The organism is Fumia xinanensis (assembly GCF_014384905.1).
GTDB lineage: Bacteria > Bacillota > Clostridia > Oscillospirales > Ruminococcaceae > Fumia > Fumia xinanensis.
The window spans coordinates 575,856-806,541 of record NZ_JACRSV010000001.1 but is presented as its reverse complement, the minus strand read 5'-3'; the positions used below and the strand labels follow the sequence as shown (position 1 = coordinate 806,541).

The 230,686-nt window shown below is 49.4% G+C and carries 191 protein-coding genes, 3 tRNA genes, 1 other RNA gene, 1 riboswitch and 1 other annotated feature (2 of these 197 only partly in view); of the genes, 50 read left to right on the top strand and 145 right to left on the bottom strand.

The annotated features are described in order from the left end of the window. Positions 1 to 1,014 carry the beginning of an N-acetylmuramoyl-L-alanine amidase family protein gene (locus tag H8710_RS03770; RefSeq protein WP_249294064.1) on the bottom strand. Its footprint begins 1,215 nt before the window's first position, so 1,014 of the gene's 2,229 nt are visible here — the first part of the coding sequence; the start codon lies at positions 1,012 to 1,014; its stop codon lies off the left edge, out of view. Between the two features lie 375 nt (positions 1,015 to 1,389). Here H8710_RS03770 and H8710_RS03765 point away from each other — a divergent pair, with 375 nt between their 5' ends. After that, complete coding sequence (locus tag H8710_RS03765; protein ID WP_249294063.1) at positions 1,390 to 2,643, top strand: N-acetylmuramoyl-L-alanine amidase family protein; 1,254 nt, start codon at positions 1,390 to 1,392, stop codon at positions 2,641 to 2,643. 143 nt (positions 2,644 to 2,786) lie between these two features. On the opposite strand, the gene H8710_RS03760 is transcribed toward H8710_RS03765, so the two are convergent. The 11 genes from H8710_RS03760 to asd form a co-directional block, all read right to left on the bottom strand. Next, a complete protein-coding gene (locus H8710_RS03760) occupies positions 2,787 to 2,954 on the bottom strand; it encodes a hypothetical protein (RefSeq protein ID WP_249294062.1) in 168 nt (55 codons plus the stop codon). 303 nt (positions 2,955 to 3,257) lie between these two features. Then, positions 3,258 to 3,989, bottom strand: coding sequence for a TniQ family protein (locus H8710_RS03755; protein ID WP_249294061.1), 732 nt, complete (start codon positions 3,987 to 3,989; stop codon positions 3,258 to 3,260). 1 nt (position 3,990) lies between these two features. Then, positions 3,991 to 4,311 carry a hypothetical protein gene (locus tag H8710_RS03750; protein ID WP_249294060.1) on the bottom strand — a complete coding sequence of 107 codons (321 nt, stop codon included), beginning with the start codon at positions 4,309 to 4,311 and terminating at the stop codon, positions 3,991 to 3,993. Continuing rightward, entirely contained in the window at positions 4,296 to 5,306 is a 1,011-nt protein-coding gene (locus tag H8710_RS03745; RefSeq protein ID WP_249294059.1) for an ATP-binding protein, read from the bottom strand. The genes H8710_RS03750 and H8710_RS03745 overlap by 16 nt, the downstream gene beginning before the upstream one ends. Beyond that, complete coding sequence (locus tag H8710_RS03740) at positions 5,303 to 6,712, bottom strand: integrase catalytic domain-containing protein (protein WP_249294711.1); 1,410 nt, start codon at positions 6,710 to 6,712, stop codon at positions 5,303 to 5,305. Before H8710_RS03740 ends, H8710_RS03745 begins: the two co-directional genes overlap by 4 nt. Positions 6,713 to 7,136: 424 nt before the next feature. Further along, the gene (gene tsf, locus H8710_RS03735) at positions 7,137 to 8,039 is read right to left on the bottom strand and encodes a translation elongation factor Ts (RefSeq protein WP_249294058.1); all 903 of its coding nucleotides are present in this window, start codon (positions 8,037 to 8,039) and stop codon (positions 7,137 to 7,139) included. Between the two features lie 72 nt (positions 8,040 to 8,111). Next, complete coding sequence (gene rpsB, locus H8710_RS03730; protein WP_249294057.1) at positions 8,112 to 8,852, bottom strand: 30S ribosomal protein S2; 741 nt, start codon at positions 8,850 to 8,852, stop codon at positions 8,112 to 8,114. Positions 8,853 to 9,035: 183 nt separating this feature from the next. Further along, the gene (locus H8710_RS03725; protein WP_249294056.1) at positions 9,036 to 9,500 is read right to left on the bottom strand and encodes an ACT domain-containing protein; all 465 of its coding nucleotides are present in this window, start codon (positions 9,498 to 9,500) and stop codon (positions 9,036 to 9,038) included. A gap of 59 nt (positions 9,501 to 9,559) precedes the next feature. Further along, the gene (gene dapB, locus H8710_RS03720; RefSeq protein WP_249294055.1) at positions 9,560 to 10,312 is read right to left on the bottom strand and encodes a 4-hydroxy-tetrahydrodipicolinate reductase; all 753 of its coding nucleotides are present in this window, start codon (positions 10,310 to 10,312) and stop codon (positions 9,560 to 9,562) included. Between the two features lie 115 nt (positions 10,313 to 10,427). Further along, entirely contained in the window at positions 10,428 to 11,315 is an 888-nt protein-coding gene (gene dapA, locus H8710_RS03715; RefSeq protein WP_249294054.1) for a 4-hydroxy-tetrahydrodipicolinate synthase, read from the bottom strand. 168 nt (positions 11,316 to 11,483) lie between these two features. Then, positions 11,484 to 12,566 carry an aspartate-semialdehyde dehydrogenase gene (asd, locus tag H8710_RS03710; RefSeq protein ID WP_249294053.1) on the bottom strand — a complete coding sequence of 361 codons (1,083 nt, stop codon included), beginning with the start codon at positions 12,564 to 12,566 and terminating at the stop codon, positions 11,484 to 11,486. Positions 12,567 to 12,754: 188 nt separating this feature from the next. Beyond that, positions 12,755 to 12,933, bottom strand: a riboswitch (Lysine riboswitch). A gap of 258 nt (positions 12,934 to 13,191) precedes the next feature. Between asd and queA the strand changes: the two genes are divergently transcribed. After that, a complete protein-coding gene (queA, locus tag H8710_RS03705; protein ID WP_283242760.1) occupies positions 13,192 to 14,217 on the top strand; it encodes a tRNA preQ1(34) S-adenosylmethionine ribosyltransferase-isomerase QueA in 1,026 nt (341 codons plus the stop codon). A 448-nt stretch (positions 14,218 to 14,665) separates the two neighbouring features. On the opposite strand, the gene H8710_RS03700 is transcribed toward queA, so the two are convergent. After that, a complete protein-coding gene (locus H8710_RS03700; protein WP_249294051.1) occupies positions 14,666 to 15,448 on the bottom strand; it encodes a hypothetical protein in 783 nt (260 codons plus the stop codon). 462 nt (positions 15,449 to 15,910) lie between these two features. Next, positions 15,911 to 21,301, bottom strand: coding sequence for a DUF4855 domain-containing protein (locus H8710_RS03695; protein ID WP_249294050.1), 5,391 nt, complete (start codon positions 21,299 to 21,301; stop codon positions 15,911 to 15,913). Positions 21,302 to 21,916: 615 nt separating this feature from the next. Here H8710_RS03695 and tgt point away from each other — a divergent pair. Together tgt and H8710_RS03685 are read left to right on the top strand one after the other, a co-directional pair. Then, complete coding sequence (tgt, locus tag H8710_RS03690) at positions 21,917 to 23,047, top strand: tRNA guanosine(34) transglycosylase Tgt (protein ID WP_249294049.1); 1,131 nt, start codon at positions 21,917 to 21,919, stop codon at positions 23,045 to 23,047. A 57-nt stretch (positions 23,048 to 23,104) separates the two neighbouring features. Beyond that, a complete protein-coding gene (locus H8710_RS03685; RefSeq protein ID WP_249294048.1) occupies positions 23,105 to 23,650 on the top strand; it encodes a manganese efflux pump MntP in 546 nt (181 codons plus the stop codon). Between the two features lie 166 nt (positions 23,651 to 23,816). Here H8710_RS03685 and H8710_RS03680 read toward each other — a convergent pair whose 3' ends face one another. The 16 genes from H8710_RS03680 to recJ all read right to left on the bottom strand — a co-directional run bounded on the left by H8710_RS03680 (position 23,817) and on the right by recJ (position 38,267). Further along, the gene (locus H8710_RS03680; protein WP_249294047.1) at positions 23,817 to 24,308 is read right to left on the bottom strand and encodes a S1 RNA-binding domain-containing protein; all 492 of its coding nucleotides are present in this window, start codon (positions 24,306 to 24,308) and stop codon (positions 23,817 to 23,819) included. Between the two features lie 34 nt (positions 24,309 to 24,342). Beyond that, the gene (locus H8710_RS03675) at positions 24,343 to 24,633 is read right to left on the bottom strand and encodes an FtsB family cell division protein (RefSeq protein ID WP_249294046.1); all 291 of its coding nucleotides are present in this window, start codon (positions 24,631 to 24,633) and stop codon (positions 24,343 to 24,345) included. Beyond that, positions 24,608 to 25,159: a spore cortex biosynthesis protein YabQ gene (yabQ, locus tag H8710_RS03670; protein WP_249294045.1), complete on the bottom strand. Its 552-nt coding sequence runs from the start codon at positions 25,157 to 25,159 to the stop codon at positions 24,608 to 24,610. Before yabQ ends, H8710_RS03675 begins: the two co-directional genes overlap by 26 nt. A 40-nt stretch (positions 25,160 to 25,199) precedes the next feature. Then, entirely contained in the window at positions 25,200 to 25,517 is a 318-nt protein-coding gene (gene yabP / locus H8710_RS03665) for a sporulation protein YabP (RefSeq protein ID WP_249294044.1), read from the bottom strand. 116 nt (positions 25,518 to 25,633) lie between these two features. Continuing rightward, positions 25,634 to 25,876 (bottom strand): RNA-binding S4 domain-containing protein, encoded by a 243-nt coding sequence (locus tag H8710_RS03660; RefSeq protein ID WP_249294043.1) that lies wholly within the window; start codon positions 25,874 to 25,876, stop codon positions 25,634 to 25,636. Between the two features lie 117 nt (positions 25,877 to 25,993). After that, positions 25,994 to 26,269 carry an HU family DNA-binding protein gene (locus H8710_RS03655; protein ID WP_249294042.1) on the bottom strand — a complete coding sequence of 92 codons (276 nt, stop codon included), beginning with the start codon at positions 26,267 to 26,269 and terminating at the stop codon, positions 25,994 to 25,996. A 42-nt stretch (positions 26,270 to 26,311) separates the two neighbouring features. Then, positions 26,312 to 27,070 (bottom strand): nucleoside triphosphate pyrophosphohydrolase, encoded by a 759-nt coding sequence (gene mazG, locus H8710_RS03650; protein ID WP_346727094.1) that lies wholly within the window; start codon positions 27,068 to 27,070, stop codon positions 26,312 to 26,314. A 91-nt stretch (positions 27,071 to 27,161) separates the two neighbouring features. After that, positions 27,162 to 28,904 (bottom strand): putative polysaccharide biosynthesis protein, encoded by a 1,743-nt coding sequence (locus tag H8710_RS03645; protein WP_249294040.1) that lies wholly within the window; start codon positions 28,902 to 28,904, stop codon positions 27,162 to 27,164. 244 nt (positions 28,905 to 29,148) lie between these two features. Further along, positions 29,149 to 29,607, bottom strand: a complete 459-nt coding sequence (locus H8710_RS03640; RefSeq protein WP_249294039.1) for a V-type ATP synthase subunit I domain-containing protein — start codon at positions 29,605 to 29,607, stop codon at positions 29,149 to 29,151. Between the two features lie 135 nt (positions 29,608 to 29,742). Then, positions 29,743 to 30,681, bottom strand: a complete 939-nt coding sequence (locus H8710_RS03635) for a uridine kinase family protein (protein ID WP_249294038.1) — start codon at positions 30,679 to 30,681, stop codon at positions 29,743 to 29,745. A gap of 31 nt (positions 30,682 to 30,712) precedes the next feature. Next, entirely contained in the window at positions 30,713 to 32,161 is a 1,449-nt protein-coding gene (hemZ, locus tag H8710_RS03630) for a coproporphyrinogen dehydrogenase HemZ (protein ID WP_249294037.1), read from the bottom strand. Positions 32,162 to 32,298: 137 nt separating this feature from the next. Beyond that, positions 32,299 to 32,943 (bottom strand): MBL fold metallo-hydrolase, encoded by a 645-nt coding sequence (locus H8710_RS03625; protein WP_249294036.1) that lies wholly within the window; start codon positions 32,941 to 32,943, stop codon positions 32,299 to 32,301. Positions 32,944 to 32,957: 14 nt separating this feature from the next. Then, positions 32,958 to 33,410 (bottom strand): D-aminoacyl-tRNA deacylase, encoded by a 453-nt coding sequence (dtd, locus tag H8710_RS03620; protein ID WP_249294035.1) that lies wholly within the window; start codon positions 33,408 to 33,410, stop codon positions 32,958 to 32,960. A gap of 22 nt (positions 33,411 to 33,432) precedes the next feature. Next, positions 33,433 to 33,909: a GyrI-like domain-containing protein gene (locus H8710_RS03615; protein ID WP_249294034.1), complete on the bottom strand. Its 477-nt coding sequence runs from the start codon at positions 33,907 to 33,909 to the stop codon at positions 33,433 to 33,435. Positions 33,910 to 33,927: 18 nt separating this feature from the next. Continuing rightward, the gene (locus H8710_RS03610; protein WP_249294033.1) at positions 33,928 to 36,117 is read right to left on the bottom strand and encodes a RelA/SpoT family protein; all 2,190 of its coding nucleotides are present in this window, start codon (positions 36,115 to 36,117) and stop codon (positions 33,928 to 33,930) included. A 104-nt stretch (positions 36,118 to 36,221) separates the two neighbouring features. Next, positions 36,222 to 38,267: a single-stranded-DNA-specific exonuclease RecJ gene (gene recJ, locus H8710_RS03605; protein WP_249294032.1), complete on the bottom strand. Its 2,046-nt coding sequence runs from the start codon at positions 38,265 to 38,267 to the stop codon at positions 36,222 to 36,224. A gap of 335 nt (positions 38,268 to 38,602) precedes the next feature. On the opposite strand from recJ, the gene H8710_RS03600 reads away from it, so the two are divergent. Both H8710_RS03600 and H8710_RS03595 read left to right on the top strand, forming a co-directional pair. After that, positions 38,603 to 41,644, top strand: a complete 3,042-nt coding sequence (locus H8710_RS03600) for a glycoside hydrolase family 2 TIM barrel-domain containing protein (RefSeq protein WP_249294031.1) — start codon at positions 38,603 to 38,605, stop codon at positions 41,642 to 41,644. 108 nt (positions 41,645 to 41,752) lie between these two features. Continuing rightward, positions 41,753 to 41,953, top strand: coding sequence for a DUF6774 domain-containing protein (locus tag H8710_RS03595; protein ID WP_249294030.1), 201 nt, complete (start codon positions 41,753 to 41,755; stop codon positions 41,951 to 41,953). Between the two features lie 78 nt (positions 41,954 to 42,031). Here H8710_RS03595 and rpsI read toward each other — a convergent pair whose 3' ends face one another. The 8 genes from rpsI to H8710_RS03555 form a co-directional block, all read right to left on the bottom strand. Continuing rightward, positions 42,032 to 42,430, bottom strand: coding sequence for a 30S ribosomal protein S9 (rpsI, locus tag H8710_RS03590; protein WP_249294029.1), 399 nt, complete (start codon positions 42,428 to 42,430; stop codon positions 42,032 to 42,034). 22 nt (positions 42,431 to 42,452) lie between these two features. Then, positions 42,453 to 42,881, bottom strand: coding sequence for a 50S ribosomal protein L13 (gene rplM / locus H8710_RS03585; RefSeq protein ID WP_249294028.1), 429 nt, complete (start codon positions 42,879 to 42,881; stop codon positions 42,453 to 42,455). A 294-nt stretch (positions 42,882 to 43,175) separates the two neighbouring features. Then, a complete protein-coding gene (locus H8710_RS03580) occupies positions 43,176 to 45,323 on the bottom strand; it encodes a Tex family protein (protein WP_249294027.1) in 2,148 nt (715 codons plus the stop codon). Positions 45,324 to 45,390: 67 nt separating this feature from the next. Next, complete coding sequence (locus H8710_RS03575) at positions 45,391 to 46,818, bottom strand: DUF4340 domain-containing protein (RefSeq protein WP_249294026.1); 1,428 nt, start codon at positions 46,816 to 46,818, stop codon at positions 45,391 to 45,393. Between the two features lie 3 nt (positions 46,819 to 46,821). Further along, positions 46,822 to 48,276, bottom strand: a complete 1,455-nt coding sequence (locus H8710_RS03570; protein ID WP_249294025.1) for a GldG family protein — start codon at positions 48,274 to 48,276, stop codon at positions 46,822 to 46,824. 51 nt (positions 48,277 to 48,327) lie between these two features. After that, complete coding sequence (locus H8710_RS03565; RefSeq protein ID WP_249294024.1) at positions 48,328 to 49,029, bottom strand: ABC transporter permease subunit; 702 nt, start codon at positions 49,027 to 49,029, stop codon at positions 48,328 to 48,330. After that, positions 49,029 to 50,114 (bottom strand): ABC transporter ATP-binding protein, encoded by a 1,086-nt coding sequence (locus tag H8710_RS03560; RefSeq protein WP_249294023.1) that lies wholly within the window; start codon positions 50,112 to 50,114, stop codon positions 49,029 to 49,031. The genes H8710_RS03565 and H8710_RS03560 overlap by 1 nt, the downstream gene beginning before the upstream one ends. A 514-nt stretch (positions 50,115 to 50,628) precedes the next feature. After that, a complete protein-coding gene (locus H8710_RS03555; protein ID WP_249294022.1) occupies positions 50,629 to 51,000 on the bottom strand; it encodes a metal-dependent transcriptional regulator in 372 nt (123 codons plus the stop codon). A 234-nt stretch (positions 51,001 to 51,234) separates the two neighbouring features. Here H8710_RS03555 and H8710_RS03550 point away from each other — a divergent pair, with 234 nt between their 5' ends. The 4 genes from H8710_RS03550 to H8710_RS03535 all read left to right on the top strand — a co-directional run bounded on the left by H8710_RS03550 (position 51,235) and on the right by H8710_RS03535 (position 55,119). Continuing rightward, complete coding sequence (locus tag H8710_RS03550) at positions 51,235 to 51,447, top strand: FeoA family protein (RefSeq protein WP_249294709.1); 213 nt, start codon at positions 51,235 to 51,237, stop codon at positions 51,445 to 51,447. Positions 51,448 to 51,566: 119 nt separating this feature from the next. Then, positions 51,567 to 53,624: a ferrous iron transporter B gene (gene feoB / locus H8710_RS03545; RefSeq protein ID WP_249294021.1), complete on the top strand. Its 2,058-nt coding sequence runs from the start codon at positions 51,567 to 51,569 to the stop codon at positions 53,622 to 53,624. A 501-nt stretch (positions 53,625 to 54,125) separates the two neighbouring features. Further along, positions 54,126 to 54,551: a VOC family protein gene (locus H8710_RS03540; RefSeq protein WP_249294707.1), complete on the top strand. Its 426-nt coding sequence runs from the start codon at positions 54,126 to 54,128 to the stop codon at positions 54,549 to 54,551. Positions 54,552 to 54,705: 154 nt separating this feature from the next. Beyond that, positions 54,706 to 55,119 (top strand): DUF3795 domain-containing protein, encoded by a 414-nt coding sequence (locus H8710_RS03535; RefSeq protein WP_249294020.1) that lies wholly within the window; start codon positions 54,706 to 54,708, stop codon positions 55,117 to 55,119. Between the two features lie 80 nt (positions 55,120 to 55,199). Here the strand turns inward: H8710_RS03535 and H8710_RS03530 are convergent, their stop codons facing one another. Beyond that, the gene (locus H8710_RS03530; RefSeq protein ID WP_346727083.1) at positions 55,200 to 55,643 is read right to left on the bottom strand and encodes a pyridoxamine 5'-phosphate oxidase family protein; all 444 of its coding nucleotides are present in this window, start codon (positions 55,641 to 55,643) and stop codon (positions 55,200 to 55,202) included. Positions 55,644 to 56,032: 389 nt separating this feature from the next. On the opposite strand from H8710_RS03530, the gene H8710_RS03525 reads away from it, so the two are divergent. Continuing rightward, entirely contained in the window at positions 56,033 to 56,956 is a 924-nt protein-coding gene (locus tag H8710_RS03525) for a S1 RNA-binding domain-containing protein (RefSeq protein ID WP_249294019.1), read from the top strand. An 80-nt stretch (positions 56,957 to 57,036) separates the two neighbouring features. Here H8710_RS03525 and H8710_RS03520 read toward each other — a convergent pair whose 3' ends face one another. The 13 genes from H8710_RS03520 to H8710_RS03460 all read right to left on the bottom strand — a co-directional run bounded on the left by H8710_RS03520 (position 57,037) and on the right by H8710_RS03460 (position 73,031). Further along, positions 57,037 to 58,341 carry an MFS transporter gene (locus H8710_RS03520; protein WP_249294018.1) on the bottom strand — a complete coding sequence of 435 codons (1,305 nt, stop codon included), beginning with the start codon at positions 58,339 to 58,341 and terminating at the stop codon, positions 57,037 to 57,039. Between the two features lie 176 nt (positions 58,342 to 58,517). Continuing rightward, complete coding sequence (locus H8710_RS03515; protein WP_249294017.1) at positions 58,518 to 59,216, bottom strand: YoaK family protein; 699 nt, start codon at positions 59,214 to 59,216, stop codon at positions 58,518 to 58,520. Positions 59,217 to 59,230: 14 nt separating this feature from the next. After that, on the bottom strand, positions 59,231 to 59,932 hold the full coding sequence (locus H8710_RS03510) for a hypothetical protein (protein WP_249294016.1): 702 nt from the start codon (positions 59,930 to 59,932) through the stop codon (positions 59,231 to 59,233). 34 nt (positions 59,933 to 59,966) lie between these two features. Next, the gene (locus H8710_RS03505; protein ID WP_249294015.1) at positions 59,967 to 61,550 is read right to left on the bottom strand and encodes a ClC family H(+)/Cl(-) exchange transporter; all 1,584 of its coding nucleotides are present in this window, start codon (positions 61,548 to 61,550) and stop codon (positions 59,967 to 59,969) included. A 194-nt stretch (positions 61,551 to 61,744) separates the two neighbouring features. Continuing rightward, entirely contained in the window at positions 61,745 to 62,041 is a 297-nt protein-coding gene (locus H8710_RS03500) for a DUF3892 domain-containing protein (protein ID WP_249294014.1), read from the bottom strand. Positions 62,042 to 62,349: 308 nt separating this feature from the next. After that, entirely contained in the window at positions 62,350 to 62,943 is a 594-nt protein-coding gene (locus H8710_RS03495; protein ID WP_249294013.1) for an HdeD family acid-resistance protein, read from the bottom strand. Positions 62,944 to 63,086: 143 nt separating this feature from the next. Continuing rightward, positions 63,087 to 63,755, bottom strand: coding sequence for a manganese catalase family protein (locus H8710_RS03490; RefSeq protein ID WP_249294012.1), 669 nt, complete (start codon positions 63,753 to 63,755; stop codon positions 63,087 to 63,089). A gap of 171 nt (positions 63,756 to 63,926) precedes the next feature. Then, complete coding sequence (locus H8710_RS03485) at positions 63,927 to 68,570, bottom strand: PAS domain-containing protein (protein ID WP_249294011.1); 4,644 nt, start codon at positions 68,568 to 68,570, stop codon at positions 63,927 to 63,929. Further along, positions 68,563 to 68,937 (bottom strand): Hpt domain-containing protein, encoded by a 375-nt coding sequence (locus H8710_RS03480; protein ID WP_249294010.1) that lies wholly within the window; start codon positions 68,935 to 68,937, stop codon positions 68,563 to 68,565. Before H8710_RS03480 ends, H8710_RS03485 begins: the two co-directional genes overlap by 8 nt. Before the next feature lie 168 nt (positions 68,938 to 69,105). Further along, positions 69,106 to 71,694 (bottom strand): EAL domain-containing protein, encoded by a 2,589-nt coding sequence (locus H8710_RS03475; protein WP_249294009.1) that lies wholly within the window; start codon positions 71,692 to 71,694, stop codon positions 69,106 to 69,108. Between the two features lie 551 nt (positions 71,695 to 72,245). Beyond that, entirely contained in the window at positions 72,246 to 72,749 is a 504-nt protein-coding gene (locus H8710_RS03470) for a BglII/BstYI family type II restriction endonuclease (RefSeq protein WP_249294008.1), read from the bottom strand. Positions 72,750 to 72,858: 109 nt separating this feature from the next. Further along, a tRNA-Leu gene (locus tag H8710_RS03465) sits at positions 72,859 to 72,943 on the bottom strand. 3 nt (positions 72,944 to 72,946) lie between these two features. Beyond that, positions 72,947 to 73,031 (bottom strand) — tRNA-Leu (locus H8710_RS03460). Between the two features lie 247 nt (positions 73,032 to 73,278). Between H8710_RS03460 and H8710_RS03455 the strand changes: the two genes are divergently transcribed. From H8710_RS03455 to H8710_RS03445, 3 genes are all read left to right on the top strand, one after another. Further along, on the top strand, positions 73,279 to 74,016 hold the full coding sequence (locus H8710_RS03455; RefSeq protein WP_249294007.1) for an N-acetylmuramoyl-L-alanine amidase: 738 nt from the start codon (positions 73,279 to 73,281) through the stop codon (positions 74,014 to 74,016). A gap of 121 nt (positions 74,017 to 74,137) precedes the next feature. Then, positions 74,138 to 74,228, top strand: a tRNA-Ser gene (locus tag H8710_RS03450). 284 nt (positions 74,229 to 74,512) lie between these two features. Continuing rightward, on the top strand, positions 74,513 to 75,274 hold the full coding sequence (locus H8710_RS03445) for an SDR family NAD(P)-dependent oxidoreductase (RefSeq protein WP_249294006.1): 762 nt from the start codon (positions 74,513 to 74,515) through the stop codon (positions 75,272 to 75,274). A gap of 41 nt (positions 75,275 to 75,315) precedes the next feature. Here H8710_RS03445 and H8710_RS03440 read toward each other — a convergent pair whose 3' ends face one another. From H8710_RS03440 to rnpB, 10 genes are all read right to left on the bottom strand, one after another. Beyond that, positions 75,316 to 75,951, bottom strand: a complete 636-nt coding sequence (locus tag H8710_RS03440) for a GyrI-like domain-containing protein (protein WP_249294005.1) — start codon at positions 75,949 to 75,951, stop codon at positions 75,316 to 75,318. A 109-nt stretch (positions 75,952 to 76,060) separates the two neighbouring features. Further along, positions 76,061 to 77,263, bottom strand: coding sequence for a cofactor-independent phosphoglycerate mutase (locus H8710_RS03435; protein ID WP_249294004.1), 1,203 nt, complete (start codon positions 77,261 to 77,263; stop codon positions 76,061 to 76,063). 269 nt (positions 77,264 to 77,532) lie between these two features. Beyond that, the gene (locus tag H8710_RS03430) at positions 77,533 to 78,180 is read right to left on the bottom strand and encodes an ABC-2 transporter permease (protein ID WP_249294003.1); all 648 of its coding nucleotides are present in this window, start codon (positions 78,178 to 78,180) and stop codon (positions 77,533 to 77,535) included. Then, positions 78,177 to 79,022, bottom strand: coding sequence for an ABC transporter ATP-binding protein (locus tag H8710_RS03425; protein WP_249294002.1), 846 nt, complete (start codon positions 79,020 to 79,022; stop codon positions 78,177 to 78,179). Before H8710_RS03425 ends, H8710_RS03430 begins: the two co-directional genes overlap by 4 nt. Next, complete coding sequence (locus H8710_RS03420) at positions 79,022 to 79,246, bottom strand: AbrB/MazE/SpoVT family DNA-binding domain-containing protein (RefSeq protein WP_249294001.1); 225 nt, start codon at positions 79,244 to 79,246, stop codon at positions 79,022 to 79,024. The genes H8710_RS03425 and H8710_RS03420 overlap by 1 nt, the downstream gene beginning before the upstream one ends. A gap of 162 nt (positions 79,247 to 79,408) precedes the next feature. Continuing rightward, the gene (locus H8710_RS03415) at positions 79,409 to 80,305 is read right to left on the bottom strand and encodes an AraC family transcriptional regulator (protein ID WP_249294000.1); all 897 of its coding nucleotides are present in this window, start codon (positions 80,303 to 80,305) and stop codon (positions 79,409 to 79,411) included. Then, the gene (locus H8710_RS03410; protein WP_249293999.1) at positions 80,262 to 80,435 is read right to left on the bottom strand and encodes a hypothetical protein; all 174 of its coding nucleotides are present in this window, start codon (positions 80,433 to 80,435) and stop codon (positions 80,262 to 80,264) included. Before H8710_RS03410 ends, H8710_RS03415 begins: the two co-directional genes overlap by 44 nt. A 353-nt stretch (positions 80,436 to 80,788) precedes the next feature. Continuing rightward, on the bottom strand, positions 80,789 to 81,718 hold the full coding sequence (locus H8710_RS03405; protein ID WP_249293998.1) for an SPFH domain-containing protein: 930 nt from the start codon (positions 81,716 to 81,718) through the stop codon (positions 80,789 to 80,791). A gap of 47 nt (positions 81,719 to 81,765) precedes the next feature. Continuing rightward, positions 81,766 to 82,194, bottom strand: a complete 429-nt coding sequence (locus H8710_RS03400; protein WP_249293997.1) for an NfeD family protein — start codon at positions 82,192 to 82,194, stop codon at positions 81,766 to 81,768. A gap of 314 nt (positions 82,195 to 82,508) precedes the next feature. After that, positions 82,509 to 82,841: RNase P RNA component class A (gene rnpB / locus H8710_RS03395), an RNA gene on the bottom strand. A gap of 148 nt (positions 82,842 to 82,989) precedes the next feature. Between rnpB and H8710_RS03390 the strand changes: the two genes are divergently transcribed. Together H8710_RS03390 and H8710_RS03385 are read left to right on the top strand one after the other, a co-directional pair. Next, positions 82,990 to 83,415, top strand: coding sequence for a DUF2752 domain-containing protein (locus H8710_RS03390; RefSeq protein ID WP_249293996.1), 426 nt, complete (start codon positions 82,990 to 82,992; stop codon positions 83,413 to 83,415). Positions 83,416 to 83,442: 27 nt separating this feature from the next. Beyond that, a complete protein-coding gene (locus H8710_RS03385) occupies positions 83,443 to 83,850 on the top strand; it encodes a DUF4234 domain-containing protein (protein WP_249293995.1) in 408 nt (135 codons plus the stop codon). Between the two features lie 95 nt (positions 83,851 to 83,945). On the opposite strand, the gene H8710_RS03380 is transcribed toward H8710_RS03385, so the two are convergent. Both H8710_RS03380 and dusB read right to left on the bottom strand, forming a co-directional pair. Beyond that, positions 83,946 to 85,586, bottom strand: a complete 1,641-nt coding sequence (locus H8710_RS03380; RefSeq protein ID WP_249293994.1) for a hypothetical protein — start codon at positions 85,584 to 85,586, stop codon at positions 83,946 to 83,948. Between the two features lie 117 nt (positions 85,587 to 85,703). Then, positions 85,704 to 86,684, bottom strand: coding sequence for a tRNA dihydrouridine synthase DusB (gene dusB / locus H8710_RS03375; RefSeq protein WP_249293993.1), 981 nt, complete (start codon positions 86,682 to 86,684; stop codon positions 85,704 to 85,706). A 571-nt stretch (positions 86,685 to 87,255) separates the two neighbouring features. On the opposite strand from dusB, the gene polA reads away from it, so the two are divergent. The 8 genes from polA to H8710_RS03335 are packed head-to-tail and all read left to right on the top strand — an operon-like array spanning position 87,256 to position 96,624. Further along, a complete protein-coding gene (gene polA, locus H8710_RS03370) occupies positions 87,256 to 89,823 on the top strand; it encodes a DNA polymerase I (RefSeq protein WP_249293992.1) in 2,568 nt (855 codons plus the stop codon). 5 nt (positions 89,824 to 89,828) lie between these two features. Next, positions 89,829 to 90,023 (top strand): hypothetical protein, encoded by a 195-nt coding sequence (locus H8710_RS03365; protein WP_249293991.1) that lies wholly within the window; start codon positions 89,829 to 89,831, stop codon positions 90,021 to 90,023. 19 nt (positions 90,024 to 90,042) lie between these two features. Further along, positions 90,043 to 90,648 carry a GNAT family N-acetyltransferase gene (locus tag H8710_RS03360; RefSeq protein ID WP_249293990.1) on the top strand — a complete coding sequence of 202 codons (606 nt, stop codon included), beginning with the start codon at positions 90,043 to 90,045 and terminating at the stop codon, positions 90,646 to 90,648. Continuing rightward, positions 90,645 to 91,091 (top strand): ribosomal protein S18-alanine N-acetyltransferase, encoded by a 447-nt coding sequence (gene rimI / locus H8710_RS03355; protein ID WP_249293989.1) that lies wholly within the window; start codon positions 90,645 to 90,647, stop codon positions 91,089 to 91,091. Before H8710_RS03360 ends, rimI begins: the two co-directional genes overlap by 4 nt. Further along, positions 91,091 to 92,116: a tRNA (adenosine(37)-N6)-threonylcarbamoyltransferase complex transferase subunit TsaD gene (gene tsaD, locus H8710_RS03350; RefSeq protein WP_249294704.1), complete on the top strand. Its 1,026-nt coding sequence runs from the start codon at positions 91,091 to 91,093 to the stop codon at positions 92,114 to 92,116. Before rimI ends, tsaD begins: the two co-directional genes overlap by 1 nt. A 48-nt stretch (positions 92,117 to 92,164) precedes the next feature. After that, positions 92,165 to 93,310: an exonuclease SbcCD subunit D C-terminal domain-containing protein gene (locus H8710_RS03345; RefSeq protein ID WP_249293988.1), complete on the top strand. Its 1,146-nt coding sequence runs from the start codon at positions 92,165 to 92,167 to the stop codon at positions 93,308 to 93,310. Continuing rightward, complete coding sequence (locus H8710_RS03340) at positions 93,307 to 96,264, top strand: AAA family ATPase (protein ID WP_249293987.1); 2,958 nt, start codon at positions 93,307 to 93,309, stop codon at positions 96,262 to 96,264. Before H8710_RS03345 ends, H8710_RS03340 begins: the two co-directional genes overlap by 4 nt. A gap of 18 nt (positions 96,265 to 96,282) precedes the next feature. Beyond that, complete coding sequence (locus H8710_RS03335) at positions 96,283 to 96,624, top strand: ComEA family DNA-binding protein (protein WP_249293986.1); 342 nt, start codon at positions 96,283 to 96,285, stop codon at positions 96,622 to 96,624. Positions 96,625 to 96,669: 45 nt separating this feature from the next. Here H8710_RS03335 and H8710_RS03330 read toward each other — a convergent pair whose 3' ends face one another. The 7 genes from H8710_RS03330 to H8710_RS03300 all read right to left on the bottom strand — a co-directional run bounded on the left by H8710_RS03330 (position 96,670) and on the right by H8710_RS03300 (position 104,915). Then, positions 96,670 to 98,589: an ABC transporter ATP-binding protein gene (locus tag H8710_RS03330; RefSeq protein WP_249293985.1), complete on the bottom strand. Its 1,920-nt coding sequence runs from the start codon at positions 98,587 to 98,589 to the stop codon at positions 96,670 to 96,672. Further along, positions 98,579 to 100,333, bottom strand: a complete 1,755-nt coding sequence (locus tag H8710_RS03325; protein ID WP_249293984.1) for an ABC transporter ATP-binding protein — start codon at positions 100,331 to 100,333, stop codon at positions 98,579 to 98,581. The genes H8710_RS03330 and H8710_RS03325 overlap by 11 nt, the downstream gene beginning before the upstream one ends. Before the next feature lie 94 nt (positions 100,334 to 100,427). Beyond that, entirely contained in the window at positions 100,428 to 100,865 is a 438-nt protein-coding gene (locus tag H8710_RS03320; RefSeq protein WP_249293983.1) for a MarR family winged helix-turn-helix transcriptional regulator, read from the bottom strand. 157 nt (positions 100,866 to 101,022) lie between these two features. After that, positions 101,023 to 101,679 (bottom strand): HAD family hydrolase, encoded by a 657-nt coding sequence (locus H8710_RS03315; protein WP_249293982.1) that lies wholly within the window; start codon positions 101,677 to 101,679, stop codon positions 101,023 to 101,025. Between the two features lie 94 nt (positions 101,680 to 101,773). Then, the gene (locus H8710_RS03310) at positions 101,774 to 103,888 is read right to left on the bottom strand and encodes a polyribonucleotide nucleotidyltransferase (RefSeq protein WP_249293981.1); all 2,115 of its coding nucleotides are present in this window, start codon (positions 103,886 to 103,888) and stop codon (positions 101,774 to 101,776) included. Between the two features lie 215 nt (positions 103,889 to 104,103). Further along, a complete protein-coding gene (gene rpsO / locus H8710_RS03305) occupies positions 104,104 to 104,370 on the bottom strand; it encodes a 30S ribosomal protein S15 (protein WP_283242758.1) in 267 nt (88 codons plus the stop codon). 251 nt (positions 104,371 to 104,621) lie between these two features. Then, complete coding sequence (locus H8710_RS03300) at positions 104,622 to 104,915, bottom strand: helix-turn-helix domain-containing protein (protein ID WP_249293980.1); 294 nt, start codon at positions 104,913 to 104,915, stop codon at positions 104,622 to 104,624. Between the two features lie 217 nt (positions 104,916 to 105,132). Between H8710_RS03300 and H8710_RS03295 the strand changes: the two genes are divergently transcribed. Continuing rightward, positions 105,133 to 105,348 (top strand): hypothetical protein, encoded by a 216-nt coding sequence (locus H8710_RS03295; RefSeq protein WP_249293979.1) that lies wholly within the window; start codon positions 105,133 to 105,135, stop codon positions 105,346 to 105,348. A gap of 4 nt (positions 105,349 to 105,352) precedes the next feature. Here H8710_RS03295 and H8710_RS03290 read toward each other — a convergent pair whose 3' ends face one another. From H8710_RS03290 to H8710_RS03245, 10 genes are all read right to left on the bottom strand, one after another. Beyond that, on the bottom strand, positions 105,353 to 106,201 hold the full coding sequence (locus tag H8710_RS03290) for a DUF368 domain-containing protein (protein WP_249293978.1): 849 nt from the start codon (positions 106,199 to 106,201) through the stop codon (positions 105,353 to 105,355). A gap of 29 nt (positions 106,202 to 106,230) precedes the next feature. Next, the gene (locus tag H8710_RS03285; RefSeq protein WP_249293977.1) at positions 106,231 to 107,826 is read right to left on the bottom strand and encodes a peptide ABC transporter substrate-binding protein; all 1,596 of its coding nucleotides are present in this window, start codon (positions 107,824 to 107,826) and stop codon (positions 106,231 to 106,233) included. Positions 107,827 to 108,260: 434 nt separating this feature from the next. Then, positions 108,261 to 109,844: an NAD(P)/FAD-dependent oxidoreductase gene (locus H8710_RS03280; RefSeq protein ID WP_249293976.1), complete on the bottom strand. Its 1,584-nt coding sequence runs from the start codon at positions 109,842 to 109,844 to the stop codon at positions 108,261 to 108,263. 232 nt (positions 109,845 to 110,076) lie between these two features. Further along, positions 110,077 to 111,378 carry a CdaR family protein gene (locus H8710_RS03275; protein ID WP_249293975.1) on the bottom strand — a complete coding sequence of 434 codons (1,302 nt, stop codon included), beginning with the start codon at positions 111,376 to 111,378 and terminating at the stop codon, positions 110,077 to 110,079. After that, a complete protein-coding gene (gene cdaA / locus H8710_RS03270) occupies positions 111,329 to 112,285 on the bottom strand; it encodes a diadenylate cyclase CdaA (protein ID WP_249293974.1) in 957 nt (318 codons plus the stop codon). The genes H8710_RS03275 and cdaA overlap by 50 nt, the downstream gene beginning before the upstream one ends. A gap of 233 nt (positions 112,286 to 112,518) precedes the next feature. Beyond that, positions 112,519 to 113,670 (bottom strand): aminotransferase class V-fold PLP-dependent enzyme, encoded by a 1,152-nt coding sequence (locus H8710_RS03265; protein ID WP_249293973.1) that lies wholly within the window; start codon positions 113,668 to 113,670, stop codon positions 112,519 to 112,521. A gap of 302 nt (positions 113,671 to 113,972) precedes the next feature. Next, positions 113,973 to 114,200 carry a putative Se/S carrier protein gene (locus H8710_RS03260; RefSeq protein WP_249293972.1) on the bottom strand — a complete coding sequence of 76 codons (228 nt, stop codon included), beginning with the start codon at positions 114,198 to 114,200 and terminating at the stop codon, positions 113,973 to 113,975. A gap of 90 nt (positions 114,201 to 114,290) precedes the next feature. Further along, positions 114,291 to 114,767: a 2-C-methyl-D-erythritol 2,4-cyclodiphosphate synthase gene (gene ispF, locus H8710_RS03255; RefSeq protein ID WP_249294700.1), complete on the bottom strand. Its 477-nt coding sequence runs from the start codon at positions 114,765 to 114,767 to the stop codon at positions 114,291 to 114,293. Between the two features lie 258 nt (positions 114,768 to 115,025). Continuing rightward, complete coding sequence (gene ispD, locus H8710_RS03250) at positions 115,026 to 115,715, bottom strand: 2-C-methyl-D-erythritol 4-phosphate cytidylyltransferase (protein ID WP_249294698.1); 690 nt, start codon at positions 115,713 to 115,715, stop codon at positions 115,026 to 115,028. 243 nt (positions 115,716 to 115,958) lie between these two features. After that, positions 115,959 to 116,846, bottom strand: coding sequence for a LysR family transcriptional regulator (locus H8710_RS03245; protein WP_249293971.1), 888 nt, complete (start codon positions 116,844 to 116,846; stop codon positions 115,959 to 115,961). A 133-nt stretch (positions 116,847 to 116,979) separates the two neighbouring features. Here H8710_RS03245 and H8710_RS03240 point away from each other — a divergent pair, with 133 nt between their 5' ends. Further along, positions 116,980 to 118,185, top strand: coding sequence for a coenzyme F420-0:L-glutamate ligase (locus tag H8710_RS03240; RefSeq protein ID WP_249293970.1), 1,206 nt, complete (start codon positions 116,980 to 116,982; stop codon positions 118,183 to 118,185). Between the two features lie 845 nt (positions 118,186 to 119,030). Here H8710_RS03240 and H8710_RS03235 read toward each other — a convergent pair. The 5 genes from H8710_RS03235 to H8710_RS03215 all read right to left on the bottom strand — a co-directional run bounded on the left by H8710_RS03235 (position 119,031) and on the right by H8710_RS03215 (position 133,810). Then, positions 119,031 to 124,109 carry a DUF4855 domain-containing protein gene (locus tag H8710_RS03235; RefSeq protein ID WP_249293969.1) on the bottom strand — a complete coding sequence of 1,693 codons (5,079 nt, stop codon included), beginning with the start codon at positions 124,107 to 124,109 and terminating at the stop codon, positions 119,031 to 119,033. 783 nt (positions 124,110 to 124,892) lie between these two features. Next, positions 124,893 to 129,953: a DUF4855 domain-containing protein gene (locus H8710_RS03230; RefSeq protein ID WP_249293968.1), complete on the bottom strand. Its 5,061-nt coding sequence runs from the start codon at positions 129,951 to 129,953 to the stop codon at positions 124,893 to 124,895. Positions 129,954 to 130,538: 585 nt separating this feature from the next. Next, positions 130,539 to 130,724, bottom strand: coding sequence for a hypothetical protein (locus H8710_RS03225; protein WP_249293967.1), 186 nt, complete (start codon positions 130,722 to 130,724; stop codon positions 130,539 to 130,541). 285 nt (positions 130,725 to 131,009) lie between these two features. Further along, complete coding sequence (locus tag H8710_RS03220) at positions 131,010 to 132,116, bottom strand: SGNH/GDSL hydrolase family protein (RefSeq protein ID WP_249293966.1); 1,107 nt, start codon at positions 132,114 to 132,116, stop codon at positions 131,010 to 131,012. A gap of 191 nt (positions 132,117 to 132,307) precedes the next feature. Continuing rightward, positions 132,308 to 133,810 (bottom strand): IMP dehydrogenase, encoded by a 1,503-nt coding sequence (locus H8710_RS03215; RefSeq protein ID WP_249293965.1) that lies wholly within the window; start codon positions 133,808 to 133,810, stop codon positions 132,308 to 132,310. A gap of 324 nt (positions 133,811 to 134,134) precedes the next feature. Here H8710_RS03215 and H8710_RS03210 point away from each other — a divergent pair, with 324 nt between their 5' ends. Continuing rightward, a complete protein-coding gene (locus H8710_RS03210) occupies positions 134,135 to 134,680 on the top strand; it encodes a stage V sporulation T C-terminal domain-containing protein (protein ID WP_249293964.1) in 546 nt (181 codons plus the stop codon). Between the two features lie 589 nt (positions 134,681 to 135,269). Here the strand turns inward: H8710_RS03210 and trpA are convergent. The 12 genes from trpA to H8710_RS03150 form a co-directional block, all read right to left on the bottom strand. Beyond that, positions 135,270 to 136,058, bottom strand: a complete 789-nt coding sequence (trpA, locus tag H8710_RS03205; RefSeq protein ID WP_249293963.1) for a tryptophan synthase subunit alpha — start codon at positions 136,056 to 136,058, stop codon at positions 135,270 to 135,272. Further along, positions 136,051 to 137,238: a tryptophan synthase subunit beta gene (gene trpB / locus H8710_RS03200; protein WP_249293962.1), complete on the bottom strand. Its 1,188-nt coding sequence runs from the start codon at positions 137,236 to 137,238 to the stop codon at positions 136,051 to 136,053. Before trpB ends, trpA begins: the two co-directional genes overlap by 8 nt. A gap of 25 nt (positions 137,239 to 137,263) precedes the next feature. After that, the gene (locus H8710_RS03195) at positions 137,264 to 137,893 is read right to left on the bottom strand and encodes a phosphoribosylanthranilate isomerase (protein WP_249293961.1); all 630 of its coding nucleotides are present in this window, start codon (positions 137,891 to 137,893) and stop codon (positions 137,264 to 137,266) included. 12 nt (positions 137,894 to 137,905) lie between these two features. Continuing rightward, entirely contained in the window at positions 137,906 to 138,685 is a 780-nt protein-coding gene (trpC, locus tag H8710_RS03190; protein WP_249293960.1) for an indole-3-glycerol phosphate synthase TrpC, read from the bottom strand. A gap of 14 nt (positions 138,686 to 138,699) precedes the next feature. Then, positions 138,700 to 140,352, bottom strand: a complete 1,653-nt coding sequence (locus H8710_RS03185; protein ID WP_249293959.1) for a bifunctional anthranilate synthase component II/anthranilate phosphoribosyltransferase — start codon at positions 140,350 to 140,352, stop codon at positions 138,700 to 138,702. Between the two features lie 26 nt (positions 140,353 to 140,378). Continuing rightward, the gene (gene trpE / locus H8710_RS03180; protein WP_249293958.1) at positions 140,379 to 141,848 is read right to left on the bottom strand and encodes an anthranilate synthase component I; all 1,470 of its coding nucleotides are present in this window, start codon (positions 141,846 to 141,848) and stop codon (positions 140,379 to 140,381) included. Positions 141,849 to 141,945: 97 nt separating this feature from the next. Beyond that, positions 141,946 to 142,225 (bottom strand) — a binding site (T-box leader). Positions 142,226 to 142,345: 120 nt separating this feature from the next. Next, the gene (locus H8710_RS03175; RefSeq protein ID WP_249293957.1) at positions 142,346 to 144,133 is read right to left on the bottom strand and encodes an ABC-F family ATP-binding cassette domain-containing protein; all 1,788 of its coding nucleotides are present in this window, start codon (positions 144,131 to 144,133) and stop codon (positions 142,346 to 142,348) included. A gap of 288 nt (positions 144,134 to 144,421) precedes the next feature. Further along, a complete protein-coding gene (locus tag H8710_RS03170) occupies positions 144,422 to 149,260 on the bottom strand; it encodes a DUF4855 domain-containing protein (protein ID WP_249293956.1) in 4,839 nt (1,612 codons plus the stop codon). Positions 149,261 to 149,793: 533 nt separating this feature from the next. Continuing rightward, entirely contained in the window at positions 149,794 to 150,027 is a 234-nt protein-coding gene (locus H8710_RS03165; protein WP_249293955.1) for a hypothetical protein, read from the bottom strand. Positions 150,028 to 150,056: 29 nt separating this feature from the next. Continuing rightward, positions 150,057 to 150,965, bottom strand: coding sequence for a hypothetical protein (locus H8710_RS03160; RefSeq protein WP_249293954.1), 909 nt, complete (start codon positions 150,963 to 150,965; stop codon positions 150,057 to 150,059). A 74-nt stretch (positions 150,966 to 151,039) separates the two neighbouring features. Beyond that, positions 151,040 to 151,675: an SGNH/GDSL hydrolase family protein gene (locus H8710_RS03155; protein ID WP_249293953.1), complete on the bottom strand. Its 636-nt coding sequence runs from the start codon at positions 151,673 to 151,675 to the stop codon at positions 151,040 to 151,042. A gap of 54 nt (positions 151,676 to 151,729) precedes the next feature. Beyond that, on the bottom strand, positions 151,730 to 152,431 hold the full coding sequence (locus H8710_RS03150; RefSeq protein ID WP_249293952.1) for an alpha/beta hydrolase family protein: 702 nt from the start codon (positions 152,429 to 152,431) through the stop codon (positions 151,730 to 151,732). Positions 152,432 to 152,698: 267 nt separating this feature from the next. Between H8710_RS03150 and H8710_RS03145 the strand changes: the two genes are divergently transcribed. From H8710_RS03145 to H8710_RS03125, 5 genes are all read left to right on the top strand, one after another. Further along, complete coding sequence (locus H8710_RS03145; RefSeq protein WP_249293951.1) at positions 152,699 to 153,298, top strand: AraC family ligand binding domain-containing protein; 600 nt, start codon at positions 152,699 to 152,701, stop codon at positions 153,296 to 153,298. A 353-nt stretch (positions 153,299 to 153,651) separates the two neighbouring features. Continuing rightward, complete coding sequence (locus tag H8710_RS03140) at positions 153,652 to 155,445, top strand: MutS-related protein (protein ID WP_249293950.1); 1,794 nt, start codon at positions 153,652 to 153,654, stop codon at positions 155,443 to 155,445. A 78-nt stretch (positions 155,446 to 155,523) separates the two neighbouring features. Next, entirely contained in the window at positions 155,524 to 156,300 is a 777-nt protein-coding gene (locus H8710_RS03135; protein ID WP_249293949.1) for a methyltransferase domain-containing protein, read from the top strand. 21 nt (positions 156,301 to 156,321) lie between these two features. Next, a complete protein-coding gene (locus H8710_RS03130; RefSeq protein ID WP_283242755.1) occupies positions 156,322 to 156,582 on the top strand; it encodes a TfoX/Sxy family protein in 261 nt (86 codons plus the stop codon). A 20-nt stretch (positions 156,583 to 156,602) separates the two neighbouring features. Beyond that, on the top strand, positions 156,603 to 157,796 hold the full coding sequence (locus H8710_RS03125; RefSeq protein WP_249293947.1) for an MFS transporter: 1,194 nt from the start codon (positions 156,603 to 156,605) through the stop codon (positions 157,794 to 157,796). Between the two features lie 120 nt (positions 157,797 to 157,916). On the opposite strand, the gene H8710_RS03120 is transcribed toward H8710_RS03125, so the two are convergent. The 16 genes from H8710_RS03120 to H8710_RS03045 form a co-directional block, all read right to left on the bottom strand. Further along, entirely contained in the window at positions 157,917 to 158,285 is a 369-nt protein-coding gene (locus H8710_RS03120) for an ACT domain-containing protein (protein ID WP_249293946.1), read from the bottom strand. 23 nt (positions 158,286 to 158,308) lie between these two features. Further along, complete coding sequence (locus H8710_RS03115; protein WP_249293945.1) at positions 158,309 to 160,921, bottom strand: sensor domain-containing diguanylate cyclase; 2,613 nt, start codon at positions 160,919 to 160,921, stop codon at positions 158,309 to 158,311. Continuing rightward, positions 160,872 to 163,220, bottom strand: a complete 2,349-nt coding sequence (locus H8710_RS03110; protein ID WP_249293944.1) for a bifunctional diguanylate cyclase/phosphodiesterase — start codon at positions 163,218 to 163,220, stop codon at positions 160,872 to 160,874. The genes H8710_RS03115 and H8710_RS03110 overlap by 50 nt, the downstream gene beginning before the upstream one ends. 222 nt (positions 163,221 to 163,442) lie before the next feature. Beyond that, a complete protein-coding gene (locus tag H8710_RS03105) occupies positions 163,443 to 163,790 on the bottom strand; it encodes a rhodanese-like domain-containing protein (protein ID WP_249293943.1) in 348 nt (115 codons plus the stop codon). Between the two features lie 47 nt (positions 163,791 to 163,837). Beyond that, entirely contained in the window at positions 163,838 to 164,368 is a 531-nt protein-coding gene (locus H8710_RS03100; RefSeq protein ID WP_249293942.1) for a ferritin-like domain-containing protein, read from the bottom strand. A 130-nt stretch (positions 164,369 to 164,498) separates the two neighbouring features. Then, on the bottom strand, positions 164,499 to 165,179 hold the full coding sequence (locus H8710_RS03095) for an HAD family hydrolase (protein WP_249293941.1): 681 nt from the start codon (positions 165,177 to 165,179) through the stop codon (positions 164,499 to 164,501). 458 nt (positions 165,180 to 165,637) lie between these two features. Beyond that, entirely contained in the window at positions 165,638 to 166,969 is a 1,332-nt protein-coding gene (locus H8710_RS03090) for an MATE family efflux transporter (RefSeq protein WP_249293940.1), read from the bottom strand. An 891-nt stretch (positions 166,970 to 167,860) separates the two neighbouring features. Further along, positions 167,861 to 169,390 carry a sulfatase gene (locus tag H8710_RS03085; RefSeq protein ID WP_249293939.1) on the bottom strand — a complete coding sequence of 510 codons (1,530 nt, stop codon included), beginning with the start codon at positions 169,388 to 169,390 and terminating at the stop codon, positions 167,861 to 167,863. Between the two features lie 138 nt (positions 169,391 to 169,528). Beyond that, complete coding sequence (locus H8710_RS03080; protein ID WP_249293938.1) at positions 169,529 to 170,269, bottom strand: ABC transporter ATP-binding protein; 741 nt, start codon at positions 170,267 to 170,269, stop codon at positions 169,529 to 169,531. 13 nt (positions 170,270 to 170,282) lie between these two features. Next, positions 170,283 to 171,059, bottom strand: a complete 777-nt coding sequence (locus tag H8710_RS03075; RefSeq protein WP_430413299.1) for an ABC transporter ATP-binding protein — start codon at positions 171,057 to 171,059, stop codon at positions 170,283 to 170,285. Next, on the bottom strand, positions 171,032 to 171,829 hold the full coding sequence (locus H8710_RS03070) for an ABC transporter permease (RefSeq protein ID WP_249293936.1): 798 nt from the start codon (positions 171,827 to 171,829) through the stop codon (positions 171,032 to 171,034). The genes H8710_RS03075 and H8710_RS03070 overlap by 28 nt, the downstream gene beginning before the upstream one ends. Continuing rightward, positions 171,826 to 172,614 (bottom strand): ABC transporter permease, encoded by a 789-nt coding sequence (locus tag H8710_RS03065; protein ID WP_249293935.1) that lies wholly within the window; start codon positions 172,612 to 172,614, stop codon positions 171,826 to 171,828. Before H8710_RS03065 ends, H8710_RS03070 begins: the two co-directional genes overlap by 4 nt. Positions 172,615 to 172,829: 215 nt before the next feature. After that, positions 172,830 to 173,954, bottom strand: coding sequence for an ABC transporter substrate-binding protein (locus H8710_RS03060; protein ID WP_249293934.1), 1,125 nt, complete (start codon positions 173,952 to 173,954; stop codon positions 172,830 to 172,832). A 135-nt stretch (positions 173,955 to 174,089) separates the two neighbouring features. Beyond that, positions 174,090 to 175,559, bottom strand: a complete 1,470-nt coding sequence (locus tag H8710_RS03055) for a response regulator transcription factor (RefSeq protein ID WP_249293933.1) — start codon at positions 175,557 to 175,559, stop codon at positions 174,090 to 174,092. Continuing rightward, positions 175,540 to 177,330, bottom strand: a complete 1,791-nt coding sequence (locus tag H8710_RS03050) for a sensor histidine kinase (protein ID WP_249293932.1) — start codon at positions 177,328 to 177,330, stop codon at positions 175,540 to 175,542. Before H8710_RS03050 ends, H8710_RS03055 begins: the two co-directional genes overlap by 20 nt. Further along, positions 177,331 to 178,470: an anaerobic sulfatase maturase gene (locus H8710_RS03045; RefSeq protein ID WP_249293931.1), complete on the bottom strand. Its 1,140-nt coding sequence runs from the start codon at positions 178,468 to 178,470 to the stop codon at positions 177,331 to 177,333. It lies immediately after the preceding gene. 422 nt (positions 178,471 to 178,892) lie between these two features. Here H8710_RS03045 and H8710_RS03040 point away from each other — a divergent pair, with 422 nt between their 5' ends. Then, positions 178,893 to 179,690, top strand: coding sequence for a sulfite exporter TauE/SafE family protein (locus H8710_RS03040; RefSeq protein WP_249293930.1), 798 nt, complete (start codon positions 178,893 to 178,895; stop codon positions 179,688 to 179,690). A 52-nt stretch (positions 179,691 to 179,742) separates the two neighbouring features. On the opposite strand, the gene H8710_RS03035 is transcribed toward H8710_RS03040, so the two are convergent. Next, positions 179,743 to 179,985 (bottom strand): helix-turn-helix domain-containing protein, encoded by a 243-nt coding sequence (locus H8710_RS03035; RefSeq protein WP_249293929.1) that lies wholly within the window; start codon positions 179,983 to 179,985, stop codon positions 179,743 to 179,745. 169 nt (positions 179,986 to 180,154) lie between these two features. Here H8710_RS03035 and H8710_RS03030 point away from each other — a divergent pair, with 169 nt between their 5' ends. Continuing rightward, a complete protein-coding gene (locus H8710_RS03030) occupies positions 180,155 to 181,255 on the top strand; it encodes a glycoside hydrolase family 32 protein (RefSeq protein WP_249293928.1) in 1,101 nt (366 codons plus the stop codon). Between the two features lie 9 nt (positions 181,256 to 181,264). Here H8710_RS03030 and H8710_RS03025 read toward each other — a convergent pair whose 3' ends face one another. From H8710_RS03025 to H8710_RS03015, 3 genes are all read right to left on the bottom strand, one after another. Further along, positions 181,265 to 181,513: a helix-turn-helix domain-containing protein gene (locus H8710_RS03025; protein WP_249293927.1), complete on the bottom strand. Its 249-nt coding sequence runs from the start codon at positions 181,511 to 181,513 to the stop codon at positions 181,265 to 181,267. A gap of 314 nt (positions 181,514 to 181,827) precedes the next feature. Continuing rightward, entirely contained in the window at positions 181,828 to 183,600 is a 1,773-nt protein-coding gene (locus H8710_RS03020; protein WP_249293926.1) for an ABC transporter ATP-binding protein, read from the bottom strand. Then, positions 183,587 to 185,344, bottom strand: coding sequence for an ABC transporter ATP-binding protein (locus H8710_RS03015; RefSeq protein ID WP_249293925.1), 1,758 nt, complete (start codon positions 185,342 to 185,344; stop codon positions 183,587 to 183,589). The genes H8710_RS03020 and H8710_RS03015 overlap by 14 nt, the downstream gene beginning before the upstream one ends. Positions 185,345 to 186,105: 761 nt before the next feature. Between H8710_RS03015 and H8710_RS03010 the strand changes: the two genes are divergently transcribed. After that, a complete protein-coding gene (locus H8710_RS03010) occupies positions 186,106 to 192,381 on the top strand; it encodes a DUF4855 domain-containing protein (protein WP_249293924.1) in 6,276 nt (2,091 codons plus the stop codon). A gap of 547 nt (positions 192,382 to 192,928) precedes the next feature. After that, a complete protein-coding gene (locus H8710_RS03005) occupies positions 192,929 to 194,794 on the top strand; it encodes a DUF5696 domain-containing protein (RefSeq protein WP_249293923.1) in 1,866 nt (621 codons plus the stop codon). Between the two features lie 43 nt (positions 194,795 to 194,837). On the opposite strand, the gene H8710_RS03000 is transcribed toward H8710_RS03005, so the two are convergent. The 4 genes from H8710_RS03000 to H8710_RS02985 all read right to left on the bottom strand — a co-directional run bounded on the left by H8710_RS03000 (position 194,838) and on the right by H8710_RS02985 (position 196,687). Next, positions 194,838 to 195,629: a PHP domain-containing protein gene (locus H8710_RS03000; RefSeq protein ID WP_249293922.1), complete on the bottom strand. Its 792-nt coding sequence runs from the start codon at positions 195,627 to 195,629 to the stop codon at positions 194,838 to 194,840. A gap of 123 nt (positions 195,630 to 195,752) precedes the next feature. Next, positions 195,753 to 195,935 carry a hypothetical protein gene (locus H8710_RS02995; protein WP_249293921.1) on the bottom strand — a complete coding sequence of 61 codons (183 nt, stop codon included), beginning with the start codon at positions 195,933 to 195,935 and terminating at the stop codon, positions 195,753 to 195,755. Next, positions 195,929 to 196,252 carry a hypothetical protein gene (locus H8710_RS02990; RefSeq protein WP_249293920.1) on the bottom strand — a complete coding sequence of 108 codons (324 nt, stop codon included), beginning with the start codon at positions 196,250 to 196,252 and terminating at the stop codon, positions 195,929 to 195,931. The genes H8710_RS02995 and H8710_RS02990 overlap by 7 nt, the downstream gene beginning before the upstream one ends. A gap of 36 nt (positions 196,253 to 196,288) precedes the next feature. Beyond that, entirely contained in the window at positions 196,289 to 196,687 is a 399-nt protein-coding gene (locus H8710_RS02985; RefSeq protein WP_249293919.1) for a hypothetical protein, read from the bottom strand. Between the two features lie 452 nt (positions 196,688 to 197,139). Between H8710_RS02985 and H8710_RS02980 the strand changes: the two genes are divergently transcribed. The 4 genes from H8710_RS02980 to H8710_RS02965 all read left to right on the top strand — a co-directional run bounded on the left by H8710_RS02980 (position 197,140) and on the right by H8710_RS02965 (position 201,878). Next, positions 197,140 to 198,183, top strand: coding sequence for an NAD-dependent epimerase/dehydratase family protein (locus H8710_RS02980; RefSeq protein WP_249293918.1), 1,044 nt, complete (start codon positions 197,140 to 197,142; stop codon positions 198,181 to 198,183). A gap of 33 nt (positions 198,184 to 198,216) precedes the next feature. Beyond that, positions 198,217 to 199,170 carry an L-lactate dehydrogenase gene (locus H8710_RS02975; protein ID WP_249293917.1) on the top strand — a complete coding sequence of 318 codons (954 nt, stop codon included), beginning with the start codon at positions 198,217 to 198,219 and terminating at the stop codon, positions 199,168 to 199,170. 181 nt (positions 199,171 to 199,351) lie between these two features. After that, on the top strand, positions 199,352 to 199,993 hold the full coding sequence (locus tag H8710_RS02970; RefSeq protein WP_249293916.1) for a substrate-binding periplasmic protein: 642 nt from the start codon (positions 199,352 to 199,354) through the stop codon (positions 199,991 to 199,993). Positions 199,994 to 200,015: 22 nt separating this feature from the next. After that, positions 200,016 to 201,878, top strand: coding sequence for a diguanylate cyclase (locus tag H8710_RS02965; RefSeq protein WP_249293915.1), 1,863 nt, complete (start codon positions 200,016 to 200,018; stop codon positions 201,876 to 201,878). A gap of 49 nt (positions 201,879 to 201,927) precedes the next feature. On the opposite strand, the gene H8710_RS02960 is transcribed toward H8710_RS02965, so the two are convergent. After that, positions 201,928 to 202,812, bottom strand: coding sequence for a DUF4434 domain-containing protein (locus H8710_RS02960; protein ID WP_249293914.1), 885 nt, complete (start codon positions 202,810 to 202,812; stop codon positions 201,928 to 201,930). A gap of 209 nt (positions 202,813 to 203,021) precedes the next feature. After that, positions 203,022 to 203,765: a YebC/PmpR family DNA-binding transcriptional regulator gene (locus H8710_RS02955; protein ID WP_249293913.1), complete on the bottom strand. Its 744-nt coding sequence runs from the start codon at positions 203,763 to 203,765 to the stop codon at positions 203,022 to 203,024. Between the two features lie 161 nt (positions 203,766 to 203,926). Between H8710_RS02955 and H8710_RS02950 the strand changes: the two genes are divergently transcribed. Then, positions 203,927 to 204,088 carry a hypothetical protein gene (locus tag H8710_RS02950; RefSeq protein ID WP_249293912.1) on the top strand — a complete coding sequence of 54 codons (162 nt, stop codon included), beginning with the start codon at positions 203,927 to 203,929 and terminating at the stop codon, positions 204,086 to 204,088. Positions 204,089 to 204,212: 124 nt separating this feature from the next. Here the strand turns inward: H8710_RS02950 and H8710_RS02945 are convergent, their stop codons facing one another. The 18 genes from H8710_RS02945 to H8710_RS02860 form a co-directional block, all read right to left on the bottom strand. Next, positions 204,213 to 204,917 carry an HAD family hydrolase gene (locus tag H8710_RS02945; protein ID WP_249293911.1) on the bottom strand — a complete coding sequence of 235 codons (705 nt, stop codon included), beginning with the start codon at positions 204,915 to 204,917 and terminating at the stop codon, positions 204,213 to 204,215. A gap of 60 nt (positions 204,918 to 204,977) precedes the next feature. Next, a complete protein-coding gene (locus H8710_RS02940; protein WP_249293910.1) occupies positions 204,978 to 205,844 on the bottom strand; it encodes a YitT family protein in 867 nt (288 codons plus the stop codon). Positions 205,845 to 205,910: 66 nt separating this feature from the next. Continuing rightward, entirely contained in the window at positions 205,911 to 206,327 is a 417-nt protein-coding gene (locus H8710_RS02935) for a Mini-ribonuclease 3 (RefSeq protein WP_249293909.1), read from the bottom strand. Between the two features lie 66 nt (positions 206,328 to 206,393). Next, the gene (obgE, locus tag H8710_RS02930) at positions 206,394 to 207,671 is read right to left on the bottom strand and encodes a GTPase ObgE (protein WP_249293908.1); all 1,278 of its coding nucleotides are present in this window, start codon (positions 207,669 to 207,671) and stop codon (positions 206,394 to 206,396) included. 379 nt (positions 207,672 to 208,050) lie between these two features. Next, positions 208,051 to 208,332, bottom strand: a complete 282-nt coding sequence (gene rpmA, locus H8710_RS02925; protein WP_249293907.1) for a 50S ribosomal protein L27 — start codon at positions 208,330 to 208,332, stop codon at positions 208,051 to 208,053. A gap of 3 nt (positions 208,333 to 208,335) precedes the next feature. Continuing rightward, positions 208,336 to 208,653, bottom strand: a complete 318-nt coding sequence (locus H8710_RS02920; RefSeq protein ID WP_249293906.1) for a ribosomal-processing cysteine protease Prp — start codon at positions 208,651 to 208,653, stop codon at positions 208,336 to 208,338. Between the two features lie 5 nt (positions 208,654 to 208,658). After that, positions 208,659 to 208,970, bottom strand: coding sequence for a 50S ribosomal protein L21 (gene rplU, locus H8710_RS02915; protein ID WP_249294697.1), 312 nt, complete (start codon positions 208,968 to 208,970; stop codon positions 208,659 to 208,661). Between the two features lie 560 nt (positions 208,971 to 209,530). Beyond that, complete coding sequence (locus tag H8710_RS02910) at positions 209,531 to 210,286, bottom strand: hypothetical protein (protein ID WP_249293905.1); 756 nt, start codon at positions 210,284 to 210,286, stop codon at positions 209,531 to 209,533. Positions 210,287 to 210,835: 549 nt separating this feature from the next. Continuing rightward, the gene (locus H8710_RS02905; protein ID WP_249293904.1) at positions 210,836 to 210,997 is read right to left on the bottom strand and encodes a hypothetical protein; all 162 of its coding nucleotides are present in this window, start codon (positions 210,995 to 210,997) and stop codon (positions 210,836 to 210,838) included. A gap of 13 nt (positions 210,998 to 211,010) precedes the next feature. Further along, entirely contained in the window at positions 211,011 to 212,543 is a 1,533-nt protein-coding gene (locus tag H8710_RS02900) for a hypothetical protein (RefSeq protein ID WP_249293903.1), read from the bottom strand. Between the two features lie 365 nt (positions 212,544 to 212,908). Further along, the gene (locus tag H8710_RS02895) at positions 212,909 to 213,355 is read right to left on the bottom strand and encodes a C-GCAxxG-C-C family protein (protein ID WP_249293902.1); all 447 of its coding nucleotides are present in this window, start codon (positions 213,353 to 213,355) and stop codon (positions 212,909 to 212,911) included. Positions 213,356 to 213,440: 85 nt separating this feature from the next. Further along, positions 213,441 to 214,280: an Mrp/NBP35 family ATP-binding protein gene (locus H8710_RS02890; RefSeq protein ID WP_249293901.1), complete on the bottom strand. Its 840-nt coding sequence runs from the start codon at positions 214,278 to 214,280 to the stop codon at positions 213,441 to 213,443. A gap of 209 nt (positions 214,281 to 214,489) precedes the next feature. After that, on the bottom strand, positions 214,490 to 214,915 hold the full coding sequence (locus H8710_RS02885; RefSeq protein ID WP_249293900.1) for a GNAT family N-acetyltransferase: 426 nt from the start codon (positions 214,913 to 214,915) through the stop codon (positions 214,490 to 214,492). A gap of 15 nt (positions 214,916 to 214,930) precedes the next feature. Then, entirely contained in the window at positions 214,931 to 216,043 is a 1,113-nt protein-coding gene (locus H8710_RS02880; protein WP_249293899.1) for a GGDEF domain-containing protein, read from the bottom strand. Positions 216,044 to 216,209: 166 nt separating this feature from the next. After that, the gene (locus tag H8710_RS02875) at positions 216,210 to 216,881 is read right to left on the bottom strand and encodes an MgtC/SapB family protein (protein ID WP_249293898.1); all 672 of its coding nucleotides are present in this window, start codon (positions 216,879 to 216,881) and stop codon (positions 216,210 to 216,212) included. A gap of 278 nt (positions 216,882 to 217,159) precedes the next feature. Next, complete coding sequence (locus tag H8710_RS02870) at positions 217,160 to 217,888, bottom strand: lysophospholipid acyltransferase family protein (RefSeq protein WP_249293897.1); 729 nt, start codon at positions 217,886 to 217,888, stop codon at positions 217,160 to 217,162. A gap of 30 nt (positions 217,889 to 217,918) precedes the next feature. Beyond that, entirely contained in the window at positions 217,919 to 219,064 is a 1,146-nt protein-coding gene (locus tag H8710_RS02865) for a glycosyltransferase (protein ID WP_249293896.1), read from the bottom strand. Between the two features lie 68 nt (positions 219,065 to 219,132). Beyond that, entirely contained in the window at positions 219,133 to 220,032 is a 900-nt protein-coding gene (locus H8710_RS02860) for a magnesium transporter CorA family protein (protein WP_249293895.1), read from the bottom strand. 376 nt (positions 220,033 to 220,408) lie between these two features. Between H8710_RS02860 and H8710_RS02855 the strand changes: the two genes are divergently transcribed. From H8710_RS02855 to H8710_RS02830, 6 genes are all read left to right on the top strand, one after another. After that, complete coding sequence (locus H8710_RS02855) at positions 220,409 to 221,842, top strand: NAD(P)/FAD-dependent oxidoreductase (protein ID WP_249293894.1); 1,434 nt, start codon at positions 220,409 to 220,411, stop codon at positions 221,840 to 221,842. Positions 221,843 to 221,874: 32 nt separating this feature from the next. Beyond that, entirely contained in the window at positions 221,875 to 223,131 is a 1,257-nt protein-coding gene (locus H8710_RS02850; protein ID WP_249293893.1) for an NAD(P)/FAD-dependent oxidoreductase, read from the top strand. A 15-nt stretch (positions 223,132 to 223,146) separates the two neighbouring features. Beyond that, a complete protein-coding gene (locus H8710_RS02845; RefSeq protein ID WP_249293892.1) occupies positions 223,147 to 223,500 on the top strand; it encodes a DUF1667 domain-containing protein in 354 nt (117 codons plus the stop codon). Positions 223,501 to 223,562: 62 nt separating this feature from the next. Continuing rightward, complete coding sequence (locus H8710_RS02840; RefSeq protein ID WP_249293891.1) at positions 223,563 to 224,294, top strand: glycerophosphodiester phosphodiesterase; 732 nt, start codon at positions 223,563 to 223,565, stop codon at positions 224,292 to 224,294. Positions 224,295 to 224,457: 163 nt separating this feature from the next. After that, positions 224,458 to 225,177, top strand: a complete 720-nt coding sequence (locus H8710_RS02835) for a glycerophosphodiester phosphodiesterase (protein ID WP_249293890.1) — start codon at positions 224,458 to 224,460, stop codon at positions 225,175 to 225,177. Positions 225,178 to 225,198: 21 nt separating this feature from the next. Then, the gene (locus H8710_RS02830; RefSeq protein WP_249293889.1) at positions 225,199 to 225,747 is read left to right on the top strand and encodes a glycerol-3-phosphate responsive antiterminator; all 549 of its coding nucleotides are present in this window, start codon (positions 225,199 to 225,201) and stop codon (positions 225,745 to 225,747) included. A gap of 168 nt (positions 225,748 to 225,915) precedes the next feature. On the opposite strand, the gene H8710_RS02825 is transcribed toward H8710_RS02830, so the two are convergent. Together H8710_RS02825 and H8710_RS02820 are read right to left on the bottom strand one after the other, a co-directional pair. Continuing rightward, entirely contained in the window at positions 225,916 to 226,587 is a 672-nt protein-coding gene (locus H8710_RS02825) for a DUF6320 domain-containing protein (protein WP_249293888.1), read from the bottom strand. After that, positions 226,584 to 227,855 (bottom strand): condensation domain-containing protein, encoded by a 1,272-nt coding sequence (locus tag H8710_RS02820; protein ID WP_249293887.1) that lies wholly within the window; start codon positions 227,853 to 227,855, stop codon positions 226,584 to 226,586. Before H8710_RS02820 ends, H8710_RS02825 begins: the two co-directional genes overlap by 4 nt. A 241-nt stretch (positions 227,856 to 228,096) precedes the next feature. On the opposite strand from H8710_RS02820, the gene H8710_RS02815 reads away from it, so the two are divergent. Both H8710_RS02815 and H8710_RS02810 read left to right on the top strand, forming a co-directional pair. Next, a complete protein-coding gene (locus tag H8710_RS02815; protein WP_249293886.1) occupies positions 228,097 to 229,131 on the top strand; it encodes a Gfo/Idh/MocA family protein in 1,035 nt (344 codons plus the stop codon). A 177-nt stretch (positions 229,132 to 229,308) separates the two neighbouring features. Beyond that, a complete protein-coding gene (locus H8710_RS02810; protein WP_249293885.1) occupies positions 229,309 to 230,094 on the top strand; it encodes a class I SAM-dependent methyltransferase in 786 nt (261 codons plus the stop codon). Between the two features lie 54 nt (positions 230,095 to 230,148). On the opposite strand, the gene H8710_RS02805 is transcribed toward H8710_RS02810, so the two are convergent. Next, on the bottom strand, positions 230,149 to 230,346 hold the full coding sequence (locus H8710_RS02805; protein WP_249293884.1) for a hypothetical protein: 198 nt from the start codon (positions 230,344 to 230,346) through the stop codon (positions 230,149 to 230,151). A 210-nt stretch (positions 230,347 to 230,556) separates the two neighbouring features. Here H8710_RS02805 and H8710_RS02800 point away from each other — a divergent pair, with 210 nt between their 5' ends. Then, a protein-coding gene (locus tag H8710_RS02800; protein WP_249293883.1) for a DUF2508 family protein crosses the window boundary here: on the top strand, positions 230,557 to 230,686 show its start. 137 nt of this gene lie beyond the right edge of the window; 130 of the gene's 267 nt are visible here — the first part of the coding sequence; its start codon is at positions 230,557 to 230,559; its stop codon lies off the right edge, out of view.

Here is a 230,686-nt window from a genome sequence, read left to right as displayed (position 1 = left end):
ATAGGGCAGTTGTGCATATGCCTTATACGGGTAATATGGCATAGCCAAATACGTGCAGTCCATATACCCCATGCGTTTCATTGAAGTCTGGATATTGTGGACTGCGTTAAGGTTATCATCTTTATCTACAAGATCATTACAAAACAGCACATATAAGCTCCGATTGGAGATATTTGATGGCGGGGCGCTATTGATCCTTACTCCTTTAGAATCAAACATATACGTAACGCCATCCACTGTATGGGTTCCCGTGACCATCTCCCCACTGGTATCTACTACGTCAGTATCCAGAAAATAGTAAGTTTTTCCACTTACTGTTTTCCATCCCATGATCATTTTCCCATCATCATTGATATAATACCACTTTCCAGTAATATCGTGCAACCATCCTCCAGTATACATGGCTCCGGTATCTGGGTCGCCTGGAACCCCCATATAATAAAATGTTGTTTGATCCCCCGTGTAAAGCCATCCATGCTTCATAGAACCGTTTGGATTAAAATAGTACCACTCGCTGGCGATTTCCTGCCATCCAGTCAGCATCCGTCCATACACTCTATCAAAATAATACCATAATCCATCAATTTTGTACCATCCTGTAACTTGATTTCCGTAGTTATCGTAATATATCCAATAATCCCCGTCTCGTACCCATCCAGTCAGGAAACGCATACTGCCGTTTTCCTGTAAAATTTGACATTTTGTTACTTCATTATCAAAATATACAATTTCATATTCTACTGTTCCGTTTTGTTCTAAATTCAGGCTATTAATCCAAGAAAGCGTGTTAACTTCTTCATATCCGCCAGCGATATACTCTTCCAGTGATAAGCTGTCTTGTCCGTTACTATCTTCTTCTTGTTCCATGCCTCCGGGAAAAGGAGCTGTTGCGATTGTGACATCTGGTTTTCCGCCGTAAGAATTTTGTTCGGCTTCTGATGAAGCTGAAACGCCGGTAAAAGAAATCACAAATGCCATTACAATGGTCATTACCAATGCTGCTGTTCTTTTCATTTTTACCATCCTTTCATTCCATAACGGTATATTATTAAGAAAAATAATATAAATAAAATTATTTTTCTTAAATTAATTTTAACTCACATTTAAATTTAATAATGTCATTATTTGTCGATAAATAGTATTTTCTTCCTTTACACAATATAGTACTATAGTGATGTGGCTATGATATTTTTCGGGTTCAATCAGCGTTTAAAGTCGATATGAATCAGGCGTGTGGGTGAAATACTTTAATGTCAAAATTTTAGAAAGGCTGGAGTTTATGCTCTAGCCTTCTTTGTTGGTAAAACATGTGCTATGAAACCCAAATGGTATCCTCAGGGTTTTCTTATTAGAAACTTATTTAAAACAATTAGGTTTGGAGGGAAAAATATGAAAAAGGTTTTTACGATTATTATTGCATTATTGTTGCTTGGAACTCTATGTATCGCTGGTATCAGTGTCGCTGCCGCCAATAGCGAAACAACTGTAGACTTGGGAGACGGTTTCTCCTGGTCTTACAATTCAGTGACAAGAAAACTGATCTTGAATGGAAATGGAACTTATCCGTGGTTTACAGAAAGAGAAACTGTTGGAAATAATGTAATATTCTCTCCAAATCGAAATTGGGACGAATGGCCACAATATCCTAAAAATGTAAAAACTCTTGTGGTCGGAGAGGGAATAACAGAATTTAAAACCGGAGCTCTTTCGCTACGTCCAGACAATTTGATAATCGGTAAAAATTGTAAGAATTCCCCAGTCGTTGCATCCAACTCCTATCAAGTTCATAAAAATAACCCCTATTTAGCTGACTACGATGGGGCGTTATATTCAAAGGATTATAAAACACTTATTTCATGTCCACAAAACAAATATTCAATTCGATTTCCGCAGGAAGTTGAAATAATCGAAGAAAATGCTTTTTTAAGCACTCATATTGATCCTGTTGTTATTCCATGGGGGGTAACTACGATTGAAGGCCAATGGTATGGAATGACAGACGAATTTGATTTGGTTGTACCGGACACTGCAATTCATTTTACAGATAAACCGTTGTATGTGCATGGCTCCGCATACCTTTCTACCCAAGCCTACGAGCAGCATAATGTCGCAGCAGGGATCAATATGGTTTATGATAACGTTGATAAACACTGGTACAATTACTACGGTATTAAAGCAAATCAATGGAAAAAACTCAATGGAAAGATGTATTACTTTTCAGAGGGGCCCGGGTGGACTATGGGAGAGCCTACTACAGAACCCAAAATGTTGAAAGGATTTCAAACAATTGATGGAAAACAATATTATTTCGGTGAAACAGGAGCTATGCAGACAGGACTTCAGACTATCGAAGGTAAAGTATATTACTTTGATAGCGATGGAATTATGACACTCGACCAATGGAAGCAGGCGTCAGGCAACTGGTACTACTTCAACGACTACGGAGCAGCCGTCGTAAAAATCTGGCTGAAATCGGGAAACAAGTGGTACTTCATGCAGGCTGACGGCACCATGGCGACGAACAAATGGATTCAGTGGTACAACAACAAATGGTACTACGTCGGCTCTGATGGAGCGATGTATGCTAACCGTTACACCCCGGATGGATATTGGGTCAACGCGAACGGCGTGTGGGTGAAATAAAAAATAGCTATTCTACTCAACTATAGCGAGTACGTCATCTGCTATTTTTTGTTACGACCAAGGTAGAAAATCTCCGATTTTCCTCTTGTAATAAAAAAACAAAAGGCGGGTTTGAGAAACACATTCTCATTCCCGCCTTTCTTTTACCCTTTACTGCTCCCCCATTCCCTTCTCATGCAATAGGAGACGTACTCACCCAAACTGCCCATCCGCAGCTTATCCATTCTCTGCTTTGCCCTTTCCTTATCCCCTTTTTCCAAATAAATCCGCACAGGCAGCTTTTGCTGCTGATCGTTCCAAAATGGTTTCATGTTTCTCTGCCTGACAACAATTTCCAAAAACCTTGTGGGGATTCCTAACGCCTCAGCCGCTTTGCCTTTATCCCATCTTTCCCTTTCTTTGCAGAGCCTTTCCATCCTGCTCTTTATTTCATCCGGGATGGTCATCGGATTTAACATCTGTTCCGGGCTAAGATTGAGAAAAACAGCCAGCAATCCATATAATTCCGGACGGCAGTATCTCCCTGTACGGGTGATGTGGTAAAGATTGATTCCAAAGGTATTCGGGGTCTATGAGTTGATGAAAAGTCTCCCCCCAATAGGATTCCAGCTCTTTCAACAGCGGCTTCCACTCCACCTGATACCCCCCGAAAGAAAAATATCCTTGTTTTGGAGCAGGTGAAACAGCGAATCGGGCAGTGATGTGATGTCATTCACAAGAGGTGTATTCCAAAAAGCGTACAGCATATCGCTCAACTTTACCTCCTGCTCTGAGACATTACAGTCTGCCGTAGTTTTCAAATTGGGGATTGACGACGCCGGATAAAACTTTTGGCGCAGCGTCCGCATCTCTGCCCCGTCCGCCCTTTCCAACCTGCATTTATGGATTGGGCAGAGCGGCATCGCCTGTATCTGATGAGGCGTATGCCAATAAGTTTCCCCGTAAGTTTGAAGATCGCGCTTTGCACAGATGGGACAAAAGCGCAGATATCCGCCGTCCTGGGACGTCCACTGTTTTAAGCTGCCAGTGTATTCCTTTTCTTCGGCTCCCCATACAATATGCTGATGGGTTTTTGTTCTCCTTAAATCATGAGAGAACCTTAAAACATATGGCGTCAGCGTATGCCGGTCATACAGTTCTTCCCTGTCAAACAGTCCGTTCGGCAATGTGTCGATCACTCCGTAAAACCCTGGGTTGGCAAAAAATATATTCATCGAAGCGTTTGCTTTCCCGAAAAGTTCTTTCATAGTAGTAGATGTTTTCTTATTCCCCGTCCGCAGGTGATACCGGCAGAGAACGGAGTACCACAGTTCTTCCGGGTATGGAGTTGGGAAAAACGGCAGCATTTCACAGTACCTCCAGCATTTTCAAAGATGCCAGCCGTTCTTTTAACCGGCTGGCGTTTTCTCTGTTGTTTTGCAATAAGGCCAATAGGTCTCCGCTGTCCCGACAGCATTTCGGCCTTCCCCTTTTTCCCTGCGGCTCATCTTGAGACAGGATGGATTTTGCTGTCTGAAAGTCAGAGGCAGGATCTGTAACGGCATTTGTATCAGACGGCGCTCTCAACCGATACAGGGAAACGGTTTTTCGTATCACTTCTTCCGACAAAACCTCCGCGCCGGATTCAATGGCATGGGTCTGCGCCAGTGCTATCACCTGTGCCAGCACGCCGGAAGGCCGCCGGATATCTCAAAGAGCAGCCCCTCCATCCTGTCTGTCAGCGGCTGATAAAATTGAGTGTACTGCATCTGCCACAAACCGGCCAGCAAATGATAAAATGGTTCCCCGTATTCCAGCGCTCCTATGCGCAGTCCCCGCGTCCTCCTTGCCAAATGCGGTTCTGAATCAAAGAACGCCCCTACCTCCGTCGTACCGACCAAAACAGCGCAAATACCGGTGTCGTTCATCAACTGTACCAAAAAGCGCACCAGTCTTCCATGATTTCCTCCCTTTGTGCTTGCGGACAGTACATTTCGTATCTCGTCGATGATGATAACCCCTATATTATGGGTGATACAAAGCTGAGACAGCTGAGCCACCAGAGCGTCCAGTGTAACAGACTGCCGCCTTCTCACGGCCTTTGCCGCATACTCTGTCCCCAAAATACGGTCTATTTGCAACAGGATATCCGTACACATGGCCTTTACCGAACAGTCGGATGGACACTGCACATTCAGATAATTGATCTGTTTGCAGAAAAACGGACTTCCCTCAAATTCCGTGTGCTCGATTACCTGCGGAAACAGGTTTAAGATCCTCGCAATGGTAGAGGACTTTCCGATTCCGGATATGCCCAGTATCGAGCAGCTCATGGATTGGGTGGAGAAAGTCGTTGTACAGGGTCTCTGATTCCGACCGATGGCATTCTGAATCGCTGTCATCTGGCGGATTGCCTTTACCGAATTCTTTTGTGCATAGGAACCGATCATACCGTTATACAGCAGATTATATATCGTTGGGGCAAAATGGAGCGGATAAAACGCCTCATATATTTTGTTGCAATGGGAAAGCCTTTCTACAGAGGACATTTGCACAGAACGATCCCACGGCGGTATACTGCTCCGAATCTTTTCCATCAGCTCTCCTGCTGTCAGCCTTTTGGGAAGAGACGAGATAAAAGGGTTATCCGGATACGCCGGTACGAAACGGTATTCTGCTTTCATAAAGCTCCTCCATCTTCTTCGCGACTTCTATTTTCCTTCATATTCTCAATAGATTCTTTCGTATTGAGAGACGGATGATGATCTGCTGCATTTTGAGCGATTTCGCGGATGCTTTTTGCACAATCCACTTTATTTTGCACTTTCCTTTTTCTCCATTCATTTTTTAAAGCTCTCTCTTCCTCCAGAAACCGGCATACCTCTGCGTAGGTTGTATTTTCGAATCCGGAAGAAGCGCCTGTCAGGGAAAACGGGATGTATTCCCCGTTCTCGATCAGGTAAACCGTATCCGTGCAAAGCGGGTCGTATGCCACTTTTACAGATTCCCTGCCCTTGATTCCGGCAACTGCGTAACGGGTATGAAAGCGGTCATTGCGGTAGGTCAGATGACGGAATGCAAGCCCTCTTCTTGTTAAAAATCCATCCTCTCGCGGCAAAAGGACGCCGTGTGTTTCGTTGTCTGAAACCGGTATCAGATTCATCAGCCCTTTTTGAGCGTACCAGTCCCATATCTGATTGGCCACCGGCTGGACGTCGTCTGCAGCCATCTCCGATGTCCGTACAAAATGATACTGGACACGTCCTGCGTTGTAGACGATACAATGGATTACGATTTGGGTAAACTCATAGAGCGTCAGGGAAGCCTCCATCCTGTAGTCTGGCGCTCCCCTTTCCTGAAAATCCTCTTCTATCACTCCCTGGCGTTTCAACAGAGGCTTGTACCTTCCCTGTAAAAGGTCGAAGGCTTTTTCCACGCTGCCCTTGAGGTCTGGACGATAAGGCGGCAGTCCGGTAACAGTAATGTCATACCGGGCGCACAGTTCTTCCATGCGCTTTCCCAAAAACTCCATTCCCCTGTCTGTCACCAAGCAGCCCGGCAGCCCGCAGGAAAGCCACTGGTCTTTCGTAACAGCAATACCGTACCGGGCAGCGTACTCCACTTTATCAGACGCCGCGTTTCTGAGACACTCTATGACCGATTCCTCTCCCCATTGCAGCCCCACATACACCCCGGCGATCAACTGCGAGGCAACGTCTACCGCCATATAGATGACCGGCCTTCCGATCACCTGGCTTCGGTCTAATTTTGAAACCAGATAGATATCCGCTTCGGTGGCGTCTATTTCGTATGTCCCGATCGACCTGGCGTAAGAGGCAGACTTTCCATAGAGTGGTCTCATGTTGCGTTGATAGTAGGACAACCCCTGTTGCGAGATTGCTTTTTTGATCGGGTTTTCGTGGGAGTAATAGAAATAGCGGAACTGATAAAAGGTAGGGTATCCTTCTATCAGGCTTCCGTCTGAATGGGTATATTTACTCAGCAAAAGCATTTCATAGGCTCCATTTAACGACATTCTTCTGCCGCTGTAAAAATACCGGTTGATCGCCCATCGGATATTCTTTTGCATTTCGGTCAAGGGCGGATTTGTCTTTTTCCTTTCTGCCGTATACAAGGCGTTCTCACCGCAGGCCAGATATTTATAATACCATTTTTGGACGGTGCGCGGAGACACGTTATTTTTTTCGGAAAAAACGCCTTGTTTTCTACGAATAAATACCATTTTTTCAGAAAATCTATGTTGTTGTCTAATTGAAAAACGACAGAAAAAATATCATTATAAAACCGCAGTTCTATATGCGTTTTTCAGGGGCAACTTTCGGGTTAAATGGCGGGTTGTGGGGCTTGAGACCTTTTTTGCAGAAATAAAAAACACCGGAACCGTCTTTTTGCAGACAATTCCGGTGTTAATTCTTGCTGTTTTTCGATTGATCAAATTGTCGTTTTTGGTCGGACAATTTGCAATTCTGGAACAGAAGGTGACAAAAAGTAAATTATTTCATCATGCTGGCAACTTCGTCGGCAAAGTTGTCCTCTCTCTTCTCAAGGCCTTCGCCTTTTTCGAAGCGGACAAATTTGGTGAGAACCAATTTGCCGCCCAATTCCTTGGCGACGTTCTCCACGTATTTTGCAACAGTGAGCTCGTCGTCTTTGATAAAGGGCTGCTCCAACAGGCAGACTTCTTTGTAGTATTTGGCGATTCTGCCATTGACCATCTTCTCCGCGATAGCGGCGGGTTTGCCCTCGTTGATGGCCTGGGCGGTGAGGATTTCTTTTTCTTTGTCGACAACCTCAGAAGGAACCTCCTCTTTGGAGAGGTACTGAGGAGCCGCAGCGGCAACCTGCATAGCGATGTCCTTGCCGCAGGCAACGAAACCATCTTTATCAGCACAATCAGTGTCAAATTGTACCATGACGCCGATTTTGCCGCCGCCGTGTACGTAAGGAACCAAAGCTCCTTCAAGACGCTCAAAACGGCGGATATTCATGTTCTCGCCGATGACGAGGATTTTCTCGCGGAGAGCCTCGGCAACGGTCATATCGGTGCCGACACATTTCATGTCGTTCAGCGCCTCGATGTCAGCGGGATTTTCTTTGATGATGGTCTGGGCAACGCTGTTTACAAAAGCGACAAAATCAGCGTTTTTCGCAACAAAGTCGGTTTCAGCGTTAACTTCCAGCACAACGCCTACATTGCCTTCCACAACGGAGACAACCAAGCCTTCAGCCGCGATTCTGCCGGATTTTTTCGCAGCGGCAGCCAGTCCTTTTTCACGGAGAAGTTCAATTGCTTTATCCATATCGCCGCCGGATTCAGTCAGGGCTTTTTTACAGTCCATCATGCCGCAGCCAGTTCTTTCACGCAGATTTTTTACATCGCTAGCAGTGAATGCCATAATTTATTCCTCCTAATCTTATCAAAATGCCCGAAGAATCCTCCGGGCATTTTGCAAACATTTCCTCGAAAATTATTCAGCGGCAACTTCTTCAACAGGAGCTTCCGGAGTTGCTTCCGCAACGTCAGCGCTACCCTGACGGCCTTCCATGACAGCACTGGCCATGGCACCTGCAATCAGTTTGACTGCACGGATGGCGTCGTCGTTGCCGGGAATGACGTAATCGACTTCGTCTGGATCACAGTTGGTATCGACGATGGCGACAATCGGGATGTGGAGCTTTCTCGCTTCCGCAACCGCAATTTTCTCTTTCTTGGGGTCTACGATGAACAAAGCGGCAGGCAAAGATTTCATGTTCTTGATACCGCCAATGAATTTTTCCAGTTTCTCGATTTCCAGCTTCAGCTTGATGACTTCTTTCTTGGGAAGCAACTCAAAGGTGCCGTCCTCTTCCATTTTGCGAAGCTGAGCCAGTCTGTCGATTCTGCGGGTGATGGTCTTAAAGTTTGTGAGCATGCCGCCGAGCCAACGGGCGTTGACAAAGTGCATACCGCAGCGTTCCGCTTCTTCTCTGACAGAATCGCCGGCCTGCTTCTTGGTGCCGACAAAGAGAATCTCGCCGCCGTTTTGAGCGGTGTCACGGACAAACATATACGCTTCGTCCAGTTTCTTGACGGTTTTCTGCAGGTCGATGATGTAAATGCCGTTTCTCTCAGTGAAAATGTACGGTGCCATTTTCGGGTTCCATCTTCTGGTCTGGTGACCAAAGTGTACGCCAGCTTCCAAAAGCTGTTTCATAGATACTACTCCCATAGTAGCCCTCCTAAATTTGGTTATTTGGTCAGAGTCTCCCCTGCCATCCTCCGCACAATTATAGCCGCGCTACCAATACAGTTTGGCACCCTGCGCAGTGAAAATGTGCGTGCGTAATGCGTGTAACAGTATAGCAGAATTTGGAGCAAAAGACAAGTTTATTCTTGCTCGTTCATATTTTTTTTACAAATTATATGCCTTTTTGAGGGCTTCTATGCACTGCTCACTGGTCGCGCTGTCTAAAAGCAGTGAAATATCGGTAGCAGACGTGGTGATCATCAAAATATCTGTCTCGCATTCCCGCAGCACGCGGAATACCTCTGCCGCCACGCCGTAACGGTTGGGCATTTCTTCTCCATAGAGGGAAACCTTGACGTTTCCGTTGCTGACAAGCGGCCGAATAGAGGGATTTTTCTGGCTGATCCGCTGAGAGAGCTCCATGATTTTGCCGATGTCCTCGCTGTCCGCTGTAAAGGAAACAGATACGTATTCGCCGGTGAGGGCAGTTTGGGAAATCATATCAACGATGACCCCCTCCTCTTCCAGCGCATCAAAAATCCGGGAAATAAAATCCACTGTAGCAGGAACCTTACTCAATGTCACCAATGCAACATCTTCAGTCGTCGTGATGGCGGTGATTGTCTTCATGTCAAAACCTCCTTAAACCCGTTTGTTACAGCTTATTCATTCTGTAAAGGGAACATTCTTTACAGCAAGTCCGACATACGGTACAGGCCGGGCTTCTGTTGGTTGCTCATAAAAATTGCCGCATTGATGGAGCCGACGGCGAAAATTTCCCGGGACATAGCGGTATGGCCCAGGGTGATGATTTCGTCGTGACCAGCAAATATCACCTCATGCTCGCCCACGATGGTGCCGCCCCGGATGGAAGAGATGCCGATCTCATTTTTCTCCCGTTTTTTACGGACGGAATGCCGGTCGTAGACGTAGACTTCTTTGTTGTCCATGGCCTCGTTGATGGCGTCGGCCAGCATCAGCGCTGTACCACTGGGAGCGTCGACTTTTCGGTTATGGTGCTTCTCGACGATTTCAATGTCGAACTGGTCTCCCAAAAAGGCCGCCGCTTTTTTGGCCAGCTCCGCCAACAGATTGATGCCCAGAGACATATTAAAAGAAAAGAAAATCGGGATTTTTTTAGCGGCTTCCTCAATTTTCTGGATCTGGTCGGGATGATAACCGGTGGTAGCCAGCACGATTGGAACATTTTTCGCAAAAGAGTACTCCAAAAGCCCGTCTAACGAATTGGGATGGGAGTAGTCGATAATGACATCCACTTTTTCCCCACAATCCATGGCATTTTGATAGACTGGAAAATCCGCCTGAGCGTCTGCGTTTACATCAACGCCTGCCACAATACGGCAATCTTCCCGTTCAGCAACACAGGCACGGACTACATGGCCCATTTTACCTTGGCAGCCGCAAAGCAATATATCCTTCATTGAAACAATCCTTTCTTTTAGGAGAGAATCTCCCCTTTTCCCGGGAAATAACCCTTCCAGGTACTCCAAAAGCCTGAAACGACTGTTCCAGGCTTTTGTGATACGCGTTTTTAAGTTACAAAAGCCCGTGGGCCTTCATGGCGTCCATGAGAACTTTTTTACCGCTGTCGTCCATACCGTAAAGGGGCATCCGACAGAAGTTTGCACCGAATCCCATAGCTGCAACCGCCTCTTTGACCGGAATCGGGTTCACATCGACAAAAAGCGCCTGAATCAAATCCAGATAATCAAGCTGGAGTTTCTCCGCTTCTTTGACCTTGCCGTCGAAGTAAAGCTGGCAGATATCGTGAGTCTCCTTGGGGCAGATATTGGCTAGCACCGAGATAACGCCTTTACCGCCCAGGGACAGGATGGGGACAATCATATCGTCGTTTCCAGAATAAACATCCAAATCGTCGCCGCAGAGGTGGCGGATGGAAGCTACCTGGGAGATGTTTCCGCTGGCTTCCTTGATGGCCACAATGTTAGGATGTTTAGCAAGCTCCTTGCAGGTGGCAGGAGTGACGTTTAGGCCCGTGCGGCCTGCCACACTGTAAACGATGACCGGAAGGTCAGTGGCATCGGCGATGGCGTTATAGTGGGCGATGAGGCCCCGCTGAGAGGTTTTGTTATAGTAGGGAGTGACGACCAAAATACCGTCCACACCCAGCGCTTTTGACTCTTTGGCCAGCTTGATGGCGTAAGCTGTCTCGTTGCTGCCCGCCCCAGCGATAACAGGAATACGGCCGTTTACGTGGTTTTGAACAAAACGAATGGATTCGATGTGCTCCTCGTCGTTTAGAGTAGACGATTCGCCGGTAGTACCGCAGACGATGATGGCATCTGCTTTGTTGTCGATCTGCCAGTCAAGCATCCGGCCGTAGTTTTCCCAGTCGATGGAGCCGTCCTGCTTCATGGGAGTGACGACAGCGATGCCGGCTCCGGTAAAAATGGTGTTTTTCATGGGTAATACCCTCCATTGATCGTATCGATATAGTGCCTCACCGGTATTTCCCAGTGAGAACGGGATTCGCAGCCCCGATACGGGGTTGGATGCCCTTTTTCAGGAAATTCCGTCACGCTCTCCGCTTTTCGGGACTCATGACAGTAGTATGCATCGCTTTGACATCTCTTAATCGAGATAACCCTTTGCAGCCAGCAATTCCGCCAGTAAAACCGCACCGCCGGCAGCACCGCGCAGCGTGTTATGGGAAAGGCAGACGAATTTTACATCGTACTGGCTGTCGGGGCGGAGACGTCCCACCGAAACAGCCATGCCGCCTTCCAGTTCCCGGTCCAGCTTCGCCTGAGGACGGTTATCCTCTTCAAAGTAGTGGAGGAACTGTTTGGGAGCGGAAGGGAGACCCGATTCCTGGGCAGGGCCTTTGAACTCGGCCCAAATCTTTTTGATGTCCTCGATTTCAGGCTTTTTCTCAAACTTTGCAAAAACCGCGGCCGTATGTCCGTCGCTGACAGGAACCCGCAGACATTGAGCTGTAATGGAGGGCTCGGTGGCGCTGACGATTTTGCCGCCTTCCACTTTGCCCCAAATTTTCAGAGGCTCCTGCTCGCTTTTTTCCTCTTCCCCACCGATATAGGGGATGATGTTATCGAGGATTTCCGGCATCGTTTCAAACGTTTTGCCCGCGCCGGAGATTGCCTGGTAGGTGCAGGCAAGGGCCGCTTTCAAACCGTAAACTTCTTTTAAGGGATGCAGAGCGGGCACATAACTCTGCAAAGAGCAGTTAGATTTGACCGCCACAAAGCCTCGTTTGGTACCCAGACGTCTCCTTTGGGAGGCAATGACTTCCAAATGGTCTGCGTTGATTTCCGGGATAACCATGGGAACGTCGGGCGTGCCGCGGTGTGCCGAGTTGTTGGACACTACCGGGACTTCCGCTTTGGCGTACATTTCTTCCAGTTTTTTGATTTCGTCTTTCGGCATATCGACAGCACAGAAGACAAAATCCACTTTTTCCTTGATTTTATCAATGTCGGCCGTAGCGTCGTAAAGGACCATATCCGCCATGGAAGCGGGGATTTCTGTTTTCATGGCCCAGCGCTTAGAGACGACTTCACTGTACGGTTTGCCGGCGCTTCTCGAAGAAGCGGCTAAAGCCGTTACGGTAAACCAGGGATGGTTTTCGAGCAGCGTTGCAAAGCGCTGGCCAACCATTCCCGTTGCGCCGATAATTCCCACATTCCATTTTTTCATGATATGACCAATCCTTTCCTATATGACGCCTGCGAACGCAGATGAATGGCGTCCGCGGCAATCTGATATCAAAATCTTTTCCGCAAATTTTCCACGGTATGAAAAAAACCGGTTGAAAACCGGCCTGTCATAGACTATAATAAGAATGTTGCCGTTGTCCGCGGAAATCTCCGCATGGACAAGCCAAAAATTCCGGCAGCGCTCCATCATATCTCTATGACGACAATCCTGCGTCTCTTAAACACAGGCTCAGGCGGACAGCTTTCCCCTCGCTCTCCCCTTCGGCGGCGACCCCTTTTGGCACGTTTCGATGGTTTGGGTAACCTCCCCGTGCCGACTCATGATAACCGCGACCTCTGACCTTCCGCGGCTTTCACCGCGGGAACATATTTATTTGTTGTGTCTATCATAGCATTTTCGGGAAAAGGTGTCAATTCTTTTTTTGTGAAGAAGTGAGCGGTTTTTCTAAAGATTCTGTTTAGATTGCTGTAAAAACGGGACAGATTTCATCAAATCGGGGCAAAATACCCCGAGCCAAATAACAATTAAGCTTTTCATTGAGGTCCAACCCGTCGGCACGATTGAGGATCCCGTATTTACGATGAAGATAAAGGAGATAAACATTTTGAAGACAAGCGACTTTTATTACGACCTCCCAGAGGAGCTTATTGCCCAGACCCCACTTGAAAAACGGGACGATTCGAGGCTCCTCGTTCTCGACCGGCAAACCGGTAAAATCGAGCACCGGCATTTTTATGATATCGGAGATTTTCTCGAGGAAGGCGATCTCTTAGTCGTCAACAACTCCCGTGTCCTCCCTGCCCGGCTTTATGGCGTCAAGAAAGAAACCGGCTCCCATATGGAATTTTTGCTTTTGGAGCAGAAAGAACAAAACCTCTGGGAAGTGCTGGTAAAGCCTGGCAAAAAGGCCAAGCCAGGCGCCCGGTTTGTCTTCGGAGACGGGCTTTTGAGGGCCCAAGTGCTGGAAGTCCTAGACGGCGGCAACCGTTTAGTGGAATTCCAGTGCGAAGAAAATATTTTTTCTGTCCTCGACCAGGTCGGGCAGATGCCCCTCCCCCCCTACATCACTGCGAAACTGGATGACAAAGAGCGGTATCAGACCGTCTATTCCAAGGAGCTGGGTTCGGCGGCGGCGCCCACGGCCGGCCTTCATTTTACCCCGGAGCTGATGGATTCCTTGCGGACGAAAGGGGTCAACATCGCAGAAGTGACCCTCCACGTGGGCCTTGGCACCTTCCGCCCCGTCAAGGTGGATAATGTAGATGAGCACAAAATGCACTCGGAGCACTACCACCTGCCTCGTAAAACTGCCGATCTCATCAACGAGACCAAAAAAAATGGCAAGCGGGTCATCGCCGTAGGCACCACCAGCTGCCGCACGCTGGAAAGCGTGGCATCTTTCGAGGGATGTATCAGAGAATCCGACGGCTGGACAAGCATCTTTATCTACCCACCCTACGAATTCAAGTGTATCGACGGGCTCATTACCAACTTCCACCTGCCTGAAAGCACCCTCATTATGCTGGTGTCGGCGCTGGCAGGCTATGACCACACTATGAACGCCTACAAAGAAGCTGTTAAAGAACGTTACCGGTTTTTTAGCTTTGGCGACGCCATGTTTATTGCGTAAAGGATGCGCGCTCCGGGCAAATAATCAGAAAAACATCCTATCTAAAATACAAAGTGTCTTTTGTCCTGATATTCAAATCTAATGCTGACTCAAATTTCAAAATCTGTAATACATTTGCTATCCGATGTTTATAAAATAGCATCGCTGCGGGCATCAAATGCCCGCAGAATATTTTTTGGAACCATCTTTGATGAATTTTACCGCAAATGTGGTAAAATTGGGCCTATTTCGTATACACTTCATAGTATGCAAAAAGCCGGGGATTTGTAACCTCGGCTTTTTTGTTTACTCTATTTGGCTTTCAAAGTCCACATACCAGTCGGTGTCGTGACCGAAGCAGACGACGAGCCCACTAATCATTTTGAGTTTATTGAGAAAAATGGGCCGAAACAGTTTTACTTCGGTCTTTACCGACGGCTTCTAGAAGCCATTGTCGGCCTTCTTAACGTCATTTCAGCATCTCTTCTAAAAATGCCGGCCTATACCCTTTTTCCGTCAGCCACTGCATGACAAAGCACACCTTTTCCCGAAAATCTGGCTGATAATACGGATAGTCAGGATAAAAATACTGTTCGTGAATCATAACTTCCAAAAAAGTCTCGTTTTCCTTCCCTTTTAAGACATCCTCAAGCTCTGATAAAGGATGGGCGTTGATAATCAGGTCGTTGCGAACAAAAAACATTCCATGTCCTTCGTCGTAACAAAAATGTTTTGTTTGCAGATACGCTTCGGTCTCCTTAGGCAGCGAGTAATCTACCTGCTCTCCATCCTGAGGGCGAAACAGCCCTACAAGCCCTTTGACACCACAGTCTTTCAGCCCGCGGCAGCCATCCGGCGTTACCTTGCAGTAGTGTATTGTTGTAAAAGGAGATAGGACTGTCTGACCTGCAAACCTGCAAATTTCTTTCTGAACAGCAGAGCAGTCGGCAAACAGCTCATCATAGCCGGATTTCTCATAGGGAGACGGCGGATCATTGGCCCGTGCGTGGAAGGAAAGTCGCAGCCACTGTGCGTTTTCCTCCCATTCCTTTTTATAACTGTCCGGCATTTCAGACAGACAAAACCCTTCTGTCTCATAGTAGACATTGAGCTGAATTTTGGTGTGAAACTCTTCATGGATTTGTCTTAGAAAAGACAAATAAGGGTGATCAAAAATAGAATGATACCTGCCGCATGCCAAATCCCGAAAAACCCAGATATTATCATCCAGAGAAAAACGGTAATACTTCATAGATAGTATCCTCCTTCAACCGATTCCACTGCAACAATGGCATTTGACGCTATTTTGGGATTTATATAAAAAAAGGTCTTATTTTTCTGCGTCAGCACCATAAAAACTTTCTCCGAGGTGATTTACATATGAGGTTATGGTTCATTATACTTCCCCTTCCACCTAATTACAAGAAGTGCTTTTTTAATTCCCAACCTCAACATTTTTTCAATGTCAAATCCCCTTTTTTGATTTTCTTTCTTTTGTTTTTCCTTAAAGGTGCTGCATGGATATCAAACGCTTGGGGCTCCAAAGCCCTCTTATAAGCAAAACCGACTGGTCGTTTACCAGCCGGTTCTGCCTGTGAGAGGTTTCAAGATCGTTCTCTCAAGTATAGGAGATGAGGAGATTAGATGATTGCAATTTCAGGCCACTACGAAACACCGATATCCTAATAAGCAGAACTTATCGGAATAACGAAGGTTATTTCACCCAAGCGCCGCTGGCATCTAATGTGTATCCGCCCACGGTGGTGTTTGCTGCCATTTTGCCGCTGGCGCTAAAGTAGTAGCATTTAGCATTTACCCAATTCCAGCCGGTCGCCATGGCTCCGCTGTCTTTCAGGTAATACCAGGTATTTCCCTGCTGCAGCCAGCCGGTCATCATAGCGCCGTTCCCTCTCATATAGTACCAGGTATTGCCTACCTGCACCCAGCCGGAGTTTGCCATGCCTCCCCAACTGTAGAGGTAGTACCAAGCGCCTCCTTCTTTGAGCCAGCCCGTCTGCATGATGCCGTCTGCGTTCAGGAAGTACCAGGTGTTGCCCAGTTTGAGCCAGCCTGTCGCCATCACGCCGTCGGATTTCAGATAGTACCACTTGTTATCGACTTTCTGCCAGCCGGTAGCCCGGATGCCTTCTTCATTCAGATAGTAGGTCTTGCCGCCTACCTTGACGAAACCGGTAACGTACTCGCCGTCAGCGTCTTTGAGCTTGTAGCCGTCTTCCGTCTCTTCCCAGGTGTATTTGTCATCGCCAGTGGGAGGAGTTTCGGGATCCGGTTTATCATCGGGTTTCGGGGTAACGCTTCCGCCTCCGCCGGAACCAGAGCCGCCGCCTGTAGATCCGCCAACGGAGCCGCCGCTGGAAACTTCATCGTCTCGGAACAGTCCGCCCCAATCGGGGTCAATCGGGAACTGACTCATCTCGAGGTATTCCTTTGGCGTATAAGTGCCCTTCATTACCTGATAAGCGTACTCATAGATGGTACGGATGGTATCATTGCCGGAATAAGCCGCATTGACGAGAGGCATATCATAATACCAGTCCCGATGCTTTCCGGGGCCGTCGTAGCCGTATTCCGCCGCACTGTTCAGATAATCCAGCCAAACATTATACTTGACGGGATTGCTGGAAGCTTCGCCATCCACTTCAAACTCAGGGCCGAGGTTAAAGAATTTGATGATTCTGCTATGAGTTCCCATCAAGGGGTTTCCATCTTTAACCGGCTGGGACATGGCTTGTTCCGTATAAGGAGAGTTAAAGAAGTGATTGGGCTGCATGGTCGCGCCATCGAATCCTAAATCCTTCCATTTGTTATAGCCGGAAGAGACCCAATAGGGAATCCAATAAGTTTTGTAACCTCGATTGTGAACCTCATCGTTAAAACTCATGATGTGTTGTTCACTTTCCGCGCTGCTGGCGCCTTCCGACAGCCAGTAAAAGCCCAGAAAATCAATATATTGGTAATCAGCGGATTCAAAACGCTCAATTGCTTCGCTCAGCCACCAGTCCAAAGCGTATTTCCGGTCTTCTTCTTTGGACAGATCCAAATCGCGTTTTCCATCCAGAGAACCAAACTTGGAGCTTACAGATTCGAATCCAGGGAACATCACGATCAGTTTGACCTTGTAATTGGGGTCATTAAGCTCCTGAGAAGCCTGTTGTGCCGCCTGGTTGAGGGCATCCACGTCTCCGTTCGGGTCAAATGTTTTATCCATATACCAGTTCCAGTCTACAGCATTGGCCCCTTCGCGGGAGGGATCCTGGAAATGGCGTCCGGAACGAGCTTTCAACCCCAACAGCAATACCGTATCAAACATGGTATCCACCGCTTTGTTGTTCTGATCAATATAAGTCAGCAACGGACGGTATTTAAAGGAGGTCTTATCCCCTACGGCAGTTCCGCCTTGGGCGTCGTAGCCGTACCAGCCGTTGTAGCAGAGGATCATGTCCCCTACGCCACCGGCCTCTTCTTTTGTCTGGTAAGTACCGCCGACTTTGTTGGTTCCGGTGGGATAAACAGCGCCAGACTGAATCTGATCGTAGCCACGCACTGTAATCTCATCTAGGAACAGCCAGGTAGGTACAAATATATCCAAACGGACATATTGGGCCGCAATGGTATCAGCGTTCGGCATCAGGTCCTCTACTTCGATGCCATTGGTGGACATATTGTCGATGTGCCAACCATAGGTATATACGCCATCAGCCACACTGCGGCCAGCCAGATGGGTCTGGGTAATCTGGGTCCAGTTTTCCCCGTCATTGGAAACAAAGAGATTCATCCAATGGGAAACACGAACCGCCGCGCCTGTGTTGACAACAGTATTGAAGGAAATGGATTTTATAGATTTCTCTGCTCCCAGATCCAATACAACCGTTCTGAAAGGCTGTTGGCTACGTCTCACATCACTGGGATCAACGCTCAGGGGATCTGATGAATTGAAACCAACCCACTTGCCATCGCTAAAACTTTTGCTTCCCTTGAGGCCGTCAGTGAGCTTTTTCATACTGGAATCAGAATAAGAATTTTCTCTTCCCTCAGGGAGGAAGGTATAGGGAGCACCTTCTGCCACGTTGCGGGTACCGTCCTCAGCGAGGATATAGGGTATGCCGGCATTAGAGCATTGGCCGAATTTACCCATGGCCTTCACTTCGTCGAGATAGACGTAGCTGCCGCCTGCCGGTACATCGAATTCTATCCGGATATAACGGATATATATGGCCTCAGCCGCATCAGCAAGCGAATTAGTGAAACTCTGTTCCGAAACGTCGCACACCATGGATAGATTGGTTCCATCTGCCGGGAGGGTATTGTCAAAGGTTTTAAGCTGGAGCCAATCTTGCCCGTTGTAAGAGACTACTATTTTAAGGTTCTGCGGGATGGTAAGCTGATGAGCCTTATCCTGTCTGGTGCTCACAATAATGTCGGACACTGAAACCTGCGTCATCAGGTCAAAGTTCATGGTGACATGGCCAGGCTGGTTCAAGCCCATCCAGTTGGTGTCGTACTTGGTGTAGGTAACGCCGTATTTTCCATCGGTCAGCAGGCCGGACAGATTGTTCATTGCCGGCTTCTGAGAAATGGTGTAGCCCTTGTTCCCGCGCAAAAGGTTCAACTCTTGACCATAATCCGGGTTTTCATTGGCGTCGGGATTAGGATCAGCGGTTGCCAACACTTCAATCTCGTCCAGGAACAGCCAGGTGGGAGCACTCAGATGGACACGCACATACCGGCCCGAAACAGGTTCTTCAGCCGTGGCGATATAGCGGTGAACCCCGTCGGCTCCATAATCTACCTCATCATCCGACAAAACGGTCCACTTCTGGGCATCGGACGAGTACTCCACTTTAGCGCCTGTAATCGCCGAAATGCCAGGAGATTTCTCCCTTAAATTTCCCACCTTGACCTGCTCAAAGCTCTGGACTGAGCCCAAGTCCACGGTGATATAAAAATCGTCGAGTCCCAGGTTTGCGCCGTCCTTCATATGAAAGGCAGCCCACTCTGAATCGGTATACACCGACCGGGCTCTTTTGCCGTTGGTCAATTCGTTGTTGTCATCAGGGTAAGTGGAATTAACAGGCCAAGCTGGCGTATAAGGACGGCCATAAGCCAAATTGTTGGGGTCAACGGTCACATCGGGATCCTCGGGGGACACGATTGCCGTTTTCAGTTTCAGCACGATCAGTTCATCCACCGCAATAGGTCCGCTGTTGGGCACTGTCAGCCGAACATAGCGGGCAGTGGCCGGCTGCGCGGGGACAATCTGTACGCGAGCGACCTCGGTATCCTCCGCAGACGGCGTTCCCAGGTTTCTCTGGCCCAGCAGCGTCCAGTTGGATTTATCGTTGGAGCATTCCATCTTAACCCACTCAGGCCATCTCGCTTCGCCCTCCAGGTAGTTTATGAGGTTCACGTCTACCTGCTCGAAAGTCGTGGGCTCCTCCAGGTCGACGACCACTTCCAAATTGCCGCTGGACGCCGGGTAGTTGACCCATTTATTGCCCAGTTCGTCGCCCAGTATGCCATCGGTCAGCGCAGTCAGGTCAGGGTCATCGGCAGACTGTTTGTTGACAGTATAGGATTTTTCCCAGGAGAGCATGTTCTCCTTTTCAGGGGGAACATAGCTGCCAGTGGCAAATACGCTGTCTGGTTCCCTGCCGTCCGGTTCACTGAGAAGTTCAATTTCATCCAGACCGACCCAGTTATCTTTTATATTAAAATATACATGGATCTTCACATACCTGGCGGTCACCTTAGCGCCATTGCTCTTATAGATGTATTCGTAGATGTTGGGAGCATCCGCGGGCGTCTCCACATCATGGATCAGCTTCCACTTGATTTCGGATCCGGTGCTGTTGGAAACAAAAACCTGGAAGCGGCTGGGCTTGCCGATACCGGACGCTCCGCCCAGGGTACTCAGGTTCAGCTGTTCAAACTGCTTAGACTCTCCCAAATCAAAGGTAAAATCGGCGTAACTCAGTTTTCCTATATTCCGATTATAGTATCCGGTACGAATACTACTGATGTTTCCGCCCGATTTCAAGCCGTCGGTCAGAATATTTTCTGCCGGTGTCCCAACGTCTCGTTCTATGTAGTTGCCTTTACCCAAATTGGCGTCGCCATAGGTCATAGCAGTGGTAAAGGGAATGCCCTGCAGCAAATTGTTGCCGGAACTTTCCACCACCACCAAAGAACAAGTTCGGCTGGTCACCGTTTCAAAGCGTTCACCCTTGGTGTTGGTCACTACTACGTGATATGCGCCAGCATCCTCTTCTGTGGCGTCGGAAATCACCAAGTCGGGAGAATTCACTCCCTCGATCTTTTGGTCGTCTTTATACCAGTCGTAGGTAATGACTCCCTCACCGTATTCCATGGGCTTCATGGCAACAGACAAAGTCGTCGTTCCACCTACTGCAACCGAAGTCTCCTGACCCAGATCTTTTTCCAGAACCGGTACAGTAGGAATCGACTCATCAACGGGGCCCCACAGCTCGATTTCATCGTAGAAGAGCCATCCGCCGCCCATGCCTTTAAAGGCAAAACGGACCTGGGAAGCGGTAACATCCACTTCATGCTCATCTCTATAGGTTCCAAAACCTTTTCCGGGACCATCTTTATCCTCTCCGGTAAAATGAGAGGAATTGGTCCAGGCTAAAGCGGAGACCCAGTCTCCCTTCTCCTCGTCGAAATACTCAAAAGAGATTTCCGGGCAAGGGACAATAGCGTAACTTTTCTTTTCAAACCCGGAAAGGACGATGCGGGTCAAGTCCATTTCCTCACCGAAATCAAAAGTGATATAGCCAGTGTTAATCGACTTTGGGGTAAAACCAAACAGCTTATTGCAGTAGGTGTCCTCTGCATATATGCCGTCGGTCAGTTTGGTGTTGTTGGGGTCACTGTACTCGTGGATATTCCCCACCACGGACGTATACGTCGCCTTCGGCGCGTAGTTGGCCTCAATAGCCGAGGACGCAGCGGTAACGTCTCCACCGCCCATGATTCCGACTGGCAAGCTGCTTATGGCAAAGGTGACTGCCAACACAAAGCATAACCCGGAAGTTAATCGCCGCTTGACAAACTTCGCAAACATTGTAATTTCTCCTTTCTCCTTCTAACTGATTTAATAAATAAAAATCTCCTACCCTGACTCATCATCTCCATGGGTTAATTTCATTATAGTGAATATTTTTTTAATCAAAATAGTCCATTTTCTACTTTTGTGGTTTTATTTTGATGCTTTGCGCATAATCTTCACTTTTTTGGAATTATTTTACACCTTTTATATCATCATTTATTAGTGCGATCTAGTAAGGCCCCTTGACTTTAACATTTGCAGTTCAGAAAGAACCTTTCGCTATTCTAGCGTCCTTTTTTCCAACTGCCTGATTCTATGACAAGGCTTTCCTTATTGAAAGTACTACTGGACCACCGGTTTGTTGACTGGGTAAAGCATATACGCTGCATCGATTTTAGAACCCTCGCAACTTTCTCCCAAATATTACCCTCATAGGAAAAATTAGTCCAATAATTTTTAAGAATAGTATGAAGCCTAGGTTTATTTATAAGACAAAAATAATTCAGTGTTGAAAAATGAGAAACAAAAATGTATAATAATCAATAAAACCTGCTTTTTATATCCTATAATCATAACAGACGCGATATTCATCCACTACATTCTATAGACAAAAAACTTTTGAGGTGACCCATGTATCAATTGATAAAAAATGAAGGCACAGCACGCCGCGGCCGATTTGAGACCGTCCATGGAATTGTCCAAACCCCTGCTTTTATGAATGTCGGCACTTCCGCCGCCATCAAGGGTGGAATTTCCTCTTACGACCTTGTGGACTTAAAATGCCAGGTGGAACTCTGCAATACCTACCATCTCCACGTTCGTCCCGGAGATGAGCTCATCAGGCGGTTAGGAGGCCTCCACAAATTTATGGGGTGGGAGCGCCCCATTCTCACTGACAGCGGCGGTTTTCAGGTCTTTTCCCTTGCAAAGCTCCGGAAAATCGACGAGGAAGGCGTGACCTTCAGCTCCCATGTAGACGGCAAGCGCATTTTTATGAGCCCGGAAATCAGCATGCAGATTCAATCGAACCTAGGTTCCACTATCGCCATGGCCTTTGACGAATGCGTTGAAAATCCGTCCACTCGGGAGTATTCGGCTCGCTCCTGCGCCCGAACCACTCGATGGCTTATTCGCTGCAAGGAGGAAATGGCGCGGCTCAATTCCCTATCCGAAACCATCAATCCCTACCAGATGCTCTTTGGCATCAACCAAGGCTGTGTCTATGACGATTTGCGCATAGAGCATATGAAAGAAATTGCGGAGCTCGATTTAGATGGCTACGCCATCGGCGGTCTGGCTGTTGGAGAACCGGCAGAGGATATGTACCGCATTATCTCTTCTGTAGAGCCTCATATGCCCGCAAATAAGCCTCGTTACCTGATGGGAGTAGGCACCCCCGGCAATATCATTGAGGCAGTCTCGCGCGGTGTTGACCTTTTTGACTGCGTCATGCCCAGCCGTAACGCCCGCCATGGGCACCTGAATACCTGGAGCGGCATCCGCAACATCATGAACGCCAAATACGCCGAGGATTTAAGCCCCATCGATCCCGACTGCGGCTGCCCCACCTGCCAGCGCCATTCGAGAGCGTACCTAAGGCACCTTTTCAAGGCAAACGAACTGCTTGCTATGCGTCTTGCTGTCATGCACAACCTGTATTTTTACAATACGCTGATGGAGCGCATCCGTGAGGCCCTCGACAATGGCACATTCAAAGAGTTTCACGACCAATATGTCGAATTATTGGATACCCGCATATAATAGAATTTTTACTCATAGGATGCTTTAGGGCCTGTTTGGGCCGCTGGAGGGATTGCTATGAGCCTGATTGAAATCATCTTAGTCGGTATCGGCCTCAGCATGGATGCTGTGGCCGTTTCCATGTCAAACGGCATGGTATATGGAACGCTGCCCCGGCGGAAGTGGCCGCTGGCCCCTTTGTTTTTCGGTTTATTCCAAGGCTTGATGCCTCTTCTGGGCTTTTTTACCGGCACCTTGTTCGCCAAATATATTGACTGCTACGCCGAACTGCTGATCCTGCTGATTTTGGGATTTATCGGCGGAAAAATGATTTATGACGGCTTTAAAGGTGACAAGGAAAAAGCAGAAGAACGGGTACTGTCACTAAAGCTTATTTTTTTCCAGGCCGTCGCCACCAGCATCGACGCTTTCGCCGTGGGAATCGGCTTCTGCGCCATAAATGTGAACATTTTCTTTGCCTCCTCCCTCATCGCTGCCACTACTTTTATTCTCAGCTCTCTCTCCTTCTGCATCGGACGTAAATTCGGAGACCTGCTGGGCAACAAAGCTGAAATTTTCGGCGGAACAATCCTCGTCATTCTCGCTATCAAGGCAATCCTGTAACCGGCAAAAGAGCGAAAGCAGCAATGCTTTCGCTCTTTTTACTTTTATTCTAAAAACTGTATCCTATGTGTTAACATTACTAGTTCAGATTTGTTGATTCTAAATTGTCGTCTCCATACTCCAGGTATACAAAAACCCCGCAGACTTCGCATCTGCGGGGCAAAATTTATCTCTTTTTCTGGTAGGAACCCCGGCGATTGTCGGTGGCTTTTTTGAGATCGGAAATTTTTTCGTCGCTCTTCTGCATAAACTTACTAAGCATATCCTCGAAGGATTTGCTTCCCTCCTGGCGGGAGGCGTACTCCTGAGGAGCGCGGTCAAACCGGTTCTGGCCGCTTTGGCCGCCGTTTCCACTGCGATTGTTATTATTAAAGCCGCCGGTCCGAGGAGGACGGTTTTGGCTGCGCGGAGCGGGCGGAGGCGTGTCCACCGCGCGTTTCATCGACAAACTGATCTTTCCGTCTTCTGCAATGTTCATCACCTTGACTTTGACCATCTGGCCCTGGGTGATAAAATCGGAAATCTCTTTTACAAAAGTCGCCGCCACCTCGGAAATATGGACCATCCCGGTGGTACCGGGTTCAATTTCCACAAAAGCACCGAATTTTGTAATGCCGGTTACTTTGCCTTCATAAATTTTTCCTACTTCAAGCTGCATAAAAGTCTTATGTGCCTCCTTAAATATATCAAAACTATTGGTTACCGGATGTATTGAAGAAAACCCGTTCATCAGGGAATATGAGCCCTAGCTTCTCCCGGGCCATCTTGACGATAAATTCTTTGTCGGACCCCTGATCAATCAAGCCCTGCATCTCATCGTTAAGAATTTTCTGCTCCTCGCACTGCTGGTTTACAGCCTCGGTTTTGCTTTTGAGGGCAGCCTGATCCATAAACAGGACGACACAAGAGCCAGCCAAATAACAGCACATAGCGACGATAGCAACGTTGACAATACGATTAACCTTGCTCTTCTTGCGTTTCACAGTTTGCTTCACTCTCCCCAGCATGGTCTGTTCCTTGATGATTAGTCTCATTATACATCATCTTGCCATGGTGTTTCAAGTGAAACTTTGACGCAAAAAAGCCCTTCGGCGATTTTTGTGAAACATGTTTAAATATTTTTTTAAATTTAGTGCATATGTACTTAAAAAACCGCATCACCGGCTTGATGAAAATTCTGTATAAAAACCGCAGTACAGCCTTGACACCCCGGATGATGGATTTGGCCGCCTTGAACACCAGAACGCCCACGGTAAAGTAGTAGATGATAAAGCCCAAAAGCTCCCCGATGGCCACAAAAACGCGGAAATATCCATTGCAGAAATTGACGCAGAAAATAAAGGTGGCCAAGGTGGCAATGACGATGAATATACCGTCCTCGATAAACACCATCACTTTACCGCCTGGAAAAGCGAGCCGCAAAATACGGAACACGTCATAGATTACCGCTAGCCCGCAACCTAACAGGCAGGAATAGAGAAAAATTAAAGTCTCTTGCGCAACCGTCACAAAAACCCCTCCATTGCTGATCGAAATGACAAACGTCTCGCTATTTGAACAGCTTGGAAAGGAAAGAGGTTCCCCTCGCCTTCTCCTCGGAGGAATATTCCAGGGTATCGATTTCCCCCTCCATGGAAAAATCCCCATCGTCGACGTTGAAGGAATTGACGTGGAGATTATTTCCCCGCACCGTCAGCTTTCCCATATTGGTGAAGAGGATAACTAACGTTTCATCAAAGCAATCCACGTCCTGGACGCCGGAAACTGAAAGCCGTTTCCGGTCTTCCATGATAATGTTGTGAGGCAGTTTCAGGGATTTTACTTCTTGCATCATTTCGTCACTCCATTTTAAACCAGTGTCATTCATTTCAAAAGCCCTCTGGAAGTGAGCTGTTCGTAAGTTGCAGCGCGGATTCTTACCCCAGCTTCCCCTTTTCCAAAAAGCCTTGATACACTATATTCTATGGAGCGGACAAATATGCCCTATTCTTCGACTACTGCGTACTGGTCGGCGGCGGTTTCTTTGGTGGCGTATTCCGATACATTCAGCACCTTAACTGTCAGCGGTCTCCCCATGTTGATGGTAATCTTGTCCCCCACCTTGACGTTGTAGGAAGCTCTGGCCTCGATGCCGTTGACAAGGATTCTCCCGGCGTCGCAGGCCTCATTGGCGATGGTGCGGCGCTTAATCAGGCGGGTGACTTTTAAATATTTATCCAGTCTCATGACGGTAATTTCCTTTCGTTATTATAAAAATCGGGGCTTTTATCAGGTTGCCCACAAAAAAACAAAATCCTATACCGGAAAAACGGTACAGGATTTTGATAGCATTTGAAATAATATTTATTTCGCAACTGCTTCCTTCAGAGCCTTGCCAGCTTTGAAAGCGGGAACTTTGGTAGCAGCGATGGTGATCTTCTCGCCGGTTGCGGGGTTTTTACCCTCACGAGCAGCGCGATCGCGAACTTCAAATGTACCAAAACCTACGAGCTGGATTTTTTCGCCGCCAGCCAGTGCTTCGGAAATGCTGTCGAGAACTGCAGCAACTGCTTTGTCAGCATCTTTTTTGGAAAAACCGGTTTTTTCAGCTACAACACTGATCAATTCTGTTTTAGTCATAATAATAGACCTCCATTATTTTTTAATATCCAAGGTTTGCACCTAGATTAACTGTTCTTTGGCCTTTTTCCAAAGGCGGTTCAAAGTATCCAGCTCAGCCGTTTCCATCCGGATGCCTTCTTTTTCGGCCAGCTGTTCCACCTCTTCAAAACGGGCGATAAACTTGTCGCAGGAACGGCTCAAAGCCTGCTCAGCGTCAAGCCCCAGCTTCTCCGCCACATTGGTACAGGAAAAGAGCAAATCACCCAGTTCTTCCTCCATGTGGGCGCGGTCGCCCTTCTCGATGGACTCCCACAGTTCGCCGACCTCGTTTTCCAGATCCTCAAAAGCGCCTTCTACATCGGGATAACGCATGCCTGCTTTCGCCGCCCGGTGGGCGATTTTCTCGCTGCGCATCAGCGCTGGGAAAACGGCGGGGACGGATTTTAAGGTTTCGGTAAAGTTCTCGGTCCCTTTGACCTGGTTTTTAATGGTCTCCCAATTGTTCAGCACTTCACCGGAGTCCTTCACTTCCACTTCCCCGAACACATGGGGATGACGGATAATAAGCTTTTGGCAAAGGTCAGTGACCACGTCGTCAAAGGTAAAGACGCCGGTTTCCTCCTCCATCTGAGTGTGGAACACCACCTGGAGAAGCACATCGCCCAGTTCTTCCCGAAGCAAAGTCATATCCCCTTTGTCGATTGCCTCGACCGCCTCGTAAGTCTCTTCGATAAAGTTCTTGCGGATACTTCGGTGATCCTGTTCCCGATCCCAGGGACAGCCCTGCTCGCTGCGAAGCAGCGCCATAATGGCTCTCAGGTCGGAAACATCGTACCGCTCTTTTCTTTGAAAGTCCAGAATAATCCCTCTTTTACCGTTTCATACCAGTACATCCAGTATATTGTCCATTTTACCCTAATAATTTGTATTTTGCAAGTAGTTTTGCAAATTTTTCTCCTTTTGGAAGCATTAATACGTCATCTTTCGAAATTGCCCGTAAAATCAGCAGCATCAGAAGGTATACAAAGCCTGCGGCGGCGATTGCAATCAAAGTTTTTAAGTTTCCGTCCATGACTTTTGCCAAAAGGTCGTAACAGACCTTTCCGGCAATGCCGCAGAGCAGTCCCGCAGCGATGGGTTTGAGTCCCAGCCGGATAAAATGAAATGGGATTCCGGTGATTTTCTTGAGGTTTATGAGGCAGAGCACCAGAATCGACACATAGCAGGCCGCTGTGCCCAGGGCCGCGCCTTTGACGTTTAGTGCGGGCGTCGAAATAGTAAACCAGTTGACCAGGAATTTGAGCGCCGCTCCCACCAGCATAAACTTGGGCGGCAGATCCGCCCTTCCCAGGCCCTGCAGCACCGCGAACAACGGCACTGTAAGCCCCAGAAAAATCAAACTCAGTCCCTGCCAGCTCAGAACGCCGGACGCGATGGCCACCTCGGCGTGCTTCGCTGGGTAGAGAAGGTTCAGAATCGGGTTCGCCAAGAAAAAAATACCGAAGCTGGCCGGCACGGCGATCAGTGAAGTCATCCGGATGACCGATTCAATGTTGATCTTCACAGAGCGCATATTTTTGGCTTCCCAGGCCGCTGTTACATTGGGCAGGGCACTTTTGCCGAATATACCGGTAAAAGCGGGAACCAGGTTAAAAATCGACAGAGCATATCCGCTGTAAGAACCGAAGATAAAATTCGCGGCCTCGGCGGCAGTGGTTCCGACTTTGAGATTTTCCCCGAACACCGCCATCATTCCGGTGTAGTTCTGTGCAAAGCCCGCCCCCAGCCGGTTGATGATAGTGAGGGTGTCGATGAGCTGGGCCACGTTCATCACAATGGAGCCCAAGGAAATTGGAATGGCGATCTTTAAAAGCCGCACAATGAGTACTCTGGTGCGCATAGGCTTTGGGGAGTACTTCAGGTCTTCTTTTGTAATGTCGTCCCCTCTCATCTTGTGGCGGATGAGGAGGAAAGCGGTCCCCACAAAGGTGCTCAGCGTCACACCGAAGATGGCGCCCGCCGATGCCACCGGCATGATGGCTGCCCGGGCCTGGGCCTCGTTGGCGACGACTTTGCCGAAAACTGCCCCGCCCGCCTCAAACTGTGCCATTCCCACCTTCAAAGCGATAATCGAAAGGGCGAGGCCAAAGATCAGTTTGGCGACCACTTCGACGATCTGGGAGACCGCAGTGGGCGTCATATTGCGAAGCCCCTCGTAGTAGCCCCGGTATGCCGACATGACACAGCCGAAGAAAATCGCCGGCGAAATGGCAATGACCGAAAGCCAGGCATTCTGGTTGTCAGCCATTTTCACATAGAGCCAGGAAAACGCCACCATGAGGATAAACCCAATGAGGCCCATGAAGAAAAAGAGCCGCACCGAAATACTGTGAATTTTCCGGATATCGCGGTAGCGGTCGTGGACCGATTGCTCGGCGACCATTTTGGCAATAGCTGCCGGAAGGCCCGCCGTCGAAAAGGCAAAAATCATGGTAAAGACGCTGTAGGCGGTGGAGAAATACCCCATGCCGTCGCCGTCCAGGATGTTGCCCAGGGGGATTTTAAAAATCGCCCCGATGAGCTTGACGATGATCATGGCGGCCGCCAGAATGCTGGCGCCCTGCAGCAGGCTCTGTCCCTTACCCTTTTGCAAACAAAACACTCCTATGGCGGCACTGCACAATTCTTAGAGCCGAATGGCGCGGACGGCTTTTCGACCGGTCAAACAAAAACTGTAGGGATAAAAATCTTTGTAAAACAGGCCGAAAGTACACACGCCAAACGATGCCAAAAATTGTGCCGAGCTGCCCTTAATTTAATGTCAAAGGAAATGGCACGGTCAAACCATACCGCCGCGAAGGCCCAAAAGCATCCGCAGCGGTATTTTTTAACATCCTTTATTCTTCCGAGTGATCCTCTTCTTGGCCGCAGCATCCACAGCCGCAGGTTTCCTCCGATTTCGCCTCTTCCTCAGCGGGTGCGGCGTCCTGTTCCACATTGACGAGCCGGTTGCCGCATTTCATGCAGTAGAAAGCTTCCTTATCATTTTTGGCTCCACAGGCGGGGCAGAGTTTCAGTTCCTTCTTCTCAGCGATTTTCTCGTTGATGTCGTGAAGGGTGTTTTTCACTTCCTCGATCTCGGAGGCCAGGGAGTCGATCAATTCGTTATTATCGTATTCCGATTTCATCATCGAATAGACCGCGCAGCCCAACTTTTCATACAGGGAGCGAAGCTCGTTAGAGAGCTGGCTGCTCTGGTATTTGAGCTTAGAGAGCTCCACCACATCGTCGGTTTTCTTTCCCGCATAATCCACTACGTTTTTGGCGCCTGCCATCAAATCTTCAAAAATACCCATTGTATCAGTCCTTTCCGAAACGGTTGCAATCATTTGAATGAGCCGGCAGCAGGTTCCCTTTGCCGGTATCCCCATTATAAGCCATAATTTTCCCCAAATCAATAATAAACTGTAAATATCGTGCCTCAGAAGCATCTAGGGCAGGATGATGAATTCCCGCAGCATGGAATCCTTGGGAATAAAGCTGAGATCCATAGGAGGGAAGCAGTCCATGGCGGCTTTCAGCTGTTCAGCCAATCCGTAATAGGCGTTCTGTTCGTCGATTTCCTGAATCAGTTCGAGAAAAGCTCCGTGATAGGCCAACGGCTCGTACAGGTGGAGGGAATCAATCCAGAAGTCGGCCCCCGTGCGGAAAGGCCGGATGTAAAGGTCCTCCCCGTCCACCACGTTTTTCCACATGGCCAGGGTGTCTGCTGGGGAGCAGCCTCGGAAGTTGTAGTCCCGGATGAGCCGCCGTACAAGCCGCATCTCCCGGGTGCTGATCATCCGCTTGTTTTGCAGGTAATATTCGCTCTTGATGGAGATATAAAGTTTCAGGGCACTCTGAAAAAGCTCCTTTTCGGTGATGAGGGGATTTAATGCATGTAGCCCCTCGATGATGATGGCAGTGTGCTCATCGAACTGGAGCTCCCGCTCCTTTTCGCTGCGGCGGCCTTTGACAAAATCAAAGATGGGAAAATTCCACCAGCCCCGCTTTTGCAGCTCGTTAAGGCATTCCGCCAGATAATCGGTGTCCACCAGCTCCGGCAGTTCCAGATTCTGTGTCCCGTCAGGGAGAAACGGCGCCGCGTCTCGGGGTTTATAAAAATCGTCCAGCGATATTGACAGCGTCTTGACCCCCCGGTCATGGAGCTCTTTTTGCAAAATATAGGAGGTGGTGGTTTTCCCCGAGCTGGACGGTCCCGCCAGCAGGATGATCTTGTTGCGGTTTAAAGTGGAGCAGAAACTGTCCACCGTCTCTCTGATCTGGCTCAAGTACCGCTGTTCCGAATCCCGCACCAAATCCTCTAAATTTTCGGCGGCCCTGTAGTTAATTTGTTCGATATCCAGATGTTCTTTATAATCTGTTACCATTTCAGGCCTCCCTTCCCCTGCGGTGAATTTCTCACAGCAGTATTTTCAACCTTTGCTTCTTAGCAAGTATATCATCAAAACCGGAAATATATTCATAGGGGTACTTATAATTGTAAAGCCGCTCAATGTCGCCAGGCAGGACGATTTTTGTCACCGCCCCCGCTCCAGCCGCCAAAATGGTCTGAATCTCGTCCATGATGTAGACGTTGTACTTTCCAAAGTGGCCAGGCTTTGCATAGCCTACGTTTTCCAGGTTGCCCCGGGTGTTTTTCTGCCGGTAGAGGTAGTAGGGCTCGTATCCGGCCGACGTCAAAGCTTGATAGGCATATTCTACCATTTTCTGGACGGCGGAATAGTCCTCGTCTCCACTCATCTCCTGAAATAGAGCGGAGGAACGTTTCAGCGACAGGGTGTGCACCGTGACGTTCTCCGGATCGAGGGACACGGCTTTGTCCACACTTCGGCAAAACCCCTCATAGCTGTCTGAGGGAAGCCCCGCGATCAAATCCATGTTGATAGAGGAAAAGCCCATCTGCCGGGCCAGTTCGTAGCAGTCAACCACCTGCTGCCCGGTGTGCTTTCTCCCGATGGCCTCTAACACCGCATCCTCAAAGGTCTGGGGGTTGATGCTGATGCGGGTCGCCCCCGCCTCCCGGATCACCTGAAGCTTTTCCCGTGTGATGGTGTCGGCCCGGCCCGCCTCGATGGTGTATTCCACCCCAGCATCGAGGGGAAAACATGCTGCAATAGCGTCGGTGACCTGCCGGAGTTCTTCGGCGCTCAAAGCGGTGGGCGTTCCGCCGCCGATGTAAATTGTGCGGAGCCGAAGCCCGATTTCCCGGGCTATTTCCGCTGTAAAGGCAATTTCCTTCACAAGCTTATCAAGATACTCCGGCACCAACGCGCGGGCCTTCTGCCCGGTGATGGCGTGGGAAACAAAAGAACAGTAGCTGCACCGGGAGGGGCAGTAGGGAATCGACACATAGAGGCTGAAATCCTTTGGGGCGTTGTCGGCTAAAATTTCCCTCTGGGCCTCGGCGATGCGAAAGCTCAAATCAATTTTTTCCGGCGTTATATAAAGCTCCTGCTCAAACTCCCGACGGATTTCCTCCAGGGTTTTGCCGGCGGCGAGACGCCGCTGAACCCATTTGACCGGCCGAATGCCGGTCAAAACGCCCCACTGGGGCCTCACCCCGGTCAGCTCGTGGAGAATCCGATAGAGAAGCCGCGCGCACTCCATCTCGGCGTCGGCCTCAGGGTGGTTTGAGGTTTTGAGGGTACGAAAAAAATCCCCTTTTTTCACCGTGACGGACAAATCGCTGACACTGTCCCCCGCAGGGGCCGCGTCGATGCTCACATATTCGTCGGCAGGGTATTCCCGTGACTCGTAGATGTGCTGGAACCGCCGCACCGGGTAAAAGAGCTTTAAGATGTTCTCCATCTCGTATTTAAAGGTGTTTCCGTTATAAAAAATCGTCATGAAGGTATTCCTTTGCAGATTGGATTGGATGAATCGGGCAGGCGAATCCCGTGAAATCGCAATTTCGTTGGAATACACATCCAACGACAAGCCGCCTGTCTCCCCTCTTTTGGCGGAAGATCGAGAAAGCCCTGATCCTAAATGTCCCTCTCTGTGGCGAGATAGGGATTTTGTTCCCGCTCGTAATCCAAAGTGGTTGCTTCTCCGTGGCCCGGCAGCAGCCGGTAATTTTGGGGAAGGGCGGCGATCCTCCGGGCGGAGGCGGCAATCTGGGGATAGCTGCCTCCGTAAAGGTCGGTGCGGCCTACGCTGCCGGCAAAAACCGTGTCTCCGGTGAAGATAACGCTTTCCATTTCAGCATCCTCGGCTATCAGGCAGACAGAACCCTGGGTGTGGCCGGGGGTGTGAAGGACGCGGAAAGTAACGTCGCCAAAGGGGATTTCGTCTCCTTCCCCGTAAATCCGGCTGGTGCAGCAGGCGATTCCCGGCCCGCCGAACTCCATAGAAGCGTTTTGAGACGGGGTTTTCGTCATCTCTTCGTCCAGAGGGTGGATGTAAACGGGTATGTCCCATCTTTCCAAGATACCGTCCACGCCGCCCATATGGTCGAAATGGCCGTGGGTCAGCAGAATCATCTTTAGTGTCAGCCCCTGCGCTTCCAGATAACGCAGGATTTTATCCGGCTGGGCGCCGGGGTCGATGAGGGCGGCCTCGTTTTGGCCGTTCTGTACCAAATAACAGTTGGTCTGAATCAGTCCCACCGGTAAAGTGTATATTTTCATGGTATTGTCCTTTCTCAATGCCCCATTTGCTCAGTATCCATGACGATAGTGATAGGGCCCCAAGCGGTCATCTCGATTTCCATGTGGGCGCCGAACACCCCAGTCTCCACAGGGATTCCCTGTTCCCGCAGGTATTCTACGTATTTCAGATAGAGCCCTTCCGAATCAGGCTGTTTAGCCGCCCGGTCAAAGGAAGGGCGGTTTCCTTTTTTGCAGTCGCCCGCCAGGGTGAAGTTGGAGACCACCAGTATGCTTCCGCCCACATCCCGCACCGACAAGTTCAATTTGTCGTCCTCATCGGTGAAGATGCGCAGCCGGGCCGTTTTGCCGGCCAGGTATGCGGCCTGGGATTCGGTGTCGCCTTCCACCACGCCCAAAAGAGCCAACAGGCCGTTTTCAATGCTGCCGGAAAGAGTTCCGTCGGCAGTGACGGCGGCGCGTTTTACCCGCTGGATCACTAGTTTCATGGTATCATCCTTCGCTTGTCCGTCACGCGGACGGATTTTTCTCTTTTATGGCAAAATACAGATCAATGGACGGATTTTTGCCTGTGCTTCGCCCGGTATGGGATTCGTACTCCAAATTGAGGGGCTCGTAACCGCTTGCCGGGAGCCATTTGGTATACAAAAACCTCTTCGCCTCCCCAATGGCGGGTCCCCAAAGGAATCTGAGCTTGGGCTTGACGACGATTTTGGCGTATTTCCCGGCGGGCAGCAGGATCTTCTTTAGACTCTCCGCTTCCAGCAGGCCGCCCACAAACAGCTCAAAATCTCCGGTCGCTTCGTCGTAGTTCCTCGACAGGACGAAAAACGGCAGGATTTCGCCGCCCGCCTTCCCTAAGAGGTAATGGTAGCTGGCGGAGAGCGCCTTTACGTCCCCGGCGACAGTTCGGTCGTTGGACGGCTTCGACAAGCCGAAAACCGTTTGATCTTCTACGACAGTGAGCTCAACTTCTAAATGCGTCATAACACTCCTTCTGCGGCTCTATTTCCCTGACCGCTCCACCGAAATCACCCCTTTGACCTTGCTGAGCTTCTGGATGATAGTGTCCAGATGCTCTTTGCCTTGGGTGCCGATGGTGGCTAAAATACTGGCGTTTCCGTTTCTCAGTTCCCGCGCATTAAACTCGTGGATGGGTACCCGCATGTTGGCAAAAGCCAAGCTCACGTCGGCCAGCAGTGAGTTCCGGTCGTGGGCCACGATCTCCAGCGTCGACCGGAAATGGGAAGCGTTGCTGTCTGCCCAATGGACATTGATCCACCGTTCTCGCTGCACCACGTCATTCATCGAGGTGATGGCGTTGATGCAGTCTTTTTTATGAACCGAAACGCCGTAACCGCGGGTGATAAAGCCGACGATTTCGTCGCCGGGCAGAGGGTTGCAGCACTGGGCGAATTTCACGAGGCAGTTGTCGATGCCCTCCACAACAACAGCGCTGGTGTATTTCTTGGGTGTGGGCACCTTGAGGGTGGTAAACTCCGGATTTTCGGCGATATGGGCTTTCATCAGCTTGGCGTAGTCGTCCTTGATCCGGGGCATGATCCGGGAAAGGAGGATTCCCCCGTAGCCGATGGCGGCGTAAAAGTCGTCCAACGACTCCTTATGCTGCCGCTTGATGACTGCCTCCATGAAATTCTGATAGCTTTCATCGCCGTCGAAGTGGATATAGTTGCGTCGAAACTCCTTTTCCAGCTCCGTTCGGCCCTCGGCAATGTTTTCATCCCGCCGCTCCCGCTTAAACCAGGCGCGGATTTTGTTGCGGGCCTCGCTGGTCTTGGCGATCTTGATCCAGTCCCGTTTTGGCGCGCCGGTCAGGGATTTGGTCGTCATGATCTCGACTATTTCGCCGGTTTTCACCTGGTAATCCAGCGGCACAATGCGCCCGTCCACCTTGGCTCCGGTCATCCGGTTTCCCACCTCGGTGTGGATAGCATAGGCGAAATCCACGATGGTGGACCCGGCTGGCAGACTCTTCACATCCCCCTTGGGGGTAAAGACGAACACGTCGTCGGCGGAAAGGTCGGTCTTTATGTTTTTAACGATGTCTTCGGCGCCCTCGGCGTCCTGCTGGGACTCGATGATCTGCCGCACCCAGGCCAGCCGCTCTTCCAGCTTATCCTTGCCGTGGATGCCCGCCTTGTACTTCCAGTGGGCGGCGATGCCGAACTCGGCGGTGTAGTGCATCTCCCAGGTGCGGATCTGGATTTCAAAGGGGATGCCCTCCTTGTCGATGACGGTGGTGTGCAGGGACTGATACATGTTGGGCTTGGGGGTAGAGATATAGTCCTTGAAGCGATTGGGAATTGGCTGGAACAAATCGTGGATAATACCTAAGATGTTGTAGCACTCGATAACGGTGTTGACGATGATGCGCACGGCGTAGACGTCGTACAGCTCCTCAAAGCTCCGCCCGGCCATATACACCTTGCGGTAGATGCCGTAAATGCTCTTGACCCGGCCCTCGATATGAGGCTCCAAGCCGTATTCTTTAAGCCTAGTCAAGATTTTTTCCTTGATTTCGTCGATAAACTTTTCCCGATCCCCCTTTTTGAGGGCCAGGGTTTCCTCGATCTCCTTGTAGCCAATGGGGTCCAGGTACCGCAGCGCCCGGTCCTCCAGTTCCTCCTTGACGGCCCGGATACCGAGCCGGTGGGCGATAGGAGCGTAAATTTCCATGGTCTCCAGAGAGATTTCCCGCCGCCTCGAGTCGGACTTAAAGTCCAATGTGCGCATATTGTGGAGACGGTCGGCCAGCTTGATGATGATGACCCGCACGTCCTCATTCATAGCCAGAAGCATTTTGCGGATATTTTCCGCCTGCTGCTCTTCTTTAGTGACCAGAGGCACCTGCCCCAATTTGGTGACGCCGTTGACCATAACAGCCACGTCCTCGCCGAACTGTCGGCTCAGAGTTCCGAGAGTCACCTCAGTGTCCTCCACTACGTCATGCAAAAGAGCCGCGCAGAGGCAGTCGGTGTCCATCCCCAGATCCACCAAAATCACGGCCACCGAGACTGGATGGCTGATATACGGGTCGCCTGACTGCCGGAGCTGTCCCTTATGGGCCTTCTCCGCCACCTCATAGGCCTTTTTAATTTTCTCCACATCGTAATTCCGGTCACTGCTATCGACAGAGGCCAGCAATTGTTCGATGGTGCCAATGGGATTGCTCATGTACATCAACATTCCTTCCTGGATGTTTTGGTGGGTTTTTCACAGAAAAATTGCCGCTGTCATTTCTGCGGCAAAGGCACAAAACGATTCCCCTTCTGCTCAAATTATGTATTCAGCCCGTCTTGCAGGCCGCGTAAAATAGCGGAATCCTCCAAATTCACCTTGCCCGCTCCTTCGCAGAGCTTCACCGACGAAAAATCGGGGGCGACACTCACAAGGGAAAGTTCCGACAGAATGTCCAGCATCAGGCGGTACTTGCAATAATTAATCTTACCGGCGAACGCCCGGAGATACAAAAGGTCCATATGCATCTCCCTGCCGCTCAGCTGCCGGATAATTTTATAGGTCGCCCGCAGTTCGTCTGCTGTGGGAACCGAGATAGCGAGAATTTTCCGCTCCACCGGCTCTTCACGGCGGATTTTCTGGTAAAAGTGGTCGGCGTTCTGCATCTTTTCGTCGTCGAAACCGGTGGGACGGATGTCCCTCAGCTTGACGGCGATGGAAACCTTGTCCCGAAATTCGTTCAGTTCCAGATTAGCCAGAATGTCCACCCGGCTCCCCACCGGATAGATAAACTGGTCGGTAGACATGCGAAAATATAAAACATAGATGCTTTTGCCCTCAAAATTAACCTTGAGCTTCAGGTGTTTGTCCCCGCCAAGCGGCTGGATCGCCTCAATGACGCAGCGCCGCAGCAGAAAGACCGGCTGGGGATTTCCCTCGCCGCAGGGTTCCAGCAACTCCAGCGCCTGTACGTCGTCTACATTAATATCCCCAATATGAAGCTCTTTATCGATCACCTGCTCCGCCGCAGGCATCTTATCGTGAAACTCCCTGGCATAGCGATTGATTTCCTTTTGAAATTCTCCGATATCGGCGGTATTGATGGTCATACCGGCGGCAGCTTTGTGCCCGCCGTACTTTTGCAGTAGCCCCGAACAGGCTGACAGCGCCTGATACAACGAGAAAAATCCCAGGCTGCGGGCGGAACCGGTGGCGGTGTCCCCTTCCACCGATAAAATGATATTGGGCTTGCCGTATAAATTGATGAGCCGGGAGGAAACGATGCCGACCACGCCGTGATTAAGCCCTTCCGACGCCACCACCAAAACCCGGTCGAGAAGCATCTCTGGCGACGCTTTTAACTGTTCCTGTACCTTGAGTAGGATTTCGTCCTCCTCGTTGCGGCGGCTCACATTGAGGGCGTCCACTTCCCGCGCCAATTGCAGCGCCCGCTCCTCGTCCTCGCAGAGCAGAAGCTCCGCTGCCAGCTTGGCGCTGCCCATCCGTCCCGCCGCGTTAATGCGGGGCACGATGCCAAAAGCGATTTTCTGGGCGTTTAATGGCTTATCCTTGAGCCCGCTCACTTCCATCAGCGCCTGTAGTCCCAAATTTTCGGTATAGGGCAGCTGCTCCATCCCTTTTTTGACGAGAAACCGGTTTTCCGCCCGCAAAGGCACAATGTCGCCCACTGTCCCCACCGCCGCCAAAGCGCCGAAGGACTCCAACACCTGCTCGTAATCCCCGCCGTCCAAGGCAGCGCAGAGCTTTAGGGCAACTCCGGCCCCACAAAGCTCCCGGAAATCTCCTGGATAGTCCTTCCGGTGGGGATTGACTACGGCGGCGGCTGCGGGAAGCGCCGCCCCCACCTGGTGATGGTCGGTGACAACTACCGAAAGGCCGATAGCCAAGGCATACTCCACTTCCTTGATGGCGGAGATGCCATTGTCCACTGTGATGACCAGTGAAGCGCCCTTGTCCTTGATTTCATCCAGAGCGGCCGCGTTGAGGCCGTAGCCCTCGTCCAGCCGTTCTGGGATATAATAAAACACGTCAGCCCCCATGGACTGTAAAAAGGTGACCAGAATCACCGTAGCTGTCACCCCGTCACAGTCATAGTCGCCGTATACTGCGATCTTTTCGCCGGCGTCAACCGCCTGGTTAATCCGTTCGACCGCTTTTTCCATATCTGGCAGAAGCATCGGGTCTTCCAGCGAAAAATCGTCGTCCAAAAGCTCTGCTATCTCAACAGGAGGCAGCTTTCGCGCCGCCAAAATATCGGCAATCATGGGAGAAACCCCATACTCCGCCTGGATAAGCCTGCTCTCCCGCACATCGAAGCGAGGTAGCCTCCACTTTGAAAACAGCATAACGTCCTCCCTGTCTATATGATTATGCGCAATTCTCTCACCTAAAATGCGCATATTTCACACTTTGTTTTTACGAGTGAGGCCATTTTATTCCCTGAGGCAAAACACTCACTAAAGTATTATTTTATCACTTTTCGGGAAATATTTCAACTTTTCTCTTTCCCGAGCTGTAAAAACCGGATATTTTCTAGAAATCCCCTATATTTCCGAAAAATTCACTGCAAAAATAATCCATAATTATGAGAAATTAAGGGTAGAAAAAAAGTTTAATGTGTATTATAATAGGTACCAGCAAGGTCAAAATTGCAAAAAGAAACAATAATGAGGTGCAACGGATGCTGATTGAAAAATACTATGAAAACCCTAATATTCTTCACGTTGGTACTGAACCAAACCGCGCATACTACATCCCTTATTTTTCGGTTAACGCCGCCCTGTCGGGAGAACGCAAATCCTCCGAGCGGTTCCAGCTTTTAAACGGAGGCTGGAGCTTTCGCTACTTTGAGAGCATTTACGATCTGAAAACCCCTTTCTGGGAAGCTGAAACCGACGACTTCTTCAAAGACATCATACCGGTGCCGTCGGTGTGGCAGTGCCACGGCTACGACCACCACCAGTACACCAACATCAAATACCCCTTCCCCTACGACCCGCCCTACGTCCCTCTGGACAACCCCTGTGGCGCCTATGAGACGAGCTTCCAGCTCGATCTGAAACCGGCGGACGAGCGGCAGTACCTGAACTTTGAAGGGGTGGATTCCTGCTTTTATGTCTGGCTTAACGGGCAGTTTGTAGGCTACAGCCAGGTTTCCCATTCCCCCTCTGAATTCGACGTGACTGATTTCATTCGCCAAGGGGAAAACACCCTCTCGGTGCTGGTGCTCAAATGGTGCGACGGCAGTTATCTGGAAGACCAGGATAAATTCCGTTCCTCCGGCATTTTCCGGGACGTTTACCTCCTCAAACGCCCCAAAAATCACATTCGGGACATCCGGGTAAACACCGTTCTGAACGATTCTTACGATTCCGCTGAACTAAGCGTCCAGCTGGACACGGAGGGCAGCATTTCCGGCGTGGAATACATCCTTCTGGACGAGACTTCCCAGGCGGCCGCTCAGGGGACTATTGACGGGAATTTCTTCTCTCTCACCGTTGAGAATCCCAAGCTCTGGACGGCGGAAACCCCCTTTCTCTACACCCTGCTCCTCAACTCCGGCGACGAATACATACCGGTAAACGTGGGCTTTAGGGAAGTGAAAATCGAAAACCGGGTGCTCAAAATCAACGGCCAGCCGGTAAAATTCCGCGGCGTCAACCGCCACGACAGCAGCCCCCTCGCAGGCCCCGCCGTCACCATGGAAGACGTGATCCGGGATATGAAGCTGATGAAGGAACACAATGTAAATGCCATCCGCACCAGCCACTACCCTAACGCGCCGGAATTTATGGAGCTGTGCGACCGGTTTGGATTCTACGTGGTCGACGAAGCGGACATTGAAACCCACGGCGTCTGCACCGTTTACGACAAAGAGGGCAAATGGAATTACGCCCGCATCGCCCACAACCCCATGTTTGAAGAGGCGATTCTCGACCGGATTCAGCGGCTGGTTATCCGGGACCAAAACCACCCCTCGGCGGTGATCTGGAGCCTGGGGAACGAATCGGGCTACGGCGACAATTTCGTCAAGGCCGCCGCCTGGATAAAATCCTATGACGACACCCGCCCCACCCACTATGAGAGCTATTTCTATCTGCCCGACGGATTGGATAAACCCCTTGATACCCAGAACATCGACCTCCACAGCCGGATGTACCCCACCATTGAGGAAAGCATTGACTATCTGGAGGACAAAACCAAGACCCGCCCCATGATCCTCTGCGAATATGTCCACGCCATGGGCAACGGCCCCGGGGATATCGAAGATTACTACCAAAAACTCTTCCCCTACGACAACTTCTGCGGAGGCTTTGTCTGGGAGTGGTGCGACCACGCGGTCTATATGGGCCGGACTCCAGACGGCCGAAAAAAATACTATTACGGCGGCGACTTCGGGGAGTTTCCACATGACGGAAACTTCTGTATGGACGGTCTCGTCTACCCCGACCGCACGCCTCATACAGGCCTTTTGGAATACAAAAACGTCATCCGCCCGGTTCGCGCCGCCTTGGAGGACCTTTCCAAAAAATGCTTCCGCTTTACAAACCAGCTCGACTTTGTAAACTTAAAAGATGCGGCAGACGTCTTTTACGAGATCACAGTGGACGGTTTTGTCGTCGAAACCGGAGAGATCACCGAGCGCTGGATGCTGGACATCGCCCCCCATCAGTCGAAACAGGTCTTTTTGGACTGCGTCTTCCCCACCGAGGGAAATGTGGCTATCCGTTTTATCTATAAACAACGGGAGGACGCCGCTCTGACCCAAAAAGGGCATCTTTTGGGCTTTGACCAAATTCTTCTGTCGGAAGGAGCCCCGGCTGAAAAACGCTTTGCAGAACTTTCACCCTCCCGCCTCTGCGCTCCCCTCTCCTACGAGGAAACCGACCGGGAGGTCATCGTTACCGGCGGCAACTTCCGCTATGTCTATGACAAACACCGGGCTGTTTTCAGCGAGATGGTCTTTGAAAACCGTACCCTGCTCACAAAGCCCATGGAATACAACATCTGGCGCGCACCCACCGACAACGATTTCGTCCCCGCCAAGGAGTGGCGCACAGCAGGCTACGACCGCATCGTCGCCCGCGCCTACGACACCGGGATTAACCAAAACGGCAAGGAAATCGTGCTCAAAAGCACCCTCTCCATCTCCGCTGTCTATATCCAGCGGATTCTCGACGTGGAAGCGACATGGACCGTCTGTTCCGACGGAACCGTCAAAGTAAATCTTGACGTCAAGCGGGATCCGGAATTCCCCAGCCTCCCCCGTTTCGGCATCCGCGCTTTCCTACCCAATCACATGGAGCAGGTGGAGTATTTCGGCTACGGCCCCAACGAAAGCTATATGGACAAACGCCGTTCCAGCTGGCTTTCCCGGTTTGATTCCACCGTCCGGGAACTCCACGAAAATTATCTGAAGCCTCAGGAAAACGGAAGCCATTTCGGCTGCCGCTACGCCTGCCTCTCCGACGGGGAGACCGCCCTGTTCGCCTCCTCGTCCGACACATTTTCCTTTAATGCCTCTCACTATACCCAGGAGGAGCTGGGGAGCAAAAAGCACGCCTATGAGCTCACAGAATCCGGACACACCGTACTTTGTCTCGACTACAAGCAGTACGGCATCGGCTCCGGCTCCTGCGGCCCCGCCCCACAGAAGGAATACCGGTTTGAGGAACTGGAATTCACCTTCCGCCTGGAACTCTCCCCCGTTAAGTTAAAGTAAACCAGCATGAGAAAAGAGCACAGCAAAACGCTGTGCTCTTTTTGCGCAGCCGGCAAAAATTCGCATGAATCCCGGAAATCTCCATATACTTGGTAACGAGGTGATACCATGCTCTGCCCCGAAGAACTCGCAACCGTAACCACCGCCGCCGCTATCGGCCTGGCCCAAGACCGCTCCACCGAGGAAATCGGTATTTTGGCAGCCGTTTTTACCCAGATTGGCGACGTACTCGCCACTATAGCGGTTCAGCGTGCAGCCATCGAAGCCTGCTGTGAGAAAAAATGCTCCCGTAGTTCAGACAACCACTGATATGTCCTCTTAAATAGGTACAAAACAAAGCCCCGCCGGTTTCCCGGCAGGGCTTTTGCATTTCGATAAAATCCAAAACTAACGTTTGGAGAACTGAGGTGCGCGGCGAGCAGCTTTAAGACCGTATTTCTTACGCTCTTTCATTCTCGGGTCACGGGTCAGGAATCCAGCCTTCTTGAGGGCGGGACGGAGTTCTGCGTCGTACTGAAGCAGAGCGCGGGACAAGCCGTGGCGGATTGCGCCTGCCTGGCCGGTAACGCCGCCGCCCTGGACGGTGCAGACGATGTCAAATTTACCCTCGGTCTCGGTCAGTGCGAGGGGCTGACGAACGATGAGTTTCAGCGTATCCAGGCCGAAATACTCTCCGATGTCACGGCCGTTGATGGTGATGTTGCCGGTGCCCTGGTAAACTCTTACTCTTGCGACAGAGCTTTTTCTTCTGCCGGTGCCATAAAAATATGGTTTAGATTCGTACATTCAAATTGCCTCCCTTCACTGATTAAAACTCACATACTTCGGGTTTCTGAGCCTGATTTTTGTGCTCAGCCCCTCTGTATGTTCTGAGACGACGAAGTGCCTGACGGCCGATTACAGTGTCAGGAACCATGCCCTTCACTGCAAGCATCATCGCCTTTTCGGGATTGGCTTCCATCAAATGTGCGTATTTGATTTCTTTCAGGTGGCCTACCCAGCCGGTGTGCCAGCGGTAGTATTTCTGCTCCAGCTTGTTGCCGGTCAGAACTGCTTTCTCACAGTTGATGATGACGACGTGGTCGCCGCAGTCCATGTGAGGAGCAAAGGTAGGTTTATGTTTGCCGCGGAGCAAATCGGCGGCTTTTGCAGCAACGCGGCCCAGGGGTTTGCCGGCGGCGTCGAGCACATACCATTTACGGCTGATGTCAGCTGCTTTTGGCATTGTAGTAGACATATCTTTTACCTCCAAATTTTTCTTCGAAAACTCGTTTTTACAATCAAAAACGCGCAAAAATACGAGAATTCCTGCTTTTCGTTTTCACAACAAGATTTATTATACGAAACAGGGGGCTCCATGTCAATCTGAAAATCAGCCGTTTTTTCATTTAAGTCCCCAATTCTCTCTTAATCTCTCAGTTATACTCGTTATCTCTCAATTTCTCATTTTTCATTTCATTTTGGGCCATTTGTCTGTTTTGGCGCAAAATCGGGAGAAATCGAGAGGATTCATGAGCATTTTGCCGGTAAATTACTTGGGCTTTTTCATGGTCAAAGAGATGCGTTTCTTTTGAAGGTCTACGTCCAGCACCCAGACTGTCACCACATCCCCCACCTTGACCACTTCCAGAGGGTGTTTGATGTACCGGTCGCAGATTTGCGAGATGTGGACCAGCCCATCCTGATGGACGCCGATGTCCACAAAGGCCCCAAAGTCGATAACGTTGCGGACAGTGCCTTTGAGCTCCATCCCAGCCTTTAAATCCTTCATCTCCATGACGTCGGTACGGAGCATGGGGGGCGGCAGCTCGTCGCGAGGGTCCCGTCCGGGCTTTAAAAGCTCCTCGATGATGTCCCGGAGGGTCGGCTCACCCACCTCAAGCCGCTCGGCCAATACCCGAATACCGATTTCGTCCGCCCGGGCCTTTAACTCACTGAGGTTTCCCTGCTCCGCGTCCTTGAGGCTGTAGCCGCACTCTTTTAACAGCCCCTCGGCCGCCTTGTAGGACTCCGGGTGGACGCCGGTGTTGTCGAGAATCGACTTGCCGCCCAGAATCCGCAGGAATCCGGCGCACTGCTCAAAGGCCTTTTTGCCCAGCTTTGCAACCTTCAAAAGCTGCTTCCGGTCGGAGAAAGCCCCGTTTTCCTCCCGATAGATAACGATGTTTTTGGCCACGCCGCTGTTAATGCCCGCAACCTTTGCCAAAAGGGGCTGGGAGGCGGTGTTTAAATCGACACCCACCAAGTTGACGCAGGACTCCACCACCCCATCCAGAGCCTCGGAGAGCTGCTTCGGCGCCATGTCGTGCTGGTACTGCCCCACTCCGATGGCCTTGGGGTCGATTTTTACAAGCTCGGCCAGCGGGTCCTGGAGCCGTCGGGCGATGGACACCGCCGACCGCAGCGACACGTCAAACTGGGGGAATTCCTCCGCCGCTAGCTTGGAGGCCGAGTAGACCGAAGCCCCCGCCTCGGATACCACCATGTAGCTTACCGGCTCGTCCAGCTCTTTGATGAGCTCGGCTACAAATTTCTCGCTTTCCCGGGAGGCGGTGCCGTTTCCGATGGCGATGGTGTTTACATGGTATTTTTTGATGAGCTCTGTGAGCTTTTTCTTCGCCCCGGGGATGTCGTTGTGGGGCATGGTGGGGTACACCACCGTGGTGTCCAGCACCTTGCCCGTCCCGTCCACCACGGCGATTTTGCAGCCGGTGCGGTAAGCGGGGTCAAATCCCAGGGTCACCGAATCCTTGACCGGCGGCTGCATCAAAAGCTGCCGCAGATTGGCGGAAAAGACCTTGATGGCCTGGGCGCTGGCGTCCTCGAAGAGGACGTTTCGGATTTCCCGCTCAATGGAGGGGTAAATCAGCCTGGAAAAGCTGTCCGCGCAGGCCGCCGCCACGATTTCGCCGCAGGGATTTTTCGCCCTGACGTAGTTTTTCTGAAGGGCGCCCACAGCCGCAGCTTCGTCGATTTCCACCGAAACCTTTAAAAATTCTTCCCGTTCGCCCCGCTCAATGGCCAAAACCCGGTGACCGGCGATTTTGTTCACTGGCTCGGAAAACTCGTAGTACATCTCGTAAACCGACTGAGCCTCCGGGTCGGCGGCTTTTGTCACCACCTTGCCGGTGCGGAAAACAAAGGCCCGGAGCTCTTTTCTCACGTTCGCGTCGTCTGAAATATCCTCGGCGATGATGTCCTGAGCCCCAGCGATCGCTTCCTCGGCGTTCAACACCCCTTTTTCCTCGTCCACATATTTCTCCGCTTCGCCGTTCAAATCACAGATTTTCTGCTCCATGATAAACTGGGACAAAGGCTCCAAACCTTTCTCCCGCGCGACCGAAGCCCTGGTTTTCCGCTTGGGCCGGTAGGGCCTGTAGAGGTCGTCCAATTCGGCCAGGGTTTTGGCCCCGTCGATGGCCTCCCGCAGCTCGTCGGTCATCTTTTCCTGCCCCTCGATGGCGGCGACGATTTCCTCCTTGCGCTTTTCCAGGCCTCGCAGGTACTCTAACCGCTCGTGGATTTCCCGGAGCACCTGGTCGTCCAAAGAGCCGGTCGCCTCTTTGCGGTACCGGGCGATGAAGGGGATGGTGTTCCCCTCGTCAATGAGCTTTACCGTGTTTTCGATTTGATGAAGGCCGACGGAAAACTCCTCGGCCAGTTTTTTGTTGATGTCCATAAAAATGCCCTTTCGTCTTTTTAGAGGAAAACAGGACGGATTTCTCCGTCCTGCAAAATCCAATTGATTAGTAGTCCAGCGAAGGTGCTCCTCCGTCTAATACCTTCTGGCAGTTTGCGGTCAGTTTGTCGACATACCGGGTCTCGGTAAGAAAGCTGTCGCTGCCGTTTAAAGAAATGATGCATTTCCGGTCGCTTCCTCCTGCGATGGAGAAGAATTCTATGGTGTCGTCCGATTTGGCGCCGTCCCTGTAATGGAATGTAATTTGGGCCAGGGAATTGCCTTTTTCAGAGCCGTAGTTAATCTCCTTTGCCGAAGCGGAAATCAAAAACTCGTACATGGTCCGATAATTGTCCGGGTCCATCTCGTTTCCATTTACTGTGGCTTCGATGTTCTGCACATCGCCACTGGATTTAAAGGTGTAGGTTTCCCCTCCCGCCAGAACGGTAACGGTGTCCACCGTGTCGATGCTCGGGATGAGGAGCAAGCTGGAAAACAGGTTATCAATGTCGGCGGTAATCCACGGCAGGTTTGCAACCGTCACTGTGTATATGACGCCGCTGTCCTGCGTCATCAGATAGCGGGCGGCGGTGCCGTCCTCTAAGGTCGTCTCATCGCCGATGTACAGCGCGCCATCTTTTCCGTCCCGGGTGTAAGATACCACCGCATAGGGCGCGTCGAAGCCGTATTGGGCTTTGTCCTCCCCTGATTTCGCAATGGCGGCGGCTTCACTGGCCGTCAGGCTCTGAAGCCCTGTCACCAGCGGCTGTCCAGTGGTGGAATTAAGTCCCGCGGAAATGGGGCTTACGATGTTGTAGCCGCTTCCGTATCCGCTGTCCCCGGGGACTTCCTCCAAAATCAGGGGCTTATCGGCAAATCCCGCTCCGTCCACCTGGATACGGGAGATATCTGCCTCGCCGGATTCGGGAGCAGTAAGGATGTTCAAGTCCAGGAAATCCGCTTCCCCGTAAAACAACTTATCCACATCGACATTTGCAACAGCATAGACGGTGGTATCGTCGTTGACCTGGGCATAATATCCGCCGCTGGTAGGAAGCTGTCCGCCAATTCGGACAGTGTTCACTGTTCCATCTGAAAGGGTCGCCACAGCGATAACTGCCGGCTCTGTCAGGTCGTATTTTGACAGGTCCTCTGGATTTTCTTCCACGATCCGGGTAGCCGTCAGCGTTGCCATACTGTTTTGTAACGTCACAAAATCGTTGTTTTTGAGCCTATATCCTTCGGCGATGGCAGGGATGGTCAAGTTTTTGTCCTCCCTGGCCTCTGCAACATAGCCACCCTTTTCATTTTCCACGGCGACTTTTACCACTTCTTCCCGATCCGCCTGCCACAGCATAATCACCGAAGAATCGGAAGACGAGGAAGAGTTTTCCTGCTCAGCCGGTTTTTCAGTCAGCTTCAGCACCACGACAGCGGCAACCAAAAGCAGCAGCACAATGCCTCCGATAAGGATAGATTTTACTTTTTTATTCATAGATTACCGATTCCTCCTGCGTGCCCAAACCACCACGCCTGCAACAATGATCGCCACAGGCAGCAGATACTGGAACACCAGATTAATGACGGTTTTCTGGGTGTTGCTGATGCCCAAAGTCTGATTACCAGAAGTCTTTTCAGTAATGATGACGCCGCTGTCCTCTTTATCGCACAAGATATTGCTCATGTTGACAAGATACTCCGCATTATTGAGAGCTGTCATGGACAATATGCTCTGGTCGGCTATCAGCGTCGAGCCAAATACTGCAACAGAAGAGGTTTTTTGATCATTCCCCTCTAAAACGGTACGCTGTCCTAATACTAAGGCGTTGTAGCTCTTGGTCTCAGTGTCGCTGGAAGGCTGCCAATCACTTTCAGAGTTGGCGGGCATCAAAGCTGCCGTATCAAAGGAATACATCAGCGCTTGGGTCGTGCGGTTGGAGTTTTCAGTAAAGAGCTGTTCAATAGGACGGTACTGAACGGCTAAAATCGCATTTTGCGTGGTGCCGAGGCCCTCTGTAAAGCTAGTGCCTCCGTAATTTTGCATAACAAAGCTGCGGTCAAAGAAAATTTTGTTTTCATCCGTTTCCACAACAGTTCCGGTTCCTACCCCAATTCCCCACTCGCTCAAAAATTCTTCCACATTGGGGAGCTTCGGCTGGGTCGGATCAGCAAAATAATAGAGATTTTTGCCTCCGTTGTCCAGATATTCATCTATTTTTTTCAAAGACTCGGCGGGAATGTCAACCATAGGAGCCGCCAAAATCACAATAGAGGAATTAGGATCAATCTGGCCTGTGAGAATGTCGGTTTCCTGAATCAGATATCCATTGGATTTCAATAAGCTAGTCAGTCCCGACACATCTCCAGTATTTACGCCGGTCAGCACAGTAACAGTGGTGGGATTGGCGTTTGTCACCAGCATGATGGCGTTTGTCACCGCGTTTTCCACTTTGGAGGAAACCACCATCCCCGTCTGGGAATCAAGGTTAAACAAGTCGAACAAAGCGAGAGCGCGGTAACGGTCCCCGCAGGAAACCACCACGCTTCCCAGTCCAAGGCTTTCTTTAGGGTACTTGGACAGGATATCCGGGTTGGTGTAAGGGTCCAGGTAATTTACAGTTACATCACCGTAAAGGCTGTATTTTTTGAACAACTCCATCGCCTGTTTTGTGAACTGCTCAAAGCCATACATTTGTCCCATCTTATTAAAATCGTCTTCCGAGGCGAACACTTCGATTGTGACCGGCTCTTTGAGCTGTTTTACATAATCCACAGATTCCTGGGAGAGTTCGTACATCTGGTTGTCGGTCAAATCGATGTTGACCGGTAGCCGGTCAGCGACCATCGAAGCGATGATATTCACAAGCACCACCAACACAATCAGCCCAATCGTCATAATAGTGGCGAGAGAACCGTGTTTGAAGCGCCGGTTGTTGAAAATGTTTTTCTTCATTTCTGCCTACCATTCCTTTTCCTTGTAAAGTCAGTCGTTTCAAACGGTCTCTTAGCTCCAGCGCCTCTTTTCCAGCACCCGGACGGTGAGGAAGTTAAAAATGACGCCGACGCTTAAAAAGTACAGTACATTTGAGAGGTTGAGTATACCCGATGTAAATTCAGAATACCGGGCCATAAAGGAGATGCTGAGCAGAACCTCGGAAATCCATTTTACCGAAATCAGACTGGTAAAAGCATCCATCAGCCAGATGAACAACATAGCGGCAAAACTTCCCACAGCGGCGATCATCTGGTTCTCGGTGAGAGAAGAGATGAAAAGCCCGATGGAAATCATGGCAAAGCCCAAAAGCAGCGCACCCAGAATGTTCCCGGCGACCACCATCCACTGAGGGGAAGCAAAGCCGGCCAAAATCACCGAATAGACGAGGGTCACGGCGATGCCCATAGCGTAAATGCAAAACGCCGCCAAAAATTTTCCGTACACAAGCCCCGACAGGCTCACCGGAGAGGTCAAAAGCAGCTGATCGGTTTTCTGTTTTTTCTCTTCGCTCAAAAGACGCATGGTCAACAGCGGAATGAGAATCAACAAAATCAGAAACAGCGAACTGAATACCGGAGTCACGTCGGTAGAATTTGCAGTGACCACACTGTTAAAGAACATACCGGAGAAGAAGTAAAACACTGTCAGATAGATGTACCCGATGGGAGAAGTAAAATAGGAAGAAAACTCCCTTCTGAAAATCGCTGCCATTACTCCTCACCTCCATCTGCATCTTCTGTACCAGTCTCTGCTTCGTCAGAATTATCTTGGTCAAAGAACTGTCCCGCGATTTCTGCCGCCCCTGACTGTATTTGTTCTTTTTGCTGCCCATCCGGCAGGATTTCGGAAACATGGATATTCTGGGTATCCCCGGAGGTAAGCTGCAAAAAGATGTCCTCCAGCGTCATCTCGTTAGACTTGAGGCCCAGAATCCGGTATTGATTTGCCGACACCGCGTCAAACAGCGGACGGCGAATATCGGCCTCTGGCTTGGCTTCCAGGATAAATTCGCAGACACCGGGCTCCTTCTCTCCCAGAGGGATCACTTCCACCATGTCGGGAATCTGCCTGAGGATACTGATAAGCTCCCCTTCCGGCCCTTCGATGCGGGCTGTGTAGCGGAAATCATCGCTCATATTTTTCGACAGGTTGTCCGCCGTGTCATCAGCGACGATAACACCGTTGTTTATAATGACAACCCGGTCGCAGATTGCCTGTATTTCAGGCAAAATGTGGGACGAAAGGATAACAGTATGGTCTTCACCGAGAGATTTGATAAGGTTGCGGATATCAATGATCTGCTTGGGGTCCAAGCCTACGGTAGGCTCGTCAAGAATCAGCACCTCCGGATTGCCCACAAGGGCCTGGGCAAAGCCCACCCGCTGGCGGTAACCTTTCGAGAGGTTTTTGATGATACGGTGCTGGACGTTTTCAATCTTCACCTTACGGCAGATCTGCTCCAGATGCTCCTTCATAGGAAGCTGCACCTTTTTGAGCTGATAGACAAACTCCAGATACGACCAGACAGTCATGTCCAAATACAGGGGCGGATGCTCCGGCAGGTAGCCGATACGTTTTTTAGCCTCGGTGGGGTTCTCCAAAATGTCGAACCCATCGATTTTTGCCTCCCCGGACGTAGAGGATATGTATCCGGTCAGAATATTCATTGTGGTGGATTTTCCCGCGCCGTTTGGGCCGAGAAACCCTAGGATTTCACCCTGGTTGACGGTAAAGCTCACATTGTCCACCGCGCGCTTGTCACCGTAACATTTGGTGAGTTTTGATACCTCGATCATTCCCAAAACTCCATTTCTTTTTTGATTCGATGGTTGAGTCTGTCATAAAAGCAAGCTCACCTGTCAAATTTTCCGCAATAACGCGTTGATATGCAAAACTGCCCTTTCATTTTAGCAAAAAACCGACGTGGATTTGTAAACAAATCCTAAAAAAATTGCCGGAAATTCGGGATAATATTCGTTATTTTGCATCAAAATGACAAGGCCGTCTTCCAGACAAGAGAAAAAGCGCCCACGGCGCTTTGAAAAATTCTCTCCTGCCTATATAGGGCAAGTATAGCACAAAAGGACAAAAAACGCAACGGAAAGGGAGACACTTCGTGAGGGAGTGACCGAAGAACTTAAAGCGACCGACCAAATGGCTTGGGTTAGAGCAACGAATAGCATTTTCAACAGAGCAACCGGAGGTTGTAAACAGAAATTTGATATTTAACTAAAACAAAAGCACTCGAAGGGTTTTAATATTTCCCTTTGAGTGCCTTTTCAATCTGCTGTTTTAGATATTGAAATTTTTTCAGTTATCATATTCGGCAAGATGTTTTTTGATTGCCGCAAAAGATTTATCGCTGATAGCGTGCTCTATCTTGCAGGCATCTTCTGTTGCTATTTCTTCATCTACACCAAGCAACATCAGAGCTTTAGTTAAAGTGATGTGCCTATCATAAATTTTTGCCGCAATTTCATTGCCGGTCTTTGTTAGTGTGATATACCCGTCGTGATTGACAGAGATATATTCTGCATTTCGCAGCAAGCCTACTGCACGGCTGACGCTGGGCTTGGAATATCCCATATATTCAGCAATATCCAAAGAACGGACAGGCGAACCTATTTGCGATAAAATATATATTGTTTCGAGGTACATTTCCCCGGATTCTTTCAGCGACATAGTGATTACTCCCTAAAAATGTATATCTGATATATTTTGAAAATATATTTTATCACAATCTATCCAAAAAATCAACTTGGGAAAAAGCAGATATTTTTCATATAAGGTCTTGACAAGTCGGCAAATAAGATATATACTGCCTGTAGTTAGCGAATGCTAACTACATTTTCAGACCATCAGTTAGCGATCGCTAATTAAAAGGGTTACCTTTGAGAGGAGAGAGTGGTGACATATATGACTTTACGAAACGCCAATGAAGGTACGGAATATATTATTAAGCAAATCAAAACAGACGATGACGAATTAAATGCGTTTCTGTTTTCACTCGGTTGTTACAACGGTGAGCGTATCACGGTTGTTTCACATCTAAAGGACGGGTGTGTTGTTTCCATCAAAGACGGAAGATATAATATTGACAGCCAATTAGCCGAAGCGATTGTTGTATAGGATGCAAAGGTATCGCTTTGGCTTACCTTTCACCCATTTGGTTAGCGTTTGCTAACCAAATAAAATAACAACTTAATCCGCAAGGATTTTGAAAAATCAATTTACAGGAGGATACCATTATGAGAATTGCTTTGACAGGCAATCCGAACTCCGGCAAAACCACGATGTATAACGCTCTTACCGGACGAAATGAAAAAGTCGGTAACTGGGCGGGTGTTACCGTAGACAAAAAAGAACATCCCGTCAAAAAGGCGTATGCTAGAGAACAGCAGATAATTGCTGTCGATCTTCCGGGTGCTTATTCAATGTCCCCATTCACAAGTGAGGAAAGTATTACAAGCTCTTATGTGAAAAAGGAAAACCCAGATGCTATCATTAATATTGTAGATGCTACAAATCTAAGCCGCAGTCTTTTCTTTACCACACAGCTTTTGGAATTGGGTATTCCTGTGATTGTGGCTTTGAACAAAAGCGACTTGAATGAGAAAAAAGGGACAGAAATTGATACGGCTTTGTTATCTGAAAAATTGAACTGTCCCGTTATCGATACTGTGTCTGTTTCTGCCGAAGGCTTGAAAAAAGTTATTGAAACAGCAGTTTCACAATCAGGCACTGTCCAATCCGCACCATACATACAGGATAGCATTGACTTGACCAATAAGCAGGCTGTTGAGGCGGCTGATCGTAAGCGATTTGAATTTGTAAACAAAATCGTAAAGGCGGTAGAAAGCCGCAAGGTTTTAACGAAGGATAAAAACATCAACGACAAAATCGACGCTGTGCTTACAAATAAATGGCTTGGCATTCCGATTTTTGCAGTTGTAATGTTCCTTGTATTCCAGATTTCGCAAACTTGGCTTGGCACTTGGATTGCAGAAGGCGTGGAGGTTGGAGATACCTTTATCCCCGGACTTGTTCCTTTGCTTGAAATGTTCCAAGGCTGGGTTGGCGATCTTTTGGAAAATGCAAATCCATTGCTTTCCGCTTTGCTTGTCGACGGCGTAATCGGCGGTGTGATTGCCGTTGTCGGATTTCTGCCGCTTGTTATGGTCATGTACTTCCTGATTGCGCTTTTGGAAGATTGTGGTTATTTATCCCGTGCGGCGGTTGTACTTGATCCCATCTTTAAGAAGGTCGGTCTTTCAGGTAAATCGGTAATTCCGTTTGTTATTACGATTGGCTGTGCCGTTCCCGGTATTATGGCAAGCCGGACAATCCGAAATGAGCGTGAGCGCAGAGCAACGGCAATGCTGGCGCCCTTTATGCCCTGCGGTGCAAAAATCCCGGTTATCTCTTTGTTTGCAGGAGCATTTTTTGACAATGCAGGCTGGGTCAGCTTTTTGATGTACGCTTCAGGTATTGCACTTATTTTCCTTGGCGCTCTGCTTGTGAATAAGATTGCAGGATATAAGGCAAGAAAATCCTTCTTTATTATTGAACTGCCCGAATATAAAGCACCTTCCCTTTGGGGTGCATTCAAATCAATGTGCAGCCGAGGAAAAGCATATATCGTAAAAGCGGCTACCATCATTCTTCTTTGTAATACAGCTGTTCAGATTATGCAGACCTTTACTTGGGATTTTCAGGTGGCTGAAACGGCAGATTCCTCTATTTTGGCGTCAATCGCCTCTCCGTTCGCTTACTTGCTCCTACCGATTGTGGGCGTTCTCAGTTGGCAACTTGCGGCGGCAGCAGTTACAGGATTTATCGCAAAGGAAAATGTTGTAGGCACATTAGCTGTTTGCTTTGTAGGACTTGAAAATCTGATTGATACAGAAGAACTCGCTTTAATGGAGGGGGCAGGCGCAGAGGTTGCGGGCATTTTGGCAATTACCAAGGTGGCGGCACTTGCCTACTTGATGTTCAACCTCTATACTCCGCCTTGCTTTGCAGCGATAGGGGCTATGAACTCGGAAATGAAAAGTACAAAATGGGTTTTAGGCGGTATCGGTTTACAACTTGGTGTTGGCTTTACCGTGGCATATCTTGTATATACTGTTGGTACGCTGATTACTGCGCCTGCTGCGCTGAATATCGGTGCGGCTCTTGCAGGCTTGGCGGCAGTTGTTGTTATGATTGCCGTGGTTATAGGATTGATGGCGAATACCAAGAAAAAGATGAAAATGGAATATGCTTTGAGCGAATCAAAGCATATGGGATATGCGGTGAGTAAATAAGTTATGGAAAATTTTATAATCATTGTAATTCTAATGGGGATTATAGGCGGTATCGTGTGGTATCTGCACAAAGCAAAAAAGTGTGGCGAAACCTGTGTCGGCTGTCCGTACTCCAAGCAATGCGGCGGGAAATGTAGTGGCGGTCGTGACATTCAGGTGAAACGGCGAAAGGCAAAATGATGTCCACAGGGATAGCAAGCATCGGATTGTGACACCCACAATCCCAATTACAGCCTAAAAGCGTGTGGACTAACTCAGGGCGTGCCGCCCTACAAAAGCCTTGGGGCACCTTCCTTACGGAGGGTGCCCCAAGCCTCTGTTGTTTCTTTTGCTGATCAGCCCCGGCCTCACCATATGGCTTGATATCAGTAACGACCATATGCTAAAATGGAAAAGTACAATTAAGGCGCCTTACATATGGCAAAGTCACTTGCCTGTCAAAGCATTTTGTCTTTGACCTTTAAAGTTACAATAATTTTTTATTTTGGAGGGAATTACATGATGAATGATGAATTAAAAATCAAAATGTACGCATTTACTGTGGATTGTACAGAGCCTTATGAGTTGGCAAAGTTCTATGCAGCGCTTCTCAAGTGGGAAATACCTTTTCACAATGAAGATTACGCTTGTGTAGGCGCTCCGGGAGCGGAGCAGGGGGCGTATCCCGGTATTACATTTCAGCGGAATCCCCAATATAAACCGCCGGTATGGCCGGAAAAAACCGGTGCTCAACAGCAAATGGCGCATTTGGACTTTGCTGTAAATAATCTGGATGAAGCCATTCAATATGCCGTTCATTGCGGGGCGACAATCGCAGAAAATCAGTTTTCTGACGATTGGAGAGTGATGCTCGACCCCGCCGGACACCCTTTTTGCTTATGCCAAATGAAAACAGTGTTTGAGAGTCCCGATTTTGCGCTGTTATAATACTCACTCACTGCGCAATAAAAAGGTCTTCTTTCTTGGTTCCAGGCGCATTAAAGCACCCGCTTTATCCGATCAAAAGGCGGCTGACGTCCAAGAAGGCCGCCCTGTCTCTGTCCTTTAAAACGATTAAGGGAACCTAATAGGAGGGATAAAAATGCAAATGCCAAAAGACGCTATTGAAATCAATTTATTTGCTCCCTGTGGAATGAACTGCAAGGTCTGCTACCGGCATTGCTTTCATAAAAATCCCTGTCCCGGCTGCTTGATCAGCGATGTGGGCAAACCCGAACACTGTCGTAAATGCAGGATAAAAAATTGTGTCAAAAGCAAAGGAGTGACGCATTGTTATCAATGCTCCAGCTTCCCCTGCAAGCTGATCGATAACCTGGAAAAAAGTTATAATATGAGATACCAGACAAGCCTGATCGGAAACAGCGAGTTTGTAAAGCGTCATGGTGTCAAGTCGTTCATGGAAAAACAGAAAGAAAGATACAGCTGTCCGAAATGCGGAGGAATCATTTCCATGCACGACAAAATTTGCAGCGAATGCCAACTAAAAATAGATTAAGAATTCTTTTTGGAAAAACAGGGAGGCCGTCTAAAAGCGGCCTCCCTGTTCAGTTTATCAGCACCGCGTACACGCCGTTCTCATTTTGCTTCATCGACAGCAAAATCAATCTCATATTTCCTTCCATTTTGAAAAAGAACGCCATCCGTCAGCTGAATTCGCAGGATACAAGTGTTTGGGTCGCTTTCATCCGTATGGCCGCTGCCGTACCATTCAAAAAACACGGCTCTCAGCTTTTGGGCGAGCTTCTCATTGCGCTTATCACAAACGCAGCCTAGGTTTTGCCCGATGCCGTGCCCTGTAAACCATTCCCCGCAAACCGCCACCACAGGGTTCTTCGCGATATGCTTCATCTTGTTGGTCAGCCTGTGAGTTACCGTGTAAAACGCCCCATTTTCATAATAGCTGTTGACAATCCGAACATATGGCTTGCCCTCATCTACAGTCGCAATTGAAAGCAGCGCATCATGGCCAAAACGTTCCGTCATGATTTTCCGCGCCTCCAATGATATGTTTTCTTCCACGGTCGGTTCCCCTCCTTTTTAAAGAGTTATAAACATTTGATTGAGTCCATGAATTATGCCTTTCATACTAGCATGTTTGACTTCGTCGGTCAAGCCGTTTCCTATTGCTTAAGAAGTTTTTTTGAAACACGCCGTTCCCCCTGACGACACTCCGCATAATCTTTCCAATTTTTTCATAGGATGTAACGCTGATGCGAAATTCAACTGGAGAGGATGCGATTGCCTCACTTTCAGGCGGCGCTTGCACAAAACGGCGCAAGCGGTCAAAGAACGATGAATTTTCGCTTGCATAAGATGAAAAGAAAAGCCATATGCATTGTCCCGATGTAAAAAATGAACATCAAAGAAAGGAATTTTATCTGCAAGGGATAAAAGATGAGGTGCTGAGTATGAAATTTCTGCCGGAAGGGCTGCTTTGTGAAAGCGAAGAAAACAAACGCTATTTTGAAAATCTGAACACCCTGTATGAGGCAATGGCAGAGTCACGGACGCTGGAAGCCCGGGCAGTGGTCTGCGAGGGAAGCCATAATCTTATTGTCGATTTAGGCGTCATCAAAGGGGTCATTCCCCGGGAAGAAGCCGCCATCGGCATCGCCGAGGGCACCACCCGGGACATTGCCATTATCTCGCGGGTCAACAAGCCGGTCTGCTTCAAAATCACTGCTTTTGAGCGGGACTGTTACGGCAAAACGGTGGCCGTCCTCTCTCGGAGAAAAGCTCAGCTGGAGTGCCAGGAAAAATTCCTCGCGAATCTCCGGCCCGGCGACATCATCCCCGCCCGGGTGACTCACTTAGAGCAGTTTGGTGCCTTTGTGGACATCGGATGCGGCATCGTCTCTCTCATTCCCATTGACATGATCTCAGTCTCGAGGATCTCCCACCCCAAAGACCGGTTTTACGTGGGTGAGAACATCCGGGCCGTAGTAAAAAGCATCGAAGGAAACCGCATTTCGCTCACTCATAAAGAGCTTCTCGGCACCTGGGAGGAAAACGTTTCCCAGTACGAACCCGGCGAAACCGTCAGCGGTGTCATCCGCTCAGTGGAGGACTACGGCATCTTTGTCGAGCTCGCCCCCAATCTTGCGGGACTCGCTGAGCTGAAAGCCGGAGTCCACCCGGGCCAGCAGGCCAGTGTCTACATCAAAAGCATGATCCCTGACAAAATGAAGGTAAAGCTCATCATCGTAGACGCCTTTGACGAGGAGATACCCCTGCCGCCCCTCCGCTACTACATAGATAAAGGACACCTTTCCCATTGGATTTACTCCCCCGTCCAGAGTGAAAAGCTCATCGAAACGGTATTTGACGAATAAACAGCAAAAGACGGACTGAGTTACAGTCCGTCTTTTTTCGTCATAGCCCTTGAGACATGCCCAAATCAGCTTCCTGGTGGTCATTGTAAATCGTTCTCTTTTTCCAGCTGCCAGATATGGGAATCCTTCCGAAAGACAAGACAGGTCACAATTCCCATTAGCCCGAGAATAAAGAACAAAAATGCCGCACCGGCACCTTTTCCGCTACCGAAAAGCGCTGTCAGCGGTCCTCCGATTTGAGTGGCCATAAAAGGCTCCATCACGTTGTCCACCAATAATCCCCCCAGGAGATAACCGATGGGAATGGTAAAAAACTGCAGCGTATTGCGGGCAGAATAGACCCGTCCCTGCATTTCAATCGGAATGGTGCTTCTGAGCACCACGTCCATGTTGGCGCTCATAATAGGGATGGCAATCCAGCCTAAAACCGCGCCGGCACACCAAAGAGGAAGCCCCTTACCCAGCGCCAGAAAGAAATTTTCGGTACTCATCGAAAAAAGCAGTGCATTGCAGATGGTCCGCACCCGGCTTTTCGGGGCGGGCAGCACCGAAACAAGGATGCTTCCAATAAGCATGGCGATCCCTGTGACGGTATTGACGATGCCCAGCGCCGTCTCGCCTCCTCCCTGCCGGGACAAAACCATGGCAGGCAGAGCTGCGTTGTAAACCGATGCCGTCAGATTGATGGCCGCCAAAAACAGAATCAAATCGAGAATACCCCGGTTATGCTTCAGGTACTGAAGGCCGCTTTTAGCCGAGCGCAGCACCGGTTCGCGCTGACTCCCTCCCCCGGCTTTCTCCGGTATCTTTACGAAAAATAGCAACGACACGAAAGCCGCACCGAATGTCAGCAGGTCGAAGACGATCACCGTCTGGATACCCGTAAAAGCCAACAGCGCCGTCGCCAGCACCGGAGTCAGCACCGTCTGCAAGGAACTCGAAAACGAGCGGAGCCCACCCACCTTTTGAAAATGCTTTTTGGGGGTGAGGATGCTGGTCGTCACGTCGGCCGCAGGCTGCTGAAAGGTGTTCATCAGTCCGTTTAAAGCGTTTAGACAGTAAAGATGCCACACCTCCAGATGGCCGGTTTGCAGCAGCAAAAGCACAGAAACGGTGCAAGCCGCCGCGAAGCTGTCGCAGACCAGCATGGTGGCTTTTTTGCTCCACCGGTCGCTCAACACCCCCGCAAAAATGCTCATGACAATATAGGGCGCGTAGGAACAGATGGAGAGCATAGCGGTCTGCAAAGCAGAGCCCTGCTGCTGATACGACCAAATCACCAAGGCAAAATTGGTCATGGAGCTGCCCAAGGAGGAAAAAGACTGGGTCAGCCACAAAATCAAAAAGCTGTGGAGCTCTTTGACGGTTGTTTTCAATGAATTCATGATGACTTTGCTCCTTTTTATTTAATGAAATAAAAATGCAAAGTCCTTTTGGGACGAAATTAATTCAATGCTCCATGCGAGTTCGTCCACATCAGACCTTGCATGGAGCTTTGTCAATACAGAGTTTCATCATCGTTCCTCCATTGTCCGCGGGGCAAATCCCCGGCGGTACAACTCTATCCTTTTTTCCGCTCTTCTTCGATCCCCGGCACATCCTCCTTGACAAACATCACCCCGAAGGCCACTGCCAGTAGCACACAGCAAAATAAAACCGCCTTCACTCCCCAGAGTCCGGAAAGCCACGACCCAGCCGCCGCCCCAACAATAAAAAAGAGGATAATAAGCAGGTATTGAACGCCCCTGTCACGCTCAGACTGATCGCCGGTCAGATGATAGCGCCAAAGCCGCTCGGTGGCACTGCGGAGGTTTCCGGTACACATAGTGGAGGCAAAAGCGTTGCCGTTAACCTTACGGAAGCTCTCCACCTGCATGGCACACATAAAGGAAACGGCAATATTCACCGCTACGTCGAAATCCCCTTGAGGCACAAAAGCCGCTCCCAGCAGGAGAAAAAACTCCGCCGCCACCACGATCTGCCGCCAGTGGATACGGGGATGGTTTCGGAACCGATACCGCACCGCCTCCGCCGCAACGACCCCCAAGGCAAAGGCCCCGATGGGAATCAGGTAATAAAGCGCCTTTAAAAAATGCCCCTCCACCGCGCTGACGCCCAGCAGAACCATGTTGCCAGTCTGGGCGTTTGCAAAAACGCCACCCCGCAGAAGATAAGTGTAGGCGTCTAAAAATCCTCCCACTATCGCCAGCATGGAGCCCAGCAGAAAAGATTCTGACATCTGTCCTTTGATTTTTTTCATAAAAATCTCTCCGATTATGTCGATATTCGGGTCAAATCCTCCCGCCATCGGCGGTTCACCGTCCGGTGGATAAAGTATAGATACGGAAGTCCCATATTGGTCTCCAGCAGGGAGTTGACCAGAAGAGTCTGTAGGCTCACGTTTCGAATTCCTGTAATGAGCAACACAAACTCCCACCCGAACTGTACTAAGACGCCGGTGGCGAGAATCCACTTGATGTCGATTTTTTCCTTCGGGCCTCTGCGGATATTGTGTATACAGAGGATGGCGTATCCCACAAAAAGCATCAGCGCCATAATGCCATGGTAATCGGCGGTGCCACGGGAGATAGAGATGGCCGGAAACCCTGCTCCGAAATTTTGGCTGAGCAAAGCTGTCGTCAGCCAGCCGGAAACGATGAGCAGTGACCACTCCAGCGCCCGTTTGTCTCGGTCCAGCCACAGCCAAATCCAGACGAAGTTCGTAAATCCGTAGCTCATGGAGAGCCAGAGCAAAAACCACAGCGGATCGGCCCCATTTACCACCCTGGTTTGTAAGAGACAGTAAAATCCGCCGTAATCCACGATAAAATAGAGAATTCCGCCCAACAGTCCTACAATGGCCGCCTGAAACCGCCTGGTCCAAAGAAGCGTCCCCAGCAAGAACAGCAAAAATAGGATATCAAGGATGATATAAAGCCCGTTCATGGCGCGGGCGGCAATGACTTCCGTTCCCAAGTTATTTTCCTCCTGTCGTATTTCAGCAACTCTACTACCGGCCTTCTTGCTCCAACCGCACCATACGGCACTGGTGTTCCAGCGTCAGATGAGTCTCGGAAGCAAAATTTTCATCACAGAGAAGGATGATTCGGTCTCCTGCCCGTAAAGCAGTGTTCCCCTTGGGCACCAGCTCCTCTTCCCCGCGCATCACCGACACCACCAGGCAGTGCTCCGGCCAAACGACGTCCGCCACCGTCCGGTTTTCCGCTGCGGAACCGTGGGAAATCACGCAGTCGATGAGCACCTTTTCTCCGGTAGGCTCCGGCTGTGCTCCAGGTTTCTGCTTTTCGAGCAGCCGCCGGAGCAGCGAATCGTAAATCGGTCGGCATTTGAGCAGATCGGGGACCAGGTAGGCGAACAGAGACACGATGGTGAGGGTCAGCAGGTGGTTAAAGGACCCCGTCATCTCGCTGATGAGGATGATGCCGGTGATGGGCGCACGCACGATGGCGGAAAAATAGCCCGCCATGCCCAGAATGAGAAAATTGCTGAGCAGTCCGTCGGGCACCAGATTCACAGCCCCTACTCCTCCGTAATAGACGCTCCCAATCATGGCTCCCATGACGAGCAAAGGCAGAAATATGCCCCCCGGTGCCCCGGATCCAAAGCTCACCATGGAAAATAGAAATTTTACAGCGAAAATCAAGCATAACATCGAGAGCGCGAACTTTCCTTCAGCAATTTTCAGCGCCAGCGGATGCCCGCCGCCCAATACCTCAGGCAGCGTAAACCCCAGCGCCCCAGCGCAGACAAACGGAATCAGCAACCTCAGTGGCTCCCACTTGATTTTGGCATATAGCTTCTGCGAGGCGCCTATAAATAGGTTGTATACAACGCCCAACAACCCCAGGAGGATTCCCAGAAAAATCACATGGCCGTACTGGGACAGCGGCATCATTTGAGGTACATGAAAGGAGAATACCGGCGCCAGCCCAAAGACGTTTCGGGCGATAAAGTCCGCTGTAATGGACGACGCCATGGTAGAGAGCAGTACCTCTGGCGAAAAATTTTTATGGACTTCCTCCAAGCTGAACAGAACACCTGCAAAAGGCGCGTTGAAGGCTGCTGCGAGCCCGGCACTTGCCCCGCAGGTCATCAAAAGCCGCTCTTCCGTCTTGATCCGTTTCGTCAGGCGGGAAAATCCCTTGGCCGCCATGGCGCCCAGCTGGATGCTGGGACCCTCCCGGCCGAGGGACAGCCCGCTTCCAATGGACAGGATGCCGCCGGCGCATTTGGCAACCAGCACTTTCCACCAATTCTGGCTCAGCTTTCCTTCCATCTCCCCTTCCACCTGGGGGATGCCGCTGCCGGAAATCATCGGCTCCCATTTGACGAGCCGGTAAACCAGATAGGAAAACGCTGCCAAGATGCAAAGCCATACCGGAATAAACCAGGCGTTCTCCTTCCCGTATTCAAGCGCCCCTTTAAGCAGCATATCGGCGTGTTCCAGAATTAGCCGGAACAGTACGATGACGAATCCGCTCAGAGCGCCCACGGCCACCCCTTCCAGCACCAGGGTGTACCGAAAGCTGCGAAACCGCTCCAGTGTCTTTGAAATGGAATGGTTCTGCGCCATTTTCTTCCCTCCAGCGTTTTATTTGCAAACAATTTGTATCTATATGATGAACAAACCAATTGTACCATAAAAGTGCCGCTTTGCAAAGAGCGCCCGCACCAAACATCGCCCCTTAAGCCATCCGTTTTATGGGCAACCTGCTCTCAGCACATAAAAAAAGACGGGACAAAATCCCGTCTTTTTCTGTTTATCCGTTATTCCCGGGGCAAACGCAGCAAAAAATCCACCCCTGAATCATCAGGCTGTGAACAAATATATTCGCGGCCATTTGCATCTGAAACGGCCATCACATCAGGAAAGGATTCAATGTCCACCTGAACAGAACCAGGATTTGTCTTGACAATTCCGCAAATCGTCCCAGAAAAATAAAACCGCTCGTCCAGGCAGCCGGTCAAAAAAATCTCCTGAATATCCGATAAGCTGTTGGAGTGCAAGCATCCTGGCTTCATTTTGATCTTCTTTACGAGCATCCCGCTATTCTTTCTTTTCATGTCATCTTCATCCTTTCTACTGTCGCTGTGTCAATTTGTACAAGTATAGCACACAACTATAATTTAAACAATATCTTCTTAAAAAATATTTTTTAGTTGCAATTTTCACTTAATTATGCTATAGTAGCAACTGTCGCATAAAAATGATGCGTGGGTTGAAATTTAGAAGATATGTGTTATATTTCAGCACAGCTGGGGGCCGCGGTTAATGTCACCGCGGCCCCCAGCATTTTTTATATATAACACTTCTGTATATCAAAACAGACTCTGAAGCAGTTTGTTGCAGAGGCCTGTCTTTTGTGAGCTTTTTACTTTACTTTAAAGCTTTTTATCGACACTGCCTCGATAAACAATGTTATTCCGCCTACAAAGAGGTATGCAGCGACAATATAATTTAGCACCACCGTGGATGCGAGAGGAACGACGATAAAAGCAATCGCTGCCAAAATATTAAGGATACCGCTGGCAACCACCCAGCTATAATTCGTCGCAGTAAAAAAGTTGAGCCGGTGGGCGAAGGTGATTTTATCCACGCCGAAAACCATTAGCAGGATTCCAAACAAAAAGGCAAACGTGGAAATAGTAACCTGAGACGGCGAAAAAATCAGCAAAATACCGATAATCAGGTTGAGGACACCGCCTATCAAACTCATAGGCTGGCGCAGAAAGCCTGGTTCACAAAAATAATCGATTATTTCGTAAACGCCCAATGTAATGATGACGACTGCTGCTAAAATTTCAGCCGCCAGCACCGCCTGAACCGGAAAAATCACGCACAACACGCCACAGACAATCATGAAAATACTTAGGACAAAACTAAAAATTCGCACCGATTTCAGTTTTTGGTTCCACTTTTCCGCAAATTCCTTGGCAAAGTCAAAGTTTGCTTCTATTTTCAGCATAAAACCGACTCCTTTCGATGTATAATCCCATCAGATCTTCTGTCTGGTATTATCATATTCCTTTGCCCGTCCTACAGCAATAGACAGAAAAAAGGCAGTGTCCAAAATTTTGACACTGCTTTAAAAGTGTATAAAGTTTTAATCTACTGGTGAAATGACGGCGGGGTGACTTTGACATCTTTGAAACTGGATTCTGGAGAAGGATTTGACATGCTGAAATACATTTTTGCCGCCTTGGTGGTACCGAAATCCCGGTTTGAACCGGTGTCCTGCACTTTATTGAAGGCTTCTCGGAACATGGCGTTATGGGCTTCCTCCCGGTTGAGCAAAAAGTCGATGGTTTCCCGTACTTTTTTATCTTCGATCTGTCGGTAGAGATATTCGTAAACGACTTTTGCCCGCTGTTCCGATGCAATATCGGACAGTAAATCGGCACACAAATCGCCGGTGACTGTCACGTAATCCCCCGTCCAAGAATAACCAGAGGCATTGATTAAGCCGGGATTGAGCCCCAAAAGAACATGGGACTCGATCTCTCCCGATTTGACGGCAGCTGCCTCCACATCATGGCCATTTAACAGGTTGATAGTTTGGGCGACCATTTCCAGATGGCCTAGTTCTTCTGCCGCAATATCAAGAAACAAATCCTTAATTTCAGGATCCTTGATGCGGAAGCTCTGGGACATATACTGTAAAGCCGCTTTCAGCTCTCCATTTGCTCCGCCCAGCTGTTCCTGGAGCAGAGCTGCATACTGAGGATTAGGTTTTTCCACTCCCACGGGATGGAATAATTGCTTTTCATGTTTAAACATTGTGTAATCTCCTTTCGTTTTCCTATAGTTTGTACGAAAAGAAAAATAACTATTCATATTTTTAGGGCAAGCTTGAGAAAAAGAAAAAGAAGGGTTGTTTTGAAAACAATCCTTCTTTTCAAATCCAATTTAGTATCCAAATAGTACAATAATTGAATTTTTTGAATAGGTTTATTTAGACTTTCCAGCCAGTACCCTATTCAAGGTATTTTTTAGCATCTCCACATCAAGAGGCTTGGCGATATGGGCATCCATTCCCGCCTCTAAGGAAGCCTGAATATCCTCTGCAAAAGCATTGGCAGTCATGGCGACAATGGGGATTGTCCCCGCGTCTGGACGGTCGAGTTCTCGAATGGCTCTGGTGGCCTCATAACCATTCATTCTCGGCATCTGGATGTCCATCAGGATGCCGTCGTAGGTTCCCGGTGCAGCTGTCTGGAACACCTTCACTGCCTGTGCGCCGTCGACAGTCACCACCGATTCTCCGCCATACATTCGCAACAATTCACTGAGGATTTCCGCATTAATGGCGTTGTCCTCCGCCACCAGGAACCGGCGGCCCGCAAACAACATTTCTCCGGCAGGGCCAGCGGATTCAGCTCTGCTTTTCTCCGCCCGAGAGCATTCTTCCGGCGATGCCGGCTCATACTCCAGTTCCACTTGAAAAACAGTCCCTTTTTTAATCTCGCTCTTGACTGAAATATTGCCCCGCATCAAATCAACGAGGCCCTTGGTGATACTGAGGCCCAACCCTGTTCCCTCAATACGGGCAGCATTGTCGCTGCGGCAAAAAGGATCGAAAACGTGGGCGAGGAATTCCTTTGTCATGCCGATGCCCGTATCGCTGACTATAAACCGGTATCTGACATGCAGTGGATTTTCGACTGGCTCAATCTGTTGGGCCAGGAAATCGACACTGCCGCCTTCCGGCGTAAACTTTATAGCATTGCTCAAAAGATTGATAAAAATTTGATTGGTACGTAAGGAATCGCCATAAAAATATTCGGTTGCAATTCCTTTCATTCGAATACGAAATTGGAGTCCTGATGCTCTCGCCTGCGGTGCCATCATATCCGACAGCTGATCCAGCATCTGGGGCAGGCATACCTTCATCCGATTGAGTTTTATATTCGAGCGTTCAATTTTACTCATATCCAAAACGTCGTTTATAAGGCTCAATAGATGCTTTGAGGAGATGGAAATTTTCTGCAGACAGTCCGATACTCGGTTTTGGTCATCTATATGAGCAACAGCCAACGCCGTCATGCCCATAATGGCATTCATCGGCGTTCGGATGTCGTGGCTCATGGCGGAAAGAAAATCACTTTTCGCCTGATTGGCATCCTCTGCAAACGCCAGCGCGTCTTCCAGCGCTTTTTTCGATTGTCTCTCCGCGGCCAGCATATCGGTAACGTCCGCGCGGACGAGGCAAAGGGTTTTATGGTTCACGTCGCCCCACAAAACGTTGATCTGCTTATACCGCTCACCATTTTCACCGCGATAGGAGAATAAAAAGTCGTATCCATCCGGCTTTTCTTCCAATAAGGAGAGTATCGTCTGAATATTAAACTGTCTGCGGGCTTCTTCCCGTCCATCTTCCGCTCCATACTGGTCCACGAAGTACATAATATGGTTATCATAGTTTTCTACAATATTGGGCGGCAAGTTTTCCAGCACCGATTCCCGGGTATAGAGGGTCAGCCGCCGACTGCCCACATCGACAAATGCCGCCAACTCAAAAGTATAGGCAATTACGCGGAGTAGTCCCTGCTGTTCCCGGATAGATTCGGTAATATCGGTCCGCGACAGACAAATTCTCCCAAGACGAAGGTCGATGGCGGAAACTGTCATATTTTTGGTTCGTATATCGTCTCTTTCGTCCGCAAGAGAAAAGGCAAAGGTGTAGGGCCCCCGTTCCGTCAGCCGTTTTTTCATATAATCCGGCGCAAGCTTTTTGTGATACTGTGCTTTATCCCGAGGCACAATCCTTTCACGCTCAACATAAGAAATCCACTGGGAGTAGCACCCTTCACGTGGAGGGAGAAAACTAGCCTCCTCGTTACAGGAGACGATAGCATAACTGTCTTTAAAAAGATCCACATCGGCCACCACATCGTAACCGGTGACAGAAAGCTGGTATAGAATCCGGTCGGTAATGGTTTGCTCGGTAATGTCGGTGACTGTCAAGATACCAGTCACATCCCCCGTATCAGGCGTGGACACCAGATTCATTTTAATCTGTACATACCTGCCCTTAGATTCCCGGGGAACTCTGATAAAGCAACGCATCCGCCGCTCCAGATCCCCCCTCATAAATGCTTCCAGAGCAGGCCTGTTGAGATACATCTCAAGAAAGCGTTTCCGCTCCTCGGGATCGACGACAAGAGTGGAAAGTCCGGTAAAGAAAGATTCCCTTTCAGAGCCGAAGGTATCAAGCAAGTCGGAATGGGTGTAGTCAATAATATCAATAATCCTGTTTTTTGTAATATTGCAGTGTCCCAATACCACTGCATCCGGTCCCGGCGTACGGTAGTGCTGCAAAATCAGGTCATTATACTGCTGCCTGATATACTCCTGCTTTTCCCGCTCTTTTGTAATGTCGTTATAAACGGCATAGACACGAAGTTCTCCCTCTTCGCTTTGAATCAAAGACAGGGTGTTTTGAACCCAGCAGAAAGTACCGTCTTTTTTCTGCATCCGGCAGACGATTTCACAATGGCTCTCTCCGCTTGCAATAAACTCCGCCATCTGCTCTCTGACTTCCTGCCTGTCGTCTGGACAAACATTGTCCAGAATGTCATGATTGTAAAGATCCTCGCCGTTTTCCGGAGCGTCCCCAAGCATAGCGATATATCCATCCGACAAAAATTCAGGCACCATCCTGCCGCCCGCTTCACATCGAACCACCACAACGCCGCCGGGCAAATTTTTCAACACGCTTTGGAAATACTGCTCCAGCCGATCTTTTTCCTTGCGGGTCTCCACCTCTTCGGTGATGTCGCGGACATACTTGACATAAGCCGGTATACCGTTCCACTCGGTTTCCCGAAATCGAGTGCTGTAAAATCGGCTTGTCCCATCCACCAACATCTGGTGCTCCTGCCCGTCAGCAGCGTGTTCCGACAAGGTACAAAAAGAACAGGGAGCGTTTTTTCCATGAAGCGCCATGTAACATTTTTGGCCCAGGCAGCTTTGTCCCTGATTGAACAGGGCTTTGGATTCATTGGCGTACAGCAGATCGTAATTTTCTTTTCCGATGACATAAATGGCATCAGCCGTTTCATTTGCAATACTCTGAAACAATCTGGTTTCCGCCGACATGCCGGTAAAAACAGCGTAAAACTTCATCGTCTCGGCCAATGGTCCCATACGGCATCCGTTAAGGTGAATCCAAATAAGATTTCCATCCTTGTGGCGCATCCGGTAGGAGACATCCAACACCTCTCCGTTTTGAAGCGCTTTTAATGTGGCTTTGAGCACCCGTTCTCTGTCCGGTTCATAAACCATATCAAGGGCGTTATCTGAAAAGATTTTCGTATAATCTTCTCTGGTATGACCGGAAAGAGCCACAACACCGTCAGAAAAATAGGTGGGAATGAACCGTTCGCCCTCCACCCGGTAACTGGCGATGCCGCCCGGTATGGAATTGACCAAATGGTCCATCTCAAGCTGGGCTTCCTTTAGGTCAGAGATGTTGTGAAAAACACAGTGAAGCAGCGGGCAACCGTCTTCCTCCCCGATCCACTTCACCTGAGCGCGAACCCAAACGATATTCCCGTTCCGATGCTGCTTACGAAACTCGAGCTTCACGACTTTGTGAGTCTGAATCACTTCCTGGGCTTTGGAAACCACCATGGCGGCATCTTCCCAGTAAACCATCTCGACTGCGTCTCGCTTGATAAGGTCACGGTATTCTTCTGGCGAATATCCGGTAAGTTCCGGTACTCCGTCGGAAAAATAAACAGTTTTAAAAATATCTGTAACCTTATAAATCGCAACTCCGCCGGGAATGGCGTTGACAATATCCTGCATCTTTTCATTGGCATCAGTCAGCTCTTTCTCCAGCCGCACCTGTTCGTTGAAATCGCTGTAGACGCCATAAATCAGCTTGGCTCCATCTTGCTGGAGTTTGACAGAACCCTCCAGATGAATCCAGCGGTATTCTTGTTTTTTATCGTTCCAAACCCGGTAGGTATGCTGCAAAATCCTGCCCTCTCGGATGAGCCGCTGGATTTTTTCCTGTAACTTCTCAAGATCCTCTGGATGCACCCCCAAATAGTTGGTTTGCTGCTCGATTTGCTGAATGCTTTCATCGGAATATCCCATCATTTCATAGAAAGCCGGATTGTGAAAAACAGGAGAAATCCGCTCTCCGTCAAAGCAATAGACGCACAAGCCGCAGGGCACATTGCTGAAAGTCGCCTGCAAGCTCTCTTTTATTTCCCGTGACCGCTCTTCTTCTCTTTTCCGTTCGGTAATATCAACAATATATTCGATGTGTGCGGCTTGTTCACCCCAATTGAGCAGTTTCCCGCTAAGCTGATAAACTCGGCCATTGCCTGGGTGATGAAATTCGCGTACCCAAAGCTTATCCCAGCCCATTTCTGCCGTGTGACAAAACGGACATGGCTCATCATAGCCCGCTGCCTGATAACAGGTGAGCTTCGAAACATCGGACTTCCGCAGAAACAGACTCTTCGCCATAGGATTTGCGTAAAGCAGTTCCATATCGTCGGCGGAAGAAACGTATATGGCCACCGGAGCATTGTCCAGCAGCGCCTCCATTTGGTCTAGGGACAGAGAAGCGTCACGCATTGTCCCCAGCCTCCTTAAGCTCGTTGCGAAGAGTGTCGGCACGCTCAAATTCATCCTGAATTTTCTGGTGCATCTGTAAATAATCGTTCCGTTGCTCCTTGGTGCGGAGCGGCTCTACGATTTGGCAGACAGCCTCATGCAAAGGTGCAAGTCCCATGTTGGCCGCTACCCCTTTAAGAGTGTGTGCCGCTTCAAAAGCGCCTGTCATATCCCCCATGCGAAGCGCTTCTCCCAATTTTTGCAAATTATCGTCCTGAAACAGCATATCGAGAAATCGAAGATAGGTTTTTTCGTTTCCCATAAAGCGCGCCATCGTACTCTGATAATCCGCACCATATGCCTCAAAAATTTCTTTAAAATCTCCCATATTGGAAACCCCTTTCCGAAAACAAAGTCAATAAGGTACGGCTCATTCAGCCTTTATTCGGACAGCATCGCCCCCTTCGCCTGTTTTTCTGAAAGGAGTAGCCGTTATTTAAACAAATGGATATGGGCCGGTTTTATGCAGCCATTCGATGCCAAAGAAATGAAAGGCTCACTTAATTTGTGACGTCCACAGGCAGCAACTGCCTTTTGTCGTTTTTTTGGCATGATAGAGTGCCTTGTCTGCACGCTCCATTGCATCCAAAATGCAATCGCAGCTCTCCATCATCGCAACACCGGCAGAACAGGAGATAAATGTCCCGTTTTCTCTGCCGCTGACTTGAGCCGCCGCACAAATTTCTTCGCCTTTTTTCTTAGCGGTTTTTTCAGAGGGAATCTGCTTAACGATGGCGATAAATTCATCTCCTCCTATGCGGGCCAAAATGTCCTTCTCCCGCGTATAGGAGCATAATATCTCTCCAAACCGAGCCAACACCCGATCTCCTTTCGCATGTCCGCTGGTATCGTTGCAAATCTTCAAATTGTCTAAATCGAAAGCATAAACCGCCAAAGGCAAATCACTGTTTCCGAGAGTTTTCAGAGCCGATTCCATCCCTCTGCGGTTTAAAACACCGGTTAGATGATCCTTGTAAGCCGCGTCTTGAAGCAACCGTGTTTTTTCCTGGTTCACTGCAGCGCTGACCACATGCTGAATCCTTTTCATTAGACTCTGCATAAAATGGGGCTTGCAGATAAAGTCATCTGCCCCCAGATCAAGCGCCTGTCGCTCCAACTCCGCGTCTGGCAAAGCGGTGACAATGACCGGAATATTCCACAACGCTTTATTTTCCTGAATGGTTTTCAGGACAGAAAATCCATCCATTTTTGCCGATGTCAAACTTAGGATAAATACAGCAACATTTTTATGATTTTTTATGTATTCGAGAGCTTCTTCGCAAGTATCTTCCTCCTGGATTCGATACTGATTTCCAAAAGCCGCTTTCACTTCTTGCCGGTAATTTTTATCCTCGTCAGCTATCAGAAGAATTGGAGGTTCCTTTAAAGACTGAAGTGTTTTCTCGTCCAAATCCTGTTCCAGCTGACGTTTTTCCGAAAAAAGTACTTCAAATGCATTACGGGGCATGGGTTTTGCAAAGTAATATCCCTGCACATAATCACAGCCGATTTCCCGGAGGCGGACCAGTTGATCTTTTGTCTCTACTCCCTCTGCCACCACGGTCAAATGCATCCAGCGGGCCAGATTGATGATGAACTGTAAAATCCCCTGACTATTGGTCTTTGCCATTTCATTTTGAATGAACTTCATATCCAGCTTTAACACGTCTATGGGCATTTCGTTAAGCATATTGAGGGATGAGTATCCGCTTCCAAAATCATCCATCTCAATGATAAAGCCCAGGTCCCGCAGATGTCCCACCGTATCAATGATCTGCTTAGGGTTCTCGGTGTAAGCACTCTCAGTAATCTCGAGATGAAGCCTCGAAGGCGGCAGGTTATATTTCTGTACTGTTTTCATCAGTATTTGGGCCAGGTCCGCATTGTAGATATCCGCCCTCGACACGTTCACTGAAACAGAAATAGATGGAAGTCCACGATCGTCCCAGTCGCGAAGGACTGCACAGGCTTTGTCCCAAACATATTGGTCAAGTTTGGTGATAAAGCCGTTTTTTTCAAACAACGGGATAAACTGGGCAGGACTCTGAAACCCCCATTCTGGGTGGTTCCACCTCACCAGCGCTTCAGCGCCGGCCAAACTTTCATCCCAGATTCGATATTTAGGCTGTAAATATATCTCAAACTGATTTTGCGCCAAAGCAGATTCCATGCTGTTTGTAATGGCCTGATCCCTTAGGAGCTGATCCCGCAGGGCGTCATCGTATTCTGCAAAATATTTTCCATACTGTCCTTTGATTCCTCGGGCCGCCAACAGTGCCCTGTCACACATCTGTTCAACAGAAATCGTGCGGTTCTCGATGGAGTAGACTCCCCATTTCAGCACAATATTCCTAACATCCAGTATTTCGTTGATCTGCTGGCTTGCCTCTATAAACATCCTATTGTTATAGTCTTCTCTCCGCTCTAACAGACAGGCGAATTGGTCGGAATTCATCCGGCCGCATATTCCTTTATCACCCAGCTTTTGGCGGTATATATCTGCAATACCACAGAGCAGACGATCTCCTGTCGGAATGCCGAAGACATCGTTTATCAGCTTAAAATTTTCAATGTCAGAGCAGATAATATCATACTGTTTGTTTGGATTACGCAGAAGGATTTCCTTGACACGCTGATAAAAAAACTCCTTACTGTAAAGCCCTGTGAGCCGATCGTACTGAATGAGATTAATCATTGCAGCGGTCTCTCTCAGGTTGATAATACCCGCCACTCTATGCAGAATAATCTGGGGTTTATAAGGCTTAGCCACAAAATCAGTCGCGCCGTGAGAAAGCGCAGCGACCTCATCTGATTCAGCGTCGTTTTGCGTGGTTACAATCACTGGAATAGAAGAATAAGCAGGGTCTGCTTTTACAATAGAAAGAAAGGTATAGCCATCCATAACCGGCATAACAATATCGAGAAGAATGAGCGAAATTCCCTCGCCGTATTGCTTTAGTATATCAAGCGCTTCCTGTCCGTTTTCGGCCTCCATGACATCATAGTCTGACGCTAAAATTTGACACAGTAGATTTCGATTGAGCATATTGTCTTCCACAACCAAAATCTTTTTCTGTGAAAACATAACCTCACTCCTCTTTGTTATACGACCAATCCCCATTATCTGCAGAACCGTATTGATTCTCATCTCGATCTTCACCATAGTGCAATATTTTATTGCAAAGACATACGAGCAAATCTCCATTGTTGCTAATAAACCGCAAGGATATGCCGACATGTCAAAACAGTTGTCGTGTTTATATAATCAGCTTTATTGTACCATGAGATTTCTCATAAAGCAATCAAAATTAAGCCTATCTTTGCTAAATTGAAAGTGATTCGTATCAATATTCTGTATATCAAAACGAAGTCAGCAGAAATAGCACTGTTAAAATATCAATTTTTTAAAAGGCTCTTTTACCGGAGCCGTTGTGAAAAACATAAAATACGACTATGATAGGCCATTATTTAACCTGCTTGACACTTGAATGCCAAATATTATCTAATAACAATTGTTTTTCCTCGTCATACTTGTTGCCCAATAAAAAAGAGTACCCTTTATGGGTACTCAAGCCGATTAGAGTATAAGTATTATATTCGATCCAAAACAATGCAAAATCGTAATTTGTTAACTGATTAAGCATCAATTCCAATTACATATATAGGAACCTGTATGGCACTTTTAAAATAGGGAAGATATTTTTCGACTTTTTCAAAGTTAAGTGACCCAGCCCAATTATGTCCATATTGATCAGATAAAAACTTTTGCATTGCTTTTGTAGTTGTAATATACACGCCAAAGTCAATAAGGTCTAAATTTGAGTAGGAAGCCATCTGAAATTTAAGTAAATCAGTTCCTAAAAAAGAAGCGTGTCCAAATTGAACTTCAACAGCTATCCTCTCCTTTAAAAAATCAAATTTGCTGTATGCTTTCATATCTGGGGATACCCTCGGTTGCCCTTCCCATCCTTGTTCTAAAAATAAATCGTTTAAGATCCTGTTAAATTCTGTTCGATTTAACCTCGACAAATCAGTGCATGCGGCATATAGAATTTGTTCGATTTCTGACTTAAGGGCAAGCCTACTATTAAACAGTTCTTCTGAAAACCTAAAGGAATATTTTTTAAGGCGTATGGCCATTGGGTACCATCTCCTTATTATTAAAATATAGATAAATTATACCATATTTTGAGGAAAAAGATGGGGCCTTATAAAAACAAAAATAGGTGAGCCATATAAAGCCCACCTATGGTGCGGATAACAGGACTTGAACCTGCATGCCTCTCAGCACATGAACCTGAATCATGCGTGTCTGCCAATTCCACCATATCCGCATATGGTGCAGATGACGGGACTTGAACCCACACGAGCGTAGCTCACTACCACCTCAAGGTAGCGTGTCTGCCATTCCACCACATCTGCATGCCATTATCTGTTCCAAACGGAACATTTAGTATTATAGCAAAGAGAAATTTGATTGTCAAGCATTTTTTCAAATAAAAATGTTTTTTCTCGACAAAAGTGAAAAAATCCTGGATAGTTCACCCTTTTCTTCTTTCATCATAAACTGTATAGAACCGGCCTGCGCGGTTTTATCACAACAAGGGTTAATCTCTTCATTGTAAAAACCGCTGCAGAACCGGAAAACGAACAGAAAGGGGCGTTACCTTTGCCCAGAATTTATCTCAGCCCGTCTACTCAGGAAAATAATCTGTATGTTAACGGCGGGACCGAAGAATACTGGATGAATGAACTCGCGGACGCAATGATTCCCTATCTATTGTCCAGCGGCATCCAGTTTACTCGAAACACGCCCGACATGACCGCCGCCTCATCCATACGCGCATCCAACGCCGGTAACTATGATCTGCATCTAGCTCTGCATTCCAATGCTGCTCCGGAAGGCCGATACGGAACAATACGAGGCACTGATGTTTACTATTACCCCACAAGTACAAATGGAAAGCGTCTGGCAGACATTATCGCTAATAACCTCAAGAGAGTGTATCCCCTCCCTGATCGTGTCAGAGCGGTTCCTACCACCCGATTGGGCGAAGTACGGCAGCCCAGGGTACCTTCCGTGCTGGTTGAATTTGCCTATCACGACAATCCTGATGACGCCAACTGGATTAAAAATAATCTGGATGAAATAGCTGCAAATGTGGTACTTTCCTTAACAGAGTATTTCGGGATTCCGTTTATTTGGCCTGAGCAGATCCGTCAGGGTACTGTAAGGACGTCAGGAACCGGCCTCAATATCCGCAGCAAACCCAGCACCTCCGCACCGATCAAGGGCAGTATTCCCAACGGCGCGACCGTGACGGTCTATTCCCGTACTGGAGATTGGTATGTGGTTGGATATAACGGTATTGTCGGTTACGCGTCGGCAGATTATATTACTGTCTAGCGGGCTGCCATACTCATATTATTTATGAAAAGGAATGCTCAAAAAACATTTTGACATTCCTTTTCTTTTATGATATAATAATCACATTCTGCCGGTCAAGCTTTCGGTAGAATTTTATTGTGGAGACGTATCGAAGTGGTCATAACGAGAACGACTCGAAATCGTTTGACGGTTAACCCCGTCCGTGGGTTCGAATCCCACCGTCTCCGCCATCAAATTGAGTCTGGACGCGGTTGACGTTCAGGCTCTTTTTTATAACAGTATCATAAATTTATCGCTGAAGCGATTTATACGCTTCAGCGGCTAGAATAAAGTCCTGTAATTTTATTGGGCTGTGACGGCCGTACTTTTTTGTTCACTTTTATATCAATCTGATTTATACTGTATATATGATGGTTTTCTAAAACTTGTTCCCACTATTATTTGCATTATATTTATATACCACTATATTTGGTGTCAGAGGTGCTAAAATCGCCGCAAAAGGGAGAGTCCAAAGATGGTAAATATTGATTTAACAGGAAAAATAGCCGTAATTACCGGTGCATCAGGTCAATTGGGCAGGGTCATGGCACGCACGTTGGCCCAAGCAGGAGCCGATATTGCTGTCCATTATTTTGGCAACCGGACCAAAGCAGAAGAGATAGCGTCGGAAATACGAAGCCTCGGCGTGCGTTCGATTGCCGTGAAGGCTGATGTAACTGACCTTACAAACGTCCTGGATATGCGAAACACCATTCGGCAACAATTAGGAGATCCTCATATCGTCGTGGACTCCGCGGTGGTGCAGTATGACTGGAAAACTGTACTGGAACAACCTATCGAAGACTACGTGAGCCAGTTTAAAAGCTGCGTCCTCCACAATGTCAATATGGCGAAGGCTTTTATCCCCGCCATGCAGGAACGCCGGGAAGGACGGTTTATCGGCATCAACACTGAATGCGCTATGCAGATGTGGCCGACCCAGTCGGCCTACGCTTCAGCCAAACGAGGAATGGATGGAATTTTGAAAGTTCTGGCAAAAGAAGTAGGGGCATATGGCATTACTGTGAACGAAGTCGCTCCCGGTTGGACGTACAGCGACAATGAACGGAAAAATCCTCTTGATGACAGTGGCTACGTCCAGAGCGTCCCTTTAAAACGCCGGGGCACCGACCAGGACATTGCTAACGCTGTGCTGTTTCTGGCGTCAGACCTGGCCTCGTACATCACAGGGGTGTATCTCCCCGTCTGCGGCGGAAATGAAATGCCCTGCATTTAGAGTTGAAAAGCCCCATGACCTATTTGGCCATGGGGCTTTTGTTATCTTTTTTTAATTGGAATCCGGATGACGGTTTTGAGCTTTTCAGAAGCAGTTCGGCGGGGATCGCTGAGATAGATTTCATGGTGACGGCGAGTTCCGCTCAAATCGACGAAATAATCGTTTTCCAAAACGTATTTTTCCATCATCTCCACGGTAGCAGGTTCATCGTCATAGGGGCCTTGGTGGAGGCACTGGACGCATAGGCCCTCCTGGAAACGCAGAAACTGAGCCTTACTGGTGTCCAGCTTTTTCTTGGCTGCTGACTCTTCCTTCGCCCAATCGAAAACCTCTTGTGTCACAAACTCCGGCAGTCGGATCATGGAAAACCAGCAAAATCCGTTCTTATTGCCATAATCCACACCAGGAGTGCCGTTTTCCATCCACCAGAACCCTTCCAGCGGCGGAACTACATAGGGAAAATAGCCGTCGATGGCGAAGCTCCCCATATGGCTCATTTTGATGGTATAGGAAATACTGTACAGGACTGACATAGCGGCCGCATATGGGCCATTTTCATCGTTTGGATTGCCCTTCCCTTCCACACCCACAAAAACGATTTCCGGTACCTCGATGATAGAGGGAGTTTGTTTGGGCTGGTACAAATCTTTATACTCTTTCTTGTAATCAAACGGCATAATAGGCACCTCTACTTTCGTCCATTTTAGGGGAAGGAAATTGTCTAAATTAAAAGGCCTGTTGACAAAACCGGCAAAGCTGGACGCACATTGCCGGTTTATGAGACAGTTATTTACAGGTCAGCTCATTCATCAGTTCGTAGCCCTTGTCGAGATAATTTCCAGTGGCCTTGGCCGTCGCTTCAGTAAAGACGTCTACGCCGTCACAGACTTTCTCGCTATTATAGATGAGATAGGGCACCGGATCGGAGGAATGGGTCTTGATGGCGAGAGGTGTAGGGTGGTCGGGCAGGATCATAATGCGATGTGGGCCCATCTGATCCAGGGCCGCCTTTACTGGCCCTAAAATTTTTTCGTCGATGATTTCGATGGAGCGGACCTTGTTGTGCACCTCGCCCCGGTGGCCGCACTCGTCGGGAGCCTCTACGTGGACGTAAACCAAGTCGTTTTTCTCAAAAGCCCCGATGCAGGCCGCGGCTTTGCCGTCAAAATTAGTGTCAATGTAACCGGTGGAGCCTTCCACCTCGATGACGTCCATATGGGCGAGGATTCCGATGCCTTTGATTAGGTCCACAGCCGAGATGACAGCGCCTTTGACACCGTTTTTCTCTTCAAACGCCTCCAGCTGCGCCTTTCTTCCCTGCCCCCAAAGCCACATGGAGTTGGCAGGGCGTTTCCCCCGGGCAACGCGGGCTATGTTGACAGGATGATCCTTCAAAAGGTCGTAGCTTTTTTTCATCAGATCCAGCAATACCCCAGCTTTATCCGGGTCTGGCAGGTATTCGGTCACCTTCCGTCCTGAAATATCGTGGGGCGGAGTCAGCTCACCAATGTTGGGGGACATGTTGTCCCAAACCAAGCAGTGGCGATAGCTGACACCGGTGTGGAGGGAGATTCCTTCGGGCAGGTGTTGCTGCAAAAAACAAACCAGCTCGTCGGCTTCCTCGGTGGAGATGTCGTCAGCGCAGTAGTCCACCATGGTTTTATCGGCGTAATTTTCCGCGTCGCTCAATGTGACCAGGTTGCAGCGGATGGCATAGTCATTAGGTTTCAAGTCGATGCCGATAGATGCCGCCTCCAATGGGGAACGGCCGGTGTAACAATCGGCGGGATTGTAGCCCATGGCGGAAAGATTGGCTACGTCACTGCCCGGTTTCATGCCGTCAGGGACAGTTTTGGCCAATCCCACAAAGCTCTCTCTCGCCAAAGCGTCCATATTGGGTTTGTGCGCCGCCTCCATAGGGGTTTTTCCATCGAGCTCCGGCACGGGAGTATCCGCCATGCCGTCACAGAGCAAAACTAAGTATTTCATATGCCACCTCGTTGTATTAAAATCGGTTTCCGGCCTCCCTGGACGGACAATTTCTATCCTTTTACTAAGGAAGCCCGGAAAAATTTCCGCAAAAGCGCATTGTGTTTTTAGTACAAGGACATCGGTCGTCCTGTCAGATACGCCATGTTTATCTTATCACAATTCCGCTCCACTTGTCAATGGAATGCCACCCATAAATCAAAGGGTTGAAGGACATATATTTGGCACCATTACCGAAAATCCCCGCCATGCTATGGCGGGGATTTTAACTAAAGGTCCTGCTTTTCAAAGGAATTTATCGCTATCCGACAGGCAATGAAATTAAGCAGCAGGTAAAGCAGAATGCCTGCAGCCAGCAAGATAAATTTTTGACTTAAAAAGTAGGGCTCCGGAGTGTCCAGCCGATTCCGGATAAAGGGAACGACGTGGACGGAGGCCTCCGCCAAAAGAATGAGGAATACCATCACCAAAGTACCCAACAAAAAGGCTGTTCCCACTTTGGTGACATCCTGATAATAGGCGGTAAAAAACACTAGATTGAACACCCCCAGGAGAACTAGCGCTACACCAAACAGAGCGATGTTAGCGTCCATTCCCACCTGGTTGCCAGGGATGGGCATCATCTGCCGGATGGCGGCAAAGGGAACAGCGAGAACGCACTGGGCAGTTTCCAGAAGCATAACGAAGGCCATTCTAGCACGCACAATGTCCCTTTTGGCAATGGGAAGAGTGAGAGTGTAGAAAACATCGTGATTTTCCCTTCCGTTTAAGCAGGTAAAAAACACTGCCAGCGCCGTGTAAAAGAAAACAAAGTAGTAAGGGTAGTTGGGAATCAGCAGCATGGCAGACAGGGCGAGAAAAAGAAGCGCAGTCGGGTGCATGGAAAGCAGCAGTTCCTTTTTCAACAGCTTGTTCACGCTCTCCCCTCCTTTTCGATGTGGATCATGATGGATTCAAGGTCTGCGGCGGTACCGGAGAGTCCTGCTTTCATAGCGTCTTTCGTCCGTATCAGGGCGGAATATCCGTATTTGGCCGGTTTTAGGCCGCGGAGCAGGGGCCGGAGGGCGTCGGTGAGCTGCTCTGCGGAAAGGGTAAGTATTTGATAGCTCGAAATAAATGTCTGCAATTCGGATTCAGCTAAAATCTGCCCGTTATGGATATAAACGATGCGGTCGGCGCATTTCTCAAGGTCGGAGGTAATATGAGTGGAAAAAAGAATAGTGACTCCTTTCCGGCAAAGCTCCATAAATATGTCCATCAGCTCGTCGCGGGAAACTGGGTCAAGGCCGCTTGTGGGTTCGTCGAGAATAAGGAGCTTTGCGTTGTGAGACAGGGCCAGCGCAAGGGCGTATTTTACCTTCATCCCAGCAGAAAGCTGGGATGGGGTTTTGCTTTCATCCAGATGAAACAGGCCGAGATATCGGCGGTAGTCCTGTTCGTCCCAATCCCGGTAAAAGGATTTTGTCACAGCAGTGATGGTGCGGAGCTTCTTTTTGGGGTAATAGTCCACACCTCCGGAAATAAACCCAACCCTCTGTTTGATAGACAGCTCATTTTCCTGAAAGGCTTCCCCGAAGAAACGGATTTCGCCGCTGTCCGGGTGGATAAAATGGAAAAGAGATTTCAACGCAGTGGTCTTGCCGGCACCATTTCGACCGATAAAGCCGGTAATCTGCCCTTCTGGCAGGGAAAAAGAAACCTCCCTAAGCTGAAAGCCCGGGTAAATTTTGCAAAGGCCCTTTACTTCCAGCACATTCATCACTCTTCCCCGCTTTCCGGCATTTCGCCGCCGAAGATGGTGCCCAAAAGCCCTTCCAGCGTGGATTTAGGGGGAATGGCGATACCCTTTTCCTCGTCGGCAAGGACGATAATGGTATCGCCTGGGTGAATGCCAAACAGATCCCTCGCTTCTTTGGGGATGACGAATTGTCCCTTCTCGCCGATTTTGACGGTCCAGGCGTGTTTTCCCTTGGGATATTCCATGATGCCCTCCTTTGTAGTATGAAAAGTATGATTTGTATAATATATAATACTCTGTTTGTTTGTAAAAGTCAAGAAAAACCGCACCCCGTTTTCGTAGCGGAGCGCGGTTTTTTACGCAGATGGGCGTTTATTTCTCGTCAGAGCAAATCATTGGCGTACTGTTTACTTCTTGTGCACGGGAATCCAGAGTTCGCAGAGGTAGCCGTCGGAATGGGTATCGCCGGGACCGTAGACTTCGATCTCATAATCGCTTTCGATTTCATAGCCGCTGGAGGGAAGCCATTCGGCAAAGACCTTTACCCGTACTTCCTGAATGGGATGGGACTTGCTGTCGAGGTCTCCCTTGGCGGGAAACACTGCCCAGGTCCGGGCGGGCATCTCAAACTTTTGCAGGTCGGGGTATTCCCCTCCCGCATCTTCCGCACCGATGGAAATGACAGTGTCGCCGTTTGCAAGGGAGTGGGTGACGCCCATTTGCCAGAACGGCGGGCGGTAAAGCCGATAGAAGTCGCGAATCTCAATGTTCGCTCCCCTGTCCAGAAAGTCCTCCCAAAACTTGTAAATGTCCGGGGTGACTTCGGTCCAGTTCTCCGCTTCCTTATTGGCGGTGACCGTTCCAAAATTTTTGGTCACGCCAACTCCTCTTATGACGCCTTTTTTCTCGATTCGATAATCCATTTCCGTATCTCCTTTGACAGATATTTGAAAGGAAACCGGCAAAGCCATTTTGAAGGAGGAGCTGGGGGTGCTGGCTTCCCGAGGCGAAATCCCGTGCAGCTCCCGAAACGCTCGGGCAAAGGCCTCCGGCGATGCGTAACCGTACTTGAGAGAAACGTCTATCACCTTTTCTCCGCCGGACTGCAGCTCCAGCGCGGCCAGGGTCATCCGCCTTTTTCGGACGTACTCTGAGATGGAAATTCCGGTCAGGTAGGAAAAAATTTCCCGGAACTGGCAGATGCTGCAGCACGCAAGTCGCGCCACCTGCCGATAATCCACATCGTCGTCCAGATGCTCCTCAATGTAAGCGATCGCCTGATTCATCCTGTCTAAAAAGTTCATATGCCGCTCCCCTTTCCTCTTCTATTTTATCAGCAAGGCTAGAAAATTCCTTGCAATAAAATAGGAGTTCTGCATGATTCACCAGATATGTATAAATGATTGCCCAAATCGCTTTTCTCCAAAGGTTCATAGATAGCCTTCCTTTGCTTCCATGCTATCAGAACGGATGGAAAAATTCCTTGTATCATGAGGAGGACTTCTGCACCATGCAAAATGAAAAGCCGCAATTACATTGCGGCTTTTCATTTTTTGTTATAATAGTTGCAGTGCCTTTTTATAAAGCAGGGGGTATGCGCGGCCACAGACTCCATCCTCCGTCGGATGGTAGAAAAAGGTTTCCCGGTCACCTTTGGCCCCGAGCCGCTCCTTCGCAGGAACGGCGATCAGACCCCGGCCCAACTGGACGAATTTCGTCATGATTTCTCTGAGTTTATCATCGATAGCGCGCCTATCTTACAAAAAGAGAGGCTTTTACGGGAAAAATCACTTTTTGGCGTCGGTCATGACTTCTTTAAAGGAGGTAGCGAGCCCCGCCAGCGACTGAATTTCGCTGGGTATGATGATCTTGGTGGCCTGACCGTCTGCAGCTTTCTGGAAGGCCTCCAGGCTCTTCAATGCAAGTACCTGCTCAGAAGGATTCGCCTCGTTTAAGAGCTTCAAGCTGTCGGCAAGAGCCTTCTGCACCATCATAATAGCTTCTGACTGGCCCTCCGCCTCTCTGATCTGTTTTTCTTTTTCTGCCTCTGCTCTCAGGATAGCTGCTTCTTTTTCCGCCTCTGCCTTGAGGATTTGGGACTGCTTCTGACCTTCCGCCACGAGAATCTCACTCTTTTTGCGGCCTTCGGCCTGAAGGATAGATTCCCGGCGTTCCCGCTCAGCCTTCATCTGTTTTTCCATAGCATCCTGGATTTCCCGGGGCGGCATGATGTTTTTCAGCTCGACGCGGGTGACCTTGATACCCCATTTGTCGGAGGCTTCGTCCAGAATCGCGGTGATGCGGGTGTTGATGACATCCCGGGAAGTGAGGGTCTGGTCTAAATCCAGATCGCCGATGATGTTGCGGAGCGTCGTCGCCGTCAAATTTTCAATAGCCGAGATAGGCCGGTCGATACCATAGGTAAAGAGCTTTGCGTCGGAGACGAGATAGAATACCACCGTGTCGATCTGCATGGTGACGTTGTCCTTGGTGATGACGGGCTGGGGCGGAAAATCCACCACGTTTTCCTTCAAAGAGACTTTCTTCGCCACCCGATCTACAAAGGGGACGAGGAAGTGAAGCCCGGTTTCCCAGGTGGCGTGGTAGGCGCCTATCCGTTCGATGACATAAACATGGGCCTGCGGTACTACCTTCAGGTTGGCGATGAGGAAGATGAGGATCACTAAGATAATTGCCAAGACGATAATCCATTCCATAAAACTTCTATCCTTTCTGGAAGGCCTCTTTGGGCCTGTGATACATACTAATTTTGCGGTTCGACGATGAGGCTAACTCCCTCGATGCGGCGGACAACGACTTTTACATCCCGCTCAATTGGCATACCATTAAAAGATTTGGCCGCCCATTCCAGGCCGTTTACATAGACGCGGCCCTGGGATTTAAGGTTATCAATAGGTATCCGCACGACGCCCTCCATGCCAATTACGCTGTCGGCGTTGGTGGAAACGGTCTTGCCATGGACATATTTTTTTACCAGAGGCCGGGTGGCGAAAAATAGCACCGCCGCTACCGCCACAAAGACAATGCACTGAATTTCCAGCGGCGCCCCAAACATGGCGAGAACAAAAGAAACTAGGCTCGCGATGGCAAACCAGATGGAAACATAGGCCACTGTGAGGATTTCCGCCAGCAAAAAGGCGACAAACAGTATTCCCCATATAATCATTTCCATAAAATTGTCATTCCTTTCTGGAATTGAACCGTTTTCGGCTTTGATGCAAAATTACCGTTGAGGGAACCGACGGCAAAGATGCAAAACCGGTTCTAAAAGTCTATATAAAACAAATATGCCCATTTTATCGCACCAAAGAACCTGGATGATAAATAGACCTACGACATTTTTGCATCTTTGGTATGATGTTTTTATTTTATCACAAATCAAGAAAAAACGCAACTGAAATCCAAAAGATTTTATAAATAACGCACTATTTAGTAAATAAACTGCGCCTGAAAAAGAAAGAGCAGCCCCAGAGGACTGCTCTTGTTGGTATGACCAAGCCGATAAGCCGAGTTCTGTCGTGTGTGACAATCTATCTCGACAAGACGTCGCCGCCTTGCTCCAGCCACCCGTCGGGAGCGCCGGGCCAACGATAACCTCCCAGTCGGTGTTGCATCGGATAGGGTTTACATGGCAGCGGGGTCTCCCCCGCTCCGGTGAGCTCTTACCTCGCCTTTCCACCCTTACCGGACAAAGTCCGGCGGTATCTCTCTGTTGCACTTTCCCTAAAGTCGCCTTCGGCTGCCGTTAGCAGCTACCCTGCCCTGTGATGCTCGGACTTTCCTCACGGCCTAGTGCCGCGCTGCCACATAGCTTGCTCATGTAATATATCATAACAGGAACGAGGCATTTTGTCAACGCAAAGCCGTTGACAGCGGCCCAAAAACATGATAGGATTTTTGTTGCTAAGTTGAAGTCACAGCGCCGAAACCGTCGTTATTTTTTATGAACGGCCCGGAAGGGTTTTGAATGATACAAAGAAAGCGGGGCAGTATGAAAAACAGGAAAAAATGGTTCTGGGGCCTAATCGCCGCCGCCCTCGTCGTCTTGGTGTTCACGTGGGGCTGTCCCATCCGGAACGTCACGGGTTTTCCCTGCCCCGGCTGCGGCATGACGAGAGCGTATCTCTCAGCCTTCCGGCTGGATTTTCAAAGCGCCTTTTATTGGCATCCACTGTGGTTTTTGGCGGTTCCTCTTATTTTTGCGGCCATTTTTCGCCCTCAGGGGATTTTTAAAAATAAACGAGCTGACAACATCTTGTGGATTTCCCTCGCCGTACTGTTTTTAGGTGTCTACATCCTGCGGATGATCTTGTTTTTTCCCCATACACCGCCCATGGATTACAACCGGGACAGCATTTTCTACCAAATTTTTACATGGATTACAAGCCTGTAGTTTCAGGCAGCTTTTCAGGAGGTCATTATGATTCGTCAACGTAATTTCGCCACTGTCTTTTTGCTGAGCATCATCACCTGCGGCATCTATTTCTTTTATTTTCTGTACACCACCACCCGGGATATGAACATCATGGTGGGTAACGACAACCGGAACACCGATCCGGGCATCGTAGTTTTGCTCTCCCTCGTTACCTGCGGGCTTTATGATCTATTTTGGTACTATGAACAGGGTGAACGAATCAAAGACCTTTCCGACCGAAACCATGTCCCCTGTTCTGACAACGGAGTCACCTATCTTTTGTTCCATCTACTGGGGTATCTCACCTGCTCCATCCTCTCCTGGATCGGACTGTACCTCTTCATCAAGAACTTCAACAATCTGGCGTTTGCCTATAATTCCAGTATGTTCGGGACGAAAACCCAGACGATGTAATAAAATTCGCTGAGCCAGTGGAACAACTCTCCAAACCGCCTAAAATTTCCTATAGTCAAAAAGCCCTTCCCACATATTTGGGAAGGGCTTTTTGGCTAGTTCGGTATGGCTGTGTTGTCAAACCCGGTGATTTCGATGACCTTATCCCCGCCGGGGACAAACTGGAGGGAAATTTCGTCGCCGCTTCGGGTTAGGGCAAGCTCGCTGCTCAGCGCGGCTGCCGCCCGGTAGATAGCGCCCGACTCATCGCCCTGGAGTGTGAAGAGGTACACTGTGCTTCCCCCGCTCATTTCCGAGGCGACGCGGTCAATTACGCCGGAGAGGCTCTGTTTTTCGCCCACTTCGTCCACAATTCCGGTGCTTCCCTGGCTCTTGATGATGGAGCGATAGTCCTTCATGGCGGCGTCCATGGTGTCGCCCACTCCCACCAGCATAAAATCGCGGACCGACACAAAGGCATATTTTTTGATGAGCCCTGCGTTATCCTTGAGGGTCATAAAGTAGGTGGGCTGTCCGTCCACGTTTAGAATCAGCGGGAAGGTGGACCGATAACCCAGATCCTGCACTTTGCCCTCGGCAGAATCCATGGCGGCGTTTTCAGTAGCGCCGCTGATCTGGTACATGGAGGCCTCCTTAGTCACCATATCCACCATGTAAAAGCCGATGGTGCTCTGGTCGACACCGACGCTGGTCACACCAGTGAACAGGTAGCAACGTCCGCCATTGTAGACGATGATGTCGCCGGGAGAGGTGCGGAATTTTCCGGAATTGGAGAAGTTGAAGACACCCTTGACGTATTCTCCCTTGTTGTCGATCTGGTTCATGATGAACTCTTCGGGCTGCACCCGGTCGACCCAATCGGGCACGTTATCCAACGTATAGCGTTCACTTTTCCCGGTGGTGGCGTTGACGAGGATGACCCCGTCGGCTTCCTTAAGGCGGTAAAGCCATTTGTTTTTGTAGGTGCTGACCACCCAGTAAGGCTCACCCTCGTCGTTCAGTTCAAAGCTGTAGTCCACCATGCCGGTGAACAGGCCGCCAGAAAAACGGGCTTTCCGCTCCAAATCAAAAAGCAGGTAGGAATCCGGCTGAATTTTGATTTTGTGGTCGTCCACATAGCGGACGTCCTGAGGATTGGTAGCCGATACGATAATGTATCCGTCAGCGCCGTCCATGTTGACGAGCCATTTGAAGAATCCTGAGTGGTGTAGAGGCACTGCCCAGATGAGCTCGCCATTTACGTTTTGGATAGTGGGTTCTCCGAGAACCACCTGGCTACCTAGAGAGGGCTTTTCCCCCAGCTTCCGGTCGGCCAGAATTCGGGCAAGATCCCTGTCTACCACCGGCACCTGGTTTAGGTCAAGCATCTGCACGTCGGAGCTGAACTCCTTCATAATGGGCGTATCCATCTGGTCACGGTAGGCCTTATAGTTGAAAAGCGGGGCCGAAATGATATTGGCGAGGATATAGAGCGCCCATATGACACCGATGATGACGAGGGCGGCTTTGCTGAATTTCTTCTGTTTGATGCCGTCCACAGAGATGGAACTGCCCGACAGATCCTTGAAGGTCATACCCAAGTTCATCAGGAGGCCCGCTCCCAGATAAACGGTAATGAGGGCGGCCCAGAAAAATCCGCCTTCCGCATAAAGGGGATTCAGGTTCGGGGACGCAAAAAAGATGTAAAGTCCGGTCAAGGCGATCAAAATTACCCAGACGAGCCATTTTTTCTTCATGTTATGAAACCAAGCCTTTCTGTATCAATAAGATACCGAGAGTTTACACGATATTGGGGCAAGTATACCATACTCAAAGGCCCTTGTAAACGTTTTCCGGCGGAAATTAACACCATCTTAATGTCTTTCGCCGTGGGAAAGGGCCATTGCAATGATGTTATCAAGGTCCTCCATAGTTTTAAGCTGTCCGCAGGCCGCCCGGAGCTTGGCCGCCCCGCCGATCCCTTTGAGGTAGTAGGAAGCCGTTCGCCGGCTCTCCCGCATCCCGATGTATTCGCCTTTGTACCGAACGGCCAGCTCCACCTGCTTTCTCATCACCGCCAGCCGCTCAGGCAGCGGCGGCAGAGGTGGGATGACGCCGGTTTCCAGATAAGTTTTGATTTGGCGGAACAAAAAGGGGTTTCCATAACTGCCCCGTCCCACCATCACAAGATCGCAGCCGGTTTCCTCATACATGCGGGCCGCGTCCTCAGCGGTAAGGATGTCCCCGTTGCCGATGACCGGCACCGACACCGCCTCTTTCACCGCCTTGATGATGGTACTGTCTGAAAAGGGACGGTACATCTGGTTTTTGGTGCGTCCATGGACGGTGATGGCGGCGGCCCCCGCCTTTTCCATGAGCTTCGCAAAAGGGACGGCGTTGACGGAATTTTCATCCCAGCCTTTACGGATTTTCACCGTAACCGGCACGTTTGAAACGCTGACCACTGCTTTGACGATTTCATAGGCCAGCAGCGGGTCCTTCATCAGGGCGGAGCCCGCGCCGTTGCCCGCCACCTTTGGTACCGGGCAGCCCATGTTCAGGTCGAGGATGTCGGGACGGTATTTGAGGGCCTTTTCCGCGCCTTTTGCCATTACGTCCGGCTCATTTCCAAAGAGCTGGACCGCCATAGGGCGCTCCGCGTCTGACACGAAAAGTAGTTCCTCTGTCTTTCGGTCGGAAAAGGTCAGCGCCTTGGCGGAGGCAAGCTCTCCCACCATGTAGCAGGCCCCCCACTCTTTGCAAATTTCCCGGTAGGCCCGGTCCGCCACCGACGCCATGGGGGCCAGGGCTGCTGTTTTTCTGATTTCCACATTTCCGATTTTTATGGTGTTCATATTATCAAAAAATCCTTTCCTGCCGGTTTTCCTTCCGGAAAACCGGGGATTCGTTGTAAAATCCTATCAAATATGGTATAATATCCACAAATAGCACACAATGTGTGCTATGCGCCGCAGGCGCAATCATTTTGTCTCGCAAAATGATTTGTGGATGATTATCACCATAACAAAAACAGCTTTGCTGTTTGCAAAGCGCCTCAAAGGCGCTTTTATCCCGCTGGCACGGGATAAGTGAGAACATTGTATCATAAATTTGCAAAAGGCAGAGCCTTTTGCGCGGGCTATGCCCGTTATCGTGGACTTTGTCCACTAATTTATGGTATAATAAACACAATCAACGAAGGTTTTCACAGAAAACCTACTTGTGCAGAACCGCGGTAGGTAAACCCGCCTCCAAATTCCTTCGGAACTTACGGATGTGGTATACTAAATTTTATATAAGCAATAAGGTTTTGCCCACTTCTCCTATTATAGACAGAAAGTGAAATACCGTCAACCGCACAAAAAACAAGGTATTGCAGCAATCCGAAAAACGGATTCTCCGATAAACAGGAAAGGAATTTCTTCCATGAAAATTCTCGCCATCGATTATAACTCGCTGATGAACCGGTCGTTTTTTGCCATCCGGCACCTGTCATCTCCTGACGGCACCCCGACTAACGCCCTTTTGGGCTTCGCGAAAACCTACCAGAAACTTTTAAACGCTTTTGAGCCGGACGTGGTGGTCGCTGCCTACGACGTTCACGCCCCCACCTTCCGCCATAAGATGTTCGATGACTATAAGGGCACCCGCGGCCCCACGGCGGACGAGCTTCTCGTCCAGATGCCTCTGGGCAAGGAATTCGTCACTTTGGCGGGAGGAACTGTAATCGGCATTGAAGGCTTTGAGGCGGACGACATTCTGGGCACCTTGGCGGCCTACGCAGATGCTCACCAAGGAGACATCTGCATTATCGCCACTGGTGACCGGGATTCGCTGCAATTGGCAAGCGAGCGCGTTTCCATCAACCTGGCCTCCAATAAAGGGGATATCCTTTACACCCCGGAAACCGTCATAGAACAGTATGGCGTTTCTCCCAGGCAGCTCATCGAGGTGAAATCTCTTATGGGCGACAGCTCCGACAACATTCCCGGCGTCAAGGGCATCGGCGAAAAAACCGCTTTGTCGCTGATCCAAAATCACCACAGCTTGCAGGAGATTCTCGACAATCTAGAGAGTGTCTCCGCCACACCTCGAATCAAAAAGCTCATTGAAGAACATCGTGAGGAGGCTATTTTAAGCCGCAAGCTGGGAGAAATTACCTGCGACGTCCCCCTGCCCTTCGACCCCAAAGATTTGACGGGAAAAGGGCCCGACGCCCCCGCCCTGGCGGCGTTCCTCACAAAATACGGCCTCACCTCGGTACTAAAGGCCTTTCATTTGGACGAGCTTCCGGCGGCGGACGAGTCTGCCACCCCATCAACCACCCCCAGCGTGACTTACACGCTGACGGAGAATCCCGACATTAGGGAAACCCTGAAAAACCTCACGGAAATCTGTTTCCTCGTCAAAGCGGACGGGGAAACCCTCGTCCAAATCGACATACAGATCGAAGAACACACTGTCGTCCGTTTTACCGAAAATCTGGAGGAAGTGTTCCGCGTTTTGGTCGAAAGCGGGCTTCCCAAGGTGACGTTTGACGCCAAACCGGTCTACCATTTGGCTTTGGACCGGGGCACTTCGCTTAAAAATCTCCAGTCCGACCTGAAATTGGCGGCCTATCTTCTGAGCAATGCCGACAAGGCCTATTCCCTCTCGGACATGAGGCAGAACTACCTGCCCCATTTCGGCTGCTCTCTCCCGGAAGAGGACTGGGACGCTGCCTGCCTCATTCAACTAAACCGGGCTGTCACTGCCATCATCTCGGAGCGGCAGATGGACTTTTTATACAAAGAAATCGAGCTTCCCCTTTGCGAGGTGCTGGCTTCCATGGAGCACGAGGGCTTCATGATCGACGAGCGGAGCCTCACCGAGTTTGGGGAGGACTTGAGCGCGCAGATCGAACAGTTGAAAATCGACATCATCGATTTGGCAGGAGTGCCCTTCAACATCAATTCCACACAGCATTTGTCCGACGTTCTGTTCAACCGTTTGGGCCTTCCTCCCAAGAAAAAGACCAAGACCGGTTATTCCACCGACGCCGAGGTACTGAAAAGTCTTCGACCTTTACACCCAATCATCGACAAAATTCTCGAGTACCGGCAGCTTTCCAAGCTTTACAGCACCTATGTGGTAGGGCTCAAGAAATGTATCCGGCCCGACCGGCGGGTCCACTCCACTTTCAACCAGACCGAGACCCGCACCGGGCGGATCAGCTCACTGGACCCCAATGTCCAGAACATCCCGGTTCGCACGCCGTTGGGGGCCGAAATGCGGAAGTTTTTCGTCGCCAAGGACGGTTTTACCCTGGTGGACGCCGACTACTCCCAGATCGAGCTGCGGATTCTCGCCCACATCTCCGGCGACGAGCATATGATTAAAGGTTTTCAGGACGGCGCGGACATCCATCGGATGACCGCCTCACAGGTGTTCCACGTGCCTTTCGACGAGGTGCCGGCGGAGCTCAGAAGCCGTTCCAAGGCCATTAATTTCGGCATCGTGTACGGAATCTCGGCGTTTTCCCTGTCCCAGGACATCCATGTGACCGTCAAGGAAGCCAAGCAGTATATTGAGGATTACCTGAGCACCTACAACGGTGTGGCGAACTATATGAAGGAATCGGTGGAAAAAGCCAAAACCCTGGGCTATGTGGAGACGATGTTCCACCGGCCCCGCGCCCTCCCCGACATCAACAGCAAAAAACCGGCCCTCCGGGGATTTTCCGAACGGGTCGCCATGAATATGCCCATTCAAGGCACGGCCGCGGACATCATCAAGCTAGCGATGATCAAAGTCTACCGCCGACTCAGAGAGGAAAACCTCCGCTCCAAGCTCATATTGCAGGTACACGACGAACTGATGGTAGAAGCGGCGGAGGACGAAGCGGAAAAAGTAAAGGAAATCGTCAAACACGAGATGGAAAATGCGGCGAAGCTGTCAGTCAAGCTGGAAGTGGACATCCACGACGGCAAAAACTGGTACATCGCCAAGGGGTAATTGCTGTGAAAACCATATCAGATACGGATTTTAACTGCGCCATGGAGTCTTTTAGGGTAGCCAAAGAACTTCTGTCGGGATATGCCTCCCGGGACGAAGCGGTAGATTTTCTTATAAAAGAAACCGGCCTTTCCCGAGAGGAATGCGAAAAGGCTTACGATTTTTTGATAGAGCGCGATTTCAAAGGCTGCGCAAACTAAATTTGAAGGACGGTCAAGAATGGTCACCATACGAAAATACAACCCCCGTGAGGACGAGCAAAACTGGGTGCGGTGCCGGGTCTTATCCCTGCTGGACACCCCCTATTACGACGACGTCCTCCGACACAAACAAACCTACGAAAATCCTTCCATTGAACTGGTGGCGGTATCCCAGGGAAGCATCATCGGCATCCTGGACTTGGAGCTGGACACGTCCACAAAGGTCATTTGCTACCGCACCGGCACAAAAGGCGCCATCCTCCGCAATCTGATGGTATTGCCGGAATTCCGGCAAAAGGGTGTGGCCGCTCATTTGATGGATTACGCGCTCACTCTGCTCCGGGATGAGGGGGTAGGGCATCTGGAAATCTGGATCCGGGAAAACGAGGATGTAAAAAACTGGCTTTGCAAAAAACAGTTTATGAAAACCTACTCCTATCTTCATTTTTACGCCGAGGACGAGGAGTGCAGGGCCTTTGTCAATCATCCCATCCTCGATTGCTTTATCAAGCGGGCCTATGGCGAATACACCGGCCGCTGTCCCGATGAAATCCGGCAGAAATTCAAGCGGGTCTATGAATCCGCCCTCTATGAACGCCATTTCTCCCCGGAGGAGACGCCATGAACATCCGCCCGATGCTTGAATCCGACGTGGAAGCCGTCTTTTTACTGGAGCAGGAGTGCTTTCCAGACCCCTGGAGCCGCAAGAGCATCCGCGATACTTTGCAGGAGGAATGCTCCTGCATGCTGGTTGCGGAAGATAACGGCGTTCTCTGCGGCTATTTGAATTCTACCTATTTATTTGAGGAACTGAACCTAAACCGCATCGCCGTGTCCCCGAATTTCCGGCGGAGACAGGCGGGTGTCTCTCTGTTGAGGGCCCTGTTCGCTTTCTGCGGGGAACACGGCCTAACCCGGCTGATGCTGGAAGTGCGTGAGTCCAATCTCCCCGCCCGAAGGCTCTATGAATCCCTGGGGTTCGTCACACTGGGAGAGCGGAAAAACTTTTATCAAAATCCGCCGGAAACCGGCGTCATTATGGAAAAAATACTGGAGGAATCCCTTTGATGCATCCCGAAAACGTCAACATTCTGGCCATCGAAAGCTCCTGTGACGAAACGGCAGCCGCCGTCGTCCAAAACGGAAAAACCGTTCTGTCGAACATCATCTCCTCCCAGGTGGAGGAACACAAAAAATACGGCGGTGTGGTGCCGGAAATCGCCTCCCGCCGCCACTGCGAGAACATCTGCTGGGTGGTGGACGGCGCGCTGAAAGAGGCGGGGCTTACTCTCGACGATTTGACCGCCATTGCCGTTACATACGCCCCCGGCCTCATCGGCGCTCTTCTCGTTGGCGTCAATTACGCCAAGGGGCTCAGTATGGCGACGGGGCTGCCGCTGATTCCGGTGCACCACATCCGTTCTCACATCGCCGCGAACTACATCACCCACCCTGAACTCACGCCTCCCTTCCTCTGTATGGTGGCCTCCGGCGGCCACAGCCATATCATCGAGGTCTTGGATCATGTGACGTTTCGGGTCATCGGCCGCACCCGGGACGACGCGGCCGGAGAGGCCTTTGACAAGGCCGCCCGAGCCATGGGCTTCCCCTACCCCGGCGGCGTTTACATCGACAAAGCGGCGAAACTGGGGAATCCGGACGCCTATAAGCTTCCCCATCCCAAGGTGGACGGCAGCGTCTATGACTTCAGCTTCTCCGGCCTTAAAACCGCTGTCATCAATACCTTTCACAACGCCAAACAAAAGGGCGTGGAGGTGGATACAAACGACATGGCAGCTTCCTTCCAGAAAACCGTCTGCGACATGATCGCTGAAAAACTCATGGGGGCGGCTAAAGAGCTGGGTTATAAAAAAATCGTCCTTGCGGGCGGTGTTTCCGCCAATTTGGGGCTGCGGGAACGGCTGAAAACGGAATGTAAGAAGCGGAATTTTGACTTTTACGTTCCCACCCTGGACCTCTGCGGCGACAACGCCGCTATGGTGGGGGCGCAGGGCTTTTACGAATACAAAAGCGGCAACCTGGCCGACTTATCCCTCAACGCCGTAGCCACAAAGGATATCGAAAAGATGTAGCGTGTGGCAAATACCGGTATCAGCTTCCCCTTGAAAGGACGGTGCCCCGTGAAAATCATCCACACAGCCGACTGGCATATCGGAAAGATGCTGGGCGGCTTTTCCCTTTTAAACGATCAAGAATATTTTCTGGACGGGCTTCTCGCCCTGATGCGGGAGGAACGGCCCGATGCCCTCATCATCGCTGGGGATGTCTACGACCGTCCCGTTCCTTCCGGCGAGGCGGTAGGGGTTCTGAACCGGTTTCTGTCCAAAGCTATTCTGGATTTGAAGGTCCCCGTCCTTATGACAGCCGGGAACCACGACTCCAGAGAGCGGCTCTCCTTCGGAAGCGAGCTGCTTTCCTCCGCGGGGCTGCACATCGCCGGGCGGCTGTCTGCCTTTCCCCGAAAGGTGACGCTTATGGATCAACTGGGGCCGGTCCATTTTTACCTGCTCCCCTTCGTCGACCCGGCCGCCGCCAACAGCCTCTTCCCCGACCCGGCGTCCAAGACCTATCAGGAAGCCTTTGACAAGGCGGCTTCCCCCATTGTAAATGTCGCTGATTTCTCCGAGCGGAACGTCCTTATTTGCCACGGCACCTTCTGCCGCGTCAAGCAGGACGGTGTTTCGGCGGCGGAAGAAAGCGTCGGCGGTGCGGATCTTGTGGACCTGAGGCAGTACCGGGATTTCGACTATATCGCCGCAGGGCACATCCATCGAAAACAAAATATTGCTTCCAACATGCGGTACAGCGGCTCTATCCTCAAATACTCCCCCAATGAACACAATCTGTCCCCTTCGGTAACATTGGTGGAGCTAGGGCAAAAAGGGGTACTATCCATCGGAGAGCGCAAAATTTCTATCCTTCACGACCTGAAAATCTTAAAGGGGCAGTTCGACCGCCTCATGGCTCGGGAGGAGCCGGACAGCGACTACGTTTTCGCGGTGTTGGAGGACAAAGAGCTCATCCTGAACGCCGCCGCCCGGATGCGGGAAAAGTACCCGAACCTGATGGGGCTTTCCTACGACCGGAAAAACGAGGAGCGTGTCGGCACCCTCACTGCCCGGGAAAACAGGGAAAAATCCCTGCCAGAGCTCTTTCGGGACTTCTATGAGCATGTAAACAGCGAGGAAATTTCGGCAAAACTGCTTGCCGCCATCGAGAATATAACCGGGGAAACTGCCCCCACGGAGAAAGGAGGCGTCAAATGAAGCCCATCACTTTGACCCTCCATGCCTTCGGCCCCTTTCAGGGAACACAAACCATCGACTTTTCGACTCTTTCAGACGACGGCATTTTTCTCATTACCGGAAAGACGGGAGCGGGAAAAACCACCGTGTTCGACGCCATTTCCTTTGCCCTGTATGGCGAGCCCAGTGGCAGCGTCCGGCAAAGCGACAGCCTGAAAAGCGACTTTGCCCCTTTGAGCGAAACCTGCTGGACAGAGCTTTGCTTTCTCTCCCAAAACGAGCGTTACACCATCCGCCGCGCCCCCCAGCAGACCGTGCTCAAACGAAACGGGGAGCCAAGAGTTGTCTCGTCCTCCGCTGCCTTGACGCTGCCGGACGGCGAAATCGTCAGCGGCAAAAGCGAAGTAGACCAAAAAGTGATTGAAATTCTCGGCCTGACTAAGGATCAGTTTCGGAAAATCGTTTTGCTTCCTCAAGGGGAATTTCGGAGCTTTCTCGACGCCGATTCCAAGACGAGGCAGGAGATTTTCCGCCGCATCTTTTCCACCGAGCGGTACGCCCGCTTCACAGAAACTCTGGGCGAACAGTCCAAGGCGCTGGAACGCCGGTGCCGGGAGCTTTCCGCCGCAAATGAAGGCGTTTTGCAGACTCTGGCTACCGAGGACGGGGAAATTCGTTCGATGCTGGAGGCCGACACTGTCGATCTTCCCCTTTTGACGAAAAAATTGAAGAGAAGCCTCGACTTGCGGCAGAAAGAAGCGGAAGAACACAAGGCACGGTTGAATAAGTTGAGAAACGAACTCGCCTCCATCGACTTGAAGGAGGCGGAATCCGTCAACCGGAAATTGGCGGAACTGGAGCAGGTGCGGGGCACCTTGCTGGAACTGGAGTGTCAACGCCCCGGCTATGAACGAAAAAAGGAACGGGCCGGGAGGCTCCGGCAGGTGCAGACCCTTTCGGTGCTGGAACGGCAGATGATGGACGCAAAAAAGCGTCTCGATGAAACGACTGTCCTCCTACATGATGTGGAGGGTGCTCTGCCCAAGGCCCGTAAAATATTTGGGGAAGCGTCTTCCCTACTGGCACAATCCCAGCGAAAACAGGAAGGACTTCCCACCCTGTCCTCTCAAATCGCCAATCTTGACAATGCCATCCAGCTGCTCTCTGAATGCAGGGAAAAGGAGAAAGCGCTGGCACAGTGCCTTCTACAGTCGAAAGCTCTGGCAAAACAGTGGGAAATCCTTCATCTGCTGACACAACGAGCATCTCTCTGGACTCAAACAGACATTCTCAGGGAAAAACAGCAGAAACTTTCTGTCCTGCCAGAAATCGTCAGTGCTTATAAGCAGGCCTTGGAGGCCGCTGACCGAGCCAGCGCCCAGTATGTGGATATCCTAAACCGGTACGCCTCCCGCCAAGCGGGGGAATTGGCAAAAAGCCTTCGTCCGGGTGAACCCTGTCCTGTCTGCGGCTCCCGGGAACATCCTGCTCCCGCGTCTTTGGAGGGCCTTCCCTCAAAAGAAGAGATGAGCGAGAGTCACCAAACCATGATGTCCGTGCGGGAAGACGCCCAGGAGCAGACGGTGGAATGCACCCGTGCCCTCAGCTGTATCGCAGATCAAGGGGACTGGAATATCCACAGGGATGATTTGCTGTCCCTCATCGAAAGAGAGCAAAACGCTGCCCGGGAAGAGGAAGCTTTGCTCCGCAAACAAATTGTCTCCATCGAGGAAGAATTGTGCTTACTGGGAGCGGAAAGCGCCCTGCAAAACACTAACTGCCTGTCGACGGATCATCTGGCCGCCAAACAGTCGGACATCCAGAGCAGACAGGCCGTCTATCATGCAAAACAGGAGGCCTTGGAGGCCGCCCTCCAGGAACTTAGCGCAAAAATCCCTGAAGGCTCCGAGGGCGATCTCACAAAACAGCGGAACGCTATCCAAAAGCAAATCACTTCCATCAATGAAGAGGCACTCAGGGCGCAACAGGATTATCAGGAATCCGCCCTGCAAAAGGACCGGCTGGAAAAACAAATGGAAACCCTGATTGCGGCAAGAGCCGACGAAACTGTTCACTTGAGGACCGCCACAGAGGCCTTTTTGAACGAGCTTTCCGCCGCCGGATACCTAAGTGCCGAATTTTATCAGGTGGAAAAGGCGGAGCTTCCCTCCCTGCCCGCCTTAGAGGCAGAAGTCAGAGAGTATGAGGATACATTGCAGCGCAATCAAATTCTTTCGGAGAAGCTCGCGGCAGAAGTGGGTGGCAAAAAGCCATTTCCGCTTCCTGAAATGAGGCAGCGGCAGCAAACGCTGTCTATTCAGCTCACCGATGCGGAAAACAGCTTTTTTTGCTTACAAAGCTCCATCCAGCAGGATGAAACAGCCTTGTCCTATCTGAGTAAAAACCTCGCGTACCTGCAAAAAGCCGACGAGCAGTTCCGTACAGTCGGCACCTTATATAAGCTTGCCGCCGGAATGAACCAGAAAAATCTCAGCTTTGAACGGTTTGTGCTGGGCGGGTTCTTTGACCAAATCATTGAAAACGCCAATCTGCGGCTTTTAGCCCTTTCATCGGGCCGGTATTCTGTCAGCCGCAAGCACAGCAAGGAAAAGGGACGCCGCGCCTCCGGCCTGGATTTGGAAGTGCTGGATGTGTATACTGGCAAATACCGGGGAACCAATACCCTCTCCGGCGGCGAAAGTTTTCTCACCTCGTTGGCCCTTGCCCTGGCAGTAGCGGACGTCATTTCAGCGGTCAGCGGCGGGGTGGAAGTAAGCACCATGTTCATTGATGAAGGATTCGGTTCCCTTGATGCAGAATCGCTTGAAATCGCCGTGGAGAGCCTTCTCTCCCTGCGGGAAAGCGGCCGTCTCATCGGAATTATCTCCCATGTACAGTCGCTCTCCGACTTCATTCCAGCCCGTATTGAAATCACCGCCTCCCCAAAAGGGAGTACCGTCAAAACCGTCTGCTGACCGAAAGGAGGAATCACCGTGACCGTTCAAAAATGGAAGCTGGTTTTAATCGGTGTTGGCCTTGTGCTGGCGGGATTCATGTTGGGATACCTGACAGGGAATTCTCCAGCCATCACCGGTAAACGGATTCTCTCTGTTTCGGATGTACAGGAATCTTCTGTTTTGCAGGAGACTATTTCTTTGAACACAGCCACAAAAGACGATTTGATGCGCCTGCCCCAGATCGGTGAGAAAACGGCGCAGCGCATCCTGGATTACCGGGAAGCCAAGGGTAAATTTCAATCGCTGGAGGACTTAAAAGGTATCAAGGGAATTGGCGACAAAATCTACGAACGGATCGCTCCATATCTGACCCTTTGACACAAAAACAGGACTGTGTATTTCACAGTCCTGTTTTTTGATGGGTTATTCCAATTCGAATGCCCCGGTGTAAAGCTGATAATATTTTCCTTTCTCAGCGATTAGCTTTTGATGATCCCCCCGCTCGATAATCCGGCCTAACTCCAGAACCATAATGACGTCGGAATTCTGCACGGTAGAGAGTCGGTGGGCAATGACAAAGACTGTCCTGCCGTGCATCAAAGCGTCCATGCCTCGCTGGACAATGGCCTCCGTACGGGTGTCGATGGAAGAAGTAGCCTCGTCGAGAATCATCACCGGCGGGTCGGCCACTGCCGCCCGGGCAATGGAAAGAAGCTGCCGCTGGCCCTGAGAAAGGCCGCTTCCGTCACCGGAAAGCATGGTGTCGTACTCGTCGGGCAAAATCCGGATAAAGCTATCGGCGTTGGCGAGTTTAGCCGCGGCGATACACTCCTCGTCGGATGCATCAAGCCGCCCGTAACGTAGGTTTTCCATGACAGTACCTGTGAAAAGGTTCACATCCTGCAACACGACGCCCAGCGATCGGCGCAGGTCGGTTTTCCGAATCTTGTTGATGTTGATGCCGTCGTAGCGGATCTTTCCGTCGGCGATGTCGTAAAACCGGTTGATGAGGTTTGTGATCGTAGTCTTGCCCGCTCCGGTGGCGCCTACAAAGGCCACCTTCTGCCCCGGTTCGGCATACAGCGTAATATTATGGAGAACGATTTTGTTTTCCTCGTACCCAAAATCCACATCAAAAAACCGTACTTCCCCTTTGAGCTCCGAGTAGGTGACGGTGCCGTCGGCATGGGGGTGCTTCCAGGCCCAAAGGCCGGTGCGTTCGGTGGTTTCGGTGAGGGTTTGACCCTCGTATTTGGCGTTGACCAACGTGACGTAACCTTCGTCCTGTTCCGGCTCCTCGTCGATGAGGTCAAAAATCCGCTGGGCGCCGGCAAGCGCCATAATCATGGCGGAGAACTGCTGGGAAATCTGGCTGATGGGGTTGATGAAGCTTCTGGAAAGCTGCAAAAACGATGCGATCATACCGAGGCTCAAAACGTTGATACCAGAAAGGCTCAGGTTCGTCACCCCCAGCAGCGCCAATGCGCCGCCCGCCACCGCCAGCAGCACATAGAGTACGTAGCCCAGGTTGTTGACGATTGGGCCTAAGACGTTTGCAAATTTATTGGCTTCAGAGGCGTTGTGGAAAAGGTTTTCGTTTTTCCGGTCGAACTCTTCCTTTGCTTTTTCCTCGTGACAGAAAACCTTGACCACCTTCTGGCCGTTTATCATTTCCTCAATGTAGCCGTTTACGTCGCCCAAGGACTCCTGCTGCTTGACAAAGTACCTGCCGCTCTGCCCTGCCACCTTGCCGATGACTTTCAGCATGATAAACGCCAGCACAATCACAAAGATAGTGAGCCATATACTTAAGGACAGCATGGCGAAGAACACCGCCACGATGGTAATAAGGGAGGAAAAAGTCTGAGGGATGCTCTGGGTGAGCATCTGCCGCAGGGTGTCGGTGTCGTTTGTGTAATGGCTCATAACATCGCCGTGGGTATGGGTGTCAAAATATCGGATGGGCAGGGTCTGCATGTGGGAAAACATATCGTCTCTAATTTTCTTGAGCATTCCCTGTGCGATGACCACCATGACTCGGTTGTAGAACAGGGTGGCCAGCACGCCGATAAGATAGATGCCTGCCATGACGAGAATCATACGCAAAAGCCCGGAAAAGTTTGGCGCTGCCGCAATCAGTAAAGGTTCGATGTAATCGTCGATGAGAGTCTGCAAGAACAGAGAGGACAGTACACCTGCCACAGCACTGATGACGATGCAAATGAGAACAAAAGTAAACTGCAGTTTATAGGTTCCAAAATAGGAAAGAAGCCGTTTTACTGTTTTTTTGTCCATTTTCTGTTTGGGCTTCATACCCATTGGAGGTTTGGGTCTATTGTTCATTTTCGCTTCCTCCTTTCATCTGAGACTGGTAAACTTCCTGGTAAATTGAACTTTTCTCCATCAGCTCATCGTGGGTGCCCAGAGCCGCGATTTTTCCATCGTCCATGACGATGATTTGATCGGCGTCCTGTACCGAGGAGACCCTCTGGGCGATGATGATCTTGGTAGTCTCGGGGATTTCTTCTTTGAAAGCCTTGCGGATCAGAGCGTCGGTCTTAGTGTCGACGGCGCTGGTGGAATCGTCCAGAATGAGGATTTTGGGTTTCTTGAGGAGCGCTCGGGCGATACAGAGCCGCTGCTTCTGTCCGCCGGACACGTTGGTACCCCCCTGTTCGATATAGCTGTCGTAACTGTCGGGAAAGCTTCGAATAAAATCGTCGGCTTGGGACAGCTTGCAGGCATGAACCAGTTCTTCATCGGTAGCCTGCTCGTTGCCCCATCGAAGATTCTCTTTGATTGTGCCGGAAAATAGAACGTTTTTTTGCAAAACCATAGCCACCTCTTCCCGAAGGCTTTCGATGTCGTAATCCCGCACATCGATTCCGCCGACGGTGACTTTACCTTCGGTAACATCGTAAAGCCGGGGAATAAGCTGGACAAGGCTTGACTTGGACGAACCGGTACCTCCTAAAATACCCACCGTCTGGCCGGAACGAATGTGGAGGTTTACGTCGGAAAGCACCGGCTTTGCCGACTTTCTGCCGTAGCTGAAGGTGACGTTCTCAAAACAGATGTCGCCTGTTTTGACATCGTGTACCGGATGTTCCGGATTATGAAGATCACTTTTTTCGTCCAGGATTTCCACAATTCGCTCACCGGAAGCTCGAGACATAGTAAGCATAACAAACACCATTGAAACCACCATCAAGCTGGAAAGAATCTGCATGGCGTATGTAAACAAGCTCATCAGCTCGCCGGTACTGAGGCCCAACAGAGGGTCTCCCCCGCAGGCAACTACCGCCCTGGCGCCAAACCAGGAAATGAGCAGCATCACAGCATACATGCAAAACTGCATCAGCGGCATGTTAAAGGAAATGGTTTTCTCGGCCTTGGAGAAAACCTTATAAATCCGGTCGGAAATCGCGCCGAATTTCTCTTTTTCGTAGTCTTCCCGGACAAAGGATTTGACCACTCGGATGCCCCGCAGGTTTTCCTGCACCACGTTGTTCAATTTATCGTAAGTTTTGAACACCCGGCTGAACAATGGATGTGCTTTTTTGATGATGAGCAGCAGACCCGCTGCCAAAACTGGGATACAGACGACAAATATGAGTGATAGCTGCGCGTCGATGCGGAAGGACATAATCAGCGAAAAGATGAGCATGGCCGGCGCACGCACTACCATTCGGATGATCATCTGATAGGCCATCTGGACGTTTGTTACGTCGGTAGTAAGTCTGGTGACGATGCTGGCGGTGGAAAATTTGTCGATGTTCGAAAAAGAAAAGTTCTGTACATTGTAGTACATGTCTTTCCGCAGGTTTTTGGCAAAGCCGGTGGAGGCCACCGCCGCCTTCCGCCCGGCGACCACTCCAAAAAACAGGGAAATCAGCGATGAAAGGAGCAGAATGAGTCCCATTTTAACCACATAGCTCATGTTGCCGCCGTCAATGCCGTAATCGATGAGATTGGCCATCAAAAGAGGGATGATGACCTCTAAAATGACCTCCCCTGTCACGTATACCGGGGCGAGAATCGAATCCTTTTTATATTCTCGCACACTTTTCAGTAATTTTTTTACCATGGGTACCTCCATAATTGTTTCTTGATAGGACTGTTTCCATTGGAAACTAAGTTGAATGTCAAACAATAGCTTCGGCAAATAACCGGTCGATGGTTCAGCCGGTTTGCTCCAGAATATTCTGTTTCATTCTCTCGATATAGGAGTGAAGGTTTGAAAGCTCCTCTTCAGTAAACCCCTTTTTAAGAGTGGTTTCCACCGCTTCATGATCCTGGTTCATCAGCTTTGAAAGCTCCAGCGCCTTGTCAGTGAGCACCAGCTTTTTGAGCCGTGCGTCTTGGGGGACGCTGCGGTGCTCGATAAGCCCCTTCTGCACCATCAAACTGACCACCTTGGACGCAGTGGAACGGGTAATCCCAAATTCCGTCTCCAAATCCTTCTGATAGACGTCGCCATGGTCGGCGATGTACCCGATGATCCAGCCGTTGGTGCCGGTGACGCTGTCAATATACTTTTTATGGAGCTTGTTGTCCACATACCGGCGAATCAGGTTGTTGAGATAACGAAGCTCGATGCCAATATTACCGTTCTGCATATTTCCTCCTATTAATAAAATGTCCGCCATCAAACTGTCCGATATGCAACATTATAACAACAATATTTTTTATTGTCAATGGGGGAATTTGTGAAACTTTGCAAACAAAAAACCGATGCTTCTGTTCGAAACGCCGGTTTCTTCATCTTTTAAAAAATTATTCTATCAAAAGGTCTGCCAGTTCATCCAGCGTATCCGCGACAGCCTCTGCCCCGGCATGGAGCAGCTCTTCCCTGCCACCGTAGCCGTACAGCACGCCAATACAGGGTACGTCATTTTTGTGGGCGCCCATTACGTCGTGCTCCCGGTCGCCGATCATTACCGCTTCTTGAGGCAAAACCCCGTTTTCCTGGAGTACGTAGGCGACAACGTCCTCCTTGAGGACCCGGCTGTCGTCCAGCAGCGCCCCTCCGATGAAGGAAAAATACCGGGCGAGGCCGAAGTGCTCGAGAATCTCCTTGGCGAAGATTTCCGGCTTGGAGGTGGCCACCATCAGCCGCTTGCCGTGGCTGCACAAGTTCTGCAAAAAGCCTTCCATCCCATCGTATACCTTATTCTCAAACTTTCCCACCGTGGCGAACCGCTCCCGATAAGCTCTTACCGCTTCGTCGGCTTTTTCGCTGTCGAAGCCGTAAAACCTCATAAAAGCCTCCTTCAAAGGAGGGCCGATGAAGGGACAGAGGGCGTCCCGATCCTCGACAATGACGCCGCACCGCTCAAGGGCCACCTGGACGCAGGTGGTGATCCCCTCTTTGGGATCGGTGAGGGTGCCGTCCAGATCGAACAGCAAGACATTTCGTTTTTTAAAGTCCATGGGCGTTCTCCTTTCGGTTTTTGGGGCCGCCGCCCCGCTTGAACAAAGAATCCCCGGAACGCGAAAACGTCCCGGGGATTCAGGTTTTTTCTGTTTACGCCTGCGCGTTTTTCTTGGCGATGTCGTTCATGGCGTCTTTTCTGGACAGGTTGATGCGTCCCTGGTCGTCGATTTCAGTGACTTTGACATACACTTCGTCGCCGGGCTGCACCACGTCCTCCACCTTCTCGACACGATGGTTCTCAAGCTTGGAGATGTGAACTAGGCCCTCCTTGCCGGGAGCAATCTCGACAAAGGCGCCGAAGTTCATCAAACGGGTGACGCGGCCTTTGTAGATGGCGCCCACCTCGGGGTCCTTGGCGATGGTCTCAACGATATACATGGCGCGGTCGACGTTTTCCTGGTCGATGCCAAGGACGAATACCTTTCCGTCTTCGGTGATGTCGATTTTAACGTCGCACTCAGCGCAGATTTTCTGGATGACCTTACCGCCGGTGCCGATAACTTCACGGATCTTATCGGTGGCGATGGTCGTGGATTTCATCTTGGGCGCGTACTTGGAAACATGGTCGCGGGGCGCGGGAATCGCCTTGAGCATGATGTCGTCCAAAATGTATTTTCTCGCCTTTTCGGTTTTTTCAAAGGCCTCGGCAATGATGTCCATGGTCAGGCCGTCGATCTTGATGTCCACCTGGATGGCGGTGATGCCTTTGTGGGTGCCACCAACCTTAAAGTCCATATCTCCGAAGAAGTCCTCGAGGCCCTGGATGTCAACCATTGTCATCCAACGGTCGCCTTCAGTGATGAGGCCGCAGGAAATACCGGCGACGGGGGCTTTGATGGGAACGCCTGCCGCCATCAGGGCCAGCGTGGAGCCGCAGATGGAAGCCTGGGAGGTGGAACCGTTGGAGGAAAGCACCTCGGAAACCAGACGCATGGCGTAGGGGAATTCGTCAACAGAGGGGAGCACCGGGACGAGGGCCTTCTCCGCCAAAGCGCCGTGACCGATTTCGCGGCGGCCGGGGCCTCTGGAGGGGCGGGTCTCACCGACGGAATAAGACGGGAAGTTGTACTGGTGCATATAGCGTTTTTCCACGTCCTCGTCGATGCCGTCCAAGAACTGGGCGTCGCTGACGGGGCCCAGAGTCGCAACGGTCAGCACCTGGGTCTGTCCGCGGGTGAACATGCCGGAGCCGTGTACGCGGGGCAGCAAATCAACCTCAGCGGCCAGAGGACGGATTTCATCCATGCCGCGGCCGTCCACACGTTTCTGCTCGTCCAAAAGCCAGCGGCGGACGATTTTCTTCTGCAATTTGTAGATGCACTCGTCAATGACCGCTTCTTGCTCGGGGTAAACTTCATCGAATTTTGCGTGAATATCATCGACGATAGGCTGGAGCCGCTCGTCGCGGACGTTTTTGTCGTTGGTGTCCAGCGCCACTTTGACCCGGTCGGCGGCGAAGTCGTAAATCGCGTCGAACATGTCGGTGGGCACTTCCATGGAATTAAACTCGAATTTCGGTTTGCCGATTTCCTTCTGGATGTCGGAAATAAAGGCCACCATCTTCTTGATTTCCTCGTGGCCGGCGGCGATGGCGTTGAGCATCACGTCGTTGGGCACTTCGTTGGCGCCAGCTTCGATCATGACGATTTTGTCAGCAGAGCCTGCAACGGTTAAATTCAGGTCAGAAACTTCCCGCTGAGCGGTGATGGGGTTTAAGACGATCTCCCCGTCCACCAAACCCACGCTGATAGCGGCGATGGGGCCCGCAAAGGGGATGTCAGAGATGTTGATGGCGATGGACGCGGCGATAAAGCCTGCGATTTCGGGAGAGTTGTCCACGTCGCTGGCAAGGACGGTGACGACGACGGAAACGTCATTGCGCATGTCCTTGGGGAACAGCGGACGGATGGGGCGGTCGATCATACGGGAGGTGAGGATCGCCTTTTCGGTGGGGCGGCCTTCCCTTTTTAAGAAAGAGCCGGGGATTTTGCCGACGGAGTAGAGTTTTTCCTCATAATCGACGGACAGAGGGAAAAAGTCGATGCCGTCGCGAGGTTTTGCCGAAGCGGTGACGTTTGCCATTACGACGGTTTCGCCGTAGCGGACCCAGCAGGAACCGTTTGTCAGTTCGCTGGTCTTGCCGGTTTCGACGACCAGTTTGCGGCCTGCAAAGGTGGTCTCAAAGGTTCTGACTTCATGTGCCATGAATAAATCCTCCTCTTGGCGCAGCGGCAGGCCTTAGCAATAAATCCTACACCCGGAAACCCCGGATACACGATTTAATGCTAAACCCCTACTTTTACTGCGCATCAAAAATTACTTTCTCTCGGGCGGCCCGGCTCCATAAAACAGCAAAGTCCGACAGCCGTCCAAATATGCCAAAAGGCAGACGGTTTCCCATCTGCCCTAAAAGCCAAAAATTACTTACGGATACCCAACTTCGCGATGATGGCGCGGTAACGCTCGATATCGGTTTTGATAAGGTAGTTCAAGAGGTTGCGGCGGCGTCCGACCATCTTGAGCAGGCCTCTGCGGCTGTGGTGGTCGTTTTTGTTGTTTTTCAAATGTTCGGTCAGGTCGTTGATTCTCTTGGTGAGAATAGCGATCTGGACTTCAGGGGAACCTGTGTCGCCGTCGTGGAGCTTGTTCTCTTCAATTACCTGGGTTTTTTCTTCTTTTCTCATCATAATGAGTCACCTCTTTCAAATATTTGCCGGCACAATAGTCAAGGGCAGGTAACGTCCCGAATGCGGGCTTAATCCACAAGACCATCTATGCGGTAACAGGAGATAGTATAGCACAAAAGGGCAAGTTTGTAAAGGATATTTTGCGAAAAACACAAAATTTTTCCAGTTTAACGGCATTCCGTTAAAAGAGGTGCGAAACAGTGTTACAATACCATCGTAGGGGCGATGCCCACATCGCCCCGCGGATTATTCTATTGTTTCAACGCATCGAAATCGGCGGTACCAAAAAATTCGCCCAATGTCAGGCCCATTCCATTGCATATATTAAAAATTGTTTCGATTTTAGGATTTATACTGTTCCCCTTCATAATATTGTCAATGGTAGACTGTGTAACACCACATATTTTTGCCATCTTATTAATGGAAATTCCTTTTTCGTCACATAGTCCCTGAATTCTGTTTACAATAAGTCGATGCAACGTCATAATTACAACCTCCATAAATTTTTCAACCAGTTCTTTAGAGTAAAATGCAAAATTACCCATACATGGTTGACATTTAATTTTTTTATGCTATAATTAACCGTACAAGGTTAATTTATTTCGCTTCCCCGACAGAAAGCCCGGATCCACCACCCGCAATCAGGCAGACCCCCTCCCGTACAATCGGAACTGCGCCGCAATGCAGAGACTGAGGGACATGCCGCGGTTTTCGGGCTTTCTGCCGGAGAAACGAGCAACGGACACTGGAAAGGATGGTTTTATGCAAGGAGAGTGGGAACCACTGAGAATCAAGATCCGCGGGGAGGACGGCTATCGTATCACGACAATCCGCCTGCCCACAGATGTCTTGCAGCGCGCAGAAGATTTGGCCATAAAAGCCCATCTTTCCCGCAACAAAATTATCTCTATGGTATTGGAACACGGATTGGACAACATCATTGTCGAGGATATGTCAAAGCCACAGGAAAACACCTGAAAGCCTACTCTTCCTCCCCCGCCTTTTTCCGGGTGAAGTATGCCTTGACCCAGTCGGCCGAGGAAAGATAGGACAGCGCCCCGCCGATAATCAGCGCCAAAATAGCGATCACGCCCGTCCCGTCGAACCGGAAGCCCTCTGGGAAAATGGCGGGAACGCTCCCCACCACAAAACCGAGGATACCGAAGTACATGGCCTGGGGGAAGCGTTTGAGCATCAGGTGGATGACCTTCGCTCCGCCCACAATGCCGATGACAACCCCCAACCCAATGGGGATGAGCAGCGGGATGTTAAACTCGCTCACCGCCGTGACAATGCTGCCGTAAACCCCAAGCATCATCATGACGAAAGAGCCGCTGATACCGGGAATAATCATGGCTGTGGCCGCAAACGCCGCGAACAGGGTCAGCCGGATGAACTGCACGGCATCCAAAGTGCGGATGATCTCGGTGCTGTCCACCGGGCTTATGAGCAGTGTGGCGATCATGACCGCCAGCGTGATGACAAAGGGAATGAGGTTTCGTTTTTTGAATTCTGACTCGGTGGCCTTTTGAAAGACCATGGGGATACTCCCCACAATGAGCCCAATGAAGAAAAAGTTTGTGATGACTTGGTGATTGGTAAGCATGTAGGCGATTCCGCTGGAAAACAGCCAAATGCCCGCCCCCGCCCCCAGCAGCAAGGGTAATAAGAACAGGGCGCTCTGCTTGAATTTCTTGCGGAGCATGCTGATGCTCTCAATCATGCGGTCGTAAATTCCCATGACAACCATCATGGTGCCGCCGCTGACGCCGGGGATGATGTTGGCGACGCCGATGACCATGCCCTTGAGGAAATCTTTGATAAATTTCATGTATTGTCCGTACCTTTCTGGAATGCCTGTTATTTGGATGCCTTTTTCATCCGAAAATCCACCATTTTGCTGTCAAAATCATAGAGTACAAGGGCCGCGTCACGGGTCGTGACGAAGTATTCAGATTGATAGTAGAGAGGCAAAAATACTCCGCTTTGGAGCAGCATCTTCTCCGCCTGTTTATAGCTTTCCGCCGCCTTTTCTTCGTCTGGCTGCTGAACCGCCTCGGCTAAAAGCCGGTCAAAATCGGTGTTTTTAAATCCGGAGATATTTTTGCTGGAACCCGAAGAAAACTGGGACAGAATCGCGTAAGGGCTGTTGTAATCGCCGTTCAAGGCCGCAATAGCGCAGTCAAAATCCCCGCTTTGGAGCCTCTGCTGGTATTCCTCTGCCTCCAACACCTCCACCGTAAGGTAAAGCCCCAAATCCCGCTGCCAAATCTGGGAGAGGTAGGCAAAATAATCCTCGTGGCTCATACCGGCCGGGACGATAAGTACCGCCTGTGTAATTCCCTCTAAGCCTTGGTCGGCAAGGCCCTTCTTATACAGTTTTTTTGCCTGTTCGGGATCGTAAACTGCGGTCAGATCGCTGCCGGCAAGCTCCCGATAAGACTGCTCCCCGATGCGAATATTCTGAGGCACAATGGCCGATGCCTTGGTGAAGTAGGCCGGAAGTGCTCCCTCCATTGCCAGATAGTCGCTGTCATAGGCCAGTGCCCGTCGAATGTCTGTACTGGCGAAAGGCGTGCCCTCTGCGCGGAATACGATTCCCCATACGGTATTTTCGTTATGGGAAACCCGGTTTCCCTTCCGGGAAAGTTCCTCTATGCGTATACCGTCAGTGGCTACCGCTGCTGTCCTTCCGTCTAAAAATCGTTCTTCCTTGGTGGCCTCGGTATCCATGGCGCTTAAAATGTTAAAGGTCACTGATTCGGCTTCAAGTTCATCGCCTGAACTGTATTCCTGATTCCGCCGCAGCTTTAGGGCGTTTTCCTGCCAGGAAGAGAGGTAAAACGGCCCGTTCCCCTGTATCATTTTGCCGCTGAGCCCATATTTACCCTTGGTATCCAGGAAAAATTTCTCATTGCAAGGCATGGCAGGAGCGGTGGTAAGCAAATGCAGAAACCGAGAGTTATACTCAGAAAGTACGATCTCCAGTTCGGTAGCGGAGATGGCCCTGACCCCCAATTGGGACGCGGGAATCTCCCCGCGGTAAACCTTTTCGCTGTTTAGAATACAGAAAAAATCGCCAGCATGTTTAGAATTGGTAGCCGGGTCGAAAAGCCGCTCAAATGCAAAGACGAAATCGTCAGCTGTAACGCTCTCGCCGTTCGACCATCTTCCGTCCTCCCGCAGGATAAAACGGTAGGTAAGGCCGTCGTCGCTGATGGTGTAGCTCTCTGCCGCCGCAGGTTTGACTTCCCCATTCTCCCCGCTGCGCAGCAACCCCTCAAATAGGCTGTTGATGATAAGCTGGGAGGAATAGTCCGCCGCAGACTGGGGGTCGAGATTAATCGGCGCTGTGTCAATGTCGTAATATAAAGGAGTCAATTCCTTGCCACAGGAAAATAGCAGCAGGGAAAAAAGAATTGAAATGATCAGAGGAAAAAGGAATCGCTTGTTCATGCCGCCTCCAAAATGATGATACGATAAACCCAGTAAAACTGGGTTTATCGTTAAAGAAGCCCTTTGAGGATTTATCCTCAATTTTGCCGCCAAATCGGTAGAACCGGACTTCTTGTTTCATAATAAAATATGGTACAATGTTCTCTTTAATCCCGCGTTAGTGGTATTAAAGCGCCCTTTGAGCCCTGTGCAAACAGCAAATCTGTTTGCCAGTGAGGATATGGTCCAAGTTTTTCACACTATCTATTAAACGAAACCGGACGCTGTTTTATGACAAAACTGCTAAAATTCATAGCCAAAATTCGTGTAAAAAACCATACTGTTTTATTGTACCATGTCGAAAGCTGTCTGACAAGAAATTTTTTGTGAAGAAATTACAACTGCTAAAAGCGCGCTGCCTGCTCATGGTTACAGGCAACGCGCTTTTTATCATGTTATCTTGGGGCGTACCGACGGATGATATGGAGCGCGGTTTTTACCCCGTCTACTGCTGCGCTCATGATACCGCCGGCATAGCCAGCTCCTTCTCCACAGGGGTAGAGGCCTTCGATGCCATCGGATTCCCCATTCTCTCCCCGGGGAATCCGAATGGGACTTGAAGTGCGGGTCTCAGGGCCGGTCAGCACCGCGTCCGCCGCTCCAAAGCCACGGATTTTTCTGTCAAACACCTGTAGGCCCAAACGCATCATGCCGGTAATTTCCTTCGGGAAAAGCTGGTCGAAATCCACCGCTGTGAGACCTAAACTGTAGGTGGGAGCGACCCTTTTGAAATGCAGTCCTTTCTCCTCACGGAAAAAATCCCCCACAGTGGCGCCGCAGGCCCTATAGCTTCCGCCTGCCAAGGCAAAGGCCCGCTCCTCCAAATTTCGCTGGAACTCCATTCCGGCAAACATACCGCTGCCGAAGTCATTGCTGTCCACCGACACCACCAACGCGGAATTTGCATTTTTCCCATCCCGGGCATATTCACTCATGCCATTTGTTACCACCTGCCCCTCGTCCGAGGCAGAAGGAACTACCAGTCCTCCGGGGCACATGCAAAAGGTATACACCGCCCGATTTCCCTGCCGGTGGGAAAGCTGATACTCCCCAGGGGGAAGGTCAGGGTGCCCGGCCAAATCTCCATAAAGGCCCCTATCAATGTCTGACTGCAGGTGCTCGATCCGCGCACCTACCGAAAAGGCTTTGCTTTCCAGCTTGACGCCGCATTCAGCGAGCATCCGGAAGGTGTCCCGTGCACTGTGGCCAACGGCGAGAATCAAGTGCTCCGTTTCCACCGGGCCCCCATTTACGAATACACCCTTGAGTCTGCCGTTTTGGATGGAAAGGCCGGTGAGCTGGGACTGGAATAAAACCTGTCCCCCTTTTGCGATGATCTCCTCCCGTATGGACTTGACTACCTCCCGCAGTTTGTCTGTGCCGATGTGGGGTTTCGCCTTTTTAAGAGTCTCTTTGGGTGCGCCGTGCTGGGCAAGCCGTTCCAATACATAGTCGCACAGTGGGTCGTTGATACGGGTGGTGAGCTTGCCGTCGGAAAAGGTGCCCGCTCCCCCCTCACCGAACTGGACATTGCAGGCGGGATTCAGTCTTCCCGTCGTCCAGAAGCCTTCCACTTCTTTAACCCGCCGGTCTACATCGCAGCCACGCTCCACTACAATGGGGCTGTATCCCTCCCTTGCTAACAGCTCCGCCGCAAACATACCGGCAGGGCCAAAGCCCGCTATAACCACAGGAGTTCTGAGAGATTCGACCCCTTTTTCCACCATAAAAGGGACGGACTCCTTAAATTGAGCGTCCCCGCCCGCTTTTTTTGCCGTCTGCTCCTCGTCCTGGCTCAGATGGACAACTACGGTGCTCACCTTGAAAATATGTCCCCGTTTCCGGGCATCCACAGAAGTTTTAGTCACATAAGCATCTTCTACTTCCGTCACACTGACCCCCAGCTTACGGCAAGCTGCCGTCACCGCCTCCGATTCCGGCTGGCCCAACGGCGTCTTCACATTGCGAACGAGTATCATAAAATCATCCATTCCGCCGCTTCGCACCGGCATCAATAGTAATCAAATTATTACATCTTATCCCGCGAAGCAGAAAAATGATAAGATGATTTTTGTACATCGAATGATGTGCGCGCAGCGCAAGGCGCCTTGCACATTTCCCAAGAGATAATAATAGCGGAGAAAATGCTTAACGTTATTCCTACTCCCATAAAACCAGCCCTTAACCGAAATTAAGGGCTGAACATCATATTTATGAAGCTTTTTGTCGGACGTTGACATCGACTGTATACTCTCCGACCGCCCAGGCCAGCACGCCGCCCTGGCAGTAAATTTTCACTGTTACATTGTACCGCCCCGTTTTGACTGAATCCTGAGACATATCCACAGTGCCTACCAAATCGTCGGAGTTGAGATCGTTAACAATACCTGTAACACCCACAATTTTGATGTTTCTCAGCCGTTGGGTCAACACGGTGGCTTCGTATCCTGAGGGAACATTCTCTAAAACGAAATTGGATACTTCAAGCTGTTTGGACGAGAGACCATAGGTAGGAAACTTCACCGTGACACTCTCCACATTCTCCACGTTTTTAAGCCCCGCCTTCAAATCAATATCCAATGTGATTTCCGAGCCCACATCAATGGTTCTGAAATCAATGGGGCCGATGGTGATAGCGTCCAGCGAATCGATAGTTTCACTGGGAGAAGCGATGAGAAGAGAGCTCCGGGATAGAGTATAGCTCAGTTCACTGATAGGAAATCCCCGAGGAATGTTGACAAATTCCACCTGCAAGGGCAGGGTTTTCGCTTTATAAATAGGAATCGTCACTGAAATTAAGTCCTGATTGTCCATATCCAGCTGATCGCTCTTTACAGGATCCCCGTTTTTGTCTAAAAGCACTACCGTTCCAGAGGTATTGAAACTCTCCGTCAGCTCGTCCTCAGTATCGATGTTGATGACGCAGCGATCTATTTTATTTACGTCGGCCTCCGGTCCTTTGACGGTGAGAAAATCAATATCAGCGTAGGGGGTCTCCATCAGATAGCCCTCCGCCGCACTGAGGCCGGGTGCAATGATTTCAATGGGGAACTGCTTTGTCACCACCTTGTCGAATTTGAGCTTTACCTCGGTGGTCGTCCAGTAAATAACGCTGTACTCCGGGTCGCTCTGCTTACGAATAACCTGTACCGGCAGGGTATATTCTCCCGGTTCGGTCACGTTGGCTAAAGATACCTGCGCCGTAAAATCCTCTGGTTTGAGTCTTGTAATTTTATATTTTTTGCCGTTGACCTGTACGTCGGTGGTATACTGGGTATCCCCGATGATCTCGAGGCCTAAGTCCTTCGCCATGGAGTTTTCATAGTTTATCGTAATGGGCACGTCAGTGATGAACGTGTTAGAATTCGGCCGCTGATCTACATAGATGGTAAACCAGACGATAATGCCCATAATAATAGAGAAAATCAGCACGAAGGTATTGTTGTTGAACAGGTCTCCAAAATCAATCTTCTTTCTCGGTTTCGGAGCAGTCCCCTTTTCTTTCTTTTTCATTTTTTTTCACCTTCCAAAAGCCCTTTTTTCTCTCTTTTTGTTCTTCTTTCACTTCCGGTATCAGATAGTAATCCAGCGTAGCGCGGAGCTTGTCGATGGAAAGGTTGCGGATGAGCCGGCCGTTGACCGCAAAGGAAATGCCGCCGGTTTCTTCACTGACGACGATGGTCACAGAGTCCGACACCTCGCTGATGCCGATGGCGGCCCGATGCCTAGACCCTAAGTTTTTATCGATGTCCTCTTCCTTTTTTGGTTTCGGGAGGAAGCACGCCGCTGCGTAGACCTTGCCCTCCCGCATAATCATGGCCCCATCGTGAAGAGGTGAGTTTTTAAAGAAAATGTTGCCCATAAGTTCCACGCTTGGAACCGCGTCCACAATAACGCCTGTCCGAATCTGGTCCCCCAGCTTCACTTCCCGCTCGATGACGATGAGTGCGCCGGTAGCCGAAATGGACAGCCGCTGGACCGACTCACATATCACGTCAATGGGCTTGCCCCAGACGGCGCTGCGCCTGATGCTCTCCTCCGACGAATGGGCCCAAGGGGCGATGCCTGCCATCCTGGTTCGTCCCACCCGTTCCAGAGCGCTGCGGAGTTCCGGCTGGAACACGACGATGACGGCGATGATTCCCATCTCAAAGACCCTATTCAAAAGCCAGAGCATGGCTGTCATATTCAAGACCTTGACAACAAGGTAAAGCCCGCCCATCAGAAGGATACCCTTGACCAGCTGCCCGGCGCGGGTTTCTCTGACGATACGGATGCCCTTGTAGATAATGTAAGAAATCAGGGCGATATCCAGTGTATCCCGGACCAGGGAGAAATCGTGAGCCGCAAGCACGATCTCGTTCCAAAACTGATCCAGCCCCTGGACGATCGCCTGCCAGAGCTGAGCGAAAACCTGCATACTGTTTGCCCTTTCTGTTTCACGTCCCAAAGCGGAAGCAAAACGCCTCCGCCTTATGATAAAAGGCGGAAAAACGCCTTTATTTTTCACTTTTTTGGAAAATTCTGCGTATTTTAAAAAAACAGAATCGCGCGTTCCGGAAAGCCGGAACCGTTCCGCCCCTCCGGCGGCGCATGGCCTAGACGCACATGCGGATTCTAACTATATTCTATCATATTTTCACATAAAATCAACTACAGCAGTCCATTTTTTTCAATTTTTTTGATTTCATTTAAAAAGGCGTTGATTTGCTGGGGCTTGTTGAAGTGACCGGGCGAAAAACGCACCGCCCCCTGCTCCGCCGTGCCGAAATACCGGTGAGCCAGCGCCGCGCAGTGAAAGCCGCCCCGGAGCATGTAGCCCTTCCCGCTCAGATACTCGGCCACCGCCGTGGAATCCTCGCCCTTGATGTTGAAGCTGACGATGGGGGCTTTTTCCCCCAGGCGGAAGCTGTTGGCGATCAAATCGACGTTCGGCATCTGCTTCATCTCGTTATACACCCGGGCGCAGAGGGCCATTTCGTAGCGGTAAATCTCGTCTATTCCCTTGTGGGCGACAAAATCGAGCCCCGCCCCCAGGGACAGGATTCCCACCGTGTTGAGGGTGCCGCTTTCAAACCGGTCGGGCATAAAGTCGGGCTGACCGAGTTCCAAAGAGTTGCTGCCGGTGCCTCCTTCCATAATGGTGCCCAGCTCCGCCCCTTCGTTTAAAACCATCAGCCCGGTTCCGGTTGCACCGTAAAGGCCCTTATGGCCGGCTGTGCAGAGCACGTCGATCCCCATTTCTTTAATGGAGATGGGCAGCATCCCCGCCGCTTGGGCTGCGTCGACGATAAAAACCAATCCGTACTGTTTGCAGAGAGCGGAGAGCTTGCGGATGGGAAGCACGGTTCCCGACACATTGGAAGCGTAGGTGCAGGCAATGGCCCTGGTTTCCGGACGAATGAGGTTTGCGAAAGACTGGAGCGTCCTGTCGTCGTCGCTTTCATAAACGTCGGCCACCGAATAGGTGACTTTTCCGGCCTGGGCCATGGCATCGATGGGCCGGAGCACTGAGTTGTGCTCCAAACAGGAGGTGATAATGTGCCCGCCGCCCTCCATAACCCCTTTGATGGCCATGTTAAGGGCGTGGGTGCAGTTCATAGCAAAGACGACATTTTCCGGTTCGGCATCAAAGAAAGCCGCTGCTTTCTGCCGCACCTCAAAAACCTTTTCTGACACTTTCATGGAGACTCGGTGCCCGCTCCGACCGGGATTTCCCCCGTAGCTTTTTACCGCATCGGAAACGGCAAACTGGATAGACTGGGGCTTGGGATATGTTGTTGCTGCATTGTCAAAATAAACCATCTGATTCCTCCGACTTATGAGAATAGTCAGTCGTAATGTTCGTATGCAAAGAGGAGGATGCCGTCATATAACCTCGACGGAATGATACTCGTTCTTACGCGGGTGTCATAGTCAATGTTTCAATGGAAAATGACCTGCTTCTGAAACACTGTGGGATCAGCGCCCCTCGTCGTGCTTGAATGACTGGGGCTGCGCCCCTGATTGAAAACCACACGGGAAAATCCGCCGGTCAAACGGGTTTTCCAGCGCGGTCTCCGCTCCGGATGTTCCGTGAGCGCACAAAAAGCCTTAAGCCGTATCACTTAAGGCCGGTAGTCGGGGACCACATCCAGGATACGAATCCCTTCCCTGTTGAGCGCTGCCACGGCCTCCGAAAGACTTCCGCGGACCAGCAGGCTGTACCCGCAGCCCTTGTTTGAATAGGGGCGCGGAGTTCGGATGACCGTGCTTTTAATCCACATCTGGTCCAGCATTTTCTGGGCCTTGTAGGCGTAGGTGATGGAGCTCAAAACAATCAAGCTTTGTGCCATAAACGACACCTCTTCATCTATAAATTGGGAAAGACCCCAATTCCATAGTATGCAGAACTCTCCGTTTTGACAAAAAGAAGCGTTTGGACCCTAATTCCTGGAAATCAGCAGGCAAACAGCCGTTGCAGTCATTCCGTCACCGTTTCCGGTGATGCCCAGGCCTTCTTCGGTAGTGGCCTTCACGCTGACCTGAGAACAATCAATTTCAAGAGCCGCCGACAGGTTCTCCCTCATTTTTACAATGTAGGGCTTGAGCTTTGGCGCCTGGGCGGCTACGGTGCAGTCGATGTTTCCTACCGCGTATCCCTCTGCTTTGATCAGTGTTCCAACATGTCTCAGAAGCGAAATGCTGTCCGCTCCCTTGTATTTGGGATCGGTATCGGGGAAGTGCCCGCCGATATCCCCCAGAGCCAAAGCCCCCAAAAGGGCGTCCATCACCGCATGGGTGAGGACGTCTGCATCGGAATGCCCAAGGAGCCCTTTTTCAAAGGGAATCTCCACCCCTCCCAAAATGAGTTTTCGGCCTTCTGTGAGTCTGTGAACATCGTAGCCCTGTCCAATTCGCATCATATTAATCGTTTCCTTTTCTGTCCCTTGGGTCTATTCATCCCTCGTTTTGTTTCTGCCCTTCATTTCTATTACGAAAACAAAATAGTTATACCATAAATTCAGTGAACCGAGTCCACGATATCAGGCATAGTCCAAACAAAGGGCATGGCCTTTTATGAATTTCAGCCAAACTATTCCCACATTTTCCGCATCAGCGGGACTAAAGCGTCTTTCAGACGCATGGTAAACAGTCAAGGCTGTTTACCATGTGAGGTTTTATTCCATCTGTTCAAGTAGTGACTCTGCGATTTTTACATCCTCCGGGGTGGTGATTTTAATGTTGTCGTAATGGCCTATAACAGCGGCTACCTTTCGCCCTGTCCGCTCGAAGAGCTGAGCGTCGTCTGTAAAATCGAAATGCTCCTGTTTCGCCGTTTCCAGGGCAGCCCGGTATTCCGACAGCTTGAACGCCTGGGGAGTCTGGGCCGCAAACAACGTGCTCCTATCAGGGCTCACCTCGATGAGACCGTCTTTCCGGATGATTTTCACCGTGTCCTTCGCCATGACGCCCAAAACCGCGCCTCCCACCGTTTGACAGGAAGCAAAGGTTCTCGCAGCGTCCTCCTTGCGGACAAGAGGCCGCGCTCCGTCGTGGATGGCGATGTATTTTGCCTCGTCGGAAAGGTAAGCAAGACTCTGCTCTACAGTTTTCTGCCGGGTTTCCCCGCCGGAAGGAATTACCGTCACCGGAATATCCCCACCTTTGGTAAAGCTGGACAACAACTGGTCAAAATACGGTTTTTCTTCCTCTTTAACTGCAACCAAAACTTCTTTTACGCCGGATATCTCCAGAAAAGCTTCCGTGCTCCGGACGATGACAGGCTTTTCCCCTACCATAAGGAGCTGTTTGTTTTCCCCGCCCATCCGAGTGGAGTTTCCCGCGGCTAATATCAATACGCTAAACACCAAAAAATTCCTCCAAATGCTTCTATTATCCTACCAACAACCTGTGAACAAACTGCAACAATGTACCGAACATTTTTGAAACAGCATCGTATCCATGTACAGAAGATAACAATGGTTTTAACAGCATAATAGTACTCTTCACCGCTTCTTTCCGGAAAAACAGGGTGCGGCATCCGCTTTGTGAGCAACACCGTTCCTGAGTGACAACTTCGCAGAACCTTTTCCCTTGCACGCCAATATTTATCATTCCCCGGAAACCACTGTCTTATAAAATGCCTCAGCAGCAGCTGACATAGGCACATTTTTGAGGAAGCTCAGGCCCATACTCCGCCGCTCGATAGGAGTTTCCAGCGGAATTTGAAAGACCTCTTCCCGCTCCAGATACTCCTTGGAAAATTCTTTTACAACACAGGAAATGCCCAGCCCGATTTTCGCAAATTCCAGGAGCAGGTCGTGGCTTCCCAACTCAATTTCTGGCTCCAGCAGAATACCGTACTCCATAAAATAACGGTCCACGTACTTCCTGGAGTTGGAGATCCCTTCCAGCATGATAAGTGGGTATTTGATGAGTTCGGACGGCGCCATGGGATAAGGAGAAAGGTGCTTATACTTCCGCCCTCCCACAAAAATGTCGTGAACATCCATGCATTTCACCGTGGCGATCCCTTCCTCTTTAATAGGAAGGTTCACGAAAGCAAAATCCACCGCTCCCGACTTGAGCAGCGCGATGCTCTGCATAGAAGTGCGGTTCACCACCTGGATACGGATACTCGGATGTCCGCCATTGAATTTTTGCAGATAGGGCAGCAAAAAATGCTTGGAAATGGTGTCGGCGGCGGCTATTTTCACCTCGCCGGCCAATAGCTTTGCCCTTTCTTCCAGCATTTCCTCCCCTTTTTCCAGCATGGAAAGGGCCGACTCGGTATAGTCGTAAAGAAGCTTCCCATCCCCGGTCAGCTTCACCCCCTTGGCCCCACGGACAAAAAGGGTGGTGTGTAAGCTTTTTTCCAAATTTCCGATAGCCTGGCTCACCGCCGACTGAGAGACATAAAGCTCCCGTGCCGCCGCTGAGAAGGAGGAATGCCGGGCTACTTCACGGAAAACGCGGTACAGTTCCAAATTTGCATCCATAAGCACCTCTTATTAGAGTAATAACAAATAATTACTTTACTTATATCTAATCTTATTGTATAATATCTTCGGCAACAATGCAACCCCAAGATACATGAAAAATATAAAAAATGAGATTAAAGGAGCTTTTGCTATGTCCAGACTGATTGGTACCGTTTCCCGCGGCGTTCGCGCCCCCATCATCCGCGAAGGCGACAATATGGAAGAAATCGTTGTGCAGAGTGTCATCGAAGCAGCAGAGTCCGACGGATTCTCTCTTCGCGACAGAGACGTGGTCGGTGTGACTGAGGCTGTCGTCGCCCGTGCGCAGGGAAACTACGCTTCTACCGACGATATCGCGGCCGACGTGAAATCCAAAATGAAAAGTGACACCATCGGCGTCATTTTCCCTATTCTTAGCCGGAACCGGTTCGCCATCTGCCTCCGCGGCATCGCCAGAGGAGCGAAAAAAGTCGTTTTGATGCTCAGTTATCCTTCCGACGAAGTGGGCAACCATCTTATTGATTTAGATACCCTGGACGAAAAGGGCGTCAATCCCTGGACTGATGTGCTGGACGAAAAAAAATACCGGGAGCTCTTTGGTTATAACAAACACACCTTCACCGGCGTGGACTACATCGAGTATTACTCGAACTTGATCCGCGAAGAAGGCGCAGATGTAGAAGTCATCTTTGCCAACGACTGCCGCACCATCTTAAACTACACAAAAAATGTTCTTTGCTGTGATATTCACACCCGCGCTCGCACTAAACGGCTTCTGAAAGCCGCTGGAGCCGAAGTGGTCCTGGGACTGGATGACATCATGACCTCCCCTGTAAACGGCAGCGGCTACAACGCCGATTACGGTCTCCTGGGCTCCAACAAAGCCACCGAATCCACTGTAAAGCTATTTCCCCGTAACTGCCAAACTTTTGCGAATAATGTGCAGAAAAAGTTCCTTGAACGCACCGGCAAACACATCGAGGTTTTGGTTTACGGCGACGGAGCATTTAAAGACCCCGTCGGAAAAATCTGGGAATTGGCTGACCCGGTGGTCTCTCCCGGTCACACCGAGGGCCTCATCGGACAGCCCAACGAGCTGAAGCTCAAATACTTGGCGGACAACGATTTCGCCGACCTTCAGGGAGAAGAACTTAAAAAGGCCATCTCCAAACGAATTGCCGATAAAAACGCCGCCAACGAAAGCCTTGTCGGCTCTATGGAAACTCAGGGCACAACGCCCCGCCGTCTGACCGACCTCATCGGTTCCCTTTGTGACCTCACCTCCGGAAGCGGCGACAAGGGAACTCCCATCATCCTCATTCAAGGATACTTTGATAACTATGTGAATGAAGACTGATTATTCCCGACTCAAAAGAGCCTTAGAGCCACAAATTGCTCTAAGGCTCTTTTCCATTTGATTGAGATTATTATAGTCTTAAAAAGAATAAGCTCCCATCTTGATTTAAGACGGGAGCTTATTCTACGGCAAATTTTGGAGAAAATTCGCTGTAAAAGTATGGTGACAAAGGAGTAGAAAAAATAATACTTTTTTTACATGGTACAACTTCAATTAGATAATCCCCCATAATGACTTCGCTTCACATAAACAGTACCATGAGAAGAACGGTGCCTTTTTAAAAACTTCAAGGGGAAATCTTTGGTTAGAAAACAGGATTGTCCAAAAGTAGTAAAACTTTTCTTTTATTTTAGCAAGAATATTCGTTATTTCAATAGCTTTATATTTACTTTATACATTTATTTATACTATATTATTATAAATCTATAAAAATAGGTAAAATATAGAGTATTTAGTATTAATATGACTATTCGAAATTCATACAATTGTGCAACCAGTATTATACAATAAAATATAGCAATTGTAATTTATAGTAAAATATACTCCATTAAGTTAAAATTAGACTATATAAATGAATAGGCATTTCTATAAATTATAAAAAAATAGAACTCTCGATTTTTATGGCTATAATGTACTTGATTGCAAAAGTGGTACTATTTCCTTGCATTTATTACATTTCTATTGATTTGTTTACTGCAATTCCATTTATTTCGGCGAAGCCCCCAAATAGATTAAAGCCCCCATCTATAAAAAAGATGGGGGCTTTTGTCTGCAACGAAATTCTGGAGAAAAATCCGCCGCAATATAGTATGGTGATAAGAAGGAGAGCTATTTGAATACTGAGGCTATTTCACCCACGCGCCGGAAGCATCTACCTTGTAGCCGCCTACGGTGGTGTTAGCCGCCATTTTGCCGCTGGCGTTGAAGTAGTAGCATTTAGCATTTACCCAGTTCCAGCCAGTTGCCATGGCTCCGCTGTCTTTCAGGTAATACCAGGTATTTCCCTGCTGCAGCCAGCCGGTCATCATTGCACCGTTGCCTCTCATATAGTACCAGGTGTTTCCTACCTGTACCCAGCCGGAGTTTGCCATACCGCCCCATTCGTAGAGGTAGTACCATACGCCTCCGTTGTAAAGCCAGTCGGTCTGCATCACGCCGCCTGCGTTCAGGAAGTACCAGGTGTTGCCCAGTTTGAGCCAGCCTGTCGCCATCACGCCGTCGGATTTCAGATAGTACCACTTGTTATCGACTTTCTGCCAGCCGGTAGCCCGGATGCCGTCAGCGCCCAGATAATACCACTTGCCGGACACTTTCGCCCAGCCGGTGACATACTCGCCGTCAGCGTCTTTGAGCTTGTAGCCATCGTCGGTCTCTTCCCAGGTGTAGTTGTCGTCGCCGGTGGGAGGAGTCTCGGGATCAGGTTTATCGTCGGGATCGGGAGTTACGTTTCCGCCTCCGCCAGATCCTCCTCCAATGGAGCCGCTACCGCCAGTAGAACCGCCGGAAGAAGTGCCGTTGTCTTCAAAACCAGGGCCGTAGAACACATCCATATTAAATCCGGCTCTCTTGGGGTCGCTGCCGCTGGGATATTCAGTGATGTATTCCCTGGGCTCATAAGTGCCGCGCATCAGCTGGTAGCAGTTGTCGTAAAATTCTCTCATTGTTGCGTCTTTGGACGCGGCCAGCTTACCCAATGTGCCGCCGCCTTCATACCAGTTGCGGTAGCAGTTATCGCCATCTGCACCCAGTTTTACAACTGCATTGAGATAGTCGAGTCCCAGATTGTACCAGCTGGGACGGATAAACAGGTTGTCGTCAATTTCCAGTTCAATACCAATGTTGGAGTATGCTGCGATCTTCAATGCGGTTTCAACCTGTTTGGTTCCGCCACCGCCAAAGTCCATTTCGTCTTCCGGCTGCGCGAACATGTGGTTGGGCTGGAACGCAGTGCAGTCAACACCGTAGTCTTTGCCCCACATGTATCCGCAGGAGCGGTAATGGGGAATCCAATAGTATTTGTAATCGCCGTAGGAATGAACTTTTTCGGACGCATACCGCACGCAGTCTCTGAAGTCAAGCTGCTCGTTCAGTTCATACAGCCCCTCAAATTCAATGTGCGGATATTTTCCGCTGAGCATCTCGGTAAAGACCTTATCCATCCACCAGTCGGTGGCGTATTCACGGTCTGCCTCTTCCGAGAAGTCCAGGTTTCTGCTGCCTTCCAAGCTGCCGAAATTGGTGACCAGCTTGTCGATACTGGGGAACATGACGACAAGTTTTACCTTGTAGTTGGGATCTCCCAGTTCTTCAGAAGCCCGTTTCGCCGCCTTATTCAGGTTATCGACGTCACCGCCCTCTTTAAAGGTCTTTTCAATGTACCATTCCCAGTCTTTCGCCGTGCCCTTTACAACTCCGGCTTCCCAGACGCCGGTAAAGCTGGCGCCGTAGCGGGAACGCAGTCCCAGCAGGCAAACAGTGTCGAACATGGTGTCCTGAACGTATCCGTTCTCGTCAACATAGGTCAGGTAGGGGCGGTACTCTTCCGGCGTCCAGTCACCTCTGAAGGAATCGCTTTCCGCCTCGTAGCCATACCAGCCGTTGTAGCAGAGAACCATATCCTTCACGCCGTTTGTGGTTTCTTCGGAAGGTTTCATGTAATCCCTGCCGTTTTCCAGTTTGGTGAGATTGGTCAAAGGTTTGGCATCGTCCGTCACACCTTTGACACCATACACCTCAATTTCATCAAAGAGGTTATTTTCCCTCAGTTCCATATCCACCCGGACGTATCTCGCCTGATACACGGAATTCTCATCCCCGGTCAAGTCAAAGGATTTGCCATCGTTTTCATCTGGATTGTGCCAGCCGTAGTTGTTGAGGCCGGCAGGGCCGCCGATGCTGGTATTTCTGGATAAAGGCATCCAGTTTTCCCCGTCCATGGAGGCATACATATAAATGGACCAAGGAGCAAATTTACGGCCGGTTCCCGCGCCGCTGCATCCGGTCAAGACAATTTTGCTGATGGAATGAACTTCCTGCAAATCGACAACCAGTGTTTTAAAGGGCCAGCGGTCGGTCTGTTTTCCGGTCATAGTAGCCGCCTGTACAAACTGCACCCAGGCGGGGTCCGCAAAGGAATATGCGCCGCGGTTTCCGTCCGTGAGTTTGGTTCCGTCGTCCATATAGCCGTTGTCCGGTTCCTCAGGACTCAAGGTATAGGGCTTTTCGATTGCTACGTTATAAGGATCGATGCCGTCACCCAAACAGGGGCCTGCGTTGGAAGTCCTACCGTATACACCTTCTACTTTTACCTCGTCGATGTAGGTGTAAACACCCCTTTTATCGGGAACGTCAAAGGCGATTTTCACAAAGCCGATATAAGGGAGCACATACTCCGGTTTGGTGGAGATAAACCCGTCGGCGGGATTTTTGCTGTCCCACGACATAGCCGTATTATCTTCCAGCCCGAAGGTGGAAAGCGGTTTGTTAAAAGTCTTTAACGTCGTCCACTTTACGCCGTCGTTTGAGACATAGAATTTCAGGTTTTTCGGAGTAGTGAGCTTTAAGGCACTGTCCTCTCTGCTGTACAGCGTAATATTGGAGACAGAGTGCATGCCTTTTAAATCAAAGACCATCTCAACGTGGTTATTGGCCTCGTTTTTCGACCGCAGGAAACCGACCCAGTTGGGGTCGTTCAAATTCGCAGTAACGCCGTAGCGACCATCGGTCAAAACGCCGTCTTTACCGTTGTCCGGCAGTCTGGAAACGGTGTACGCTTTATCCCGAACGATGTTGTAAGGAGTTTTGTGGTCGGGATTGTCGTCTACCTCGGTCATAACAGCGATTTCATCCATAAAAATCCACTCGGTAGAGGTGTTGGAAGTAAACCGAATGTAACGCGCTGTCAGATCGGTTTCGCTGGTATACTCAAAACGGGTCAGCACGGGTCCGCCCACAAACTGATCGCTGGTAGCCTCGGCAAGGATGGTCCAATCCTGTCCATTACTCGACAGCTCGATCTTGGCACTGTCAGGCAGGTTGATGCCGGAGCCAGCCATGTTGGCATATTCGATATACACAGACTTAAATGATTCGACTGCGCCCAAATCCAGCGTAACGACGGGAGAATCCTGTTTCGGCAGTCCCGCCCACGCAGGAGGATTGACCTGAAAACCGACCCACTCTTCTTCTCGATAATTTTTACCCGCGCCGTGAATACCGTCAGTCAGCTCCCGCTGATTGGTATCCGGGTAAGCGGTAGAAGGCATATACGAGTATGTATAGGTCTTGCCATAAGCGATATTTGCCGCATCCGGATTCGGAGGCAGTTCAGCCTCACCCTGGTCGGGAATCGTACTGGCCTTCAGAACCCGTACTTCGTCCATAAGCACCATGTCCTTGTCGCCTGGTGTCATGACAAATTTTACATAACGGCCAGTACCGCTGACTTTTTCTTTTGCTCTCGCAATCATTGTCTCGGGGGTGGATGCCTTCTTCACTGAAAAAGCGCCTGCAGAGGTCCAGCTGGACTTGTCGTCGGAAACGAAAACCTCCACCTTAGTAGGCCATTCGGAGTCGGCAATCTCATCCCGGAGGAAATTTAGTTCCACTTGTGCAAACGCTTGGGCACTGCCTAAATCGACAATGACTTCAGCGGTCTCGTTTTTCGCTTTGGAAAAGCCGACCCATCTGCCGTCCAGATAATCCTCGGCGGAACCGTAGAGACCGTCGGTCAGTTTCCCGTTATCGGTGTAATCCTCACCGATTGAATTGGAAACTGTGTAGGTTTTTCCAAACGCCAGGTTATTGGCATCGCCGTCCGGCACATCAACCACAGGGTCGTTGCCTTCGATATCCGATTTGGAAATCGTCACGAGGCATGCAGAGGTGTCGCCGGAAATCTCAAAGCCGTCGCTAAACCGATTAACTACAAACGCCTGATAAGCACCGCTGTCGGAAAGCTGAGCGTTTGAAATTTTTATCGCTTTCTGGTTTTTGAACTGAGGAAGTTCCACATTATCCTTTTTCCAGATAATGCTCACTTCGTCGCCCGGCTCCTCAATCGTGTAATCCATCTTGAGGTTAACGGTATCTCCCTCAAATTTATTTACCTCGGTTGGAAGATCAGTAGTGATTACTGCCTGTCTGGGATCTCGGGGCGTCCAAACACCCATGATCTCCACTTCAGACAGCATCATCCAATACAATCCGTATTTGATGTAGACCTTGACGAAACGTCCAGTGGCCGGGGCGCCAGTCACGGTGTATTCATGGGCATAATCGCCGGATTCACCGGGACCGCCAACGGCAAATTCCGTCCAATTGAGCTTGTCGGAGGAATAGGAAATTTCCACCGATTTCGGAGGAACTACGCCAGCGCTGGCACCGCAGGCATAATGTATTTTGACTTCGTCAAAGGTCTGATTGTAGCCGAAATCGAAAATCAGTTCTGTTTCGTGATTGCCACCGGCATAGCCGACATATGTGGCATCTGTGTACTTCTGCGCACCATAAATACCGTCGGTCAGCTCTTTGTTCCCAGTATCCGGATAAGGATAACTTCCTCCCTCACTGTATGCATCCGTCCCGGTGTACTTCATCCCCAACGCCAGGTTGACTCTTTCGTCGGAATCCTCCTCAGCGCCCACAATTTCTTCATCGGCAAGTACAGAATTCTCTGCGAACGCCAAATCCTCCGCCATAGAATCTTCTGGTTGTTGAGAACTTTCGAGCTCCGAATCTTGGTCAGAAACATCCTCTTTGACGAAAGAACTTTCGTCGGTGTTCTCTGACATTAGAACAGACTCGGTATCCAGCTGCTGGTCTAAATCAAGCGCACCGGCCGGAATGGTACTCGCCATACACGACAGCGCAAGTGCGACAGACAGCAGAGAGATCAGGATCCTCTTTCTCTTTTTGCCTAACATTTTCAATCTCCTTTCTCTATATATGCCCATTACTGCTTTTATAGGCATCTCCAATCCTTTGCTATACCATATAATAATTATAAAAGACCGCCTGTTTATAAAAAGTGTCTTATTTTATCCAAATGGTTTTATTTATACCAATCTTTTTAAGGTATATCAAAAAAAGCCCGTAAAATGGGATTGTTAAAAAATTTTACAGCAAAAAAATGTTATTTTTCAGCAACTTTGTTATATATGGTTTTGCCTCAAAAATCACTATTTTTTCCTCTTTTTGCCTTATTTTCCACAATTTTTCAAACATATCGGCATTTTGATCTTTCATATCTTCTACGACAGAGATAAAAAAGGCGTAATGGCAGTAATAAAGACGCGTTTTTTCAAAAACGCATCTTGTAGTTTTTTAGTTTATGTTTACACAACCATTAAAATTTTTTCAAACCCCTCACCCATGTTATACTAGGGTATTTTGAATATCATCTATAGTATATAACTCATATAACTGCATCAGCTATTTTTTAATAAAAGACTTCCATATCCTTCTGTGCTATGCGCAGCGTCATCCTTTATACTTAAGCTAAACTTGCAGAATGGTTCTACAAGAACAAAACCGGCTGGTCATTTACCAGCCGGTTTGCTCTCTTGAGAGCGATGGAGATAGATCGCTCTCCATTCTATGGGAGATAGAGGAGAAGTTAGCGTATTTTGGACAGCAGCCTACAGATCAAAACCTACTGTAGCTGCTAACGGAATAACAAATGATTTGCCATAAAGTAAGTTCTTTTTCTATTTCACCCAAGCGCCGCTGGCGTCTAGCTTGTATCCGCCTACAGTGGTGTTGGCAGCCATTTTGCCGCTGGCGCCGAAATAGTAGCATTTGCTGTCTACCCAGTTCCAGCCGGTAGCCATTGTACCGTTAGCTTTGAGATAGTACCAAGTACTTCCCTGCTGAAGCCAGCCTGTTTTCATCACGCCGCCTGCATTCAGGTAGTACCATCTGTTTCCAACCTGTACCCAACCCGTGACCATAGCGCCGCTTGCCTTCAGGTAATACCAGCTGCCGCCATTGTAAAGCCAGCCGGTCTGCATGACGCCGCCTGCGTTCAAGAAGTACCAGGTGTCGCCCAGTTTGAGCCAGCCTGTTTTCATCACGCCGTCAGCGTTGAGATAATACCACTTATTGTCAATTTTCTGCCAGCCTGTCTCACGGACGCCGTCAGTATTCAGGTAATACCATTTACCGCCTATTTTGGCCCAACCGGTGACGTACTCGCCGTCCGCGCCTTTCAGCTTGAAGGAACCATCCACTTCTTCCCAGGTGTACTCCTCGTCTGAAGGAGTGTCAGGTTTATCCACGTCGGGTTTCGATGGGGTTGTGCTTCCGCCGCCCCCGATGGAGCCGCCTGCCGTGGAACCGCCGGAAGAAGTGCCGTTGTCTTCAAAACCAGGGCCGTAGAATACATCCATATTAAATCCGGCTCTCTTAGGGTCGCTGCCGCTGGGATATTCAGTGATGTATTCCCGCGGCACATAAGTGCCGTGCATCAATTGATAGCAGTTGTCATAAAATTCTCTCATTACCGGGTCTTTAGAAGCAGCTACTTTACCCAAAGTTCCGCCGCCTTCATACCAGTTACGATAGCATTTGTCACCGTCTGCGCCCAGTTTTACCACTGCGTTTAGATAATCGAGGCCTAAGTTGTACCAACTGGGACGAGTAAACAGGTTGTCGTCAAATTCCATTTCCAAACCGATATTGGAATAAGCCGCAATCTTCAAGGCGGTTTCAACCTGTTTGGTTCCACCGGCGCCAAAGTCCATTTCGTCCTCAGGCTGTTCAAAGAAGTGGTTGGGCTGGAATGCGGTACAGTCAATGCCGTAATCTTTGCCCCACATATAACCGCTGGAGCGATAGTGGGGAATCCAATAGTAATAATAATCGCCGTAGGAATGGGTCTTTTCAGAGGCATATCTCACGCTCTCTCTGAAGTCGAGCTGTTCGTTCAGCTCATACATACCCTTAAAATCAATGTATTCATATTTTCCGCTTAGCATCTCGGTAAAGACCCGATCAATCCACCAATCAGTGGCATATTCCCGGTCTGCCGCTTCTGAGAAGTTCAGATTTTTGCTGCCATCCAGGCTGCCAAAATTGGTTATCAACTCGTCGATACTAGGGAACATGACGACCAACTGGATTTTGTAGTTGGGATCACCCAACTCTTCAGAAGCCCGTTTTGCCGCTTTGTTCAGATTGTCGACGTCGCCGCCTTCTTTAAAGGTCTTGTCGAGATACCATTCCCAGTCTGCGGGACCTGCTTTTTCTTCATTGCCCCACACATTGGAGTAAACTTTGCCGTAACGGGATCTTAATCCCAGTAGGCAAACAGTATCGAACATTTTGTCAATGACCTTTCCTTCGGAATCTACATAGGTTAGGTAGGGACGATACTTTTCAGGTGTCCAATCGCCTCTGTAGGAGTTACTGTCGCTCTGATAGCCATACCAGCCGTTGTAACAGAGAACCATGTCCCGTACACCGTTAGTGGTTTCATCGGAAGCGATCATGTAATCCCGGCCATTTTCCAGCTTGGTCAGGTTGGTGAGAGGTCTGGATTCGTCAGTAACGCCTTTTACGCCGTAAATCTCAATTTCGTCAACCATTTGGCTGCTCTTCAGCTCGATATCCACGCGGACATATCTGGCCTGGAACACGCCGTCCTCAACACCGGTGAGATTTTGGGACTTACCGCTGGTTTCATCAGGATCCTGCCAGCCGTAATGATGGAGGCCTCTGGAATCAGAGATGTTATTGATGGTGTACAAAGGCATCCAGTTTTCCCCATCCATAGATGCGTGCATGTAGATGGACCAGGGAGTCTTTTTACCGCCGTCGCCGGCGCCGCTGCACATGGACATGACGATCTTGCTGATAGAACAGGTTTCTTCCAGATCGACAACGATGGTCTTGAAGGGCCAGCGGTCTACCTGTTTGCCGCTGAGAGGTTTAGCCTGCACAAACTGGACCCAGGCGGGATCAGAAAAGTCGTAAGCGCCTTTGTTACCGTCTGTCAGCTTGGTGCCGTCATCGGGATTGGCGTTAACAGGCTCATCGGGACTCAAGGTGTAAGGTTTGCTGAATGCCAGATTGTAGGGATCGATACCGTCACCCAAACAGGGGCCGGCATTCGCCGTCTTGACATTGACGCCTATGACTTTGATTTCGTCAACATAGGTGTAAACGCCCTGCTCGGCAGGAACGTCAAAAGCCACTTTGACATAGGCAGTATAAGGCTGGGTATATTCTGGACTAGTAGATATAAATGCATCGTTAGGATTCTCACAATCCCAAGTCATCGCTGTATTATCTTCGATACCAAAAGTAGAGATTCCCTTATTAAAGGTTTTCAGAGTGGCCCAATCTTTTCCGTCATTGGAAACATAGAATTTCAGATTTTTTGGGGTGGTCAGCTTCAAAGCCGCATCTTCCCGGCTGTAAAGAGTGATATTGGAGATCGAGTGCATTCCCTGCAAATTGAAGACCATTTCAACGTGGTTATAGGATGCGTTCTTGGACCGCAGGAAGCCGACCCAGTTGGGGTCATGAGCAGTGGCAGTCACGCCGTAACGGCCGTCGGTTAAAACGCCGTCTTCACCGTTGTCGGGAAGTCTCGAGATCGTATAACCTTTATCCCGGACGATATTGTACGGGTCCACTTTGACATCGACGGTTTTCAATACCTCGATTTCATCCATGAACAGCCATCCGCGGGTGGTGGGAGTAGTGGTAAACTTCACATAGCGGGCAGTCATACCCTCCCTGTCGGAGTAGACAAAGCTCTTGAGCATGCCACCGCCGGAAATATCTTTGCCGGTGCCTTCTACGACAGTCTGCCATTCAGTGCCGTCGGAAGAAATTTCCACTTTGACAGCGTCGGGCAACAGGATGCTGGCTCCGCCGTCATAGCAGTATTCGATGCTTACCCCTTCAAAGGACTCAACCCGTCCCAAATCAAGGGTAACGGCGATATCTTCCCGTTCGGTGCCTGCTCCGTTGGGAAGCGCCAGGAAACCAACCCATTCCGGCTCTTTGCTAAATTGTTTGCCCGGCGCATGGATACCGTCGGTCAATTCTTTGTTCCCAGTATCGGGATAACCGCTGTTGGGTTCACGGCTATATGTATAGGACTTGCCGTAAGCCAGGTCATTACTCATATCAACCGGCTTAGACGGTTCTTCTTCGCCCTTATCGGGGATATTGCTTGTTTTCAGAACTCTTACCTCGTCTATGAGTGTAATATCTTTGCTTCCGGGAGTTGCAACAAACTTAACATATCTGCCGGCTGCGTTGACCTTTTCCTGGAAATTGTAAACCATTGTCTCAGTAGTAGTTACGCCCTTTACAGCAAATGTACCGGCGGATTTCCAGCTAGTCTTGTTGTCGGAGGTAAACACTTCTACTTTAGTAGGCCATTCTGCTCCGGCGACCTCATCTCGCAGGAATGTGGCTTCTACCTGCCGAATAGCCTGGGAGGCTCCCAAATCAACTGTTACTTCAGCAGTTGCGGCTTTGGACTTGGAGAATCCGAGCCACCTGCCGTCCAGATAGTCCTCTACTGAACCATAGAGTCCATCGGTCAGCTGGCCGGCATCCTGATAATCCACATCCAGCGAATTAGATATGCTATAGGTCTTCTTAAAGGCCAGATTATTCGGATCGCTGTCCGGGATATCAATAACTGGAACGTCTCCTCCCAGATCCGACTCGGTGATTGTCACCAGACAAGCTGAGCTGTCACCGGAAATTTCAAATCCATCGTTAAAACGATTGATGATGAAAGCCTGATAAGCGCCGCTGTCTGAAACCTGAGCATTTGAAATCTTAATCGATTTCTGGTCTTGAAACTGAGGAAGTTCCACATTGTCTTTTTTCCAGACAATGGTAACGTCATCGCCCATCTTATCAATGGTGTAATCCATTTTCAAGTTGATGGTATCGCCTTCGTATTTGTTGACCTTTTCGGGAAGGTCAAGAGTAACGACCGGCTGTCTCAGGTCACGGGCAACCCAAGTACCCATGATCTCTACTTCAGATAAGAGGAACCAGTAGAGGCCGTACTTCACATAGATTTTGACAAAGCGGCCGGTAACGGGTTCACCTGACAGAGAGTATTCGTGAGAGGTGTCGCCGTATTCGCCTGGGCCTCCGACTGCCCAGGGAGTCCAGTTGAGCTTATCGGAAGAATAGGACACTTCTACTCTTGCGGGAGGAACAACGCCAGCTCCAGCCAGACAAGCGTAATAGAGTCTAATTTCATCAAAGGTCTGGTTATAGCCAAAGTCGAAAACCAGTTCCATATCCCGGTTGCCGCCTGCGTAACCGACATACATGGGATCCTTATAATCAGAAGCACCGTAAATGCCGTCAGTCAGCTCCTTGTTGCCGGTGTCGGGATAAGAAGCCGTCGCACCTTCTTTATAAGGTTCGGTGCCGCTGTACTTCATCCCCGCGGCGAGATTGACCCTCTCGTCGTCGGCTAAAAAATCTTCCGACATAGGGGTAGCATCAGAAGTGATTACGCTGACCATTTCTGAAGATTCTCCATTGAAGTCCTCCAATGATCCTTCCAGATCAGAATCCCCGACCGGTTTGGAAATCTCTTCCTCAGGGTCTTCCGATGACTTAGAAGGTTCTGGTAAAGAGCCCTCCGATGTTACAGCGGACTCGACATTTGTCTGCTCTAATGAATCATATGCGCCAACGGGAATAGCAGTCAACACACATGACATTGCCAACACAATGGAAAGCAGAGATGCCAATGTCCTTTTTCTCTTTTTGCCTAGCATATCCAAATCTCCTTTCTTGTATCTGCCCGCAGCTGACGCTGTGGACCGCTCCAATCCTTGGCTATACCATAATTTCATTATATTCTCCGAATTTTCCTCCAAAAGTGTTTTAATTTTATTTTATGGTTTTTTATTTACTATTTACATTTAAATTATTTAAAAAATATATCAACAATCTTACTAAAAATATTATTTTAGCAAAAAAATTATATTGTAGAGCAATTTAGTGATATTTCTATAAATTTGGGCAAAAAAGATTATTCCTTTATTCAGTTAAATAACTCTTAAAATAAAAAATAAGGCAAAAATATTAAGACAATTTAATTATAATATAAAGCAATTTAGTGTTATAATCAGTATTTAAGTAAATATTTTGTTTTATCGTCATTTTAATGAAGGCTTGTATACTCAAAACAAAATGTCCTCTTTTATAGAGAAAAAAATTTTATGTTTTCTGATAAAATAATCGCTGCCATTATATAATATTTTCTAATATTGATTTTCACATTCATTGGAAAGAGCACAGCCTGTCCTAAAACTAAAATCCGGCAAGGCAAGGAGTCACACTCCTCGTCTTGCCGGATTCTATGGTTTTGGATGATCTTTTTTGCTCAGGCGTTCAGTCGTCATGCGAACCCCACTGTCATAGCCACTAATATAGGCTTTTCTCAGAAGCGCTACCATTTTTTCCTGCATGCCTGATGAAAAGTCATCCATCATATTTTCGATCGTAAATTCTTCTAGAAATTTTTCAAAACCCCATTCCTTCATAGGCCGTTCCTCTGCCCGCTTCCTCCACAGGCTCTGACTTTCTCATCGTAGTTTTATCTCAACATATGAGTCCCAAGACTGCTATAACAGCATATGTTCCCTTAAAAGTGTTGGTGTCTTTCGACTAAACGCCCATTAACACAAGAAAAATATAGGGCAAAATACCCGTGACTGCCTTCATTCTCCTCTTATACTATATGCCGAAATGAGCAAAATCCCTGGTCTGGAAAGCTGGAAAAATCTAGCGGGGCAAAAAGGCCGGATGTAAACCGGCCTTTCTAAAATTTATTTTAGAGTAGACTCCAAAGCTGTCTGAAGCACCGGTTCTATGGTTTGGGCCATGCGGAAAAATCCCAGATCGTTTGGGTGGGTCGCGTCCACCGAGCAGCTGTCCCGATCTCGTCCATCATACAAACTCCATCCGTCGATGAAATAGACATTTTGATCCCCGCGGTTTTTAGCGTTGCGGTAGGTGCGGTAAATCACATCGCGGCGAGCCGACCAGTCAAAGGAAAAACCATTCGTGGTGGGATCGTTTTCCAAAAAAGTAGGCGCTGTGATAAAGATAACAGGGAGATCGGGACTTTTTTCCCGAAACTTCAAAAACATCTTTTCGTGAGTTTTTGCGAGATGTTCCGCATTTGGGGCATTGTAGTCGTAGTCGCACACAAAGACGCTGATGTCCAGGTCAGTCATGTAATCCACTACAGCATCCTCACCGCAGCAATTTCCAGAAAATCCCAAGTTAATATAGTCGATATCTAAATGGCGGGACAGGTATCCTTGGTAGCATAGTCCGGGACGAGAAGCGCAGGCTCCCTGGGTGATAGAGGAGCCGTAAAAGAGCACCGGTTTATCGAACCGATAGTGTCTGCCCTCCCCCACTGTTGCAGAATCCTGCAAACCGATGTACAGATTTTCTACAGGGCTGTATAAGGGAAAATTGATAGTCAGCTGCCGCATTTTTCGGTCGGGAAATTCAATAACGGCTTCATAGCCCTGTCCTTCGTGGGAAGGTGGAAAAAAAGTCCGGAAATAAGTGCTTCCCAGTTCGCCGTCCACATAGAGGTCAAATCCGGCAGAACCAGCCAGCGCCATGTGTCCCATGAGGCAGAGAGAAGGCATTTCGGTTTTTATCGCTACATAGGCAGAATCGGTGGAGAATCGGACTCGGCCGCCCGCCGTACAGAGATTTAATTCCTTTACACCGGCGCTTGTAGCCTCGGCAACCGCTTTGGGCATCCGGAGAAACTGGGGTTCATTTTTATAGTCGTATAGCCCGTAAACCTGAAAAGGTTCTTCCCTAACGTCTAGAAAAACCACATCTTTCTTATCGATAGTAGACTCCACTTTTAAATTTTTGTCAATATCCGATACGTTATTGTTGCCCATACTATATTCTTCCTTCCTGTTATCCCCAAAACACGTTATGCGGTTCGGGCCTTTTCTCTGTCCATATTACACGGATTAAAGGGAAGAGTCAACCCGTTAAATTCTACAAAAAAGTGACGAGATTCCCGGCAAGACATACAAATTCGACAGCAAAAAAGCGGAGCTCCCGCTCCGCTTTGCGTTATTTCCAATTAACCGATGGTCTTATTGTCCTTGAGCACCACGTCGTGAGCGCCGCCTTCTACAATGGAAGTGGAAGAAACCAGCGTCAGCTTGGCGTTTTTCTGAAGCTCCGGTATGCTCAGCACGCCGCAGTTGCACATGGTGGAACGCACTTTAGCAAGAGACTGAGTCACGTTGTCCTTCAGTGAACCGGCGTAGGGCACATAGGAGTCGACACCTTCCTCGAAGGAGAGCTTGGATGCGCCGCCCAAATCATAGCGCTGCCAGTTGCGGGCCCGGTTGGAACCCTCGCCCCAGTATTCCTTCATGTAGCTGCCGTTGATGTTAACCTTGTTGGTGGGACTTTCATCAAACCGGGAGAAATACCGGCCCAGCATGATGAAATCAGCACCCATAGCCAAGGCCAGGGTCATATGGTAATCGTGGACGATGCCGCCGTCGGAGCAGACAGGAACGTACACGCCGGTCTTTTCAAAATACTCGTCCCGAGCCTTGCAGACGTCGATGAGAGCAGTGGCCTGTCCGCGTCCAATCCCCTTCTGTTCCCGTGTAATGCAAATGGAGCCGCCGCCGATGCCTACTTTGACGAAATCCGCCCCAGCTTCCGCCAAGAACAGAAATCCCTCCCGATCTACCACGTTTCCGGCGCCCACCTTGACTGTATCGCCGTAGTTTTCACGAATATAGGCGATGGTGCGCTTCTGCCATTCGGAAAAGCCCTCAGAAGAGTCGATGCAAAGCACGTCCGCACCGGCCTCTACCAAAGCGGGAACCCGTTCTGCGTAGTCCCGAGTGTTGATACCTGCGCCAACCATGTACCGCTTGGAACCGTCCAGCAGCTCGTTGGCGTTTTCTTTATGAGTCGAGTAGTCCTTGCGGAAAACCAAGTATTTGAGGTTTTGTTTGTCATCGATAAGGGGCAGGGAGTTTAACTTGTGCTCCCAAATGATGTCGTTCGCCTCTTTGAGAGAGGTATTTTCCGGCGCGCAGATGAGCTTTTCAAAGGGGGTCATGAAATCCCGAACCTTTTCATTGAGCTCCATCCGGCTGACTCGGTAGTCCCGGCTGGTGACGATGCCCAAAAGTTTGCCGTTAGCAGTGCCATCCTCGGTTACAGCCACAGTGGAATGTCCGTTTCGCTCTTTCAAATCCAGGATGGTCTGCAAAGTGTCGTCGGGCTTGACGTTAGAGTCGCTGATGACAAAGCCGGCCTTGTAATTTTTGACCCGCATAACCATCTGGGCTTCGCTTTCCACCGATTGGGAACCATAAATAAAGGACATGCCGCCCTCTTTGGCCAGGGCGATAGCCATGTTGTCGTCGGAAACCGACTGCATGATGGCCGAAACCAACGGAATGTTCAGCATGACCGGAGATTCCTCGCCTTTTTTAAACTTCACCACCGGCGTCCGGAGACTCACATTCGAGGGAATGCACTCTGCGGAAGAATAACCGGGAACCAGCAAATATTCGCCAAAGGTACGGGAAGGCTCTTCAAAGATAAACGCCATTTCTTATCATTCCTTTCTGGTAGTAGGGCTCTGCCGACAATATAAACAACAAATTCTTTCATCATGATACGGAACACGTATAATTTTATCTATTTTACACCAAATTAACGGAAATGTCCATATCAGTAAGACAAATTTTTTTATTTTAGGCGTTTCTGGCATGATTTCCAAATCGAAGCAAAATTTTTAAGAACCGTTGTATAAAAATTTCCATAATACAGATAATATTGCTGAACTGTTTTCCGCAAAAATTCCGTTTTGCCAAATTCTCTGAAAGAGTCTGGAAAACGATATCAAAATAATCTGTTATGGAGGAAAGATAGAATGAAAGCTACTGGAATTGTCAGACGCATCGACGATTTAGGACGTGTCGTCATCCCCAAAGAAATCCGCCGCACTATGCGGATCCGTGAGGGCGACCCCCTTGAGATATACACGAACTCCGAAGGTGAGGTCATCTTCAAAAAATACTCCCCCATCGGTGAAATCGCAGGTTTCGCCGGGCAGTACGCCGAGGTGCTCCACAAGCTGGCGGGCCTTCCCGCCATTGTCTGCGACCGGGATCACGTAATCGCTGTCTCCGGCATCCCGAAAAAGGAACTGTTGGAGCGCCGGGTGACCCCCGCTTTGGAGGAACTGGCCGACAGCCGGAAATCGGTAGCCTGCACCGGCCCCGACGGCCCGAAAGTTAAGGCGGTGGAAGGGGTTTCCCGCTACGCGGTGGCCTGCTCCCCCATCATCGCCAGCGGTGACGTGGCGGGAAGCATCCTTCTCATTTCCGGCAACGGCGACGATGCCTACGCCACTGACGTGCAAGTGAAGCTGGTCCAGGCGGCGGCAGCCTTTTTGGGCAAACAGATGGAAGAATAGCATAGAGAAAAGAATCACCCCCGCGCTGTGGAAAATCACGGCGCGGGGGTGATTTGCGTCATTAATTTGTGTAGCAATGCTATACAATGTTTGTCCATTTTTTACTGCGTTTCGTATTATAATTTAATATATAGAAGAGAGAGGACGGTAACTACAATTTCCAAAAGAATAAAATGTTTCTTACTTTCTATTTTGGAAAATTCTTTCTAATCTAGAAAATATAGCATACAAAACTATGCTATATTGGTAACACAGTCGACTGATGATACGGAAAGGAGGGATGAAATGACGGATATTTTATTTGACGGAGATAAGCTTAAATACTTACGTGAAAAAAGGGTTGGTCTCTGCAAAAATTAGCAGAAGGACTCAGTACGCCGGAAAAGCCGGTTACTGCCGAACAGCTTCAGGCTCTGGAAAAAATCGTGGAACCCGTGACGATGAAAGACGTCATCGATTTTTGTTATGAACTTTGGAAAGAAGTAAAAAATCTGAAAATGCTGGTAGAATCACAGCATTCCGAGTAAATGACATCAAAGAAAAACAGGAACCGGGCCGGTTCCTGTTTTTTGTTTCCTATCTAATGTTATTACTCGTCCAGCGCCTTCCGCAAAGAAGCCACAAACTCTTCCACTGGGGCCGCCGCTTCCACTCCGTGCTCGGCCACCCGCTCGACGATGGCGCTGCCCACAATGACACCCTCGCAGTACTGCTTCATCACCTTGGCCTGCTCGGGGCTGGCGATGCCGAACCCCACCGCCGCCGGGGCCGCCGTATACCGCTCGATGGCGTCGAAAAACTCCTGGAAGTCGGTGGAAAACCGGTCCCGCACCCCGGTGACGCCGGTGGAGGACACACAGTAGAGAAAGCCCTTGGCCTCACTGGCGATCATCTTGATGCGCTCATGGGAAGTGGGGGCCACGAGGCTGATGGAATAGACCCCCGCGGCGTCGGCAAATCCCTTGATTTCGTCCCGCTCCTCAAAAGGCAGGTCTGGGACGATGACTCCATCGATGCCGCACTCGACGCAGAGGCCGAAAAACCGCTCGGTGCCGAAGCGGAAGATGGTGTTCACGTACATCATGAGCAGAAGCGGCATGTCGGTTTTCTGGCGCAGCTTGCGGACCATCTCGAAGATTTTTTTAAGGGTCGTGCCGTTTTGCAGAGAGCGCAGGCTCGCCTCCTGGATCACCGGCCCCTCGGCAACCGGGTCGGAGAAGGGCACGCCCAGCTCCACCATGTCGGCACCGCCCTTTTCCATAGCCAGCACCAGGTCTATCGTAGCGTCCAGGTTCGGGTCTCCCGCCGTCACAAAGGTGATGAGGGCTTTTCTGCCCTCCTGTTTGAGCTCTTTAAATTTCCGGTCGATTCTATTCATGGATTTGTACCCCCCTGTACCGCGCTACCTGATAAACGTCCTTGTCTCCCCGTCCCGACAGATTGATGAGCATGATTTCGTCCCTGCCCATCTGCGGGGCGATTTTCCGCGCCGCCGCTACGGCATGGGCCGATTCGATGGCTGGAATGATGCCCTCGACTCTACTGAGGTACTCGAAGGCGCAGACCGCCTCTTCGTCAGTGATGGCGACGTAATCCGCCCGGCCCTTCTGGTGCAGGTCGGCGTGCTCCGGCCCGATGCCGGGATAGTCAAGCCCCGCCGAAATGGAATACACCTCGTCGATCTGGCCCTCGTCGTTTTGCAGAAAGAGGGATTTCATGCCGTGGAAGATGCCGGGGGTGCCTTTTGTGAGCGTCGCCGCGTGGAGGGCGGTGTCCACCCCCCTGCCCGCTGCTTCCGCGCCGACCAGGCGGACGCTTTCGTCGGGGATGAAGTCGTAGAATGCGCCCATGGCGTTGCTTCCGCCGCCCACGCAGGCCACGACGCAGTCGGGAAGCCGTCCTTCAGCCTCCATTAACTGCTGTTTTGCCTCAATGCCGATGATTTTCTGGAAATCCCGGACCATAGTGGGATAAGGATGAGGCCCCATGACCGATCCGATGAGGTAGTAGGTGTTTTCGATGTTGGTCACCCAGTCGCGGAAGGCCTCGTTGACCGCGTCCTTGAGGGTTTTGGTGCCGCTCTCGACGGAGTTGACCTTCGCCCCCAAAAGCTCCATCCGGTAGACGTTTAAGGATTGGCGCTCCACGTCGGTGGCCCCCATATAGATTTCACACTCCAGCCCAAACAGCGCCGCCACCGTAGCTGTTGCCACGCCGTGCTGGCCTGCTCCCGTCTCGGCGATAATCCGCTTTTTGCCCATCTTTTTGGCCAAAAGCATCTGCCCTAAGACGTTGTTGATTTTATGGGAGCCGGTATGGTTTAAATCTTCCCTTTTAATGTAGATTTTTGCCCCGCCCAAATCCTTTGTCATCTTCTCCGCATAATAGAGCATGGACGGCCGCCCCGCGTAATCCCGATAGAGAGCGTTCAGTTCTTCAATAAACTGCGGATCGTTTTTATAATGATCATAGGCTTCGTTTAATTCGTTCACCGCCCGCATGACGGTCTCGGGGACGTATTGCCCACCGAAATCCCCAAATCTTCCAATCTTGCTCATGATTTCCCATTCCCTTCTTCATCCGCTATCCAAGCGGAACTGCCGCAAACAAGGCGGCGATTTTATTTCTGTCTTTGCAGCCGTCCGGGCCTTCCACCCCGCCGGAAATGTCGATTCCGAAAGGGTGCATCGTCCGTATGGCTTCTATGATATTCAGCGGCGTAAGCCCCCCGGCCACGAAAAATGTATTTTTCGGCGGATGCTCCGCCACTATGTTCCAGTTGAAAGATTTTCCCGTGCCGCCATAGACTTTTTCAGTATAACTGTCCAGGAGCAGGATGTCAACATCTGTCGAATCCGCCTGGACGATGTCACCCTCCTCCCGGACACGAACCGCCTTCCAGATGGCGGTTCCCGCCGGCAGCAGCGTACGCAAGCGCCGGATGTACGTCCCGTCCTCGTCCCCGTGGAGCTGTACCGCCAAAAGCCCGCAGAAATCGGCAGTCTGTGCCACTTCCTCCGGCGGGGCGTTGACGAACACCCCCACCGGCTTCACCCGAGAGTCGAGCTTCTGGATCAGCTCTGCCGCCTCCCGCGCCGTCACCCGCCGTTTGCTCTCCGCAAAGACGAAGCCCGCGTAATGTGGGAGGAATTCGTTGAGGAAATGAATGTCTGCTTCCCTGCGGATGCCGCAAATCTTCACCTGAACCGGCATAACGCCCCTCCTTTACGAAAGTCCCCGCAGCTGCCGCAGTTTCGCCGCCATGTCTCGGCTTTTCATCAGCGTTTCCCCGATGAGCACCGCGTCGGCGCCATGCTGTCGCACCGTCTTCATGTCCTCCCGGCTCCCGATGCCGCTTTCGCTGACTTTGACGACACTTTTTGGAAGCCGCCCCACCAGATTTTTCGTCGTATCCAGCGAAACCCGAAAGGTTGCCAGGTCCCGGTTGTTGATACCAATGATGTTAGCCCCCGCTTTTATCGCCGACTGAAGTTCCACTTCGTTGTGCACCTCGGTAAGGCAGTGAAGCCCCAGGCTTTTTGCAATGCTCATAAAGCTCACCAGCGTTTCAGTGTCCAAAAGCGCCGCGATCAGCAGGACGGCGTCCGCCCCAATGACCCGCGCCTCGTAAATCTGGTATGGGTCGATGATGAAATCCTTCCGGAGAATCGGAAGGCGCGTCGCCTTGCGGACTTCCTTGAGATATTCGCTCCCCCCCTGAAAGTAAAACTCCTCTGTTAGGCAGGATATGGCCGCCGCTCCGCCTTTTTCATAGGCTTTGGCGAACTCGGCGGGACAGAAATCCTCCCGGATGACCCCTTTGGAGGGAGAGGCCTTCTTTACCTCGGCGATCACCGAAAGCCCCTCCATTTTGAGTGCCCCGTAAAAATCCAGCACTGGCCTTTTTGCTTCTAGTGCGAGCTTCTGCATCTCTTCGCATGATATTTTCTGCTTTTCCCGAGTGAGCTGCTGATGACGTTTTTCTACAATTTCGTCCAGTATCACGTTTTCGTCCCTTTCTATTCCTTGGCCAGAGCGTTCGTCTTGTCTTTCAGGGCGTTCAGCTTCTCAAGAGCTGCGCCGCTGTCGATAGATTTTTTCGCCATCTCGATGCCCTCTCCGATTGAGGAGGCGGCCCCCGCCGTGTAGAGGGCGCATCCGGCATTCATCAAAACGATCCCCCGTCTCGGGCCCCGCTCTTTTCCGCTGAGAATGTCCACGGTGATGCGTGCGTTTTCCTCTGCTGTCCCGCCGACGATCTCGTCAAGTTTCCCTTCCAGCACCCCGAACTCTGACGGCCGGATGGCATACTTGATAAGTTTCCCTTCCCGGATTTCACAGACCTTAGTGGGGCCGGAGATGGATATTTCGTCCAGTCCATCCTCCCCGTGGACCAGCATGGCCCCCTTGACGCCCAGATTCATCAGCACCTGTGCCATGGGCTCCATAAGCGCCTCGTCGTACACGCCTAAAAGGATGTAGTCGCTGGCCGCCGGATTGGCCAGCGGACCCAGGATATTAAAGACGCTGCGAACCCCGATTTCTTTTCGGGGCATGGCGGCGAACTTCATGGAACCGTGAAAAGCCGGAGCGAATAAGAAGGAAATACCGCATTCTCTGAGGCACTGGGCCGCCTCGTCCGGCGAAAGGCTCAGAGTGAAGCCCAGGGCTTCCAGCACATCGGCGGCGCCGCTTTTGCTGGAGACACTGCGGTTGCCGTGTTTTGCTACCGCCGTTCCCGCCCCCGCGATGACAAAGGACGAGGTGGTGGAGATGTTGAAGGTGTTCGCCAAGTCACCGCCGGTGCCCACGATGTCGATGACCGGGAAGTCGTGCTTCACGTTTTTGCCCTTTTTCCGCATGACCTGGGCGAAGCCGGTGATTTCCTCGGTAGTCTCCCCCTTCATCCGCAAAGCAGTGAGAAAGGAGCCGATCTGAGCGTTGGTGGCTCCGCCGCTCATGATGCAGGTCATGGCGTCAAAGGCCTCTTCCCGGGTCAAATTCTCCCCTTCAATGGCCTTGAAAATGTAGGGTTTCAGGGCGTTTCGCTGGGCGGGCGGGATTTCACTCTGAGGAGTATTCAGCGGCGTTACCGAAAGGTTAGGCACCAGGTTTAAGAAGTTTTCCAGCATCCGTCCGCCGCATCCCGTCAGGATGGACTCCGGATGGAACTGGAGCCCATAGGTCAGGTGCTCTTTGTGCTTCACCGCCATGATCTGCCCCACTTCGTCTTCGGCGAGGATTTCCAAGGTATCGGGCAGGCTCTCCCGCTGGATGATGAGAGAGTGGTACCGGGCCACTTCGATACTTTCCGGCAGCCCCGCCAAAATGGGGTCACGTTTGAGCAGCGTTATGCTGCTGGCCTTACCGTGCATCAGCTGGATGGCGGGCACCACCTTGCCGCCAAAAGCCTCCCCAATTGCCTGATGGCCCAGGCAGATGCCTAAAATGGGGATTTTGCCGCTGAAATGCCGGATGGCCTCTTCGGAAATGCCCGCCGAGCTAGGGTATCCGGGGCCGGGGGAGACGATTAAAGCCTGCAAGCCCATCTTTTCCATCTCGTCGATGGTGATTTTGTCGTTTCGCACCACCTGTATATCCGGGCAAAGGGGGCCGATGGCCTGGTAAAGGTTATAAGTGAAGGAATCGTAGTTATCTAATAGTAAAATCATCTGAAATCATCCTTTCCGGGCCGCCCTCATTCCGCGTCGGCCTCTTCCATGGCGCGCAAAACGGCGTTTGCCTTGTTTCTTGTTTCCTCGTATTCCTTTTGAGGGTCGGAATCCGCCACCACGCCGCCCCCTGCCTGGACGTAGGCCCTGCCATTGCGGTAAAGTGCCGTCCGGATGGCGATGCAGGTGTCGATGTTGCCGTCAAAGCCCAGATAGCCGATGGTGCCGCCATAGAGGCAGCGCTTTTTGTTTTCGAGGGCGTCGATGAGCTCCATGGCCCGCACCTTGGGCGCACCGGACAAGGTCCCCGCCGGCAAGGCCGCCAATAAGGCGTCCACCGCCGTTTTGTCCTCCCTGAGGATGCCCTTTACATCGCTGACCAAGTGCATCACCTTGGAGTATCGTTCCACCTGCATGAAGTTCGTCACTTCCACGGTGCCGAACTTTGAAACCTTCCCCACGTCGTTGCGTCCCAAATCTACCAGCATGGTGTGCTCCGCCCGCTCCTTGGGGTCGTGGAGAAGGGTTTGTTCATTTTGCCGGTCCGCCTCTTCGGTGAGCCCCCGGGGAATGGTCCCGGCGATGGGTTTTGTGGTGACGATGCCCTTTGTGACGTTGACGAGCATCTCAGGGGAAGCCCCTGCAATTTCGTACCCCTTGCACTTAAAATAATAAAGGTAGGGGGAAGGATTCGACGATCGAAGCTGCCGATAAACCGAAAATGCGTCCGGCGGGTTTTCAATTTCGAACCGCTGGGAGGGCACGATCTGGAAAATATCCCCGGCAACGATGTGTTTTTTCGCCTCCTCCACCATCTTCATGTACTGCTCCTTGGTAAAATTGGAGCGAACCGTCATGGCGGGCTTTTGGGATTTTTTCGCCGGCCCCGGCCGGTAATTCTTGATTTTTAAAACCAGCGCCTTTGCTCTCAATTCGCACTGTTCGTACTGCTCTTTCACATCCCCGCCCCTGCGGATGTTCATAATTACCACCGTTTTGCTGCTCAAGTGGTCGAAGGCAACAATTTCATCGTATAAAAACAGGTTGCAGTCGGGGAGCTTCAAATCGTCCTCCGGCACCTTCGTGAGGGTGGGCTCCATGTACCGAACGGTGTCGTAGGAGAAGTAGCCGACGAGTCCGCCGGTCATTTTCGGCTTATTGGGGAAGGTCGGCGACTGATAGTCTTTCATCACATTGGACAGAAAACCCGCCAAATCAGTGAAAGATGTGCACTCCTCTCCGTCTTCGGTGATTTTGACTGCGGCGCCCTGCTCAATCCGCAGCTCTAATTTGGGACGAACGCCGATGAAGGAGTATCTGCCCCATTGACTGCGGTTGTCCACGCTTTCCAGGATAAAACAGGTTCCTTCGCCCTGCTGGAGGGCGTCGAAGATGTGGATGGGTGTAAAGGTGTCGGCCAGGGCCTCATAGAAAACAGGCACGACCGGATAGTCGTGAAGCAGGCTCTGAACGTCATCAATGGTTGGATACAGCATCGTTATGATCTCCTTTTCGTATATTTTTTGGGTTATTCTAATAGAATTGGATCTGCCTAGATACATTTGAGCAACAAAAAAAGCCCATCATCCCTACACATGGGACGATAGACCTCGTGGTGCCACCCAATTTCGAGAATAATGAACATTCTCCTCATTTCAGGTACGCAGCGAATCACATGACTTCAGGTACGCAGCTTCGCATCAATACCCTATCCTTTAACGCAGGAATTACGTCACAGGCTACAGCGGAAAATCCGTTTCACCCTGCTCCTCACAAATCCATTCGCTCACATCGTATGTGCCGGATTCACACCAACCGCCGGCTCTCTGAAACACCGTCATGCAAGTTACTTGCTTTTGTTCACAGGATTTTGTTTTATTGATTTAGTTCCCTAAATTGTTTCAAATTATACTCCTGCCGTTTAGGTTTGTCAAGGGGTTTTAGAAAACTTTTATAGAAAAATTTCCTAATCTAACTTCCTCGACAAACGCGCTTATTTCTTCTGGTTCTCGATTTTCTCGGCAAGTTCTGTGAGATACAGCCACCGTTCCGTCTTTTCCTCCAAATCCCGCTCCAGCTGTTCCTTTTCCCCTACTAGCTCCTGGAGCTTTTCAAAATCGCTGGCGTTTTCCTCGATGGCCCGAGACGTTTCCGCAATTTTTTCTTCAAGGGATGCGATAACGTTTTCGATTCCATCGTATTCCCGCTGTTCCTTAAAGGTGAATTTGAGCTTTTGGGGAGGCGCTACCTTCCGCGTTTTTTCTTTTTTCCCTTTGACGACAGCTTCTTTGGGTGCTTCCAGCGCCTTTGCCTCCAGATACTCAGTGTACCCGCCCAAGTAAGCGCTCACCCGCCCCTCACCGTCAAATTCCAGCAGGGAATCCGCCACCTTGTCGAGAAAATACCGGTCGTGAGATACGGCGATGACCGCACCTTCAAAGGAGTCGAGATAGTTTTCGAGAATGGTCAGCGTCTGGATGTCCAAATCGTTTGTAGGTTCATCCAGTAGCAGGACATTCGGCGCTTCGATAAGGATGCGCAACAAAAAAAGCCGTCTCCGTTCGCCGCCGGACAGCCTGCCGATTTGATTGTACTGCAAGTCGGAAGGGAATAAAAAGGTCTCCAGCAATTGTGAGGCGGTCAACTTTCCTTCCGGGGTGTCCACCGACTCGCCGTGTTCCCGGATGTAGTCGATGACCTTCATCTGCGGGTCCATTTCCTCGCACTCCTGGGAAAAATACCCCATCTTGACCGTCTCGCCTACAATGATCTCCCCGTCGTCCGGGATAAGCCGCCCGCTGACGATTTTCAGGAAAGTGGACTTACCGCTGCCATTTTTACCAACAACACCGATGCGGGCATTTCGGTGTACCATCAGGTTCAGCCCGCTGATAAGGGTCTTCTCCCCAAACCCCTTGGATATTTCCTTCAGTTCAATGGTCTTTCGCCCCAAACGACTGGATATGGATGCCATTTGGAGGCTTCCCGTCTCAGAAGGGCCTGCCCCGGCCTGCATGTCTTTCAGCCGGTCAATGCGGTATTGGCTCTTGGTACCTCTGGCCTTCGGCCCCTGATGGATCCATTCAAGCTCCTTTTTGATGAGGGCCTGCCGCTTGCGCTCGCTGCCTGCCGCCATTTCCTCTCTCTGGGCCTTCAGTTCCAGATAGCCTGAATAGTTGGCCTGGTAACTGTAGAGTCGCCCCCTGTCGATTTCGACGATGCGGTTTGTCACCCGGTCTAAAAAATACCGGTCATGGGTCACCATCAGCAAAGCGCCCTTAAACTTTTTCAGATATCCTTCCAGCCAGGAAATCATCTCGTTGTCCAGATGGTTTGTAGGCTCGTCGAGAATGAGCAGGTCACAGGGATGGACGAGGGCACTGGCCATAGCCGCTCTTTTTTTCTGACCGCCGGAGAGAAGGTTCACTTCTTTGCCAAAGTCATAAAGCCCCAGCTTTGTGAGAATGGCTTTCGCCTCAAACTCCTTTGCTTCCCGATCCTGGGCGCTCAGGCCCAGAAAAACCTGTTCCAGCACAGTGACCCCTTGACCAAAAACTGGATTTTGGGGAAGATAGCCCACGGTGATACCTCCGGGACGATTCACCATTCCCGTATCTGGCTCCTCAAATCCCGCCAAAATTTTTAGAAGAGTTGACTTTCCTGTCCCGTTGACACCGATGAGTCCCACTTTGTCCTTTTCATCTATAATAAGGGACACATCCTCCAAAAGCGCCTTATCGGTATAGCTTTTTCCGACATGTTCCGAAGATAATACCAGCATTTTGGTTCCTCCAAATAAAATTACAGCAAAAATCTGTTCTTTATATTGTACCGCGTTTCCAAAAAAATGTCCAGTTCGGAGACACATGATTAGCGCGAGAGCGCCTCTTTGCATCATTTTGGGGATTAACATCAGAACAAAACCGACCGATAATAATCAGCCGGTTTTGTTTTTGAGAGGATTGGAGATCTTTCTCTCAGATGTATAGGAGATCAGGAGATAGCATTGTAGGTGTAGCATCGCTGCAGATATACCTAAAACATGGTTTGAATCATGTTCAGGCAGGTGTTATTTCACCCAAGCGCCGGAAGCGTCTAACTTGTAGCCGCCTACGGTGGTATTTGCCGCCATTTTTCCGCTGGCGTTAAAGTAGTAGCAGTTGCTTCCTACCCAGTTCCAGCCGGTCGCCATGGCGCCGCTGTCTTTCAGGTAGTACCAGTTACTTCCCTGTTGTAGCCAGCCGGTCATCATAGCGCCATTGCCTCTCATATAGTACCAGGTATTGCCTACCTGCACCCAGCCGGAGTTCGCCATGCCTCCCCATTCATAGAGGTAATAACATACCCCTTCATCTTTGAGCCATCCCGTCTGCATGATACCGTCTGCGTCCAAGAAGTACCAGGTGCTGCCCAGTTGGAGCCAGTCTGTCGCCATCACACCGTCGGATTTCAGATAGTACCACTTGCTGTCTACTTTCTGCCAGCCGGTAGTCCGGATGCCTTCCTCATTCAGATAGTAGGTTTTGCCGTCTACTTTGGCGAATCCGGTCACGTATTCGCCGTCGGCGTCTTTGAGTTTATAGCTGTCTTCTGTCTCTTCCCAGGTGTATTTTTCGTCGCCGGTGGGAGGAGTTTCGGGTTTAGAGGGGGCTGTGTTTTGGCCACCGCCATTTAAAGAACCGCCACCGCTAGAACCGGAGTTGACAACTCCTTCCTGGGAATAGCCGGAACCAAAGTTAACATCGATATTGAAACCTGCCGTCCAAGGATGCTGTCCCGTAGCATACTCGGTGATGTACTCTCTGGGCTGATAAGTGCCCTGCATCAGCTGGTAGCAGTTGTCGTAAAATTCTCGCAAAACTGCATCTTTAGATGCGGCCAGCTGCCCCAGCGCGCCGCCGCCTTCATACCAGAAACGGACAATATTGTCACCCTGGGCATCCCATTTTGCCAAAGCATTTAGATAATCCAGGCCGACGTTGTATTTGGAAGGACGTAGACCTAGTTTATGGTCAAATTCCATTTCGATGCCGATATTTGCGTAGGATGCAAGTTTTAATGTTTTATCTATCTGTTTCTCACCGCCCCAGGCCCTTGTGCTTTCATCTTCCGGATTGTCAAAGAAGTGATTGGGCTGCAATGCAGTACAGTCGATACCGTATGAAGAGCCGATATAATTTCCCGCACCAGCTGTGTCATGGGGAATCCAATAATAGAAATAATCACCCATGGAATGAACTTTCTCTGTGGCATATTCTATGCAATCCGGGAAATCCAGCTGTTCAATTAGATGGTAGAATCCGACGAAATCAATGAATTCGTAATTGGCGTCGTTTATACGCTGAACAGCTTCTTCAATATACCAATCCGTAACATATTTCCAGTCTTCTTCAACAGAAAGATTGAGATTTTTCCGCTCTCCCAAATCGCCAAATTCGGTAAGGTTTCTATTGATTCCGGGGAACATGAGCACCATCTTGACCTTATAGTTGGGATCATGAAGCTCCTCGGAGGCTTTCTTTGCTGCTTTGTTCAGATTGTCAACAGCCATTCCTTCCCCCAGCGTCCAGTCCAAATACCATTCCCAATCCCGGCCGATGGATTTAACGTAATCATTCCCCCAAACATCGCTCAGGTTAGATCCTCGTTGGGAAGTCAGCGCCAGGAAACAAACCGTATCATACATCGTATCTTGTACATTTCCTTCGGTATCCACATAGGTGAGATAAGGACGGTAACGTTCTGGTGTCCAGGCGCCCTTGTAGTTGCTGGTCTCTTCGTCCCAGCCACCGAAACTGTTGTAGCAGAGGACCATATCTTTTACACCATTAGTGGTTTCTTTGGATGGCCTCATAAAATTTTTACCTTTTTCCAGTTTGGTGAGGTTAGTCAGCTCTCTGGTTTCTTCGGTAATATTTTTAGAACCGTAAACCTCAATCTCGCTGAATCGGTTGTTCCCACCGGTGTAAGAGTCAACTCGTATATACCTTGCCTTATAGCAGGAATTTTCGTCTCCAGTGTAGTCGGTAGTCCTTCCGGCGGTGTCCTCGTTATGCCAGCCAAAGTTGCAAAGTCCCGCAGTCGGCATATTTTTACAGTCGACGGTTAGAGAAAGAGGCATCCAGTTTTCGCCGTCCATAGATGCGAAAGTTTTAACGGCGGTCGGAGCAACGTTGCCTGCCGCAAACTGCCCGTTGCAAGTGTAGAAGGTTATTTTGTTTACAGCATAAACGTCTTCTAGGTCGATGACAAACTGTTTGATCGGCCATCTGTCCAGAATACTGCCGGTAGGGGTGGAATAGATATCTGCCCCTACCCAGCCGGGATCGCTGAAATTGTAAGGGGCAATATAACCGTCAGTCATTTTTACTCCGTCGTCGGGATAGTTGTTGGCGGGCTCGGCAGGAGTAAAAGTATAGGGCTTTTGGAAGGCGACATTGTAAGGAGCGATACCGTCACTGAGGCAGATACCGGAATCGGAAGTTTCTGCAAATACACCTTCAATTTTGACCTCGTCGATGTAAACTAAAAAATTGCGATCCTCCGGTACATCAAATGCAATCTTCACATAAGCCGTATAAGGTTTTTTCACGCCTTCTTTATTCGAAATAAAGGTATCGTATTCACTGTCCCAAGTCATGACGACGCTGTCGCTTAAACGCATGAGCGCGGTATTATTCTCCGGAAAGCTCTTCAAAGTAGACCATTTTTTTCCGTCATTGGAAACGTAAAACTTGAGATTTTTGGGCGTGGTCAGTTTCAGCGGGGCATCCTCTCTCGAATAAACTTCTATCTTGGAGAGAGAATGGTTGCCTTTCAGGTCAAAAACCAGTTCTACGTAATTTTTATCTGCATTTTTCGATTTGGAGAATCCTAGCCAGTTCTTGTCCCGTCCGGTTCCGGTCACGCCGTAGCGCCCGTCGGTCAAAACGCCGTCCAGGCCGTGATCGGGATCTCGGGAAACGGTATAACCCTGCCCTCGTACAATATTGCACGAATCTGGAATCACATTGGTTTCTTTCAAAACCTCAATTTCATCCATGAAAAGCCAGCCTCTGTCGGGCATGGTCGTAAATCGCACATAGCGACCAGTCATTCCCTCTGCGTTGGCATAGGAAAAGCGTCTCACGGAACCCGTACCGGTACATTCAGCTCCTGATCCTTCTGCAAGCGTCTGCCAGTTCTCCCTGTCGCTGGACAGTTCGATTTTAATAGTTTCGGGTAGATAAATATGCGGCGCGTCCCAATAACCGTATTCGATACATATTTCCTGAAAATCCTCGTCCTTACCTAAATCGAGGGTTACGACAACTTCCTCCGGATCTTCCTTACCTTCTGGAGCCCCCAGAAAACCGACCCATTCCGGATCATAGAACTTTACACCTGCGCCGTGGAGGCCGTCGGTCAGTTTGCGGTTGCTTTTATCGGGATAACTGGTGTTTGGTTCCCGGTTGTATTCATAGAGTTTGCCGTAGGCAATGTTGTTGCTCAAATCAGGCTGAGGTGGGGCTTCCTCCTCGCCCCGATCCGGAATATTGCTTGTTTTTAAAACCCGTACCTCATCGACTAAAAGGGTGTCTCCTTTGCCTGGAGTAAACAGAAATTTTACATACTGTCCAGTTCCTGTTACTTTTTCATAAAAATTGGAAAGAGCCGTTTCAGTATCTGAAGACTGTAAGATGGAGAAAGCCCCCAGCGATTTCCAGGTTGACCGATTGTCAGAGGTGAAAATTTCAGCAGTGACAGGCCAATTGGAGTCTGCGACTGCGTCCTGCAAGAATCTCGCTTCTACCTGCTGGAAGGATTGGGAAGAACCCAAATCCACCACGATTTCGATAGTCGCGTTTTTGGTTTTGGAGAATCCCAGCCATCTGCCATCCAGATAATCTTCTTTAGAGCCGTACAGACCGTCAGTCATCTGTCCGATGTCTTCATATTCCTCCAAAAGAGAATCAGATACCCAGTACTCTTTTCCATAGGCCAAATTGTTTGAGTCAGCGTCCGGCGTGTCCACTACAGGGTCATTGCCACTGAGAGCCGATTTGACAATCGTGACCGGACATGCAGCGCTTCCAAAAGAGAACTCGCTGCCATCATCAAATCGGTTTATCACTGTAACCAGATAACTGCCGCTGTCGGATACTGCTGCGTTTTCGATTTTCAAGGTTTTCTGGTTTTTGAATGCGGGAAGTTCCACTTCATCTTTTGTCCAGATGATTTCCTGTTCACTGCCCATTTTGTCAATGGTATAATCCATTTTAAGATTGAGGGTGTCGCCCTCATACCTCTTTACTTCATTGGGAAGTTCGGTGGTGATTTCAGGAAGTCTCGGATCTCTAGGGGACCACTCGCCCATGATTTCCACCTCGGATAGAAAAAGCCATCCCGCTCCCCAATCGATATTTATTTTCACGAAACGTCCAGTGCCGGGCTCTCCGTTGATGGTACATTCGTTTTCGGAGGAAACGCCGCCGCCTGTTCCGAATTCTGTCCAGTTGACCTTATCTTTGGAGTAAGATACCGCCACATTCTTTGGCGGATTGATAGAGGAGCTTGGCTCGACAATATAATGGAGCGTAAGCGAGTTAAAGGTCTGATCGTAGCCAAAGTCGACGATCAGATTTGCTCTCCCTCCGGCGATACCGACGTAAGCCGGATCAAAAAAATTAGTTGTACTGCCGATAACGCCGTCTGTTAATTCTTTGAAACCGCTATCCGGGTAGTTGCTGCCTATATTATCCAAATAGTCTCCCGAATATTCGCAGTTAAGGGCCAGATTGGTCTGTTCCTCTGTGTTCTCATCGTCGAAAATCTCCGCATCGCCTGCTTCGACGGGAATCGAACTGAAGATACAGGAAATTGCCAGTATTGTTGCTACTATAGAGGCAAATTTCTTTTTACTTTTCATATGAATCTCCTTCCTTTTTTCAATGGCCCTAAAGCTCATTTTAATTGGAATTGTCTTCTTTGGTTACAGTATAGCATGCAAAAGCGTATGCGTCTTTGCATATAATGACATTGAATTAAACGATATTGATATTTTCTACGGCAGCTTGTTTATCCTCAATGCCGAGACATGTGCAGATGACTGCCAAAGAGTGCTACATGTTGCCGGAGGGCAATTACTCAGTAACCTGTGCTACTTCGGCGCCGCTGCCTATTTATTTGAGCGATTTTAATATTAATTGACGACATTATCAGCCATATATGTACAAGCCGTTCCCAGCTTTCCCGTATACCGCCGCAGCGACCGGCAGTCATGAGCTGAATATCAATCGAGAATATAGCATGATTAAGGATTATCAAACGTTTCTCAGCTTGACCACGCGGCAGTAGTGGCGAGACAGCGAAAAAATCAAGGTATCCTTGAAGGCGCATGTAGATTTTCATCCAGAGCTCTCCCACAATATAACAGCTATCCAGCGACAGAAATTCTTGTGCCTACTCCTCGACCAGATTAAAGAAGGGGACAACCACCAAGCCGTCACTGAAGAGGCGAGGGTAAATTTTGACGCGGATACGCTCTTGCAGGGTGATGTCACCGGTGCGGTGCCCACTGACACAACCTGATTTCTTTCCCGCCCAGCGCACATCAATACAAAGGTCTGCCGCCAAAGAACTGCAGGTCTCACTTTGAGGCTGATACTGATGAAAAGCATTTACCCATTTTTTCATTAATGTCGTGCGCCCTCACTTATAGATTATTACTCAAAGAAACCCCTCAAAAAGTCTGAAAGAGGTCCGTCATATACAGCCTCGGCCAGATGCTCAACTCCCATTTGATTTCCCCAGCTGTAATTAATCAGTGTCCGACCTTTATACTCGCATAAATCGACATCGCTGTTATTAACATCCAAAGCCTCTTCGATGCGTTTCTGCTGTTCACGGGTCAAATTAAAATTGGCGATTTTTTTATCCTCTGCATCGTCGAACATTATAACCGGATTTACAGGGCTTAATTCCCATTCTTTCAGGTTGTGGCTCCGGGCGATATAAGGCACAAAGCCCCACGCCGGTATCTGTTCCAGATAAATCATATAATAATAGTCATCCTCCGGCAGATAACGAATGACTGGACACGCTGTGTAACGATCTTTGGAGTGGACGCATTCCTTAGAGGCCATGGTCCAGTTCCATGCATCGTCTGAAAGGGCAAAATACATGGTAAACGGTACACCACATTCCTCACTGGGCGCACCCATTTCAAAGGCCATCACGTAGCCGTCTTTGCCGCGGCAGACGGAAGTATTGAATAGCTGCCATCCCGGCAGATGAAGCGCAACCTTGCTTTCCCAGTGTTCTAAATCCGTTGAACGGAATACCGAAATCGTATCAGATCCGGGGTGATCATTGACACCATATACATAAGTCACACCATTTTCGTGAAAAGCACTGCCAAAATGATACCCTGCTGCAAACGACGGTGTGACAGTGTTATGAAAGACATCCTTAAACCGAAAATAGGAGTTATCGGTCTGATTATCCCAGTATTTTTGTTTACCCCCGCGAATGTATTCAAAGCGGTATAATGTATCCCCTATCACCAACGGTGTTGTTTCTACTAAATCGACATCAATCGTTCCCAATCTGCGAATATAAGGTTTGTTAATCATGGTAAAATTCCTCCTAAATATTGATGCATAAAACTTTCGTGTATGTGCGGTGTATTCGGTTTGTTTTGACCTTGCTATGAGTTTGGCGAGCAGATAATTCTGTCAACTGATTTATACACGATTTGAGCCAGCTGACGATATCCTTCCTCCACAAAATGAATACCATCATCCGTATGTAGCTTTGAATGGCTCTCAGATACAGAAAATAAATCTATCACAGGGCTTCCGTACTCCTTCGCGGCCTGTTCTGCAACTGCATTTCGTTTTATAATACGTGTCAGCCTTACCGGATCCGTTACCGCCGTTGATAACACTACGGCAATGGGTGTATCTGAAAATTCTGTTTTTAAAAAATCGAGCATTTTTCTAAAATACATCGGATATGACACTTCGTCATCCAAATGCCATCCGTGAAGTCCGTTATTAAATAACACTATAGATCGATAACCTTGCTGTTGAGCAAACAGACGAAGCATCTTAGTATAAAATGGATTATCTAATGCTTTTGACGTTCCAAATCCATCAAATAATATCTGATTATCTGATGCGGCAGTAGCAAATCTTCGAATGCCACAAGAAATAGAATCTCCGATATATAAAACCCGTTGTGCTTCCGTATCGTAGGCGCGCTCACACCAGTTATTTTCCCATTCATAAGTTTCTAATTTCTGTCTGATATTTTCATGCTCATATGTAAAACTATTTTCCATATACAACTCCAATCCGAGTATTCAAAAGTCATCATACATATTGTGTATACCTCTTTATTTGATTCGATTGCCTGCAATAAAGTTTACCGCCTCTGTTGGAACCTCAATGCTATGAGGATGGTGTCCACAGCCGGGCTTCACAATCACTTTTACCGGTAGGTTTCTCCTGAAATATATGTCGGCCAGCTTTTGCCCGTTATCCGCATAAGGAACAATTTTATCGCTGTCTCCGGCGATTAACAAAAGTGGCAGTTTCGTATCAGCCAACTCATCCAAATGGTGAACAGGACTTCCCTGAAAAGTCTCTGCTTCCTCCTCTGTTATACCGTAGCAGAGCTTGCACTCTTCCCAGCATTGGGCATCCTCTTCACTTTTTCCAGCTTTCGGCCAACTTAGAATATCCAGAACAGGTGCATCAAGATACAGTGTGGAGACATCCTGCGGATAAGCCACGGAATAGTTAAATGCATATAATCCGCCGCGTGAAAAGCCAAATAAATCTGCTTTTTCGCACAACCCATATTCTGACACAAGATAATCATGAAACTTTTTCATATCCGTGACCGCGCTGGGGCAACCGTACCGATCGGACAAATTGCAATATACAATATGCCAGCCCTTTTCAAGAAGCGCTCGGTCGACCTGATTGAACGCATCAAAAAATTCTGCACGCCAGACCCAATACTTTTTTTCAGATGGCTTTTCTGGTTTGACCAAAATGCAAGGATGACCGTTATGTATAAATTTTAATTTCATAGATAACCACCTCCTTCATTCAGCTTTTCTATCTCTTCAAAATTGTTTTCAGCTGATTGTTGTTCCCCACATGATCAGTTTTTGTAAAACCCCAAATCTTGCCCTGGATTATGAGGCGTAAAACTGAAATATGTCAGGCTGTCCCGCCGTTTTTCAAAAAGCATCCGCTTAATTTCATTATACCGTTGCAATGCCGGTCTGTCTTTGTGTATAATGATGTTAAGTTGGACGATATTGACATAATTCTCAAAAAAGGAAGCATCTATCATGCAATTTCTGGCCGGCCATGAACACCCAGTGCGGGGCACATTTGATTTTCCTGTGGAGCTCTATTATGTAGACCAAACCCACCCCCGCTACGAAATGCCTTTTCATTGGCATATGGAACGCGAGATCATGCTGATTTTAAGCGGACACTTCACCCTGCCTATCGATGGGAGCACCCATTGCCTGGAAGCGGGAGATGCGGCGGTCATCCGCACCGGCGTGATCCATGGCGGTATCCCTGACAACTGTATCTACGAATGCCTGGTTTTTGACATGGACCGTTTTCTGGGCAAGAGTGCCGTTTGCAAACAAAAATACGCCGCCTTTTTCGGCGGCGGCGCCCAGATCTGTCCGGTTTTCAAAGCCGGTTCTCCTGTCTGCAAACTGCTGGATCAGCTGTTTGAGACGATGGAAAAAGAACGGCCCGCCTCCTCAAATCAAAGGCACAATAATCACTTTACCCTCTCCTTTCATCTTTACGGGTTTTCTACATTATATCCTTCACAATTTTTATCAAAAATTGTCTTTTATTTATATTATAGTTTTATTTTTATGTTTCACTTATATATTATACCTTCTTCCAATATTTACTACTCCTAAAAAAGGATATGATGCCTTATTATCGTTTCTTTTTTATAAAAATTATGTTTATGAATGAATTATAATCGATACAAATTTTACAAGTATCTTTACCTTGGCTTGACATTATTATTTATAATCGTACATAAAATTTGGGAGATCGTTGACATGCTCGCTCCAAATCATGAATTCTGTTAAACACTTTGGATTTTTCCACAGAAAACTCTGCCTCAAATAAAATATTGTAATCAGCTATTCCATCTTTTGATCTCCCAAAGCAATAATTTGTGTTATACTAAAAGCAAACCTGTGTCAGGTTTCACAAATTCATCAGGCCGGGGGGTTTCCCCAGCCGGAAAGCAGCGGTATCATCCATGAAAACAGATTTTTATCAAAACAGACTTCAAAAAATTTCCCGCAATATTCTAACCATCCACCGCAAGCTGAATATGCTGAGTGTGGGAAGGATAGGTTTTTTTCTGCTCTTTTTAACAGGTCTTTTGCTGGGTTATTACAAGCATACCACCTTCTATATTTTGGGAATCATTTCCTTATTCCTATTTATAGCACTGGTATACGCCTACAGCAGTCAAAAACAAAAAGAACGATACTTGCTGGCGCAAGAACAGGTGCTTACCCGGATGTTGGACCGCAAAACTGGCAGCTGGAAGACTTTTTCTGAAAACGGAGAGAAATTTTTGAATGAAAACAGCCCGCCCCGTGGGAAAGATCTGGATTTGCTTGGAAAAAATTCTCTCTACCAATATTTATGCCGATGCCATACCGCTTACGGGCGGCAAATGCTTGCAATCCGGCTGCTATCGGACGTTCCCAACAGGGAAACGATCAACAGTAACCAGCAGGCGATAAAAGAGCTCTCACAAAAAGAAGATTTTTGCCTCGAGCTGGAGGCTCTAGGTCAATTAATGGAGCAGTCCGCCCGGAAACAGGATAATGAAATCATTGAAACCTTTATCAAGCTGGCAGAAACTCAGCCTCCTGCTCAACCGATATTTTGGAAAGTACTTATGTGGATTTTGCCTTTCATTACGCTTTTTTTCCTTATATCCGCTATTATTGGGGTAAATTCTACGACCAATTTGGGTATAGGTTTTATCGGCATTTTGCTGGAACTGCTGACGGCAGGCATCTGTTGGAACCAGAATAATCGAATTTTAGCTCCTCTTCTTGATTTTGCGGGAAGTATCGGTCCATATCGTGCTATTTTTGCCCGTATTGAATCAGAGTCTTTTCACAGTCAAACACTTCAGAAATTACAAAATAAAATCGCAGGGGCAGAGACAGCTCTGCAAACTTTGTCATCAGTGGCGACTGCGGTGGAAGCCCGGAAAAATCCCTTTGGATTCCTCTTACTGGGCGGATTATGCATGTGGGATTTCCACTGTGCCGATCGATTCACCGCCTGGATTACCCGTTATGGAAAGGAAATCCGGAGCTGGCTTGCCGTCGTGGGCGAATTTGAAACGGATATGAGCCTGGCGGTTCCCGCAAATATCCGGCGGGAATTTGTGTTTCCTGTCATCGAAGAAAATGGGCCGCAGCTATGTGGGAACAGCATCAAGCATCCCCTCCTTCCGGAAGAAACAGCTGTCGGAAACGGTACTTGCCTCAGTGCCCAGACTTGTATTATCACTGGTTCCAACATGTCAGGAAAAACCACCTTTTTACGGAGTATCGGCCTAAATCTCATCCTCGCTTACGCCGGGGCACCGACCGCAGCCGCTTCCTTTTCCGCCTCCCCGATGTGGATATTCACTTCCATGAGGGTGGAGGATAACGTCAGCGAAGGGATTTCCACCTTTTACGCAGAACTGCTGCGCATCAAAGATATGGTGGAATTCAGCAGCAAAAAAATTCCCATGATCTGCCTCATAGATGAGATTTTTAAAGGAACCAATTCTGCTGACCGGATTGTCGGGGCCACTGAAACCATTCAGCGGCTTTCCGTTCCTCACAGCATCGTTCTGGTTTCCACTCACGATTTTGAGCTCTGCAATTTAGAAAACAATTCTCATGTCAAAGCCCTCAACTTTCATTTTTCTGAACATTACACCGATGACGGTATCCAATTTGATTACAAAATGTCTCCCGGCCGCTGCCGCACCACCAATGCCCAGTATCTTTTAAAAATGGCCGGCATTCTTTGAAAAAGTACCGCCGCTTCTGTTTACAGGAGCGGCGGTTTGTGCTATGCTGAGAAATAATGTGAAAGGAAGCGACCGATCATGCCTCTATGGAATCCTCAGCAGTATCTGAAATTTGAAACGGAGCGCACCCAACCAGCCAAGGATCTGGCTTCTCGACTCAGCGGTCAAAATCCTAAACGGATTTTGGATTTAGGCTGCGGACCTGGAAACAGCACTGCTGTTCTCGGGGAACAGTTCCGCAATTCCGAAATAATCGGTGTGGATGCTTCAAAAGAAATGGTACAGACAGCACAAAAGACGTATCCTAGCTTTCATTTTATTCAGGCGGAAGCTCCCGATGGACTGGCCGTTTTGAAATACCTTTTTGATATCATCTTTTCCAATGCCTGTATCCAGTGGATTCCCAACCACCCTCACCTTTTAGGAGTGCTTATGTCCCTTCTCAGTCCTGACGGAATTTTAGCTGTCCAAACTCCAATCAATCAAGACGAACCGATCCACCAGATTATTTCAGAGGTTGCTTCAAGGGAAAAGTGGAAATCCTTTTTTCCTAGTCCCCGGGTATTTTATAATCTTTCGGAAGAGGAATACTACGACCTGTTGACTGAAATTTCTTCCGAATTTGAGTTGTGGAAAACTATCTACTGCCATCAGCTTCCTTCCCATCAAGCCATACTAGAATGGTACCGCGGAACCGGCCTGCGACCGTATCTGGAAATGCTGCCAGACACAAAAAAGATGGAATTTGAACAAGAAATTATGGATTGTCTGAAAGATGCTTACCCTGTCCGCAAGGATGGCAGTGTGCTGTTCCGATTTCCCCGGCTGTTTTTCACCGCCTGTCCCAGAACCTAAAATATCTGACAGAAAAGAGGAATGCTTGTGGAAGGTTTAACAAAGCTTGTAAATATCGGCAAAACTTTGGAAGGACAGTTAAAGACGGTCGGTATCCAGACAGAAGCCCAGCTTCGAGAAGCTGGAAGCCGGAAAGCGTGGCTGCGTATCAAAGCCGTGGATTCTTCCGCCTGTTACAACCGGCTCTGCGCCCTGGAAGGCGCCTTGCGGGGTATCCGATGGCATGATTTGCCCGACAGAGTCAAAAAGGATTTAAAAGCATTTTATCAATCCCAAAAATAAAGGAGCAACACAGAGCATTCATGAAGAATTATCGTCACACCATCCGCGCCAGCTACCTGGGATGCGTGACCCAGGCAGCCGTCAACAACTTGGCGCCGCTTTTGTTTCTCACATTTCAAAACAGTTACGGCATCACACTGGAACAAATCGGTTTTCTTATCACCATCAACTTTGGCGTCCAGATGTTTGTCGATCTGATTGCCGCAAAGTACGTCGACCGGATTGGATACCGCATTTCCATCGTCGCCGCCCATATTCTTTGCGCCGGGGGCCTGATGGGACTTGGGATACTTCCTAACCTTTTTGCCGTTTCCTATCTGGGGCTCCTAGTCAGCATTGTGCTGTACGCCATAGGCGGCGGCCTCATTGAAGTGCTTATCAGCCCCATTGTCGAGGCCTGCCCCACCGAAAATAAATCATCCGAAATGAGCCTGCTCCACTCCTTTTACTGTTGGGGCCACGTGGCGGTCGTTTTGCTATCCACCCTGTTTTTCAAAACTGCTGGAATTGAAAATTGGCCGGTTTTGACTGCACTATGGGCGCTTCTGCCCCTTGGAAACGCAGTTTATTTCTGCTTCGTACCGATTCAGCCTTTGGTGGAAGAAGCACATCACTCCCTGTCCATTCGGAACCTGTTTTCGCTAAAAACATTCTGGATACTGGCTCTTTTGATGGTCTGTGCTGGCGCGTCAGAGCAAGCCATGTCCCAGTGGGCGTCGGCCTTTGCGGAATCCGGCCTTCACGTCTCAAAAACCATGGGGGATTTGCTCGGGCCCTGCTTCTTCGCTGTCCTAATGGGGACAAGCCGGCTTTTATACGCCCGACTGAGCCATCGGATTTCCCTCCAGAAAGGCCTTATTTTAAGCGGTCTGCTCTGCTTATTCAGCTACGCGCTCACTCTGTTCTCCCCGTTTCCCCTGCTGTCTTTGTTGGGATGCGGCTTGTGCGGTTTTTCAGTCGGAATACTCTGGCCTGGCACTTTTAGCTTAGCATCCATCCAGTGTCCGGCAGGAGGCACCGCCATGTTTGCTCTGCTGGCGCTGGCAGGAGATTTGGGCTGTCTCAGCGGCCCGGGAACTGTCGGAATTGTATCTGACTGGATGGGGGGAAACCTAAAAAGCGGACTGCTCATTGCAATGATTTTTCCTGTTGTGCTGGTAATCGGGGTGAGATTTTTAAAAAAGGCACCTGCCCAGCGCGTCAAACAGGAATAATAGAAAGCCTGGATTCAAAAGGATGCAGAATAGGAAGCAAAAAACGGTGAGAAAAAATTCTCACCGTTTTTTCGGTAAACCAAAGTTAAACTTACAGCGTGATACAAATGGTTCATTTGATCACCGGAACTGATAACCATTTTCTTCCAAAATAGCTTTCGTATCTTCCCACCGCTCTTTCTTAACCCATACATAATCGGTATCAAAGGTAGAAATGACAAAAATACCGATATCTGCTCCGGCGAGAATAGCGGAAATTTCCGCCAAAATTCCAATCAATGAAAAGTCCAGTGTGCCTTCGACGCGAAAACCGCACCAACCGTCTTCTTGTTTCACACAGTCGAGGGATTTACAGTACTCGGTGGGACAAACAGCAGAAAGTTCCCTATCTGTTTTTCCAAGAAAAAGAAACGGCTTTTCCTTGTCTAGTCCCACTGCGCTGCGCAACTGGCAAACCGACCACTCTCCGTCCAGCTTTTGTAAATCCATATACATCGCCCTCCCAGTTGTCTTTAAGAACGGTCATCCTGATCCATGACGTAATGAGAAACGTCATAACAGGTCAGCAAATAAGCCTGCTGTCCTTGCATCCAATCGATACGTGAGGCCGTCACCTCTTCCCACATGCCGAATCGCTCCATAAACAGCTTCTGGGTGTATCTATCATCTTTCTTTTGGGACAAATACCGGATAGGACAGTCTTCACAGGGTTCCTCCCGGTCACGGAAAACCCTATAACACCTTTCTCCTGTCCGAATCTCCAATCCTAGATTTCGCAACTGACGGTTGATATAGACAATATGGTATTGGCTGTTCACCACATAGCAGCCGGCATGGATTTGATCCAGCACTCGCTCGTCCAATTGCTTGGCTGTTTGAAGTTGCTGATGACTGCGATTTCGCATCAAATGCATGCTGATAATTTTAGAAATTAGTACAGCACTGTCAATAATTTTCTGATTCCACACCCGATCGGAATGGGTCTCTGAAAAACCGATGAGTCCCTTAATATGGGTGCCGTCCTTCATGGGAATGTGAAGCACCGAACGCGCCTCCACTTTCTGAAGCACTGACGAAAACGGTTCCGGCAGCAACGATGTATCGCGGCTGTAAAAAATGCCATTACTATCGCAAAGCGCCAGATAATGCTCCCCTGTCTCCTGTTGAAACGGCACTCCTCGCTCTGGATAAGCCATATTGGCCCGGGCACACCACTCAAATGTCTTCAAGGCGCCTTCTGGGTTATGGAGATCCTCGTAGATATAAATATGTTCAAACCGATAAATCCGGGCTGTCATATCCAGAATCATATTGATTGCCCGCTCTGTATCCGGAGTCTCACAAAGGGTCTGAAAAACATAACGCTCAAAGTTCCCCGATACAGATTTCTCACTATCAATCCGATCCAAACGCATACTGCGTGAGTACCGGTCGTATAACTTATCCACCTGTTTGGAATAAAGATGGTAACAGTTTTTCCCCTGCTGTTTAGAGTAATACAGCGCTACATCAGCCTTTTTGAACAGCTCTTCATATGTTTTTCCATCGTGAGGATACACAGAAACGCCGATGCTAATGGATACCCTGCCTCCTGTTTTGGCGGCAGTGAGAGATTTGCTGAAGACTTCAGCAAGCAACTCAGCTTTTCGCTCAATAATTTCCTGGCTTTTGATGTTCTTTAGGAAAATCGCAAATTCGTCTCCACCGATGCGTCCAACAATATCCTCAGAACGAAACTGTTTTCGGATATGCTGGGCGATTTCCACCAAAGCCTCATCACCCGGCAAATGCCCCATCGTATCGTTGATTTCCTTAAAATTATCCACATCCAGTATAAAAAGTGCGTGCTTTTGATTGATATTTTGAAGGAGGGATTCTTTGACAAGTTCCTCTGTCGTCACTTTGTTGAAAAGCCCGGTAAGCAAATCCTGATGTGCCTTGGCTCCTAGTTTTTCATTTTCCCTTTTGTATCGGTCGATATCGGTGAGAATGCCGAAAGTCTTTATTGCTTTTCTATTTTCATCAAACAAGACGGTAAAACTGCTTTTGCACCAGATATAAATTCCATCCTTCTTTTTGATGCGGCACTCCAGCTCCCCCTTGGTCAGTTTTCCGCAGTTTGCCTGCTTAACAGCGCTGTTTACTACCGTCAGATCGTCTGCGAAAACCAAGCCGGAATGCAGCAGCGTATGGGAGAACATTTCTTCCGGCAAAGCGTAGCCAAATTTCGCCTCAAATGCGGCTGATATGTATATCCGGTCATTAACTAGATCCCAGTCAAAAATAGCGCCGTCAGCGTGCTCTAAAAGGATCCGATACCGTTCCAAGTTAATGTCCAGTTCTGCCTTGGTTTTTTTCATATTAGTGATGTCGATGACGACACATTGCAAAATGGATTCCCCATGCGGCCGCGTCATTCGCACTCCGTTGAAAAGATGCCATCGAATTTCTCCATTTTTGTGCAAAACACGATACTCAAAAGAAGAGGCCTCCCTTTTTTCGCGGAACTGCTCCAAAACTGTACGCCTAAATGATTCTCTGTCCTCTGGAAAGATAATCGTTATAACATCTTCACCGCTGATTTCCTGCTCAAATGCTTCCTTTTCATAGCCCAGCATCTTATAAAAGCCATCGCTGGCAAAGGTAATGCGAATGTTCTCGCCCACCGCCAGACGCAGCACGCCACCGGGGATAGAATTAATCAGGGCATCGCTTTCTGTTTTCGCCCGCTCCATTTGCTGATAAGCTAATACCTGAGCCGTTTCATCCAAAATCACACACAGGCAGCGGTCGGAGCCAGGAATGAGGTGCCCGCATACCCTGACCCAGCTCACCGTTCCGGATTTTCTACAGATACGGTACCGGAGTTCAATCCGGGTATCATCAGAAAGCAGTCCTTTCAGTTGCCCTTGAACCAGGGCGCGGTCATCGGGATGGATAAAACCAATGGGATCTGCAGAAAAAAGCTGCTCAAAATCCTCTCGTTTGTACCCAGTTAGGCAATAAAATCCATCGCTGGCAAAAATTACCGCACCATCCGAAGACCGAAATTCGATAACCCCTCCAGGGATCGAATCAATCAGCGCCCGTTTCGCCCATGTCTGGACGACATGCTCCGTATCCATCGCCTGCGGCCTCCTTCTGCTTTCCACCGATCGGGTAAGCAAGTTTCTCGAATTCTGGAATCGGCATTGGTTTTGCAAACACAAATCCCTGTATCATGTCGCAGCCGGCTGCTTTCAGGTAGTCAACCTGTTCCAATGTCTCAATTCCTTCAGCGACGGTTTTAATATGCAATTTTTTTGCAAGTTCAATTACAGTCTCAATGACAGATTTCCCTCGGGTAATGTCCGTTTTGCTTCCCGGAAGGAAAAAGTCCCGATCCAGCTTGATAGCATCCACAGGCATTTCCTTGAGAATGTTGAGAGATGAGTAGCCGCTTCCAAAATCATCCATAGAACAGGTAAAGCCCGCCTGATGCATATTTTCAATAACTGGCGCAAGGGATTTAAAGTTTTCAAACATAATGGATTCAGTCAGCTCAAATTCCAACAAGGATGGGGATACTTCATATTTGTCACATATTTTTCGATAGGGCTCCAAAAAGTCGGGATCAGGTAAATGGGCGCGGGAAAGGTTCACCGAAATCGGAGTCACCTTTTTCCCTTCGTTGAGCCATCTGCGGATACTCCGACACACTTCTTCAAATACATAAAGATCAAGCCGAACAATAAATCCATTTCGTTCAAATACCGGAATAAACAGATCCGGCAGAAGCATCCCCTGTTCCGGGTCTCTCCAGCGCACCAGCGCCTCCGCTCCGGCAATCGTTCGGTTGGCAAGCTCATATTTTGGTTGAAGATAGACAAAAAAGTCTCGATTTTTGAGGGCCATTTCCATTTTGTTTTCAATATTTTTTTCCATCAGGAGAGAGGCGCGGCTGCTGTCATCATAAAATGCGACGCCTGCCCGGGAACCCAGCCCATTCTCTCTGCTTTGCCGGGCAATATTGGCTCTCTCCTGCATAGTAGATAATTCAAGTTTAGGGTCGTCAATGATAAAAAATCCCTGCGTAAAAGTAAGCCAATATTTCTGCAATCTTCCCTCATTAAACCGGTTGAGATAATGGTAGAATTCCTGTACCCTTTTGGCAATCCCTTCTTCCGAAGTAAATCGTAGCAATAAATTAAAATTGTCGGCACTAACGCGGGAAACCAGTTCATCCGGCGCCAAAAGTTCCTGAATAGTGTCATAGACATACCGGAGAGTCTTATTCCCTGCTTCCCGGCCATACATATCGTTGATAAGTTTGAATTTTTGGAGATTAAGATGCCCCATCACATATTCCGATTCTCGGGCTTTTTTCAAAATCTCCCCGGTTTGCGCTTCAAAACTGCGCCAGTTAAGGCCATTGGTAACCGCATCAGTATATGCCATTCTTTCGAGTTTTTTACGGCTGGAATTGTGCAGTCCAATCAGTGCTAAGATCAGCACCAGAAATAATATTGTAATTAGTACGCAAATTATAGCCGTGTTCTGCACAAAATAATCAGTTTTGGTGTTGATAACGCTGATAGGTACAACAGTGAGCAAATACCAATTATTCGTAGTTAGTGGCATATAGCACATCCGGCATTCACGGCTTCCTCTCATCAAACCTATGATTCCGGTACGTCCTTCCGCCATATCCTTCCTCAAGCTGTTCAGACTGTTCTGTCCGCCGTCTTGATATCCGCTTTCCTCCAACGCATCAAAATAATTGTCATAAGGGCCAATGGCATACTTATGCTGTGATTCAACGATTGCGGTGCCATCTGCTTTCACCAGCTGGACATATCCCTCACCGCCAAAGAAATCTACTTCCAAAGAATTGCTCAGGCTCTCTAGATTTTGTACTGCTCCGGACACACCGATTATTTCTCTGCCAGATTGGCTGTAGATGGGGGTGGCGTAAATAATCCAATTCTGGTTGCTGCTGGAAACAACAGTAATCACGCTTTCCCCGTCCATGGCCCGCGAATAAAATTTCATATCCGCGATACTGCCCAAGCTGCCATCAGAAAACAGCGTGTGACCGCTCTCGTTGGAAAGAAAAATTTTTTCATAGCTGTACCGCACAGCTTCCGTCTCGATGAACTGCGTAATTCTCGCCTCTTCAATATTGTCAAAAGCGCGGAGAAACAGCGCAATACTCTCCAAATTTCTCAGATTTCCCTGAACCTGGTTGTCCACGATTATGGAAAGCTGTTCGGCAATTTCAATCAAATTGGAATCTGTCTCATCTTGGATAGCGTCCTCCAACTGTCGGACATAAAAAAAGCTGGCGCTGGAAATAAGACAGATAAACAATATCGCAGCCGTAATCATGAGGAGCAGCCTTGGAGAAGTGCTTTTCTGTAGCTGAGATTCCTTTGTGTTTTTCATCTATTTCACCCTTTGTGGTGTATTGGCGGCGGAATATCGCAGCTGGTTGCACGATATAAACTTTTTCTTCGTTAACTGTAACAAAACATAGTATATGAGGTGCTTCCTATGATCAATTAGAACAGTTATTTTTTATTATATCATTACAAACAAAGGAAAGCAAACTTTTATATAAAAAGAGCTGTTATTCGCTAACATGCAAGATAACAGCCCAGCAGATTATTATACTTGGAAAAACTTTTCCTTTTCGTCCACTTCCTCGATTCCTCCAATGTTGACAGGATCGGAATATCCCATTTTCATCAGGATCGCGCAGGCCTGCGCACTGCGGGCACCGGTTCGGCAATAAACGAACAGCTTTCTTTCCTTATCTCCGATCTGCTTTTCCGCCTGTTCCAGCTTGGAAAGCGGGATATTAATACTCCCTTTTAGATGTCCCTTCTCATATTCGTGAGGCAGACGCACATCCAACAAAGTGATTTTATCCTTCCGTTTTTTAAGTGTCTCAAGGGCTTCTTTCATAGGGATCGACTGAATTTTTGCGTGGAAAAATCCTAAACCGCTGTGCATACTATCTATCATCCTCTCCCAAAAGTTAAGAATAGTATGCCCAGGACTTATTTGCTCACCCCTATTTCCTTTAAAAAACCGCTGAAAATATCCCGGTGCACCAATTCGTCCCGTGCCATACGCCGAAGCATCACGGACACACTGGAATCTTTTATCAGCTGTGCCTGTTTAAGATAACTATCGGCGGCAGACTGTTCACTTACAATGTCATAGCTTAATATTTGGCGGATCCCTTTGTTGTAATTGACCATGTTACCATTCCAGACCACCGGATTGTGTCCGGAAGAATACTGGCATTTCGGATCGCCACCCAATAAACGGATCAGCTGCCCCAAAATGTTTAAATGGTGCATCTCCACCTGGGCAATCCGAAACAAAACCGTTTGAAGTGCGGCCTGAGGCTCGCTTAAAATCCAATGCTGATAAAGGTATTCGTAGATAGCCGACATTTCTCCCCAGGACGAGGCCAAATCTTGCCCCAGCAGCTGGGCATAATGATGGTTTTTGCCCTCCACCTTGATGGGCGGATAAGGTTCAGGTGCTGCAACCGGGATTTTTCCTGCTTGTTCTAGTTTCATTATTTGCCCTCCTCAACGTTTTCGCTCCATTTATATGTAAAAAACATAGAGAAAAGACTCTCAGAGGCTCTATAAACCAAAAAAGTACCGGAGAGCCTATAACAGGTTCCCCAGTACAATAATAGCGGATTTATACAGCGCGGCTTACGTTTTTTTCCTCTTTGATATAAGGAAGCAGCTCGTCATAACTAACAATGTATCTGTCACTGAGTTTTTGCGCCAGGGCATTGTCTCCCTTGGGTGCATACTCATCAAATACGCCCACCACTTTAAAGCCGGCTTTTTTCGCCGTTTCGATGCACATGGGCACATCCTCGAACACCACTGTGTCTGAAACGGAGAGTCCCATCATCTCGCAGCTTTTGAGGTAGATGTCCGGCCGATTTTTTCCGGCGCCCACATCGGAGCAGGAAATCATGAATTCTATGTCATCCATCAAGCCCAAATGCCTGAGCACCATTTCTGCGGTGGAATGGCGGGTGGCGGTGGCGATACAGGTTTTAATCCCTCTGCCCTTCAGATATTTTAAAAACTCCCGCACATAGGGTTTGGGCTTCACCATAGTCATATAAATCGGCTCCATCACCTCGTGGTAGTCTTTATAAAATGAATCCTTGTCGTAATGGAATCCATAGCGTTCATTGACATATTCACGTAGTTCTTTTACGCCCATTGCCGATACTTTTTCGATAAAATCCGTGTCTTTTGGCAGTTTGTGATAAGCCAGGAAATACTCTCCAATTCGGTTCCAGTATCCCATGGAGTCGAGAAGAGTACCGTCCATATCAAAAATAATCCCTTTACAGGTCATTTTTTTCCTCCGTCTGAAACGATTGTGAGTTTCTTGTCAAATTGAGTATAACACAAGGAATGTAGGGATTCAAGGGAATACACCTACTTTTTTCGTATATTTTGCAGTGATTTTACATTTCAAATTTGTACAAAACGCCATTTTTATTAACAAATTATCCACTTTTTAATTTTTATAAAAAGCTATTTTTCTAACCCCATGGTTTATAATGAAAAAAAGCAACTGAACCAGAAGGAACGATAACATGCATATTCGAAAATTCCGCTGTCTCCTGTTTACCCAAAACGAATAAGAAGAATTGGCCGTCATGCATGTTTTGACGGCTGGCAAGTCGTGTAGTTTTTGGAGCAAGCGCTGGAATAATACGCTGAAAGGGATGTAACTGTGCGGATTGCCAGATACAGCATATAGGCCTAAAAGTCAAAGCGCCGACGGGAAACTTCCCGCCAGCGCTTTATTTATGATGCCGTGCTGTCTCCACTTTTCCCGCGACTCTTTAGGTAAAACGCAGCGCCCACCATCAGTGTAATTGCTTCGGCGACTGGAACTGCCGCCCACACTCCGCTCAATCCAAATATCCTGGGCAAAATAAGAGCTAAAGGCACCACCGCCGCAATTCCTCTCAGCAACGAGAGAGTAAGCGAAGGAAATGGTTTGGCAGAAGCGGCAAAATAAGCTGTCAGTACGATGCTGATTCCGGCAAAAAGGAAGGAAATAAAATAAATCCGAATTCCTTCCAGGGCCATTGCCGATAAAACCGGATCGTTTTCCCGGTTGAAAGCAGCGATGATTGGTTCGGGAAAAAGCATTCCGATGCCCATGAGCAGGCATCCACAAAGGAGACTTAGTCCTGTGCCGCAGAGGAGCGCCTTCCGGACAGAGGCTAAATCCCCCGCCCCGTAACAGTGGCTGACTACTGGCTGGATGCCCTGCCCAATGCCGGTAAAAATTGAAATACAGACCAATGCAACGTTTGCGATAATGCCGTAAGCTGCCACCGCTGTGTCCCCCGAAATAGACAGCAGTACCATGTTGAAAACCAGGATGACGACACCGTTGGAAAGCTCCAGAATAAACGAAGGCGTCCCGGATCCTATAACCCGCCGCAGTTCTTCAAAGGAAAAGCGGGGACGCTTAAAATGAAAGCGGTTCTGCCGGCGGATCAGGTGAACAGACAGGATGCATAAACTGATCACTGGAGAAAACCCCGTGGCGAGTGCCGCGCCGAACATGCCTAACTTCATCGGAAATACCAAAATATAGTCGAAAATAATATTTGCAACACTTCCCGACAGCATAGCCGCCATGGCAAGATTGGGCTTCCCATCGTTTCGCACAAATGCGACCATCACGTTATTGAGTATAAATGCAAGCGAAAATCCCATGGTAACACGAAGATATTTTTCGGTCAGAGGGAGAATACTGGGGTGTGCGCCAAGCATTTCGGCGACAGGCCGCGCAAACAGAAGAGCTGCCAGCGAAAAAACTATCCCCAGTGCCGCCGCGATCACCAGTACCTGCGAGAATATTCGGTTTCCTTTTTCCGGATCCCCTGCCCCTCGGGCGATGGCAAACATGGTCGCGCCTCCGATTCCAAGCAGCAGACCGATTCCATTGACCACGCTGTACGCTGGAATGGCAATGTTGAGGGCGACAAGGCCGTCGCTGCCTACGCCGTTTGCGATAAAATAGGTGTCGGCCAAGATGTAGCAAGACAGTCCAATCATGCTACATATGTTCATCAAAATATAGTGAAAAATAGTTGTTAGAATGGACTTCTGACCAATCATTAAAAAATCCCTCCTTCTGCAAAATTACCGCTGCGCACAAAAAAATCGCCAGACCTGTATCCAAAGGCCTAACGATACGTTCATTTTGTCCCAAATGAACCATGCCACCCGGCGGCGGACATCGTTCGGGAAATTCAATTTGCTTTATTCTATCAGATAAGTGAGCTGTTTGTCAAGTAGATGGAAAAAATTCACCTGCCGGGGCATGATAAAAAAGCCGCCGCTGAAAAGGAAAAATTCGTGTGAAAATAGACTTTCACATATGGGCTTTTGTGTCTTTGTCACTAAGGCGATGGCGGCAATTTCGCTGTACAATATCCGCCAAAACTCCCGGAAAGGAATGTTGCTTTTTATGGAAAGAGAAGACCATCGCATTTTAAAAACTCTGATTATTGTATCTTTGAATATTTTCGTCATCGCTGTATTGTACTCCATCTTTGGGCCAATACATTACTACTAAAATTTTAGAAAAAAGAAATGTACGGACGGGAAAAATACCGTCCGTACATTTTCACGGGAGCAGATCCCGTCAGCGATCCCGGCCCCACGCAGAGCTGCGCGGGGCCACACTCCAGTTAACATTTTATCACGTGGATTATTATACCAAATGTGAAAAATTATCTTTGTCGAAAAAAACTCGAATACAGATTTTTTTGTTTATTGACAATTTTTATTGCATATATTACATAAAAAGTGGCGTATATATTTTAGTGCATAAAATATATTTTTAAAAATACCGTTTTGAGACAAAAATCGTTGTCTTTCGTGAAGCCGCGGACATTTTCGGGGAGAAAGAACTTTTCACCGTAGGGGAACGGCTTTTCGCGGCCTCACAAAAAACAACGATTTTTTTGGAAAATACAGTGGGGAGGTAAAGCCTCCCCTTTTTTGTTACAATCCCATCCGTACAAACTGTTCCTCGGGACTCTGGCAGTCCAACATGGCCTGCCGCATGAGGCGACACATTTTTTCCTTGAGGGCCTCGTCGTGAAGATTGTGATTTTGTTCGTAGTCATTCTCCAAGTCGAACAGCATATCCTCCTCCACAAACCGGTGTAGGATTCTGAAATCGAGGCAGTAGTTGCCCCAGTCGATGATCTCGGTGGGGACTTCGTAAACTGGGTAGTCGGTCCAGCAAAGTCCCTTCCCCATCCGAATTTTCCCAAAATCTTCCGTCTTGACCGAATCAAGGCCGATGTATTTGTTTAAAAGCGCCATCACCGACGCATAGATGGTGAGGGGCTGGTTGTCCTCTGTAACCGGTTTTTTCAGATAGGTATACCGGCCGTCGGTGACGTTCACCGTCTTGCCGAACACGCCATACAGAACCGCTTCCCGTAGTTTTTCCACTTCCCCCCGCAGCAGCGGCAGCAGGCTTTTTCCGTGGATAGGGTTTACGCACCGGCTTTCCGGCACGCCGAACAATTCCAGGAAGGTGGGAAACATGTCAATATTCTGGGTGAGAGCACCACAGCGGCCGGGTTTGATTCCCGGCATCGAAATCATCAGCGGGATGTGAAACACCTCGTTGTAATCGGGCATGTAGCACTTGGCAAAAAAGCCGTGCTCGCCCAGCATGAAGCCGTGATCGGTGGTGAAGATGACCATGGTGTCCTTCCACATGTCGTTTTGGTCGAGGACGTCGAGCAGCTTTCCGATGTAGTGGTCGGTCATCGAAAGGAGAGCTTTGTACCGCCGCCGCAGATGGGCAATTTCCTCCGGGGTGTAGCCGTCGGAGCGCTCGTAGCGGGGCCAGTAAGTCTGCTCACTGTTTTCAAAGTGGTCGTCCTCGTACAAGTCCATGTATTCCTTTGGCACATCGAAAGGTTCATGGGGATCGAAGCCCTCCACCCAGAGGAGAAAGTTGTCGGCGTCGTGGTTTTTCTGAAGCCACTGGGCCGCCGCATTGTAGGTGCGGGGGGTGGAGTATTTCTCCGGGTTGCCGCCGTAAAGGGATTTGGTGACTTCATAGGACGGCGAATAGAGCCCGCAAAAGCCCTCTGGACGCTCCGGATGAGGGATTCCCGTCTTGTCCGGTCCCCAGTTTACCGTGTCATGCTCGACGCCGCGGTGGAGATTCCAGGAAGTAAAATGCCCCCAATAGTTCTCTCCGCCGATTTCGGTGTAGTGAAAATGGTCGGTTTCCATGTGGGTGTAGACGTTTTGCTCCGATAGCAGGGAGGGTAAAACCTGGTCAAAGGGCTCGATGCCGCCCCAGGGGCGCTCGAGAAAGTTGAGCCGCCCGGTGAGAATATCCCGCCGCGCCGGCATACAGGGGGAGGAACCGCACCAGTGGTTGTCAAAAACGACGCTCCGCTCCGCCAGCCGGTCGAGATTTGGGGTCACTGCCCTTTCCGCGGCCCCGTAGGCGTTTAAAAAACGGCGGTTGATACTGTCCGCCAGAATGAATACCGCTCGCATTCATCATCAGACCTTTCCAAACAGATTTTCTCGAGGGAAGAAACCGTTTTTTACGATTCCTTCCCTGTTGAAGATTTTACAAAAGCGGCGCGGGCAAGGGTGAAAAGAAAAGACCTCCGCCGCTTTGGGTAAACTGTATTACCACCACTTGATGAGCTCGGTCACCTGGTTTCGCAGATCGATAAACTCCGGGTCGGTGACGACTCTGGGCCGGGGCAGCGGATTTTCGATCCGCTCCTTAATGGTGGTGGGCTTGTTGGTGAGGACGAGGATATTTTCGCTTAAGTACACCGCTTCCTCGATGTTGTGGGTAATAAAGATAACGGTGGTGCCGGTCTGCTTCCAGAGTCTGATCAGCTCGTCCTCCAGACGGAAACGCAGTTCCACGTCCAATTGTCCATAAGGCTCATCCATTAACAGCAGCTCCGGTTTGGTGGCGAAGGCCCGGGCGATGACCACCCGCTGGATCATACTGGTGGACAGCTCCACCGGGTAATAGTCCTTGTATTTGGTGAGGCCCACTGTTTCCAGCACCTGGGCTACCTCTTTTTTCACTATGTCCTTGGGAGTGTGCTTGACGTTGAGGCCGAAGGCCACGTTTTGCTCCACCGTCAACCAGGGCATAGCGGAATACTCCTGAAAAATATAGGCGATGTTGTGCTTTTTCAGATTGACCGGCTCGTTGTTTACGAGGATCTCGCCGGAGGTGGGAGTGTAAAGCTTGGTGATGCAGTTTAAAAAGGTGGTTTTGCCGCAGCCCGTCGGTCCGACGATGCACAGAAATTCCCCTTTTTTCACCTCGAAGGAAATGTCGTCCAAAACCTTCAAATCCCCAAAGCACTTGGTCATATGGTCCACTTTAACCTTAATCTCGTTCATAAATCCACCTCCTTTACTGTGCCTTGTCTACGACGGCGGAGATTTCCTCCCGCAGCCGCAGAAATTCAGGGTCTACATAGTTGCGGGGGCGGGGCAAGTCGATGGTAAATTCCTGTTTCACCGTTGTGGGGCAGTTGGTCATGACCACAATGCGGTCGGCGAGATACACCGCCTCCTCGATGTTGTTGGTCACAAAAACCACAGTGCGCTTTTCCTGCTCCCAGATTCGGACAAGCTCCTCCTGCATCAGATAACGGGTCTGGGCGTCCAGATGACCGAAGGGCTCGTCCATGAACATGACAACCGGTTCGTTGCAGTAGGCCCTGGCGATGCCGACACGTTGCTGCATCCCTCCCGATAGCTTGGCGGGCAGGGCGTTTTCAAAGCCCTCAAGCCCCACCAATTTGATGTAGTGCATGGCCCGCTCCCGCCGCTCTTTTTTGGGAACGCCCTGGCTTTTGGGGCCGTATTCCACATTTCCCATGACGGTGAGCCAGGGAAAGAGGGCCGTCGTCTGGTAGACGACTCCCCGGTCGGGGCCGGGGCCCTCCACCTTTTTGCCGCCCACCGTCACCTGCCCTGCGGTGGCTGTCTCCAACCCTGCCATACAGTTGATGAGCGTGGTCTTGCCGCACTGGCCAGGCCCAAACAGCACCACCAGCTCGTTTTCAGTTATTTTCAGATTGACATTTCCGATGACGTCTACTTTTCCCCGTTCCGTTTCAAAGCTTTTTTGCAGGTTCTCGCAGACGATGACGTCTTTTACTTGCCTCTCTCGCTCCATGAACATACCCTCGCTTCCAAAGTTCTCATAATAATGGCCAGAACGAATCCCACGATGCCCACCGCCAGGATGCCGACTAAAATTTGCAGGGAGTTGTTGGAATCCTGGGCGGAAATGATGGTCCAGCCAACTCCCTCCGACGAACGAACCATCTCGGCTGCCACCACGGTGGCCCAAGCGGTGCCCAGTGCCACCTGGAGCCCCGCAAAGATGTAGGGCGCCGAAGCAGGCAGTACGATGGATGTGAAAATCCGCCGGTCGTTGGCACCGAGCATTTTAGCAGCTCCGATGAGAACCGGATCTACCGATTTTGCTCCGTCGTAGGCGTTGATAGTGATGATACAAAAGGCGGCCAGAAAGATGAGAAAGTATTTCGTGGTCTCCCCCAACCCGAACCACAGAATCGCCAGCGGAATCCAGGCGATAGGCGGGATGGGACGGACGATTTCGATAATGGGTTTAAAAATTGCTTCCACAAGGGGGTACCAGCCCATGGTGACGCCTAAAGTGACCCCCAGAACTGCCGCGATAATGAATCCGGTCAACACTCGAGAGAGGCTCCAGAGAATGTGTCCCAAAATGGTCTGAGTGCCAATGGGTTCAGCAAAACTCAGGAAGAATTTTTGGATGACTTCAATAGGGCCGGGCAGAATTTTCCCGAGATCTGTCCCATTGGTGCCGAAGTGCCAAATCAGCAGGAAAGCGAAAATCGAAAGGACTGCGCAAGCGGCTTTCTGCCATTTGGCCGCATTTTTAAAGCGGTTGTTTACACTCATTTGACTCTCGCTCCTTTCACCACTTTCTTTTCGATGATGGATAGAATCCAGCCCAGCAGCGCGCCGATGGCCCCGATGGCGACCATACCGGCGATGATGACGTCAGGCCGGTACATTCCTCTCGCCTGCTGGATCATAAAGCCCAGGCCTTTTGTGGAGGCCAAAAGCTCTGCCGCCACGATGGTGGTCCAGGCGGCGCCCAAAGCGACCCGGATACCGGTCATGACAAAGGGCAGGCTTGTAGGAATGGCAATGCGCACGAGCATCTGGAAATTGCTGGCCCCAAAGGTCTGCCCCACCCACAGGTGAACGTCCTTGGTCTGCCGGATGCCGGTATAGGAATTGAGGACGCAGGGCACAAAGGCCGCTAAAAATACCACGACCACCTTGCTGAACAATCCGATGCCGAATAGAATAATCATCAGCGGAATCCAGGCGATGCCGGGAATGGGACGCAGCAGGTCAAAAATCGGCCGAACGAACAGATCTACCGGTTTGTACCAGGCCATGAGGATGCCCAGAGGCGTTCCTATAACAACTCCCATTAAGTAACCGGACAAAGCCACCTGCAAACTGGCTCCGATGTGCTCAAACATGGTGCCGTTGTCAGGGCGGGGGTCTGTGAGCTTTGTTACAAAAGTTTTGAGCACGGTGACGGGACTTGGGAGCGTCTGAGGGGACGCCCAATGAAATACATCGGTTGCAAGCCACCATAAAAGCAGGAACCCCACTACCGAGGCTATTGATATAAGGGTATATTTTAAGGGCTTTTTCTTTTTTTTCATATCCGTTACCCTTTCCTTTCAAAATTAAGTGCCAAAAGAAAAAATTTAAATGATATTTCTCTTCAAAATGGCATGTTTTATCCTATTTTTCCGAAAAAAACTCCACACCAGACACTTCTGTGAGGTGCACATTGGTGTGGAGTTTTCAAAGGAGTTTTTCGCCGGCATCAGCAGGCAGAGTGCGGCCGTTCAAATGCCGGCATTATGAAAAAGTCTTAGTTGGAGGGCATTGTGACTTTGACTCCGGTTGCTTCTTCCAGCAAAGACGCATCCAGAGATTTAGAAACATTGGGCTGGTTTTGGTCGGTAAGTTTACCGATGCCCAGCAAGAATTGGGAAACTGGCTCCATGCATTCAGCGTAGATGTAATCGCTCTTTTTAAGCCATTCGCTTGTGATAAACAGGCGGTCCTCGATCTCGTGATTCATATTTTCATCAGTGAATTCCTGACCGTTTTCATGGAATTTGTCCATGCAGTAATCGAAGCGGAGCTGGTCATCTCCCGCCAGCTCGTCCATAGCGCGGACGAGGACTTTCAAGAATTTCACCACTTCTTCACGGCGGTTTTCCACCACTTCGGTCCGGGCGAAGCAGCCGTCTACTAAGCCCACGTTGGTGGCCTCCTCAAAGGAAGCGACCTTGACAAGGCCTTGGCTCGGCGCATCGTAGGTGAAGGGGATGGTGGAGGAAATCAGGTCGCCCTCTCCGGCTAAAAATGCCTGATAGGCGGGGGCGAACTCCATATGTACTTGTTCTACATCTTGGTCGCTCAAACCGAACTGGCTGATATAACCTTCGGTGGCGAACTGGGCAGAGGTGCCAAGAGGCCCTAAAATCTTAGCGCCCTTGAGAGTATCGGCGCTACCCAGCATGTCGGGATGATCGGAAACGTTGCCCTTCTGTTGGGCGATGGGACTGTCGGCCCGAGCAAACAGGCCCATGCCGCCGGTGGTGTTAATGTCGGCGATCCATTTGCAGTCGCCGTTTGCCAAAGAATAGATGGTGGCGAAGCCGGAGCAGCCGATGTCGATCTGCTTGGCGGCGATGGCCTCATTGAGGGGGGCGCCGGTTGGGAAAACAATGATGTTTACGTCCAGTCCCTCTTCGGCAAAATACCCTTTGTCCATGGCGTATTGGGCGGGGATGCCGACGGTGGTGACGATAACGCCTACGTTCAGCGTATCGTATTTCGGAGTTTCACCGGAATTGCTTTGACTGCTGCCAGAGGGGTCTCCGCTGCTGCCAGAGCCATTATTGCCGCCGCATCCTGTCAGAGCGGCTGCCATCAATGCACACGCAGTCAGACAACAAGCCAGCCGTTTTAAGAGATTGCTTTTCATAAGTTCACCTTTCCTTTCTGATGGGGGCGGATGCTGTCCGTACCCCACTTGCCTCTATTATGTCCGAGAGGCTTTTCTTGTTGTCATTATGCACTGTTTTTTTGCACATTCCTATTAGTTATTTGACGTAAAATACTATTTTGTTGACTTTTCACCTTTCATTTGGTAGCGCATCTCGTTTGGGGTAACGCCATACTGCTTTTTGAACACCAGAGAAAAATAGCTGACGTTTGGTATCCCCACTTGGTCAGCAATGGTTCCTACCCGCAGGTTGGTGTTTTGCAGCAGTTTGACGGCCTGGCTGAGCCGCAAGCGCAGCAAATATTCAGAAAAATTTACTCCCACCTCTTTTTTGAACCGCCTGCTAAAATACTCGTTGTTGAGGTACACTGCTCCTGCCACATCCTGTAAAGAAAGGTCCTCTGCGTAATGGGCCCGGATGTGCTCTAGGGCTGCGGAAATATTTTCGGAATACCGGGGCATTCGTTCCATAAGGGCTCCGCTAAAGCGATTCAGCTCTTTACATAGGCCGTCCATTGTTGCCGCCTTTTCGATGTTTCCGGAGAAGTCCTCGCCCATCTCCGGTGTGGAGCGGACGATGTCCAGCAAAAGTTCCTTGAGGAAGGACGCCCCTACCTGACCCCCCCGCACTCGAGCAAGGATGTCCTTCACTGCGTCGGCGTAAACAGGATAATTTCGTTCTCCCACGGCGGTGATGGCGGCATTTCGCAGCGACAGAAGATCCTGCCGCAGGGAATCCGGATCCCATCGGAGATTCCCCCGCATGAAAGTGGTTCCGTCGTAAAACCTCCGATCCGCGTCTGCGATGGCCTCAAGAAATGCCTGTTTCAGGGCCGATGGATCATGGTGAAGGCCGCTCACTCCCACCGTTCCGTCGCTGAGCCGTTCCAGATTGCCCTTAAAGGCCTGCACCTGTTTGGAAATCTCCGATTCACCGCCGGACAGGCTGACGCCCCCAAGGAGCACTGCCCGTCCCCTGTCCAGAGTAAAGACAGCGGGATGGCTGAGCCAAGGCGGCAGATTCAGTTCCAGCCGGTTTAAGAGCTTATTTCCATACTGAAACACTATAGCGAAATATTGGGATTCCGGCTGGATACCGTGAAGTTTCAGGTCTTCTGGATCCACACGCGTTATTCCCTTGTCAGCGATGATTTCCCGCAAAAACTGAGCCGCACCGATGTATCCGATAATACGGCCGTCCATCTCCGCCTGCCGTTTCCGGTCAGCCACCTTCATGAGGAGCTGCTTCATCGTGACAGGGTCCAGCTCACTTTTGAGAACATAGTCGGCACAACCGCCTTTGAGAGCGGTGCGGGCGTAATGAAAGTCGTCGTGGCAGGTGAGTACAACTGTTTCCAGCCGGGGGTGACGTTTACGCACCTCACTTAACAGCTCAAGCCCATCCATCCCCGGCATGGTGATATCACAGAGCAGCAGCTCCGCCTCCCCATCTCTCAGGTATTCGAGGACCTTGTCTGCCCGGGCGAAACAGCCCGCAAGTTCAAATTCCGGCCCCGCTTCCTGAATGCAGTAAGAGATATACTCCCGGATGGGAGCTTCGTCGTCAACGATTAGGATCTTCATAGTTTTGTTCCTCCCTCTCCGGGGACGATTCCCCCCTTTGAAAAACCGAAAGGCCTCGTTTGCCTCCGATTTTGATGCGGACTGTGGTTCCTATACCCTGTTCGCTCAGCACTTCCACGTCGGATTCCTCTCCGAAAACATAGCGGATCCGACTTCGCACATTCCTCAGCCCTACGTGATTAAAACGGTATTTCCGGCTGTCGTCCGGCGCCCAGAGCTTATCTACAGCGTCCGGGCTCATACCCTCACCGTTGTCCTCCACTTCGATGTGGATTTCCCCACCTGTGGAAAGGGCCCGCACCAAAATTTTACCGTCTCCGTCCCGGTCGGCGATGCCGTGGAAGATGGCGTTTTCCACCACCGGCTGCAAAATAAACTGGGGCAGATGCCCCTTCAGCAGCTCTTCCTCTGCCTGGATCTCAAAGGCGAAGTCGTTTCCGTAGCGGAAACTCATCAAATCGATGTAATGGCGGAGATGGTCGATTTCCTCCCCCAGGGTATGCCCGTCGGAATCAGGCGTGACTGGCATTTTGAGAAGTTTTAAAAAGGCGTTGAGCATTTTTATCGACTGGTCATATTTTCCCATAACCACCAGGCTTTTGATGTTCAAAAGGGTGTTGTGAAGAAAATGCGGGTTGATCTGGGCCTGTAAAAAGTCAAATTCCAGATTACGGCGTTCTGCCTCCTGCTTTTTGATATTTTCGATGAGCCGCAGGATGTGCCGGGTCATTTTGTTGTAGGAAAGGCTCAGGGCCTGTATCTCAAAATACTGGTTTTGTACCGGCATGGGCGCGAAATTGTCGTCCTGCCCGAACTCCAACATTTCCTGGGACAGCCTTGTGAGCGGATTTGTGATATGCCGCGCCGCCAAAAAGCTAATGCCTGCCGCCAGGAGGATTCCCCCCAGCACCGTCAGGGCGCCGAACAGAAAGATGTTCCGGTAAAAGTGGACGACGTTTGAGACTTTCAGCTCTTCGACGATGGTCCAGCCGGACTGCACATTCGTATAACTGGAAACGATGGTCAAATCGCCCCGCAGGCTGCGGATGCTGTAGTCGTTTTTCTTGACGGCGCTCTCAATGCTGCCCATGTGGTACAAGGTAAATCCAATGAGGGCAGGGTTTGAGTGGCTGACGACGATGCCGTTTTCGTCCAGAATAAAAATCTGGTTTCCCTCCCGCAGAAGGCTCGAATAATTGCGGTAGACCATCTCATGAGCGGTGTTGCAGATCACTGCTCCTACGATGTCCCCCTCCGCGTCTCGCAGCCCCCGCCCGTAGGAGAGGACGAAGGTGTCCGCATCCTCCGCCTCGGGAAACCGCATGTTCCAAGTCCGGTCGCTGGAGCCGTTTAAAAGGCTCAGAAACCAGAAAGAGTGGGTCAGAGTGGGATCCTGCTCCTCCTTGGAGAAATTCCGTCCGTTTTCCCAGATGACGTCAATAGTGGAATTCATCCCAAACCGCTGAAGCTCCACCCTGGCGTCCCGCAAAGGCGCCGCTACTGCTTCCTCCGGCAGTTTTCCGTCGTTTATTCCACCCGCGTAGGCCATGTGAAAATCGTCGGTAACGACGGTTGTCACATTTCTCACCGTCTGGTTTGTATTGATGATCTGCCGCAGAAGATCCACCCTGGTTTTGCCGATGTCATCCAAAAGATATTGGGAGAAAAGGTAAACGACCACTACGCAGGCCATCAGGATAATTGCAAGAGATACGATAAACACCCGCTGGAACAGCAGCAGGTATAGCCGCATGGGTTTTCGCCTGCTCAACTAAATCCCTCCCCTTTTCCGAAAATTTCGCAGCCGGCGGCAAATTGCGGCCGCCTCTTCCAGTTCCCGAAGCCGCCGGGAGAAAAAATACCGGTAGCTTTCGCAGTAGATGTTGACCAGCGCGCCCTCCCCGATTTCCGCCCGCTCCCTGCGGCATCCGTTGCGGCAGAGAACAAAATATGGGCATTCCCGGCACCTGTCTGGCAACCGGGCGGAAGGTTCCAGAAATTCCTGGGCCAGCAGGGAATTATGCATCTCACAAAGGCCCGTTTCTCCCAATTGCCCCAGCTTCCAGCGGTCCAGGCAGTAAAAATCGCAGGGGTAGACGCTTCCGTCCCCTTCCACTACCAGCTGCACCTGACAATGGCCTCGCTGAGCGCAGGCCTCCGGCTCCCCGCCCATGAGGACAGCCAGCCAGTTGTCGATGTGCCGGACGGAAATGAAGTTTCCCGCAAGAAAATCCCGCCGCCACAGGTCAAATATCCGCACCAGGAACTCGCCGTACTGCTCTGCCGTGAGGGAATATTCCGCCGCGCCTTCCTCACCGAACGGATCGAGGCATGGGATGAACTGGAGGTGAGAAAATCCCTCCCCGCGTAAAAAGCGGTAAATACTCTCCGCTTTCCGAACGCTTTGCCCTGTCACCACCGACAGGATGTTGACTGGCACCCGGTATTGTTTCAGCAGCCGCGCCGCTTTCATCACCCGGTTCCAGCTTCCCTTGCCGTTTTGGTCAACACGGTTTTGGTTGTGGATCTCCGCCGGCCCATCCAGGGAAAGACCCACTAGAAATCCATTCTCTCCCAGAAACGCCGCCCATTCCTCGTCGATGCAAAACCCGTTTGTCTGAATAGCGTTTTGCACCTCTATGCCACTGGGGTTAAATTGTTTTTGCAGCTCAATCAGTCTCCTGTAAAAAGGCAGGCCAATCACCGTCGGCTCCCCGCCCTGAAAGTTGAAACCGCAGAAATGGCAAGCGTCCCGGAAAGCCTCCCGTACCAGCAGTTCCAGTGTCTTTTCAGTCATCATCCCCCGGAAGGGCGTTTCTCTCGATGCGGCCACATCCCGGTAAAAGCAGTATTTGCAGTCCAGGTTGCAGGCTGAAGAGGCCGGTTTGATGAGCAGATTCCACGCGGGCATAAAAGACGCCTCCCTCTTGTTTATTCGACAGGATTCGAAAAAATTTTATATCTGTTTTTAGATACTTCTCACAATAAAATCTTATTCTTATCTCCAAAAAATGTCAAGTGAGCACAACAAAAAGAATTTCCTTCCTTACCCCAATTTTACTGTGCTTTTTTGTTATTCTCCACCAATAATTGCCAACAGTTTTGTTATATCAATGCATAAAAGGAACCGCTATCTGCAAAAAAATCAAGAGAACAACAAAAACTTATAAGGTTTTTACCACTTTTGCGGATACCATTGACGAACGCAAAAATCTGGTGCTAAGGTTTGGGTAAAGGGTATTTCCACGTATTTTTAGTCAGAGCTTTTCACCAAAAGCCGGGACATTCAGAGCCAGAATAGCCCTTGAAAATTTTACGAAAGGAGTCCTTCACATGGCTGCTGTTTATTTTCTCATCTCCCTCTTAGCCACTACCATAGGAGCAATGACTGGCATGGGAGGCGGAGTCATCATTAAGCCGGTGCTGGACATGTTGCATCATTACGATGCCGCCACTGTAGGAATGCTGTCCTCTCTGACTGTCCTCATCATGTCATTGGTCTCAGTCCTCAAGCAAATCCGGCAAAAAGCTAAAATTATTCCCAAAATCGTCATTCCGCTGGCTTTGGGATCAGTTTGGGGAGGCAATCTGGGGAATCGGATGTTCAGCGTCCTTTTGCGTTCCCTCGGTGATTCCGAAACCGCTTCCAAAGGGGTGACCATTGTCCAAAATACGGTGCTCGCCCTGCTCATCATTTTGGTTTTCCTGTACATGCTCCGAAAGGATTCAATCCGCAGCTTTCATTTTGAGGGGATTCTCCCCTCGCTGCTCACCGGAGTTTTTCTCGGCGTCTGTTCCTCTTTTTTAGGTATCGGCGGCGGCCCTATCAACGTGGCTCTGCTGATCTTGCTGTTTTCTTTCGACACCAAAACCGCCGCTGTCTGCTCCATTTTTACCATCCTGTTTGCTCAGGTCTCCAAAGCGGGAGACATCCTGTTGTCTCCCGGAGGGTTATCGTCCTACGACCTCAGTATGCTGCTTCCCATGGCCATCGGCGCTGTGGCGGGCGGCTTTATCGGCTCCAAGCTCAACAAGGAGCTGCCGGAGCGAACGGTGGACAAAATGTTTAACGCGGTACAGATTCTGGTCTTTGTCATTTGCCTGCTCAACATTGTTCAAAACCTGCCGTGAATGACGTAAAGCAAAACAGAAGGTGTGCGGATTTCCGCGCACCTTCTGTTTTTCATCGGGAGCCCTGCTCGTTCACGAGGGTTTCCAGATCTTTTACCTTCCGCCACAGCGAATAACAGAAATCCACCACGTCCTCCAGGGTGATTTCGCTGCGCATCCGTTCCAGCTCAGCGACGCGTTCCGACGTCATGGGGTGTTCCGGCGTGCTGATTTCGTCCGCCATCCGTTCGTAGGACCAGCCTTTTTTCTCCCGCTGTTCCTTGAGCTTTGCCCCGTCGAAGAAAAGTTCCGACATAAGATTCACCTCCCCGCACGCAAATTCAGCCGACTGTTTTTCCACTATAGCACACTTTAGATAAAATACAGGATTTTATGTGTAATACCTATAAAATCCACATAATTAACCTTGTTTTCCCTTAAAGCTGCGGTTATAATAAAGTCAAACCTTCAAAGGAGGCGTCATTATGCTCCCCGAACCGCTCAAATACCATTTCGAGCCCAAACGAGGCTGGCTCAACGACCCCAACGGCCTGATCTACTACAAAGGCCGCTACCACGCCTTTTTCCAGCACAATCCCCACGCCCCCAAATGGGACACCATGCACTGGGGCCACGCCGTCAGCGACGACCTGCTCTATTGGGAGGAGCTGCCCATCGCCCTGTACCCGGACATGCCCTATGAAAACGGCGGCGGCTGTTTTTCCGGCTCCGCCATCGAAAAGGACGGACGGCTTTACCTTTTTTACACCTCGGTCTCCAAGGCGCTGGGCCAGACCCAGTCGCTTGCCTTCAGCGACGACGGCCTCACCTTCCATAAGTACGAGGGAAACCCCATCCTCCCCTGCTCTCCTCTGGGAGACAACCGGGATTTCCGCGACCCCAAGGTGTTCCAGTACGGCGGCCGTTACCAGATGGTTTGCGGCGCGGGCGTGGACGGCGTCGGAAAGGTGCTTCTCTTTGAGTCCGACGACTTGATCCGCTGGGAGTACGCGGGCGTCCTCTACCAAAACGCGGACTGCTCCCCCGCCATCGAATGTCCCGATTTGTTTGAGCTGAACGGACAATATATCCTCAGCTTTTCCATCATGGGCGACAACGGCAAACGGGACTTTTCCACCGCCTTCCTCATAGGCGACTACGACGGCAGGGCCTTTACCCCCCGCTCGCAGCAGCCCGTGGAACAGGGCCCCGATTTTTACGCGCCCCAGACCTTTCCCGACGAAAACGGCAGGCGCGTCATCATCGGCTGGGCCTACAATCCCGGCCGGTCGCAGCCACCCTTCCCCACGGAAAACGCCGGCGCGTTGTCCATCCCGCGGGTCCTGACGCTGGAGGACGGGAAACTGCGGAGCTTCCCGGTGGAATCCATCCGGCCTTTCCTCGTCGACAGCGACGAGCACGTGAGGGTCCGGGACAACCGCCTTCTGCTCTTCGACGGGGAGAAAATCGTCCTGGACAAGACGTTCGGCCGAATCGATGAAGTGAAAATTCTTCGGGACACCAAGCTCATCGAGGTTTTTGTGAATGGAGGCGAATATAACGCGTCGTTTTGGTATGTAAAGTAGATCCCCTTTTCAGTCCTCCATTTTCTCCGGTTCCAACGGCGAAAACAGCTGGAAGGGCTTCCGGTCAAAGTAATCGGCAAGCCGCAACACCACCGACACGCTCATTTTGGGTGGAACCTCGCCCGATTCCAGACTTTTGAGAGAATGGGCGCTGATTTTCAAAATCCGGCACATTTCCCGGGCACTGATGCCATTTGCTTTGCGCAGGTATTTCACGTTGTCACAAAAAATTTTCAGTTGATTTTTCTTATGTTCCATCCTGTTTCCTCCTTGGTTTGTTTGAGGATATTGTACGGAACCTCGAAATAAAAATCTACTATCAGAGTGTTATCACTTTGTTATCACAGGGACCGCAAAGCCCATAAAACAGAAAAAAACTTGTAAATATTTTGAGAACTCAATGAGATTCAACGCAAAAACCCCGCCTGCTCCAAATGGAGCAAGCGGGGTTTTGCTGTAAAATCGCAGGTAGGGGCGGGGCTCTGCTCCGCCCGCGATCAACCGCGAACGTCTGGGAAAAACGGGCGGGGCAAAGCCCCGCCCCTACAGAATCCTGTCAAGTTCGTTGCGTTCTACCCGCTGATCTGCGCCGTGTAGAGCTTGTAATAAGCCCCCTTCTTCTCGATCAGTTCCTCATGCCGCCCGCACTCCAAAATCCCCTTGTCGGAAATCACCATGATCTTGTCGCAGTTTTTGATGGTGGAGAGCCGGTGGGCGATAATGAAGGAGGTACGCCCTTTTAACAGCTCATCGATGGCGATTTGGACGAGTTTTTCCGTCTTGGCGTCGATAGAGGAGGTAGCTTCGTCCAATATCAGGATTTTCGGGTCGGCCAGCAGAGTCCGGGCAAAGGCGATGAGCTGTTTCTGTCCCTGGGAAAGGCGGGAGCCCCGCTCGTTGACCTGAGTGTAGTAGCCCTGCTCCATTTCTTCAATAAACTGGTCGGCACAGACGGTTCGGCAGGCTTTTTTGACCTCTTCCTCGGTGGCATCCAGCTTGGCGTACCGGATATTGTCCAGAATGGTACCGGAGAAAATGAAACTGTCCTGCAACATAATCCCCATCTGGGAGCGGAGGGAGTGGAGTGTCACATGGGCAATGTCATGCCCGTCAATGAGCACTTTGCCGTCGTTAATATTGTAAAATCGGGAAATCAGGTTTACCACCGTGGTCTTTCCAGCCCCGGTGGGACCGACGAGTGCGATGCTCTCGCCGGGTTTCGCCTCAAAGGACAGATGCTCCAAGATGTTCCGGTCGGGGGTGTACCCAAAGGTCACGTCGTCGAATGTGACCCGGCCCCTGATGGGAGGCAGCTCAGTTGCGTCAGGAGCGTCGTCCACCGTCACCGGTTCATCCATCAGCTCAAAGATGCGCTCCAGATAGGCGATAGAGTTAATAAGATTGTTATAGAGGTTCGAGAGATTGAGAAGCGGCTGCCAAAATCGGGAAGCGTAGTTCGATACCGCCACAATGGTGCCGAAGCTCACCCCGGGCTGCAGCACCAACACTCCAACCAAGTAGAGAGCTCCCAGTACCCAGCAGGTAATGTTTTCCACTGAGGCCCAAACCACGTTGGCCACATACTGGGCGCCTACCCAAGCTTTTTTCTGATCCTTACTCAAAATCTCATAGGTCTCCTCGTTGCGTTCTTCCCGGTCAAAAAGCTGTGTAACTTTGACGCCGTCGATGGATTCCTGAGTATAGGCATTCAAATTGGCTCCCTTATTGGAAACGTTCTGCCAAGCCTTCCGCTGACGTGGCTTGATGATAAAGATAATGCCAAGAAAAATGGGAACGCCTGCCAAAACGATAAGAGAGAGCTGAACATTGACCGCAAACATGAAGATACCGATGAATAAGATATTTAAAATCTCCAGGAAAAAATTGATGATGCCGTTTGACAGGATATCCGACACGTTATTGACATAATGAATAACACGGGTAAGGATTTTACCTTGGGGACGGTCATCGTAAAACTGAAATGGAAGTTTTTGGAGATGTTCAAACAAGTCTTTACGGATATCATAAATAATTTCCTGCCCCACAATGACCATGAGCCGGGACCGTATACAAACCATGACGATACTCACCAGAATCGTCACTAGGGCGATAACCGCCAGCCCAACCAATTCCATGTACTTTTTCCCGGGGATGGTCACGTCGAAAGCCCGCTGCAAGATCAAGGGGTAAATGAGGCTTGACAGCACCGAGATAATGCTGCAAATCAGGGCGATGACCATCTTTTTCACATGGCGTTTTCCGTAGACCAGCGCCCGTTTTAGGTGTGCCGCGTTAAATGGAGTCTCTAAGCTTTCATCCACGTCAAATCGGTTACGCTTGGCCATTTTCGTCACCTCCTAAAGCTTCCTGCAAGGCGCAGACCTCGGCGTAATAGCCTCCCTGATGCACCAGTTCAGCGTGAGTGCCGATTTCGGAAATTTGGCCGTCCTTCATTACTATGATACGGTCAGCGTGCTTGGTGGTGGAAACCCGCTGGGCCACAATGAGCTTGGTGCAGGGAAAATCCAGGTTCTGAAGATTGTGTTGAATAAATTTTTCTGTTTCCATGTCTACAGCAGAAGTGGTGTCATCCAAAATGAGGATGGAGGGCTTGATAGCCAATGCGCGGGCTAATGCGATGCGCTGCTTCTGCCCACCGGACAGCCCCACACCCCGCTCGCCTACCAAGGTATCGTATCCGTCGGACATCTTACTGGCGAAATCCACTGCTGAAATGGAAGCATAATGCCGAGCTTCCTCTTCGCTCATGTCGGGATCTCCATATGCAATATTTCCGTCAATGGTATCGGAGAAAAGGAAAACGTCCTGAGTCGCAACGCCGATGTTCCGCCGCAAGGAATGAATCTCCCAGTCCCGAATATTCAGGCCATCAATACGAACCTCACCTTCTGAAACATCGTAGAGCCGCGGAATCAGATTCATAAGGATGGTCTTCCCTGAACCGGTGTTGCCCATAATTGCTACTGTTTCTCCAGGTTTTATGTCAAGATTAATGTGTTTGAGAACGCTTTGCCGGCCGAATTGCAGCGTCACGTCATCGAAAGTGATGGCCCCTTTGAGCCGGCCTTCAGCTTTATGACAATCAACACGGTTGACAATCAGCGGCCGCACATAGTAAAGTTCAATAACCTTGTTAGCACTAGCCAGAAAACGCTGAATATCGTTTAGAATGGTGCCAAGGTTACGGATGGGATTTGCAAAAGTAAAGCTGAGTCCTGAAAACGCCATCATTTGGCCAAGAGTAATCCGACCGTTCATGACGAAAATACCGCCCAGCAGCAATACGACAATCGCCATGGACTGGGCCGTCAGCTCGATAGCCGGGTAGTATTTCATCCAGAATTTGTTGACTCTGATGTTGGCGTCTCGATAATCGGCATTTTTTTCGTCAAACCGGTGAATCTCATACCCTTCCCGAGCAAAAGCCTTGACCACCCGGTTGCCGGCAATATTTTCCTGAGCTCTGGTATTCAGAACCGCAAGCCGTTCCCGAATATCGGCGTACATGGGCCGCGCCTTTTTGGAGTAGACATAGCACACCCCAAATATCAGCGGCAGGATGGCACAGAGGGCCAAGGTAAACAGTACATCGGTACATAAAAAGTAGATTAGAATGGCTGTAAATACCGTAATTGCGTCGATGATGACACGGATGGTTATCGACGCCGCATACCGCACCATATCAAGGTCGCCAGTCATGCGAGTCATCAGGTCTCCAGCTCGGTTACGATCGAAAAAGCTCATGTCCTGCTGCTGAAGATTTTTGAAGATGCAGCAACGGATGCTGTGGAGCATATCCATAACGGTGGTTTCATTGATCATGACCTGAGTATAGCCGAGGCCCGTTTTCAGCAGTACAGCGGTTACCATCAAAAGCACCAATGGAACCAGCAGCTCCACCCGCCTTTCCTGTCCCGGCGGAGGAGACAGGATCAGGTCAACGATCTGTTGTGAGATCAGGGGGGTAGCCAGCGCCAGCCCCGCAGACATGGAACACATAATCAGGCCGATGACGTATCGCACCCGGTGTCCTTTGAGATTTTTCCACATCCATTTGATCTGGAACATAAACTCTTCATTCCTTTCTGGGAATTGTACCGTTTTACAACTCCGCCGTAAAATTGCCGTTGTTATATTTGCGGCAAAGGCACAAAATTCCAATGAAACCAAGATGAACTTGGATCAAAAACTACTTTTTAATTTTTCTGCTATTTTTTCTCAAAGCGAGCCGTACTGTGTAAAAAATAACATCAATACTTATTTGTGGAAGGACTTGTTATTTTTTAAAAAAAGTGAGAAAATCCTGTATTAAATCAATCTCTTTTTCCGAGTAATAAACCCGGGACTTCTTTCCGACATAATGTCTGCTTTTCCAGTCTCACCAGACAGGAATTTCACCCGTTTCGTCTGGTTTTAATCTATTATAGCGGTTTGAAAAAAAATGAAAACCCTTTTTGGCAAAAAAGTCTCTATAAAGATTGCTGAATTTCCTGAATTTTATTAGCTAATTTGACCAATAAAAAAACGAATTTTCTCAGTTGCTTCTATTTAAAAAGAAATCTGCACCGAAGGCACAATTTTCTCAAAAACTTCTTATTTCCATTCTAGCCAGCTAACAACTTTGATATCGCCACCCTTCTCTAATGATATTCCTGAGTTATCACCATTTGGCTTTACACTTGACAATATTTTACTTTTGTAAAATATAGACCATTTTATCATAAAAAGACTATTTTTATAACGATTTTTTTGTATTATATATGAAGTAGGAGGCAGAATATTCTGCTGAATGATTTTAGGAGATATTTATAAAAAGGGGAGTTGAGTAAATGAAAGCAAGACCTCGCATCCGTTCCTGGATCAGTATGATACTGGCCTGGACCTGCCTGCTCTACAGCGTTCCACCGGTAACGGTTTTGGGCGCGCCAGATGAGTGGGTAGATTTTGCAAAAGGCCTCGCCTACGAAACCAACTGGGAAGACAGTGAATTCAATGGCGGCCACGAAGATTTTGACCATACCAAACTCACTGACGACGCGACGGCCACCAGTATCTGGGGGTCCGACGCCATCCACTTCCGTTTTAGAGAAAGCGGCGAACCCATTACTTTTACCTTTGATTTGGGTCAGCCACGGGATCTGCACCTGGTGGAAATCATCGGCATCAACGGCGGTTCCGGCGTTGAAACGCCCACCCACTACCAGGTAGAATATTTCGACGAAGCGGCTAACAACTGGGTGCTGGCGGGCGAAGAAAACCCCACCAGCGAACTGGGCACTTACGATTATCTGGTCGATCTGCCCGGCGCGCCGGTAAAGGCGCAGCAGATCCGCATATCGGTAACGCCCTATCCCACCTTCCTCTGCCTCACCGATATTAAAATCTGGGGCAAAGAAGGGGAAGTGGCTTCCGGTCCGCAGATTCCTTCTATTACAAAGAATCTTCCGTCGGAAGAAACCGCCCTGCTGGGCGACCTGGTTACCCTCTCGGTAGAAGCCTCCGTCTCCGACGGCGGCGTCCTTTCCTACCAGTGGATGAAAGACGGAGAACCCGTGGGGGAAAACAGCCCGGTATACACCATTGACAGCGCAGCTCTTTCCGACAGCGGAAGCTACCAGGTAAAAGTTACCAACACCCTGGAGGGCGAAACCGCCGATACTCTCAGCAAGAGCTGTACTCTGACAGTTTCCGAGGTTCTGGTCCCCGGCAATCTCATTGACTTTGCCAAAGGCCTAACCTATGAAACCAACTGGAAAGACAGCGAATACAACGGCGGCCATGAGGACCCCGACCACACCAAGCTCACCGACGACGCAACCGCCACCAGCATCTGGAGCGCCGACGCCGTCCATTACTGTAAACGGGCAAGCGGCGACCCTGTAACCCTCACCTTTGACCTCACTCGCAGCCAGACCCTCTACCGGGTGGAAATCATCGGCATCAACGGCGGTTATGGCGTTATGGGACCCACCCATTATCAGGTGGAGTACTTTGACGAAACAGCCAACGACTGGGTGCTGGCGGGCGAAGGAAACCCGGAACAGATAGAAGCGCCCTTTACATACACCGTCGATCTGGCGGGCGCTCCTGTCAAAGCGCGGCAGGTCCGTGTTTCGATCACTCCGAATCCCGTCCCGGAATCTACCTATCTCTGTCTGACCGACGTCCGCATTCTCGGCGTCGAGTCCGGCCCGCAGACCCCCGCTCTGACAAAAAACCTTCCTGCAACGACGTCCGTCAACGCTGACGACGCTGTTACCCTGTCGGTAGAAGCCTCGGTTTCTGATGGCGGCGTCCTCTCCTACCAGTGGTACAGGGACGGCGACCCTGTTGGAACAGACAGCCCTTCCTATACCATCGAGACGGCGACTCTTGCCGACAGCGGAAACTACTCTGTCACTGTTACCAATACCCTCAACGGAGAGACCAACAGCGTACAAAGCGCCCTTTGCGCTTTGACCGTCATCGACATGACGGCCGACGCTGTCGCCCCCGTCATTCACAGCGACCTTTTCTCCAGAGCAGCCGCCATTGAAGGCGACGCTGTCACCTTTGAAATCGCCGCTTCCGCCACCGACGGCGGAACCCTTTCCTATCAGTGGTATAAAGACGGCGATCCCATCGGGGAGAACAGTCCTTCTTACGCCATCGCGGCAGCCGCCCTCTCCGACAGCGGAGAATACTGGGTGGTCGTCACCAATACAAAAGGGAAAACCTCCGCTGCAGCGGAAAGCAATATCTGCGTTTTGACGGTAAACGAAAAACTGGATAACCTGATTGCCGGAATCCCCTATGCTACCGAGCTGGCAGATGCAAATTATCATGAGTCCTACCCCGACCTCCAGCGGGCCAAAATGACCGACGGCGTAAAAGCCACCGGCTGGAACGACGCCAACAGCGTCGGTATTCACACCGGCACCGTCTCCAAATTCAGCATGGAATTTGATTTGGACGAAACCATTTCTTTCCAGCAGGTCAACGTGGGGATGCTTCAGGCTAACGACGTAGGTATTTCCTATCCCGCCGCCATCCAGGTGGAGAGAAAACTCGCTTCCAAGGACGAATGGGACGTCCTTTACAACGGTAATATCAGCAGATCCAGCAACGGCCGCTTTGAAGTGGCGCTGACTGCCGACGATCCCATTACCGCCGATCAGATTCGCATCACCGTCACTGGCGGCGGCTCATGGGCCTTCCTGGACGAAATTGAAGTCTTTGCGAAAACCGCTACCCGGTCTCCCTACGGCAAACTGGTGCTGACAGGAGGCCCCGTCATGCCCGAGGGCAACAATCTGGCTCTGGGTAAACCCTACACGGCAAACCATCCGGCAGACACCTATACCGACACAGACGGCAAAGAGCTGACCGACGGCAAATACGCCAGCGTCACCGTTCAGGATCCGGCATGGGTTGGCTACAACTTCTGGCACGACCAGGGCAAGAAAAACGCCGAGGTTATCCTCGACCTGGAACAGATAGAAACCTTTCAGGAAATCCGCATGAATATTTTGCGGGCCGACGGCGTGGCCGGTCCCTCTGAAATCCATGTCTACATCTCCAACACCAACGGCGGATGGCAGGAACTGAAGGAAAAAACCTCTACCTTTGACGTGATTCTCGACCTGGGTTCCACTCAGAGCTTTGAACGGGTCAAAGCGGGCTTCCTCAAAGCCGGCGGCATTCCGTCAAATGGCATTTTCAACTATGTATACACCTCTCCGCAGCCTCTCAGCGCCCGGTACGTCAAAGTGGAATTTGTCTATGATTCCTGGGTGTTCCTGGATGAGATCGAAGTGCTCAAAGACCCGCTCCCCCGCGAAGCAGCACAGCCCGAACAGGCTCCAGCGGAGATCATCGACCCCGATCCCAATAACATCGCCTTTGGCTGCGATTATGAGGCCCAATGGAGCTTCATGCCCCTTATGCCGGACAACGGCAGAAAACTCACCGACGGCAGAAGAGGCGCTCCCAGCCCGGACGCCAACGAATGGGCTGCGTATAACGCCTATGAAGGCGCAGGCGGCTACAAGAGCTTTAACGCCTTCCAGAGCCAGTATCCCACCGCCATCAAGGTGGAGTATTCCGACGATAAAGTAAACTGGAAAGACTTTACCGGGCAGAATTTAAACTGGTCTACAGCTCCCAGCGGCATTCAGCGGTTTGATTACGGGACTTCCGGCCCCGTCACCGGCCGCTATGTCAAACTGACCATGACGATGGATCAGGTCATTGCCTTAGACGAAATTGAAGTTCTCAAAACCAACGACGGCCTCGCCGACGCCGAGCTTCAGCCCGACAACGGCCAGACCTACAACCTGATCAGCGGATATGACGTAACTTTATCCCGCACGCCTAATATGGGCAGCGCTTCTTTGCTCACTGACGGTTTTTATGGGGATTGGACAGAATTTGATTCTTCCTCCAATGCTTCTGACAACCACATCGCCATGAATGTTGATTTGACCTCCTTCAACTCGGTATCCCAGATCCTTCTGCACACCAAAGACGGCTCTGGTATGCCCCAAAACGTAGTGTTCAAAGTCTCTGCTGATAATGTTGAATGGTTTACATTAAAGACATTTACCCAAGCATCAGCAACCGGCGACCGCGCTTCCTCCTTCCTCTGGCAGGGAGGCGCCGACTCCTTCTACTCCAACTTGGAAGGAGCTGCAAAAGCCTACATCCGCTATCTCCGCGTAGAATTCGATATCCCCTACGGCAAAACCGTGTCGGTGGATGAGATTGAAGTGGTCGGAAAGCGCGGAAAATGTTCCGATGCGGGTCTTGTCATGAACCTTCCCGGCGAGCATTATAACGTGGCGTTGGGAAAACCCTACACCGCCACTCCCGCAAACGTTGACAACACCTATCCCGACACAAACGGCATCGAGCTGACTGATGGTATCCGAGGCACCGACTCGCTGGCCGACCCTGCATGGTTCGGCTTTAAGAGCCAGGACTATGTCCAGAAATACAACTTGTGGCCGTTAAAGACCATCGTCGTCGATCTGGAAGACGTCAAAACCATCACTAGCCTCCAGTTCAACATGAAGGGCGGCAACAAACCCTGGCGCATCCTAACCTTTGCCTCGATGGACGGCGAGCGGTGGACGCCGCTGTCCGAAAACCGCGATACTAACATCTGGCTGCAGCGGTTGGACAGCTTTGGCTGGCATTTTACCGATACAAACGGCGTTTCTCAGGATTTGGCTGGCGCTGATATGGTAGCCTGCCGGTATGTTCGCATCGACATCGAAATCTGTAACTGGAATACCATTGATGAAATCGAAATCATGGGTTACGACGGCATCAAAGACGGCGCCCTCATAGCTGAAGGCGGCCGTGATCTGGAAAACGGTCAGAAATATCTGGTTCCCAGTGAGGAAACCACCGGCGGCATTCATGATCTGGTGCTCTGCTACAATGGATGGTACGGCGTCGACGAAGAAACCGGCATTCATCGCGGCGATTGGTCTGCTGAACAGTACAAACCCTATCTCACCTATGTGGACTACGACGGAAAATCAGTGGATACCATGTTCGACGGTGTATTGCTGCTGGGTCTCTGGTCTCAATACGGCCGGTCGTATACCCCTGATCCAAATGTCGGTCCTCCGCAGATCGAAGACTGGATCTGGTACTATGAAAAGATCTTTAAAGAGGGCGGCGACATCGACAACTTAAACGAAGCCGCCAGACAGGCTTCTATCGACTTGGGCGACCCGAATTACAAGGTAAAACTGGTTCTCACCATTCCAGAAGTGCACACCGGCATCGAAAAATTCGGCACATTAAACGGCCGGGAGATGAATCTCACCCGGGAAGAGGATTGGAAATACCTCATCGACTGGTGGCTCGATATGGTCATCGGCGAAATGGAACGCAGAGATTACGAGTACATCGACTTTTCCGGTATCTATTGGCTGGCGGAAGGTCTCGGCGATGAAGTCAACACCCGGCTCTACGCTGCTGACATCATCCATGAAGCAGGGTATCACTTCTACTGGATTCCCTACTTCTTCGCCAGCGGAACCCTTTGGGCCGACAAAGCGGGATTCGACGCAGTCGCCCTTCAGCCCAACCATTTCTTTGAAGAACCGACGAACGCTACCAGTGCAGGAGCCGGAGGCACTACACGTGTGGACAACGCTGCAAAACTGGCAAATTACGCTCAAATCGGTCTTGAGATGGAATTTGACAACCGCGTTATGCAATCTCCGCTCCGCTATAATCAATACCTGGATTACTTAAATTCCGGTGTGAAAAATGGATTTGACGGTCCCAACGTCTACCGTGCGTGGTATCAGGATCTTCGGGCCATCTACCCGCTTGCTTACGCAAAACAGCAGCAATTCCGCGACCTTTATGATTACACCTATCAGTTCATGAAAGGCACTCTGACAAATACCATCCCCTACATCGAGAAATTCAGCGATGCACCTACAGGTGGCAGCATCGGTCAGGGCAGCTCCATCGGTGGAGGCGGTTCCGGCGGCGGCGGATACGTTCCTTCCAAACCCGGCGATAAACCGGATCCCGAGACTCCTCCTACCGGAGATGACACCTATACCTGGGAAGAGACAGACGACGGCTACAAGCTGACAGACAAAGACGGCGAGATTGTCACCGGCTGGGCGAAAGTGTCCGGCAAGTGGTATTACCTGAACGCTGACGGCATCCGGACTACCGGCTGGCAGAAAGTGGATAACAAGTGGTACTACCTGAAATCCGACGGCGTGATGGCGACAGGCTGGCTCAAACTGGGCAACACCTGGTACTTCTTAAGCGCAAGCGGTGTCATGCAGACCGGCTGGCTCTACAACGGCGGAGTATGGTACTACCTCTATGACTGGGGCGGCATGGCTAACTCCGGCTGGGTGAAGGTAGGAAACACTTGGTACTACTTTAGAGGCAACGGTGCTATGTTTACCGGCTGGCTCCAGCAGGGTACCACCTGGTACTACCTGAAAGACAGCGGCGCAATGGCGACCGGCTGGAACTGGGTAAATGCTAAATGCTACTACTTCAACGCCAGCGGCAAAATGGCCGCTAACACCACCGTAGGCGGCTACAAGTTAGACGCTTCCGGCGCATGGGTGAAATAACGTTCGTTATTTCAATCAGCATCACTTATATCAAAAAACAAGTTTCTTTAGCAATCTCCTAATCTCCACATCATATTTTGAGAGGATCATCTCCATTCCTCTCAAAAGCAAAATCGGCTGGTTTTTCCAGCCGATTTTGTTTTTTATAAAAATAATATAAAACGTCATAGATTTATAAAATTGATGCTTCTTGGGCTGTACTTTTGCAAAAACTCTTCCCGAATCCCAAGTTATGTGCTATAATGTCCTCACTTGCAAACGGTTTAGCCATTTGCATGGCGCCAAAAGGCGCTAATATTCCGCTGTGAGAACATTGTATCAGCATTTTGTTTTCCTGGTGTAAAACTTCGTTGATGTGTTACAATCGACACAGCTACAGATATTATGCTGCCTCTCTGGCAGATTATCGATATGGAGAGAAAAAGGAGATGGCCTGTTCGCAGGTCGGAAAAGGTTGCCGGATGAGCAGGATCCGGCGGATAGATAAAATGAATTGCCGCCTTAACCGATTGCTGCGGATAAAATTTTTTATTGCGAGGGATTATCTATGAATCTGCAGGTTACTGCAAAAAACATTCTCGCGGAGTTTTATCCTGATACGGATACCATCTCTGTCACACACGACGGCTATACCTGGAAACAAGACCCGGCGTTCCGTCCCACCGTCACGCTGCTTTTGAATGGAAAGGAAGTTTCTCTTCCCTTTTCCGATGCTCTCTGCGTCCACCGGGAAGAAATCCACACGGGAGTAGGCGACGGCTGGAAAATTGTTTATTCCCACTGGCAGTATGAGGGAAGTCTTCTGCCCCTGAGCCTCACCGCTTCTTACTGGCTCGAAAAAGCTACCGGTCGGCTCTATGCGGAACTGAATCCGCTCGTCGAATCGGATGAGACGATTGATTTTTGTTGGCCCGCGCCGTTTCTGTGGAAAAACCACAGCGAAAAGGCATACACAGTCATCCCCATGATGCAGGGAACTTTGATTCCCAATAACTGGCCCCATGCCGTCGAGGCGGTAGCACCGTCTTTCGTCTACGACCGGGCCGCCTATATGCCCTGGCTGGGACAAATTGACTGCGGCCATGGCTGTTTGCAGATCATCACCACCCCTTTTGACTGCGGATATGACCTCATTCATCCCGCTGGCGGCCCCACCCATCTCAATATGCGCTGGTGCTCCTCTATGGGACGGATTTCCTATAAACGCACCCTTCGGATGGAGTTTTTCTCTAACTGCGACTACAACACCTTCTGTAAAAGTTACCGCCGCTATGTCAAAGAGCATGGGAAACTGCTGACGCTCAAACAAAAGGCGGTGTCAAACCCCAATTTAAACCGGCTTGCGGGAAGTCCTGTCATCCACACCTGTATCTATTCCTACATCAAGCCGGAGGCAGTGATCTATAAAACCGCCGCACCGGATATGCTCCGCCAGTTCGCCACTTTTGCGGAGCGTCAGGAACAGCTCCGAGCCCTCAAGGTCCGCGGCCTCCAAAAGGCTTACCTCCACCTGGACGGATGGGGAGTTGACGGTTATGACCAGCGGCATCCCGATGTCCTCCCCCCCTGCGAGGCTGCTGGCGGCGCCGGCGCCATGAAGGAATTTCAAGACGCCTGCCGGGAACTGGACGTACTCTTCGCCATTCACGACCAGTACCGGGATTATTACCACGATGCCGCCACCTACGACCCTAAAAATTCCATGCACGGAGCCGGACAGAATATCCCCGGCGAATGCACCTGGAACGGCGGCCCGCAAGATTATCTCTGCACCTCCATGGCCGACCAGTACGTCCGCCGAAATCACATCGGCCTTGAAGAACTTGGCATCTGCCCTGACGGAGTATACTTAGACGTGTTCTCAGTGGTCCGTCCCGATGAATGCCGGCATCCTGAGCACCCAATGACCCGAACCGAATGTATCGAATACCGTGCAAACTGCTTTGAATACCTCCGCGCCAAAGGCACTATTATGAGCAGTGAGGAAGCCTGCGATTTCGCCATTCCCCACCTGGACCTCTGCCACCACGCTCCTTATCCAGGAACCTGGAACGCTGACCAGAGCCAGACTCCCCGGGGGATCCCTGTCCCGCTCATGAATCTCGTCTACCATGATTGTATCATGACTCCTTGGCAAATCCGTGACGATGCCTACGGCCGCCTCGTCGGCAAAAAATCCTATCTCTGCGCCCTGTTAAACGGCGGAATGCCCTATCTGGACATCCAAGCGGACGAGGCCGAAATCGCCCTGGCGGAAACCGTCGCTGCCTTCCAGGAAAAAGTCGCTTTTTCCGAGATGGTGCGCCACGAATTTGTCGACGGAAATCTGAACAAAGAGCGGACTGTTTTTGACAATGGCCTGTCTATCACGGTAGATTTTCGAACCAATACTTATCTCATAGAAGAAGCATGAGAAAAACCCCTGTGCGGAAAGTTCTGTACAGGGGTTTTAATGATTAAGGAATGAGATATCGTTCACTTTCGGTCAATTCTAATAGATCCGCCACTTCCCGCATAGTCGTCGCCATATCCAAACTTTCCGGATGATGAGCGTCGGAGCCGCAGTAAAATTTGCAGCCTTCGTCCCGGGCGATGCGGTAGAGCTTTAAGTGAGCATCCTCCTGCTCCCGCCATCCCGGAAGGAAACAGTCCGCGTTCAGTTCAATTCCCGCTCCCAGCTGGGCAAACCTGCGGAAAACCGGTTTGAGGCGCTCCGGCTCCATCCTTTCAAACACCTCAGGAAAGCCGCCCTTCATCCAAACAAGCCCACAGGTCAGATGCGCGATTCCCACTTTTTTCCAGGGCAGATCCAACTCGCAGAGCTCCTCTAAACGTCGGGTGAAAAGTTCCGCCACTTTTTCCTTGGTGTCACAGGAAGAGGATCTTGTAAACCCCTCCATGTGGAAGTGGTTGGGTGGGATGATGATAAAGCTGAACCGGTCGTAATGCTCTGGAGCAAGGCCTAGCTTCCCCTCCCCGCAGTATTCCGTCTCGCAGCCGAATAAAAAACGTACCTTTTGGGACTCAGGCAGCGGTAAACTTTGAGAAACGTGGAGCAACCCCTGTTCCTGGTAAAATTCATTGGCGTCTGGAATACTGTCACTCCAAAAATGATCGGTAATACACTGAACATCATAGCCTGCTTCCTCAGCGTGGCGCAGAATGCATTCCGGCGTCATTTTCGGGTCGTTTGAACAAAGGGACAGGCCAGTATGGCAGTGAAGATCATGGTTGACAGAGAATCTCATAGCAGCACCTTCTAATCTGTGTTTTCCTCATGATACACCTCTCTAACAGGAATGTCAAGAATATCAAGTATAAAACAAAACCCGGCCAGTTTTGGCCGGGCAATAAAAAGAAGAATAGAATACTTAGTCTTTTTTGGCCTGTGTGCCAAAATAAAACGCAATGACCGTGGTAAAAATAACAAGAAACTGATCTGCATTCAAAACGCCTTTCAGGGAAAGCCAGGCAAATACAGCCGTCAGAATCAGCGTTACAATACTCTTGATGGTCAGCAGTTTATCCAATCGATTGAAAAATATTTTCAGCATTCGTCCCCCTCCCTCTTCTCGGTGGGGAGCCTCTGGAGCTCTTCCACCAGCTGGGTAACAGTCCCGTTACCGCCTAAATTGTGGTATTGTTTATACATGCTCAATAAATTATCCCGGGCGTAAATAGGACAAAAGCCCAGTTCCCAATAATGATTGTAAAAGCCGATGATTCGGTCCCGGAGCAAAGCGACAATTCCCAAACGGATGGCATCCTGTTCACGGAACCGCTTGGAAAGCGCGTGGTAGGCCGCCGACAAGGCCGCAAGCGCCGCGCCAAACAGCACTTCCAGCCAGTATTTGGCGATAAAGTCCACCATAGGAAACTCCTTCTTTCTAATATTGTATCATGAATTTTAGAGAGAGATGTTTTCACAAATTGGGGCGTACCGCCCCTGAGCTAAGATGGAGAACCGACCTTTATGCGCCCGCAGAGAGGCTTTGTCAATCGTCACAAGACGACTATCAAAGACCATGGTCCCATCTGACGCCAAATCGGCGCAAAGCTCGGCCATGGTTTGCACGGAAACTCCAGCAGATGCCGCCAAAGCAATCCGAAACCAGTCTTCCCTCCCCTCCAACAAGATTAAATCAAAGCCTTCCGGTAAGTATTTTCGGGTATTCGGTGGGTTCTGCATTGTTTGCGCTCCGGCAACTGTTGCTGCCAGCTGCGCCGCTTCCCTCTCGCCCTCCTTCTGCCATAGGAAGGTGCCAAACCAGCGGTCTACCCAATCATAAAGGCTTTGAAGTAGCATCTTCCTCTCCTCTCTGTTCTCCAATAAAAATCTATTGTATTCCATCTTCATCATCCCTTCGTATAGCCGTCCATCTGGCCGCTTGGAGATCAAAGCGCGGCCAAATGGATCCGTATGATAAAACGGTCCATAGGCGTTTTGTATAAAGAGGCTTTTCTTTGCCCCAAACTTCTGGCCAGAAAAAAATTATAAAACATTGCGCCTGCCGGACCTGGAATAAAGCTGGTCTGCATCACTGCTCCTGCCCCTGCTGGCCCTGCCTATCAGGGCTTTTGTGATGCTCGTCCCTCTTGTCTTCTGAAGCCAGTATAGCATAACAGTTACCTGACATTCCATGACATCTTTTTGGAAAACCCTGATAAAAATTTAAAGTCTATTCACGGGTTGGATACCCATTGCGGGTATACTGAAGGTAGGAAAAGTGGTAGTTTTGTCCTTTGGGAGGTGTCTTGATGAATCAGGAAATTTATATCGTAACCGGTGCCAATGGGCACTTGGGAAATACCATTGTACGCAAGCTTTTGGATCAGGGGAAAACCGTTCGCGGCCTTACTATGTCGGGTGACCATACGGTCAAATGGGATGACCCTCGCCTGACCCTTTTGGAGGGAGACGTGCTCTCTCTGGACAGCCTATCCCCCTTGTTCACGGAAAGAGAGGGTGCTGACCTCATTGTCATCCACACAGCTGGGATCGTCTCCATTGCCTCCCGGTATCAGCAAAAGGTCTGGGACGTAAATGTAAACGGCACCCAGAATGTCATTGACCTGTGCCGAAAACATCACGTGAAGAAACTCATTCATGTCAGTTCGGTTCACGCTTTGCCAGAAAAGAAAAAAGGGCAGGCTATTACCGAAGTGAACTTTTTTGATCCCCGCTTGGTCAAAGGCCTTTATGCCCATACCAAAGCCGCCGCGACTCAGCTTGTGCTCAATGCTGCCAAAGAGGGACTCGACGCTTCTGTCGTCCACCCATCCGGTATCATTGGGCCCAACGATTTCGGCCACGGGCACCTGACTCAGCTGATTTTGGACTACTTGGACGGCCGCCTCACCGCCTGCGTCAGCGGCGGATATGATTTTGTGGACGTCCGGGATGTTGCCGACGGAATCCTTGCCTGTGTAAAGCGGGGCCGTAAGGGAGAGTGCTATATTCTCTCCAACCGGTACTACTCTGTGACCGATCTTCTCCGCACTCTGCACGAAATCACAGGCTGGAAGGAAATCAAAACCGTCCTTCCCACTTGGTTTGCCAAAGCGACTGCCCCTTTGGCGGAGAGTTGGTATAAAATGCTTCGACAGCCACCGCTGTATACCTCGTATTCTCTCTATACTCTGGGGAGCAACGCCCAGTTTTCCCATGAAAAGGCTACCCAGGAACTGGGGTATATTCCCCGTCCTCTGCGGGAAACCCTACTGGACACCGTCCAGTGGATGGACCAAAATCACCGGCTAAAACATGCGGTTCGCTGGACCAGAGCAGCCAAGACCCTTTAAATTTTAGATTTCCATTAAACTGGAGGAAAATGTATGAATACTGATAACCGAAAAGTCGTCCTGATTGGAACTGGAATGGTAGGCATGAGTTATGCCTATGCCCTTTTAAATCAAAATGCTTGTGATGAATTGGTGCTCATCGACGTAGACAAGGAGCGAGCCCGAGGCGAAGCCATGGATTTAAACCACGGTTTGGCTTTTTCCTCCTCCCACATGAAAATCTACGCGGGAGAATATAAAGACTGCGAAAACGCCGACATTGTTGTAATTTGTGCTGGTGTCGCCCAGAAGCCCGGGGAATCCCGCCTTGACCTCCTCACCCGGAACACAGAGGTGTTCCGTTCCATTATCGGCCCTATCACTGAGTCGGGCTTCAACGGAATCTTCCTTGTCGCTACCAATCCGGTGGATATCATGACCCTCATCACCGCCAAACTGTCCGGTTTTAACCCCCGCCGCGTCCTGGGTACCGGCACCGCTCTGGACACCGCCCGCCTACGGTACATGCTGGGCGAATACTTTAACGTCGACCCCCGAAATATGCACGCTTACGTCATCGGCGAGCACGGCGACAGTGAGTTCGTCGCCTGGTCCCAGGCCATGCTCGCTACCAAACCGATTCTTGACCTCTGCGGTGAGACAGGCGGCTGCCGCATCGAAGATATGAAGGATATTGAAGAGCAGGTCCGCACTTCTGCCCAGCGGATCATCAAGGCGAAACGGGCCACCTATTATGGTATCGGCATGGCTATGGTTCGCATCACCAAAGCCATTTTCAGCAATGAAAACAGCGTACTCACCGTCTCTGCCATGCTGCGGGGAGAATATGGAGAAAGCGGTGTCTACGCGGGTGTTCCCTGCATTGTAAATCGTAACGGAATCCAACGAGTGCTCTCCCTTTCCCTCTCTGAAGAAGAAACCTCTAAATTCCATGCATCCTGCCAGACGCTCCACGAGGCTTACGACGAACTGAACCTGGGCCTGTAAATCCAGCTATTTGGGCAAAATAAAATCCCTGTTTTCCGATGGAAAACAGGGATTTTTCTTTTTAAAGTATTTACCCAAATAATTTGCAAAATAAAACAAAAGAGTATATAATGGTAAATAAATATAAATACTTTTCGGCGTATTTCGGTTCTTATTGTATTTTTGAGGAGGACTGTCGCTCATGATGATTCGTCGAGCACGAAATAATCCCAGTCGGATTTTCCTGTCCCTCTTCTGCCTTTCGATACTATTTGTTTCCTTTTTTTCGTTTCCCGTGTCGGCTATCGACAATAAATCCAGCGAAAGCCGACAGCTGATCCGGGTAGGCTATCCGATCCAGAACGGCTTGACAGAAATCGATGAGGACGGACATTACAGCGGCTATACTTATGAATATCTTATGGAAGTGGCCCAATACGCCGGATGGGATTACGAGTTCGTCACAGTTGACGGCACTATCAACGAACAACTCAGCACATTGCTCGATATGCTCATGAACGGCAAAATTGATTTGATGGGCTGCCTCGCTTATAACGAGTCCCTAGGGGAAATGTTCGATTACCCTAGCTCTAATTATGGCACTTCTTACTATAATCTCTCTGTGCTGGACAAAAACGGGAAAATCGACAATACTAATTTTTTCACCTTCAATCCTCTTCGAGTAGGCATTTTCGGAACGCCGGGACAGCAGGCCGAAAGTCTGCAGTTATTGGCGAAAATGAACAATTTTACCGTGGAACAGATCTCTTATTCCACAGAAAAAGATATGGTAACAGCATTAGACAATAACGAAATTGATGCTATTATTTGTGACCGATATTGATCACTTAGAAAATGTCCGCCCCGTGGCTCAAATCAATCCCCGACCCTTCTATTTTGCGACTACCAAAGGGCGCAGCGATATCGTCAACGCCCTGAATTCAGCTCAAGCCAGTATCACGCAGACTGATCCTGCATTTACTGCACTTCTCCATCAAAAGTATTTTGGAGGAAATGAAAAGCTGTTTTTATCAGACACCGAAAAAAGCTATATCGATGCTGCGCCGGTTCTGAAGGCGGTTGCCGCTGGAGGAAACGCTCCCCTCCAATATAAAGATCCAAAAAGTGGGGAGGCCCGCGGTCTCTCGATTGATATTCTCGATTTTATCTCCGCAAAAACAGGGCTGCAGTTTGAACTGACTATTGCTGACACCTTTGAGGAAGTGGAGAGCCTCATACAGTCCGGAGCCGCTGACATCGTCGTCGGCATTACCGACGACGACCGGATTTTTGACAGTCACCCTTTTTTGGTGAGCACTCCTTATATCACCATTCCGCTCAACGCCGTTTTCAACAGCAAGGTAGACCCTTCAGACTTGTCTGGCAAAAAGCTCGCCTCGACTAAAAACCTCACCTACACCGGCCCATATAAGGGCCATGTTTCCTATTTTGAAACAACTGAGGACTGTATCAGGGCGGTGGCATCCGGCAGGATGGACTACACCTATCTTACAAGCTATTCCACTCAGTATTATCAGACCGCTAAAAACTACCGAAATCTTAATGTCATTCCCCAATCCGAGGATTGGTCCCGGACATTCTGTTTCGGTCTCGTTGACAAAAACAACGCTCGGTTGCTGACCATAATGAACAAGGCCATCCAATGCCTGGATAACGATTCTCTGCAGTCGTTTCTTTATGCAAACGCCTATCAGCCAGATCAGATCACTTTTTCCAGTTACGCTGCCGCCAATCCCCAGCAAGTCGCCCTGTTTTTCCTGGTCATTATGATGGCTTTTGTAGTGGTTCTGCTTCTTCTCAATCGGCACAAAGACCGTATGAACCTTCGTGTGCGGGAATTGGAGACCGAGCGCTACCGTCAAGTCAGCGAAATTTCCAATGAATTTTTATTCGAATACGATATACAAAATGACAGGTTGTCCCTGCCGGAAAAAAGTGCTCGTTTTCTCGGGTGGCCCATGGTTACCGAAAATCTTTCTCAGATGAAAATACCAAGCAAGTTTACCATCTTGGAGAAAGGTAAAAAAGGAGGTTCGGAAGAAACCCTGTACACCTTTCCCGACCACTCCTCCCGCTGGATTCGTGTCATTTTTAAGCAGGTGGACGACAACGACGGGCAGCCTATTTATGTCATCGGTAAAATCGTCGACATTCAGGAGGAAAAGACACATCAGGAACAGCTCCAATATAAGGCAGAGCGGGACAGCATGACCGGACTTTACAATGCGGCTACCTGTCGTCAGCACACGGCGGATTATTTGGCTCCTGGCTCCGACCAAAAAGAAGACGGCGGCGCGTTTTTTATTTTAGATGTGGATTATTTCAAAAAAATCAACGACACCTACGGCCATTATAACGGGGATTTAGCTCTCAAGCGGATTGCAGATATTCTCAAAAGAGTCTTCCGTAAAAACGATATTCTAGGCCGATTTGGCGGCGATGAATTTGCCGTGTTCATGAAAGGGGCTGGGCGAGCGGATGTGGCAGAAAAATGTCAGCTGCTGCGTCAAATTATTTCTGAAGCAGAATTCGCGCCCAATACGGGACCATTAACTGCCAGTATCGGCGTAGCGATCGCCGAGCCTAATCAGGATTTTGATGACCTTTACCGGAAAGCTGACCAGGCCCTTTATTTAGTCAAGGAGCGCGGCCGTAACAACTTTCACATATGGAACAAGGAAGACGCCTTATCTTCTGAAGACAATTGAGGATTTTATTATACAAAAAAGCAAGCCGGAATTGGCTTGCTTTTTTATGTTATTTAATTTCCACGTGTTTGCCCAACCGTACCTGGTATTCATAAATCAGTACCCGGTCCACAAAGGGAGAGACCGCCTCTACCTGGCGTTTCACCCTTTCTTCTGGAGCTGCCAAAAGAGGGCTGTCGTAAACTGGACCTTCAAAGGAAAACGCCTCTATATCTGCCCAAAGTTTACTGCGTCCCGCTTTGTCGTGCGCCCTTTTCAATCCTTCATAAACTCCTGCCAACTCTTCCACCTGGCAACGCTGCACCCCTACTTCATCCTGATAAGCGATAAAATCGCAGTCAAGGTTTTCCAGCTGAGATACGTACTCGTCGTCGGTGCAGATGAGACGGGTCCCATATGGCGCCACCAGCATTTTATAATCCTTGCTCAGCTTGTGCATCTGTGCGGAATACCGGTTGATGTAATCCATAAATTCGTCGGTCATCTTGCCGTCAATACCGGCCTCGTCCGGAAGATACCACCCATACAGGCTTTTGTGATGTCCGTACTGCTCACAAATCTGTTCCATGGCCCGGAAGGCGCGTTTTTCCACCTCCAAGCTCTGGCGGTTCTTTAATGGATAATTCCAGTCGTCGTAGTATCCGCAGGACATGAAAACTTTCATCTCCTGGGCCTCTGCCTCAGAAAGAAGGACGCCAATAGGGTCGGCGCAGTTGAGATCCGCCTTTGGATAAATATCGGTGTCAAAATAGGCCCTAAAATCCAGCGCCGTCGCCAGTAAAACGAGAACCTCCATTCCCTCTGCTTTCATATCCCGGATGAGCTGCCGCCATTGGCCGTCGTCCATCTTTTTGAGCAAAGGATTCCAGTAAGTTCCTTCGATTTTGCTGTGATGCTGAAACTCGAACCAAGTTCCTGTGACTGGCTTTGTCATATGATCTGCCGCCTTTCTTTTATCAACGCTTTTACCCAATGTAACAGACATCAATATCGTTGTCAAGAATCAAAAGTTCTCCCTCCATTTTTATGTAAAAACAGCTTTTTTGAAAGAAACATTATTTCTTCAAAAAAGCTGTCCAAATTTATAGGAAAAAGCTGATTCCAATTAAATATATCTGATACTTATGAAATATGGCTGAAAATTTACTCCCCGTCATCCATATTTTCCCAGTTATGCCAGATATTTTGGACATCGTCGTTGTCCTCCAGCCGTTCCAGCAAAAGGCCCATCTTTTTAATGCTGTCCTCTTCCTCCAGTGTGACGTAGGTGTCGGGAACCATCTGCACCTCGGCAGTGGCAAAGGTATAGCCCTTGCCCTCCAGATATTCCCGGACGGTGCTAAAATCTGCAGGGTCAGTGGTGATTTCAACAGCGCCATCTTCCATGGAAAAGTCCTCGGCTCCAGCCTCCATCACATCTTCCATCACCTTATCTTCATTCAGTTCCCCGTCCTCGTTATCCAAAACAATGACGCCTTTTTCGTTAAAGCCGAAGGAAACGCATCCGGTAGTACCCATATTCCCGCCAAACTTATCAAAGGTATGACGCACTTCGCCAGCGGTGCGGTTTCGGTTGTCGGTGAGGCACTCAACGATAACCGCAACACCATTGGGGCCGTATCCTTCATAAGTGATGTTTTCGTAGTTATTTTTGTCTCCATCGCCCATAGCTTTTTTAATGATACGCTCGATATTATCGTTAGGAACGTTATTTGCTTTCGCCTTAGCGATGAGATCGCGGAGTTTTCCATTAACGTTTGGGTCACCGCCGCCCTGCTTTACACATACCGCCATTTCACGGCCAATCTTGGTAAAAATCTTGGCTTTCTGGCCGTCAGTTTTCTCCTTTTTCCGTTTAATATTACTCCATTTAGAATGTCCAGACATACTCATTTTCCTTTCTTTCGCAATTGGGCGCGGCCCAACAATTTTTATTATATATCCCGGGCCAAACCCGAGTATCCTTCAGTAAAAAAAAATTCAAAAATTCGGAAAGTATATATTTTTGCTAATTACAGATACTATTATCGTAAAGTGAGGTGAAAATCATGTCTAACAACAATAACAACAGCAGAAATCAGAACAACAACCAGTCTCAGAACAACAATAACAACAACCAGTCTCAGAACAGACAGAACAACAACCAGTCTCAGAATAAACAAAACAACAACCAGAGCCAGAACAGAAGAAACGAAGAGGATTGTTTCTAACTATAATGAAACAATTGTCTTGGGGAGCGGGCAGTGTTTGCTGTCCGCTTTTTTGTTGTTAAAATAAGTTTTTCACCCAGTAACCAAAATTATCCCATAGGAAATAATAGAGATACAGCAAATTTTATAACAGATCAAATAACCCGCTGATAGCCGAAATTTTCGGATATTCCGTCTCGTGGGTCACATCAGGCCGCACAGTAATCATAACCGGCTGGATACCCGCTCGGCGCGCCCCGTGGAGATTGTCGATAAAATCATCTACAAACAATGTATTTTCCGGCGCAATTCCCAAGGCCTTAATGGCATGGTTATACATTTTGGGGTCAGGTTTGGTCACTCCAAGATTGCAGCTATAGGTATAACTGTCAAAGCATTCATAAACCCCCAGATATTCCAGAATGCGCCGAATAGACGGCCAGGTGTCAGAAATTACCCCTAGAGAAAAACGCTTTGAAAGTTCCCTCACTGTGTCTTTTGTGTCCTCAAATGGAATATAGTTTTCCATATTGAACACCTTATCCTGGGCAATAGCTTCGATTTGATCGTCCTTCCATGAAAGCTCCGGCAACATCTCGGCCAGCATCCGGTAATAGACGCGGAACTGCTTTAGTTCTTCCTCTTCAGTAAAAATCAGGTGATTTTCGTCCATATAGGCCTTGCAAGTTTGGAAAGCCTCTTTTCGCTTCTCCACATCAATGGAATTGAAAACGTCCCATCCGGTGTATGTAAGGGCTTTTATAGGAATCACCCAGCTCCCAGTGGCCGGTCGGCACAGTGTCCACCCAACATCCAAAAAAATGCCCTTGATGTTTTGCAGCTTTTGCATTCAAACACCTCTTTTCCAACACGCCTGCAAGATATCTCATACCTTACTATGATACCAAAATCATCGTCCGCTGTCAATTGGTTTGAAGCCCTCTCCAGCCACTTCCGAGGCATCAGAAACGATCATAAAGGCATTCGGATCAATCTCGTGAACCAGCTTTTTGACCTTATGGTATTCGTTATTCCGCAGAGCGCACATTAGCACCTGCTTTTGCTGACCAGTGTAAGCCCCTTCTCCGTCCAGCAGGGTAGCTCCCCGCCCGAGGTTTCGGATAATTCCGTCGGAAATGTCCTCATAATGGGGCGAAAAGATATAGACCAGCTTTCCCCTATCACCGCCATAGACCACCATGTCAATGAGCTGGGAGGAAATAAATATAACGATAATTGCATACAAGGCAGACTCAATAGAACGGAAAACAAAAATTGAAAAAGCGATGACGACAAGATCGGTAAGCATAGTAGCTCGCCCCAAAGGGATGTGGGGAAACCGACGATTCAAAAGCTTGTTGACGATATCCATGCCTCCGGTGGAACCGGCCCGCAGAAAAACAAGCCCCAGTCCGATACCCATGAGTACGCCGCCAAACAGGCAGGCCAGTAGTTTTTCACCCTGGTATGGCTTGACGAAGGTAAAAATATAATCGTAAAATACAGTAAAACTCACGACGGACAGCAATGTTTTCCAGATAAATTCCTTTCCCAGAAAGCGCCAGCCTATAAGAAGCAGCGGCACGTTGATGGCAGCGTTGACCACACCGACAGGAAGCCCAGAAACGAAATTGATTAGTATTGATATGCCGCTGACGCCGCCGGGAGCCACATTGCTGGGGGTGATGAAATAGTAAAGCCCCAAGGAGTAAGCCGCCGTACCAAACAGGATCAGTACAACATCCACCAAAATTTCCCACAAATTATATTTTTTCACTGCAGCCGCGCCCTCTTTCTTTACAACAGGTCCACCCTGTCTCCAAAAATCAGATAAGAGCTGATTTTAGTCCTGCATATGGTTACAAATGGCCTCAAAAAGCTCCCTTACCCTGTTAGTATCCCCTTTTACATGTAAAAATCCAAACAAAGTTTCAAGCCCTGTGGCCGCCCGGTATTCCGCGGGATCAGCGTTTTTGGGAACATTGTTGTGGGTATTTCTCCCCCGCTTATAGACAGCGGCCTCTTCCTCGGTCAGAAAGGGCATCAATACCTGCACGGCTTGTGCCTGAGCAGCGGCGCAAACCATCTTTACCGCTTGCTTGTGAAGCTTGTTCACCGGAGCGTTTCCTTTTTGGATCAACCGCTCCCGCACCATCAGCTCAAACACCGCATCCCCCAAAAATGCCAAAGTAAGCGGACTCATTTGTTTTGCATTTGTAATGTTTTCGATTTCTAACGTAACAGTTCCTCCCGTCGTCATCTTTTATTGTCTCCAGAAAAATGTACGGCCGTACCGCCCTTTCAGGACAGCGCGGCCGCTTTCAGCTTACAAAATATAATTAAACTGGAATCCGAACAGGTCCACGGTGTCATCCTGTTGAATTCCCATTTCTTCCAGCTTGTCAATAATGCCGCTCTCCCGCAGCACCCGCTGAAAATACTGAAGTGATTCGTAATCGTCCATGTTGACGCTCTGCATAATCTGTTCCATGAACGGTGCATCCACATAATAAACACCGTCGCTGCCCTTTTCGATGGTAAATTGACGGGTGCTTTCCGACTGTAACACTGGGTCAGGTTTAACAAAAGTCGGTTCGTAAATCTTGACGGGCGGGAGATCCTGTAATTTCGCCCAAACCGCGTTCACAAGTTCCCTCGTTCCTTCGGTAGTGGCAGCACTGATGCGGAAAAAAGGAAGCCCCTGCTTTTTCACATAACTTTCAAAAGTCGCTATTTGCTCTTCACTCGCCATATCGCACTTGTTTGCGGCAACCAATTGAGGCCGAGACGCCAGTCCCTCGTCAAAGTTTTGGAGCTCGTAGTTAATTTTCTCAAAATCCTCTATAGGGTCACGGCTCTCTGAACCGGAAACATCTACCACATGAACAATGAGACGGCAGCGATCCACATGGCGCAAAAAATCGTGCCCCAGGCCCACTCCCTCGCTTGCGCCTTCCACCAGGCCTGGAATATCCGCCATGACAAAGGTGTCGTCCATTCCCACCTGCACCACACCCAGCACAGGAGCCAACGTGGTAAAATGGTAATTGGCGATTTTGGGTTTTGCCGCGCTCACCACTGAGATAAGAGTGGATTTTCCAACGTTCGGAAATCCCACCAGTCCCACGTCAGCGATAAGCTTCAGCTCTAAATTGAGCCAGTACATCTCTCCCGGGACCCCCGGTTTGGCAAAGCGCGGGATCTGCCGGGTCGACGTGGCGAAATGCTGGTTTCCTGCGCCACCTTTTCCGCCCAGCGCCAGCACCACCGGCTCATAGTCGGACATATCCGCCATAATTTCGCCGCTTTCAGCGTCGCGAATAATGGTTCCCAGCGGCACTTTTACAATAAGATCCTTGCCGCTTTTTCCACTGCACCGCTTACCAGAACCATTTTGTCCATCTTCGGCTACGTATTTCTTTTTATAACGGAAATCGATAAGGGTATTCAGGTGCTTGTCCACCTGAAATACCACATTTCCGCCTTTTCCGCCGTCCCCGCCGTCCGGCCCGCCAGCGTTCACATATTTCTCCCGATGGAAGGATACAGCACCATTACCGCCGCTTCCTGCCTTGACGAGAATTTTTGCCCGATCAATAAACATATTGCACTCCCTCCGGCCAATGGCCTCACGAAACCGAGTGTGTGGAGGAGCTCTGTAGCCCCTTCCTTTCAAATAGCGGAAAAAATAAAACTGTCCATTCGATTTCCCGCTAATGAGCGGTTTCCTTTGAAAAAATCCGCTGATAAAACGGCCTCTTTCAAAGAAAATTGCTCTGATTTTTTAGGGTTTTCTGCATTGAGCCGGCTTTATCGTCATCCCGCTTCGAGAACGGCAAACAAAAATTTTAAACCTTCCCCAAAGTCGGTTTAAAATTTTTGTGCCGATTATCTCTCGGCAAAATTACGATTCCCGCCTTCTTAAAAAAAATTCCAGTACATCAAAAAAACCCCAAGCGCATGGCTCGGGGTTTTCGTCGAAATTACTGAGCGGTATAGACGCTGACTTTTTTGCGATCACGGCCGACACGCTCAAACTTCACTTTTCCGTCAACCAATGCGAAAAGTGTATCGTCGCTGCCGATTCCAACGTTTTCACCGGGGTGAATGTGGGTTCCGCGCTGACGAACCAAGATGTTGCCAGCCAGTACGAACTGTCCGTCCGCACGTTTGACACCGAGGCGTTTGGACTCAGAATCACGGCCGTTCTTAGTAGAACCAACACCTTTTTTATGGGCAAAGAACTGCATGCTTAATTTCAACATAACTTACACCTCCATACAGGAAATATGAATTGTACCCGGATAGTCTTCGCACAAAAGCTCCAAATGGAGTTTCAACGCCTTGAAAAAAGCGTTTGTCTCTCTGCTGGGACCATCCTTCAATGAGAGCTTCACCAGATTTTCTTTCACCTTAATATCTGCCCGTTCAGACAAAATCTCGGTAATTCCGTTCACGGTGAGTTGTACGGCGGAACTGACCGAGGCACAGACGATGTCTCTTCCATGCTGGTCAAACCCCGCATGTCCGGAAACCGCAAACCCCGTGTAGGCGCCGTTTTCGCGGAAAAACTCAGCTTCAATCATCGGACTTAAGCTTTAATGGATTCAATTCTTACCTGAGTGTAAGGTTGTCTGTGACCCATTTTACGCTTTTCACTTTTCTTCGGTTTGTAAGTAAATACGGTGATTTTCTTACCTTTTCCGTTTTTCAGGAGGGTAGCTTCCACAGTTGCGCCGTCCACATAGGGAGCGCCGACTTTCGCGCCGTTATCGTCAGCAACGAGGACGATTTTATCGAAAGTTACTTTGGATTCCGCTTCGCCTTCGATTTTCTCGATGAATACAACGTCGCCTTCCTGAACGCGGTACTGCTTTCCACCTGTTTCCATAATAGCGTACATCACAAGGCACCTGCCTTTTCTCTAATCTCGCTGTAACTAAGGCGCGAAGATTGACCTCCGACTTACTGCCCAGAACATGCGGCTAAGATATTATACCATAGGGGAACGGGCTTGTCAAATGTTTTTTATTCGGTTTTTCTCAGAAAAAAAGATGGAATATAAGAGAAAGCAAAAAAACCAAAAGCAAAACAGCAAGAACGAAAACATTGAGCAAAACTACGCCAAATCCTACTATGGTAAAAAAGCGTTCGAACTTTTCTTTCATAGAATCTCCTCTATCTTTCTGGACTTTTAAAATCAAAACAGATCACCCTGTATTGCCGAAACAATTATAATTATAAAACATAGAATCAAAAAAGCAACAAGACTAATCCCTTTAATTTTATACATATCCCGGATTATGTCCTTCTTTACCTCATCTTTAAAGATAATATCCAGGATATCATCTAAAATTGGGATCCTTTTCTTCATCTTCTAATATACCTCCGTTATGTCTTTCATTGCAATATCAATCAACAAGTTTAATTCATCTGTCAAAAATTCACGTCGTAAACCATCGACTATAATTTCTGTTTTGCTAATTGGTTTAATGTCAGGATTGGCTCTGTAGTCATTTTTTTAGCCCATATTGATGAAACTACAAATGTGCCATCTCGTTTATAAAAGGAATTCCTATGATTATCCATCCCATAATCAATAATTTCAATTTCCACATCTCCCGCTTCCAATACATATTTTACTCTTTCTTTCCCCTCTAAAGAAGTCAAAAAACTTAAGGTGTCTAAAACTTTTGCCACAGGAAGCATTAGCAATTTCGCCTTTTCCATAATATAAGTCGCTACAGGATCACTTTCAGCATTTGGACCGGTCTCTCCCGCACTTATAATGTGAGCCATGAGATATATGCTGTTTTGCTCAAACCCCTCTCTATTGACGTACACCCCCGTGTTATACCGGTCGAAATACTCTGTCTTACGTCGGATTTTGACCACCTCGTAGGCCAATCTTTCCATCACTGGCTCGTTGCGCTGCTGTTCATAATAGAGATACTCGTTGCTCAGCGCCTTCACCAAGGCAAGGTCGTCCCCGCTCAGCACCTCGTAATCCCGGTCGAGCATTAAGCCGTCCACATTGACCACATCGGTGATGGCCGACTTGAACAAGCTGTCGAACCCCCTCGAGATGAGCTTTGTCATATCGTCCGACACCAGCTGGAGCTTATTGATGTTTTCCACCGACAGATACTGCCCGTTAGCGAACAAATCGTCAGAAACGGGCTTGTCAAATGTTTTTTCGGGGATTTGGTGAAAATTCATCCTCTATTGTCCCGTGAAGTAAAAATATACGCCCATTAACAACACAACCATAAGGAGAATCAATTTTATACACATATCGTTTTTTATGATCTGCCGAATGAGTCCTAGCTTGTCGTCAAACTCTTCCTCAAACTCATCCAATTTACCGGGTCTTTAATAAATCTGCCAAAAAAGTCTTGAATTGATTTTTTCATTCTATAACACACCTTTATATACTGCAATAATTAAGGCTATTATAATAGCAATTACTCCAATGATTAACTGAATACCATCCCTTTGAAGTCCACTTTTTATTACTTCTTTTTTTCGTCATCTTCAAAGATTTTATCTAAAATTTTCTCAAAAAAGTTTTTCACTATCCATCTCCTAAACCTCCAAAAATGCTCACAAGGAGTTAATTCAAAAAAACCACCTGCATATTGATACGATAAGAAAAACAATAAGTACAAATACAAAAAGAACCCCAATAAAAAACCAAAGCAACCCGACATTCGCTAACATGTTTTTAAATTTATCACATTTCACAGTTTCCCTTTCCCCTCTCAGCTTTTACGAAAAAGCATTAGTAGCCAAAAGAATAAGTAATACAGCCGCACCGATGAGAAGTTGTAGCCCCAACCCAATCCAACGTTTTTTAAAAAATTGCTTTTTATATTCGTCTTTAAAAATGTGATCTAAAAGCGCATCTATCACAGGTTTTTTCTCTTTCATGTATGATCTCCTTTTACTGTAAAAAAAGATTGGCAGGAAATGGAACCCAATTGTCTTTCATTATTGTACTCCCATCTTTTGGAATAATGTCAGGGTTAACTAAAACCGTTTCTTCTTCGTCTTCGCTTCCTTTTTTCTTCTCAGTTACCACCGCACAAATAAAATTACCATCTCTTTTATAAAATGATTTTTTAATCTCATTGCTTCCATAAGAAATACTAAAATAAATATCGCCTTCTTGTAATACATATTTTACCCTTTGGTCGGGTTCCATGTCTAACCCTGTTCCCGCTACAGAAAGAAACAGGCCAACCCCTGATCCCAAAAGTAGGCTCGCTATTCCCATTAATACATCCATTCCTGGATTTTCTCCTCCTTCAAGGCCTATCTCGCCATAACTCATTCCCCGTATGGAAACCGAATACTGTAAGTTCTCTTCATACCCCTCTTTATTGAGATACACCCCCGTATTATACCGGTCGAAATACTCTGTCTTACGTCGGATTTTGACCACCTCGTAGGCCAATCTTTCCATCACTGGCTCGTTGCGCTGCTGTTCATAATAGAGATACTCGTTGCTCAGCGCCTTCACCAAGGCAAGGTCGTCCCCGCTCAGCACCTCGTAATCCCGGTCGAGCATTAAGCCGTCCACATTGACCACATCGGTAATAGCCGACTTGAACAAGCTGTCGAACCCCCTCGAGATGAGCTTTGTCATATCGTCCGACACCAGCTGGAGCTTATTGATGTTTTCCACCGACAGATACTGCCCGTTTGCGAACAAATCGTCGGAAATGGTATCGCAGATGCCGCGCAAAGCGTATTTGATGTTTTCCGCGTATTCATAAGTCCCGCCTTTAGGTAAATCACTCATGGAAATATCGGCAATACCCGTTTTTAACAATAAATTAAAAATATAGTTTTTGCTGCAAAGAGTGCAATTGCATTTCCCTTTAAAATGGTCGGGGCGGTTTTGGTATTCCAGCAACAGGAGGACATCGTCGTAAAAGTCCTTGCTTTCCTCCCTATACAACCCTTTGATAAAAGAGAGCTTCTCCTCGTCTCCCGACAGATTCCGTAACCCATAGTCCCGCGCCTTTTTCAGCATGTTTTCGACATCGGACTGCCACATGTACCCCTCTTTTTGAATTTGCGCTACCGCCTCAAAAATCTCCCGCCTATCCGCTTGAGATTTAGGACGAGTGCTGTAGTCCCGCAGTTCCAGAAGAGAGAGACAGGAATCTGCCGTTGAGGTACTTTTCCTCATAAAGGAGCAAATTCCCGAAAGGCCCTCTACAAAATCTATTGTTTCCTGCCGGTCGTCGCTTGGAAAATAGCCGAGTACCTGCGCATTGTTTTTGAGATCCTGATGTATTTCCTCCAAAACAGAAATAACACGATCCGCAAACCCGCTCAGCTGATCCCAATAATGATGATCTCTAGGGTCGGTAAAAATCCATTTGAACATCGAGTTTTTGTTGAGTTCTTCAAAATAGGCGGCCGTCCCGACCACCAATCCGTTCTTGCCAATGCGTTCTGTTGACATCAGTATAACTTCCTTTCTTGTTCTTGTAAAGCAAATTCTGTCGAATGCTGCCGGGAGAATAAGCGTATTTCCCGTTGCGCAACTTTTTAAGCGTACTTATCCTCTGTACCAAAACGGCCAATTTTGATATACAGCAGCATAATACACGTGTATTCTGTATTTATCATATTCAATTTAATCCAAAATGTCAATAGGTTTGCTCAAAATATTTTGCATAGAGCAACATTTAGCGGCGTATCATCGCTTTTTCCTCAGAATCCCGCTCCCCCGCAGCTTCCATCGTAAAGCGGCAAAAAACAGCACAGAGAAAAGCCGCACGTGCCCGGCACATGCGGCTTTTCTCATTTAGAAGGATGTACCTACTGTTATTCCATAAATAATTCTCTCTCAAGGATTTCAGCGGCCAACCGCACCAATTCCCCGCAGGGCCGCTTTTTGTAGTAGCTTTCGGTCCGTTCCGAGGGAGTCGGTTCCTCTTTCTTGACCGACAAGCCCAAGAGCTCCCGGCAGACGATGCTGCCGTTTTCCTTTTCGAACGCCCCAGCCAGTTTTTGGACAAGAGCGTAAAGCTCCTTTTTTCGGGCGTTGTCAGTGGGATCCGTGTAGCCCTTCACAGCGCTTGCAACGAACACCATTCCCGACACCGCGCCGCAGACCTCTCGAAGCCGTCCTATACCGCCGCCGAAACCGGACGACAGCTGTGCCGCCATCTCACGGCTGAGCCCCAACACATCCGCATAGGCCACCGCAATGGACTGACAGCAGTTATAACCTGATTTAAAGTTTTCATAAGCCTGTTCCGGCCTTGTCACAACCGATTCCTCCCGTCAAAAAGGGCAGCGGGCATGGCCCGCTGCCCTTTTAACATCCAATTTTGCATTTAGTGAAACTCTGCGTCTATTTGAGCAGCTCCTCCACCACATCGGCTGCATGCTCCATCCAGTCGCCCTCGAACAGCTCGATAACGCCCTGGTCGCAGTTTTTCGCAAGCTGCGGGTCGATGGGCAGCTTAGCCAAAACGGGCAAACCGTATTTCGCAGCCGTCTCATCGATATGGCTTTCACCGAACACATTGATTTTCTTGCCGCAGTCGGGGCAGGAAGCATAGCTCATGTTCTCGATAAGGCCCAGAATGGGGATGTTCATCTGCTTAGCCATGTTGACCGCCTTTTCAACGATCATCGAAACCAGCTCCTGGGGCGAAGCGACCACAATAATGCCGTCCAGGGGAATCGACTGGAACACCGTCAAGGGCACATCGCCGGTTCCGGGAGGCATGTCCACGAACATAAAATCTACGTCGTTCCAGATAACATCAGTCCAGAACTGCTTGACGGTTCCCGCGATAATGGGGCCGCGCCAGACGACGGGAGTCGTCTCGTTTTCCAAAAGCAGGTTCACCGACATCATCTCGATACCGGTTTTGGTTTCCACCGGGAAGATGCCGCCCATGCCGTCGCCCATGGCCTTTTCCTTGATTCCAAAGGATTTTGGAATGCTGGGGCCGGTGATGTCGGCGTCCAGAATAGCGGTACGGAACTCCCGTCTACGCATGATGACCGCCAGCATAGAGGTGACCATCGACTTGCCGACACCGCCTTTGCCACTGACTACACCGATTACTTTTTTGATGTGACTCAGTTCATGGGGTTTTTCCAGCAAATCTGCCGGAGAGGATTGTCTGGAAGCGCAGTCGGCGCCGCAGGAGTTGCAGTCATGAGAACAGGATTCGCTCATTCTCTATCCATTCCTTTCTGATTTTCGCCTGAATCCAGGCCCTTGATATGCACGGCAAAAAATTTTGGTGCCGCATGGTGAAAAATTTCCATGCAAGAAAAAACCGGAGGAATCTCCGGTTGTCATAAACGTTTCACTGCCTTTTATTATAATGCCCTTACTCTGGAAAGTCAATACATGGGCCAGAAAAAGAGACGTTTTTTGTATAATTAAAGAAGTTTGAACATTTCTACATGAGGGCAGTATTCATCCAGATACTCATTTGCGGTTTTTTGATATCCCTGCTTTACGTAAAATTCCGCCACCCGGCACTGGGCACTGATGACGATTTTTTTGCCGCCCAGTTCCCGTACTTTTGTTTCCAAAACCTCCATAATTTGGGAACCCATACCAGTTCCCCTGTAGGCTTTCCGGACAGCGATGCGTCCCGCATGCCACACACCATCCCCTTCGGTAAAGAGTCGGGCGCAGGCTACCGCACTGCTGTTTTCATAGCAAATCAAATGCCAGCAGTTGTCGTCAATGGAATCAAATTCCCCCTGAAAGCCTTGCTCTTCAATAAAAACCTCTTTCCGAATGGAAAAGGCGTCGTTAACAGCCTTATCAGGTTTCCGCATCCATATCATCGTGTTCATGACTTCACCTTTCTCTCACCTCAGTGCACTCTGCTTTTTCCTTTTTTTCTCTTCATACATTCGTTGGTCGGCCAGCGCTATCAGGCATTCTGCATCCCGTCCGTCGCCGGGAAATGCGCTGCAGCCGGCGCTGACGCCTCTAAAAGCCATACTGTTGTGGTCCCATTTCTGTACCCGAACCTGTCTCACAAAACCAGCCACGCTGCCGCCGGTGTACAGGCAGACAAACTCGTCACCAGAAATACGATACAGCGTGCCGTTGCAGTTGAGAATATCCTTCGCTGCTTTAGAAAACTCAATCAAATATTCGTCGCCCTTCAGATGTCCGAACTGGTCATTAATACCCTTAAAATCATCCAAATCCATAAAGACAAGCGAAAACGGGCAGTTTAACTCCATGAGCTTTTCTATGTCGGTAAGAAGGCTCTCTCTGTTTTTCAGTCCGGTCAACCCGTCCACATATACAATCCGTTCCAGTTTCTCAATGTCATCGAAACTTTGGACCACCATACTAAGAAACCAATAGCTTAGTACTGCATCAAAAACCAGTGCCACCAAGCTCAGTACTGCTAAAATGTGACGTTCCCGATATATGTAGGAAATGTTTATGAGCAGAAAGGTTCCAAACCATGCTAAGCTGACTAACTGTAAGTATTTATTTGCCCTTTCTGGGATATATTTTAATACGAACACCAATTTGCTTTTGACAAAATCCCGGAATACTTTCAGCGAAAAAATATAAAGCAAAGTTTGCATGCAAAGGACCGTCTGAACAAATGGAAATTGTTTTAGAGCATAGGCCAGCTGCACCGAAAAGGAAAAGGCAAACATGGTGTATATCCAGGAAGAGCAGATGATGGATAATAGCTGGTGCATTTTCTCATCATACAAAAAGTATAAGGGAATAAGGTACAAAAAACCTATAATGGTAAATAGACCGTTCCCGTTTCCAAAGGAGCTGCTCCTGGATATAAGGGCATATGTCCCGCCAACAACGACTAAAGTATAAGCTAAAAGCACTCCTAAAATCTTTGGCAGGGAATACTTGGATTTAGCGCAGTAATGTACGGTGCTCAAATTGACCAAAAGCATCTCGAACACCACACAGAGGTTCAAAATCGTCGCCATCACAATCTCCCTCTCATTTCCAAAGCAACTGGACAAACAAACAGAATTCTGGAAAGCTTCATACAATACCATCATTCATTATAGTATACTTTCGTATACTTGACAACCAGCCAGATTCCTCCAAATAGAAAAACCGCCGCAAAGGAACTCTCTGCGGCGGTTTTTGTTAAAAATCAATTGATAGAATATGGGGATTATCCTTAAAAAGTCCCAATAATTCAGCTGCTTCATACTCCTTGGGAAATTTGGCGTAAATTTTCGCGTCGATTCCCTTTCCCGGCGTTTTTTTCACTTTAATGTTTAGAATCTCGATCTGATTCTCTGACAAAGCGCTCTGCAGATAGTCGATGGCCTCGGAGCTGTCATCCAACGACACGTTAAACTGCTCTGCCACTGGCATTTTAGTACGAAACCATTTGCGGTGCAAAACAATTTGCGTAAGGATAATCATCAGCGTTCCGGCAACGCCGACAATATACATTCCGGAGCCCACCGCCATGCCGACGCCCGCAGTAGCCCAGATTCCAGCGGCCGTCGTCAGGCCGCTGACGCTCTGCCGCCGCACAAAAATCATGCCGGCGCCGAGAAAGCCGACACCGGAGACGATCTGTGCCGCCACGCGGGAAGGGTCCAGCTTAATTGCCTCGCTGACCACGTCAAAAAAGCCGTACTTCGATACCATCATGGTAAGAGCTGCGCCCAGTGCCACAATTAGATGAGTACGGATTCCAGCTTCTTTCAGACGGTTTTTGCGCTCATAACCGATGCCGGCTCCGCAGGCGGCTGCTAAGAGCATCCGCAGGATGTACTCGCCTTGTGTCAATAAAAATTCTTGCATGTTTTTCCCTCGTTTCTTTAGATTCACCGTTTGAACCCTTGAAAAAAAGAGGACAGGGAGCGGGAAAACCGGGCACACCAAGGATGTTCCCCAGCCATTCTCATCATCTCCCTGACTGTAACGGAATCGTATGTTGTTTTCACTGGCCCCGTACCGCTTCAGCGGGCCGACGGAGTATGAAAGGCACAGATAAAATACAAAGACGCTGCTGCTCGAAATACTTTCCAACAAAAACGAAATCTTTACATGAATTTTACACAGCCTTTACATAGATGACATCATACCACTTCTGGACATTCATTGTCAAGTTCTGGTTCCCCATGAAAAGAAGGAAGCTCCCGGTCTGCAAGCCGCTCCATTTCGCAGTAAACACGTTCCCGCAAGTTACGCACTGTAGCCCGAATGTCAAACTTCTCGTCTGTTTGCTGATCCTTAGCTGTTGCAATCTTCCGGGGATAGACAGGCTCTCCCACATTGAGAATCAAACATGGTTTTTGCTTGAACAACCGGAAAATGCCCTTAGGTTTCTCCTGGGTGATATAACAGGGCAGTACTGGCACGCCTGCCTTCACAGCTGTTTTGAATGCACCGTCTTTAAAGGGGCGCAGATAATCACAGTACAGCTTTAGCTCCCCTTCCGGGTAGATAATGACAAGCTTGCCCTTTTGCGCTGCGTCGGCCGCATCTTCCACAAACCGGCGCAAAGCGCCGATCTTTTGAGGGATTGCCACGCCCCCCAGCCATTTTATAAGGTGTTTGGCCACAGGAATTTGAAAATTCTGTTCCAATGTACAGAATATGGGCCGCCGCGGTACACTGAGGATACCCAGAAAAGTGCAGTCTAAATAGTGGATGTGGTTACAAGCAATCACCGCCCCGGTGTCCTCAATATCCCGTAAATGCTCCCATCCCCGTACCCGGAAGCCTAAAAACAGCACGTCGACTATAGTTAAAATCGGAATTGCGATTAGATAATGCAAAAGGGTAGTTAAAATTCGATAAATCAAATTTTTCTTCTTTAGAATACTATTCATAAGTCAATACCTGGAAACACGGTGTTTTTCCCGATAATCCCGAATGACGTCCAAAAACATCTCTTCCGCCTTTTTGACCGAAGCGGAAATTCGATAAGAGTCTCCCTGCTTTGCGTATTCCTGTTCCATCCTTGCTTTTTCTTCCGGATGGCTCAACCAATAGTCGATTTTCGCCGCTAAATCCTTTGCATCGTCCGGGCGAAACAGACTCCGTTCATCCAAAGCGAACTGGACGGTAGCAGACATGTCTGAATCGCAGATCACCGGCACCAGCCCGCAAGAAAACGCCTCCAGGCAGGATATGGCCTCAATTTCCACCACCGAAGCGTGGACATACAGATCACAGCGTCTGATGAGAGAGATCAGTTCCCTTTTGGAATAAAAGGCGAAAGTAGGCGGATGAGGAAGTATTTTTCCCTGCTCGATTAGTTTTTCACGGCAGGGCCCTTTTCCGGCAAAATGCAGCTGGATCCGGTCAGCATACTGGGATTTTGCGACCGCGTCGATGAGAATTCGCTGGCGCTTTTCCGGCGACAGCCGCCCCACCATCAGAATGTGAATGAGGCCGTCGTCAAAACGTTCCCGCACTTCACCGGGACAAAAATCGTCGTCCACACCATTGCTGATGACATGTAGCTTGGCCGTATACCCATTTTTGGCCAGCTGATTGGCAATGAAATAGGACGGGCAGTGGATGTGGTCGAAATTGCGGTAAAATACCCGGTTGAAGAACCGGTAGATGCTCCGTGCAAGCCACTGGGCCTTGCTCACATGAAGGATAAAAGTAACATTTTCCGGCTGAAGGTGAAATGCTCCACAGATGGGAATGTCCATTTTTTTCGCCACTTTAAGCGCCTTGTGATCCATAAATAGAGGCACGAGGAAATGTACTACGTCTGCGCCCTGAAAGGCCCTCTCAAAAGTGGTTACGTCAGCTTTTGCAAAGGCAAACCCCTGCTTGTGAGCAATTTTTGTTGCTACTGGAAGCTGTGCTTCATTGAGGGCGTAAGGGTTTTCCTCCTTGTCCCCTATGGCCACAGCCCGTACTTCATGCCCGTTTTCCCGCAGGCTTTGAGCAAACCGGTAGGCAGTCATGGTGGTGCCGTTCGTCAGGTTATCAAAAACGTCCACGACCAGTACAATGGTCATAATGTTCCATTCCTTTCCAATTTATGTCCAATTACCGCCATTTATGACGGCTTTGCTTCTATTTACAATCAAAACCATTTTTTCCGTTTAAAATAGAGAATACAGATTATTACCACTCCGATACTGAAAGCGATAATTACAGGATATCCTCCTGCCCAGCGGTATTCCGGCATATCGAAGTTCATGCCATACCACCCCGCAATCAGCGTCAGAGGCAGAAACACAGCCGCCAGCACAGTAAAGAGCTTCATCGTCTGATTGAGGCTGATGTCTACCTCGGCCTGGTAGGCCTCCCGCACCTGGGTTACGTAGTCGAGCAGATGAAGTACTTCCTGGTAGAGTCTTTCGGCCCGACCATATGGAATTTGCAGAGACTTAATCCCCCGGAGTGACAATAGGCTGTTTTCGTTGAGCATGAGGCGCTCAAAAACGTCCGTTACCCTTTCGTAATGCCGTTTTAAGCTCATAAGCCGCTTGCGGAGACGCAAAATCTTTTTGGTATAGTCTTTTTGCCTCTTATCCAGCAGCACGTCATCTTCCAGCTGTTCGACGCCCGCTTCCAATTGTGCAAGATAAGCCGCATCCTCAGAAAGGATTCCTTCGAAAAGACCGGAAAGGATTTTTTCCGCTGTCAGGTTCTGCCGGGGCGCCGTAAGCTCCATTTGAACCATTTCCATCAGGTGTTCGGTATCGCAGAAAATCAAAATTCCCTGTCCCGTCACAAAGATGGTAATTCCGCTGCTTTTTCCCTCTTTCAGGCGATGATCAGGGAGGTTCAGGCGGACCGTATCCAGGTTTTCGTAACTTTCAAACCGGGTTGAAGGGTTTTTTAAAACCATTTCTGCCGTTTTGAGCGGTGCCAGATTTTCGGGGAAAGCCTCCCCTGTCCGGCAGAGGCAGACGCATTTTCCCTTCTCCGGAAAGGAATCCGCTTTCTTCAGTATCCCGTTTTCCAGCAAAAACAGCATCTTTACTCCTCCCCGCGTCATTGTCACTTCCGCTGACACTTGATAAACCAGGTTCTTTTCAGGCAGCTATGAACGGATTTTTACCTGTCCATTGTAGCACGATTGAAAAGGAGAATCAATGCCCTCCCCCTTTCATCCGGTGAATATTTACAAACTTTGCCTCTACATACCCGCCACTTTTTACAAACGAGGCGTTGACAGAATATTTTTGCTGTGGTAGACTAAAGAAAATTAAACAAACGATGAGTAATTTGAGTCGCGTTAGAATAAAAGTACCAAAGGGTACTTTTATTTGGCGCGGCTTTTTTGCGCGCATATGCGATTATGGAGATAGCGCGCTCCTGTATCTCCTGTTAAAAGAAGGGTTGGCGAAATCATGATTTATGATGCAGCAGTCATCGGTGCCGGCGTGGTCGGCGCATTGATCGGCCGGGAACTAACTAAGTACAAACTCTCGGTCTGTATCTTGGAAAAAGAAAACGACGTGGCCATGGGAAGCTCCCGGGCAAACAGCGCTATTGTCCACGCCGGGTTCGACGCCGAATCCGGCACACTGAAGGCGAAGTTAAACGTCCGCGGTTCCCAGATGATGGAGAAGTTAGCTCAAGATTTGGGCGTCTCCTACCGAAGAAATGGCTCTTTGGTTATAGGATTCGACGAAAATGATATGGACACCATTCGTGTGCTCTATGAGAGGGGCCTGAAAAATGGGGTGGAAGGTCTTGAAATCGTCGGAAAAGAGCGTCTCAAAGAGCTGGAGCCCCAGCTTTCTGACCAGGTGGTCGGCGCCCTTCACGCCCCTACTGGCGCTATCATCTGCCCCTACGACCTGACCATTTCCGCAGTGGGCAATGCTATGGACAACGGCGCTGAGCTGAGGCTCAATTTTACAGCGGAAAAAATTGAATGGACAGGTGAGTACTACCGCATAACCTCAGACGGCGACATGGTAGAGGCCCGGTATCTCATTGATGCGGCAGGGCTTTACGCCGACGAAGTAGCAAAGCTTGCCAGGGAGGATAGCTTTGCCATCCGTCCCCGCCGGGGTGAATACCTGCTTCTCGACAAAGAATGCGGCTGGTTTTCCGAGCACACCGTTTTCCGCACTCCTACCAAAATGGGTAAGGGTATCCTCATTACTCCTACGGTTGACGGAAACCTGCTTTTAGGTCCCACGTCAGAAAATATTGACGACAAGGAGGATACCGAAGTCACCGCCGCCGGCATCCAGAAAATTATCGGTGAGGCGCTGGGCGATATGCCTAAAGTACCGTACCGGAAGGTTATCACCTCCTTCTGCGGCCTTCGCGCCACTGCCGAAGGCGGCGACTTTATCATCCGGCCCGCCAAAGGGAATCCGCACTTTATTTTAGCCGCTGGTATCGACTCTCCCGGCCTCAGTTCTGCCCCGGCCATCGCTGAATACGTGGCGGAGCTTTTAAAAGATGCGGGACTTTCGATGGAGCCAAACCCCAAATTCATTCCCGTGCGGGAGTCCACTCACTGGTTTCGGAAGCTCTCAAATTCCGAGAAAAATAAAGTCATCGAAAACGACCCCAAATTCGGACGGGTCATCTGCCGCTGCGAGACTGTCACCGAAGGGGAAATCATCGATGCCATCCGCCGGAACCCGCAAGCTACCACTCTGGACGCAGTCAAACGCCGCACCCGAAGCGGCATGGGACGCTGCCAGGGAGGCTTCTGCTCCCCCTACATTGTAGAAATTCTCTCCCGGGAACTGGACATTCCTTTTGAAGAAGTGACGAAATCCGGGAAAGGCTCCTATCTTAACGTAGGGAAAACCAAGTAGTGAGCACATAAGAAGAAGGGATATGGATTTAAATGAAACAGATCGATCTTTTAATTGTAGGCGGTGGCCCCGCAGGGCTTGCGGCGGCGGTCAGCGCCTACGAGCAGGGTATTAGGGATATTCTCATTTTGGATAGAGGCGACTGCCTGGGCGGCATTTTGCAGCAGTGTATCCACAACGGCTTCGGCCTCCACAAGTTTAAAGAGGAGCTGACCGGACCTGAGTACTCCTACAAATACGAGCAAAAAATCGAAGAGCTGGGGATTTGTTACCGCCTGCATACCATGGTTGTAGACATCACAAAGGAACGAGTCGTCACCGCCATTAACGAGCAGGACGGAGTTTTTCAGATAAAGGCCAGGGCAGTTATTTTAGCCATGGGCTGCCGGGAACGGAGCCGCGGGGCCTTAAATATCGCAGGCACCCGCCCGGCAGGCATCTACACCGCCGGAACCGCCCAGCGTTACGTCAACATCAAGGGTTATCTCCCCGGCAAAAAAGTGGTGATTTTAGGTTCCGGCGACATTGGGCTCATCATGGCACGGCGGATGACACTGGAAGGGGCTAAGGTGCAGGCAGTCTGCGAGCTGCTCCCCTATTCTGGCGGGCTCACCAGAAATATCGTCCAGTGCTTAAATGACTTTGATATTCCCTTGAAGCTCTCCCACACCATCACCGAGATTCACGGTAAGGATCGGGTCACCGGTGTCACTGTCTGCGCGGTAGATGAGCACCGCAATCCCATCCCTGAAACCGCCGAGTACATCCAGTGCGACACGGTGCTGCTTTCGGTGGGTCTCATTCCGGAAAACGAGCTGAGCAAATCCGCTAGTGTCGATTTGGATCCCGTCACTAATGGTGCCGTGGTCAACGAATACAGGGAAACGAATATCCCCGGCATTTTCGCCTGCGGCAACGTTCTACATGTCCACGATTTAGTAGACTTTGTTTCCGAGGAGGCGGAGCTTGCCGGAATTGGCGCCGCCCGATTTATCCAATACGGGGAAACAGACGGATCCGCTTCTGAAATTTCGGTCAAAGCAGAAGGCGGCGTCCGATACGTGGTTCCGCAAAAGCTCAGCAGCAAAAATGCACCTATAAAACTCTTTTTTCGTGTTGCAAACGTATATAAAAACGCTATAATAGAAGTAAAAGACGGAGACATTGTTCTGCTTTCCCGCAAAAAGCAAAAAGTCGCCCCTGGAGAGATGGAAAACCTTGTTCTCTCTCCGGAACTTTTGCAGAAAATTCACAGTCAGGTGACCGTGACCCTGACGGAACAGGCGTAAAGGAGTGTGAATGATATGGAACAGAAAAAACTCACTTGTATCGTTTGCCCCATGGGATGTTCCCTGACTGTTACATTAGACGAAGGCAAAGTACAGTCGGTTTCCGGAAATACTTGCCCCCGGGGAGCTAAATACGGGGAAGAAGAATGTATCCATCCCACCCGTACCCTGACCACTACTATGAAGGTGGAGGGCCATGACATGGTATCGGTAAAATCCTCCTCTCCCCTGCCTAAAGAGCATTTATTCGAATATATGAAGTTTATCAACAACGTGCTGTTAAAAGCTCCCGTCCATATTGGCGACATAGTTATCAGAGATGTCGGCGGCACCGGCGTGGATATTGTCGCTACAAAATCGGTTTTCTAAGCTCTTGCAACACAGTAAGGCTGATTTTTGGCAGAGTGATAAGAGAAAGGCTGGAACGCAGTATGATTCAAATTTATGCCCACCGTGGTGCAAATCTAGAACGCCCTGAAAACACCATGGCAGCATTCAAACGGGCAAGAGAACTGGGTGCCGACGGCATTGAATTCGACGTTTATCTTTTGATCAAGGACGGCTCATTGGTTATCCATCACGACGTGAACATGGGCCGCTGCGAGGACGCTCAAGGCCGTATTACCGAGTTTGACGGCAAATCCATCCGCGCCTTCAGCGTGGGGGAAAAATTCTCCCCAAAGTACAAGGACGAAAAAGTGCCCTTCCTCAGCGAGCTTTTGGATGATGTCCGAGAAAACCCCATCTTCCTCAACTGCGAGGTGGAGTCCTTAGTCGAAACCAAAGATCATGTCGCGGTTCCCGTCATGGAAATGCTGGAGCAGTATCAAATGGCAGATAAGTGCATCGTTTCCTGTTTTAATGAGGACGTCTTAGACGAAATCAAGGATAAATACCCTCATTTCAAAGTGGGCTGGCTGTTTGACGCCGACGACAGCGACAAAAAACGGCTGGATTACTGCATTGAGCACCGCTTTGACGCCATCCATCCAAATTATATCTATGTCACACCGGAATACGTCCAATATGCTCATGATCACGGCGTTCACGTCAACGTATGGACCCCGGACAGCGAAGAGGACATCCGTCGTATGCGGGCCTGTGGAGTCGATGCCATCATCACAAATGACGTTCTTACCGCACAAAGTGTTTTAGCGGAATAATCCTGGAAAAGCCAGTCGATTTAAGCGGCCGCTTTCGCGGTGGCATGACATTTGGCTTATCTTCATTTGTCACTCCCATGCATTTTAGGCAGGGTTTTGTCATCTGAGGTCAGCATAAAAAACGCGGCAGTGACCGCACCCATTGAGAAAGGTCGTAGAGGAAATGACAAAAATCCACGCACACCGCGGCGCAAGTGCAGAGCGCCCCGAAAACACCATGGCCGCTTTCAAACGCGCCAAAGAGATGGACGCATATGGTATTGAAATGGATGTCCATCTGCTAAACGACGGCACTCTAGCCGTTCATCATGATACGGATTTGGGCCGCTGTGACAATGCGACAGGCCGTATTACTTCCTTTGATTACAACACTATTCGCAGCTTCAGCGTGGGGGAAAAATTTTCCCCTGAGTACAAAGACGAAAGAATTCCTTATTTTACCGAACTGTTGGAATTCCTTCAGAAAAATCCTATCTTTTTAAACTGTGAGATCAAAGCTCTTGAAGAAAATGTAGATCATATCGCTGTCCCGGTTACGCAAATGCTGGAAGCGTATCACATGTCGGACAAATGCATTATCTCCTGTTTCCACGCCAGCGTACTGAACGAAATCAAGGAAAAATTTCCGCAATATAAAGTTGGCTGGCTCACCGATGCCAAGATGGAAAATCTAGAGTACTGTATTGAGCATCATTTTGAGGCGGTCCACCCCTATTATGAGGAAATCACTCCCGAATACGTCAAGTACGCTCACGACCACAATATCATGGTCAACGTCTGGACAGTGGACAACGAAAATGACATTCAGCGCATGAAAGACTGCGGCGTCGATATCGTCATCTCAAATGATGTTGCCACCGCGCAGAGAGTCTTGGGGAAATAACCGAAAGAAAGGGTCATGGAAATGCTTCACCTTGAAGAAAACCCGATTATCGCAGCTGTTCGCACCGAGGAAGAACTTCTGGAAGCAGTAAAATCCCCTGTGGAAATCATTTTTTTGCTGCGGACTGGCATTCTCACGCTAAAGCGGCAGATTGATGCAGTTCATAAGGCGAATAAACTGATTTTTGTCCACGCTGACTTGGCGGAGGGCATCGGCAATGACCGAGAGGGTATCGGATACCTCAAAAGCCTGGGCGTCGACGGCATTATCAGCACCCGAAGCGCCATGATTCGCTACGCCAAGGAATGGGAATTGGGAACGGTTCAGCGCTTTTTCATCGTGGATTCCCATTCCATCGACACCGCTGTCGACACCATCCGTACTTCTCGCCCTGACATGATTGAAATCATGCCGGGAGTTCTCTGTAAAATTATCAAAAAGTTCTGCCAAAATGTACAGATGCCGGTAATTGCAGGAGGACTCGTCGAAACGAAAAAAGAGGTCATGGATGCTATCGATGCAGGAGCTTCCGCAGTCTCCACTGGTTGCAAACCGCTCTGGTACGCCTGACATTAAAATTTTGATATCTCATGTAGTACCTTTTATACTTGAAACCGGCAGAGTGGGTCTTAGGGGATTTATATCCTAAAACTTGCTCTCCTCATAACTCACATTTTTCTATTTCATCAAAATACCGGAACGTTAAAAAACGTTCCGGTATTTTTTATATATTTAAAATTAAAAATGGAAGCGGCTGACGAACTGATCTTTTAGATCCTTACGGGCGAAAATAAACATAGCCGCCACCGTCAGCAGGGCGTACAGCCCCGACAGTGCACAGGCCCAAAAGGACGTGGCTACCTGACAGACGTACAGAATAATAGGCAGAAAGCACAGGAACAGCATGGTGATCGTGTAACCGATGTATGCGTTCCAAAGCATCTTCTTGGAAAAAACAATGATAGTGATGAGAAGGGTGTGGGCGATGACGATAAACGGAACGACAATGTTGACCGACCAGCGATGAAATCCCGAAAACACGTCGATCAAGACAGCCAATGCGGAAAGTCCGATGGTTTGCAGAATGATCTTTCCTCCGCCGTGCATTTTAGAGAGAATGGTGTTACCGATGGTCAGCCAAAGGTACATGGCTCCACCCGCCGCAAAAATTGACCACAGTTCTGGATACATCTCCCAAGTCAAGATATTAATGAATACACTCACCACTGACACAAAAATGGCCGCAAACGCGATAATCCGTGGAAAAATACGCTGTCGCACCGACAACTTTTTGTAGTCATAGGCGGGATAAACCGGCGCTTCCCCTTTTGCACCCAATTTTTCGTGGCAGAAAGGGCATTCCTTCTGAGAATCCCGCAGATGAACGCGGCAGTTGATACACTCCTTCACACTCCGAACCCCCAATCGTTGGAATAGATCTCCGGCTCGAGGCCGCTGTCCTCAGCTACCAACTTAAAAAATCGAAAAATCAAGTCCGATTCGCGAATGGTCCTGGCAAAGCTGACGTTCAGTCGGTCTCCAAAGGAACACATCCCACAATTAATCGGACTTTTTAAGGTGGGATACAAAATTACCGATATTTCCTCGATTTCTTCCGCCAAATCATCGGGAAACCGAATATTTCCCAGATTCGAAATCGTGATAGTTTTTAGATTTTCCCCTTGTATGTTAAACGCCTGCTTCAAAACAATGTTTTTGAGGAAAAGCGGAACAAATTTAACTCCGTAATTGCGCTCCAGATGAACGTTGTCGGAGATGATTTCCTGAAGTGCCTCTTTACTTGCCTTTTCTTTCATTTCCTTAGAAACCTCTGCTAATAACGCATCGAAACCGGTTTCCGCATTTACGGTAGCGCCTACATTAGCCACCGCAAAGAAGTTCCGCAGAGTCTTAGACGGGAAAAAACGCCTGAGATTTACCGGTACCGATATAACAACCGGTTCTTTCTGAAGACCATATTGCTGATAAGAAAGGTAGATGGCGTAGATAAGGCTGGCGGTCAGGTATTCCGTCAGCGTCACGCCTTTGTTTTTGGCGTGGCTGTTGAGGGCCTTTGCAGGAAATACCCCGTGGATAATATTATTTCCAAAGGGTTCCAGCGGCGTGCCGACAATTCGAAAGGAAGGCTGCCGCTTTACTTTTGCCTTTTTAACAGGCTTATAGTACTTTCTAAAGCTGTCGTCCAGTTCGCACTGCTCCGGAACCTGCCCCGGCAGGAGCACAATTCCCTGTGGATCAATTTCCTTCCCCTTTAAACGGAAATATTGGTACAACAGCGTTTTGAGAAATTCAATGGCACCCGCTCCGTCGGTTAGGGCGTGAAAAACTTCCAGAGAAATCTGCTGTTTATAATAAAGGACGCGCAGAAAATAGCCGCGGTTTTGCTTTGGAATCAGCGGCGAGCAGGGATAGTTATTTTCCTCCGAAATTAGGATTGGACTTTCATTTTTGTCAAAAAAGTTCCAGAATACCCCCCTCCGCAGCTTCACCGCCATCAGCGGATACCGTTTGAGGGCCATTTCTGCCGCCGACTGAAGCTTCTCCGGGTCGACGTTTGCTTTTAACCGCACCGCGATTCGATAGACCGAGGTGTTGGATTTCTTTGTTACCGCCGGAAAAATCTTGGCGGCGTTGTCAAGACGATACCAGTTGTCCATATATCTGCTCCTGTCCAGTTATTGCTGGACTTTATATAAATTAATCTATGCCATTTTCGGAAAAGTTTTCTATTATCATCATAGCACATTGTGAAAGAAGAATGTAGGAGAATCTGTAAATTTTCAATTTGACTTTAGAAAATGGTCAAAAAATAAGCAAAATCAAGTCAAATAATTCACTTGTTATTTGTTGCAAAGTGCGGTAAAATAGCGAAAGAATACTAGGAAAAGGCTGGATGTCATGAAAAAAACTTACGGAATCGTAATTGTCGGCTGCGGTCATATCGGATTGGAGCATTTAGAAGCGGTCTATTACCGCGACGACGTAAATCTCATCGGAACCGTTGATTTAAACAAAGATGCCGCCCGGTTCGCGGCCAAAAAGTTCGGAGCAAAGTCATACGGCACCGATTATAAGGAATATCTCAACCGGGATGACGTGGATATTGTCCTGATTGCCACCTATGCCAAAACTCATCTGCAAATTCTCAAGGACTGTCTCCAAGCGGAAAAACACGTTCTCTGCGAAAAGCCCATTGCCACCAATCTGGCTGACGGCAAGGCGTTTTTTGAAGCGGCAAAGGCATCGGGCTCCAAGGTGCTCATCGCCCATGTTCTGCGCCATAACGCCACCTATCAGAAGGCGGCTGAACTCATTCAAAGCGGACTCATCGGCGAAGTGCGACTCATCCGCATGGTACAAAACCACCACGTCATGGATAAAAAACGGTATGCCGCCCTGCTCCGTGACTGTCCACCCATCATTGACTGCGCCGTCCATTACGTAGACGTGATTCGCTGGTTTACAGGGCTTGAAATCCGTTCGGTAGGTGGAGTGGGCGCCCGCATTGGCGACATCGCTCCGGAAGGCTCTTATAATTACGGTATGATGACCATGGAGCTTTCAAACGGCGGAGTAGCTTACTACGAGGCGGGCTGGAGCAGTACGAACGCCTCCCAGAACTTAAAGGAATTTATCGGCGATAAGGGCAGGCTTCGCATTAACTTGCAGGCAAACCGGGCGTCCGACCAGGAAGAGGGCGACAGCATCGAGTGGTACGACGCCGAGAGCAAAAGTTATCACGTCATCAACAGCCCCAGCGTTTATAAAAACATGTATGGCCAGCTGGAGTGCCTTATCAAGATGATAGAAGGCGAAGCCGGCTCCCCCACCATGGAAGACGCCTATAAAGCCTTCTGCCTGACCATTCTGGGTGACCGGGCTATCCGGGAACACAGGGTCATTCCGGTGACGGAGGAAGAATTATATCGGTAAAAAAGGCCTCTGCAACAAGCAGGGGCTTTTTTCAATTGACCAATTTTATGATTGGTGCTACAATGAGGACAAATAAACGATGAAAGGGTGTTTTTTATGAATAAAACAGTATTTACAGCCGCCCAAACTAGGAGGGACGCAAATAGATGACCCTCCGCGACAGATGGAGGATTCATTTTGAACAGAGATTTTATCGCAAAGCACTGGTATGCTTCTATTTATGAGCAGATGGAAAATCAGACATACGATGTAGAATTTTTACTGAGAGTGCTGGGCCCCAAGCCCATAAACATCCTGGAAATCGGCTGTGGAGGAGGAAGAATCGCCGTACCGCTGGCTGAAGCCGGACATTTCGTCACCGGGCTGGACGCCGACGAATACGCGCTGCTTCGCTGTTACCGGCAGGCGCGGAACTTGCCCAACCTGCGGTGCGGTCAAGCAAACGTGATTCAGGACGAATGGGCAACCGGATACGACGCAGTGGTGATCGCAGGAAATTTCCTCATCAACATCGAGTCGAATGTGGATTATCGGCTGGCGCAGCAAACCCTCATCCAAAAAGCCGCGGGCGCTCTTTTACCGGGCGGGCATCTGTACCTGGATTTCGATCTGTCCCCCAACCCGTCCGCCGTGTTCAACGAAATTGGGGAAAGCAGTTATTTTTCCGGCACCGATGACCTGGGCACCTTTGGAAAAACGGTCTCTTACGGAAGCGTATACGACCCTGTTACCCAAATCTGTGCCGGCGCCGAACACTGGGAAATCACCACAAACAGCGGCGATTCCTTTTTTGTTCCGGACAAGTGGTACAAGCACATCCCCACACAGAGAGAGGTCTACGGCTGGCTCGGGGAAGCGGGCTTTTCCATCGAAAGAACCTACCTAAATTACACCGATGAGCCTTTGACCGAGCCCATCGCCCCGGAGACATGGCGGGCGACCATTTGGGCACAAAAAGGATAGTACACAAAAAGCAGGGCAACGATTGCCCTGCTTACTTTTTTACAAAAAACTCCGTTACCGGAAATAAATGCGTTTGACGCTGATGGGCTGCCCCATGGGGATCCCGGACATAAATTCGCAGTCTTCCCCGCATTCTTTTTCCCTGAGGCAGCGGTGTTCTCTGCTGCCGTCCTCCTTGTGCAACACCTCAAATCCCACGTTTTCTCCCCGGTTCAGGCAATAGCGCACCTCGAAATTTTTGTAGCTGTACAATGAAAAATCCTCCTCCTTCATCTTCTTAGCGTTCTATTTATTCTTCCTTTTCTACTTTATTATACGCGATCTGAAACGTAAATAATCGTCATTCCTGTCGAGACGCCCGCATATTTTTAGAATATTTTCCAATCCTTCCCTCATACATTATAATACGCAAAATAGAATGCCCTCATTGGGATGACATTGACGAAACAGGAGGAAACGGAAATGGAACTTGTACTGAAAAACTTAGTAGAGACTACACTTTTGAAATTCAGGAAACCGGTCCGGGACGAAAAACAGCAACTCAGAGATGACATCAAAGACGTAAAACTGAGGCTGGATGCCGCCCGGAGCC

Bases quoted from the DNA above. Each gene is read 5' to 3' on its own strand.
- H8710_RS03235 (WP_249293969.1), bottom strand. From the start codon at position 124,109: ATGTTAGGCAAAAAGAGAAAGAGGATCCTGATCTCTCTGCTGTCTGTC.
- H8710_RS03560 (WP_249294023.1), bottom strand. From the start codon at position 50,114: ATGATCGAGGTATCAAAACTCACCAAATGTTACGGTGACAAGCGCGCG.
- H8710_RS03565 (WP_249294024.1), bottom strand. From the start codon at position 49,029: ATGGCAGCGATTTTCAGAAGGGAGTTTTCTTCCTATTTTACTTCTCCC.
- H8710_RS03010 (WP_249293924.1), top strand. From the start codon at position 186,106: ATGAAAGCAAGACCTCGCATCCGTTCCTGGATCAGTATGATACTGGCC.
- H8710_RS03575 (WP_249294026.1), bottom strand. From the start codon at position 46,818: ATGAATAAAAAAGTAAAATCTATCCTTATCGGAGGCATTGTGCTGCTG.
- H8710_RS03215 (WP_249293965.1), bottom strand. From the start codon at position 133,810: ATGGCGTTTATCTTTGAAGAGCCTTCCCGTACCTTTGGCGAATATTTG.
- rplU (WP_249294697.1), bottom strand. From the start codon at position 208,970: ATGTACGCTATTATGGAAACAGGTGGAAAGCAGTACCGCGTTCAGGAA.
- H8710_RS03140 (WP_249293950.1), top strand. From the start codon at position 153,652: ATGAAAACAGATTTTTATCAAAACAGACTTCAAAAAATTTCCCGCAAT.
- H8710_RS03240 (WP_249293970.1), top strand. From the start codon at position 116,980: ATGTCCAGACTGATTGGTACCGTTTCCCGCGGCGTTCGCGCCCCCATC.
- cdaA (WP_249293974.1), bottom strand. From the start codon at position 112,285: ATGCAGGTTTTCGCTCAGCTCTGGCAGGCGATCGTCCAGGGGCTGGAT.
- H8710_RS03080 (WP_249293938.1), bottom strand. From the start codon at position 170,269: ATGAACGAGATTAAGGTTAAAGTGGACCATATGACCAAGTGCTTTGGG.
- H8710_RS02955 (WP_249293913.1), bottom strand. From the start codon at position 203,765: ATGTCTGGACATTCTAAATGGAGTAATATTAAACGGAAAAAGGAGAAA.
- H8710_RS03320 (WP_249293983.1), bottom strand. From the start codon at position 100,865: ATGCAGAACGGTAATATTGGCATCGAGCTTCGTTATCTCAACAACCTG.
- H8710_RS03655 (WP_249294042.1), bottom strand. From the start codon at position 26,269: ATGACTAAAACAGAATTGATCAGTGTTGTAGCTGAAAAAACCGGTTTT.
- H8710_RS03280 (WP_249293976.1), bottom strand. From the start codon at position 109,844: ATGATACTCGTTCGCAATGTGAAGACGCCGTTGGGCCAGCCGGAATCG.
- H8710_RS03150 (WP_249293952.1), bottom strand. From the start codon at position 152,431: ATGAAATTAAAATTTATACATAACGGTCATCCTTGCATTTTGGTCAAA.
- H8710_RS03495 (WP_249294013.1), bottom strand. From the start codon at position 62,943: ATGCTGAAAATAGAAGCAAACTTTGACTTTGCCAAGGAATTTGCGGAA.
- H8710_RS03600 (WP_249294031.1), top strand. From the start codon at position 38,603: ATGCTGATTGAAAAATACTATGAAAACCCTAATATTCTTCACGTTGGT.
- dapA (WP_249294054.1), bottom strand. From the start codon at position 11,315: ATGAAAAACACCATTTTTACCGGAGCCGGCATCGCTGTCGTCACTCCC.
- H8710_RS03535 (WP_249294020.1), top strand. From the start codon at position 54,706: ATGCAAATGCCAAAAGACGCTATTGAAATCAATTTATTTGCTCCCTGT.
- rpsB (WP_249294057.1), bottom strand. From the start codon at position 8,852: ATGGGAGTAGTATCTATGAAACAGCTTTTGGAAGCTGGCGTACACTTT.
- H8710_RS03700 (WP_249294051.1), bottom strand. From the start codon at position 15,448: ATGAAGTATTACCGTTTTTCTCTGGATGATAATATCTGGGTTTTTCGG.
- trpB (WP_249293962.1), bottom strand. From the start codon at position 137,238: ATGAGCAAGATTGGAAGATTTGGGGATTTCGGTGGGCAATACGTCCCC.
- H8710_RS03755 (WP_249294061.1), bottom strand. From the start codon at position 3,989: ATGCTGCCGTTTTTCCCAACTCCATACCCGGAAGAACTGTGGTACTCC.
- H8710_RS02975 (WP_249293917.1), top strand. From the start codon at position 198,217: ATGAATACTGATAACCGAAAAGTCGTCCTGATTGGAACTGGAATGGTA.
- H8710_RS03525 (WP_249294019.1), top strand. From the start codon at position 56,033: ATGAAATTTCTGCCGGAAGGGCTGCTTTGTGAAAGCGAAGAAAACAAA.
- H8710_RS03090 (WP_249293940.1), bottom strand. From the start codon at position 166,969: ATGATTGGTCAGAAGTCCATTCTAACAACTATTTTTCACTATATTTTG.
- H8710_RS03095 (WP_249293941.1), bottom strand. From the start codon at position 165,179: ATGACCTGTAAAGGGATTATTTTTGATATGGACGGTACTCTTCTCGAC.
- H8710_RS02840 (WP_249293891.1), top strand. From the start codon at position 223,563: ATGATTCAAATTTATGCCCACCGTGGTGCAAATCTAGAACGCCCTGAA.
- H8710_RS03075 (WP_430413299.1), bottom strand. From the start codon at position 171,059: ATGTTCATGGAGCGAGAGAGGCAAGTAAAAGACGTCATCGTCTGCGAG.
- H8710_RS03640 (WP_249294039.1), bottom strand. From the start codon at position 29,607: ATGGGTATTTTTGAAGATTTGATGGCAGGCGCCAAAAACGTAGTGGAT.
- rpsO (WP_283242758.1), bottom strand. From the start codon at position 104,370: ATGATGAGAAAAGAAGAAAAAACCCAGGTAATTGAAGAGAACAAGCTC.
- H8710_RS03160 (WP_249293954.1), bottom strand. From the start codon at position 150,965: ATGATTAACAAACCTTATATTCGCAGATTGGGAACGATTGATGTCGAT.
- H8710_RS02935 (WP_249293909.1), bottom strand. From the start codon at position 206,327: ATGACGACGGGAGGAACTGTTACGTTAGAAATCGAAAACATTACAAAT.
- rpmA (WP_249293907.1), bottom strand. From the start codon at position 208,332: ATGTTGAAATTAAGCATGCAGTTCTTTGCCCATAAAAAAGGTGTTGGT.
- H8710_RS03685 (WP_249294048.1), top strand. From the start codon at position 23,105: ATGAGCCTGATTGAAATCATCTTAGTCGGTATCGGCCTCAGCATGGAT.
- H8710_RS03275 (WP_249293975.1), bottom strand. From the start codon at position 111,378: ATGAAAAAGAAAGAAAAGGGGACTGCTCCGAAACCGAGAAAGAAGATT.
- H8710_RS03635 (WP_249294038.1), bottom strand. From the start codon at position 30,681: ATGGTAACAGATTATAAAGAACATCTGGATATCGAACAAATTAACTAC.
- H8710_RS03085 (WP_249293939.1), bottom strand. From the start codon at position 169,390: ATGCGAGCGGTATTCATTCTGGCGGACAGTATCAACCGCCGTTTTTTA.
- tsaD (WP_249294704.1), top strand. From the start codon at position 91,091: ATGCATCCCGAAAACGTCAACATTCTGGCCATCGAAAGCTCCTGTGAC.
- H8710_RS03120 (WP_249293946.1), bottom strand. From the start codon at position 158,285: ATGGATTTACAAAAGCTGGACGGAGAGTGGTCGGTTTGCCAGTTGCGC.
- H8710_RS02905 (WP_249293904.1), bottom strand. From the start codon at position 210,997: ATGAAAGAGAAAAAACCTGTGATAGATGCGCTTTTAGATCACATTTTT.
- H8710_RS03595 (WP_249294030.1), top strand. From the start codon at position 41,753: ATGCTCTGCCCCGAAGAACTCGCAACCGTAACCACCGCCGCCGCTATC.
- H8710_RS02995 (WP_249293921.1), bottom strand. From the start codon at position 195,935: ATGCTGAAAATATTTTTCAATCGATTGGATAAACTGCTGACCATCAAG.
- H8710_RS03000 (WP_249293922.1), bottom strand. From the start codon at position 195,629: ATGAGATTCTCTGTCAACCATGATCTTCACTGCCATACTGGCCTGTCC.
- H8710_RS03295 (WP_249293979.1), top strand. From the start codon at position 105,133: ATGCAAGGAGAGTGGGAACCACTGAGAATCAAGATCCGCGGGGAGGAC.
- tgt (WP_249294049.1), top strand. From the start codon at position 21,917: ATGTATCAATTGATAAAAAATGAAGGCACAGCACGCCGCGGCCGATTT.
- H8710_RS03040 (WP_249293930.1), top strand. From the start codon at position 178,893: ATGGCTGCTGTTTATTTTCTCATCTCCCTCTTAGCCACTACCATAGGA.
- H8710_RS03265 (WP_249293973.1), bottom strand. From the start codon at position 113,670: ATGGTTTATTTTGACAATGCAGCAACAACATATCCCAAGCCCCAGTCT.
- H8710_RS03555 (WP_249294022.1), bottom strand. From the start codon at position 51,000: ATGTCGCTGAAAGAATCCGGGGAAATGTACCTCGAAACAATATATATT.
- H8710_RS02875 (WP_249293898.1), bottom strand. From the start codon at position 216,881: ATGCAAGAATTTTTATTGACACAAGGCGAGTACATCCTGCGGATGCTC.
- H8710_RS03310 (WP_249293981.1), bottom strand. From the start codon at position 103,888: ATGGCACATGAAGTCAGAACCTTTGAGACCACCTTTGCAGGCCGCAAA.
- dapB (WP_249294055.1), bottom strand. From the start codon at position 10,312: ATGAAGGATATATTGCTTTGCGGCTGCCAAGGTAAAATGGGCCATGTA.
- H8710_RS03415 (WP_249294000.1), bottom strand. From the start codon at position 80,305: ATGAACTTTTTAGACAGGATGAATCAGGCGATCGCTTACATTGAGGAG.
- H8710_RS03405 (WP_249293998.1), bottom strand. From the start codon at position 81,718: ATGGAATGGATTATCGTCTTGGCAATTATCTTAGTGATCCTCATCTTC.
- H8710_RS02855 (WP_249293894.1), top strand. From the start codon at position 220,409: ATGATTTATGATGCAGCAGTCATCGGTGCCGGCGTGGTCGGCGCATTG.
- H8710_RS02990 (WP_249293920.1), bottom strand. From the start codon at position 196,252: ATGGTGGACTTTATCGCCAAATACTGGCTGGAAGTGCTGTTTGGCGCG.
- H8710_RS03015 (WP_249293925.1), bottom strand. From the start codon at position 185,344: ATGTTCCAGATCAAATGGATGTGGAAAAATCTCAAAGGACACCGGGTG.
- H8710_RS02900 (WP_249293903.1), bottom strand. From the start codon at position 212,543: ATGTCAACAGAACGCATTGGCAAGAACGGATTGGTGGTCGGGACGGCC.
- H8710_RS03110 (WP_249293944.1), bottom strand. From the start codon at position 163,220: ATGAAAAACACAAAGGAATCTCAGCTACAGAAAAGCACTTCTCCAAGG.
- H8710_RS03470 (WP_249294008.1), bottom strand. From the start codon at position 72,749: ATGGCCATACGCCTTAAAAAATATTCCTTTAGGTTTTCAGAAGAACTG.
- H8710_RS03285 (WP_249293977.1), bottom strand. From the start codon at position 107,826: ATGAACAAGCGATTCCTTTTTCCTCTGATCATTTCAATTCTTTTTTCC.
- H8710_RS03155 (WP_249293953.1), bottom strand. From the start codon at position 151,675: ATGGAAAATAGTTTTACATATGAGCATGAAAATATCAGACAGAAATTA.
- H8710_RS03170 (WP_249293956.1), bottom strand. From the start codon at position 149,260: ATGAAAAGTAAAAAGAAATTTGCCTCTATAGTAGCAACAATACTGGCA.
- H8710_RS03760 (WP_249294062.1), bottom strand. From the start codon at position 2,954: ATGAAACCATTTTGGAACGATCAGCAGCAAAAGCTGCCTGTGCGGATT.
- asd (WP_249294053.1), bottom strand. From the start codon at position 12,566: ATGAAAAAATGGAATGTGGGAATTATCGGCGCAACGGGAATGGTTGGC.
- H8710_RS03740 (WP_249294711.1), bottom strand. From the start codon at position 6,712: ATGCAAAAGAATATCCGATGGGCGATCAACCGGTATTTTTACAGCGGC.
- H8710_RS03025 (WP_249293927.1), bottom strand. From the start codon at position 181,513: ATGGAACATAAGAAAAATCAACTGAAAATTTTTTGTGACAACGTGAAA.
- H8710_RS03515 (WP_249294017.1), bottom strand. From the start codon at position 59,216: ATGAAAAAAATCAAAGGACAGATGTCAGAATCTTTTCTGCTGGGCTCC.
- H8710_RS02815 (WP_249293886.1), top strand. From the start codon at position 228,097: ATGAAAAAAACTTACGGAATCGTAATTGTCGGCTGCGGTCATATCGGA.
- H8710_RS03570 (WP_249294025.1), bottom strand. From the start codon at position 48,276: ATGAAGAAAAACATTTTCAACAACCGGCGCTTCAAACACGGTTCTCTC.
- H8710_RS02835 (WP_249293890.1), top strand. From the start codon at position 224,458: ATGACAAAAATCCACGCACACCGCGGCGCAAGTGCAGAGCGCCCCGAA.
- H8710_RS03340 (WP_249293987.1), top strand. From the start codon at position 93,307: ATGAAGCCCATCACTTTGACCCTCCATGCCTTCGGCCCCTTTCAGGGA.
- H8710_RS02960 (WP_249293914.1), bottom strand. From the start codon at position 202,812: ATGACAAAGCCAGTCACAGGAACTTGGTTCGAGTTTCAGCATCACAGC.
- H8710_RS02860 (WP_249293895.1), bottom strand. From the start codon at position 220,032: ATGCTGTTTTTGCTGGAAAACGGGATACTGAAGAAAGCGGATTCCTTT.
- H8710_RS02950 (WP_249293912.1), top strand. From the start codon at position 203,927: ATGTCTAACAACAATAACAACAGCAGAAATCAGAACAACAACCAGTCT.
- H8710_RS03225 (WP_249293967.1), bottom strand. From the start codon at position 130,724: ATGAAGGAATGGGGTTTTGAAAAATTTCTAGAAGAATTTACGATCGAA.
- H8710_RS02970 (WP_249293916.1), top strand. From the start codon at position 199,352: ATGATGATTCGTCGAGCACGAAATAATCCCAGTCGGATTTTCCTGTCC.
- H8710_RS03135 (WP_249293949.1), top strand. From the start codon at position 155,524: ATGCCTCTATGGAATCCTCAGCAGTATCTGAAATTTGAAACGGAGCGC.
- H8710_RS03445 (WP_249294006.1), top strand. From the start codon at position 74,513: ATGGTAAATATTGATTTAACAGGAAAAATAGCCGTAATTACCGGTGCA.
- H8710_RS02885 (WP_249293900.1), bottom strand. From the start codon at position 214,915: ATGAACACGATGATATGGATGCGGAAACCTGATAAGGCTGTTAACGAC.
- H8710_RS03615 (WP_249294034.1), bottom strand. From the start codon at position 33,909: ATGACGCATTTAGAAGTTGAGCTCACTGTCGTAGAAGATCAAACGGTT.
- H8710_RS03360 (WP_249293990.1), top strand. From the start codon at position 90,043: ATGGTCACCATACGAAAATACAACCCCCGTGAGGACGAGCAAAACTGG.
- H8710_RS02945 (WP_249293911.1), bottom strand. From the start codon at position 204,917: ATGCAAAAGCTGCAAAACATCAAGGGCATTTTTTTGGATGTTGGGTGG.
- obgE (WP_249293908.1), bottom strand. From the start codon at position 207,671: ATGTTTATTGATCGGGCAAAAATTCTCGTCAAGGCAGGAAGCGGCGGT.
- H8710_RS03125 (WP_249293947.1), top strand. From the start codon at position 156,603: ATGAAGAATTATCGTCACACCATCCGCGCCAGCTACCTGGGATGCGTG.
- recJ (WP_249294032.1), bottom strand. From the start codon at position 38,267: ATGCTGTTTTCAAAGTGGAGGCTACCTCGCTTCGATGTGCGGGAGAGC.
- H8710_RS03020 (WP_249293926.1), bottom strand. From the start codon at position 183,600: ATGGCCAAGCGTAACCGATTTGACGTGGATGAAAGCTTAGAGACTCCA.
- H8710_RS03300 (WP_249293980.1), bottom strand. From the start codon at position 104,915: ATGGGTAATTTTGCATTTTACTCTAAAGAACTGGTTGAAAAATTTATG.
- H8710_RS03230 (WP_249293968.1), bottom strand. From the start codon at position 129,953: ATGCTAGGCAAAAAGAGAAAAAGGACATTGGCATCTCTGCTTTCCATT.
- H8710_RS03185 (WP_249293959.1), bottom strand. From the start codon at position 140,352: ATGATTTTACTATTAGATAACTACGATTCCTTCACTTATAACCTTTAC.
- H8710_RS03130 (WP_283242755.1), top strand. From the start codon at position 156,322: ATGCTTGTGGAAGGTTTAACAAAGCTTGTAAATATCGGCAAAACTTTG.
- H8710_RS03725 (WP_249294056.1), bottom strand. From the start codon at position 9,500: ATGAAGACAATCACCGCCATCACGACGACTGAAGATGTTGCATTGGTG.
- H8710_RS03035 (WP_249293929.1), bottom strand. From the start codon at position 179,985: ATGTCGGAACTTTTCTTCGACGGGGCAAAGCTCAAGGAACAGCGGGAG.
- H8710_RS03765 (WP_249294063.1), top strand. From the start codon at position 1,390: ATGAAAAAGGTTTTTACGATTATTATTGCATTATTGTTGCTTGGAACT.
- H8710_RS02850 (WP_249293893.1), top strand. From the start codon at position 221,875: ATGAAACAGATCGATCTTTTAATTGTAGGCGGTGGCCCCGCAGGGCTT.
- H8710_RS02830 (WP_249293889.1), top strand. From the start codon at position 225,199: ATGCTTCACCTTGAAGAAAACCCGATTATCGCAGCTGTTCGCACCGAG.
- H8710_RS03210 (WP_249293964.1), top strand. From the start codon at position 134,135: ATGAAAGCTACTGGAATTGTCAGACGCATCGACGATTTAGGACGTGTC.
- H8710_RS03100 (WP_249293942.1), bottom strand. From the start codon at position 164,368: ATGAAACTAGAACAAGCAGGAAAAATCCCGGTTGCAGCACCTGAACCT.
- H8710_RS03385 (WP_249293995.1), top strand. From the start codon at position 83,443: ATGATTCGTCAACGTAATTTCGCCACTGTCTTTTTGCTGAGCATCATC.
- H8710_RS03435 (WP_249294004.1), bottom strand. From the start codon at position 77,263: ATGAAATACTTAGTTTTGCTCTGTGACGGCATGGCGGATACTCCCGTG.
- H8710_RS03380 (WP_249293994.1), bottom strand. From the start codon at position 85,586: ATGAAGAAAAAATGGCTCGTCTGGGTAATTTTGATCGCCTTGACCGGA.
- H8710_RS03410 (WP_249293999.1), bottom strand. From the start codon at position 80,435: ATGAACCTTTGGAGAAAAGCGATTTGGGCAATCATTTATACATATCTG.
- yabP (WP_249294044.1), bottom strand. From the start codon at position 25,517: ATGAATGACACTGGTTTAAAATGGAGTGACGAAATGATGCAAGAAGTA.
- H8710_RS03165 (WP_249293955.1), bottom strand. From the start codon at position 150,027: ATGAAAAAATGGGTAAATGCTTTTCATCAGTATCAGCCTCAAAGTGAG.
- H8710_RS03480 (WP_249294010.1), bottom strand. From the start codon at position 68,937: ATGGGAGATTTTAAAGAAATTTTTGAGGCATATGGTGCGGATTATCAG.
- rimI (WP_249293989.1), top strand. From the start codon at position 90,645: ATGAACATCCGCCCGATGCTTGAATCCGACGTGGAAGCCGTCTTTTTA.
- H8710_RS03115 (WP_249293945.1), bottom strand. From the start codon at position 160,921: ATGGATACGGAGCATGTCGTCCAGACATGGGCGAAACGGGCGCTGATT.
- H8710_RS03260 (WP_249293972.1), bottom strand. From the start codon at position 114,200: ATGGCACAAAGCTTGATTGTTTTGAGCTCCATCACCTACGCCTACAAG.
- H8710_RS03580 (WP_249294027.1), bottom strand. From the start codon at position 45,323: ATGGACATCAACAAAAAACTGGCCGAGGAGTTTTCCGTCGGCCTTCAT.
- polA (WP_249293992.1), top strand. From the start codon at position 87,256: ATGAAAATTCTCGCCATCGATTATAACTCGCTGATGAACCGGTCGTTT.
- rpsI (WP_249294029.1), bottom strand. From the start codon at position 42,430: ATGTACGAATCTAAACCATATTTTTATGGCACCGGCAGAAGAAAAAGC.
- H8710_RS03030 (WP_249293928.1), top strand. From the start codon at position 180,155: ATGCTCCCCGAACCGCTCAAATACCATTTCGAGCCCAAACGAGGCTGG.
- H8710_RS03485 (WP_249294011.1), bottom strand. From the start codon at position 68,570: ATGCGTGACGCTTCTCTGTCCCTAGACCAAATGGAGGCGCTGCTGGAC.
- H8710_RS03005 (WP_249293923.1), top strand. From the start codon at position 192,929: ATGAATCTGCAGGTTACTGCAAAAAACATTCTCGCGGAGTTTTATCCT.
- H8710_RS03745 (WP_249294059.1), bottom strand. From the start codon at position 5,306: ATGAAAGCAGAATACCGTTTCGTACCGGCGTATCCGGATAACCCTTTT.
- H8710_RS03195 (WP_249293961.1), bottom strand. From the start codon at position 137,893: ATGCCGGTTCAGGTGAAGATTTGCGGCATCCGCAGGGAAGCAGACATT.
- trpE (WP_249293958.1), bottom strand. From the start codon at position 141,848: ATGCTGTATCCAACCATTGATGACGTTCAGAGCCTGCTTCACGACTAT.
- H8710_RS03625 (WP_249294036.1), bottom strand. From the start codon at position 32,943: ATGAAAATATACACTTTACCGGTGGGACTGATTCAGACCAACTGTTAT.
- H8710_RS03500 (WP_249294014.1), bottom strand. From the start codon at position 62,041: ATGAAAAGAAAGAATAGCGGGATGCTCGTAAAGAAGATCAAAATGAAG.
- H8710_RS03440 (WP_249294005.1), bottom strand. From the start codon at position 75,951: ATGCCGTTTGATTACAAGAAAGAGTATAAAGATTTGTACCAGCCCAAA.
- H8710_RS03390 (WP_249293996.1), top strand. From the start codon at position 82,990: ATGATACAAAGAAAGCGGGGCAGTATGAAAAACAGGAAAAAATGGTTC.
- tsf (WP_249294058.1), bottom strand. From the start codon at position 8,039: ATGGCATTCACTGCTAGCGATGTAAAAAATCTGCGTGAAAGAACTGGC.
- H8710_RS03045 (WP_249293931.1), bottom strand. From the start codon at position 178,470: ATGCCCGCGTGGAATCTGCTCATCAAACCGGCCTCTTCAGCCTGCAAC.
- H8710_RS03680 (WP_249294047.1), bottom strand. From the start codon at position 24,308: ATGCAGCTTGAAGTAGGAAAAATTTATGAAGGCAAAGTAACCGGCATT.
- H8710_RS03055 (WP_249293933.1), bottom strand. From the start codon at position 175,559: ATGAAGATCCTAATCGTTGACGACGAAGCTCCCATCCGGGAGTATATC.
- H8710_RS03400 (WP_249293997.1), bottom strand. From the start codon at position 82,194: ATGGAAATGATTATATGGGGAATACTGTTTGTCGCCTTTTTGCTGGCG.
- H8710_RS03420 (WP_249294001.1), bottom strand. From the start codon at position 79,246: ATGGAATATCCCAAGGGAAAACACGCCTGGACCGTCAAAATCGGCGAG.
- H8710_RS03330 (WP_249293985.1), bottom strand. From the start codon at position 98,589: ATGAACAATAGACCCAAACCTCCAATGGGTATGAAGCCCAAACAGAAA.
- rplM (WP_249294028.1), bottom strand. From the start codon at position 42,881: ATGTCTACTACAATGCCAAAAGCAGCTGACATCAGCCGTAAATGGTAT.
- H8710_RS02865 (WP_249293896.1), bottom strand. From the start codon at position 219,064: ATGACCATTGTACTGGTCGTGGACGTTTTTGATAACCTGACGAACGGC.
- H8710_RS03220 (WP_249293966.1), bottom strand. From the start codon at position 132,116: ATGGGCAACAATAACGTATCGGATATTGACAAAAATTTAAAAGTGGAG.
- H8710_RS02845 (WP_249293892.1), top strand. From the start codon at position 223,147: ATGGAACAGAAAAAACTCACTTGTATCGTTTGCCCCATGGGATGTTCC.
- hemZ (WP_249294037.1), bottom strand. From the start codon at position 32,161: ATGACGATTTTTTATAACGGAAACACCTTTAAATACGAGATGGAGAAC.
- H8710_RS03175 (WP_249293957.1), bottom strand. From the start codon at position 144,133: ATGCTGGTATTATCTTCGGAACATGTCGGAAAAAGCTATACCGATAAG.
- H8710_RS02985 (WP_249293919.1), bottom strand. From the start codon at position 196,687: ATGCTACTTCAAAGCCTTTATGATTGGGTAGACCGCTGGTTTGGCACC.
- H8710_RS03245 (WP_249293971.1), bottom strand. From the start codon at position 116,846: ATGGATGCAAATTTGGAACTGTACCGCGTTTTCCGTGAAGTAGCCCGG.
- H8710_RS03505 (WP_249294015.1), bottom strand. From the start codon at position 61,550: ATGGCGCAGAACCATTCCATTTCAAAGACACTGGAGCGGTTTCGCAGC.
- H8710_RS02890 (WP_249293901.1), bottom strand. From the start codon at position 214,280: ATGAGCGAATCCTGTTCTCATGACTGCAACTCCTGCGGCGCCGACTGC.
- feoB (WP_249294021.1), top strand. From the start codon at position 51,567: ATGAGAATTGCTTTGACAGGCAATCCGAACTCCGGCAAAACCACGATG.
- dtd (WP_249294035.1), bottom strand. From the start codon at position 33,410: ATGAAACTAGTGATCCAGCGGGTAAAACGCGCCGCCGTCACTGCCGAC.
- H8710_RS03695 (WP_249294050.1), bottom strand. From the start codon at position 21,301: ATGTTTGCGAAGTTTGTCAAGCGGCGATTAACTTCCGGGTTATGCTTT.
- H8710_RS03490 (WP_249294012.1), bottom strand. From the start codon at position 63,755: ATGTTTAAACATGAAAAGCAATTATTCCATCCCGTGGGAGTGGAAAAA.
- H8710_RS02910 (WP_249293905.1), bottom strand. From the start codon at position 210,286: ATGAATTTTCACCAAATCCCCGAAAAAACATTTGACAAGCCCGTTTCT.
- H8710_RS03540 (WP_249294707.1), top strand. From the start codon at position 54,126: ATGAATGATGAATTAAAAATCAAAATGTACGCATTTACTGTGGATTGT.
- dusB (WP_249293993.1), bottom strand. From the start codon at position 86,684: ATGAACACCATAAAAATCGGAAATGTGGAAATCAGAAAAACAGCAGCC.
- H8710_RS03060 (WP_249293934.1), bottom strand. From the start codon at position 173,954: ATGAAAAGCAATCTCTTAAAACGGCTGGCTTGTTGTCTGACTGCGTGT.
- H8710_RS03070 (WP_249293936.1), bottom strand. From the start codon at position 171,829: ATGAGTGTAAACAACCGCTTTAAAAATGCGGCCAAATGGCAGAAAGCC.
- H8710_RS03105 (WP_249293943.1), bottom strand. From the start codon at position 163,790: ATGCACAGCGGTTTAGGATTTTTCCACGCAAAAATTCAGTCGATCCCT.
- H8710_RS02980 (WP_249293918.1), top strand. From the start codon at position 197,140: ATGAATCAGGAAATTTATATCGTAACCGGTGCCAATGGGCACTTGGGA.
- H8710_RS03065 (WP_249293935.1), bottom strand. From the start codon at position 172,614: ATGAAAAAAAAGAAAAAGCCCTTAAAATATACCCTTATATCAATAGCC.
- H8710_RS03145 (WP_249293951.1), top strand. From the start codon at position 152,699: ATGCAATTTCTGGCCGGCCATGAACACCCAGTGCGGGGCACATTTGAT.
- H8710_RS03425 (WP_249294002.1), bottom strand. From the start codon at position 79,022: ATGAATGTGCTGGAAGTAAAGGGCCTTTGCAAAATTTACCCGGGCTTT.
- H8710_RS03550 (WP_249294709.1), top strand. From the start codon at position 51,235: ATGACTTTACGAAACGCCAATGAAGGTACGGAATATATTATTAAGCAA.
- ispF (WP_249294700.1), bottom strand. From the start codon at position 114,767: ATGCGAATTGGACAGGGCTACGATGTTCACAGACTCACAGAAGGCCGA.
- trpA (WP_249293963.1), bottom strand. From the start codon at position 136,058: ATGAATAGAATCGACCGGAAATTTAAAGAGCTCAAACAGGAGGGCAGA.
- H8710_RS03315 (WP_249293982.1), bottom strand. From the start codon at position 101,679: ATGGACTTTAAAAAACGAAATGTCTTGCTGTTCGATCTGGACGGCACC.
- H8710_RS03290 (WP_249293978.1), bottom strand. From the start codon at position 106,201: ATGAAATTTATCAAAGATTTCCTCAAGGGCATGGTCATCGGCGTCGCC.
- H8710_RS02880 (WP_249293899.1), bottom strand. From the start codon at position 216,043: ATGGCGACGATTTTGAACCTCTGTGTGGTGTTCGAGATGCTTTTGGTC.
- H8710_RS03660 (WP_249294043.1), bottom strand. From the start codon at position 25,876: ATGAGACTGGATAAATATTTAAAAGTCACCCGCCTGATTAAGCGCCGC.
- H8710_RS02820 (WP_249293887.1), bottom strand. From the start codon at position 227,855: ATGGACAACTGGTATCGTCTTGACAACGCCGCCAAGATTTTTCCGGCG.
- H8710_RS03475 (WP_249294009.1), bottom strand. From the start codon at position 71,694: ATGTTTTCACAGAAAAAGATTTTGGTTGTGGAAGACAATATGCTCAAT.
- H8710_RS03610 (WP_249294033.1), bottom strand. From the start codon at position 36,117: ATGAGCAATCCCATTGGCACCATCGAACAATTGCTGGCCTCTGTCGAT.
- H8710_RS03325 (WP_249293984.1), bottom strand. From the start codon at position 100,333: ATGGTAAAAAAATTACTGAAAAGTGTGCGAGAATATAAAAAGGATTCG.
- H8710_RS03520 (WP_249294018.1), bottom strand. From the start codon at position 58,341: ATGAATTCATTGAAAACAACCGTCAAAGAGCTCCACAGCTTTTTGATT.
- H8710_RS02920 (WP_249293906.1), bottom strand. From the start codon at position 208,653: ATGATTGAAGCTGAGTTTTTCCGCGAAAACGGCGCCTACACGGGGTTT.